Source organism: Brevibacillus sp. SIMBA_040, assembly GCF_046535075.1.
Classification (GTDB): domain Bacteria; phylum Bacillota; class Bacilli; order Brevibacillales; family Brevibacillaceae; genus Brevibacillus.
Window position 1 is genome coordinate 1 of sequence record NZ_JAWRXI010000010.1, and the last position, 230,686, is coordinate 230,686.

The window sequence follows — 230,686 nt, forward strand, 5'->3', positions numbered from 1 at the left end:
GCCATGTTTCCCACAGACGATGCCCTTCTTAAGATGTTATATCTCGTAACCATGGATGTCTTACGAAAATGGACGGGCCGAGTCCACAATTGGGGACAGATTCTCATGCAGTTGTCTGTTTTCTTTGAGGAGCGCGTACGACCACACATCCGCTAAAAAAAGGAAGGCTTCATCCCCGAAGGGATTGTCTTTCTCTACACCAACGCGGCAAGGGTTCGCTTCGCCTTACGCCCTTGACCCTGTTGGCTCCAAAAAAGATGTCCTAATTAGGGGGATGAAACCTTTTCATATATCGGTTGATTGAGTTTACACAAAAATCTTGACAGACCCTATAGCTCCAATTCTTGTGTCATGCCGTTACCTCCTAATATGGTCTTTCCTCATTCCAACTGCCTTAATCTCTGATCATAATACATATTTTCGCACAATCGCGTCCTTGCTCGAACTTACTCCGATTCCGATTCGATTAATTCCCATTAAAATAGACCACGGTCCTAATGATCGTAGGTACCACGAATCCTGTTCAAACAGTAGATTACGATGCAATATAAAATGAAACACCTCGTTACTCGAATACAGCTAAAAAGTCTTGAAAATACAAAAAAGCTCAATAGAGAATATCTCTAATGAGCTTTGCTTATTAATATGGTGCCGGTGAAGGGACTTGAACCCCCACGGTTTCCCTCACGATTTTGAGTCGCGCGCGTCTGCCATTCCGCCACACCGGCATTTTGTAAAGCTAGTCTAGCACAATTTTCATAGAAAATCAATGGTGGGGAGAGACGGATTCGAACCGCCGAACCCGGAGGGAGCAGATTTACAGTCTGCCGTGTTTAGCCACTTCACTATCTCCCCAAGCTAATCATGCGAGGTCGCAACCTGTGAGAAGCGACGTCTTTTAATTTATCATGATTGGCTTATTGCGTCAATAGAATCTACGAAATCCGTCTATTCCTTCGCACGTTTATTCAAAATTTCCTGTGCCCATCCATGAAAGACACCAATTGCTTGCTCAACATCGGGAAAACACCGCTCTTCCTCACAGGAGAATTCTGGAAATTCCAGTATGCGGTTTTTTCTGATTCGCACTGCTTCCGACTCGCATTTTATCTCCAAAAAGTAAGGTACAGACTCATCGATGCCATAGCTGTTTTCCAAAAACTCATACGTACGTACCCACTCTAAAATGCGAACTTCCGATGCTTTTAATCGCAGTACTTGCTCCAAGGACATGATCGTTTCGTTTCCATAGTAATGCATGCTTCTCAACCTTTCCTTCACAACTTGTGGTCCGTACAACAAAACGGACGGAGACTCTGCTCCGCCCACTTTTTTAATAAATTTAGATCGAGGAAAGCAATTCGCGTAGCTCACTTACAATGACAGCTTGATAGCCTGTGCCTTCGCCGTATTGTTCCAGCATTTCAGCGCGTGCTACTTTGATTTTTTCTTCATAATCAGGTGCATTGCGATCAGGGTTTTGCTGTTTGAAAGCAATCATCACCTCTTGTACATGCTTTGGACGTGGTCCCCATTTGGCAAGTACGTGCCCACCTGTATCAGCAAAAATGACAACAGGGATCGCCCGACCGCCCATCGTCAAAAATTCATCCATCAGGTCCAAATGATCTTCCATGACAAAAATCTCGACAGGCATCTCAGTATCTTTTAATGCATGCAGCACAACTGGCAGATTACGTATAACATCACCGCACCAATCAGCAGCCAGAATCAAGCAGCGCAGGTCATCCCGATGAGCGAGAGAAGCGAAAAACTCCCGGTCCGCTTCGTTTGTCCACGTAAACGCATCCGACCATTTTTGGTATGCTTCCTGATTTTTCGTCATGCCGTCCACAAAAGCTTGTGGTTTTAATCCGGTTCGAAATTTGTGAGCCACATTCGTTGACATAAGCCAACCTCCTATTTATGTATGGTATCTACGGTTTCTCCCCACGTTTTATTCTTGATTGTCTGATGAATCCCCTTCGGCTGTTTCTTGCTCCTGTTTGGCAAGCTCCATCATTTTTTGCAGGAGAATATGCTGTGGCATATGCATGAGACGCTCCAAAGGAACGTTGAGAGCTTCTGCCAGCTTAACAGCCGTATCAGGTGAAATTTGTAATGGGCGCATGAGTTGGCTCCTTTCTCATTCAAATTTCCGTCTCTCCAGTATAATACATGGCCCATAAACCTGCCATAGAGCGGTCTTTTTATTTACTTGTGTATTGGACGTTAGTAGCTTAGGTCATCCACTTGGACAAAAAGCGCATCCAGCACCTTTTCTTCGAGTTCTCTCCAACGAACAAATCGCTGTGGGACTATGCAGGTCCATTCTTTAGCGATCTTCTCCCAATGCTCCATCCGGCGATTATGCTTCACCAGCCAGCTGTCCAAAAAATTCGTAGAGGCTACATGCCCGTAGCATAGCATGGCGAAAACCGCTTTCCATTCATTCAAAGGCAATCGGTTCTCATCTTGATATCCTGAACAAAACGCGATGATCGCAGTCTCATTGAGAGCCGATAAATGGATGCCAGTCACAATATCCTGTGCCCACAAGCCCGGTTTCCCTGCTCCATCTGTCCAATCTACAAGTGCAGCGATTTGACCGTTTGGCTGAAAAATAACTTGCTCTACCCAAAACGAATGAAAGCATGGGCCAGATAGAGTTGCAGCAGGCAAGTTCACGGTAAAGTCTGAAGGCAATGATTTCAATAAAAGGATTTGTTGTGCTAGCAGGGAGCGCACATAGGAAGGAAAGGCACCCCTTACACTTTCGTAGCGAAGGAGCAACTCCTCACAAGTATGTATAGCTGCCGCAGGAGTAACATATGGAAACGTTTTAGCAGACGGTTCAGCTCTTTCAAATTGACAGTGAAACCTTGCCAAAAGACCTCCCATGGCTCGCGCCTCATCTTCCTGTAGCTCCCCGGGATGGTAACAACATCCGTCCACCCATTCATTGACCTGATACGTTTCTCTATCTACGTTTGCTAGCCAATCTTTATCTAAAGTAAATATCAATGCCGGTGCAGGAAAACCTTTTTGACGTAGCTCTTGGCTTAATGCCAGCCCTTTCAGCATGTCCGGATAGCGTGTTTGCAACCGCCATTTTGCATAAAAACGTTTTACGTAGTACCGTTTCTCCCTCGTCCAAACGGAAAAGCTTTCTTCCCATAATCCGTAAGCAATCCGTTCCACTTGTTGGGCATGAAGACCGTATGCCTCGCGCAGGGCCGCTTTTAGCTTGTCCAAAATGCTTTGCCTCCTCTCTCCTTCCACTTCCCTATTCACTATTCCACCTGTCCCGCCTCAATCCTTTCTACGGTTCTCCCAAGAAGAACAAAAATGAATAATCTCTCTATCCCATGGCCAGAGAGATTATCCTCAATATCGGGCTGTCAGCTGCTTCCCGATAACAAAGCTATGTTTGTTTCTTCGTGAGGATACAAGGAACACCGAATCCGATTTTACCGGGCTGGGACATTTGGTCCAGATACGCCAACCCCCGCCCACATTGTTGCTTGCATACTTGACAAGTAGATGATGTTACGATTTTTAAATTTTGTTGATTCGGATGCTGTTTCGTACTTTTCTTCTTCGCCTTTTTCGACTTGGCCATCCGTTTCCCTCCCTTTGCCCTGGTTCACTCCAGTCTATGAAGGAGAATAACCCCACTCTTTAGGCAAACATACAAAACCCGGGATTTAGCGGAAAATGGGCCTTGGGCAAACGAGTAGACAAGAAAAAAAGCCACCCAGAAACGATTTCCGGTGACTTCTTCACATTTAAGAAGCAGGCTTTTCCGTCAGCAGCTTGCGAATTTCCAATTCTAGCGTGGATGCATCAATCATTCCGATAATTTTTTTGCGAACGACACCATTTGTGTCAATCAGATAAGTGGTAGGAAATGCCTGGATCAAGTATCGGTTTGACACGGTTCCTGCCACATCCATCGGGATAGGAAATGTGAGCTTATACGACTGTACAAAAGCCGTGGCAGCTTCAGGACTATCGTTACTCGTCACATTAACCCCATACAGATCGACCTGTCCACCGTACTTTTCATAGATCTTCTGCAAATCAGGTGCCTCCATACGGCACGGACCACACCACGAAGCCCAGAAGTTCAGGATCACAGGCTTATTGCGTTTTCCCTCCACTTTGTAGGTTTGGTTATCTAAACCAGTCAGCGTAAAATGAGGAGCCGAAAATCCTACCTCAGGCTTTTGTACATCTGCTACGACTGCTGCCGATTCCTGTGGATGGTCCCAGATAGCATATCCGACACCCACAGCCACCAGCGCTGCCAGCAACAGCTTTTTCATGTCGTCACCTCTGCTTTACTTGCTTAAAATCCTGTAAAGCCACCGAATAATTGAATTAACACGCGGGTGATATCAGTCAGTTTGTCTGTATACAAGAGTACTCCAAACAAAATCATGATCCCTCCGCCAACCTTCATGAACTGGTCAGAATACTTGACGATCGCACTGATCTTGCTGATGAAAAATGTCATCACGAAAAACGGGATGGCAAAACCTAGTGTGTACGCAAGTGTATAGGTTAATGCACGCGATGGATCCGTCACACCCATGACAATGATGCCGGAAAGAATGGGACCAACACAAGGCGTCCAGCCAGCTGCATAGGTCATTCCAACCAGTATGGACCCAGTATACCCTAATGGGCGAGATTTTAAATCGACTTTGAACGAACGCATCATCCAATCCATTTTAAATACTTGCAGCATAACCAGACCGATAATCACCAGCAAAATTCCCCCTAACTGGCGAATCAGGTCCTTTTGATTGACAAACAAGCTGCCAATCCACGAGGTGGATAATCCTAATGCAATGAAGATAATGGAAAATCCTACAATAAAAAACAACGTATGTAAGAGAGCTTGTTTCTGAAAGACAGCTCTTCCCTTCTTCACTTCATCCACGGTCACTCCCGTGATATATGACAAGAAAGAGGGATACAACGGCAAGCAGCATGGGGAGATAAACGAGAGAAAGCCTGCTGCAAAAGCCAGAAAAACGGAAAGGTTTCCAGTCATAATTACCTCCGACGTATTGTTTCATCCACTATATTCCTTATTGTATCGAAACTTGCCCTACTTCAAAAGTAGCACCGACACTTTGTCTTAAATCCGTGACAATTTAGTTTACGTAATATTTATTATGTAACCTTCGTAAAAGTACTTTCTGCATTTACGAGATATCTGAGGCTTGGCAAGCATAAGAGAGCATAAAAAAGAGGCGGAAAGAATCCCCGCCCCTTTTCCTATATTCGAACTGGCCAATTTGCTTACTTTTGGATACTGGTTTTGCTTCCATCCTGCAAGAGCGTTTGACCTTTTACTACGATCTGATCCCCTGCGGAGAGTCCATTCGTAATTTCAATCGAATCACTAGAAGATTTACCGGTTGTTACTTCTGTCAGCTTGGCAATCTCTCCCTCCAGCTTAAAGACGTAACGTTTTCCATCGCGATCAAAGACAGCTTTGCGTGAAATAACAATTGCATTGCTTGATTCTGATGTCGTCGATGGGAATGTTACATTGACTACCATATCTGACTTCAGCTCGTTAGACGGGTTCGGAATCGTAATTTCGATCGGATACGCTTTTAACTGGGAATCCATAACGGGACTGACAGCCGTTACTTTTGCTTCGATCGTTTTATCTGTAGATTGTACATTCACCTTAACGACTGTACCAACCTTCACCTTTGTGATATCAGCTTCCGACAAGTTGGCTTTTACTAAAAGTGGATTGGTATTCACAATCACAACAACAGGCTGTTGTCCGGACATTTGTCCCACTGCACCAGATACGCTGGAAACAAACCCACTGATCGGAGCTGTTACCGTTGCATTTGCCAACTGCTCGCGTGCGTTTGCCAAGCTTACAGCCGATTGGTTTACAGATGCCTCAGATACTTGCAGACCTGTTTTTTGCCCTGCAGCTTGCAAAGACTGCTGGGCATTTTCATAAGAGGTTTGAGCGGTTGTGAGCTGGGAGTTTGCTTGCTCCATTTGTTGAGCAGAAATAGCTCCCTGGTTAAACAGCTGTTGCATACGCTGCTGATTAACCTTGGCATCTGCCAACGCTGTCTCCGCCTGTTTCAAACCATTTTTCGCCTGAACCAGCCCTTGATCAGAGGTGCTGCCTGTTTGGTTAAGGCTTGCTTGAGCTACACGCAGTGCAGCTTCAGCCTGCCTTACTGTATTTTGCAGCTCGGTTTCATCCAGCTTAAACAGCAGCTGCCCTTTCTCCACATGTTGTCCAAGCTTTACAGGTAGTGACGTGATCTTTCCACCCATTTTTGGTGAAACCTGAACCTCTTCACTCGGAGCAAGCTTGGCGCTGATTCCAGCTTCTGAGCTCACTGTCCCTGTCTTTACTGTCTCTACCTGTACGGGTGTTACAGTCTCCACATTTTCCGTAGGCGGGGTTGCCGCTTGCGGGTTGGAGCACCCTGCCACCAATGTAATGGCGAGTAACGCCAAAATGACGGGTTTTTTACTTATGTTCATAAAACTGTCCCTCCTTATCCCACAAACGTCTTACGATTCCAAAGCGGGAGCGATTTTCTTTGCTTTTTTCTCTGCTTTTTTCTCTTTCCTTTTTTGCTTTCTCAAACGAGACTTCTTGCCCATGTCATCAAACCACGAAGCCACTACTGGCACCAGCACCAACGTAATCAAAGTAGCAAAGCTCAGACCGAAAATAACGGTAACAGCCATTGGCGCCTGTGTTTCTGTACCGGAACCGCCTGCAAATGCGAGTGGTCCAATCGCCAGAATCGTAGTGAGTGTCGTCATCAAAATCGGACGCAGACGAATCGGTCCAGCATGAAGAATCGCGTCGTGCAGCTCCCAACCTTTTGCACGTAATTGGTTTACATAGTCGATCAGTACGATCGCGTTATTCACAACCAGACCAATCAATAGAATATACCCGATAAACACCGATACGCTGATTGTCGTTCCAGTCACAAGCAGTCCCAGGAGTACGCCTGTGATGGTAGGTGGAACCGAGAACATAATGATAAATGGACTGTAGAGAGATTCAAACTGTGCAGCCATTACCATGTAAAGCAAAACGACCGAGAGGATAATAGCTAGACCAAGACTACCAAATGACTCGGCCATATCCTCACTTTGTCCTCCAAATTGAACCTTATATCCGTCTGGAAGGTTTAGTTTATCGATTTTGGCTTGAATATCCTTGGATACGGAATTAAGATCGCGTCCTGCCAGATCGCTCGTCACTTTCACTTCGCGCGTCAGGTTCGAACGATTGATCGTCAGCGGAACATCCACTCTGCTAATGGTCGCAACTGAGCTTAAAGCGATCTGCGCTCCACCAGGTGCGGAAATACGCAAGTTGTTCAAGTAATTGATATCTTCCTGATAATTTTCAGGCAGTTTGAGTTTAATGTCAATCTCATCATCACCTGTGCGGTACTTCGTTACCGTTTGACCTTGGAAAGAAGTACGTACACTGGAGAGAATTTGTCCTGTAGACAAGCCGTACAGACCTGCTTTCTCCGCATTTACCTTCACTTCGAATTCCTGTCTGGATTCCTCCATGCTGGTCGAAACATTGCTGGTTCCCGGTACGCTTTCTACTTCACCTTTAATAATGCTACTAATGTCTTTGAGTACATCCAGGTCATCTCCGCGAACAGTCATTTCAATTGGAGATCCTGTCGACATCCCTTGAGCGGCGCTAACTTTAATTTCTGGTCCTGCGATTGGCTCCAATTGCTTTTGCAAGTCCATTACGATCTCATCGGAAGAACGCGTCCGTTGTGTCACATCCACCAATATCAGCGTAATGTTTGCTTGATTGGAAGACAAGGTACTCGCGATTGGAGAACCATTGCTACCAATCGAGGTAGAAACAATATCTTTTTCAGGAACGGTGTTTACGATGTCCTCTACCTGCTTCGCGACCTTCTCGGTTTCAGCGAGGACAGTACCATTCGGCATTTTAATAGAGACGCTAACTTGTCCTTGGTCCATGCTCGGAATAAACTCCGCACCAATCATTGGGATAAGCATCAACGAACCAATCATCATGATGATCGCCGAACTCATAACGGTTTTACGATGACCCAACGCCCATTTCAGCAGTCTGTGATAACCCTTCTCCACTTTGCCGAATCCGATGTTGAACCAAGTAACCGGATTAATTCCTCTGTAATTTTCATGGTTGGAATGATTCGGTACCTTTTTCAAAATCCGTGAGCTGAGCATCGGTACCAGCAAGATCGAGAATACGAGCGCTGCGATATGGGAGTAAACTACCGTCAACGCCAAAGGTCCAAACAGCTCGGAAGCGATACCTTCTGTCAAAGCAATCGGCAAGAATACGCAAATTTGCGCAAGCGCTGACGCCATAACCGCCGTCCCAACTTCTTTTGAGCCGACCAATGCTGCTTCCATCATGCCTTTGCCTTGCTCGCGCTGGCGGAAAATGTTCTCCAGCATTACAACGGCGAAGTCAATCAGTGAACCTAACCCCAACGTCAAACCTGAAAGGGAAATCAGGTTGATCGTTTGTCCCGTCATGTACATCAAAAGGAATGTAGCAATAATCGAAACCGGCAAAACGATGATCGCAATCAGCATGGATTGCAAGCTGCCGAGGAAGAAGAACAGCAAGATTACACCAACTAAACCACCCAACAGGGCATGTTCAGCAGTTGTATAGATCGAATCTTTGATATAGGTCGAAGTATCGAGCGTAGTTGTAATCTGCATATTATCTGGCAGATCCTTCTTGATCTTCTCCAGCTCTTTTTTCACGCCGTCGGCAACTTCGATTGTATTTCCGCCAGAGGCTTTCGTAATGGAAATTCCCAAGCTAGGCTTGCCGTTAATATAGCTGAGCTGAGTAATCTCTTCGCGTGTATCCTGTACTTCTGCTACATCGCTGAGACGAATGGAATTGCCGCCTACGTTAATCGGGGTCAAGGCGATTTGGTCTACATTCGCAAATTCCCCTTGTACACGAATATTAAGCTTTTCATCCCCTTCCCTGACAGCCCCTGCTGACCCGGAAAGGTTACTCGTGGACAATGCCTGCTGCAGCTGATCAAGCGATAGCCCGTAAGCTGCCAGCTTGGCTGGATCCACCACGATATTTACTACCCGATCCTGACCGCCACTGATCGAAGCCGCTGCAACGCCATCAATGCGCTCCAGACGGGATTGAATCAGATCCTCAGTCAACTCTTTTAATCGGTTGATATCCTGATCCCCTGTTACAGCAAACTGAATGATTGGTTGGCTGTTCGGGTCAATACGCAGAACGCGCGGCGCCCTAGCTGAATCAGGCAAAGCCCCTCGAACCTGGTCTACTTTTTCGCGAATATCAAGTGTAGCTTGGTCCAAATCCGTTCCCCAGTTAAACATGAGGATAACTTGAGAAGCACCTTCAATGGACACCGAGGAGATGCTGTCCAGATCAGATACTGTACCTAAGGCATTCTCAATCGGTTTCGTAACCAGTTTTTCTACTTCACTCGGAGATCCGCCGTCAACGGATGTAACCACAACGGCTACCGGGAAATTCAGTTCCGGCATCAAATCGATCGCCAAGCGAGGGAGAGAAACAAAGCCAAAAATAATCATTGCCAGAGTAAGCATGATCATTGTAACTGGCCGTTTAATCGATAGTTCTGAAAAGTTCAATCCACTCACCTCTTTTTTTTGAACGTATAAGAATTTATAAGCACGAAGCTTATAAATTCTGGAGCGCATGACAACTCTCCGCTAAACGCGGTCGCTCCTCCTTGAGGAAGCCTCGATAGAGGTTTTCTTAAAACTTGGCTTTATCTGTTAATCAAATGCAAGACAAAGCCATTGCTGTTTGAATGAATCAGCTTGTTAATTCTCTCTTTGGCGCAAACGACTCATGTAAAGCGTGAAGAGATGAGATTGTCTTAGGATCATCTAACTCCATCCCCTCCTGGTCAAATATCCGCTCGGTCAACGAAACCCACACAATCCTGCGATCCGTTTGATCCCGAAACCTGCGTACCAGTCCTTCCTGCTCCAGCCTGTTGATCAACCCAGAAGTTGTACTGTATGAAAGATCGACAGCCTTGCTTATGTCACCCATCGTTTTTGGACCGTCTTCAATATGCTCCAAGATCAGAACCTGCTGCCAGGTAACATCTCTTGTGTCCAAAATCTTCTTTGAAAGCAGTGAAAACAAGGCACTCGCTTCCCTCTGAAGCTTTGCCAGCTGAATCAGTTCTCTCATGAAAGCCTCCCCTTGCATTCACTCATGACCACAGACTCATCCTTACAGTTCGCCCATTTACCTACTTTATTTTACCTATAGAAGCAGGAGGAAAAGTCTATCATCTGGATGATTTCAACAAGGGCATCATCTATCTAGAGATAGACGACACCCCATGCTAAAATGAAACTAAGCGAACGACTGCTGGAGAAAGAAGGCTATATCTTTGCTGAAAATGAGCGTAAAAGCCATTCAAAAACGTTTACTGATCATCTGGTTTTCTGTGCTGATTGTGTTAGCATTACTACCAGATGCGTTTATGCGCGAAACTCCTTTGCAATTTTCTACTACAATTTTACTATGCTTTTTATATATTGTCGTCTTTTGGATGTCGAAAAGGAAATGGAAGCCTTACCAATTTGAGCTAGTAACAGTCCTTCTCGGCTCTTTATCTATTGCAAAAGGTCTTTGGTCGGGTGGAGATGGCTACGGTATGATACTTCCGCTCGCTGTTTTTATCGGATTTCATATTGATGGTCGACGTTCCTTAGCGTATGCTACCTTTTTTTGTGCTACGACTACCCTACTTTTGTATTTCGACGAACTGTTAAAAATCACGCACGTTATCCCCTTCATCCTTACCTTTGTCGGTTGCTACATCGGTGCCAGGGGATATCGCATACAGAATGAGGCTTACAAAACGAATCAAACGCATCTTGAAGAGCTGCAAAAAACGCATATAGAGCTGCAAGAAGCACATGGTCAGCTGCAGGAGGCTACCCTGCATACTCTTCAAGTGGCGGTTTTGGAAGAGCGTACGAGAATCGCGCGGGATATCCATGATGCCTTGGGGCATAGTCTCACCTCGCTCATTGTTCAGCTCCACGCCTTGAAATACATGCTTCAGGATGGTCCTGTGGATGCACAAGAGGCAGTGCGCAATATGCTGGGTGTTGCCAAGCAAAGTCTGGAGGAGATTCGCTCTTCCGTGCATACGCTTGCCATGGATAAAACCTCGATCGGCTTGACTCCACTTCGTGCCCTTTTGTCCCAAGCCGAGAAGCATACTGGTATCAGAATGGAGCTCATTTCGTCAGACCAAGAAATTCATTTATCCCAAGAGCTGACGATTACCTTTTACCGGATTTTACAGGAAGCGGTTACAAATTCCCTACGTCATTCTACTGCCAAAGAGATTCAGGTGGTCATCGAGAAGCGGAATCAATCCTTGTTTCTATCTATCCGCGATGACGGAAATATTACTACGGATACCACCATCAAGCCGGGCTTTGGATTAAACGGTATCTCGGAGCGTATTCGTCAATTGAACGGAAGCCTCGCCTACTTTGTCCGTGAGCCGCACGGATTTCAACTAGATGTCATTATTCCATTAGAACAATCTTAACGTGAAGAAAGGAGCATGCGATCATGACAGAAACAACAAAACCCAAGAGCATTCGTGTGGTCCTCGTCGATGACCAGACCATGATTCGCCAAGGGCTCGGTTATGTAATACAAATGCAGTCGGATATGGAGGTAATCGGGGAAGCATCCGACGGAGATGAGGCAATCAAGCTGGTCGGGGTCCTCTCTCCGGACGTTGTGTTAATGGACGTGCAAATGCCAAATAAATCGGGAATTGATGCTACCCGTGAAATCATGCGGCTTCACCCGAGTATAAAGGTCCTGATCCTTACGACGTTTGACAACCACAATTACGTGGTAGACGGAATCCGTGCCGGTGCAGTTGGTTATATGCTAAAGGATGCAGATTCCCAAGAAATGCTCGATCTGATTCGTCGTGCCTATCAGGGCGAGGCGCTTTTTCACACTGTAACAGCCGCCAAAGCCTTAGCAGAAGCACTGCAAGCTCAGCGAACGTTCGTACCCGATACAAGCAGTACTCACCCTGTATTATTGGACGACTTGACAGAGCGTGAACTCGATGTCTTGCAACAAATCGCTTACGGATATCGAAACGACCAGATTGCACAAAACCTGTTCATTTCTGAAGGGACCGTAAAAACTCATGTCCATCGCATTTTACAAAAAATGGGAGTAGAAGATCGCACGCAGGCCGTAGCCAAAGCTTTGAGGCACCAATTGGTAAAATAGTCTGATTATTACACACCTGATCAATATGTACTATGTCAGTATCATACAAGAATTGTCTGCGTGAAAAGTAAACAAACTCACTCCTTCAAAGAAGGATATCTCTCGGAGGGCTTGTCTGACGTCGACCACAGCTTGTTCGATTTGAAGTACACGACAAATGAAAACGAGTCCTCCCCGGCTGTCATCTCCCCCATCACAATGCCCATTGCCAGTCGTCCCCAAACATGTGTCCAGTATTTGCTCGATCCGATATCGGGTTTCTACGTCCTCTGCATCCAAATGGAAAAATTGGACGTGTAAAGGCTGTAGGTCTTCCTTTGTAACCTCGACGTACCCCTCTTCCTTCATCTCATTGATCCATTCTTGCAAGGCTTGATGATAGTTCCCTGCTGCCTGATCTGTCAGAACAGAATATTGGCCGCCTTTTACCCCGACTGTTCCAACATGAACCGCGTACTGCGCTTCCTTTTCTTCATACCAGGCTTCCCAAAACCCCCACTCCTTTTCTCCTTTTTTTAGCAAGCGGATCAATGATGTCAACTCCCGTTCAGCCTTTTTGTAAATTATTCCACTGCGCGACACTCTTTGACAAGAAGTTACAAAAAGATTGATCCGAAAGACTTGCAACTTTTTTTCGTTCAGGACCATTTTCCTAGCAAACATACAAAAAAAGACGGCATCAAGTTCCGTCTTTAGACTTATCCACTCTATGCTTCTGATCCCCATCAAGGCCTGGCGAGCGGTAACCGAATTTCAAAACGTGCTCCCTGCAATTTTGGAGAGTTGTCTGCAAAAATTTCTCCGCCATGATCAACGATGATCCTTTGTGTCGTTGACAATCCGAGCCCTGTTCCTTCTTGCTTGGTCGTATAAAAAGGGACAAACAGGTTTTGCTTACTAATTTCGGAGAGTCCGGGACCGTTATCCTCAACAGTAATCACGACTTCATTAATGGAGGAAAACACAGAGACAACTACCAGATTTCCTTGGGTAAGCAATGCTTCAAACGAGTTTTTCAAGATATTTAAAATGGCTTGCTTTATTCGAGAGCGATGTCCGAATACGAACCACTCTCCTTGGGCGATCTTCAGCTCCAAGTTGATTCCGCGTCGATTTGCCTCGGGCTCCAATAAACGCAGAACCCCGTACAACTCGTCCATCACTAAAAAACGCTCGGAGACAATGTTGTCGTCTCTGTATCTGGCTAAAACGAGAACATCGTTTAGAAGACCATCTATTCTTTCAATTTCAGTTAAAATGACAGAAAAATAAGAATCATTTCGACTTGTCGTGCCTTGCTCTCTGATTAACTGAATAAATCCTTTAATAGAAGTCAACGGATTCCGAATCTCATGAGCCATACCGGCTGCCAATTGTCCAACCGCAGCCAGCGCTTCTCGTTTACTGAGCTCCTCTTCGTAACGCTTGCTCTCTGTCACATTGCGCAGGACAGCGATCGCACCCCATAGCTCGCCCTTATAGACAATGGGACTTGTACTTACCGTTGTCCACTTTCCGTTGTACTCAGCTACATAATGTCCAGACTGCCCCTTTTCCACCACCCACTGAATAAATCGCTCACTGTCATGCGGGCGGAAAGCCGTATCAATATTTTTACCGATCACCTGCTCGCGTTCTACACCGAGCAGCTTGGCAAGAGCGGCATTTGCTTCAATAACAGTCATGTCCCGATTGATCATCAGTACCGCGATGTCGCTTGATTGCAGCACGACGTGACCGAGCTCTTGCTCTGCTACTACATGACTATACTCGTCATCCCACAATACCCTCGAGGTGTTCTCATAAGCTTTCTTTTGTGCCAGCTGATGAAAGTCTTCTTCGACACGCTTCATCAAATGATCAGCAGCTCTATAAACAATCAACTGAGTTAACAAAAACTCTTTTTGCTCCAGATCTGACTGCACTAATTTGGAATTATCCCTGTTTAAGTTTTTAACAATAATATCCCTTAAGGTCCGAATACTTTTCAATACACATGTCAGCCTGACATCACCAGAGAAGCAGCTATGAGAAAAATTCCTATATTCTTGATCCAAAGAGGAGATATCCTCTGTTTCCACAATGTCAGCCAATCTGTGAATGAGTTGAACGAGTAGCGCCTCGGTATTTTCACGTTTTTCAAGAATGGATTCTGAGATATCCGAATCATCAGAAAGACAAGAAAACGTTTCTATTGCTAGCGGAGACGCCAAATGAGTAAGATACATTCGTATTCGATTTTTCAAATCACTCTGGCTCCTTTTTCATCTTGCTTCAATAAGGCTTTTTCTTCCAAGTATGTAATCGTATTGCTTCTATTATGGACGTAAATACATCAAGAAGTAAAGCGGATCGGACGAGTCCAACAGAAGATCATGCCTTTTATGTAAGAAAAATGAGTTGGAGTTGCATTGTTTCGTTGGAATACATAAAGTATGTGATTGAAACGGAGATGAAATTTTTTACACATCCGTAAGCGCTTACGTCACTTCTCTAATCATATCATGACTGGTCAACTAAATGTTAAAAAATGTTTATTCTTCAATGATTGTTAAAACTTGAGAAGTGTTTAGACCAGTGTATAAAAAAGCACCTGCCCCGCATAGGGACAAGTGCTTACTTCTTAGGAATGAGCTTTTACAGCGTAGTTGCGCAGGTCAGATTTTACAGGGCTGTTTTGGTTCGTTCCTGCGTGTGCACGCTTGAACGCTTCACTCTCGGTCCAAGCTTTGAACGCCTCTTCGTCTGTCCACTTGGTAAAAACGATGTACTCATCGCCTTCTGTTGGTGCAAGGAAAAGAAATTCCAAGAAGCCAGGCACTTCCTTCATTCTCTCGCCTCCGCCACCAAACGCGCGCTCCAAGTGTGATTGATAATCTGCAGGTACTGTTAGTCTGTTCATTGATACATACATTCTGTCACGTCCCCTCCAATGTTTTACCTATTCATTATACAACTTTTGGAGAGAAAACCAAAAAACGCAGACGCATTAATCACGTCTGCGATTCCTTTGCTGTTCGAGCATAATATCCATGAGAAGCATGTCTTGCAGAGGCTCCTTGGGATCGGTCGTGAGCAGTGCTGCTACAGCTGCCATCGCACATTTCACCGATTGAAAGGAATAGAACGCATCTCGCTCTGCATCGCTAAACAGTGATAAGTCAGATCGCTCCTGAACCGGATATGGGAAGTCCGTTTCTACGCCCGCTCGATCCAGCACGATTAGTGCTTGCTTAATTGCAAGTAGCGCGGCACTTACACTGATACCGTACTCTTTTCGCAGATCGTCCCAGACTTGAAAAGCTGATTTTTCCACGCGCTCCTGATTGGGGCGTGTAATGATTCCCGTTTTACGCCCTTCTTTTAACAACCAGTCAACAAAAATATCGTGTCTGGGAGGAAAAGCGTAAACTTGAAGCGTCATTTCCAATTCTGTCGGATAGTCCTTGGCAAAACGGGCATGGGCCAAAGACATTTCATATCGGCGCGAAGGATGGCCGGGGACAGTGACGAAGACCGTATCCTGTCTGACGGATGCAATTTGCAGCTTGGTCCGTGCAGGAATTCGCCCCTGCGGTGCCTTTTCCCTCCGAATATTTCCCGGAATGAGCTCAGTGCCAAATTGGTGGTATTCCAGAGGAGAGTCAATCCACGGAATGGGCTCGCGTGAACGAATCTCGTATAGCCCGTTAAAGGTGACCCATTCACCAGGACGCCTTTGACTGCGAATGAGTACAGCATGTTCTTCTTCTTCTGGCGGGACTTCCGTATCTTGATCATCAGGTGCTGGATGCAACCGTTTGTGCTCGATCAATATACATTCCTTCATTAAAAGGCGTTCTAGCAATTCACGTTTACTAACCCATTCATATCCGATTCGGTAAATCCGATTTTTCATCGGCTCCACCTCCTTTTGTCGCCAAATCATCCGAGGGTAGTGTTTTATTAAACTACCATATGTATTTTTTATCTTGTCCGTGCTAAACAGATCGTACAATCTGCTGCAGGGTTTCAGCCGCATCTTTTGGGGATTCCGCTCTGCTAATGGCGCTGATAACAGCTACTCCATCTGCTCCTGCTTGCATCACGAGGACAGCGTTTTCTCGCGTGATTCCGCCGATTCCTACGATTGGCAGTTCATTACCGACGGCCTTACGAATCGTGGTGATCGCCGCTGGGCCAATGGGCTCCCCGGCATCTGCTTTTGATGAAGTGTCAAACATAGCCCCTACACCGATGCAGTCAGCGCCATCCTTTTGAGCATTTACTGCCTCCTCTACGGTTGCAGTCGACACACCAATGTACATATCTGGCCCAACGATTTCTCTTACAGCACGCAGCTGCATATCGTCCTGGCCGACATGGACACCATCTGCCCCAAGACGCACAGCCATTTCCACATCATCATTTACGAAGAATAACGCACCGTACTCGCGGCACAACGCTTGCATTTGACGTCCGAGCTCAGATCGTTCTTCTGCCGTAAGCTTGCTTCCTTTGTCTCGTAACTGGAGTGTACCCACCCCGCCTTTCAATGCTTCGCGTACTATTTCTATGGTACGCTCAAAGGAAAAATCGCAATCCTGAGACCCGATCACGAAGTATACTCCCATTTTTTCTCGTAACAAATCCCTGTTTCTCATCCTTCTCTCATCTCCCAACGATTGAGTGCGCCGCGATACGCCAATGTCGCATGCCTAACATCCGGAGCATCCGTAATACCGGACAAGACAGCAATACCAGCACTGCCAGCCTCCAAAACCTCATGGGTTCGCTCTGGTGTAATACCTCCAAGCCCAATAACTGGTATGGACATACGTGCCGTTAATTGTGCAAGCTCTGCTGTTCCTCTCGGTGGGATACCGGGCTTGGAGCCGCTTGGAAAAATATGTCCGTAAAGCAAATAGTCAGCACCATCGCTTACAGCTTGCTCGGCTTCGGAGATGGAATGCACAGATCTACCAATCCATTGCTGTTCTCTCAAGACGTTTCGTGCCTCATATGGTGCAAGACTGTGATATGCGAGGTGTGCGCCCCGACACTGACTAGCTGCAGCCACGTCCACACGATCATTGACGATGATACATTCAAGTGGAATGACAGAGGAAAGCGCTTTTACCCAATCCATGCACTCTCTTGCTGTCCGCTGCTTTTCGCGAATATGTAAATAACTCATCCCTCCGGAAAAGGCCGCTTCAGCCATAGCCAATACTTGTTCGAGAGTTTGGCGCCCATTGGTGATCACATGCAATTCAGGAGAGCGGAGCATTCGATGAAACACCGCCTCCGGATAGGGCAGTCAAGCATTCCTGCAACCACTCCGCTGTTCTATCCTCTCCACCCTGAGGTGCATGTGCTAATAGCTCCACCACTAATCTGCGCAAGAAAAAGGTTTGCTGCATGGTCAGTGGAAATGTAATATTTTTGGGCTTCGTCTCTTGCTTTTCCAATGTTTCTACACCAGCCAGAAGCATATCAGCGATCGACTCGACGATTTCACTCAGCTGTTCGTTCTGCTTTAGTTCGTCGTAGCATCCATCATACAGACGGCACAATATTAAAAATGCCTGTGACGACAAAGTCACTGGCTGTACATCTTGCATCGGTTCCGTCACACTATTCCCCTCCACTCGCTTAAAAAACAAAACCTATTATATCACAACCATCTCATCGTCGCCGTTTTTCCTCATGGAATCGCGACCAAACGAAAAAAGAAAACCGCTGAAAAATCAGCGGCTTTTGCTTGTGCCTTCATTGCGATCATTGTGGTTGGATTGTCGCAGATTCGTATTCTGGTCACCCTGATCCAGCGTTTTCCCACGATTTTTCCCGAGATCCTTACTGTTGTTATTTTTGCCCAATTGGTCCACCTCCCTCTCAGGATAGCGTAACCAACTGCTGGCACTTTACTCTTTATTTTGCGGGTTTACAATACAGTGCGACTGCTACGCTTTTTCAGTGCGAAGACGATTGCAAACGGTACACGCCACCCCAATAAAAAAGCGAGAGTGATGAAGTAAGTAACCGCGGTAAATAGCAGTGTGATCGGAACGCCTGTCCACCAAGAACGCAGCACGAGTCCTATCGGTGCCGCTACTGTCCATGTCAATAGCGTGGAAAGTAACAAGCGACCTGCGCTTTTGTACGCACGTGGGCTGTAGCTTCTAAATAAAAGCATCGCGACAAGCCATCCAATCAAAAAGGGAGCCAATGTTTCCAGCATCCCGCTAAATGTAACAGGCAATTGATGGGCCAACTTTCCGTAGTATACGAATAACAGGAAGGCGACCAGATCCCCGGCGAAAAGCAGGTAGCCAGCCGGCAAGATACGCAGTCTCATACATAATCCTCTTTTCCTTGCATTCAGAAATAGGTCTTACGTAGTTCTTCCCTATTGTACACATCCTGTCTTCCAACCTACAATCATTTGAGCCGTTTATTCACCAAACAGCAACAATTGCAGTTTTTCCTTTGCAGCCTGCCACTCTTTGTCTATAAAGCTAAAGTAAACGGAATCACGAATGTATCCATCTCGCATGACCATATGATTTCGCAAAATACCTTCATAGGTTCCGCCAATACGCTTGATTGCCCGCTGAGAGTTGAGATTGCGCGAATCCGTCTTTAGCTGTACGCGAATACATCCCAGTTCTTCGAAGCAATAACAAAGCAATAGCCATTTGCACTCCGTATTTACAGCTGTTTTCCACACGGATGGCGTCAGCCAGGTAAAACCGATTTCCAATCCACGATCTTTGCGAGAAATGCCTAAAAATCTCGTGCTTCCAATGATTCTTCCCGTCTCTTGGCTGATGATGACAAAGGGAAGCTCGGTCCCTTCCTGTTGATTTTGCAAAGCCTGTTCAACAAATGAACGCGTATCCTCTGGCGTATTCATCACGATGGACATATAACTCCAGATTTGTTCAAACTTTCCGGCTTCCCATAAACCATCGATATGCTCAGGACTCATGGGCTCCAGACGAACGAGCTTGCCTTCCAATGTAACAGGTGCGATTTGCAACATCATCATCTCTCCTCTACTGTTCTGGCATCAGATATGGCCAGTACAGCTCCCAGAAATTTTTTCTATGATAAGGGGCGAAGAGATGTCTGTCAAGCTGCTTCTTCCTCTATTAAAAGCTTGTCGTAATTTTGTCAAAATTGAGGAATTAGGTCTTATCTCCTCCAATATAATGTTACAACTTGTATTCGAGACAAACTGGGGCAGTTGTCCGGATGCGAGACACATACGGAACGAAAAGGAGGGATCGTAATGAAAACGCAAACGGAATCAAACGGGATCGTTACCCTTACAAATGAAGGCGAAAGCCTCATCAAAGACAGTCCGCTCTATAATGAAGGATTGCGTCCCACAACTACCGCTGAACATACTTGGACTTCGTACAATTTCGCCAGTCTTTGGATCGGTATGTCGATCTGTTTGCCGACCTATGCGATGGCAGCAGGTTTGATTTCACTCGGAATGAACTGGTGGCAAGCCATTTTGACGATCATTCTTGGGAATTGTATTGTCCTTATCCCCATTCTCCTCAACTCACACGCTGGAACGAAGTTTGGAATCCCCTATCCTGTATTTGCACGGCTTTGGTTTGGTTCAAAAGGAGCACACATTCCTGCAGTTGCTCGCGGATTGATTGGTGCCGGCTGGTTCGGCATCAACTGTTGGTTTGGGGGAGCTGCGATTGACACTCTACTTATGTCGATGACAGGCTGGGCAAACGTTCCTGGACATCTGTGGATCGCCTTCTTTGGCTTTTGGTTGCTGAATGTGTTCGTCGCTTATCGTGGGCCGGAAGCGATCAGAAAAATGGAAGCCTGGGCAGCACCTATCTTGATCATCATGAGCCTTGCACTCCTCGTTTGGGCGCTGACGAAAGCCGGTGGATGGGGTCCGATGCTTTCCGCTCCTTCCAAATTCACTACCACGGGAGATTTTCTCAAAGTATTTTTTCCGGCATTGACAGGGGCAATCGCATTCTGGGCGACCATGGCTCTGAATATTCCCGACTTTTGCCGCTATGCCAAGAGTCAGAAAGCTCAGATCGTTGGACAATCGGCTTCTTTGCCAACCACTATGGGAGGCTTTTCCTTCATCGGGGTAGCCGTCGCCTCCGCTACCGTCGTGATTTTCGGAGAAGCCCTGTGGGATCCTGCAGCTGTTTTGGCGAAGTTCTCTCCCCTTGCCATCTTCCTTGGAACGATCGGTATCATCCTCGCTACCTTGACTACAAACGTGGCAGCAAATATCGTCGCTCCTGCAAGAGCCGTAGAAAACCTTGCACCACGCCGTCTCTCCTATGAAGCAGGTGCCATAATTGCAGGGGTAGTTTCCTTGCTGATGCAGCCTTGGTATATCCTCGAAAACTTTGGAAATTATATTTTCCTGTGGCTAGGGACGTATGGCGCATTGCTAGGTCCGATAGACGGTATTGCGATCGCTGACTACTGGCTCGTTCGGAAAAGACGCATTCATTTAACCGAGCTTTATAAAACGAACGGTATTTATTCATACAAAACCGGATTTAATACAAGGGCAATCTGGGCCATGCTCATCGGGATCGCCATTCCATTCATCAGCAAGTTAATCCCAGGTTTACATATCATTTGGGATAACGCCTGGACGATCGGCTTGTTGATTTCTCTTGCCGTTTATACCTGGATGATGAAAGGCGATGCAACCATCATGAGTGCAAAAGACTACGAGCAAGTAACTGAGCGTACAAGTACGTCCCGCGCCTCTTAATGGTATTCACTCAAACAAAAAAGACTGGCAATCCTTTTTGGGATTGTCAGTCTTTTTCCATCCTGCCTACCATTTAAATTGGCTAATGGATTCTTGCAGCTCATGGGAGAGCTGATTCAAATTATTGCTTGAATGAGCAATTTCCTGCATAGAAGCCAGCTGTTCCTTTGCCCCTGCAGATACCCCTTGTGTATGCACAGAAGCTTCTTCTGCAAGTCGGTTCATTTCGTCCATTGCAGAAGCTACTTGCTGCACGCTCGCAGACATTTCTTCTGTCGCTGCAGATACTTCCTGAATTTGATCTGCTACGTCCTGTGAGCTTGCCACTATTCGCTGGAAGGTTTGTCCCGCTTCTTGAACGACGACGGCACCTTTTTTCGCTTCTTCGGTTCCAGCCATCATGACGTCAACTACTTGCGTCGTTTCTGTCTGGATTTCCCCAATCAGACGCGCGATTTCGCGAGCCGATTCCTCGGACTGCTCAGCAAGCTTGCGCACTTCATCTGCCACCACAGCAAACCCTCTACCGTGCTCGCCTGCACGGGCAGCCTCAATCGCTGCATTAAGTGCCAGCAGATTCGTTTGCGAGGCGATTCCGGTAATAACGTCTACGATTTGTCCGATTGCTTCCGAACGAACACCTAATTTATGCACCAGGTCTGCCGCATGGTTCACCGAGGTAGAGAGAGTATCCATTTGGGTAACGGCTTGTTGAATCTGCACATTTCCTTGTTCTGCATCTTGTGCTGCCTTGACAGAAACTTCAGTGACCGCGCTCGATGTGTCCGCAATGCGACCAATCGCGATAGACATCTCTTCCATTACACGCACACTCTCTTGAGTACGCTGAGTCTGTACCTCAGATGCTGCGGCGATTTGCTGTACACTTCCGATTGATTGCTCGGTTGCATGAGCAGACTGCTCAGCGCTTGCAGACAATTCCTCAGAAGACGCTGCCACTTGTTCACCAGCAACTTTTACTTGTTCAATCAAGGATCGGAAATTGCTGACCAGCTCATTGAACGCAATGCCGAGTCTACCAACCTCATCGCGAGTCACATAGGTAACTGGCTCTACAGCCAAATTTCCTTGAGCGAGCTCTTCCATTCTCTTTTGTACAACACGTAGCGGCTCTGAAATCAACCGAGCAATCAAAAAGCCGAGGAAGGCCGCCACCACCACAGAAGCAGCACCTACAATGATGAGGAGCGTAATACCTGCTTCCGAATCATTTTCGTTTTCCAGGCGAATCTGCTCTGCCTGCTCTGCCTTGTATGTAGCCCATTGCAGCTGTTCCTGATTGATCCAGTTCAACGTCTTGTCCGTTGACTTGTAATAAGCATAGGCCTGATCTGCTTGCTGAGCTTTAATAAGCTTGACTACTTCTGTTTGGTCGGTTCGATACTGATCCAGCAGCTCTTGCAAAATTTGGACACTTTCTTTTTCCTTTTCATCAAGATGTGCCTGTTTCAGTTGTTCGAATGTTTTGTCAGCAGATGCAATCCGCTCTTCCAATTCCGCCTCATACTCCGCGACAATCGCCGGAGTCGGATCCAAAATCATTTTGTAAATCAATCCATCAATCGCACGAATTTCCTGACGCCAGTCGTTAATCCACTTAACTGGCAAGAGCTGCTCCTGATACATGGATTGAATGCGATCACCAGAGACTTTCACGTGATAAAAGCCCGTCAAGGCCACACCAATCAAGAAAACAGCCATCAAGCTAATTAAGCAAAACATTTTTGCTCGGGTACTTAAATTGCGAAAAAGACTCATGTTAGTTTGGCAATCCTCCTGTTCGATGGTAAATGGTTGAATATGGTTGAAAAAGCTCGAATATTGTCTAATCTTACCAAACATTATGAACCAAGTCGATAGTCTTAGGTTATTTCACTTACATCTAACACCGACAAAATAGAAATTTGGCTAATTTGCACATCAGGTTCATAGCAAATATAGTACGTAAGGTCCGGGCTGATTCGGTAGAGAATCCCCCGGGATCCACAGGCAATGAGGTATAATCGCACCTCATCTCCAGTCCACTCCAACCACTCCTGATTATCCATAGACTGGGATCGATCCTTCAAATGTTGCTCCGTATGCCGTGTGCGCAGAGCCTCAGTGCGCAGCTCGTTTTCTCCATAACGCTCGTCCAAGCAAAAAAGTCCCGGCAAAAGGATTTCCTGACGGAGTATCGCTGCTTTATCCCACATCGTCTCTGCATGACAAATAGCATACTGCGCAGCGATCTCTGGATTGCTCACTAGATACACCCCTGATCCGAAAACGGCTTTTGCTCTGGCACCATTCTGAAAAAGGCGGCGCTCCTCTCTTTCGTACCGCTGCGCCTGCACGACACGTATTGCTTCCCCATATTCAACGCCTCGATAAACAATTTGCCTCATCTCTGTACTCCCCTTATGTGCAAGTGATAGGAGACTGCCTGCTCATGCCAAAAGGAGGAAGATGCCTGGCTAGCACCTCCCTCGCCCTTTTCTTACGGTAGTAGCTTTACCATGTCATCGTAAGTCTCTGGTCGACGATCGCGATAAAACTGCCACGTGTCTCTCACTTCGTGGATGCGGTCTCGGTCCATTTCTGCAATAATGACCTCATCCTGATCTCTGCTGCCTACCGCCACAAATTGCCCTCGGGGATCTACGAGATACGACTGTCCGTAAAATTCCCCCATGTTCCAAGGTGCCTCGAATCCTACACGATTGATAGCTGCAACATAATAGCCATTGGCCACTGCATGTGCCGGCTGCTCGAGCTTCCACAAATATTCCGATAACCCGGCTACCGTCGCCGAAGGGTTAAACACGATTTCCGCGCCACCTAGGCCGAGCAAGCGTGCTCCTTCCGGGAAATGTCGATCGTAGCAGATATAGACGCCTACCTTTGCAAAGGCCGTATCAAATACTGGGTATCCCAGGTTTCCAGGCTTGAAGTAATACTTCTCCCAAAAACCGCATCCATTATTGCCAACCCCGACATGCGGAATATGCTGCTTGCGGTACTTCCCTAAATACGTCCCATCCGCATCGATGACAGCCGCAGTATTGTAGTAAGTTCCGATTCCCACACGTTCGTAAACAGGCAGAATCAGAACCGTCCCTAATTCGCGAGCAAGTGCGGAAAATAGCTGTACAGTTGGACCGTTGGGCACTTCTTCAGCCGATTCATACCATTTTGTATTTTGTTCAGAGCAAAAGTACGGCCCGTAAAAAATTTCTTGCAGGCATATGATCTGCGCTCCCTTGGCTGCTGCTTCCCGAACCATTCTGACATGCTTCTCAATCGCTTTCTCCTTGTGGAGATGAACCGGTTCGTTCCCGTTCATATCGTTTTTCGCTTGGATTAATCCGATACTGACCTTGCTTCCCATTACGCTCCCCCTCTTTTTCTCGTCACTCTCACTTCTATGGTTTGGCAAATGTAGATCGATTGACATACCGTCCAGCACCCGCCTGCCCTACAAATTGCTTATTGCGGATAACAAAAGCGCCACGTGACAGCACCGATACCACCTCGCCATACACTTCCTTGCCTTCGAACGGGTTGTAATCTACGTTCATATGGTGAGTCCGGGCTGATATCGTGCGCTGGACTGTCGGATCAAATAATACGATATCTGCATCAGAGCCTACCGCAATCGTTCCTTTTTGCGGGAACATCCCAAACAGTTTGGCTACTTTCGTTGACGTAATTTCCACGAATTGATTGAGACTGATTTTGCCCTTTCTCACCCCTTCTGAGAAAAGGAGTGTCATCCGATCTTCAATGATCGGCCCGCCATTTGGTATTTTTGTAAAATCCCCTCGTCCCAATTCCTTTTGTCCAGAGAAATTGAATGGGCAGTGATCTGACCCAACTGTTTGCAGAATGCCATTTTTCAATGCGCTCCATAACACATCCTGATTCCACTTTTCCCGTAATGGTGGAGACCACACGTATTTGGCGCCTTCAAAATCCGGCTTTTCTAAATCGGTAATATCCAGAACAAGATACTGCGGGCATGTTTCTCCGTAAATGTTCCAGCCTTTTTCACGTGCTTCGGCAATTCGTCTCACCGCATCCGCACACGACACATGAACCACATACAGCTGAGCATCTGCCAGGGCAGTCAAGGCAATCGCCCGACCAGTCGCTTCGCCCTCCGCTTCTGGAGGACGTGTAAGTGCGTGATAAACGGGGTCAGTGTTTCCTTCTGCCAGCGCTTTTTTCGTTAAGTAATCAATGACGTCACCATTTTCAGCGTGAACCTGAACCAGTGCCCCTAGCTCTTTGGCGCGAATAAGTGTTTTAAATAAGGTTTCGTCATCTGCCATCAAAACGTTTTTATATGCCATGAACACCTTCAACGAAGTGATTCCTTCGGAGACAATGACGGATTGCAGCTCTTCGAGAACCTGATCGTTTGCATCTGAAATCATCAGATGAAACCCGTAGTCCACGACAGCTTTTCCACGAGCCTTTTCATGCCAGGTCGAGATCGCTGAATGTAGAGACTCCCCTTTATTCGTCAGGCAGAAGTCAACGACACTCGTCGTACCTCCAAATGCTGCTGCCTTCGTCCCTGTAAAAAAGTTGTCTGAGGTAACGGTCCCGCCGAACGGCATATCAAGATGGGTATGCGGGTCAATTCCACCTGGGAGGAGGTAGCAGCCTGTTGCGTCAATCACCTCTGCACCTACCGTATCCAGGTTAGAGCCAATCGCGACTACCTTCTCCCCTTCAATCAGAATGTCCGCCTGATACGTATCGGACGCAGTCACAATGGTGCCATTACGAATCCATTTTTTCATGCCTGCTACCTCCCCTTCCATCGATAGAACGGGCACGTAAAAGACGTGCCCTTCCCTAGTACACGCTATGCACGTTGCGCCTAAAAGATTCTCTTCTTTATGTCTCGCAGGTTCCCCCAGCAGCCAGTGCAGCCTGTCTTTGGTTCCAGCTCAGCGGCGGCAAATCGTTCGGGATTTCTACCATATCGATCGTCCCTTCTACAGGACAAACAATTGAACAGAGATTGCAGCCTACACAGTCTTCTTCTCTTACAACGAGACGTTCTTTACCTGTGGCAGCATCACTGACGATATCAATACATTGATGGGAGGTGTCTTCACATGCGATATGGCATTTGTTACAGTTAATACAGGTTTCCTCGTTAATTCTCGCCACTACCTTGTAATTCAGGTTGAGATGTCCCCAGTCAGAGTAGGTCAGTACTGCCTTTCCGACGATATCCATGACGGAAGCGATTCCTCGTGCATCCAGATAGTTGGAAAGTCCGTCAATCATGTCCTCCACGATCCGAAACCCGTGATGCATCGCTGCTGTACAGACTTGTACCCCTGATGCCCCCATGAGTAAAAACTCCACTGTATCCCGCCAATTGGATATGCCACCTATACCGGAAATAGGGATGCCGATCTGTGGATCTCGCGCGCACTCGGCTACCATGTTCAAGGCAATCGGTTTAACTGCGGGACCACAGTAACCACCGTGCGCACCTTTTCCATCCACGTGCGGGATCGGCAGCCACTTGTCTAAATCCACTCCCATCAAGCTATTGATCGTATTAATCATACTGATCGCATCAGCACCACCCTGCCTAGCTGCGCGTGCCGTAAAACGAATATCGGTAATGTTAGGCGTGAGTTTGACGATTACAGGGGTCTGCGCTACTTCTTTTACCCATTCCACCTGCTGACGGATGAGATCCGGATGCTGTCCTACTGCAGAGCCCATTCCACGCTCTGCCATCCCGTGCGGACAGCCAAAATTAAGCTCCAGACCATCTACACCGATTGCCTCCACTTTTTTTACGATTTCGTGCCAGGCTTCTTGCTTGTGCTCGACCATCAGAGAAGCAATCAGTGTATGCTTAGGGAAGCGCTTTTTCGTTTCGTCCATTTCTTTGAGATTGACTTCTAGTGGTTTATCCGTAATCAGCTCGATGTTGTTAAATCCGAAAACGCGCTGACCGCCATAGGTGAAGCCCGCAAAACGTGATGTAACGTTGATAATCGGCTCGCCCAACGTTTTCCATACAGCTCCACCCCAGCCTGCCTCAAATGCACGCTGTACCTGGTAACCGGAATTGGTTGGAGGCGCAGAAGCTAGCCAAAAAGGGTTGGGGGATTTTATACCCGCCAGATTTATACTAAGATCAGCCATGATAGGACTCCTCCATCTTTGTAGCGATTGCTTTATCGCCGTACTCTCTGGTGCAGACGTCTACGCCAGAGGCTTCCCGCTTTGCTTTTAAACCGGCTGCTTCTGATCACTGAGTGCACGATGAATAGCGTGCGCCGCTCGTTTTCCATGGTTTGCTGCATCGACCACCATCGCATCTGTCTTACCGCCCCCAAAAATGACATCGCCAGCAGCAAATACTTTGGCATGGCTGGTGCGATACGTACCATCCTCTACCATCACGACTCCATTTTTATGGGAAATCCCAAAGGAATCGATCATTGCCAGGTGGCGGGTTTGACCGATCGCTTTGACCACAAAATCGACTTCAATGACAAACTCGCTGCCTGGTATCACTACCGGACGCTTTCGTCCTTTTTCATCCGGCTCACCTAATTCCATACGCACCAATTCGAGTCCCGTAACCCGACCGTTCTCACCGATAATACGAGTCGGAGCGACTAACCAGCGAAATTCCACCCCATCCTGCTTGGCAAACTCATATTCAAACTGATAACAGGACATTTCATGCTCGGTACGCCGATATAAAATCTGGACATTGTCTGCCCCCATCCGCTTCGAACAGGTCGCCGCATCGATTGCCGTATTTCCTGCCCCAATGACAACTACTTTTTTACCGATCATCTCATCTGTCAGAGGCTTCGTCTTTGTATCCTCGACTAATGTAATGGCATCGAGAACGCCGCTCAGATCTTCCCCCGCAATATGCAAATTCGGCACATTCCCCATTCCGGCTGCGAGTAAAACGGAATCGTATCCGTCTAGCAGCTCATCTGGCTGTACATCTACGCCAATACGTGTATTGGTTCGAATCCGGGCACCCAATGCTTCAATTTGCTCCACTTCCCAAAGCGAAATCTCCTGCGGAAGTCTGAAGGATACGATACCGTACGTATTGAGCCCCCCCGCTTTTTCCTTCGCTTCAAAAATAGTGACTTGATAACCCAGTCGCGCCAGCTCCCGAGCGGCTGACAAGCCCGCTGGCCCCGCTCCGATAATTGCTACACGCTTTCCGTTGTCGTCCCCTTTTTGGAAAAGAGCAGCCTTGTTCTTAATCGCCCAATCGGTTGCATGACGCTGGAGAAGTCCGATCATAATCGGTTTGGAAGCATGATTCAGTACACAAGCGCCCTCACACAGCTCTTCCGTCGGACAGACGCGTGCGCAGCTTGCCCCCACAGGGTTGGAATCCATAATGGTACGGGCTGAACCAAACAGATTACCTGTCGCAATCTTCTGAATAAAGGAAGGAATGTCAATGGAAGTCGGGCACGCCTTGATACAGGGCGCATCATAGCAATACAGGCACCGATTTGCTTCGTCGATGGCTTCCTTTGGCTTTAAGGCGGGTACAACTTCCGTAAAATTTTTCTGTAATTCGTTGGAGACGCCCATCTCTTAACACCCTCCTTACCTGATCTAAAAACTAGCTTGCTATTAATCAATGTGGCGTTTTGCCATTTTATGATTGTTTCATTTCCATTTTTGCTACTGACTGGACGAAATCATTACTTCTGTCATGGAATGATTGATTTCACTGACGAATAAGCTGGAGGAAAGCATGTATAGGGAAAGGAGAGCGTATGAGGGATTACGAGCAAGAAATGGAGCGGGTTAAAAATCAGGTGATGGAAGCAAAAGCGCAGCTTGCCCAGCTCGAAGTTGAGCAGCATGCGTATCGTAGTCAATGCGAGCGGCGAACAGCATATCTTTCATCGCGAGAAATACTGGAGCTTTTAGAAGCACGCAATGGAAGAGCCGGCAGTATGGCCACGATAAAACGCTGGGCGGATCAAGGCCATCTAGGTGAGGTCGTCGACGAGCGAGATGCTTTTCCGCTTCTCGTAAATAAACAGGGCAACAAGCGATTCCTGTACCCACGTGAAACCGTCTTTCGCTTTTTATACGAGAAAGGACTTCTGTTGCCGCTATATGATGTACTCGATCGGGTGATGATTCGGCTCGAAGAAAGGAATACCTGGGGCTTGGTAACTGCAATCGAACGCCATGACCAGCACTTCACCTACCAGATTCAGCTGGAAGAGGCGGGAGAAATCCTCTCGTCGATTGCAGAAGAAGACTTGACACGCCCCTAAGGAGGCCATATGGAACTCGCAACAATTACCTTGGAGAATACGGTGCATAATCAAGAGATATCGCGTCAGATTCGCGACTTTCACAAAAAAAAGGGTCAGCCCCTCACTATTCGTTTTAGCGAAGAACTGACCCATATTATTTTGGAGGCACCTTGCTTGTATCTTCCTCGTGCTGACCACCTCGATCAAAAAGCTGTCATCGAGGGCCATCTGCGCAAATGTCCGCACCATTGTGAAGTGCATCCTCATAGTAAGGGGAAGACCGTCAATCTGCACCTGGATTCAGAGCTCGTGGCAGAGCTTGCGCAAATCCGTTCCCTCGTCAGCAGCAAAACACAGCAGGAGGTCATTCGCGAAATGTTGATCAGAGGGATGCGATCCTATCTGGCTGAAAAAGATGAGGAAAAGGAAAATGTCTCTCCGTTATCCAAGCAGACGGACCGATAAAAGCACTATCCTTGTCTTGCCTCTGGTCCTGCAGGGATTTTAGGTTTGCGTAACCGATTGTTTTCCTTGCGCGTCCAAAGGTATTCAAAGAAGGTGACTATTAACTCTCCGGAGCTCGCAAGCACTCGCATGGTAAGTAAAGCACCTTTTTTGATTGCACTTCCGAGTCCCTCCAACGCTTCCAAGAACTCCATTCAAAACGCCTCCCAGGAAAGCAAGTTATTTAGAAAACTTGATTTGATTCCCGCTAATTTGATAGGTAAGCTTGTATGGCTTCTGCTTCTCAGAGGACATGTCAAACCAGATCGTTTTGTTTTTTACATCTACTCTCACCGCGTTGACGTCATAGAAATCAGTCAAGCCCTCAGGTATCTTTTTCGGGGAAAGGATTACGATATGCTCGCTCGTTGCCTTATTAAAAACACCGCTGCCTTCCATCGTGTTGTACAAAACCCAGTTATTATCCAGCCAAGTGACCTCATCAACAAAGTACCCGGGATACAGCTGGGAGAGCGGTGTGTAGTCAGCTCGGTAAAAACGAATATTCGCCGAACTGTACAACCCATCCGAATCAATCAAGGCAATCGTTTGTTTGTCAGGAGAAGAAATTCCCTGATCTTTGGCTGTCTGGACCATGACTTTTTCCCAAAACAATCGGTTCTGTTCTTCCAAAAATATGGAGTCCTCTTTGGAAAAGACGACGTTTTTCACATTTTTGATGGCAGATAGCTCTTGTTTGGCTGAGAAATTATTGTAAATAGTCAAGGTCGCATCGGCCTCTAAACCATCATATGCGATACCAAGCGATGGATACTCCCATGCGAACGTACCGATTCCGTGCAAATGCTGGGTAAAATCAGGTGCCCCCCATACCCCGAAAATCGAGAAGGTATTGGCAATGGAAGGAGACGAGAGCTTCTCCCCGTACGCTTGCAAATTTTTTGCCATATCAATCAGCGCATTCGTATCACTCGTTTGATCCCGGCGATAAATAGAGATCCCATTGATTTTTTCCTGTGTGAACGTCACAAACAAGTAATACCCTTCATATTGGTAGCCCACCAGTTCATTTGACTGATCTACGAATTGAGGACTCCCGAGCAGCGTCGTGATGTCTTTCTTGGATGTCTTGGTCGTCAGTCCTTTGACAATTTCCCCAGGGTAGGTGGCGTTTACTAGAATGCCGTAGGCTTTGTTGTTTTCGTCCCACCTGATTTTGATTCCTGCTGCATATGCCTCGTAATCATCAAAGCTGGAGAGCGAATTCCCAAGCAGCTTTGAGAGGTCGTCTTTTTTCCAGTTGCTTGTCAAAAAGGTTTCAACTAAAAGTCCCTGAGAAAGAACCTGTGCAGTCTGCGCTGCGGCTCCAGGTATGGAAAGCTGTGTAGCTGGTGTGGTCGTTGTCAAACTTTCTGCAGAAGCCTCTGTAGTGAAACAGAAGCATGAAAGCAGAAGGATCAGGTGCTTCTTAGACACTGTTTTCCCTCCCATGCTCAATGCCAATAACGATTGGCTGTCGTAGATTAATGACTTATACCTAAATTATACCAGAATCTTCTATTAAAACCGACACGCATTTTCATCGTTTTTGCAAAATCCCCTGCCTTTCGTATCCTCCTCTTATTCGTGAATAAAAAAGCACCCCGTCCCCCATCCATGTATCCCTCAAAGGAATTCCATAGATAAGGTAGTAGAGGTGCAGAGTGTAAATAGATATCGGCGATTCCTTACTTGTACTCACCAATCAGGTAGTTATAGAATGGTTGATCCACCCAAAACTTGTATGATTCGACTTCCACTTTGCTATCGAGCTTTTTAAAGCCCTCGATCACTTTTGCAGATTGATCATTTAAGGAGAAGGACTGTGCAACGAAGCGTCCTTGCTTCAGTACGTTGTTTGTAATTACAGGATAATCGGCAAGCTCTGTACGAGAATGATAGAGCGGTTGCCACCAGGAGCCTTTCAGGAGACCAGTCATATCCTCATCATCTTTTTTCGCATATTGCAAAACAAGAGGCTGGAAACGTTTTTTCTCTTCAACAGTCGCAAACTCAAAGCTGAGATCGTATTCTTTTGCGTAAGCGATGAAGTTGCCGTTGTCGATTTGAACAACCTCGTAATCATCTGTTTGGACAGGCTCGCCCCACTCTTTCAAGTAAATGAATGCAGATGTCTTTGGCTCAAACTGCACTTTGGCGTCAATACCCTCGCTCTTTAATAGACCAATCAGCTGGATCGCATGAACAATGTCACTATGACCATAGGTTATAGTTCGCTCTGGATCAAAATGCGGATCAAACGCAGCGTCTTTCAAATTGTAGCCGGTGATCAAATTTTGCTTTAAGCCTTTATCTACCAGGTCCTGTAAAGCTCCGGCCTTAATAAGCTGTGATTCATTCCATGCTTGTGCTAGTTTACCGTAAATGCTGTCTTCCGAGATCGTACCCAGATAGTTCTTATACTTTCCGTGGAATTCAGCCACCTTGCCGAGCAGCTGGATTGCCAAATCTGCTGTTACCTCTCCATCAACTTTCACGCTTGCTAACGTCGCAGGGTTCACGAGTCCTGTATCAATAGCAGCAGCTAGCTCCCGTGACGCTTGCAGCGACAACACTCCGTCTTTTTTATACGTCAGGCCAGCCTTTTTCAGTGAAGCTGCTACTTTCTCTTCTTTATACGTATAAGCCAGCTCTTTTAACTCAGCGGCGTTGACTGCTGCGCTGATCGCTTCCCAAGCTACGAGCTTGGTTGTGCCTGCTTTGGCTTCTGGCAAGAAAGATTTGGCTGCGGCTTCTTTCTCCGCTATACTAGCAGTAGATGCACTAACCTTTGCCAATGCCTTCGCGAATTCATCACGCGTCACCGTTTTGGCAAACGTAATGCCGTACTGTTGTTTTACATAGCTATTCCATTCAGCTTGTGCCGTTGCCGGAGCCAGTACAGCTACCGGTTGGCCAGCTGCTCCTGCCACTGCCGGGAATACAAGCGCTGTTAGCAATGTCGCCGATGCGGCAAGCTGAACCCATTTTGTTGACTTATTCATCCTTGGTTCCCCCTCTTATGTATGAAGCTACGCAATATTAACATTATTCCTATTTGTTTACTAGGGAATATTGCTATACAATATCACTTCCCTATAGATGGTGTCAAGAATTCACGCAAAATCATACAAAGAAAAAGCAGTTCACTGGAATCCAGAATGAACTGCTTTCTTTTTGCTTACTTGTCCAGCTCGGACCATTTATTGACTTTAACAGGTGGCGTGTACTCACGCATACGATCCAACAGTACTACAGGATCGCTTTCGCAAATGATCAACTCTCCTTGCATGTTTGGGATAAACCCTGCCAAAGTCGCGTGATTCACCATTTCCATGAGCGGTGTATAGTAGCCTGCGATATTTAACAAACCAATCGGCTTGCTATGGATGCCAATCTGTCCCCAGCTTATCACTTCAAATATTTCTTCAAATGTGCCATATCCACCTGGTAGTGCAATGAAACCGTCCGATAAATCGTTCATCATGGCTTTTCGCTCATGCATGGTGTCTACTTCATGTAAATCAGTCAGCCCTGTATGGACAATCTCCCCACGGAACAAGCCTGTTGGCATTACCCCGATCGCTTTTCCTCCACCTGCTAAAACCGCATTGGCTACGCGTCCCATCAATCCCATGTTGGACCCACCATACACCAAATCAAGGTCACGTGAGACGAGCTCACGTCCAAGCTCTTGTGCCACCTGCTCAAAGGCTGGATTCACACCTGGATTTGATCCTGCAAACACACAGATACGTTTCATGTTATCCTCCCAAGATTTGATGAAGTCGAATGGCTTTTTCACAAATGCCATGCTTTGCGTATGGTCCTATTATACAAAAATCCTAAAGCGGCAGAAACTCTTGATTCTTCCTAGTTCTGTTTGCAGAAAGTCAATTCCAAACGTGAAAAGCCGCTACCTCGCTGGATTTTACTCCTGAAACGAGTCGGTAGCGGCTGCAAATATTATTTTTGTGTAACTTTACTATAGGTACCCATTGTTTCTACTCCAATGTATCAAATGCTTCTTTCATGACATGGGCAATAAAGTCAATGTCATCACTTGTTGTTGTAAATGGCGGCGAAAGAGTGAGAACGTTGTTGAAGCTAGGAATGGTATCACCATTGCGTCCAATGATCAAGCCGCGCTTTTTGCATTCGGCAATCACTTGAGTCAATTTTGCAGGAGCAGCAGCCTCTTTTGTCTTACGGTCTTCTACCATTTCAATTCCCATCAAAAATCCGAAGCTACGGATATCACCCACATAAGGATGATCTGCTAAAAATGCGAGCTTGGCACGCAGCTCTTCTCCCAGCTGCTCGGAGCGCTCAACCAGCTGCTCCTCTTCCATGAGCTCCAGATTTTTCAGAGCCAGCGCACAGGCTGCCGGATTGCCTCCGAATGTGTTCACATGGCGGAAGTGGAGATTGCTACCCTGTTCGTTAAATTTGTCTGCAATATCGGCACGTACAGCCGTAGCAGACAGTGGCAAATACGCGCTTGTAATTCCTTTAGCCATTGTTACGATATCCGGTTTTACGCCAAAGTTTTGATGCCCAAATTTTTTACCAGAGCGTCCGAAGCCGCAAATGACTTCGTCTACGATCATCAATACGCCATATTTGTCGCAAATCTCTCTTACCTTTGGCATGTATTCCGGAGCCGGAACAATCACGCCGCCTCCTGTAATTGTAGGCTCCATGATGACCGCAGCCACCGTCTTTTCGCCTTCCCAGTTGATTACTTGATCAAAGAATTGTGCGCACTCCATACTGCATTTTCCATAGGACTTCCCTACTGGACAGCGATAGCAATATGGCGGTGGTACATGCAGGAAGCCTGGCGCTAGCGGCTCGTATTTTTCTTTCCGGATGGATTGACCCGTCGCAGCGAGCGCGCCCATCGTATTCCCGTGGTACGCACGATGCCTGGAGATGAATTTGTAGCGTCCTGGCTCCCCGTTCTGATGGTGGTATTGGCGTGCGATTTTAAAAGCAACCTCATTGGCTTCAGAGCCACTATTTGAAAAGAAGACGCGATACTCTTCCCCCAACCATTCACTGACCTTTTCCGACAGCTTAATTGCAGGCACGTGGCTTTGTGTCAGCGGAAAATACGCCAATTGCTTGAGCTGCTCGTACGCAGCATCTGCCAGCTCCTGCCTACCGTAGCCGATGTTTACACACCACAGACCTGACATGCCGTCAAGATAACGATTTCCGTCAATATCGGTAATCCAGGAGCCTTTGGCTTCTGTAACAATCATCGGGTTTGGATTGTAAGGCGACATGTGATGCCACATATGAGACCTGTCAGAGTCTAGCAAGCTTTCCTTGTCATAAGATTGTGTCAGTTGATCCTGTTCCATCCTGAGCTCCCCCTTATTTTACAAAGATTCGTTGCGAGCCAATGCTTGTATCTCCGTCATCAAACCATCTGGATGTAACTGTCTTTTTCTTGGTGAAGAAGAGCACGCCGTCTTTTCCGTTGGCATGCAAGTCACCGTAGAACGATTCCTTCCAGCCAGAGAAGGCGAAGAAGCCCATTGGTGCTGGCACTCCCACATTCACTCCAACCATGCCGGCTTCCACCCGCTGTACAAACTCTCTGCCCCATTTTCCGTTGTTGGTATAGATAACCGCACCATTGCCAAAGCGAGATTGGCTGATTGTATCCAGGCCGTCCTCAAAATCCTTGACACGCATCACACTTAAAACAGGAGCGAAGATCTCGTCACGTACGATCACCATCTCTGCATCAGCCTTGTCAAAAATAGTTGGACCGAGGAAGTAGCCATTTGGCTTGTCTTTAGCATCTTCACGACCATCTCGAACAAGTGATGCTCCTGCGGCTACTCCTTTTTCAATGTAATCATGCACCTTGGCCAGGTGGGATTCGCGAATGACAGGTCCCAAATCGATCCCTTCTTCCAGTCCGTTCCCCATCGCGAGTGCACTAGACTCCTCGATCAAATACTGCACGAGCTCATCTGCAATTTCATCAACAGCGACTACCGCACTTGCTGCCATACAACGCTCGCCTGCGCAGCCAAAAGCAGAGCTGGTGATCGTCTTTGCCGCACGTCTCAAATCGGCGTCTGGCATGACCAGGTGATGGTTTTTCGCTCCAGCCAAAGCTTGCACGCGTTTTCCGTTCGCCGCGGCAGTCTTGTACACATACTCGGCAACCGGCTGCGAGCCTACAAACGATATCGCTTTCACATCCCGGTGCTCTAACAGACCGTTTACGACATCGTGCGCACCGTTCACCACATTAAATACTCCGTCAGGCAAGCCCGCTTCTTTTAACAGCTCCGCAATACGGATAGAGGAAAGTGGCGTGCGCTCCGATGGCTTCAGGACAAAGGTATTTCCTGCAGCAATCGCAATCGGGAACATCCACATGGGCACCATTGCCGGGAAGTTAAACGGTGTAATCCCTGCAACGACTCCAAGCGGGAAACGAATCGTCTGACTGTCGATGCTGCCTGCGATATTGGGCAGGTTTTCGCCCATCAAAAGCGTAGGCATCCCACATGCAAACTCGACCATTTCGATACTGCGCAGCATCTCCGCTTGAGCCTCAGGAAGGTTTTTCCCGTTTTCCAATGTAATCATGTGTGCCAGCTCATCCTGGTGCTTCAGGAGCAAGCTTTGGAAACGGAACATGATGCGGGCTCGATCTACAACCGGTGTAGCACTCCACCCGACAAACGCTACTTTTGCCGCCTGAACAGCTAGCTCCACATCTTCTTTGGTGGACAGAGGTACTCGCGACAACAGCTCACCTGTAGCAGGATTCGGAACATCCTCATACCGGTTCGTTTGCGATTCTACCCATTGTCCGCCAATATAGTTTTTCAATGGATTTCCAACAGTTGCTGTGTTCATCCCTTCAACTCCTCACGATCAATTGATTGACAATTCTATTTTATCCAAAAACAAAGCCTGTCATCACTAGACAAAGCGCTAAACATTCGGTAGGATTCATCATACAGAGTGTCAATTGTTAGACGAGTTCGCGATATTCATTTGCAAGATAGGAGGAACCTGATGAACAGCGACTGGCGTTTAACAATCGCCGAAGCAATCAAGCGCCCTTTGTTCCAGCATTCCGAGGTCGTCGCTGGACATCGTGGATTATCACGCCCCGTCCGCTGGGTACATGTACTCGAATCTGCGGATACAGGACAATTCTTAAATGGAGGGGAGCTGATTCTTTCTACCGGACTCGGATTTGGAGAGGCACGCGAGAAGCGACTCACTTATTTGTCGGAGCTCATACGCAGGAAGGCAGCAGGGCTTTGCTTGGAGCTGGGCACTTATTTTTCCGGGATTCCGGACGATATGCTGGATATAGCCAATCACCACGAATTCCCCTTGATCGTTTTTCATCAGACTGTTCGGTTTGTCGATATTACACAAGACCTGCACGAGCATCTGATCAATCGCCAGATGCAGGCACTGCGTGACCTGGAGGCGTATTCCCGCAGCCTTCAGCAGCTCAGCTTGCAAGCACAGGGCATCCCAAAGCTTTTGCAGCATTTTCAGGCGGCCGTCCAAACACAAGTATTTATTTATGCCCCTGGTACGGCTCCCCAGTTTGTCCCTACTCCACCTCATTCCATTCAGACAGAGCTGGCAGAGCTGATGCGCACGCATTTTCCCGCAGACGCTGCAACAAGCGCCAATGCTCTTTTTTTGGACCTGACCGATACAAAACGGATTTTTTATCAGCCCGTTATTGCGATGGGGCACTTGCTCGCTTATGTGGGAATGGTTTTGTATGAGCGAAATGTGGACGAGTATTTGCAGCTCACACTCGATAATACAGTCAGTGCCATGGCGCAGATTTTGATGCGCAAAATGTTCGTAGAAGAGCAAGCACGCGCAACCGAGCAGCGCTTGTTCGACGATTTGATTGCCAATCGGCCCATGCCGGAGGAGCAAATCCGCTCCCTGCTCGGCCTGTCTGGGACTTCCAAGGTGCCTACATACCACACCATGCTGATGTCTTTTGAGCAAAAACAGTCCAACCATTCCGATTCCTTGCCACCTCATGATTTGACAGCCGTTTTTCGTTCGCTTTTGACCAGACTGGGCTTTCGGACCTTCATTCGGTGCATCGGCAATCGTTTTTATTTTTTGCTGCTTGAAAAAAGCTCTGTACCCGAGACCCGCAGACTGCTGGAAAAAGCAATGAAGGAAATTACCCGAATCACTACCTCCATCATGGGAGTTGAAACGCAGGTTTCTTTTGGAGTCGGAAGGGTCGGCAAACGACTATCTGAAGCAGGCAAGCATCTAGCGGAGGCGGAGCAGGCACTGGCTTTCCATCATGAATCGCCGAGCCCGTTTTTTTCTGATCTCGGTCTGTTTCGCCTTCTTTTTCATGTGCCATATGAGCCTGTACTAAAAAGCTTTATTCACGATTATCTGGGCCCGCTCATCTCCCATGACGAGGAGCATGGCTCGCAGCTTGTGCACACCCTACGTGTTTATTTGAATACCAACCTCTCCAAGCAAGAGGCAGCAGAAAAGCTATTTATCCATCGCCAGACACTGTATCACCGCCTGGAGAAAATCTCTGAGTGTCTCGGGGAGGATTATGCGACGCCAAACCGTCGACTATGCATCGAGATAGCTTTGCGCGCACTGGATTGGTTGAATAAAGAGAACACACTTACGGGGAACAATGTTTAGCAAAAAAATGAAACTTTCGGAAGGTACAATACAAGGGCAAAGCCTTGGCACTATGCTGCACATAGGCTATGTCCTCTTCTTTATTTTCCCGGATAGGAAAGACGAAGCCGAAATTGTGCTTCCTCTCCGTCATCCAAAAGTACGCGGATTTGATAAGAGCCTGCTTTGGTGAGCATGGGCGATACGGTTTCTGGGTTATCCGTTCTTTTGGCAGAAGCGATTACTTTTTTTCGATTGTCATAGACGTACAGATCGATATCCGCATCCCCCTTCCATTCCACAGACGCTTTGAGCTTTCCAGGCTTGGACACGCGCATAGAATAGTCCACAAACTTCTTTTTCTTGCTGAGCTGACCTTTGATGACATCTTTCTCAGATTCATCTTCATCGTGATCGTTACTCTCGACTGGCATCCATTTTCCGGTCGTCGCCAAAGCATACGCTTGTGGACCTTTTGGAATATTGTACCCCTCTACCGTGACGTGATAGATCCCCGCCTCGGGCTTTCCGATCCACACCTGCTCGACGTTGTTCAGATTGTCCACCTCATCGTCATAGGGCGCTTCAAAAAAGTCATTCCCATTGCGCTTCTCACCGTCCGGGGTTATGACCTGCAGATTCAGATCATTTACCAAAGCTCGATTTGCCATGAATGACGCCGGGTAATCGGTCCAGGTCAGAGTAATTACGAACGGCTTCGCTGTATCAGTGACTTTTACGGCATAGGTCCGCTTTTCTTTTGTTCGTAGCCCCTTCTTTTCGTCCACATAGTCCGTTTCGATCGCCTGAAGCAAATTAACTCGTCCGAAGCCCTGGAGCCTCATGTCTTCCCCCAAATCATCTGCGCCAGTAAGCAGCATGGACTTGAGCAGGGCGCTGCTCGGGTTCTTTTGTCCCTGCTCGTATAAAAATTGTCTGATTTGTGCGATCCCTGCCGCAGCGACAGGTGTTGCCATGCTTGTCCCACTCATGTACGCATAATACTCATCATAGCGACGATCATAGTTTTTGTTTGGTGCTAGAGATGAGCGTGCGGAAAGAATGGCGGTGCCAGGTGCAACGATATCCGGTTTCATTCTACCATCCGCCGTCAAACCACTGCTGCTGTAGTGCCAGATGTGATCGGGCTCATCTGACCAATCTCCCAAATCAGGTCTGTCACTCTCTGTTGCCCCTACAGCAATTGCATTTTTGGCAGTCGCGGGGCTTCCCACTGTTTGAAAGCCACTGTGCCCCGCATTACCAGCCGCTATGAGGGCAGTCATATCAGGATGCTCCCATAAAAAACGGTCAAATAAAAAAGAGGTCAGACTATACTCCCCTTCGTCATCAGCACCCCATGAGTCCGAATGTATACGTGCCCCATCCTTGTAAGACTGGGACAAAAAGGTTTCTACATCAATAAGTAGGGCCCCATATCGATCCTGCATGGAATGAAACACTAACTGGGCATCTGGTGCCAGCCCTTTATATGCGCCACCTGAAGCGGCTCCAGTCCCCACTAGTGTCCCTGCTATATGCGTTCCATGTCCGTGGCGATCACTCGCATCCCTTTTTCTTCCCCTTGCGTACAAGCTTTTGATTTGGCCTTGAAAATCAGGATGGATATTTGCTTCCTCTCCGGTATCTAGCCCTGTATCTGCGACTCCGATAATTTGTCCTTTGCCACTATACCCTGTTGATAAAAGCGCATCAGAACTCGTCAGCACTGCAGCTCTATCATTATGCAGCTTGTTTTCCGGAATAGGGATTACCGCGATCACATCCTCAGACAGAATTACCTCTTCCAAGCTCTGCGCATTCATCGTAGCAATCGTGATGTGGCTAGCGTCCTCCATGGTTTGGATCGCTTCAATCTCCTCTTCGGGAACCAAATCCGTAACTGTACGCTGCATATTCACTTGCTGATCAAAGCCGATGACAGCTATATCCACGCTTCGATTTTTCCCCAGGGCTGAGCGCAAAGCAGGAGAAACCTTTGTCACTGGCTGAAACGGGACTACGCCCTCCACGTACGTCAGCTTTTCGATTTGCTTCCTTATTTTTTGGTCAGCGAGCTTGGCGATGTATGCATAGTCCGGAATGTAGTCCCCAAGCAATGCACCCCATTCCTCCACTTCTTCGATCCAATTATCCTGAATTGGCCCTGTAAACTGGATAATCACCAGCTCTGACCTACTGTTGATTGAGGAATCCAAGTCAATCGCAAGCTCTTTTTTTGCCTCTATCCGAATCGATCCCACGCGCTCGTCAGTATGCTTAGCAGAAGCAGAAAGGGAGACATCCAAGAGAATAGTTAACATAATAAATATTATGGTTACATTTTTGATTCCATTTCTAAGCAATTCAAAAACACCCTTTCTCCCAAGGCATGATGCTACCATTTTAGGAGAAAGGGTGGGACATAATTAAATTTCGCCAACGTCTAGTAGTGTTGAAAAGTCTTCCCAGATAAGCCCGCTCAATCTTTCTTGCGTCCATTCGTCTTTAGGGAGCGTCATGAGCCGCAGCGCCTGATTTTGAATTGCTTCTTGCAACAGATTGTTACTGAAACGGCCGTTCCCATCTACTCTGTGCTTGCTCGTTATCTCCAAAAGCTTTTCCCTGATTTGATCTACAGTCGAATCGACGAGAGAATAGCCGGAGGAATGCGCCGCCTGCTGCAGCATCCATACCAATTCATCCACGGAGTAGTCTGGAAAGTGGACGTATTTTTTAAAACGAGACAGTAGTCCTGGATTGCTTGCCAACAGCTGATTCATTTCGGTTGGATAACCGGCCAAGACGATGACGAGATTCTCTTCGTGCCGCGTCATTTCCTCTACAAGCGTATGGATCGCTTCTTGGCCGAAATCATTCTCACCACTGCCTAATAAGGCATACGCTTCATCAATAAAAAGTACTCCGCCCAACGCTTCTCTCACTTTTCGGCGCGTATGAGTCGCTGTCTGACCGACGTAGCCAGCCACCAAATCTGCTCGGCTTGCTGTTACGAGATGTCCTCTCTTCAAGTATCCGATTTCTTTCAATATCTGCGCATACAGCTGAGCTACCGTCGTCTTTCCCGTACCCGGGTTGCCTGTGAAGACAGCGTGCAGCTCAATCGGGCTCGTTGTCATTCCACGAACGTTGCGCTCCTTGGCGACTGCAACGAATGCGGCAATTTTTCGCAGCTCTGCCTTAACCTCTGCAAGCCCGATCAAGCACTGTAGCTTGTCCAAGGCAGATTGGTTATCCGTACTTACCTGTTCTTCCGTCACGTCCTCTGGAAGTAGAAGCGTAAAATCCTCCCATTGCAGCTCTTTACCAGCGGATGCTCGTCCTTTGGCAAAAATTGAATCGAGAACAAGATTGGTAACTGTTCTGGCATTGCCGAACGTATCATCGACCTGTGCCTTTTCAATGCGCTGTCTCAGTGCTTTTTTCGCGGCATCTGTCAATGCGAAGTCATTCCGGGTTGCCACCTCGTCAGCGATTTGGATGAGCTCATCTGTCGTGTAATTAGGTAAAAGAAAATGTCCTGTTTGCGGAAAACGGCTGTAAAGGCCCGGATTGGCAAACAAAAAATGACGCATTTCCTCTGGATAGCCCGCTAGCATCACAACAAAGCGGCCCGCGTATTCCCCGCTTGTCATAGCTGCAACGAGCGTATCGATAGCGGCTTGCCCGTAATCGCTCCCCGAGCTGTCGGGTCGCTTCAGGCTATACGCTTCATCGATAAACAACACTCCTCCGTCAGCCTGCTTGACAGCATCCATGACTCGCTGTTCAGTCTGACCGACATAGGCTCCGACTAGATGAGATCGGTCAACCTCAACCAATTGTCCCGTGGAAAGCAAGCCTAATTCGTGGTACAAGCTGGCAATGTAACGAGCTAATGTGGTTTTTCCTGTACCGGGGTTCCCCATCAAAACCAAATGCAATGGCAGCTGGTCTTGCATGTGCCAGCCTCTTTCTTCCCGTAATTGCCGGTATTGCAAAAATTGAGCGAGCTGCCGTACACGGTTCTTAATTTCTTCCAACCCTATTAGTTGCTCCAGCTTTTCTAATGCGCCAAGCTCTCCGGCAATCGCCTCATCCGTCCGGTTGGTCACTTGTTCAGACAATAGCTGTTCTTGACGTGATTGCTGTTCTGTGAGCGCTCGTATCGTCTCCTGCAGCTGTGACAGCATTTCTATCGAGAAAAACACACCTGACAGCGAGGCAGAGTATGCTTCTACACGCTCCAGCAACTCCTGCAACAGCTGTTCACGCTTCATGTAGAGCTGTTCCAAATCGTTTGCTTTCGTCTTCCATTCCACCTGAGACAGCGTCTGTGCAATATCTCTCGCTTCTTTCGCAAGCAGTCGCCAGTTTGCCACCGCCTTGAGCTCGTCCGTAGCCATCTGCTGCAATACTTCTGCTTTCCGTCTGCGCGTAACTACGTTGTCCGTCTCTCGAATTGCTGGGTACGCATCTTTCTGTATTGACTCGCGCAGCTTCGTAAAATAGAGCTGTAACTGTACGTTCAAAGCCTGATTGTCATTGGGCGCTAGCTGCAAGGCACGTTTGATCCATTCAGCTGCCAGATTCTCCCCGCCCTTTTTCATCAGGCGAATTGCAGCCAGCTTGGTTAGAACGACTGCTTCCGCTTGATCTAATGCTGGCTCTGGATTGATTTTTCGCCGCTCCTCGATTTGCTGGAGCATGGTGAGACATGCCCCTTCTGTTATCTTTTGCCTGCCTGTCGGATTGCTTTTCCAGTCTGCGATCACTTCAAGTACATCCCGTTCATGCTGTTGATGCATCTATGCATGCTCCTCCCGCTCCGTTCATTCAATCCAGTTGTAGCATATTTAGCGGAACATGAAAAGCAAAAGAGCACGCTTTTACGCGGAATCATTGGCTAACAGCCTGCAAACTCTTTACCTTTTTGACTGCAAACAATACCGCTCCGGCAATCGTAACACCTGCCACACCAAACTCAAGCCACGTTCCTCCCCATCCAAACAAAGCCACTCCTATGACGGGACCAGCCGCCATTCCTCCATAGCGAATGAAGTTGTAGACACCGATCGCTGTCCCTCTTTCTTTTTCAAAAGCCTCAGATAACAACGTCGTGTGCACAGGCATACCGATTCCAAGTGTATAACTGAAGCACGCACTGGATAACACGAGCAGTACTAGAGAAGCATCTGCCAAGGCCATAAACAAGAAAGTCGCAAGGGCATGGGAGCCGGCAGTCAAAAGTAAGGCTCTGCGTGTACCCACTCGCTTTTGCACCTTTCCCGAAGCCTTGCTGCTAATAATGAATGTGAAGGAAACAAGCAAAAAGACCAGGCCGATTTGTTCTGCACTCAGTTCATAGCGATCCGTTAATTGAACGGGCAAATACAATAAAAAAGAGTAATACGTAAACATCTGTGTGAAGCCTAGCAGGATGACAGAAGCCCCAATTGGTTGCCTCAAAACATGACCAAACAAGCGGAAACTAAAACCGTTAGAAGTAGACTGCTCTTTTTTTGTTTCGGGCAACCATATCGTGTTGGTTACTAGTAAAAACAAGGCGCTTATTGCCAGAAACAGAAAAACAGCAGAATGACCACCTGCTCCCCCGATCCATCCTCCGAGGAGTGGACCGATCGCAGGACCAATACCGAGCATCATTTGGTACGTGCCCATTGCTTCAGCACGTTTCGGTCCAGAAAAGAGATCACCGATGACGGTAGCTGCCACAATCGGGATGGCTGCAAATCCAATCCCCTGCACGGCCCGGAAAAACAAAAGTGAATAGATTGAATCAACCATGTAGCATCCGAAAGAGGCCAGCGTATACAGCACAAGAGCAGGTATCAACACTTTTTTTCGTCCCCACAGGTCAATAAAAGGACCATACACAATTTGCATGACAGCAAGCATAACCGTGAAAATGGAGACGGTCCAGTTAATGAGGTAGCTACTAGTGTGGAATTCTTCCTGCATAACTGGCAAAATCGGCATGAACAAATTTTGGGCAAAAGTGCCCAGGAGAATGGTGACTCCTAATAGGAATAGTACTTTTTTTGTATTCATGAACGGTTTCTCTCCCCTGGCGTTACATTTAGTGTCCTAGGAAACAATCGGTGTAAAAAAAGGGCAATGCTCCTCTTAGTCATCCGCCCAATTTTTATTCATTTCAATCGTTGCCGCAATCATCACTTCTTCCAAAAAAGCCAGCTCTTTTTCACTGTAGCGCTCCAAAAATTTGAACATGTGTTGTTCCAGTCGGTAATGGTAGTGTTCATGAAAGTGATAGACGGTTTCTCCCCCTTTGGTCAGCCGAAAAAAGACCTCTTTTTGATTGTCCTCGAGCTGATAACGCTCGATCAATTCCTTTTTGATCAGCCTTGCTGTTATTTTGGAAATGGCACTCTTCGTTACACCGATCTGATGCGCAATTGATGTAACATTCATGGCGTCGTGATTCCCAATGGCTTGGATGACATGCAGCTCCGTGATCGAAATATCCCCTGCATGATCATAGTCAGGCAGGCTCTTTTTGATTTGGGCAAGCAAGATTGCTTCACGGTGCTTGCTTCGCTCCTCCTGTTTATGTAGCATGGTCACCCATTGGTTCCAAACTTTATTTTTGAGGTCCAAATCTCATCTCACCCCTTTTGTGTCCGCGGAAACAATAATACTTTAGCACATGATAGCAAATGTGTAAACAAAAGAAAGCGCAGCCCCATTATGATCAGGCTGCGTTTCTCATCTCAAACATTTAGATTACCCATCTCAATATCGGCAGAAAAATGGGCGATCGCAGCATCAAAGACTTCGCTCTCGGACTCGGCAGAAATCTTGAACATCGTCACCACTTTATTGCCGCTCCGCACTTGTACATTATATTGCGAGTCACCATCGTACGTAGTGGCAAAATTGTATTCCCTGCCGTTCACATTCATGTTTCGTTCCACAGTGATCACACCTCCCACTGTAGTGTGACCCAAGCCTTTTCCATTCATCCATAAAGCGGTTATTCAACCGAATAAACTTTTTGACTAGGCAGCTCCAGGCAGTTCAGACGACCGCCAAAGACCGCTCCGCCATCGATCCCGATAATTTTGTTTTCACCAAAATAGACATCATGCTTCCCGTGCAAATTATCGGTCGGGGTATGCCCGAAAACGACCGTTTTTTCTCCGCAATAGCCTTTATGAAATTCTTCCCGAATCCACATGAGCAAGTACGGGTCTGTTTCAGCAAGCACGGTCGTCGGATGAACACCGCCGTGAACAAATATGTAGTCCTCTGTTTCATAAAAGCATGGCAGGTCTGCCAAAAAAGCCACATGCTCTTCGATTTTTTCCGTTTTCTCCAAAAACTCGGTGGCACCAGACTCTGTCTTCGCTGCTATGTGATCATAGCTTGCAAGCGTCTGCCCTGCGCCATTCCGAAACCAGCGTTCGATAAACACTGGGTCTTGCTCGAATGATTTCACCATCATATGATCGTGATTGCCCATCAGCACAATCGCTCCGTTATCCTTTAGCTGCTTCACTTTTTCCACTACCCCTTTGGAATCGGGGCCGCGATCTACATAATCCCCAAGCAGAATCAGTTGATCCTCGTCGGGTTTATACTCTGCCTTCAGCAGCAGCGACTCCAGCTTTTCGAGCTCACCGTGAATATCGCTGATTGCCAGTATTCGTTTCATCATCTATCCTTCTTTCCGTTCGATATATGCGCAGCTTCATCGATCGCCGTCTGCTGTGTTACTTTCCAGATACAGGGGCGGGCATTTCATTCCAAAAAGTAATGTCCTCTACATCCAATCGCACAGTAGGATGCCCAGGCTGAGCTGCTTTTCCTAGCGCAATCAGCATAATGGTTTCATAGCGATCTGAGATATTGAATGCTTCTTTGAATTTGGCAGGATTATATCCACCCATCGGCACCGTGTCATACCCTCTAGCCTTGGCAACAAGCATAAATTGCATCGCAACCAACCCACCATCAACCAAGGCGATTTGCTTAATCACTTCACGCTCTCTATTGCTGTAGCGTGAGTTTATGTTTTGGATAAGAGAGCTCTTCACTTCCTCGTTCATATATCCTGCATCCACCGCTTTGCTGTAAATGGTTTCAGCCGCTTTGAATCCTTCATAATCTCCAAGGATCGCGATCACAGCAGAGGCAGTCACAACTTGCTGCTGGTTGAATGCGATAGGAAGCAGCTTCTCCTTCCATTCCTGATCATCAATCACCAAAAATCTCCATGGCTGCAGATTGGAGCTGGAAGGCGCCAAGGTCGCTTCTTTCAGCATCTCGGCAATCTCATCCCTCGAAATTTTGACACTTGGATCATAATGACGAACCGAGCGACGCTCAGTGATTACGTCGAGAAAAGCTGCTTTTTGTGTCGTAAGCTGTTCCATTTTCCTCATCCTCCACATGCCTGTCTAAATTCTGTTCATAAAAAATGGTTTGTCCAAACTGTAACACGATTTCGTTTTGTCGATCAACTTTCTTTGTCCTTATGCAAAAAAATCGCCCCAGAAAAGCAGGTTCTCTAAATGAGAGCACCTTACATCCTGGAGCGATTCCATTCTCATTATTTATACGGCTGAAAACAATGACCAGTCTGCTGGCTGTCTTATCGTATCGCCTGTAGGCATTTTGACTACTAGCGTACCGTGCCCGGACTGTTCGCCTTCATCCCAGCTAAGATCAAACGATTTACGGGTAAAGGCATCTTGCTCATCGAGACAGCTGAGCATGGCGGTCAGCGTCTCTGCCGTGATCGGTACGGCAACGCTTGCTCCCCCCTGCTGCGGAAGTGAGAGCAGCTTGGGCGCTTCTTCAAAATACTGTACAGTCTCAAGCAACAAAGATACCTGTTGCCAGCTCAACGGCGAAATAAAAGACTCGAACGTAGTTGCCATCTACACATCATTCCTTCTCAGCCAGTTTACTCATCAAAAAGAGTACCTTGTGAGTCTGGCGTTTTCTGTGATGAGCCTCCTTGGGATGCTCCCTCTCCCGATGCTTTTGCAGGACCGTGATCTTTTAATTCTTCCGTAGGCAAAACGGTTTCAAATGCGATAGCTTTCAAGCCGCCTTCGACTACTGTTCGACCAATGCCGCCCTGTTCATTCACAATGACTTGGCTCGTATCGATCAGACTCCATTCACTTTGCTCAGTCCATGCATACATCGTCTCATCTATGCTGATCGCAAGCAGCTGGTGCGGATTGCTCTTTCTTTTCCGGATCAACGTCACACCTTTGCCTGCACGGCCCTGTAGCGGAATATCAGTAATGGCTGTCCGTTTCAAGACACCATCTGTTGTTACCAAGCTGAATGCCCGGCTATCGTCTTCTTCGATTGGCAGCATCGTAATGACTTCATCCCCTGCAGCCAGTGTAATGGCCTTCACCCCGCTAGAGGCACGGCCTGTTGTGCTAATCTCACTACGCATAAAGCGGATGCCCATGCCATCTTTTGTTGCCCCGAGAATACCGCCTGTCTCATTAGCGACAAATACATGGACAAACTCGTCTCCATCCGATTTCAGCTTGGCAGCGACCACGGCACTCGAACGCTTCGTTTCGTATTCAGCAAGTGCTGTCTTTTTGACCAGACCGCTTTTGCTGACGTGATACACATACAGCTCCTGCTTGAAGCTCTCGACGATGGTAAATCCAACGATTCGCTGCTGCTTCTCCAGAGGAATCACGTTGACGAGAGCAGAACCAATGTCCTTCCACTTGTCATCTGGGAAAGCATTAACGAGTGTAGCGAAATACTTTCCATCCTGTGTAAAGAAGAGGGCTGTATGGGACGTATTCGTTTCTACGAAGTGACGTACACGATCCCCCTCCTTTACCCCACAGGTCTCAAGCGTGCCGCCCACTGATTTGAACGAACGAGGACTTGTCCGCTTGACGTACCCTTCATTGGTAAGAGTCACGATGCAATCTTCCGCATTAATTTGCATCGCGATATCAATCTTGATTTCCTCGATCTCTCCCTGAATTTCCGTCAGGCGCTCCTCGGCATACTTTTTCTTGATCTCGTTCAGCTCACCGGTAATGACCTGGATCAGCTTTTTCTCGCTACCCAGAATCGCCTTGAGCTCCTCGATTTCTTTTGCCAGCGTCGCCAATTCCTTCTCCAGCTTGACAATATCCAGACGCGTCAACGACGCCAGCTGAATGTTCAGGATTGCATCAGCCTGCGCCTCCGTAAAGCCGTACTTCTCCATGATGTTTCGCTTGGCGTCTGCACGATCCTCGGAATCCATAATCGTATCTACAATTTCCCTCAGGATCGATTTCGCTCGGATCAAGCCTTGGACGATATGCTCGCGATTCTGTTTTTTGTTCAGATCGTACTGGGATCGATTCGTAACAACTTCCTTTTGGTGATCGATGTACGCCGCAAGCAGAGCCTTGAGTCCCATCTGGCGGATGGTTCCCTCGTGAATCACGTTCATATTGTAGTTGTAATAGATTTGCAGATCGGTATTTTTGTACAAGTAATTGAGAATCGCTTTTTCATCGGCTTCCTTGCGAATATCGACCACGATGCGTACCTTTTTGAGCTCGGCTTCTTTACGTCCAGTTTCATCCCGGACAGCGAGAGCCCCCTCAATTTTCCGCTCCATCACCAACTCATCAATTTGTGCCACGAGCTTGGATTTGACTACCTCGTAAGGAATTTCGGAGATCACGATTTTCTTTACTTTCGCACCTTTTGGTTCTTCGACATGAGTTTTCCCGCGAATGATGAATTGTCCGCGTCCAGTTTCAAAAGCCTTGCGGATGCCAGATACCCCTTGGACAATCGCACCTGTTGGAAAATCAGGTCCTTTTACATGCTGCATCAGCTCGTCCAGGGTAATACTTGGATTCTTCATCTGTGCCACAGCAGCGTCGATGACTTCTCCTAAATTGTGCGTCGGAATATCCGTGGCAAAACCAACCGCAATCCCTGCAGCACCGTTAACGAGCAGATTCGGAAAGCGTGCAGGCAGAACCGCAGGCTGCATTGCTGAATTATCATAGTTCGGAATAAAGGTGACTGTTTCTTTTTCGATATCGCGCAAAAGCTCATTGGACAGCGCAGACAAGCGTGACTCTGTATAACGCATGGCAGCTGGCGGGTCTGCATCCAAGCTACCAAAGTTTCCGTGACCTTGAATGAGCACCTGACGCATCTTCCACCATTGTGCCATCCGAACCATCGTTTCATAAATGGCTGAGTCTCCGTGCGGATGGTATGTACCCATTACGTATCCAACTGTCTTGGCTGATTTGCGGTATGGCTTGTCATTCGTATTGCCTTCCTGGTACATCGCATACAGAATACGGCGTTGTACAGGCTTGAGACCATCACGCGCATCCGGAATCGCACGGGAGAGGATGACCAGATTGGCATAATCCCCGAAACGCTTGCCCATGATCTCAGCGAAGCTCTGTTTAATAATCTGATTGGACAACATGCTTATTCATCCTCCCCCATTTCAAAGGTGACGTGGCTTTCAATCCACTCGCGTCTTGGAGGAACCTTGTCGCCCATCAATACAGTAACGAGTTTTTCGCAGTGAGCCAGATCTTCCAGCTCTACCTTGATCAGCTTGCGAGTCTCAGGGTCCATCGTCGTCTCCCAGAGCTGATCGGCGTTCATCTCACCCAAGCCTTTATAACGCTGTACCTCTGCACCGCGTCCAACCTTTTTCAAGGCTTGCTCCAGCTCATAGTCTGACCAGCAATAGATGGCTTCTGTCTGCTTGCCCTTGCTCTGCTTTTTCACCTGATAAAGCGGTGGCTGGGCGATATATAAATGACCCGCTGCGATCATAGGTCTCATGTAGCGGAAGAAAAATGTCAACAGCAAGGTTTGGATGTGCGAGCCATCCACGTCCGCATCAGACATGATAATGACTTTGTCAAACGCACAGTTTTCGATGGAAAATTCCTCGCCGATATCGGTTTCAAGCACTTCGAGAATCGTTCTGAACTCCTCGTTGGCCAGCACCTCGGACAGCTTTGCTTTTTCCGTATTCAGGGGTTTGCCGCGCAAGCTGAACAGAGCCTGAAACTCGGAATTTCGCGCTTGCTTAGCCGAACCGCCAGCAGAGTCACCCTCGACTAGGAACAGCTCATTGCGCTTGGAGTCCTTATATTGCGGTGGGGTGAACTTTTCGGAAATGGACTTGCGCTTTTTTGCCGTCTTCCCTTTTTTATCACCACGCAAAGCTTCACGCTGTTTACGGAGCTCCTCGCGAATTTCAGCAGAGCGAAGCGCCTTATCGATCAGCAGCTTGCCTGTCTCCGGGTTTTCCTCCAGGAAAAATCCGAGTTTTTCTGAAACGATCTGCTCCACAATGGCCCGAGCTTCTTCATTCCCCAGCTTATCCTTTGTTTGCGACTCAAACTGGACATCAGCCATTTGCAAGGACAAGACGCCCAGGAAGCCTTCGCGCAAATCATTTCCCGTCAGGTTAGGATCTTTATCCTTCAAGTACCCTTTTTTCCGGGCAAATTCGTTAAATATGCGGGTTGTACCATTGCGGAAGCCCGTTACATGCGTTCCTCCGTCTAGAGTGACAATCGAGTTGACGTAAGAGACGAGCGTTTCTGTATAGCCGTCGTTGTACTGGAAGGCCAGTTCGACATAGACGTTGTCTTTTTCGCCCTCAAAGTAAACAATCGGGTGGAGCGTGTTTTTTCCTTCGTTCAGATAGGACACATACGATTTCAGTCCATCTTCAAAGTAAAACTCTTCCCTTTTTTTCTCAGGGCCACGCTCATCAATCAATACCATTTTCAGCTTTTTCAACAAAAAGGCTGTTTCACGGAAGCGATCACGAATCGTCTCGTAGTCAAAGCGAGCGTTTCCAAAAACCGCTTCGTCAGGTAAAAAACGAACAGTCGTCCCCGTCCGTTTGGTATTTCCGGTAATTTCGAGATCGGTTACGGGCTTGCCTACATGCTCAACGCCCTTCTCGTCTACGATATATTCGAATTTTTGCTTGTGAATTTTGCCCTCGCGGTGGATTTCTACCTCGAGCCATTTGGACAATGCCACAACCACACTGGAGCCTACTCCGTGCAACCCACCACTTTTTTTATAACCTCCGCCACCAAACTTACCGCCGGCATGCAGAGTCGTAAAAATCACTTCGGGAACAGGTCGTCCTGTTTTGTGCATACCAGTCGGAATCCCGCGCCCGTGGTCTTCCACGCTTACGCTGCCATCCTTGTAGAGCGTAACAATGATACTATCGTTTACACCTGCCAGCGCTTCATCCTTTGCGTTGTCCACAATCTCCCACAAAAGATGATGGAGACCTCTGCTGCCGGTGGAGCCTATGTACATTCCTGGACGTTTTCGAACGGCAATCAAGCCTTCCAGGACCTGAATATCCTCTTCCGTATACGTTAATGTATGTAGTGTATCTGTTTCCTTCAATCGCGCTCTCCCCTCTACTGTAAAAGCAACTTCCTTAGAAAAACTTTGGCTGATCGCCGCATGCAGCGAACACTTAATCGCTATTGTACCGTATGGTTCCTATAGTATTCAACGACCATAGCAAAATGGGGTAAAAAAGCCACCTCGCCCCTAGCGAGATGGCCGATTTTTGATAAATTCTCGGTAAACAGACGTCAGTGTTCGTCTATACGGTACAGCATGCTTCACTGGGTCAAGAAGCCAAAAACGAAACGGTCGTCTAGACACAAGTGTTTTTTGGGAATCGTTTCATACAACTACCAGTTCATAGTGTAGCATTTCTGACAAAGAAAGGTCAAAGAGAAAGGACAAGTTTTTCCAATCATCTGTCCAGATTCATAGGGCATCCTAGTAAGGCATCGTCTTCAGAGGCGAAAAAGGGGGAAATCAACTTGATTAGTGCTACCAAGCCGTTTGTAAAGTTCCACCGCTACGATCAGGAGTTGGTCTCCGATATTCAAGCATTAAATTCTTCTGGATACCACAAGGATGATATCTGGGTTTTAAAATGGAACCCCGATAAAAACCACTCCAATCAACGGAACAATTTTTATAAATTCAGTACTCACTTTGAAAGCGCGGTCGGAGACATTGACAGCAAAGCCCATTTTTTTGACAATGGCGGTGAAGAGCTGCGCACCCGTCTTGAAAAGCTGGGTCTGACCAAGGACGAATGTTCTTCTTTGGTCAGAGAATTGCTGGAGACTGATTATACGTGTCTGCTTTGTGTCCGCGACCTCAAAGACAACATCATCAAAATGAACGACTAAATGGATGCAAAAAGCCACTGCACGGTCACAATTTACATTGAGCCTGCAGTGGCTTTTGTTTTTATAAAAGAATTTAGTTATCTTCTTTAATCAGTTCGATGCCTTCCAAAACCTCGTTCAGCTTTGCATAAACAGTACTTTCCTCGTCCTCTTCGAGTGGAACCATTTCTCCACCGTCAACTTGGAATACGAAGATATCTACTTCTTCGTCCAATTCCTCTTCGCTTTCTTCCTCTTCGATTGCTTCGGTCAAGGCAATATATTCTTTACCGTTCAGGTCAAACAGTGCAATCACTTCAAAGTCACCCAACGGTTCACCATTTTCATCATCCAGCGTAATGATATCGCCCAATTCAAGGTCTTTATTTTCTTCTGTCAATGTGTTCACGTCCTTATGCGGTTATTGGCTCTCAATTCCATCATACCGTTTTTTTCCGGTAGAAGCAAACAGGCGAATGAATACTATCCCACAGGTATTCTTACCTCGAATGTCGTGCCTACCCCCTCTTCACTTCTGACACGGATCGTGCCTTCATGTGCAGCAATGATTTTGTAGCTGACCATAAGTCCAAGCCCGGTGCCCTTTTCTTTTGTTGTAAAAAAGGGTTCACCTAGTTTCCCCAAACGATCCTCAGATATTCCACAGCCTTCATCTGCAAAGGCAACAAGCAGCATGCTGCCGTCCATTTTGGCAGTGACCGTGACCTTACCGCCTGTTGGCATCGCCTCAATCGCGTTTTTCAGTAAATTCAGAAAAACTTGCTTTAACTGATTCTCCTCACACGAGACAGGCGGTATATTTTTCTCATACTGCGTTTTGATCTCGACGTTGTACATAATGGCATGGGTTTCTCCCAGCATGACAATATTCTCGAGTAGCTGCTGTATTTCGTGTTTGCGATGAATCATGACCTGTGGTTTAGCCAGAACCAAAAATTCACTAATGATGAACTCGATACGGTTGAGCTCGGAAAGCATGATCCCGTAATACTCTTTATTGTCATGGGTTTGCCTCTGGAGTAGCTGTAGGAAGCCTTTGAGCGAGGTCAGCGGATTGCGTATCTCGTGAGCGACTCCAGCTGCCATCTGGCCCACTATGGAGAGCATCTCCGACTTGCGAACAATCTCTTCAGCTTGCTTGCGTTCTGTCACATCCTGCAGAATTCCGATTACAGCTGCTCTCCCTTTATACATGCTTGTCTTTTGCAATACTTCGACCTCAACCCTGCTTTGGTTTTTGCGCAGCCCACGGAATTGATAGCGGATACTGGAACGATCGCCATTTAGCCGCCCATCCTGATTAGCACGAACTATCGTTCGCTCCTCGGGTATGACCAGATCTGCCGCCGTCATTTGCACCAGCTCTTCCTGACTGTAACCAAAGATTTCAGCAAGTCGTGGATTGACATAAACAAAACCCGGATGCTCTACATAGGCAATATACACACCAACAAGCGTATCTTCTACCAGACTCCGATACAGTTCTTCGGTTTCTTGCAATTGCTGCTCCATTTTTATGCGCCCGGTAATTTCGGTAGACGAGCCGATCACCTCAATAACTATTCCTTCCTTGCTGATCGGGGAAAGAGTCGTTAAAAAAGTCCGCTCCCGAATTCTTGTTTCAAATTCCACGACGTTGCCCATAAAAGCTCTTTCATAATATGGCAGCACCTGAATATCTGCACGGCTAAACAGATTGTCAGTGAGCTTTTTTCCGCTTATCTGCTCGGTTGTCAATCCGAACTCTATCGCCAATGTTCCTTCTGATAACGTAATCACAAAATCACCGGTATGATCTCGAGCCAGTCTAAAGATATGGTTATAGCCATTTTCCACCGCTCTGTGGAGGTCTTTTGTTCCCGGGACTTTCCTATCACTTTCTTGCGTTTGCAAAATTATGCACCTCGTTTTGATCCACAGGATATGGCTCAAAGAATTCACCATAAATCATGCTTTTCCTCTTTTTTGCTGGTACTTTTTGGTGAAAACCGAGTGATACCAGCACAGCTACTGGATAAAAAGACTGGTGGGTCTTTTGCCGCACAAAAAAACAACCTACCAATCTGGCAGGTTGTTCGCTGTTTACTCGCTGTACTCTTGCAGAACGCCTTTTTCCATCAAAAACGCTTCTTCTGCTTGAAGAATCGTGATAATTGCTTCTCGTTTCACGAGCATCCCGGCAGATGCTAAGCGACTTTCAATAAATCGCAGCATTTCTTCAAAATCAATAATTTGTACTTCTTGTTCACTCACGCAAAAACCCCCCTTCTCCTCAACGTCTCTCATTTTACACGAACAGGTCGTTTCTTCCAACTCCACCATGTCCGACGAATCGGTTTTAACAAATAAGCACTCCAAAAAACGAAAATCACAGACAGCGACAAGTAAAAACACGAAAAGAACAGCCATGGTGAAAACGTAATCTGATCAGAGTGAGCAATTGATTCACCCAGAATCCCAAACAAAACAATCACCGGATTAATTCCCGCCAGCATTTGGAGCTGGGATAATTTCCATACGCCGTCATCGGGGAACAGCTCAGGATATGCTTGCTGCAAAGATTCGCCGATGAAGAAAAAGAGCAGTCCCGTTCCAACGACAAAGAAAAAGGCAATTCCATAGGACGTGATTGTGCTGACAGAGGTGCGTTTGATCCAAGTTGAACAAAACAGACCAAGTGAACCTAAAAATAAAACATTGATGGCCAAAAAGAGAATGAGCTTAGCCATTTGCTCAGGTGACACGCTGCCGTAGAGCATTACGATACTATACAAAGGCATAGTGGCGACCAGAAGCAAACAGGAGAACGCCAGTGATGTAATCAGCTTGCTTAAAATGATCGTGCGCGTGGAAAGCTGAGTCGTCAATAAAATTTGGAGCGTTTGCCGCTCCCTTTCCCCGCTGATTGCACCAGCCGTCAGTGCAGGAGCGACGAAGCAAACCATCGCATAGTGAATGCCTGCGGACAAGAGAAACAGGTTGCGGTTCTCCCCTAGTGCAGCAGCCTTCATCGGGTCCATGAGCAAGAACCCGATTGGAATTCCTCCCATAATCAGCAAATAAATAGCCAGAATGCAAACCGTTTTCTTGGAGCGAAATCGCTCTCTCATCTCTTTTACCAGAATGGGGTTAAAAAAGAAGCTATTCATCAGCCACCTACCCCTTCCGTAATAGACAGGAAAACATCCTCTAAATTCGCCTTGGCATCGCCAAAATAAACGACGGCTACCTGGGCTTCGATCAATTCCTGCAGTAAATCTGCTTTTTGCTGCTCCGACCCGGTGAAGTAAAACCGTAATCCGCCCATGTACTCCTCCAGATTGGATACAGACGAATGGTTGCTAAGAATCAAGGCTGCCGTATTTTGATTGTGCAGTGCGCGTAATTGCATAATGCTCATTTCCCTGTCACGATTGCTTACATCGTGAACTGATCCACAAGCGATCAGTCTCCCTTGCTCAATCACGCCAATATCGTCACACAGCTCTGCCAGCTCTGGAAGGATGTGTGAGCTGATTAAAATCGTCTTGCCCATTTCGCGAAGCTGTTTGATAATCTCCCGCAGCTCAATCCGTGCACGCGGATCTAATCCAGAGGCAGGCTCATCCAGAATCAGTACAGCCGGATCATGCACAAGGCAACGTGCAAGCCCTAAGCGTTGCTGCATCCCGCGAGAGAGTGAATCAACAAACGCATCCGCTTTATGAGAGAGATTGACCAGCTCCAGCAAATCCGCTACAAGTGCTCTTCGCTTTGGCGCAGGAATCTTGAACGCCCCCGCATAAAACTCCAAATATTCCACAGCTGTCAAGTTGTCATACACACCGAAGAAATCCGGCATATAGCCAAGTGACTGACGGACACTCACCGGGTCTTTACGTACATTGTATCCACACACATACGCGTCACCATCCGTTTGCTCCAGCAAGGTTGACAAAATGAGCATCGTCGTGGATTTTCCCGCTCCATTGGGGCCAATGAAGCCAAACACCTTACCCTCATCAATCGAGAGATTTAAATCGGTCAAAGCTTGTAAATTTCCATATTGCTTGCTTAAATGAACGGTTTCAATCACCATTTCCGCTCACTCCCCTCTACTTGGAAAAACGGCGTAGGCAATGACAAGCGCGTTGTTCCATCGTTGGAAAAGCGTAGCAGCAGGGATTGCTGTGGTGTCAGCACGTCTTCCAAATCCTTCTCCAGCACCAGTCTGGATGCCCTTTCCACTGGCAGCCATCTTCCACTCTTTTGGTGGAAGTACTCGATTTTGAACGGTCGGAATGGACTGTGATCCAGAGGAACAATCAGCCTTTCCATTTCCATTTGCGCATTGCCTGCTTTTAGCTCAAAGGTAATACTTCCTTTGCCCAATTGCCACAGGTTTGGCCCACTGGAGTCATACTCTCCTACGGTTTCATTGATGTATACACCCAGTAAACCGTACGGGTACGTAACGAGTCCCTGATCATTCGGTTTTAAATAAACGGCTTGATTGACGACGTTCCAGTAATGGGCGCGATGTGGTTCACGCATCGTTAAGAGAGGCAGCTCTTCATCGCTTGTCGCGACGATTCGCACTTGATTCCCTTGTCCATAGGCCATCACGATGTCCTTCAGCCTGTTATGCTGTTCTTCGATTGTTAATGGCACAACTTGCTGCTCTTGTCTGGGCATGAGAAGTGGCTCGAGAAGACTATCGATCTGTTTCTCTTCTCCCTTTTTCATTGCGCCGATTGGTATACGCTGTAATCCAATCTCAATAAAAGTATTGTCATAGGAGAATTTCGTATTATTTTTGATACGTCCCTGCAAACGATCCCGATTCACCTTCAAATCGCTCTCAAATTCTCCGATATCGCGCACAATGCCATATCCGATCGCTTGTTTGGGTGTGAGGTAAGGAAGATTTCGATAGGCTAGAAATTGATCTCTTTCTGCCTGACCCTCTGGTTCGTAATCATTGCGCCCAAGTGTTAACGGAAGCGCGATGATGGGTGCTTTTACCTCTACATCAAACTGATCCTGATCTACTGTCAAAAAGGTAGCCGCCGTTCTGGTCTGTGCTGTGTGTTCGTCCAAAATGCTAATCTCGGAAATGGCGTTACTCGCACTTGTTTTCACAACCAATGGCTTTCCGATCGCAAAAATACCAACTGAAATGAGGACGGCAAGGCCAGGAATCACACCCCACGCCCATGCACTGCGTCCCACTCGTTTCAGCACAAAATAAGTGAGCGGTGCGATCAAAAACACATAACCGCCCCACAAAACTACCATCCACGTCGGAGAAGGGGTCTGCACATCTGGAATCATACGGCTTAATTCAAGGAAAGGACGAGTCATTTGGTCCATGTACGTATTTTGTTCCAATAATTCTTGCGCCCCATGCTTTTGCAGCACGCTTTGCCACAGCTGCAAATTATGCTGCCAGGAAGCCATCGGCTCTGCTGTCACATCGTAATTGACAAACAGCAACATGCCCTTTCCTGCCTTTTGCGATGAAAACAAGGGGACATCCTTGTTATAGACCGGAATGGAGCCAACAGGAGCAAGCTTGTCACCAGTGTAGGGACGTAAGCCTTCGGATAGCGCAATCGTGCCTCCAACTCCAGGGGCTACCGAAAAGACATCTGCAAATTTTTGAATAATACCATCTTGTCCGGGTCCAGCTGACAAAATGACAATCCCGCCCATTTGCACCCATTCCTTGATAGCCACGACCTGTTGATCATTTAAGAGAGCAGCTTGCTTCCCCCCGAGTGCCAGCACATCCAGATTACGATAAATCCAGGCTTGATCTGGCAGCATCTCAGGCGCCAAATTTTGCACCGTCATCGGTCTGGACATATTGAATTGGGATTGGTTAATGGCTAGAAAATGAAACGCATTGCCGCCTTCGTGCACGACCCCAACGGTTCGTCCGTCTTTTGGGTAAGGCAGTCGCAGCTTCTCACTTTGGACGACCTGCCCATTTTTTGTCAGCAAAATATTCCACTCATCGAGCATGACTTGAACAGGCATGTCAAAAACGATTTTCTTACTCTGTCCTTTTTCAATCACGACAGGCTGACGCAGGGCTGGCTGGTAAGAATTTTTCTTGGCCCTCCCTTTTGACAGCTCAACAAATCCATGAAACGCCTCTTCCTTGCTCGTCACGTTAACTTCCAGTCGCATCCATGAGTCATACTTAATGATTCCGCTCAATGGTACGTTTACTTCTACCTCTATGTTGCCCTCCGCTTTTACCTGCTGAACAGAAACGCTCAGCCAAACCATCAGGAGGACCAACATCCATTTCCATCTCATGTTTGTTCCTCCGCTCGTTATCGTGACGCCAGTGAGATAACCAGCGCTTTTGGTTGCTCTTCATGCGATATGAGCAGCAATTGCTTGCCTTTTGCTGACCAGTTAGCTCGAATCAGCCTATCGGAAGATCTATTAAACAAGGTGACTTCACTTGTCGCGACAGGTTGTACATCCACAATGCTTTCGACTAGCTTTCCTTCGATGTTTGTGTAGGTCAACCGTGCATCCCCGCTCCAGGAAGGCCATTCACCTTTACCCAGAATCGTTATTTTACCTGTCCTCATTTCCATAATTCGGATTTCCCCTTCATCCACAAACGCCAGAAAACGACCGTCTGGTGACCATTCAGGCTGCGAGCCTTCCGCAATTTTCCACTCCTGGAACGAAACCGTGCTGCTCACCCAAATCTCCTGAACGCCATTTTTCGTACGGGAATAGGCGATCGAATCGTCATTTTGTGACCAGCTAGGAGCCTGGTACAAAACGCCATCTTCTTCTTTTAACAGACGGCTGCTTCCCATACTGTAGGTAGTTGGCAGATCAACGATCCAAAGTCTGGACAACTGATCTTGTTGTTCGACAACCGCGATCTGTGTTCCATGATTTCCCCAAGAGACAGATAGGTATTTACCTTCTGTTGGTGGCAATTTGACTGAAAGTGGCTTTTGATCACTATTTATAGGAAGGGTACGCAGTAAAGCCGATTGGGAAATGTATGCAATTTGGGTACCGGCAGGGTCCATATCTACTTGTTCCGCGCTTGATTGAGCTGGTAGGGAGAGGAGCTTTGGTTCACTTACAGAAATCGCATCTTTTGTCCACCATGCATAGCTGCCAAAAGCAAGCGCCACTACCAAAGAAACAACGCCAGCTTGCATGAGCTTCCTTCTTCGTTTTGACACGATTACATCCGGTAATTTTTTCTTTTGAACCTCTAGCTCTCTCATCCGTTGCAACAATTGCTTCTTCAATTCCGATTTCAATTGATAATTAACGGGAACGGAACGCCGCAACTGTTTTAAATGGGTTAGGAGCATGGGAACTGTCTGATCCTCGTCATAACCCCGGGGGTTTTGATTCTCCTCTCTCATTCGGAGTCCCCCCTTTCGTACATTTTCTGCAGTTTTTGCAAGCCGCGGTATGAGATCATTTTTATACTTGACTCTGTCTTGTCCAGGACTTCCGCCACCTGACTGATTTTGAGATCGGCAAAATAGCGGAGCATTAACACGTCTTTTTGATCCTGCGACAGCAAGTCGAGCCGGTCACGAAGCAAACGAATTTCTTCATTCGTCAATGCCTGCCGCTCCGGCTGCCAGGTATCATCCGGTTCTGCCCCCAGAAATTCCTCCTGATCTACTGGGATCTCCCTGTTTTTCCGCATAAAATCCACATAGGCATTATGTGCAATACGGAAAATCCAGGAAGCAAACGGACTGGTTCTGCTATATTGTTCAAATTTTTCCAGCGCTTTTAAAAAAACCACCGTCGTCAAATCGTCTGCGTCCCATGAATTTTGAACGCGGCAACGCAAATAACGGTTAACCCGATCAAAATATTCGTCATACAGTTCAGTAAACGGACGAGATTCGTAATAACCCTCATTCGATTGGACCGATGGTTGCGCGGAGCGGTTCATTGCCATCCCCATGTACGGTTTCCTCGGTTTCTTCCAGTCTTAAAGAAGCACAACTCATCATGAAAAGTCGTGCAAATCGTTCAGACATAGTATTTCTACTCTAACTTCGTATTACGTTTGGACTCGGAAGAAAGTAACAGAATTTAGGGTAAATTTTTTTGAATTATTTTTGTAAGGCCCGGTTTAGCTCCCGAATGATGTCTTCGGCAGCTTCAATCCCAACAGATAAACGAACAAGCCCCATCGTAATTCCCGTTGCCTGTCGCTGCTCTTCTGTAAAAGCGCGATGCGAGGTCGTCACAGGATGGGATACACTGGTCTCTACTCCAGCTAGCGACGGAGCAAATTTGATCCAGTCCAAGGCGCGATAAAAATCATATATTTTATTTTCGTCAGCTAACGTGAAAGAGACCATCGCTCCTTGTTTTTGGCGATGAAAAAACGCAGTCGATTCTTTGCTTGGGTAATAGACGTGCTTGATGGCAGGGTGCTCTTGCAAAAAAGACGCGACTTCGCTCGCATTGTCACATTGACGTTCCATTCTCAGCGCAAGTGTCTTGAGTCCTCGGGCTGTCAACCAGGCTTCGAAGGGACTAAGTGAGGTGCCATAGTTTACGACAATTTCCCGCGCTCTTGCAATCCGTTCACGTTCCCCGACCAATACCCCTGATGTGACATCGCTATGACCGCCTATGTACTTTGTAGCACTGTGAACGACCAGATGAGCTCCTAACGCATATGGCTGTACCAAATAAGGAGTTGCAAACGTATTGTCTACCATCACTGTTAATCCATGCTGTTTTGCCTGCTCGATCCAGAACGGCATGTCAACGACTGTAAGCAAAGGATTCGTAATTGTTTCCAGAAAAAAGAGCTTGGTTTGAGGACGTACGTGACCAGCAAGGGATGACTCTTCATTTAAGTTGATGCACGTAAGCTCGATTCCAAACCGGGAAAGCTCCTTGGATAAAAGCGCATAGGTACCTCCGTAAATTTCATGGGACGCCAAGACGTGATCACCTGGTCCCAGAACGGACAGAAGTCCTGCCAGGATTGCCCCCATGCCCGATGCTGCACTAACACCTGCCTCTGCCTGCTCAAGAGACGCGATTGCATCGGAAAGCTCTGCCTGATTGGGATTTCCGTTTCGCGTATACAGATACTCGCCTTCACCCGTGTAAAATTGCTCGACTTCCTCCAGGCCTTCAAAGGCAAATACAGAGGTTTGGTAGATGGGGGTTGACTTGGCTTTAACTTGACGCAAAGGTTCATGTCCAATATGTACCGTTTTGGTTTCAAAACGCTCTTTCATTTATAGTCCCCCTCATGATCAAGTATATAGCAGAGTCACACAATTTTTTCCAGTTTCAAAAAACAAAAGTGAACATCATCATGTATTCGAGCAAGCCCTGCTCGCCTGCTTCCATCATATCATGAGTATGGGAAAAGCAGCCATGTGATTGAATTAGCGAAAACGCTTTCACACTAGTAATTTATACCTATTTTGATACACAAGCAGCTTTTTTCTTTTCAGGATTTGTTCGGTTCTACAACTTTTACACATGCTTGCCAAAGTTTGACCACACGCATCTTTTTATTATAATGTGATGTGGGGCGTAAAACGAGCATATGAAGGGATGATTAAAATGAAACGTACGCTACTAGCTGTAAGTTCGATTCTACTTTCGATAAGCCTACTTGTGGGGTGTAGCAACTCCACCACACCTACATCACCTGAGTCTCCTGAAGCACAACCGACTCAGCCACAAAAGCCAGCAGATAATACACCAGCGCAGCCGCCTGGTCCAACTGGCGCGAAGAAGTATGACAAAGCTCCAACTATGCAGATCGACAAAGCAAAGACGTATCAGGCAAAAATCTCTACGACAATGGGAGATATTACGGTTGATCTGTTTGCCAAAGACGCTCCTATCGCCGTAAACAATTTTGTTTTCCTCGCGAAGGACAAGTTCTATGATGGTGTTACGTTCCACCGCGTGATCAAGGATTTCATGATTCAAACAGGCGATCCACTTGGCTCTGGTATCGGCGGTCCTGGGTATACCTTTGAAGATGAACTGAAAAACGGTCACAAGTATGAAGCTGGTGTTGTGGCAATGGCTAACGCAGGAAAAAACACAAACGGCAGCCAATTTTTCATCGGATCAGGTAAGGATGTCGAAGGGCTGGAAAACTCTCCAAATTACACGATCTTCGGAAAAGTAGTAGGCGGTATGGATGTCGTACAAAAAATCGCCGGAACAAAAGTAAAAGCCAACCCACAAACAGGTGAAACAAGCATTCCAGAGCAAACCATTAAAATCAATACAGTAACGATCACGGAGAAATAAACCGGCAGGGGCGTAAACTTGCTGATCTCTCGCAGGTTCATATGAAAAGCCAGTCAAAACGACTGGCTTCTTCTATTTTTAGGCTCCCTCGATAGATTCATATCATTTAATCATGTTGTTATCTGGGCCGAATAGACTCACATTCGCTGTAAATAGTTCCTTGGAACCAATTCCCTCTTGAACCATTCCGATTATCTCGATAGACTTGTCGATGACCCGATTCGCTTCCGCAATCAAAAAGCAAAAAGCGAAAAGGAGTGGTTCCCAACGTGATAACACGTGAAGCGCGATTGCGCTTTTTCTTCTTTATTAACAGTTTTGGTTTGCTGCTATTATGCCTCTTAGTAACTCCAACAAGCGCTTCAGCCCCTCACTTTAATCAAGCTTTACCTGCTCCAGTAGGCCCCTCAACGCCCAAGGAACAACTAGCAAAGAAGCAAGCAAAACCAACTACTCCCGTCACTACAGGAAAACGCGATTCCATTTCGACAAGTCGAGACGATCGACCGAAAGTCACTCGCAATGGAAAAGTGAAAGTATCGGACAGGGATATGGAACTGCTCGCCCGGCTCGTTTATGCGGAAGGCCGGGGAGAACCGTATGAAGGACAAGTAGCCATTGCTGCTGTTGTATTGAATCGGGTAGCTTCTTCTGAATTTCCAAATACGGTAAGAGAGGTTATTTACGCCCCCAACGCATTTTCGCCTCTCAATGACGGCCATCTCTCGCGCACATCTAACGCAAGTACACGCAAAGCAGTTCAGGAAGCCGTAAACGGAAAGGACCCAACGAATGGTTCTTTGTACTTCTTCAATCCGAATACTGCCACTTCCCGTTGGATCTGGTCGAGGGAAAAAACTGTCGTCATTGGTAATCACACATTTGCACGATAAAACAAAAATTTAATAATACTTTATTTTTACTTTATCCGTAATTTACTTTTGACTGTTATTTTTATAGCGTAAGCACTTTTTCAACGCATTGAGAAAACGATCGATATTCAACGTGAATGACTTCTTAAACGTATTCATCCATGGATGTATGCGTTGCTAGATTTTTGGCTTACGTCATTGTTTTGGGTGAGAGCAAAACAATGATGCGAACAGCCGATCGGTATTTTTCTCAATCGCCCCCAAATATTTAGGCATCCCCAACTGGGGATGCCCTTTTTTTATTTCTCACTTGTTAAAATCCGTAGACAGACATGCCACCGTCGACTGCTATCGTTTGGCCCGTTATGTACGCTGCTGCATCGGATGCCAGGAAAACAGCTGGTCCAACCAGGTCATCCACATCACCAATTCGCCCGCTAGGCGTGCGGCTAAGCACCTCTTGCAAAAACGTCTCGTTTGCCAATAGCTCTTCTGTCAATGGCGTACGGAAATACCATGGTGCAATCGCATTCACATTGACCCCGAATTTGCTCCATTCCAGGGAGAGTACACGCGTCATTTGAATCACACCCGCCTTGCTGGATGCGTAAGCCACACCTGTGCGTAGAGCAACCAGACCGGCTACTGATGCCATGTTGACAATCCGTCCATAGCGCTGCTCACACATGATTTTACCTGCAGCTTGGCTCAAAAAGAACGTTGCCTTCATGTTCAGGTCTACAACACGATCCCACTCTTCTTCACTCACTTCATGCGCTTTTTTGCGTATGTTCATTCCTGCATTGTTTATAAGAATATGTAGCCCGCCCAAAGCTTCAAGCGTTTGGGAAACGACTTGGTCAGCAGCTCCTGAAGCAGTCAAATCAGCCTGGATTGGGTGCGCAATGCCGCCTTTTGCTCTAATTTCTTGTACAACTTCCTGCAAGTCACCCTCTGTACGGGCTACGACTGCTATTTCGGCACCTGCTTCGGCGAGGCCAAGTGCAACAGCTTTTCCTATCCCTCTTCCTGCTCCTGTAACAATGGCTTTTTTTCCGGTCAAGTCAAAACGACTCATCTGTTCTTCTCCCCTTTCCTTTCTTTCTAGTGATTCTATATCCATCGCGTTTTCCCTTGTCTTTTGCTACAATGAAGCTGTATGGAAAGGAGGCAATCCCGTGCGCTTGTACAGTCAAATGACGTTAGCTGAGCTCCAAGAAGAAATGGAGCGTTTGCGACTGGAAGCAGAAGCAAAGAAGAAGCTTGGCGACAGTTCTCAGTTTGGCATTATTCAGCAAAAATACTTTATGGCTAAATCGTATTATTTAGGAACAGATGATTACCGAATCGGTGGAAAGTACAGTGTCCCTGAATATGATCAGCCATTTACAATTGATTACTTCAATGGCGTTTTTGCCTGGGGCCGTTTTCCCGATTCGGACGAACAGACTGGTTTTCCGATAGGGATGCTAGAACCATGGTTTTAGTTGAGACGGTTGAGCAGAAAGAATGACCGAGCCATATTTTAAGCCCGGTCTTTTTTCTTTTATTATTTTTACCCCCAACGCTCTTTTAAAGCCAGTCCATAAGCCACAATCTGATGTGGAGAGACGAGGCGGAATCCCTGCTGTGGCCGGTAATCGACGGTCAGCTTCTCAGAACCGATATACTCGATCGTCGCTTTATCGATCAAAAACGTGAGTTTCTCTACGACGACCTCCAGATCATTAACTCCCCTCTCATCCCACCACAAAGCATAATCCACCGTCATACCACATCCACCGACCAATTCACCATTAATTCGTATAAATGTATCCTTATCTTTTGCGTGATTCATAGCGTTTAATTGCCGCAGCGCTTCCTGTGTTACGATAATTTCCACGTAATTCCACCCTTTCTGCTTATCATTTCAGCAAATGGTATGCATCATCTTGATCATGATAGCATACAATGCTTGAAAGGCATCAGAAAGGACGATTTTCTATGAACATATACGAACAGGATGGTATTTTCATCGCAGAAACAGAGTTTCAATCCGAGCATGTGGTCATTTTTGCAAACACTTGGGAAGAGGCCAAAGAAAAACTGATGGTCCGACTTCTCGTTTTAGAAATGATTGGATGAAGCAAGAGCGGGTCATCCTACGGGCCTGCTTTTTTTACGTGTAAGAAAGTTTAAGTGCTTCACCGTATGAAAGCAATCTAGCTTAAACTTTCTGGAACGCATAAAAATCTTCCGCTAAAATGCGGTCGCTCCTCCTTGAGGAGGCCGCGATAGAGATTTTTTTACGCAAATTGGGAACCTGTTGTATTGAAAAAGCAAGGAGCGACAGCATGACTATTGAGCCAATGACCCTACACAAACAAGACTTAATCGCCCATATTCGTCATCAGACAGCCCTCGCCAACCTAAATAACGTGACGCGCACGCAGGCATATCTGGAATTTTATCAGGAGCACAGAGAAATTCATTGGGCTTTGCTGGCACATCTCGTCTCACGCAATGGTGGCTGGAACATGACAGATTTAAAAGGGGAATGGCTTCCGCTGCTGATGGACGAGCATGCGATCCAGCCATTTTTTTGGTTTTTCGAAAGAAGTAATTGGCTTATCTTTCAAGATGCTTACCCACAGCTGCTGCTTTACAAGGAAATGAAACGAACAGGTGCAGACCTGACATCCTTGCTTGGTCCATTGTGTGTATCGATTTTTATGCACAGCTACTGGAAGGAATTTTTAACAAGTCAAGACAGCTCCAGATTGACTCAGGCTCTCATCGTCAATGAGCAGCAATACATTGAGCAGCGGGTTGTCCAAAAGCCTTTTACACTGAATCGCATCTTCTCTACCTTTGCATTTTTCGCGCAATCTGTTCTCTCTCTTAGCCAAGTGCTTTTTCCTTATAAAGCACACCCGACTGACAAACGAATCAGCTTGACTGGGCTAAATGTAGAGCATTTTCCAGAAGTCACTGAACGGATCATGCTAGGAAAAACACTTTACAAGCTTTTATTTGAAGATCCTTTACGCTTAGAGAAAATAGTTGCTTTTGCCACGCGGATTCCTCATACTGGCTCACGAGCAGACTATTGGCCACATCTCTTTACTCCGCGCAAGAACATGCTGTCATTCAATCCTGACTATCAATTGAGAGTAGATGGACAAAATTTGCGAGAGGGCACGTCAAAGCTATACAGTCCCGCCTTGCTCAGTGTATGGGAGAATTTCGATCATGCACCTGCTGATGGAGTCGATTGGTATCGTCATGAAAAGTGGAATAGTATGGTTGGTGAAGAGATCGTTGATATGTCTCCAATGGACAATGATTCGTATGCCCGTTCTCTCCAGTGGATGGAATACGGAGTTAAGTGGGTAACAACCTTAACGTGAGGAAGGTTGTGATGATAGAATGACGTGCGAGAAAAGCGCACTGATTGAGCATGAAAAAGCGTTTCTCTTGTCTTGCTGGCTTACAAGTGGTACGTTTCGACTGGCACCTATACGTGAACAGATTAATCCGTACTTTACCAATCTGGCTTTGCTTGCTCTGATTCCGTTGAACGAATGGGAGCCGATACAAAGCCACATCGAATGGTACTTTCACCATATGGGTCACGATGGCTTCGTCAACGACTACCGCTTGGAAGGACAAACCGAAATTGATACAGGGACAGCAGATAGTGAGGACAGCTACCACGCAACGTTATTCAGCCTTGTCGCGGAATGGATAAGAGCTACTGGAAAGACGGACTGGCTGGCAACCAAGCATGCAGAATTAATCATACTTCTGCATGGAATCGCCAGCCTCCAACAAAAGGACGGATTGACTTGGGCAAAGCACTCCTACCGAGTCAAGTATTTAATGGACAATTGTGAAGTCATGCGCGGTTTGGAGGATGCTGCTTTTTTATTCTCCTGTCTCGGAGATAATCGAAATGCTAACGAGGCCCAGATTCGTGCCAATGCCTGTAAAATGGGGATTCTGAAGATGTATAGCAGGCTTCGCAAATCGTACGCGATGTATGACTTTACACATCCAGGATGGCGAAAATGGTATCCTGATGTAACGTCACAAGCGTTTCCGATTATATACGAAGTCGCAGATCCAGCGATTGCACACATGCTCTATCAACGAATAACAACCGCGTTTCCTCATTTTGACACCTTCCAAACCGGTGACTTATATCCATGGATCGCAATGGGGGAATGTGCTCGCTTAATGGGTGATCATGCGCGGGTAAATGATATGCTCTGGGCGGCCACCAATTTATACATATACGGTAATAGACAGCCTTACTGGCTGATTCATGAGTCGGGAAGGTTTTTGCAATTACTGCTTCATCCCGCAAGTCATACCACGGGTGCTATTCAGATCGAATAGTCCAAGAAGTCTATGTTTCCGTCATCGTCCCACCGTTTACATGAAGCACCTGGCCCGTCACGTAACCGGAATCATCGGACGCTAGATAGACATAGGTGGGGGCCAATTCGAACGGTTGACCGGCACGGCGCATAGGCGTATCCGAACCCAGGGTAGTAATATATTCCGCCGAATAGCTGGAAACCTGCAAGGGAGTCCAAATTGGACCAGGTGCCACCGCATTGACTCTGATGCCACTACTTACAAGCTGCAGAGACAAAGAGCGTGTGAATGAAACAATCGCTCCTTTCGTTGCGGAATAATCGATTAGCTGGGAATGCCCAGCATAGGCAGTTACCGAGGTCGTACTAATTATCGAGCTACCGGGCTGCAGGTGAGGCAGTGCCTCCTGCGTTAAAAAGAAATTTGGGAAGATGTTGGTACGAAAAGTGTCCTCCAGCTGCTGTCGGCTTATCTGGCGGATGCTGGCTTGCGGAAATTGAACACCCTGATTGATCACCAGCACATCCAGCTTCCCATAACTGGCAACCGTTCTCTGTATGACCTCTCGACACCACAGCTCATCCCGCAAATCGCCAGGAAGCAGCAAACAGCTACGGCCATAGCTCTCGATGACCTGCTTCGTTTCTTCTGCGTCAATGTGCTCATCGAGATAAGGGATGGCTACGTCTGCTCCCTCCTTGGCAAACGCAACGGCCACCGCGCGCCCGATCCCGCTATCTCCGCCCGTAATAATCGCTACCTTATCCCTCAGCTTCCCGCTGCCGATATACTGTGGGTTGTCATATATCGGGCGCGGGACCATCAGATACTCCATTCCCGGCTGTCGATCCTGATGCTGTGCCGGAAAGGAAATAGGCACTTCTTCACATTTCATTTTATAACCGTAATACGGGTATCTTGGATACAAAATGGATCCCTCCACAATCAGTCGATATCGACATGGTATTCGCACAGCCCAGTAGTGGTTCCCTCCAAACGTACAAACCCCATCGATTGTCCGATGGGGTTCGCTGGCTTGGTACCAGTTGATCAGCCTTCTTTTAATACAGCTTTCTTTTGGACTGCGAACTTATTTTCGGGGATGGGAATACCAAGATTGCCTCGCAACGTATCTGCCTCGTACTCCTCACGGAAAAGTCTACGTTTTTGCAGGATAGGGACGATATGGTCGACGAACTCCTCCAAGCCACGAGGAACGGATGCCCCAACGATGAATCCATCTGCTGCTCCTGCTTCAAACCATTCCTGCAGTGTATCTGCTATCTTTTCTGGCGTTCCGAGCAGTGTTGGTTTCGGTGTCGCTACTCGCAGAGCTACTTGCCGCAGCGTGAGGCCTTCTTCCTTTGCCCACGCTTTCATCCTGTCCGTCGAGCTTTGGAAGCTGTTACGCCCCAGCTCTCCCAAATCTGGAAACGGCTCGTCAAGCGGGTACTGCGTAAAATCATGATGCTCATAGAAGCGGCCCAAAAAGTCCAAAGCACGATCAATGGACACCAAGCTTGCTACCTGTGCGTATTTACGCTCAGCCTCTTCCTGCGTGCTGCCGATAATCGGACCGATGCCTGGCAAAATACTGATTTCATCCGGGTTACGACCGAATAGCCTGGCGCGCCCTTTGACGTCATCATAATAAGCTTTGGCTTCTTCGAGCGTTTCTTGCCCCGTAAAGATCGCATTCGCTACCTTTGCTGCAAAATCTTTCCCATCCTCGGAGGCACCGGCTTGAAATACGACTGGCTGACCTTGCTTGGATCTGGCTACATTGAGCGGTCCTTTCACAGAAAAATACTTCCCTTTATGATTGAGCGTATGCATTTTTTTAGGATCGAAAAACACACCCGTTTCCTTGTCGCGAACGAATGCATCATCCTCCCATGAATCCCATAGCCCGGTTGTCACCTCCAGGTACTCGTTCGCGATTTTATAGCGCTCGGGATGAGAGGGATGCTCCTGCTCGGTCTTGCCGTAGTTAAGTGCTGAGCCTTCGAGTGGCGATGTCACTACATTCCAGCCGGCTCTCCCACCGCTGATCAAATCAAGTGAAGCAAATTGGCGTGCAATCGTAAAAGGCTCGCTGTAGGAGGTAGACACGGTACCGACTAAGCCAATTTTAGAGCTAATCGCAGCGAGTGCGCTCAAGATGGTTATTGGCTCAAACCGATTCAAAAAGTGCGGGATCGACTTTTCGGTAATATATAATCCATCGGCAATGAAAACAAAATCAAATTTACCTGCTTCTGCCTTTTGCGTCCATTTCTTGTATAAGTCGAAATTCACACTCGCATCTGTAATAGCGTCCGGGTGTCTCCATCCCGAAATGTTACCTCCAATCCCATGCAACATAGCACCTAGCTTGAGTTGTTTTTTGCTTCCCATGGTTTCCCCTCCTCCAGTTCTGCTACTGTTTTTGCTATCGCTAAGCTCGTTTAGGTTACGTGGTAATGGCATCAAAACGCGAAATCGAAAATGGCTTCAGCTCCACAGCGGGCTTACGATTTTCTATCAAATCAGCTAAAATTACACCTACTGCACTAGAAAATTTAAAGCCATGCCCCGAAAAGCCTCCTGCCACGAGTACATTCGCGTAATTCGGATGTCTGTCGATAATAAAATTCTCATCAGGTGTCAGCTCGTATTTGCAGACCCCTCCATTCAAAAGGCCACCGGCCGCATGGGGCATGTATGCTTCGAGTGTATTTCGCAGGTCTGTTTCATCCTCCGCAAATGCACCAAATGACTCAAGCTTTTCTCCTGGTCGCCACGTTTTGCCCCCATCATGTCTGCCGATTTTGAGTCCTGTGCCTTGAATACTCGGAAATCCGTAATAGCCTCCATGCTCGGTAGCAAGAGTAAAGCCCGGGAAGACAGCCTGGTCAAACAATCGCGGCTCTGCACGAAACCAGCCTACCGTCTTTCGAACAGCCCTCACCGGCAAAGCTACGAACGGCTCCAGTGTGTGAAGCCATGCTCCTGCACTAATTATCAATTGAGAGGCAAAATAGTTTCCACTATGCGTTTTCACGCAAACTCCAGCGTCCTGAACAACAATCTGCTCGACTGGCGTATGCACCAAAATTTCCGCCCCTTCAGCGAGGGCTAGCGACCGGTAAGCGGCGATGCATCTTTCACTAAACAGAAAACCAGCATCAGGCTCATACATGCCTTCAAACGATTCCGGCAAGCGAAAGCCCGGCCATCGTTTCGTAATTTCAGCTGCTTCTAACCGCTCGACTTTTACTCCCAGTCGGGTAGCATCCTTTATCCGGTCAAGAAAGGACAGGCGCACGTTGTCTGTCAAATTAATGACGCCTGCGCGTACAAGGAGCTGTGTTTGTGACAACTCCTCCAGCTCCCGCCACAACCGATCTGCCTGTCGAGCAAGTGAAATGTAGGTAGAACCACCACTGTACGCATGGCGAATCAGGCGTGTTTCCCCGTGATGGCTCCCCTGCTGATGAGGCGGATCAAACGAGTCAATCAAGAGCGTGCGTATGCCCCTTTTTGCGAGCTGATACCCTGCGCTTATGCCCATCGAACCCGCGCCAACTACAATAACGTCATATATTCGGCTCATTTGTTCTCGATCAGCCTCCTCTTTATTCCTGTGATGCTGCAAACCGCTCCAGCTCAGTAGCTGCCAGCTCGGCAAAAAACGAAGCACTGAGTGGCAATGCCTGTTCATCGACATCAAATGCCGGATGATGCCACTCTCTTTCTCCAGATGTCCCTATAAAAGCAAAGAACCCAGGTACTTCCTTTTGGTAAAAGGCAAAATCCTCTCCTGCTGGTGACGGCTTCGGCTCTACCACGGTAAGGCCAAGTCGCTTGGCTGTCTTCTCTGCTGCTACCGCCAGATAGGCATCGTTCGTAACAGATGGCGGACCCTGTATCCATCGCAAGGTCGCTTTTGTCCTGAAGGCAGCGGCAACACCATTTACGATCTGTTCGAAGCGTTCTATGACCCTGCTCCGAACTTCTTCGTCAAAGGTCCGAAGTGTTCCATCTAGAACGGCTTTTTCGGGTATGACATTCCATGAAGTCCCACTGTTTATTTTCGTTACACTAATGACAGCACTGTCCAAAGGATTAATGTTACGACTAACGATCGATTGGAGTGCCGTAACGAGGTGAGCTGCGGTTACAATCGGATCTATACTCGCGTCAGGTACCGCAGCATGAGAAGCAACACCTTCCAGCTCAATGACAAAGCCATCTGCTGCTGCCATGAGAGCTCCCGCTTTGATGCCGATCGTACCTGTTGGCAGCTCAGGCTTGTTATGAAAACCGTAAATCGCTCGCACTCCCTCTAAAGCACCGGCTTGCAGCACCTTCACAGCTCCGACGGCTTTTTCCTCGGCGGGCTGGAAAACAAAGCGGACGGTTCCTTTTAGCTCATGCTCCCGTTCTTTTAACAAAAAGGCTGCACCGAGTATTGCAGCAGTGTGAAAATCATGCCCGCAAGCATGCATTTTCCCAGGAATTTTGGATGCGTAGGGAAGCCCTGTCTGCTCGTGAATCGGCAACGCGTCGATGTCAGCTCGCAGGGCGATAATAGGACCTGATGCATGCTCTGGGTCACCCACCTCGGCAATCAAGCCTGTTGGCAAGGCATAGTCCGAGGAAACCCGAATACCTGCCTGCTCTAGCTGTTCTCGGATGAAAGCAGTTGTCTCGTACTCCTCATTGGAGAGCTCTGGATTTTGGTGCAGGTGCCTGCGAATGTCCACTAATCGCTGTTCGATATTTGCGAAATTTACAATCACCCCGTGATGGTTTGCTCCCATTCCACTTCTCTCCCTTCCAGCTCGGTGAAAGCTTCCTTCAGTAAAACGTAGGAACGCTTTCTCTGTTCAAAGTTTTGCACATTGGTCGAAACGACGATCAGCTCGTCGACTGCAAATTTTTCCTGCAACTCTCGCAGCTTGGCTCTTACCGACTCTTTTGTGCCTCGCGTTATTTGGGCTTGCTGCGTTTCGATTGTATATTCCTCATTCGATTGCCGAGCAAATTCCTCGGCTTGCTCTTTTGTTCCCACTGTCAGCGTCTTCCCGCTCGCTAACTTGATTTTTACAAGCTCATAGCCCCCTGCCAGCTCCTCCGCCTCTTCCTCCGAGTCGGCAACAATAACGGATAGCGCCAAAATTGGCAGTGGCTCACGTCCATCTTTCGCTTTGAAATTGCGCGCATATGCCGTAAATGCATCGCGGGCAACCTGTTCATCACTATTGATGAACAGCGCGAACACATACGGCAAACCAGACTCGGCTGCGATTTCTGCACTGGAGACACTCGTGCCTAGCACATAAATATCAGCGGGTATATCCACAACAGGTGCTGCTACAATCCCCGCATGCGGATGTTTTTCATCCACTTGATTGTGTACGTATTGCTGCAGCTCCAATAGCTTTTCAGACAACGTTGGCGGTTCCGTAATTCCTTGCTGTAAGGCACGTGTAGAGCGAGGCAAACCACCAGGCGCACGACCGATACCAAGATTGACACGGCCCGGAGCAAGTGCAGCCAGCACATTAAAGTTTTCCGCCACTTTATAAGGACTGTAATGCTGGAGCATCACTCCACCGGAGCCGATTCGGATCTGATTCGTTTGGGCAAGCAAATAGGATATTAATACCTCAGGTGAGCTGCCTGCTACCCGATCCGAATCGTGGTGTTCTGAAACCCAAAAACGATGATAGCCAAGGCGTTCTGCCAATTGTGCCAGCTCGATCGTATGCCGAAATGCCTGGGTTGGCGTTTCTCCTGCAAAAATAGGGGTTTGGTCCAAAATGCTCAGCTTGATTCCCATCTCGTTCACGCTCCTGACAAATAGTAGGCAACTTAAATCGTATAGCTCCACTCTGGTGTAATCCGCTTCAAGAACTGTTTGGTACGCTCTTCCTTTGGCGAACTGAATATTTCCTGTGGCGTCCCTTCTTCGACGATGACCCCACCGTCCATAAACACAACGTGATTGGATACTTCCCGCGCAAAGCCCATTTCATGGGTCACGACAATCATCGTGATTCCTTCCTTGGCGATCTTGCGGATGACTTCCAAAACCTCGCCGACCAGTTCAGGGTCTAGCGCAGACGTCGGTTCGTCGAATAGAATTACCTCTGGCTCCAAAGCAAGTGCTCTTGCAATCCCGACTCGCTGCTGCTGACCGCCAGATAATTCACTGGGATACGCGTCGAGCTTGCTGCTAAGTCCCACCTTCTCCAGCACGCTCACACTCCGCTCTCGTGCTTCTTCCTTTGGTCGCTTTTGCACGATCACCAAGCCTTCCATCACGTTTTCCAATGCGGTTTTATGCTTAAACAAGTTATATTGTTGAAATACCATCGCGCTCTTTCGCCGTAGCTGTAGAATGTCTTGCTTTCCTGCACGCTTGCAATCAACAATGCTCCCGCCAATGACAATCTGACCGTCGCTTGGTCTCTCCAAGTAGTTGATGCATCGCAGCAAAGTCGTCTTGCCAGAGCCACTCGGACCAAGGATGACTACCACCTCACCCTTGTTGACATGCAAATCAATCCCTTTTAAAACGTGATTGCGTCCAAAGCTTTTCGTAATATTTGTTAATTTGATCATGCGACACCTCCTCTGTTATACAGATTGATTCGCTTCTCGATAAGTCCTGTCATTCGTTCAATGGCAATGGTTAATCCCCAGAAAATAATCGCAGCGGCAATATAGGCTTCAAAAAACTTCCAATTGATTGTGGCCACAATTTGTGCTTTCGCGTTGATATCAACGACGGAAACGGTAAAAGCAAGGGTTGAGCCGTGCAGCATGCCTATCACAGAATTTGATAAATTCGGTAAGCTGGTGGCAAATGCTTGCGGAAACACAATCCGTCTCAACGCCTGCCAGGTAGTCATCCCAATCGCATAGGCTGCTTCCGTCTGTCCTCGGTTGACTGCCAAAAGCCCCGAGCGCACAACCTCTGACATGTAGGCCCCCGCCGTAATGGAGAACGAAATGAAAGCGAACCAGATTAAAGGGATCGAAGCAGCACGAAAGCTCAAACCGGCAAACGAAGCAAAACCATCAACGAGTAGAGGAAGACCAAAATAGATAAGAAACAAATGGGTTAGCATGGGCGTACCCCGGATAAACGTCACATAGGAAACTGCGATGGGATAAAGGAAGGGCACTCGATAGATGCGTATCGAGGCAATCACGATTCCAATTACAAATCCTACACTTACAGAAACAGCCGTTATCAGCAGTGTCGTTGGGAGCGCTGATAGTAAAAGTGGAAATACGTCTAGCAAAAAGGATACATCCAGCTTCATAACCCACTCCCCCCTTTTCCGAGCTTCAGCCTGGTCACGAATCCTTTATAGGATGAAAGCAAGCTGTTGCTGCCTTTCTCCTCCACCTTTTGAACAACACTCCGTTCATGGGAGAGCAGACGACGTTCCATTTTGTTAAACACTTTTTCAAGACCGATACTGATCAACAGATATATACCAGCTAAGGCGATATACGTCTCAATAAAATGCTGTGTGGCTGTTACAAGCGTTTGCGCTTTCCCTGTCAATTCGATGACTCCCAGCGAAAAGGCGAGAGACGTATCCTTGAGATTCGCGATGACAATATTGGCCAGGACAGGAATAGATACAGCAAGTGCTTGTGGTAAAACAATCCGAGAAAAAGCCTGGTAACCGTTCATGCCGACAGCGTAAGCCGCTTCCACCTGCCCCCGGTCAACCGCAGTAACCGCTGCCCGAATCGCTTCGGAGATGAATGCCCCGCTGTGCAGTGCGTACGTGAAGATGACGAACATCAATACCGGCGCCCTCGATACATCCAGAGAGAGCAGCTTCAATACTTCAGGCAACCCGTAATAAATGAGGAAGAGCTGGATTAAGACCGGAGTTCCTCGAAAAAATGACACAAATACCTGCGAAAAGTGACGCAGCACAGGTATGTTGTACAGCCTCGGTAGGGCTATGAGAAACCCGACGATAACTCCAAGCAGAATCGAAGCTACGACGATGAACATGGTTGTGCCAAGCGCGGATAGAAGCTTGGTAAAGAGTGTAAATACATAGGTGATCTCGAATTCCTTGCCCATTGCGTGATCTCACCTTTCGTTTAGCTCCAATTATTTCGTATAGTCACCGCCAAGCCATTCGCTACTCAGCTTGGTTAGGGTTCCATCAGTCTTGAGCTGTTTAATGACCTCATCGATCTTATCTGATAATACTTGCGCCTCTTGCTCATCTTTGCGAAACATGAACAGGACATTAGAGGATACCAGCGGCTCACCAACTGTCTTTAGCTTTCCTTGTGGATCGATAAGCGGGAGTGAAAAGTCGGAGCCGAGTGTCGCGTCCGCACGCCCTTGGGTCAATTGGTTAACAGCATCGTTGGCACTGCCGTTGGAGTAAACAATGTTGATGGCATTGTTATTTGCTTTGTTGTAGTTTTCTAAAATTTGCGCTGCAGCAGACGTTGCGGTGGTATAAGCCCTCTTTCCTTTTAAATCGTCGAGTGATTGGATCGTTTCGTTTTCCTTTGGTACGACTACCCTTGTCTTCCAAATGACATACGGTTCTTTGTTAAACAAATACTTTTGCTCACGCTCCGGATTTTTCTCCATTTCATGTGCGATAAAATCAATTTTCTTCGTCTCCAGACTGAGCAGTAAATTGGCAAATTCCATCGTCTGGAATTCAAACTCATAGTCCGGGAGGCGCTGATCTATTTCTCTGACCAGCTCAACGTCATAACCCGTCAGTTTTCCATTCTCGTCGATAAAGCAAACATTCGGAAATTTCGTACCGGTACCAACAATGATTTTCTTCACTCCCGCAGCTCCAGCTTCTGGCGGCTTAGATGTACTCGTCTGATTGGCACTCTCTGTCGATCCGCAGCCAACAGAAAAAATGGCTAGGCTGATAAGAAGAGATGATAACTTTCCAGATTTTTTCATAGTCGATGCCCCCTAATTTTACTTTTTATCCAATTATTCATATGGGTTTAGTTAGTTTTAATTTTATAATGGTCCGCTACGATCTGCCCAATCGTTTGGGTAATAAAAAAAGACCTTCAATTTCCCTCAATCATTTCTTTCCTTCGATTAAGAAACTTGAACGTCTCCGGTGATCCGGTCGGCTGCTATAGACTTATTCCATATATATTTTGCGTAAAACAGAGCTACTACCTACTCGTATTTACTGATTCCAGCAGGTTGGTCGTTTGCAGGTTTATTCGAAAGCTCTTCACTAAGGTGGTACCATTCATCATATCTTTGTCCTCTGCCCTTTCGAAGCCGAGATGCTCATAAAGCTTTACGGCTGCTGCCATTATATCGGAAGTATGCAAATGGAGGTAATCAGCACCCATTTGCTGCGCACGGCGTACGCACTCTTTGATCAGCGCAGTTGCTATTCCCTTTCCCCGAGCATGCGGGGAAACCGATAGCAACCGGATGATTGGACCCTTGATCCCTAATTGCGGTCGCCCATATGCTTTTTCGGAGGTAATGAACAAAAGCACACTCCCTACAATTTCTTGATTCCATTCGGCCACGATACGAGCTGCTGGATCTTCTCCATATACAGAAGCAAGTATTGAATCCCGGTAGGCTTCCCACCTGTCCTTGGGCAGCACCTCAGCATATTGCAAGTAGGCTCCTAAAGCAACCGCTTGTATCGCTTCGCGGTCCGAATCAACTGCGTCCCGAATTCGAAAAGCCTCTGTTTGAGCCACGGTACTTTCACCTCCATCAAGATCTCAAAGCTTACAATTCATAGTTATTAACTTGGAATTGTACCTTACTGTATCATCGACTACCTTCATCGTCAATAAAGAAAAGCACAAAGATTTTCTATCCACGAATAGAGAATTTCTATTGACCCTTGAACACAAATGAAAAAAGCCCAAAACCCCAGAAATTATAGGGTCATTGGGCTTTGCTTACGATTTGATCCACCCACTCATAGCATCGCTGCAGCTGCTCTTCACTCACCAACTCTGAACGGTGCTCAAACATAATCTTGATGTGAGGATTTGCCTGAAGCATCCATGTCAAGTACGCTTCGATAGGTGCCCAGCCATCCTCAACTCGACACTCGGGCAATACCGGATAATGGTTGTACTCGACCTTGTCGGTATATTTCATATTCCATAAATGAACGCTACTTGCATAAACAGCAAATTTCTTGATGACTTTCTCTGCCTGAAAAAAGGGATCAATCTTTTCTTGGAAAAATAGGCGTCCTGTATCCAAGCAAAGCTTAATTTGTGGATATTTCAAGAGTAGACCTTCCAAATAATTCGAATCGTATATGTACGAATTCAATGCATCAAATTCTAGGACTGGACTAAAGCCGTATTCGTTGCTTTTTTCCGAAAGCCATGCAAACAAGAGCTCACTTTTTTCTGCAAATTCGCCAAAGGAATAGCAGCTCTCAAACACATATTCTATCGCATCGCTAAAACGCCATTTATCCCAGTTGACACGATCATCAATAATAACTGGCTTCGGGTAATGAAATAAAATATAGGCTGGCTTGATCGCTGCCAAATAGTCCAATTCCCTCTGTATGTATTCAAACGCGTCTTGTCTCACATCCTCGTCCCGAGCCAAAAAGAGTGCATCTCTCAGCTTTGAACCCCCTGCACGCAAAGGAAAGTGAACTCCGATTTGAAAACCGTTGAGCTGAGATTCGTTCCTTAATTTTAAAATATCTGACTCTTTTTCAAATAGGCAAGCCTCGATCCCGTAAAAGGTCTGTCTATAGTCTCGCTCATACTTTTGGACATCAAACGAACCGTATTGTCCAATCATAAAGTTGCGCATGTTTTCTCTCCTCACGCTTCCCGTGATAAAAAAGACTTATACCATAAACCGGATCTTATCAAAAAAGACTGCCGCTAGCAATTGGCAGTCTTCGCATTTCCGAAATAGATCAAATCAAGCAGTTGGCGGTTTTTTCTGTACCGCCGTCTCTGAACCGTGAGACACAACGATAAACGGGGTCAACTCCCCATCCTCCCAATAAAAAGGCAGGACACAAATCGGTACTTGCCCTTTGGTAGCAAAGTCATAGGTCAATCGCGCCAATAGATTCGCCCCAGCATCACCAACCATATCGGCAATTACCAATACGTCTTGATGCGGAATGGCCACACCGAGAGCATCTCCCTGCTTGCTCTCATCAAATTTGCGAATGACGGAATCAAGCAAGATCCGGCTTGCGGCATATCCATCTGATGGACTGATAAAATGAATGTGATTACCTGCTACCTCTTGCGTTTTCACCGAAAAAGGGAGCTTTTCCAGATTGTCCATCGCACACTGATGTAGCTTTTCTTCTGTCCAGGCAGCAGACATAAGGTGACTTTGTTCAATCAGGATATATCCTTCACCCACATCCAAGGCGTATAGAAGAACCGTATCAGCCGTATGTGGCCTTGTCACCCAACGATCCGGATTTTTTTTCACCAATGATGCATGGCGTAACACTGGAAATACCTGCTGCTCTCCTCCGACTAGGGAAACTGCTTGTCCATCTGGTTTGGTTGCTTGCTTCTTTTCTTTTTCACTCAACCTCAATTACACCTCCTGCTTTACTCCCACGGCGGCCGGTCCTCATCATCTGCCTGGGCGGTAGCCATCACTGGTTGTATCGTATGACTGCGTGCTTCGATCTCTTTTACGATATCTGCCAGCGCTTTTGGTTTCACAAATTCAACGGGAGATACCCCGCGCTCGAACTGGAGCTGCTCGCCTTCCAGCAAAACTAAATAGCGCCCGTTTACCTTGGCAATGTGAAGGCTTGTCCCATAGTCCGCCAGCATGGTCCGTACTTGCATATGATCCAGCTTGAATTTAAGCTCTACCTCTGGCTGACGGTCTGTAATGATGTGCATCGCTTCCATGACCGTTTCATGCTCCCATTTTTCCGCCAATTCACGTTTTGGGCTCGCTGCGATCAGTTCGATTGCTTCTTCTTCTCGTTGTCTTTCCTCTGTTTCTTCTGGATAGGAGTATTCAATATGCTGTCTAGCCATTGAAATGACCTCTTCCGAGACGATCTGCGTCACGGTTTGCGGGTATTCGATAAAACGTAAAAACTCTTCAAAATACTTCGCATGGGAAAACTGATGAATTTTTACATGATATGGGTCATTCATTCCAGATTCAATCATATACGGGTACATAAGTGACTTCATGTTTTTTGCATTAATAGCCATTTGCACATTGGAGATCAGGCTTTTTTCGTCCGTAATGACAGCAGTCTTTTGTTCGAAATCACACTTTAAAATAAATACATACCGTTCATCTAAAAGCTCCAGTCTTGTACGAACGACAATCATGACGCCCCCCCGTACCTGTGACGTTCGCAGATACGATTGAATCAGCTCCTGACAAGGCTCCTTGCTTTCTCCTGCCGTCTCTGCTGTCAGAAGTCGGTTCAGAAGAGCATAGTTTGGATTTGAGTCTAACGGGTGACCGGGCTCCAGAACAAATTGTCCCAATTTCGTAGGTGTTCCTTCGGTTTTGGGGTTCATTTCGACTTTGCGCTTGGCGATCCGAGCAAACTCCCCATCCAGGAAATCCCGAAGCTCACTTCTTTGATATTCATCATGGCTTAAATTTCGAGTCATGCGTACTTTTTTGATACCATCCTCTTCCTCAGGCTGCTCAATCAAGTAAAAGGATAGCCAGTCAATGATAAAGTTCATCTTCACTTCCGCTCCTGTCTACATGTAACGAACTGATTATAGCAAATTCAAATAAAAACGGTCAGTCATTTTTATGTTTCATGGTAAGATGAATACAGGAGGGAAGCGGATATGTGGACTCAATTGATAACGTGGTGGGACGATACCATCCGCGATAGGCCCTATCGTCCGGGATCACAGATTGGCGATTATGAGATTGTGAATGTTCTTGGAATTGGTAGTTACGGGATCGCCTACCTCGCCACGCACACTCCGATGGGAAATCATGTTGTGCTAAAGCAAGTAAAACCGAGCCTACGTGGGACTGCAAAAGGAGAAGCCATGCAGGTGTATGAGCAGCAGGTCTTATCCACACTCTCCCACCCTCAGGTTCCTAAGTGGATTGATTCGTTCCGCTACAGAAAAGACTCCTTTTTGGTGATGACTTATTTTGAGGGACCCACCCTGGAAGAATTGCTTTTTGATCATCATATCGTTGTAGATGAGCGAATCTGTATGCGATTGATGCGGCAGATTGGTGAATTGGTCGCTTATCTCCACACACACGGACTCATTCACCGGGATGTTCGGATTCCAAATGTCATATGGCAAAACAATACACCGTACCTGATTGATTTTGGGCTCGCTCGATTCGTTGGAGATAAACCGACCTATGGCGCTGATGACCTGGAAGCCTACCCGCTTGAAAAGCAGCTAAAACGGGAAGTCGCTCCTTCCAGCGATTTGTACGCATTGGGACACTTCTTTTTATTCATGCTCTATTCCGGATATACGGCGAATGAAAACGAACCTGAGCGCAGCTGGGAGGAAGAGCTTTCGCTGTCACCCGCTCTCTACCAGATGATACGCCGCTTGCTTCAGCTGGATCAGCCATATGAACACGTACATGAATGGCTTATCCAGCTGGATGCGTTACTAAACACGTTCGATAACCCGAAGCAAGAAGAAAGAGCAGAGCATGCGCAATGACGCCTCATTACGTTAGCCCTGCTCTTTTTCTTTTTCGATGTCGGAAATCCCATTATTCGGCGATTGTTTCTTGCTTTGCCTCTTCGATCTTTTCCTTCAGCTCGCCAGATTCCCTGCGAAGCACCTGCCGCTCTTGCTTGGACAATACCTCACCACCGACCGTGCCATTCACCAGTAAATCCTCTTCATACAAGCGATCTTTGCGCATGGAACCCTCCTGCTAGACAAGAGTAATGTACCGCTTGTCCTACTTTGTTCCAAAGCCGCCTTTCTTATGTACACGTTTTGCCCCCGAAGCGGACTTCGCCTTCGGAGCAGAAGAAGGTTTCGTTGCAGCAGCCTTGGGGGACGCAGCTTTTGCAGATTGTGGTTGTCCGGCTTTCCCCGGATTCCGTACAGGCTTCGGATCCTCCAAGCCCCCATGTGACATAAACTTTTCAGCGATCGCCAAGCCCGTTTGCTTAGCAAATTTTTGAATGATAAATCGTTCCTGTGGGTTAATGATGGAGAAAACAAGTCCCGCACGTCCCATTCTGCCTGTGCGTCCGCTGCGATGTACATATGTATCCCCATCCGAGGCCGGATCATAATGCACAATGCACTCCACACCCGGAATATCAATACCACGTGCTGAAACATCCGTTGTAATCAACACAGGAAAAACACCTTCACGGAACTGTTGTAGGGTACGAGCCCGCTCTTCCTTGGTTGCGTCACGATGCAGCAGTCTGCACGGTAAATGGTGATAATTGAGCTTGGAAACGATCTCATCCACCTTTTCGATCTGATTGACAAAAACGATGGAGGAGCGCACATTCACCAGTCGCAACAGACGGCGCAGCGTATCCACTTTTTTGCGAGGATCTGTTACCAAGTACATATGGGCGACTCCAGCAGCTCCTTCTGGTGCAGCTGAGCGGATGACGGCTGCTTCTTTTGTAAAAACATTAGCTGCTTTAATGACATCCTCGGGAATCGTAGCAGAGAATAGCAAACGCTGTGTATCTCGCAATGTTTTTTTCATGACCTCTTGAACAGGCTTGCCAAAACCTGCATCCAGCATCCGGTCGGCTTCATCCACGACGACTGTTTTGACCTCGTGCACTTTTAATTTGCGTTGTTCAATCAACTCCAGCAGTCTTCCTGGAGTCGCTACGACAAGCACCGGCTTCTTTTTCAGTCTCTCCACCTGACGCTTCACGTCAGCTCCCCCAATGAGTGGGACCACAGCCGTATCATAAGCCGGAAGCAAGCTTTCTGCTTCTCTGGCAATCTGAACAACCAATTCGTGCGTAGGAGCCAGTACAATTACTTGTACATCTTTCTTTTCCATATCGATTTTAGTTAGTAACGGCAGCAAATAGGCAAACGTCTTGCCTGTTCCTGTCGGAGATTCAACCAATGCGTCCCTGCCTTCGAGAATCAAGGGAATGGCATCCGCTTGAACAGGCGTTGGGTTGTCCATTTTTCGTTCACGCAAAACATCGAGAAGAGATGCGCTAATGTGTAATTCAGCAAACGTGGTGCTCACAAGAACCCTCCTGGCTTTAAAATCGTGCATCTGGTAAGCTTACCATATTTTCTTCATAGAAAACAGGTGGAGCACGTCTGGCAGTCAATATCCAATTTTAATAAAATTAAATTAAAGTTAATTTTAAATGAAAAAGCGAAATCCCTCTTCGGGACTTCGCCTGATGTTTTTACCCGTTATTTGAATCCATTCGTGTTTCTTGTTTTTCGCCCTGGTCTTGGCGGTCCCGGCTCGTTGTTTGATTTCGTGTTCCTTTTGGGCTTTCCATGTACTCCTCAACCTCTTTTTGAAACGCAGCATCATACTCACGCATTCTGCTCACCTCCTGCCACTATTTTTACCTTGGTACTCATTTATTATTTTCCTGAAACTTTTTACCCAGTTCTTCGTCCTTTCATATAGGATCATTACAATTGTTACATTTCTTAGATGGGTGTGAATATTTTCATGCAAACCTTGTCACGTACACAATCTCACAAACGAGTAAAAAGAAAGCGCCCTATGCGCTGGCTGAAACGGCTCATGCTTGCTTCTGCCCTCTCATTTACAACCATCGCGCTTGTAGGAATCATCTTCTTTTTCGGTACAAAAACAGGTGAAGAATTACGTGAGTGGGCAGCCGGGACCTTGCTCACAACTCAACACGACTATTGGGCTCCTTACACTTTTTTACCAGAAGAAAAATTGAATGCCCTCAAGGAGCAAATCCGTAATCCGGAAGTGATCAACTCGGAGACGCAGGCAGAGATCAAAGAGCCTGAAAGCCAGCCGGACACTGTCACTGTACCTGAAAAGCCGAAGGAGCTTGTAGAAGTCGAAGAAATCAATGTCTCCAAGGGCAGCTACTATTTTAAAGGGAAGATCATGAACATCAGCGATCCCAAACGCGTACAGCTACTGCTCACTAACCGCAAGGACCGTGGCGATCTGCTAGATGAATTCGTCAAGAAATCGAATGCAATCGGTATTGTAAATGCCAGCGGCTTTGCTGATCCAGATGGCTATGGTAAAGGAGCAAAGGCGTATGGAGTTGTCATTCATGACGGAAAAATTTTGCAAGGCTACAATCCAAAGAGTGGAGAGACTGCTTTGGGAATCACATACGAAGGAAAATTGATTACAGGCAGCTACACTGCTGAACAATTGGTTGAAATGGGGGTTCGGGATGCGATGAGCTTTCGCCCTCAGCTGATTGTAAATGGCAAAAATCTGTTTATTGATAAACCAGCCAAGAGCTGGGGAATTCAACCACGCACAGCCATTGGTCAAAAAGCAGATGGTACGATCGTCTTCGTTGTGATAGACGGACGACAGCCAGGTCATTCCATCGGGGCAAGCATGAACGATTTAGCAGAGCTTTTGGAAGAGCACGGTGTCGTTACCGCTATGGCTATGGACGGTGGGTCCAGCTCCATGATGCTTCACAATGGCGAAGCGATTACGAAAACCTCTTGTCCTTACTATCGCGGCCGTTATTTACCAAACGCCTGGGCGGTCATTTAATCCATTCGATTATCAACGGGATGTGTATATCATGGAAGTATTATTCCACTATAGTGAAGATCCAACCATTACACAGTTTGTACCACGAGCACATCCTTCTCATCCGGGACTTTCCCCCGCTGTATGGGCGATTGATGAAAAACAAGCACCTATGTATTTTTTGCCAAGAGATTGCCCGCGAATTGCCTTTTATCAAACGGAAGAATCAAAGGAAGAAGATGTCAACCGATTTTTGGGCGTAAGCACTGCCAGAATGATCATCGTCATTGAGAACCGCTGGTATACACAAGTAAAAGAAGCGATCTTGTATCAATATTCCTTTTCGCCGGACTCGTTTTACTGTTGGGATCATAGGGCCGGCTATTATCTCTCGCATGATCCTGTCGAGCCTATCCACGTACAGGCAGTGGGAGATTTGCTTGCCAGACTCAGCCAAGAGGATATTGAACTGCGCATGACACCGTCGCTATCTCCTCTGCGCGAGGCTCTTCTTCCGAGCAGCTTACATTTTTCCATGATCCGAATGCGCAATGCCATCCTATAGCACAAAACGTAAAAACAGGCAGTTCCACAAAAACGTGGGCTGCCTGTTATTTTGTTGCTTACAATTTAATTGGGGTCTTCGCTTGCTCCAGACTCCATTTTTCTACATCCCATGTCTGTGTTACCCAGTCCTCGTAAAACTCCGGTTCGTGGCATACTAACAGCACAGTCCCTTTAAATTCCTTCAGTGCTCGCTTCAGCTCTTCCTTCGCGACCACATCCAAGTGGTTCGTCGGCTCGTCAAAAACAAGCCAGTTGCTTTCTCGTTGCAGCAGCTTGCAAAGGCGTACTTTTGCCTGCTCTCCCCCGGAGAGTGCGTTCATGTTGCGGTTTATATGCTCATTCTTCAAGCCACAGCGTGCTAATGCTCCGCGAACCTCATGGTTATTCATCGCAGGAAACTCGTTCCACACTTCGTCCAAGGCCGTGATTGGCTTTGCCTTTACTTCCTGTTCGAAGTAAGCAGGATTCAGGAAATCTCCACGATCCAGCTTACCACCAAGCGGAGGAATCACACCGAGCAAGGTTTTGAGCAAGGTAGATTTTCCTACCCCGTTCATTCCGACAATCGCTACTTTTTCGCCGCGCTCCAGCTTAACACTCAGCTTTGGCAGCAATGCATGAGAATAGCCGATCTCCAAATCGTCCGCTTCGACGACAAAACGGCTGCTTGCCCGTGATTCCTTAAAAATAAAGGTCGGTTTGGCTGCTGTTTCCGGCTTGTCGATACGCTCGATTTTCTCCAATTGCTTTTGACGGCTCTTGGCACGTCCAGTGGTGGACGCACGCGCTTTGTTACGGGCAATAAAATCTTCCATACGTGCAATCTCTTCCTGCTGCTTTTCAAATGCGTCAAAATGCTGACTACGCTTGGTTTCCGACTGCGCGAGGAATGATTCATAGTTCCCTGTATAGCGGTTTAGTTTTGTAAATTCAAGATGATAAATAACGTTTACAACCTCGTTCATAAAGGACGTGTCATGAGAAATCAGCATGAAGGAGTACGGATAATCCTTCAAGTAGTTTTTCAGCCAAACGATATGCTCTTCGTCCAGATAGTTTGTCGGCTCATCCAGCAAAAGAACAGTCGGTTGCTCTAAGAGGAGCTTGGCAAGTAAAACTTTGGTGCGCTGACCCCCGGACAGAGATGCAACGTCGCGCTCCAAGCCAATCGCACTCAGACCTAGTGCGTTTGCAATCTCATCCACTTTGGCATCGATCAGGTAAAAGCCGCTTGTCTCCAGCTTATCCTGAATCTCCCCCATACGCTCCAACAGCTCTTCTAGCTCCTCAGGGGATGCCTCAGCCATTTTTTCACCAATGACCATCAACTCCTGCTCCTGCTCCAAAAGCGGCAGAAAAGCGTCCTTGAGTACGTCACGAATGGTCTTGCCTGCTTGCAGCTTTGTATGCTGATCGAGATAGCCATACTGAATCTTTGGCATCCACTCGACGCGTCCATTATCTGCCATGTTTTGTCCGGTCAGAATCCCCATCATTGTGGATTTTCCTGTACCATTTGCTCCGACAAGACCTACGCGATCACCTGGTTGCAAGCGGAATGATACATCTTTAAACAAAATACGGTCCCCAAATCCATGGGACAAATTTTCCACAATCAAAACACTCATGTTCTTCCTCCTGATCTGTTTCCTCTACGAGGGTTACAAAATAATTCTTTCAAAAAATGCTGGAGAAAAATGATCACTGTAATTCTCCCCAGTCATAATTAACTGGTCCAGTCGTACGCGCAAATCCTGAAGGCTGATTCCCTCCATGGCAGCGTTCAAAATAGTAGCACGAGCCATGAGTCGAAGGACATTCACTTCATCCGCAAGTGAATCACCAAACACTTTACCACTATGCACAATCTCCGAGCGATGATTGTACGATTTTTTAATAAACTGTGCAATTTTTTCTCGCTGCTCAAAGGTCTCCCCGAAATAATACGCCATCCGAACCCGCAATTTGTATGTGATTTCCCCTTTTTTTCCATCCGGAACAAACAGTGACTCTAGGCCGATCCATAGATCGAGCAATTGATCCTCATAGCTTTTCTTCTCCAAAGAGAGGGAGTAACGGCGAAAAGCCAGTCCCGGAAGCTTGCGCTCAATCAGGGAGAGAAACACATTTTGGGCAGAATCATCAAACATATATTTGGTGCCATCCAGGGAACGCTTTAGATACGTAATTCCAAACTGATTGCCATTGGCAGTGATGACATAAGGAATGGAACAAATACCTTTAAAGGTCGATATATTAAGCTTGTTCTCAATTTCCTCAATCCAAACTCGATCATCGGTCACCCTCATATCAGGATGATCTGCTATAAGAAACAAGCTCGTCTGATCTACACGCTTATCAAACAACCGCTTGTTTTCATCCATCTCGTGGCGCAAAAATTTAGATGCAATTTCATAAGGCTTTTGAACACCAGAAACCAAATGATAGGAGTTTGGAAGTTCAATCTGAATTGGATGAGGAGTAGTAGAATTGAACACAGGTGCAATCAACAGTGGCATAGTATCGCTCCTTTCAGATGGATCTTCCACTAGAGCTCATGTTTGTTTACATAATAAAAGTTATGTTATATAAACAGTATCGTGCCATTTGCGTCTTTTGACAACATATCAATTCCTTCTAATCGCGGACATGCTTCCCTATAGAATACCAGCAATTCCTATGATTCGTCATCATCCGTTTGCGACAAACTATAATAGAAGGAGCTGATCACGATGGAACGAGATCAAATTCGGGATGTAAACCCTCATCAAATCTACAATAATGAAGCACAATCTCTTGAACAAACAGGCGAGCCTCAGCCTGGCTCTAAAAAAGTGAAACAAAAAAATCACTCTCGCGCTATTAAAACAAGAGAAGGTTAACGAATAAAAAATTGGATTGCCCGACTTTTAAATGGAGTCGGGTTTTCTCATTTCCTTTTTTTTACAACAAAAGATTGAATTGTCCCATGAGGATGAACTATGATAAATTTAGTATCCTTGATGGAGGTTAAGTGAAGATGATCAGCATTCCACTCCCAAGCAACAGCTCTCTTTCCCAAACGATTAGCTATAGTGTTTCTCCTTTATTTGAGTTAGCAGCCAGCCTACATACTCTCGCACAGCCAGCTCCCCCTGCGCGCTTCGTCAATTGGACACGGGAAATCCATGCTCGGTTTAAAGAAGCGAGGCTCCATAGCGATTGGGAATACTTTCTTCCCCTCTTCCGCTATGGAATTCCTGATTCCTTTGATCCCGTCTTTACAAAAGGGGTTATGTCTGTCGAAGATCAATATGAATATTTCGTTACTCTTCCAACGGATGAATTCATACGCAGCTTGCAGCCTTTATTACATGAGTGGAATCAGCATCATGATACTCCCAGCGTGGTTTTTGATATAGAGGAAGACTCTGATTATGTGAAGGGGCGTTTCAGTCTGTTTGTTTCTTCGTATTGGCAACTATTTTTTGAGGCAAACTGGGAGGCCATTGCCCCCTCTTTTGTTCGGGAAGCAGAACAAATTCACCTGATGCTAGCTGATCTTTCTGCATGCTTACCATTTTTAAATAATATCTCACCCGAAATCACCTATGACGCAGAAGCTCATCGTCTCCTCTGTCCGACCAAGGGGGCAAGCGTTGAGGTTCAGCAGCTTGTTCTCTATCCAAGCCATTACTTTGCTCATGAGCCCCTCCTAACCAAAAGAGGAATAAGCGCACATCTGCTGTACTGCTTTTCTACATAAGGGACCGTCGAATATCACGTCGTCTTAGCAATTCTTATATATAGAAAGCTCAATATAAAACGCCCTATGAAGGGCGTTTTTCATGCATCATATGTGCAACGATTAACTTATCCAATTGTTGACTGATACGAACAATTTCTGGGTCAAGAAAATTGTAACCAGCATCTTTAGCTGCTCGCTCTAGCTTTTGGCGCAAGTCATCAATCATCTTACTCGTATTTTCCATGCTGCCAGGCCCCCACCCAACTTTTGTCTCCCACTATTTTACATTATATAAGAACAGGTGGAAAGGGTAAGATGTGGAAGAAAAAAACCTTGCACCATCAAAGGTACAAGGCTTTTTCCGAGCGATTGCAAGCTTTTTACTTCATTACGTGGATCGGACGACCCAATGCAAGCTCAGCTGCCTCCATCGTTACCTCACCCAATGTAGGATGCGCATGAATGGTCAGCTCGATGTCTTCAAGAGTTGCACCCATTTCGATCGCCAAACCAATTTCTGCAATGATATTGGATGCTTCAGGACCGACGATTTGTGCGCCCAATACGAGATTCGTTTCTTTTTCAGCGATCAGCTTCACATAGCCTTCACCTGCATTGACGGACAGTGCACGGCCATTTGCAGCAAATGGGAAGCGACCTACTACATAGCCAATGCCTTTTTCTTTTGCTTCTTTTTCGTTGATACCTACGCTCGCAATTTCCGGATCGCAGAAGACAACCGCTGGAATTGCTTTGTAGTCAACTTCTGCCGGGTGACCAGCAATTGCTTCCGCTGCTACCTTACCTTCGTAGGAAGCTTTGTGAGCAAGTGCTGGACCAGCTACGATATCACCAATCGCATACACGTTCGGGATATTCGTGCGGCCTTGTTTATCAACGACAATCAGACCACGATCAGTCAGGTTCATGCCAATATCTCGCACGCCGAGCTCATCTGTATTAGGACGGCGACCAACAGTTACGAGTACATATTCTGCCTCGATTTGCTGCTGCTCTCCTTTTACCTCAGCTTTTACGATTACGCCATTTTCGGTTTCTTCCATTCCTTGGGCAAGTGCCTTCGTATTGATGGTAACGCCCAGCTTTTTCAGCTTGCGCTCAACCAGACGTGGCATATCAGGCTCAAAGCCAGGCAGGATTTGATCGGAGCCTTCCAAAATGGTTACCTTGGTTCCAAACTTGGCGAAAACAGTACCCAGCTCGATACCAATATAGCCGCCGCCAATTACAACGAGGCTTTTTGGCAGCTCAGTCAAAGATAGAGCTTCTGTCGAGGACAGTACGCGCTTGCCAAATGGGAAAGCAGGCAATTCAATTGGACGGGAACCTGTAGCGATAATGCAATGCTCAAAACGGTAACGGTTAACGTCGTAGCCGTGGAATACACGAACTTCGTTTTCGCTAACGAACAATGCTTCACCAGGGATGACTTGGATTTTGTGCCCTTTGAACAGAGAGCCAACGCCACCAGTCAATTGCTTCACGATGCCGCTTTTCCACTCTTGTACTTTGGCAAAGTCCACTTTTACATTTTCCATCGTGATACCCATGGACTCTGTATGCTGCGTGTGTTCGTATGTGTGAGCAGCGTGAATCATTGCTTTGGATGGGATGCAGCCTACGTTCAAGCATACGCCGCCGATATCCGCTTTTTCTACAACAGCAACGGTTTTTCCCATCTGGGCGGCACGAATAGCAGCCACATAACCACCAGGACCTGCACCGATTACGAGAACATCTACTTCTGTAGTAAATTCACCTACTACCATAGCTGATTACCCCTCCATGACGAGCAGCGTTGGGTTTTCCAGAAGCTGCTTCACGTAGTTGACGAAACGCTGTGCTGGTTCGCCATCAACCAAACGGTGGTCAAAGCTCAAAGAGAGATGCAGCATTTGGCCAACCACAATTTCTCCATTTTTCACAACTGGTTTCTCGCTGATACGACCCACACCCAGAATAGCTACCTCTGGATAGTTAATGATTGGAGTGAAGAACATACCGCCAGCAGAACCGATGTTTGTAATGCTGAAGGTAGAGCCTTTCAGCTCATCCGCACTCGCTTTGCGGTCGCGTGCTTTCTTCGCCAGCTCGCTGATTTCGCCAGCGATTTGGAAGATCGACTTGCTGTCAGCCGCTTTTACTACTGGTACAAGCAAGCCTTCATCTGTCGAAGCTGCGATACCTATGTTGTAGTACTTTTTATAGATAACTTCTTGTTTTTCATCATCGATGGACGCGTTCAGCTCAGGGAACTTCTTCAGTCCTGCCACTACTGCTTTCACGATCATTGGCAAGTAAGTCAGCTTCACTCCGCGCTCTTCAGCCAGAGGTTTAGCTTCTTTACGCATAGCCACAAGAGCAGTTACATCTACTTCATCAAAGATTGTTACATGTGGAGCTGTGTAAGCGGATTTAACCATTGCTTTTGCGATTGCTTTGCGAATACCTTTGAGTGGAACGCGCTCTTCAAGTTCGCCCGCTTGTGTTGTGTAGTGAACAACTGGTGCTGCTGCCGCTTGTGCTACACCAGTTGCTGCAGATGCGTCAGCTACTACTGGAGCCGCTGCTTCTGCTCCTACAGCCGCTGCAGGTGCCGATACTGCTACTGCGCCACCGGATACAAAACGATCTACGTCTTCACGTGTGATGCGACCCAGCTTGCCTGTACCCGGTACAGATGCCAGCTGAACGCCTTTTTCACGTGCATATTTGCGAACAGAAGGTGTAGCGAGTACATGCTTGCGATCAATCGGCGCCGCAACAGCTGTTGCAGTCGCTTGTGCCATTGGTGTTTCCAATGTTTGGTTTGCGTTTGCACTCACTTGGGAGCCAATATCGCAGCCTGGTTCCATCTTGTCAGCTGCAGGCGCTGGAGCGGCTTCTGCAGCGTGTGAATCACCATGTCCATGATCTGGCAGGTTAGGAATTTCGCCTTCCACATCAAAGTCGATCAAAGGATCGCCTACTACGGAAACCGTTCCTTCGGTAACTTTCAGTTCAAGAACTTTCCCTTTTACTGGCGATGGAACTTCTACTACCGCTTTGTCATTTTGTACTTCCATAATGACTTGGTCTTCTTCTACGGAATCCCCTGGCGCTACGTGCCATTTGACGATTTCGCCTTCATGGATACCCTCACCGAGCTCCGGGAGTCTGAATGTAAAACGACTCACAGTATCTCCTCCTTATACACACTTCGCCGTATTTTCAACCTGTTTTTTCCAAATTGCCCAAAAGAAGGCGGAAAGCTCTCAACTTTTCCGCCATTATGTCCAATTCTGATTAGAAATCCAGTACCCCGTTCAAACCATCGATTACGCGCTTCACGTCTGGCAGCCAAACATCTTCTGCCTGAGCAAACGGATATACAGTGTCTGGCGATGTGATACGCAGCACTGGCGCTTCCAGGTGAAGAATCGCACGTTCGTTGATTTGAGCAATGATTTCTGCGGCTACTCCAGATGTTCTTTGTGCTTCTTGTACCACGATTGCGCGGTTTGTTTTCTTCACAGAAGCAACGATCGTGTCGATATCGAGTGGGCTGATGGTACGCAGGTCGATTACTTCTACCTTTGCTCCACGTGCTTTCTCGATTTCTTCTGCAGCTTTCAGGCTGGTATGCACCATAGCACCATAGGTGATGATGGTAGCATCTGTACCCTCTTTCACTACGTTTGCTTTACCCAGCTCGATTGTGTAGTCGCCCTCTGGAACCTCTTGACGGAATGAGCGGTACAGCTTCATGTGCTCCAGGAAAACAACTGGATCGTTGTCGCGGATCGCAGCAATCAGAAGTCCTTTTGCATCGTAAGGGTTGGAAGGAATAACAACTTTCAAACCTGGTGTTTGCATCATCAAGCCTTCCAGGGAGTCAGCATGCAGCTCAGGCGTTTTCACACCGCCACCGAATGGGGAGCGGAATGTGATCGGGCTCGAAAAACGACCGCCAGAACGGTAGCGCATACGAGAAGATTGGGAAGCTACTGCGTCAAATGTTTCGAAAACGAAACCAAAGAACTGAATTTCTGCTACCGGACGGAATCCATTGATGGAAAGGCCGACAGCCAAACCGCCGATTCCAGACTCAGCGAGTGGTGTGTCAAATACACGCTGCTCACCAAACTCAGCTTGCAGACCTTCTGTTGCACGGAATACACCGCCGTTATTTCCTACGTCTTCACCGAAGACAAGTACGGTTTCATCGCGTTTGAGTTCAACGCGCATTGCATCCGTAATGGCTTGAACCATTGTCATTTGTGCCATGGCTTATTTCGACTCCTTCGCCAGGAATTCTGCCTTTTGCTCTTCGAGTGCAGGCGGCAGTGTCTCAAACATTACATCAATCAGCTCGGATACTTTCATTTTCGGCGTTTCATCCGCTTTTTTGATCGCATCTGCTACAGCTGCTTTTGCTTCTTCAATAACTGCTTCTTCGTCTTTTTCGTTCCAGAGTCCTTTGGATTCGAGGAACTTGCGGAAGCGGATCAAAGGATCGCGCAATTCCCATTCGCTTTGCTCTTCACCAGTACGGTAACGGGTTGGATCGTCACCAGCCATTGTGTGAGGACCATAACGGTAAGTCAGTGCTTCGATCAGGGTTGCGCCTTCACCGTTCACACCGCGTTCTTTCGCTTTTTGAACAGAGTAGTAAACTGCCATGATGTCCATACCATCAATACGCTCGCTAGCAATACCTGCAGCAGTTGCTTTGATCGCAATGTTTTCGGAAGCTGTTTGTTTTTCAAACGGCAAGGAAATCGCATAACCGTTATTTTGAGAGAAGAAGATAACTGGGAGCTTGTATACCCCTGCAAAGTTCATACCCTCATAGAAATCACCTTGGGAAGTTGCACCGTCACCAAAATAGTTGATTGCAACGTGTTTTTCACCACGCAGCTTGTAACCCATTGCAACACCAGTTGCTTGTGTACATTGTGCCGCAATAATGATTTGTGGCATCAGAACATTAACACCCTCAGGGATTTTTCCACCCTCAATGTGGCCACGGGAATACAAGAATGCTTTATGCATTGGGAATCCATGCCATACCATTTGTGGAATATCGCGGTAGCTTGGCAGGATAAAATCTTCTTTGGACAATGCTGCTTCAGAACCGATCATGCTCGCTTCTTGACCAGCAACTGGCGCGTAGAAGCCCAAACGACCTTGGCGGTTCAAGCTGATCGCACGTTGGTCCCAAACACGGGTAAATACCATTTTACGCATCAAATCACGCAATTCATCATCGGAGAGCTTAGGCATCAAGTCAGGACGAACAACCGTTCCATCCGGTGCAAGAATTTGCAGCGGGGCGTTGTTCTCTGTTTGTTCAACAGCAGTGGTTACGCTCATCACATTCACCTCGTCACTGGAATAAGGGGCTTCCATAACCACCTTTGCTAATCGTCCAACTGAGCAGGTGCTCGGGAAAACAGCATTCGCGAAAGGTGTCGGAAGGAACCCGGTTAGAAGAAGAAAATTTATATCGTGCAAGAAAGGGCTTACAGCGCCGTTTGCACCACCCTGTTATACTGCAGACATGCGTCTGTTCAATGTGTTATAGTATTGATATTACAGGGTTTATTTCCTCTCTGTTATCATTTACTATATAAGCTGTATCAGTTTTTTTCAAGGGTTAGTTTTGTTTTTTAATAAATCAGGAGGCGGGAACCGATGTCTGATTATGTAAAAAGAACGATCATGAAAGAAGAAGTACCGAGTATTCATCTGGACGCTCCCCGCTCCGTCAAAGTATACCTGCCACCTGGTTATAACGAGCTCCTTTCCTATCCTGTTGTCTACTGTCAGGACGGAAATGATTTCTTCACCATGGGCCGAATTGCGACCATTGCAAACCAGCTCATTTTGGAAGAAGGAATGGAACCATTTATCATTGTGGGTGTATCTGTTGACAGAAGCAAACGTACGAGTGAATACTCTCCTGTCGGCGCAAGAAATGCGGCATACAAACGCTTTTTCACGCAAGAGCTCGTCCCTTTTATTGAAGAGCGGTATCCTGTCCGGCGCGATCCAGCTTCACGAGTTCTCGCTGGAGATTCTCTTGGCGGTACAGTTGCTCTCCATCTTGCTTTGGACAACCCCGAGTTATTGACAAACGTACTGGCATTATCGGGAGCCTTTTTTCAAACCACCCTGGATGAAATCGATCGACACCCCACTTTAGACTGGCTGCATCTTTGGATGGTTGTCGGGCTCGATGAAACAGCTGTGGAAACGCATATGGGCACCTTTGATTTCGTTCACTGGAATCGAACAGCAAAAGAAGCCTTGCACACAAAGCAGGCAGTTTTGTCGTACTCAGAAAAACCGGGCAATCACGTCTGGGGACTGTGGCAAAGGGAATTACCCGATGCGCTGCGACACTTTTTCCCTACTCACCTATAAGGACATTTACAATTACTGAGCTAATACAAGCCGTTGATTTCTTTAATGTCTTCGTACCCATAGTAACGGCCATCCACCATGTAAATACCTTGGTGGGTGGCTTTGTCAATTTCACCTGCTACTTGCTGTGTATCATTCAATACGATATTGACGATTCTGCTCTCATCTCGCTTCATCTGGCTCTGAATTCGCTCGCGATCTTTTGCCGATATCATCTGATCCCTCTTTTCCCCTCGGTTGGATAGCTATAGTATCTCTTTGGAGGTTCGTATTTACACACGCTACTGCACACAAAAGCCCCTCCCTCATGAAAATACGAGGCAGGGGCAGCATTTTTTAACGCTCAATCGATGTATATATAAAGTCTTTTCCGCCAGCTGTTTTATCCTTGAACATTTCCAGGAAATTGACCGGGTCATTGAAATCAGTTGACCAGTTTCGAAACACAAACTGGTCATTTTTAGAACGCTTATTTAAATTCCCTCATTGAGGGGATGCCACTGCTTCAAGAAGGTCCTCCACGATTTCAAGCACGCGCGTGACATTCTCTTCCGTAATATGCCGATGTGTTGTAAAGCGAATCACGTATTCATCAAAATCAACAGCTAGTACCCCTTTGCCCTCCAGGCGCTTCAGGAAGTCAACAGCAGACTCGCAAATCGACTCGGTATAAACCAAAACAATGTTCGTTTCAACTGGCTCCACTTGTAGAGACAGCTTACGAAGGCCTTCTGCAAGTTGCCTCGCTCTCTCATGGTCCTCATCAAGTCGCTTCGTCATCTGTGTCAATGCGAGAATACCTGGAGCTGCAATGTAGCCTACTTGGCGCAACCCGCCTCCGAGTTTTTTCCTCCACCATCTGGCTTCCTCAATAAAATCACGGTCTCCGGCGATGATAGAGCCAACAGGAGCACTCAAGCCTTTTGACAAGCAAATTTGAACTGTATCGGTATAGCTACATAGCTTTGTCACATCTACACCGAGAGCGACTGCGGCATTAAAGAGCCTGGCCCCGTCCAAATGCACCGGTACGTTATATTTTTGAGCAACCTCATAAATACTTTTCATCTGGTCAACTGTACTTACAGCACCGCCTGCACGATTATGCGTATTCTCCAGACAAATCAGCTTCGTTCGTGGGAAATGAATATTATTGCCGCGAATCGCTTTCTCCACGTCTTCCGCTCGCATCGTCCCACGCACACCAGGAATGGTTCGTGGCTGCACCCCAGCGAGTGCTGACATAGCTCCCCCTTCATAATAAAAAAGATGAGAGTCTGCCTCCAGAATGACTTCATCCCCATTCACACAATGCGTGAGAACAGCTACCTGGTTTCCTTGCGTACCGCTTGTAACGAAAAGGGCGGCCTCTTTGCCGAGACGCTCTGCAGCTATATTCTCTAAGCGATTGACGGTTGGATCCTCTCGATAAACATCGTCGCCTACTTCTGCTTCTGCCATCGCCCGTATCATCTCTTCGGTAGGCTTGGTCACCGTATCGCTGCGTAAATCTATCTTCATGATCGTCTTTCTCCCCTTTTCTATACAGATATCAAACACTTTCAACATTGCATCTGTATTTCCCTCTTTGCTAATATGAAAGAGAGACACTTACATACGTTAGGAGACTTGCCCCATGAAAGTTAAAATTACGCGCAATGCAGCGAAACAATTAACAACCATTATGGAACAAGAAGAAGACAAGGATTTGAAACTGCGCGTTTACATTACACACGCGCATGGCGATCACGCTCATTATGGACTGGCTTTGGACAAGCCAACTGAAGAGGACGAAGTAATCTCCACTGACAAAGAAATTGATGTAATCGTGAAAAAGGACGAGCCTCTCCTCGATGGCATTATCCTCGATTACCTGTTTCTGCCACAAGAAGGCTTCGTAATCACCAACCCTTCCAAAGGAAACACTGGTGATCACTAAGAAGTGTAATGCGACACCCCCTGCGACTTGTGTCAGCAGGGGGTGTTTTCTGTCATGCTTCTTCTCTTTTATATAGTTCGCCAGGCAATTCTCGCAACAGAGGCAGCTCGTTTCCCTGCATATGGCTCATGACCAAGCGATGGACTGGACGAGTCATCGCAACATAGAGCAGCTTTGCATCCCATTCGTTATCCAGATACGAATTCACGTCCACAATAAAAACGACATCAAACTGCAAGCCTTTGGTCAAATACGCCGGCATCACAGTGACTCCGCCCGGAAACTGATTGTCTTTGCTACTGAGCAAGGTCAGTTCCGGAATCGTTTCCTGTAAGCTTTTAAACAGTTTCTTACTGGCACCAATCGTTTTTGTCACGATTGCAATCGTTTTGAAGCCCTCAGATGTAAATCCCTCTACTCTACTTGCCATATCTTTATGCAGCTCGCTCCGGGATGCAGGAGTTATCATAATCGGCAATTCTCCATGCCGCAGCACTGGTTTTGCGAGAACAGTTTCTGGCAATTCAATCTGTCGCAATACCTCATTGGCACACTTCATGATTTCAATCGTAGAGCGGTAGCTTTGTGAAAGCGTGTAATAGGAAGGCTTAAGCTCTGTGAAAATTCCTTGGGTCAATTCTTCCCATGCGTGAATTCCGCGATAGCTATGAATTCCCTGAGCAATATCACCCACAATAGTCAACGAATGTCGTTTGGTTGCGAGTGCAATAACGGCAACTTCCAGCGCACTCAAATCTTGGGCTTCGTCCACCACCGTATGATCAAAATGCTCTGCTTTGTTCATTCCTTCAATCAAATGATGTAAGAAGAGAAGTGGCGCGATATCCTCCGCTTCAATACGCTCCTCGGAGAATAAAGCCTCTGAAGATTCCACAATATCATGTATGATGTTGTCACTAATCTCGGTCGGCACCAGCTTGCGAAGCAATTCTTCATTACTGATCATTTCGCGATACGCGTCGAATGTCTCCAAACGGGGGAAGGAAGTCAAATATGTATCTAATATTTGCTCCAGCATTTTTTCGAATTTCGCCAAGCCTGTCTTATCAAGATCGATTTTCTTCTCACGCAAATGCGAGAACAACAGCTTGTTCATTTCTTGCTTGAGATGTTTTCGCAGGGCATCCAAGCGCCGATGATATGGCATATTGGAGAAGTGCTCCAAGAAGCTTTGACGAATAAAATCACCGGGAATAGAAAATACTTGCTTCGTTTTGTTGTAAAGGAAGCTTAATTTCTTAAATGGAATTCTCGTTTCAATTATATGATCGATATATCCTTCCAAAGCGATTCGACAAGCAAGTGAGCCTTTGAAGCGCAAACGATGCCGCGCTATCTCCTGCTGCCTCTCATCCTGGCCCTCTTCAAAAAACAGTTGCAAGGGTTTATCCGGGCTAATAATTCTCCACCCTTTTGGCAAAAGCGGCTTGACTAAGCGTGCTGCCCAATCGACAAAAGTGGCTTGCTGTACATCATCTACGCCAAGCTCAGGTAAAACCTCCGATATGTAAGCCAAGAACATCCTGTTGGGTGCGAATACCATAAACTTTTTGGACATCATCGAATCCTGGTAGTTATAAATCAGATACGATAATCGATGAAGGGCGATTGTTGTTTTCCCGCTTCCTGCTACCCCTTGAACGACGAGAGGTCTGTCCTTTTCCGCACGAATGATATCGTTTTGTTCTGACTGAATAGTTGCTACGATGTCTTTTAGCCTGCTGTCGTTTGCTTGATTTAAGTTGGCTGCCAGAAACTCATCAATGAAACCTTCTTGCAAAAAATCATCAGGATCTCCCATCTCACGGTTTATCGTCTCTTTCACGGCACCGTCATAGATTCCTGTTATTTTTCCATCGTCGATAGCAAAATTCCGTTTTAAGGTCACTTCGCCGCGGACAATTTCTCTACCCATTCGATAAAAGGCATCCTTGCTTTCACCAGAGTAGTATAAGCTGGCAATCGGTGCTCGCCAATCGACAACAACCGAATCAAACGTATCGGTCCGAACAATTCCCCGTTTTCCGATATAAACCTGATCTACCTCATATACTTCGTCCTTCATGAAGTCGACGCGGCCAAAATACGGCTTCTCACGACCATGATCTTCAAGATAACGCAGGTCCTTGGCTTTGTTATAGTTCACAACCTGTTTCACGTAGTCATCAGTCGCTTCACGAATTTCTTCTCGCAGCTGCGTTATTTCCGTCTCAATCACAGCGATTGTTTCGTCCAATTTGTTCTGTTCCCGCTCATATTCACGATGTTGGGTACTCATACCCATCCCCCCTCTCACATCATCGGTTGGTTACCAAAGTCATTATTGAAACTGCCTTGCAAGCCATATTCCAACTGCACAAGAAAATAAGCCGACCACCAAGCTTACGAGGACGTAAACAATTCCTCTGAAGAATTGACCATCCCCCCAAAAAGAGACGACCTCCAGCGAAAATGTAGAAAAGGTTGTGAATCCACCCATCACGCCAGTTGCAAATAATAAATACAGCTCTGGTGAGAGGATTCCTTTTTCTTTCCCCCAGACAGAAAGTAGTCCAATCAAAAAGGAGCCAAGAACATTGGCAAGCCATGTTCCGAGTGGTAGACCTGGCTGATTAGCCAGTAATGAGAGTCCATAACGAAAAAGTGACCCCAACGCTCCACCAACAGCTACCGCTACCCATCCCATCCTCCTTTTCACTCCCTCCGGCGAAACAGTCGTTTGGAACAAAAAGACACCCTGGCGTCATGCAAGGATGTCTGTTGTATTCATACCTGTTATCTTACTGTTTTGGATTGTTTTCTTCAAGGTCTTCCACATAACGAATCGAATCTAGATTGGATTTTAGCGAGAGCTTCACCGCATCAATATACTTTTGGCGAAGAGCTTTTTGTTCCAGCTTTTCTTCGTCGGATAAACCACCCTCGCGTGATTTTTTAGCCAATTCGTTAATACGTTTAATTTCTGCGTCAGATACCAATGCTGGTTCCTCCCAATCTGTAATAATGCTGCTCTATTATAGCATATCACGGGTATCTCGCAAGCAGTGGAGTGCTACTCTGACACTGGAATGATGAGTGTTTGACCAGGATAAATGAGAACACCCTGTAAATCATTTGCCTTTTTAATCGCGAGGATGAGTTCGTTTACATCCATTTTCGCTTCTTCTTGGTGACGAACAGCGATACTCCACAGACTATCACCTGATTGAACCGTCACTTCCTTGATATGAAGCTCTGCTGCCGGGCTAGAAGCAAACACCAGTTCGGTTAGTAAGTAAAAAAAGAGAGCAAAAGTCGCCAAGAATAAAATAGCCTGTCCTCTGGTTATGCCGAATCGCACGCGGCGAGCTGCTTTTTCCTCAAAATGGTTATGTACGGTCATTACGTTCATCATAATCTCCCCCTGCAAACATACGTTCCTTGTTCTTGTTTTCATCATAAATGAGAACATACGTTCATGTCAACAAAATAATCGAACTTATGTTTGTCGAACGCAAGCTCCCATGGTATAATATAGGAAAACATGTTCGAGAAAATAGAGGTGTCTTATATGTCGAAATTATCCAGCAGGCAGCAAGCCATAATTGATTTCATTCGAAAAGAAGTTCGCGACAAGGGATATCCACCTTCTGTACGAGAAATTGGTGAAGCTGTCGGACTCGCTTCCAGCTCTACCGTTCACGGGCATCTGGCACGCCTTGAAAAGAAAGGACTTATTCGCAGAGACCCTACCAAGCCTCGCGCAATTGAGCTCCTTTCCGAAGAAGATCGTTTTCAAGACAATTTTGAAGACTCCGTAGTTCGTGTACCAGTAATCGGTAAAGTAACAGCAGGTCTGCCTATTACGGCGATCGAGGATGTAGAAGAGTACTTCCCTCTGCCAGAAAACATCGTGACATCGGACAAGGTGTACATGCTTCGCATCTCCGGGAATAGTATGATTGATGCAGGTATTCTGGATGGCGATTACGTCATTGTTCGTCAGCAGCATGTTGCTAATAACGGTGATATCGTCGTTGCCATGACGGAAGAGGACGAAGCGACGGTCAAGAGATTTTTCAAAGAAAAGAATCACTTCCGTCTCCAGCCAGAAAATGCGACTATGGAGCCGATCATTTTGGAGAACGTTTCCATTCTGGGTAAAGTCATTGGTGTGTACAGACTCATTCACTAAAAAAAGGGCAGCCGAGGCTGTCCTTTTTGTTTTTGCAACGAATTAGTATGCCGTTACTACCAGCTACAGCCCTCTGCTCATCTCTACTTTGCAATGAAAAACCAAATAATCATGGCAACCTGCAGCACGACCTTGACAACGGCGCTGCCTAAAAAACCAATTAAAGAGCCAAACCCCGCTCTGATCGCTTTTTCTACGGACTGTTTCTGTATCAGTAGTTCAACCAATACGACCAGTACAAATGGCATGATCAACATCCCGAACGGCGGAAATAAGAAGATGCCTAAAATAATTCCTACCACAGCAGCCATAGACGACCATTTGGAGCCACCGTATTTTTTTACGAAGAACATATTGGTCAGCAAATCTGCTCCATACAAAAGTACACTCAGTACGGCCATCCCCCACCAAAACGAAGCGGGTAAGCCTGCTCCAGGGTCAGCGATGAAAAAGTGATAGAGCAAAAAGCCCCCCCAAAGCAAAATCGTATCCGGCAGTACAGGCAAGAAAATTCCTGCGATGCTCAAGACAAACAACGCGATGACAATAATCCATAGAACAATATCCATTCTCTGCACTCCTCTCAGTTACATATACGAGTGACTCGTAAATTCGTTGCACTCTATCACTAACACAGTTACAATTAACTGTCCTGCCCCACTGCCCTGATTCATTCCATTCCTTTAATCGTTGAAATGGAGGTACTCTCATGAGAAATTGGCATGATCTTACTTATTTACGTACTGGTACTGTTCGCCAGCAGCAAGCATGGCATGCGATAACCGAAACGAGAATTATGGAGCTTCTTCAACCCTACACTCCGGTGCTCGCCGGTACGATTCCTTTAGACATTGATGTTTCAGGCAGTGATCTTGATATTATTTGTGAATGTCATGATCTCGATCACTTGGAATCAAAAGTACGCGCGAATTTTGGAGGCCATAAAGATTACACGGAGATGAGCCTGATCGTCTCGGACATCCAGACAAGCGTCATTTCTTTTTATGCCACTGGTTTTTTCTTTGAAATATTCGCCCAGCCCGTTCCCGTCATCAAGCAAAATGCGTATCGCCACATGGATATGGAAGCACGTTTATTGACAGTAGGTGGTCAGGACGCTTATCGTGATATTCGACTCTTAAAAGAGCAAGGAACGAAAACGGAACCAGCGTTTACCCGTTATTTTCAAATACCAGGTGACGATCCTTATCAAGCTCTCTTAGACCTGGAAACCCATTCCGATTCAGAGCTGTTTGCGCGTTTTGGAAAAACAAAAACCTCGTAGACTTTTACTCGGGTCACGAGGTTTTTTGTATTGGTTCTTGAATGCTTATTACCTACATTTCCACTCTGTAATCGGCATGGTTTTTCAAAAGCTCACGAACCTTGCCCAAATAGGGCATCAGTTCCTCTACCTCAGTGAGGGTCAGCCATTTTATCTCTCGAATCTCTGAGTCTGTTGTTCCTATTACTCCCCCCTGTTATCTCTCCTCGAAACGTAAGAAAGGTCGCGTGATGGTCGTTGATGACTTTTTCACTGACATGGACAATATCATAAACACGAGCGTCCAGTCCTGTTTCTTCTCTTACTTCACGTATTGCCGCATCCTTCAGCATTTCGCCTTGCTCTCTCTTGCCACCTGGAAGACTCCAAAACTGTTCATTGTGCACAGCAAGGACTTTGTCTGTTTCCTGATCATAGAGTAGGACATAAACCACATCGACATGAATAAGCATTTAATCACTTCCCCTCGTTTCCCAATCGTCAATGCTGCGCATCAAGTCTTCTTAATCAACCATAATTTCGCCCTGCGCGTTGATAAATTCCGGCTTGCTATTCTGGCTAAATTCATCGGAGATGGCATACCACAATTTGATTTTTTTCTCAGGAGAGCTGCTGCTGACATAAAAATCAAGTGGTAAAATAGTAGCTTGCTCCTCATCCACACGGATATCTGTAATGTCGTTCGAAGCTATTAAACCAAATTTTACACGATTTGAAACAGATAAATGACTTGTAGCGAATCGGTTTGTTTCCACATTCGAGATTTTGCTCGATGAACCAGTGACCTGAAGTCCGCTCTTCCAGCCGAACAAGCCTTTGGAAACGAAAGCAGCTGTAATTGATTCATCCTTATTTAGATAAAAGAAAATGACCTCATCATTTCTTTTCGATGATACAATCACTTGCTTCACCTGATAGAGCTCATCTGTTTGTTTCAGGCTTACATTCATGAGTGCATCTATTGGATGAGAAAACGAAGCTTGGTATTCAGATATGAAAAACGGGAGTGCACCGACCAGCAATAAGAGAGCAAGCTTGACTCGTTTGTTCTTCAATCTTGTTCCTCCTGTCTCTGTCAGCTGCTTTCTATTGCCTTCGCATTTTTGTTATTTTTGAAAAGGTAAACCCACCAGAGCAGAATACATGCATAGCCGATCCATACATAAATCGACCACATTTCCATGTTCGCCAATTGTTGTATCAGGTGCTCAAACTCATTTTTCCCTTCTTGTCTCCCGATACTATTCAACAGACTGACAACTGGAACTGTAATAGCAAACATAGCAGTGAGGAGAGAAAAGCGAATCATTCTTTTACGGAAAAGGCAACCAATGGAGGCAACAAAGGTAAGAAGCAGAATCAAGTAATACGAAATCCAAAACCATGCAGGCAGCGTTACTGTACTCAGATTGCTTCACCTTCCCAAATAGAATAACCATATTTTAACAGAAGGTCGTGTGAATTACACAATCATTTCCAATTATGCTTTACGAGCAACAAAAAAGAAGCTGCATTGGCAGCTCCATGGTACTCGTTGCTTTCTATTACGATGTGACAGCCTGCTCTTGCTCTCGTCTTGCATCCTCACTTTGTTGCTTGTGGTAGATGACCTTCGAGAGCCATACGCTCAGCTCATACAATAGCAACAGAGGAATCGTCACAAGTATTTCCGTTAAAAGCTCTGGTGGTGTCAAAATGAAGGTAACAACCACAATTCCAAAATAAGCAAAACGGCGCATCTTCGAGAGAATTTTCGGATTCAATATTCGCAATCGAGTCAGGAAGATAACCACAATCGGAAGCTCGAACAACGCTCCAATCGGAACTACCAATTGAAACATAAAATCAAAGTATGACCCGATTCCGTATTTTGTCGTAATTCCCATACTTTTTGAGAGATCTGCCAAAAACTGCATCATCATCGAAAAAATAATAAAATACCCGAACAAAATTCCTATCACAAACAGAAAAAATGCCGCCGGAATGAAGTAAAGGGTCACCCTTCGTTCACGTGCACTTAAACGTACAGAAACAAATCGCCATATATGATACAGAGCGACCGGCAAGGCACCAACACCACCAACCAAAGCTGCAAACTGCATGTACACGCGCAATGCATCTGAAGGATGTAAGGAAATGATTGGTACGCCCTCAGCGATCGGATTGAGTTTCAAGTACTCGATAATTGGGCCAGCAATAAATAGACCGACCCCAAACATAAGAACAAATGCGATGATTACCCAGATGATTCGGTTTCGTAGCTCTACAAGATGATTGACAACTGCTATCTGATTATTCCCCTTCATATAGAACTCCCTTGTCATTTTCTCTGCGCGGTTGTGTATTCCTTCATCGACCTTCCTATTTTCGTTTTGCTCCTGTTCATACTACACCGTTCGATCCGAACTGTAGAGAGTCATGGGAAAAAAAACCTATTTTCGTCACAAAATTGTGATGAGGAGGGTGATTCCTCTTTGTTTTTGTTTGTAAAATCCTCCAATTGTTCAGTAGAATTAGAGAAAGGAGGGGAAAAACGGATCACGGAGAGCCATCAGAATTTCATTTTGATATGGTACGTATTGTGTCGGCCGTCTTGTTCTTCATTGCTATCATCGGCATTTTCCAGTATTTTTCCCACTTCAACAACGGGACTTAACAGGAATGAGTTCAAGAGTCCAAATAAAGCTGTAAAAAAGTCCCCTAGGATTACCTAAGGGAACAGTCTTTGAATGGGGCAGAGTCATTCGTTAACAAACAAATTGCACACGCGCCCAATCAACCTGGCACCTGGTTTCAGTTCGCCATTGCTCTAGCTCATTCAAATGAATTAATTGGGGATTGCGCTATTCATGCTCTGTTAGATGAACCTAGAATCGTGCAAATTAGATTTACCCTCGCTCCGGAACATCAAGGGAGAGGATATTAAATTAAGATTTCTACTCTCCCGGTTGCCGAAACAAAAGCCTCGGTATTCACTGCTGAGGCTTTCTTTTACTCATAGTTAACTTTCATAATATCCAAAAAGGGAATTTTCCTTGTTACTCCATCTTCCTCTACATGGACTAATCTCGTCCGTGAATCGAGTGTTGTGATCCGTCCAAATACTTTCTCTGTCATGCCCCAGACCGTTAACGCCCTCTCGTCTCCGTCCTCTTTTGCTTCCACTAGCTGATTCCCTAAGTCCTCTAATTCAAATTCATCCCTTGTAGGGCGTTTTGGTGTATTTGCCTTTGCCATGATACTACCTCCTAGCCTTTAACATTAATTATACTATCCATAAGAATCCATTGGACATCCTCATCACTAACCAGTTTTACCTGCCTTCCATTTTGATCGATCCACTTCACCATGCCCCACATGCTACATGCGCAGCCCAGCTCCTCTTTTACTGGCTTCCACCATGTCACAGATAGGGCGAAACTGACGGGCTGAGTCACAGAGAGGCTGACTGTGTAGTCCTAAGAAATATGCATACAACAAGGTTTACCAGCAGACGACATTCGATGTATTCTCAATGATTAAAAAGCTGTTCAAAGAAAAAGCTGTGTGTCAGTGAACATAATATTAGTTTAAATTTGTGTGTCTGATAAAGCTAGTTTGTTCTAAAATATTATACAGCTTTGAAAGAAGATGAATGGCTAATGATGTATTCGCCACTTTTTAATTGTCTATAAAACGGAGGGCAACAATGAAAAATACCTTCGTTATGTAATTGCTCTTTTAGCATTACTTATTATCGGAGTCACAACAAGACGATCATGGCGTATTGAAAAACGTGACTGGCTTTTAATCATTTTAATTGGGTTGATTGGAAATACGATTTCCATCGTAACACAAGAGGTGGAACGATGCTTTCCTCTGCACAAATGGGAGCCATTATTACATCAACGACTGTCGGAACTGCTCAAATCGATACCGCAAATCAGTTAGGTGGCATATCTCTGATTATCGCAGCACTAACGTGGTCACTTATGTCTGTTCTTGTAAAACGTGTACCAGGGCAGTATTCGCAAATTGTCGTAACAAGCTACAGTATCCTTGTTGCTGTTATCATTCTAACGCCTTTTACACTTGGGAGATTAACTACGCTTGATTTTCAAGCGATAATGCAACCTTCTATATGGGGTGGCGGGTTATTTTTCTTTTTCCAGCCGATAGTTGGTACTTTTTTAGGTTGGTTATTACTAGGCGAACAGATTGGTTTGTCTTTTTGGATGGGTACAACATTCATTTTTATTGGGGTGCTATTAGTCATTCGTGACGATAAACCCCAGGAAGAAACCATAGCAGTGTAACCATAGGAGTTCTGACAAAAACAGCGACAGTCTAGGAATTTTTTCTTCTTAGATTGCCGCTGTTGTTCTTTGATCAGGTTAACTAAATACACTGTAGCTACCAAATAAATCAGCTTTATAATGCAAGGGAATAACAACCCCATTCTTTTTCCTCTCTAAAAAAATGCCCTCCCCTGATTTAAGCGAAGGAGGGCATTTTTACTGTTACAGCATGTTATCTGTTGTACAATCAAGCAGCGGAAACATCAGCCACAGCAATTCTTCCAGAACACCTTTCGGGTCGTCTATTAGTCGCTGTTTCCATTTGTCAGGATCGTTTTGCAATCCCTTTGGCTAAACTGTCAATCGCTTTTAAACCTGATTCACCCTTACCACTAAATGGACACTGTAACAACGTTCGATTCCCCAGCTCGACTACCACCTGTAACAATTAACTGGAAATGATATGTCGTACCTGGTGATAAACCAAACACCATTGCAAGTAAAGAATTTTTGTTTACATTCACATTTGCTGGCGACCAGTTATTTCCCCCATCAATTGACTGCATCAAAACTACTCTTGTCGCACCCTCAGCTTTACTGAAACTAAGGACAACACCTGATACTGATGCTCCATCTACCTTCAAATCTGAAATTGGGACAACGCTATTCTCGACTTATTCCCCTCTCTAAACGAGGGTTTTCATTCGAGCCTACACCGTGCGGGCGACTTTCATCGCACACGGCGTTCCATCAACGGTAATAAAGATAATTACAACGGGCACCTTTATGTTAACTAAGCTTCTCTCACTGGTAACCTATCGAAAGTTAATTCATTTCAACACTTTAGAAATCTTGTGTGGTAATTTGCTTGAATTCTTCGGGTGTGATTTCTCTGAAAGGATTCGTAGAAGTTTTTTACAAGCTAGGCGCAGTTGGTCCACCGTTACCCACTTTTGACGGCCTGATTTGCCAGGAAACCCACCATCCCCACCCTCCCTATTAACATATCACGGCGTGTTAAATTTTGTATTTACTTCAAGGAATAATCATTTTATTGTATGTAGTATTTGAAACATAAATCTGGGATTGAACTCACACCTTTGCAGGTAGAAAACCAGCAGAAAACCAGTAACATTCGACGCTTGCCTTGGACTTGTCTCTCTGTACAGTGTGATAAGGAGCCATATTTTTCCTAAATATAGGTAACCATTCCAACACTTGCATCGTCATATTGATGAGGTGATAACTATGAATGTATTGAAAAATAAGAGTTTTTTTGTCATGCTCCTTATTCTCCTACCCTTCTTTTTATTTCCTGTGCCATCGTTTGCTTGCTCTTGTGGTTCCGATCTATCTCCCACTGAAGCTCTCAATAAATCAACAGCAGTATTTATCGGAACCGTAAACAAGATCGAAAAAGCAGATTCAGGATATGAAGTTACTTTCCAAATCAATAAGAATTTTAAAGAGGCTACTGGAACAGAAATCACTGTATTCACTGGTTTTAGTTCATGCATGTATAATTTTAAAGAGATGACCCCCTATCTTGTGTATGCAACAACTGATACATTCACTGGGGTATTATCCGTAAATTTTTGCAGTCGAACAGTCCCACTAATAGAGGCAAAGGCTGATCTAATCGAAATAGATAGAGATAGCACGAAAGCCAACACCGACGTCAATGTTACGACAATCACTCATTATTTTGGTGAATTACTCCTCCACCTTCTTCGTTACGGCATGAATCTCATGATCAAATAACTCCACAAATTGCACACTTTGTTGATTCGATGCTTGCTTCTTACTTGCCGGAGTTTTCGCAGTCTTCTCTCAACCCACCTTCCTGTCCATCCACTGTGTCGTGTCATCCGAATAAACTCGAAGCACACATGCAAAGGATAGATGTTGATCGGAATTTGGGAGTTGAATAAGACCTGAGAAATACCAGACAAGGGGCGAGGGCCAGAACCGTAGGACTCGCATGTAATCCCCTGTCCGGTATATCCCAACAGAGTAATCGCGATTTTCTAAAGCTCCCCGGAAGGGTTCAAACCGCAACAATGTATACAACGAAAAGCAATTGTATGTTCCCTGCTACGATCATCGCAAGCCTAACGCGTTCAGACTCAAAACGTCCTCCTCTCGTAAGGTAACGTTCGTCATCATCCATAGATTCGCTCAGGTACGCCATTGATACGGGATAGTCGGCTTGCCCTTGAATCAAGATTACCGATCAAACGTTCGAAATTCGTCCCTGTTTTTGTCCTACATTTTGTCCTCGTTTTTATCCCTATATTTATCGAGTGTTTTATAGCTCTAATCGCATATACAATTGGCGTATGGAGCGAAAAACGTTCTGGAGAACTAAAGTCTAAGCACCTTATCTTTTTTGGTTTCGGTTTAGTATTTGATACCATCGGAACGACGTTTATGAAATTGCTCGCAGACAGCCCTAATTTAAATTTGCTTTGGAATTACTGGACTGATAGCTCTGATCTTTATGTTCTTCCATACCGTATGGGCATATGTCGTTGTATGGAAAAAGAAGGAGAATCAGATCAAACAGTTCCATAAATTCAGCCTGATTGTTTGGATTTTATGGCTTGTACCTTATTCCATTGGCGTGGCGTTAAGCTTTATTAAATAGGTGATACCCACACCATTACGTGTCTTGCGTGGGCAACAATTGTCTGCGCTTTTTAACTTTCAAAAATTACTCATTTCAGCTCTCAATTACCCGAGAGTATACTGTCCACTTATGAAGGGGATACAAAAATGGACCGGACTATTCTTTGGGTGGTGAGAGTATGAAGAGTATTCTTCTGACACTATTCGCATTTTTTATGTTTAGCGGATTAGTTCATGCAGAAACTAGATCGTCTGTGCTGAATGATACTAGAGAAGAAATATACAGCGATATGCTGTTGTTGATGTTAAGTCCTCAAATTGAAGCTGCAATTAACCAATATTATTCAAAAACGTTAACAGAGAACCCGCAAGTTTATCCGTATATGATTGATGTTGTATTAGCGAAAAGGATTGATTCCTCTTTTAGTTTTATAGTTACCGTTGATGTTCACCAGTTGTTGGACCCCATATTTCTGTAGGGAAGGACAGGTTAACCTTTAAGGTTTCACCGGGCATAACTCCCAGTCAGGCAAAATTAATAAAGTATCAACATTTAGAGACACATGAACTCCCCTCTCATTGGAAGAGAATAATAAGACATACATAAGTAATGTCGTGTTAAGTATCGCTACGTTTCTATGATTAATCTTCCTTATAAATGTGGCAATCGACTAACATTCCATTCCACAAAACGTCTACCTTTGACTGATAAAATTCATCACATTCTGTTTCCTGTACATCAAAGATTTCACCGACTTTATCCGCATACCACATTGAATGAATGGGTCACCCCCGATCCATTTATCACATCGATTGTTTTGTAAATCCCTCGCCCCTTGGATCCAAATGTTGCATTCAAATACTGTAAATATCGACATTTTTGTAGTACGCTTAATTTGCCCGTTGTAAATCCCCTTTCTTATTCCGTTGATGGAACGCCGTGTGCGACGAAAGTCGCCCGCGCGGTGTAGGCTCAAACGAAAACCCTCAATAGAAGGGAATAAGTTGAGAATAGCTATACTGATCCAATATTCACTTTAGAAGACAATCTAAATGGTCAATATCCCTACCATTTCGTTGAAGGCTCCTCCCAATACTTTATGCCAAAATTTCTCGCCACTCAGCCATTAAGAAACGCGACTCTAACTTTTGATTTGAATGATGTTATTACTCCAGATGCAACCGATTTGTATTACATTGCTTCTAATCGTTATGAAATTGGTACTGATAAAATTAATGGTTCCGTAATTACGATCCCCAATGTTAATCTTAATAAAGGACAGTTAATCATTTTTGACTTGGGATTTTACACGATGCCTTCTGCAGGAACGTATAAATTTTTCATTTCTATTGATTCAACACACAAACAAGAAATGGTACTTGATATTACTAAAAACTAATTATCCATCAACGGCCCTTGGGATGACCCGGGGTATTTTTTTGTCAAGACTGAATCCTCGCCCCCTGCCACAACTGTCGCCCCACTATTTATCAAATCGTGTGTTTTGTTCAAATAGGTCCACAGCCCATAGAAAGAGTTAACTTTCGTTAGCAGACAAAAATGAAATTGTGGCGTAGGATTTACGTGCCCGTTGTAAAAATTCTTATCCGTTGATGGAACGCCGTGTGCGATGAAAGTCGCCTGCACGGTGTAGGCTCGAGCGAATTCCTCACAAAGAGAAGGGACTAAGCCGAGAATAGCGAAACACCAGTACCCATAGCAGATTTGCGTACCTATGGAGTAACGAAGTTTGATGATGGCTCCGTATATGTCTCTTTAACCTTTTCTGCACCATCAGGAGCAAATTCGGTAACATTTCAATACTCGACTAACCAAACGACATGGGTAGATGCTTGGGTAGATAGGACAGTTACTTCAACAACAAATTTTTTAAACATGCGGCTACCAGATCATGCATCAGGAAAGTACTACTTCCAAATGATTGTCGAAGGTGGCAAGTATCATGGAACCTCTAATATTGCCAGTAGTAATATATTTAACCAGTAAGTCCATCAACTGCCCTCGGGTTTTACCGAGGGTTTTTCTTTACCCAATTACCGTTTTGTTAAGTGCTGGATCACGTCTACACCAGGAGCCACTAAATCCAGCAAGCCTTGTGTGAGTCTTGTCTTACTACACTTTTTGATAATCCCATCAACCCATGTAGTATAATTTGGATGAGGTGAATTTCTATGGAAACTTTCATTGCAGTTTCTGCGTTTTACTTAAATCCGATTTTGGCTATTTGGTTTTTTGTAAACCTCACAACGATTATTAAAAAAATCGTCAAAGGTGAAGATTACGAATCAAAGTTATGGATTGGTTCTCTCTTGATTGCATGGATAGTTTTTTGATTCACATTCCTTTCCATGTCAAGCTAGTTTCCTAACATACTGAGCAACCTGTTAAAGATCTCTTGAAGTTAATGTGGTACTACTTGGTTATCGAGCAAGCGAGTTGTTATTTATGAACTGGATACAAATTGTTTCATTATCCGCCTGTCTCTTCGCACTTTTTAGGACCATATGGTCGATAGTTAAAAAAGAAAATGTAGTATTAAACATAGTTGGAGCTTGTATTTTATTTAGTGTGACAGCTTTTATTCTCATAGGTTTTTATTTAACATAATTGAGCTTGTGATAATTTGAAAAAACCCTAGTGTTAGATAACACCATAGATGGAGAGGATAACTATCGTTACTCTTGAAAAACTCTTCAAGGAGGGAACGAATTGGGGAAATATCGCTGTTATTACTGTGAAAGTGAAACCGACAGCGTCCGCCAAATCACGTTTTTCCAAGGGAAGCAGGATCGCGATGAGCTATTATGCGAAACGTGTCATGCTGATTGGATTGAATCCCTGAAGAGTGAGCCATAGCTAGGGTAACGCTTGCAATTCCCACCCTTAGTGAATGTGCTATAGGGTGGGTCCTTTTCTTGTCCCATCTTCCCACGCTATACTCCTTGAAAAAGGAGGTATTCAAAATGGAAAAGTCGTTTTATTACGCAATACCCTGGAGGTTAGCTACCTCAAGGACGCGCTACAAGCAATGGAAATTCCTCCTCACCTTCCTCTACTAAGCACACCGATTTCAACTGACCAAACCAGTTTTCTCTTCTTCCTCCATCGCCAGCTCATCCACATGCCCTGCTAAGCATCCCAGACAGCAGAAGTGTTCAACGGATGGCTTCTTACTTACTAGGATCCATTCAGGCTTGTCCGCCAGGATCTTCTCATCGCAAAATGTACAATTCACGATAATCTCTCCTTTCATGAAAACGACATTTGCTGGTTGGCATATTCAATTTCTCTCAAAAGCTTACCTTGTGGCCTCCAACTGCTGATGTACTTTTTTGCTTTGTCCATCTTGTTCATCCTCATCACCTCAGAAATAATTTTTGGCGCTAAAACCGAGAATTTTACAACCATTACCACACGTAATGATTTGTTAAATAAATCTAAATATTGTAAAATAATAAAAGAAATCCTATGAAAAAAATTGAGAAAGCAATTGTTTATTTTTAGCTTTATTTTCTTTCCCATCGGACTGATCATTTGGCTCGTTTCCTTGTTTAATCAAGATCAGCAAGTCAAAAAGGTCGGACGAACAGCTTTGTATTTTGCAGTCGCCTCTTTTTGCACTCTGTTCTTAATCCGGATCTTAAATTTTGTGTTGTACACATCAACTACAGTCCAATGAGATTGGTTTAATATTACACGTTTTGGATTCCAGGAGTAGCCGGAAACGGGCACTCCCATTTTCGGTGCATGCTGTTTCAATTCCTGTTTTACAAATCGTATGTTTTGTTACCCGCTTTCCAAATCCTCACTCAACCTCTATAATTGTCAAAAAAGCGAAAAATTTTGTGGGTGCGACCAAAGTGATTGTTATTTGTTTGACCTCACCCACAAAAAGAGAAAACCCCTCGCACCAAGTGGCACAAGGGGTAAACGCTTATTAGTAAGTGCTCATGTACTGCTCGCGCTCCCAATCATGGACGCGTGTGCGGAACATATCCCACTCAATTTCTTTTGCTTCGATGAAGTGGATCAGAGCGTGTTCACCCAGAGCTTCGCAAATGACAGAGTCTGCCTTGAGGCATTCAATTGCTTCCTTCAAGGTAGCTGGCAAGCTGGAAATTCCGTTTTCTTCACGTTCTTCTTCGTTCATCACGTAGATGTTACGATCGATCGCAGGTGGTGCTGACAATTTGTTTTTGATTCCGTCCAAACCTGCTTTCAGCATAACTGCCAAAGCGAGGTATGGGTTTGTAGCCGGGTCTGGGCTACGTACTTCAATACGCGTGCTTACACCGCGAGAAGACGGAATACGAATCAATGGAGAACGGTTTTTAGCAGACCAAGCTACGTAGCAAGGTGCTTCGTATCCAGGAACGAGACGCTTGTACGAGTTTACCAATGGATTCGTGATGGCAGTAAATCCACGAGCGTGCAGCAAAATACCAGCCAGGTAGTGCTTCGCAGTTTCACTCAAGCCGAGTTCATCAGACTCGTCGAAGAATACGTTTTGGTTACCACGGAAGAGAGATTGGTTCGCGTGCATTCCGGAGCCTGCTACACCGTACAGTGGTTTTGGCATGAATGTCGCGTGCAAACCATGTTTATGAGCAATTGTTTTTACAACCAGCTTGAAAGTCAAGATCTGGTCAGCAGCATGCAAAGCGTTCGCGTATTTGAAATCGATCTCGTGTTGACCTGGAGCTACTTCATGGTGGGAAGCTTCGATTTCAAAGCCCATTTTCTCCAGTGTCAAAACGATATCGCGACGGCAGTTTTCACCGAGGTCGAGTGGTGCGAAGTCAAAGTATCCACCTTGGTCATTCAGATCCAGAGTCGGTTCGCCTTTTTCGTCCAGCTTGAACAGGAAGAATTCAGGCTCTGGACCTACGTTAAACGCGGAGTAGCCCATTGCTTCTGCTTCTTTCAAAGCACGCTTCAAAATATAGCGCGGGTCTCCCTCGAATGGTGTGCCGTCTGGATTGTATATATCACAGATCAAGCGCGCAACTTTGCCATGCTCATTACCCCAAGGGAAGACAACCCACGTATCCAGATCCGGCACCAAATACATATCGGATTCCTCGATGCGTACGAAACCTTCAATAGAAGAACCGTCGAACATCATCTTGTTGTCGAGTGCTTTAGGAAGTTGGGAAGAAGGAATTTCAACGTTCTTAATCACCCCGAGCAAATCGGTAAACTGAAGTCGGATGTACCTTACGTCCTCTTCTTGTGCCAAACGCATAATGTCTTCTCTTGTAAACTTGCTCAAATTTCTCTCCTCCTGTCTCTATAACGGCTTTATATCAGTGGAAGAAGCGCGAAAGCTCTCCACGTATCAATGCACCCTCGCCATGACGAGAAGCATTGCGATACATGATCTGTTGCCTTAGGAGCTGATGTAGGTCCTTATCAGACATCTCTTTTCGTTTGGTCTCAGACGTGGTTGTAATCTCTGTCTGTACCGGTGTAGGTTCGTTCAATTGCAGTACTTGCTTGATGCCTGCAATATTCAGCCCTTTTTCAATCAGTGCCTTAATCTCCAGCAAACGATCTACATCATTGAAGGAAAAAAGCCTCTGCTTCCCTTCGGTGCGGGCTGGTTGAATGAGGTCGTTTTGTTCGTAGTAGCGTATCTGCCTCGCAGTTAGATCCGTCAATTTCATGACGATCCCAATGGGAAAGAGGGCCATATTACGGCGAGTATCATCACCCATGACTCGTCCCTCCTCTATCGTGTTCCTCATGCCTTATTCTATTCAAAACATAAATCCCTGTCAACGGATGTTATAAAATATTACATGAAAATGTACCTTCGAACTAGAAACTACGGATTCGCCATGCCTTTTGGCGGAAACCGAGGCTGTACTTATATTTGGAACAGAACTTTATCCAGTACGATTGCACAAAAAAACAGTGACTATCCGTTCAGACCGTGGGATAATCACTGTTTGATTTGCTGTTTTACTGCTCACCTGGCAAGTGTAGTAATCCTTTTTCCAGCATGCCATTAAGAGCTGTAATGATTCCCACTTTTACGTGCGAGTACGTTAAACCACCCTGGACAAATCCCAAGTAAGGCGGGCGAATGGGACCATCTGCCGAAAACTCGATGCTTGCCCCTTGGATGAAGGTTCCGGCAGCCATGATGACAGGGTCCGCATATCCTGGCATTTCACTAGGATACGGAGTTACGTGGGAGTCCACTGGTGCTGATTTTTGAATCCCCTGGCAAAAAGCAATCAGTCGTTCAGCCGAACCGAATTCAACGGATTGGATCAAATCGGTACGTGGTTCATGCCAAAGCGGGTTGGTTCGGAAGCCAAGACGCTCCAGCAGCGCTGAAGAAAATACAGCTCCCTTCAAGGCTTCGCCCACTACGTGAGGAGCGAGGAAAAAGCCTTGATACATTTCTAAAAGCGAGTATAGGGAAGCTCCGCCCTCTGCCCCGATCCCAGGTGCTGCCATCCGATAAGATGCCAGTTGAACTAAATCTTGACGACCTACAATGTACCCACCCGTTTTGACAAGTCCGCCACCCGGGTTTTTGATTAATGAGCCTGCCATAATATCCGCGCCAACATGCAGAGGTTCGTACTCCTCGGTAAACTCCCCATAGCAGTTGTCGACGAACACAATCAGTTCAGGCTTCATTTCTTTGACCATCCGAATCATTTCTTGGATCTTCTGGATCGTAAAGGACGGACGATCAGCATAGCCGCGTGAGCGCTGAATTCCGATTACTTTTGTCTTTTCCGTGATGGCTTCCGCTACGGCGATGAAATCAATATCACCCTCTGGCGTAAGCGGCACATAGCTGTAACCGATCCCATAATCCTTGAGCGACCCTTGACCTTCGCCGCGAACACCAACGACTTCTTCCAATGTATCGTACGGTTTGCCCGTAATGTAGAGCAGATCGTCTCCTGGACGCAGAATTCCAAACAACGATATCGCGATCGCATGTGTTCCAGAAATAATGTGCGGACGCACCAGAGCAGCTTCTCCACCAAAAACATCGGCATAGATGGACTCCAGTGTGGAACGTCCAGAGTCATCATAACCGTACCCGGTAGATGGAGAAAAATGGAATTCATTTACTTCATGCTTTTGAAATGAACGCAGCACTTTTAGTTGGTTTGTGTCCACCATCGCTGCAATCTGTCTGTGTCGTTCTGATATGGTTGCTTCCACTTCCATAACAAGTGGACGAAGCTTTTCTCCATGAGAAAAAAAGGAAAACATCAGTTATCTTACCAACTCTCTTCAACAGTCTCTGGTTTATCCAGGAGGAAAGGAGCAATCCGCCCATAAATTGGATGATCCCGATTCACACGTACCGTAACCCGGTAGGATTCTTCCTCTTCATTAAATTGTTGATCGATTTCTACGCCCTCGCGATGCAAAAGCGATAGAATGTCTCCCCGCTCCACAGGAACCTTTAGCGTCATTTCGTTGAAAGAAGCCAGTGCAAAAGATTCGATCCGCTCCATCAGCTTCCTCAAGTCATCTTGTCGCATGGCTGAAATCAAGATGGATTCTTCTGTCCGCGGAAGGTATGTTCCTTCAGGCAATATATCCGCTTTGTTAAATACAACGAGCTGTGGAATTTCCTCCGCTTTCAACTCGCGTAAAATCCTGTACACGACTTCCATATGAACCTGCAAGTCTGGATGATGGCTATCCACGACATGAAGAATTAGATCCGCTTCCTTTACACCTTCCAACGTCGAACGAAATGCCGCAACCAAGCTTGTAGGCAGATCTTGAATAAAGCCTACCGTGTCAGTCAGAAGCACTTCCAAACCACTTGGCAAGGAAAGCTGACGTGTTGTCGGGTCCAAAGTCGCAAACAATTTGTCTTCTTGTAGCGTGTTTGCTCCAGTCAGTTGATTCAAGATCGTAGACTTCCCGGCATTCGTGTAGCCTACCAGTGCAACCTGGAAGACATTGTTTTTCTTCCGACGCTCTCGATGAAGCTGTCTGGTTCTTACCGTATCATTTAATTGCTGCTTCAGCTCGCTGATTCGTTTGCGGATATGACGGCGATCGCTCTCCAGCTTGGATTCCCCTGGACCACGCGTCCCGATTCCACCACCCAGTCGTGAGAGCTGCTTTCCTTGTCCGGCAAGACGTGGCAGCAAATAGTTATACTGTGCCAGCTCAACCTGGATTTTCCCTTCACGCGATTGTGCACGGCCCGCAAAAATATCCAGGATGAGTTGTGTTCTGTCAATTACTTTGCAATCGAATACCTTATCCAGATTGCGTGTCTGACTAGGCGATAGCTCGTCGTTGAAGATAATGACGTCTACATCCAGCTCTTCTGCACGCTCCGCAATTTCATCGATTTTTCCTGTTCCTAAGTACCACGCAGAGTCGACTCTGTCCCTGTTCTGTGTAATCACATCGAGAACCTCTACGCCGGCTGTTGCTGCCAATTCGTGCAGTTCTTCCATAGACAGACGTGTTCGCTCTTCATCCCGGTTATCCAAAAAACAACCGACCAATATCGCTGTTTCTGTTGTTTTGATCAGATCGTTCACCGATTCACGCCCTTTCTTCCCTTATCATACCACATTTTCCCCATTTCGATATCGCTTCACACTCTGTCAGACAATTTCAGATGGTAGCTAAAATACTGATCAGGATGCCGTAACATGATAGCCGTGGTATTCGCGAAAATGAGTCACCATACTCTTATCCTATGTACAGATTTGCATTGTTCGTTTTTTGCAAAAGAATTAAGAATCCACTCTTGTATCAGCTCCGAAAAATTTTTAACAGTTGGCTCAACTACCAATTATTCACAAACATTAAATACAAAATACAAAGAAACATTCGGTTTTACACAAAAACGCCCTAATCATTAGGGCTTTTGCTTACTTGCTTATTTCATTGCGATTACCGGAAGTCTTTATCAATCACGATATGGACTTGTCCCACATTCTGCTCAACAAATTTCATCAGTACAGGTATGGCACTTCCACTTCGCTCTCCCGGTTCTGTTGGTACACCCAAATAAAATAAGTGTTGTGTATCATTATTTTGGTCATTCCTATTTATATTTTCCATTGTCATTATCTCTTGCCCATCTTTCTGGATTAAAGAGATTTTAATAACATGAGCCTCATGATCAATCGACGCTCCAAGAAGCTCCTGTATTTTGGAACGCAAGTAATTTGCTACTGCAGGATTCAGTGCCCCGCTCGAATTACTTCTAGAGGCACCTTCTAACTGCGTAGCTTTTCCCTTGCAACCTTGTTCTATATCAATGAGTTCATTGCCCTGGCCCTCTTGATGAATCAGCATGACATATTTGGAAACCAAAAGTACGATGACGAGAAAAAACAGCAGCATCAAAAAGTTTACGTTTTGCACAACATGAAGAAACTCAATCTGAAATTTGATTTGAATAACACCGATAATCATTAAAAAAAGTTCTAGGATTCCTACTAAACAAATGAGTATGAAATAGAATCGTTCTAGTGAATTAGGCATGTATTTCAAACTGTTCACTCATCTTCCTTCACGCCATCCCCGAATCATCCTCTCCTAAATTCACAAGGATGATTTACGAATGGCTATTTTGCGATTTATAGTATATTCATCATAGCATCCCAAAGATTTCCTTTCTTTACAAATTGAACATTTTCGATTTTTCTTGACAAATCGATATTTCTATGAAAACAAAAAGCAACATGCCGACTATACGTAGCATGTTACTTTTTTAATCGTTTAACGTGATTTAGTTTTGAAATATGAACGCGAGCAACGTCAGCAAACTTTGACTGCTTGTTAGGCGTTTCTTCAAAGTACACTTTCTGTGCTTTTTCATCAAATGATACGACTTTGTTCATATTCACGATGTTTCCCACATCTAATTTCTCAAAGCCATAAGGCTTCAAAACCTTTTTCCAATCCTCTAGCGTGGTCAACATGTAATAAACATCGTCTTGCGTATGAATTTCTATTTTGTTTTTTGAATGAGAAAGGTGTGTGATTTCTTGAGGTAAATCTACCCAGTAAATTCCCTCTTCCTCAAATCCCTTACGGAATAGTGGAATTTTCATGGTTCCTCCACAATACAACCCAAAGTTTATTTTTAATAGAGCTCTTTTGGAGCATCTGGTTGATGTGAAAGACCTGCTGAAAATGGCGTGACAATGACCGTAGCCAGTGCAGCGAGTACTGTGGACGAATAGTATGCCAACGTGGCTTTATTAACGAGTTTCTCCACTTCTTTCACCTCCTTTCCAAATAAAAGGGAGCAGGCTGAGTGCTTGTACCAAAAACGACAGCGTGACTTCTGACAAGCCAAACCAATAATTCGCCGTGACAATGATAAGAGAAATCAACTTTAATAGTGGATAATGCTTCCTGAAAAAGATTCTAGACTGATTTTTCCCCTTTGGTGCAAGTAGAAGGATCAGGACTAACGCTGCTGCCAGCAAAATGTCATTTGCCGTGTCATTCAACGGAATCAGTGGGATAACTACGGCACCAAAGATACTTACCAGCGCACACTTTTCAGCTGATTCAAAGTGATAGCCTCCAGAAAATGCTCTCAATATCATAAAGGAAACCAGTACACTAATCGTTTGGGCGGTTGTCCCGAGTATAGCAGCAAAGACGATGGACAAAAAAATTGCTGATCCTGTTCCTATGATCGCAATCAAGGAATACTGCATGACCTCAACGCTTGCCGTTTTCTCAGGGTTGGCTCTCTTAATCGATTTAGCGATATACAGGGCCGTGCTCTCAATCACGCTCTGCCTCATCCTTTTTCGTTGCTAGATAAAAAAGGGTTGCCAAAATACACGCTAGTACAAAAAATGAAATGGTAAAAGTCGTGTTGCCCCACATGTTACCAATGAACAAAATACTTCCGAATGAAACGAATGCAATAAAGGAAGCGATCAGTAAGTGTTGATTTTCCTTTTTTCCGTATTCGACTTCCTTTTCCCCGTCAGGAATAAATGCCCACCCTCGATTTAAGTATCGGATAATTCCAATAACGATTGCACACATACAAACCGTAACAACTTGTAACACGTAGCCCATATATGCTAATCCGGTGCCATCTGCTTCCTGTAACTGATCCAATTGGATTAGACCAAAAGTGTTCATGAGAATAAAGGTGAGTACATTAATTGCTAAAAACGCACAATAAGAAATCACTGCCATGACGATGGAATAAAACCATTGGATGTTCCATAAAAATCGTAAACTGGCAACCATCGTAATAATTTGTACAATAATCGCAAATTCATTTAATTGAAGGGTATAACGAATAAAATGCGAGACTAGGCTTAGAAAAACGCATAAAAACGCAATTTTCCCAAAGTGAATGCGAATTTTCTGTCTAAAGAGAATAAGCATCAATAAAAAGATGGATATGTACTCTAACGATGAAAAAAGGAAAAATAGAAACAGTTTCATATGCCTCTCCCGATAGAATATATTTATAGGACAATTGTAACATTTACACTGCCGATTCTCTATATCCTTCATGCCATATTTCACCAAGAATCGACTTCATCTGATTTTGAAAAATAGGCAGGTTTTGATTCTTGGTTGAGTATACTTTTGTATGATGGTCAAGGCAGGTGACGCATGTGAAGCAAACAGGGATGAGCTCTGCAGCCGATGTAAACGAATCCTCTAGCAGCCCAAATCGAATTCAAGTCGTCTTCAATCGCCCTCCAAGCGTGAAGCAACCACATACTTTGGCTGAAATAGTGCGCGCTACAGCAAATGCCAACTTGGCGACTGTCTTTGATGAGTTAGAGGGCTTGATCGGTTTACACGAAGCGAAAAAAACGATTTACGAAATCTACGCGTTAATGAAAATGAATCAAGAGCGTGAGAAGCATGGTTTGAAGATGGAAAAACAAGTTTTTCATATGGTCTTTAAAGGGAATCCGGGCACAGGAAAGACTACTGTAGCCCGTTTATTTGGGAAAATACTCCGTGAAATGGGCATCTTGTCGAAAGGTCACATGATCGAGGTTGAGCGAGCGGATTTAGTTGGAGAGTTTATCGGACACACAGCACAAAAAACACGTGATCTGGTCAAAAAAGCGCTAGGCGGTATTTTGTTCATTGATGAAGCGTACTCGCTCGCACGTGGCGGGGAAAAAGATTTCGGGAAGGAAGCGATTGACTGTTTGACGAAATCCCTTGAAGATTTAGGCAACGATTTCGTTTGCATTATTGCAGGGTACAATGATGAAATGGATTCCTTTCTTGAGCTGAATCCCGGGATGCCGTCCCGGTTTCCCGTACACATCACATTCACTGACTATGATGTGGAAGAACTGATCGAAATCGCAAACATCATGGCAAAAAACAAAGAATACGAACTCTCCAAAGAAGCAATCGAAAAATTACGAAGAAGACTTGTCGCTGCCCTGCATGATCCTTTTCGTGAAAATTTCAGTAATGCCAGGTTTGTGAGGAATAGCATTGAAAAAGCAATCCGTGTACAGGCGGTAAGAATGCTAAGAATCACGGAACCAACCCGTGACGATCTGGTTACGTTAAAATACGAAGACTTCGCTCTTTAATGAGAAAGCTGATCCCACACATGATAAAATCCCTCACTTTGGAGGGATTTTTGTTGTATGTAGCCACCAGCTCATGATGACGAGTCCAACCAAGCTTCCTGATAAAAAGGGGACGACGTGTACGAGAGGCAGTGTAAGTAACGTGCCTTTGACAATTGCAGAGTATAGCGCTGCTCCCAGCATACCGATAAGAGCTGCCCCGATCCAAAATAGCCATTTCGTCTTTATATTTACTAGTGGCTTCAAGGCGGATAACGGCAAAGCTCGTCCTTCTTTCCATATGACATACCCAATCGCCAAAAACCCAAGACTCGTGCTCCCATGCTGTAACAGCTTGAACACCGGGATTACCACTCCGCCGAGTGTAATGGGCAGCTGTAAAAACCAAATTCTTTCAACAAAGTAAGCACCCTGATGTGTGAAAGCATCCCAGAGAACGTGGCTGAAGCTCCCGATAAGTCCAGAGTATCCATTTATGAAAATAGATTTCCACGTACGCCAGTTCCAATGTGTCGTTAATGTTGCGGACAATCCCCTGCCGATCCATTCTGGCAAGCAAGCAATCAACGGTCTTTTCACGATTCCATGATAGAGCAGAGCTAGAAGCAAAACGAGCGGTACATCAAACCATAGCAGTCCCCACATCGTGTGGCTATACGCACTGTAGGGCTGCATTCGAAAAAAGTACTCAAAATCAGGAGCCATGCTGCCAAAGACGAGTGCCGTAAAAGAAAACCACTTACTCCTTCGCAAAGGAAGCACAATGGCAGGATGGGCAAATGTAAACGGCATGAATTCACTCTCTTTTCTCCAGTCGGCTTATCATCGGTAGCTCCTCTAGTTCGGCAGTAGTACAGCCATGACCTGCTTGCCGCTTACCTGGATACCTTTATCCTGTTTTGAGCAATGGGCCAAATCACGTACAAGCTGTTCTACCAGCGCCTTCGCTTCTTTGCTTTCCTTTTTTTCCAACCGAACAATTAAATGAACACAATCTCCTGAGGAAAGTATACGCTCCGCTTGTCGTTTTTTGGTATCATAATCATGATCCTCGATAAACGCACTTAGACGGATCTCTTTTACCTTTGCACCCTTTTCCGCTTTTCTATTTTTCGAGCTCTCTTTTTCAACTTGTTGTATATAATCGGAGCTACCTACTAATTGGCACAAAGGAGGACTGCTAAGAAGCGAGGTACATACCAGATCCACTCGAAGCTCCTTAGCCATCTGCAATGCTTTTTTCGTTGCAACAATGCCTAGGTCTTCTCCATTTATACTTGTGAGCTGAACCTCTTCAGCCTTTATTTTTTCATTCATGATCATCATCATTCTCACCTAAAGCCTTTCACCAGTATTGACTGGAAGATCAGAAGTTCTTCTACATAATGCTGCGAATCTCCTCCCTTTTTTACACAATGGAGTACATTCGAAAGTATTGACACTCGATTGAGATTCATTTACATTAACGCTTAGTTAGCCAGCTAACAAACCGGAGGTACAACTGTGGAATTTGATTACTCTCACGCTTTGACTCATACGATGGGTCACGTCATGAAGCTTCATCGCGCAAATGTTGAATTTCTGATTCAAGAATACGACGTCTATCCTGGTCAGCCTATCCTGCTTATGCGTTTGGAAAAAACTGATGGGTTAATTCAAAAAGAGCTTGCCCGGCGCATCTCGGTAAAGCCTGCGACTTTGACCGTGATGATTAATCGCATGGAAAAGTCCGGTCTCGTTGTTCGCAAGCCTGATGAGCGAGATCAACGAATTTCCCGTGTGTTTTTGACAGACAAGGGGCGTATTGCCAGTCAAGCAGTGAAGGAAGCATTGCGCGTATTGGAAATTCAATGTTACGAAGGTTTCACCTCCGAGGAAAAACAAGTACTTGCCGGGATGCTTGATCGGATGCATACAAATATGCAGACGTTTTATTTGAAAAACAACCCGCAACCACCCGAACCAAAGAAATAGTCGATTCTTTGGTTCTTGAAAGAAAGGATGGAAGAACCATTTGAGTAATCTTGCCAGAGAATTAGATTCAACGTCACTTGCGGGGAACAAATCGCGCAGGCTCTGGATGGCCATTATCTTGGGCTCTCTTTCGGCTTTTGGACCACTCTCACTCGATATGTACTTGCCTGCCCTGCCGATGCTGGAAGGAGATTTGCAAACGACGACCTCCATGGCCCAGCTCAGTCTAACCGCTTGTCTGATCGGCCTGTCAGTCGGACAATTGTTCGCTGGACCACTCAGCGATGTTCGGGGAAGGCGTATGCCTCTGCTCATCGGGCTCATTTTGTACGCCGTATCATCCTTTTTATGCGCGATCGCCCCCTCCATTTGGACCTTCGTACTCTTACGGTTTGTTCAAGGGATGGCAGGATCAGCAGGAATCGTAATTGCCCGAGCAACTGTCCGGGACTTGTATTCAGGAACGGAGTTAACCAAGTTCTTTGCTCTATTGATGTTGATTAACGGTATTGCCCCGATTGCAGCACCCATTGCAGGAGGGCAGCTGTTGCAGGTAACGACTTGGCATGGTGTCTTTGTCGTGCTGGGGTTAATCGGAGTCATTATGTTTTTTACGGTTTTATTGGGTCTGCCTGAAACACTGCCGTCAGATAGACGCTCCAAGGCGGGACTTGGCAATACGCTCGCTACCTTTTCCAATTTGTTCAAGGATCGTGTGTTTATGGGATACGCGCTTTCTCAAGGTCTCGTAACCGCTGCCATGTTCGCCTATATTTCCGGTTCTCCCTTTGTCTTTCAGCAAATCTTTGGCGTGTCCCCACAGGGCTTTAGTTTGATTTTTGCTACAAATGGGGTCGGTATTATCCTTGCCAGTCAAATAACAGGCAAGCTGGCAGGGAAAGTAAAGGAAACGACTCTGTTTGTGTTCGGAATTTCCATGGCCGCAATTGGAGGCATCGCACTTCTTTTCATGATTCTTTTGGACGCTGGACTCGTTGCAGTCCTGATTCCTCTCTTTTTTGTTGTATCGAGTGTCGGAATCGTGGGTGCAACTGGCTTTTCATTGGCTATGCAAAATCAAAGCAAAGCAGCAGGAAGCGCCTCTGCTCTTCAAGGCTTGCTCTCCTTCATTAGTGGAGGAATTGTGGCACCGCTCGTCGGTATCGCCGGAAACCAGACTGCAGTTCCCATGGGCATTGTTATTACTTGTGCTACCATCGGTTCAATTCTCTGCTATACGTTCATGATCCGTGCGAAAAAACCCGTTTCGTAAACCGGCCTCACCATAGCACGATAACCGGGATAAGGAACTGCTCCTTATCCTTTTTTGGAATTTGCACAAAAAGAAAAGAGCCAGGATCACGAGTATCCTGGCTGGGTGCAGTGCACGTACTACTGTTGGTTGTTTTCCTGTGACATCAAAGACACTGGACGTTGCGGAGTGAAAGTGGAGATCGCGTGCTTGTATACCAACTGTTGCTTACCTTCGCTATCAATCACGATAGTGAAATTATCGAACGCTTTAATATACCCGCGCAATTGAAAACCGTTCACCAGGTAAATGGTGACCGCGATATTTTCTTTCCGCAAATGGTTCAAGAACGTATCTTGAATGTTGATCGTCTGTTTCATGTACACTACCCCCTAAAAGGACTTGTATGTTATATATTCGGCAATTGTTGAAACTTTCCTGCCAATATCTGCTTGATAGTTTGCACGTTATTCGGCTGTTCTGCCGGATCTGTCATGTCAAACCACTGGATTTCGGGCATACGGCGGAACCACGAAAGCTGCCGTTTTGCAAAATTTCTTGTACGCTTTTGGATATCGTTGATCGCCTTCTCAAGCGTGATCTCCCCGTACAGGTAGGGAATCAGTTCCTTGTACCCGAGTCCTTGCATAGAGACTAGCGAAGGTTCATACCCCCGGTCAAGCAAGCCCCTCACTTCCTCGATCAAGCCAGCTTCGATCATCAGCTCTACACGATGATTGATCCGCTCATACAATTTAGCCCGGTCCATGGTTAGGCCGATAATGACCACATCGTATGGAGAATGCTGAGCCCGGAGCTGAAAATCGGACATTTTATATCCGCTGCTCTCGTAAATTTCGATCGCGCGAATCACCCGTTTTACATCATTCGGATGCAATCGCTCCGCAGTGATGGGATCGATGGCAGCCAGCCTGGCATGAAGAGCTTCTGCTCCTTCCGTATCTGCCATCCTCTGCAATTGTTCCCGTAGTTCTGGATCTTGTGAGGTCGTCGAAAATTGGAAACGATGCGTTACCGATTCTATGTAGAGACCCGTTCCACCTACTATGAACGGAAGACGTCCACGTTGGTTAATATCCGTAATGAGGCGGGTTGTACTCTCTTGAAAAATGGCAACCGAGTACTCCTCATCGGGATCTTTAATATCAATGAGATGATGCGGCACCGTAGCCAGCTCGCTGGGACTCGCTTTTGCTGTCCCAATGTCCATTCCACGGTAGACCTGCATAGAATCTCCGGAAATGATCTCACCATCGAACTGATCAGCCAGTTCTAGGCTAAGATTGGTTTTACCAACGGCTGTTGGTCCAACGATGACAACAAGCTTTTCTCTCTGCTGCAAGGTCACTCCCCTCCACCTATCTCTTTGTAGCTGTACACGACCTGTTGGCCGCCAGAGCGATATGGGGTAAAACCAAAACGCTCATACATCCTGCCCATCTTGCCTTCTTTACATACTACGCGTTTTCGGGCCACTCGCAAAGCTTCCGTCACAGCCTCCTCATGAAGTGACTGTTGATTGGCAAGCTCACGAACCCCAGCAATTCCTGAAGAGCTCTGCACCGTCATTTCAAACATGGGATCAAAATAAACGACATCAAAGGATCGATCAGGAAGTCTTTTCAGCTCCTCCAGATGGTTTCCATGGCGCACCTCAATGCGACGCATCGCCTCCACCAGAGCATCTGAGTCAGAAGACCAATGCCGCAGTCCATCTTCTACCAGGATGGCAAGCACTCGCTCAGATTCGATGCCAACTACTTTTCCATGCACTCCAGTCGCATGAGAAAAGACGATGGCGTCAGCCCCTAATCCTAAAGTCGTATCAAGCACAGTGTCCCCTGGTTGAATTTGGCAAACAGCAAGCATAGTATCAGTATCGCCGCGCATAAGCCGCTTTATACGAAAAGCAGATGTGTTCGGATGAAAAAAGAACGGCTTTTTCCCCGGCACTTCTAGTCGCGCACCTTGCGCGGAAACAACCAATACTTCTTGGTCATTCTGTCGTTTTCGTAACTCGCCGAGGGATAGATCGCCGCGCTTCACGACCTGCAAGCCAAAGGTTTCAGCTAATTTTGCTGCATGGCACAAGGTTTCTTGAGCAGGCTCAAGTCCTGTCGTAACAATCACGTACTCGGTCCCTTTCTTACGTTTCGTCCACGTCAGACGGAAACTCTTTTATTGTAAGCAGGATTATTTTGGCGGTCAAATAGAATCTGAGCCAAACTGTTTCCTTCCACTTCCTTATCATATCATGTTTTCATTCCCACGCGTCGGGCTCAAGAAGGATTTTCCATTGACGCCATTTGGCCTACGTGAAAAAGACCCCCTGGAACGAGAGTCTTTTTCTCCATTATCAAAACGTAAATCCAATCGATCGCCGTTTTTTACCGGGCGTACGAATAGCTATCCGTAATCAATTCTTCATTCAGATTCCCTGCCGCATCGGCAACGGCTCCTGCCTGCAGCTTGAATTGTATGCTCGCACCTTTTGGCAGAACATCAAGAACAACGGTGAGCTTGTTACCCGCAAAAGATACACGATCGTTCTTTCGCAATGGTTGATCTTCGCCGTCATCAATAGAGTAAGCAAGCATATCGCTCAAATCGTCCAAATCACGCTGCAGCGCTACATCTTTTTGGAACGACAGCTCAATGCTTAGGTGCGGGTGATAGATGAGTGTCGAAGCGAGGGGCTGGCTATCGACACCGCCTGCAAGCATTACACTTCCATCTGGTAACCGTGCTGCCATAGACTCAACGTTCTTCGCAGGCAAGGATTGGGTCTCTTCCCACGAATCCTTTTTCGGATCGTACAGTACAGCAGATTGTAGGCGATGCCCCCCTGCAACCAAAACCTTTCCGTTTTCAAGAGTAGCCGCTACAGGTTTGTAACGCTGCTCAGGCATGCTACTGACAAGTGTCCACTCATCTGCGTCTGGATCATATACTTCTGCTGAATCTAAATAGTCAGCACTAATTCCTCCCGCTACAAGCACTCGCCCGTCATTGAGGAGCGTGGCAGCCATTCCCTCTCTAGCGATCTTCATATCAGCTGCTCTTGTCCATTCGTCAGTCTCTGGATCATAGATCTCAGTGGATTTCAGGTAGCCCTTCTTTGAAAAGCCTCCTGATACCAATACCCTGCCATCTTCTAGAGCGACTGCTATTGACTTAAAGCGTTCCACAGACATATCACTAGCCGGCTCCCATGAGTCCTGTTCTGGATCATAGATCTCCGTGGATTTAAGCAGATTGTTGGGATTACTGGTAGGGTCACCACCGACTACGAGTACTCTCCCATCGGGCAGAAGCGCTGCTCCCGGTCCATAGCGCACCTCGCTCATGTCGGCAATGGATGACCACTTCTCGCGCTTCACATCATATCTTTCACCCGTTTTTACCATGCCCCCGCCAACAACAAGCACATCTCCATCGGACAAAACGACGGACGCTCCTCCATGGCGCGGATCATTCATTTCTGCTCCATCCTGCCAGCCTGAATCCTCTATGCTCGCTTGGTCAATTGTCGGCGTTTCCAAGTCAACCGTAAACACGTTGGCAGATGGTAGGGAAACACTGCCTTTGTCATCTACCGCATATAAGATGTATGCTTCTCCATCCGTAATCCTCTTGTCCTCAGAATCAAATGAAATCGTGACGGCTTCTCCTGCAATTGGTACTACAGCACTTCCTATCGCGGTCAACTCAATCTGAGCTTTGTCACGTGGGGTCCCACTTGGAACTACGTAAACGGTACCAGGCTTCGTGCTTGTGACCTTCACAGAAAAACCTGCTGCATACTCCCCCTTATTAATCCAAGTATCTCCACCAGCTGTTTCTTCTGGAATCCAGGAAACGACAGGCGGTTCTAACGGTTCGCTATTCTCGACTTCGGCCAATTATGGTTTTCGTTCGAGCCTACACCGTGCAGGCGACTTTCATCGCACACGGCGTTCCATCAGCGAAAGAATCGGATATTACAATGGGCACTAGTAGTGTACTGAGTCAGTTCCTGGTGGTCTGCTATCCAAAGTTAATACAGGTTAATCGTTTTTGGCATGAACGGAGTAAATCAGTGTGTCTCGGTTGCTTATCCGTGTTTCCTTTTCAAAGGACATTCCGATTCGCTTAGCTACCCCTATGGATGGCAGATTCGGCTTGTAAATCATGGAGATGAGCCTGCTTCGCCCCATGGTGGTGAAGCCATACTCTTTAACTGCCGTCGCAGCCTCTGTTGCCAATCCTTTTCCCCAGTGCGCTCGCACAAACAAATAACCAATTTCCATTTCACTTCTCTCATCAACTGTCTGTGGAACAATCCCACACTGTCCAACAAATGTACCCTCTTTCTTTAACTCACAAATCCATAAACCAGTACCCTGCTTCTCATAATTATTTAGGTTCCATTGAATCCACCTTCGCGCTTGCTCACGCGTTTTAGTCGAAGGATAATACTGCATCGCCACCGGATCAGAAAAAATCTGCATGAGATGATCTTCATCATTCACATTCATTTGCCTGAGCGCTAAACGATTCGTTTCCATGATGTGCATCTCCTTTTGTCCCTCCCCAGCTTTTCCCGATCAGATCTTCTTTCAGAATCGCCAATGTTTGATGATCTTCCCATTGCCCAATTTTCGTCTCCCTTTATAAGAAATGAAAACACCACAGAACAACACTGTGGTGGTGGGGCACTCTCCTTACGTCAGTAAGTTGAAGAATGATGAAAGCTTATTTATTTCCGTTCGGTTCTTCGATCGTAAAGTAGCTTGCTAAAATACGCTCATTTCCATCTGCATAAAAAGATTTGATTACTCTGTATTCTCCGGGTGAAATTACATAGTCAAAATCACCCCAGTTGATTTTCTGTTCATGTGTTTGATTCGGCGCAAGCACCAGCCCAATCTCTGCAAATGCAATGTCCGATCTGAACGGGATTTCATACCAGGTACCTTGTTCCCGTTTTTCAACCGTATAAGGAAGTCCAAAGTTAAATGTAGCTGTCCCGTTATTCTTGATTTCTATCGTTACTTCCTCTTTTGCAGATGAATACGCTGCTTTATCCGCATGCATTTCTATATGCCGATCCTGCTCAACAATGGTGCTCGGTACATCTTTATGGATCGAATGCTTGGATAGCTTGGTTTGAAGCTGTTGCTCGCTAGAAGAACAGCCTGATACCATGACGAGTGACAATATAGTCAGTATCATCCACTTGCGAATGTTCATTCGTTTCCCCCCTTTTTATTAGGACGAAAATAAATGATTTCTGTTGCAAGCTCCACTCAAATTTTTTCCTGAAATCCCTTATTCTTCTTATTTCATCTCAGAACGTGCCTGCATCCCATACAATAGCAACCGGACAATTTCAGCGGCGAGTTCCTCAGGATGTCTTCGTCTCTCGAATAAATGAATAATCGTTACACGCACGATAATCCCTACCAAGCTTTCTGCTACAATGCTCATGTCCATTTCGTTTATGAAATATCCGTCCTGTTGCTCTGCTGACAGGTTCTCTTCTAACAAGGCAGCAAGCTCTTTCTTTATTTCCTCGGACTTCGGGGCAACAACCAGACCAATTCGTGTTAAGTCCGGATTCTCACTAAAAAAATGCAAAATGGCCGACAATCCCAGCTTAATCCGATCTGATACGTATTCTTTTTCTATACCTGAGTCTAGTCTGCTGCTTTTTACCAGCCTAAACAGATTGGATTGAAACGAATCTACCAGCTCTCGAAAAATAGCCTCTTTGTTTCGAAAGTATAAGTAAAAAGTAGGTTGGGTTAATCCAGCTCGATTCACAATCGTACTTATTTTTGTGTCATGGAAGCCGTTTAAGGCAAATTCTTCAGTAGCGATCGTAAGCAACAAAGCCCGACTTTGGGTGCCTATGGCTCCTTTTTTCCGACCTCTTTGCGCCATAAAAAACATCTCCAACATCTGTAATAAATATTTCTTTATAGTAATCTGCTTCGTTGGAAGAATCAACCTTATCAGCAAAACGATCTCCAAAAATAGTATGATGATATCATGCTAGTAATCGTATCGGAAAACGTCGGGTCCCCAGTGAGATATCGTGAAAAATCCGAAAAAGGTTATTTTCGATAAAATGAACAAAAAGATTAGAAGGATGATACATAAGAAAGACTGAAAAAAATTACAGTTGTGTAAAAAGTCAACGCCTAACATAAGTGTCCATCATTAGTGGAATATCTAAGTTGATGTTAACTATCGAGGAGGTAAATGATGGAAACGTTTTATGAGAAGTATGGTGGCGAAGATACAATATCTAAGGTCGTTGACTACTTTTATGATTTGGTTTTAGCTGATGATACTGTAAACCACTTTTTCAAAGATACTGATATGGAGAAACAGAGAAAACATCAAACCAAATTCATCAGCTATGCACTTGGTGGTCCAAATCAATACTCGGGTCAGTCTATGGCAAAGGTCCACGCTGGAATGAATCTGCAACCCGTTCACTTCGATACCATTGTGAAACACCTTCATTCTGCCCTTACCCACTTTGGTGTAAGGGATGGAGATATTGACGATGCATTAACCAAAGTCGGGTCGCTAAGGGATGATATTCTGTACAAATAGGTTTTCTGTCTCGTTTTGAACAAATCGTGATGCCCTATTCGGAAAGCGTGGTAATAGAGGAAAACTCACCTGTCCTATTCGACGGAATGTACCGAAAAATTGTGCTTCGTAAGAAATAAGAGCACCCCAAATCGTTACGGATCGTTTGGGGTGCTCACTTATTCAAATGAGAGTGTAAGACTTACATAACCCGCTTAAACATTTTCTCCAGATCATACCCGGTAAAATGAATTACGATCGGTCTGCCATGCGGGCAAGTAAACGGACTGCTCGTCGCGCGCAGCTGATTCAACAGGCTCTCCATCTCGGCATGTGTCAAAAAGCGGTTTGCTTTGATCGAGGCTTTGCAGGACATCATGATGGCTGCTTTTTCGCGCATTTGTACCACGTTTGCTTGACTGTTCTCTCCCGCCTCTAAAACAAACTGGATTAATTCCTCGATGACCTCCAGCTCTGCACCTTCCGGGAACCAGTGTGGGTGTGCCCTCACGATGAAAGTCCGGCCACCGAAGGACTCTACCTCCAGTCCAAATGCATGAAGCTGGGGCAGTCTCTTTTCCAGCCTTGCTGCTTCAGCGGTTGTGTACTCTACTGTATGCGGAAACAGCATCATCTGGCTCGTCACATCCTCACTTGCCAGCTTCTTCATGAAAAATTCGTAAAAAATTCGTTCCTGCGCGGCGTGCTGATCGATCAAATACATCCCGTCATCGTTTTGCGCAACGATATACGTGCCGTGTACCTGACCTACCGGATACATCACCGGAACAGCAGATACCTCTTCTCGTGCTTGATCTGCATCTATTTGGCTGTGTATCGTAGATGCCGTGGTCGGTGCTGCTTCTGTCTGTCTCTCTGCAATGCCAGTCTGCGTCCGTACCTTATCTGCCTGTAGGCTTTCTCCGACGGTGAAGAATTCAATATCATCTACCTTTACCGGGTCACTTATATCTTGCATGGAACTCCAAGTGCTGCGTTCACTTGCGTTTTCCGCTCCACGTGCATGCTGCATCTCTTCGTTTAGTACCTGCACCGTATGCGGGATTTCACTTTCACTTTCATAGCATACTGGTGCCTCCATGATGGTAGGGCGCTCGGACACCTGCTCCATTTCCAACTGGGTCGTAATGACGTCAGGCTCTTTTCTCAAATACTCCTGCTTAGCCATCCACTCCTGCAACCGTGGACTCGCTTCGGTTCTGGATGATATCTGCGGAGTAGACTTTGGCAATTGCAAATCAAACTGTGGCTGGACAACCTGATTGACGACCTTTGCCCGAGGAGCGCTGACCATGGGGCGAACGATGCCCAATCCTTGACGCAACGTTTCATTGACGGACTGTTCAATCGCACTGCACAGTTCATCTTCTTTACTAAATTTTGCTTCCAGCTTGGCAGGATGGACGTTCACATCCACGAGGGTCGGGTCCATTTCTATCTGCAGGGCAACAATCGGGTATCGCCCTATCGGTAAAAGGGTATGGTAGCCCCTCATAATGGCGTTATTTAGCGAATAGCTGCGAACATATCTTCCATTAACGAGCGTCGAAAGATAGGATCTGTTCGCACGAGTGACTTCTGTCTTGGATAAAAAGCCGCTCCAACGAAAATCAAGCGTTTCGCCAGAGATCGGCAATAACAGCTTGGCTACCTGAACGCCGTAAATTGCAGCCATGACATGAAGCAGCTTACCGTCACCAGAGGTTTGCAGCAGCGACTTTCCATTATGCGTTAAAGTAAACGTAATGGACGGATGGGTGAGAGCGAGACGGTTGACGTAATCAGAGATGTGCCCTACCTCGGTAGCGATGGACTTCATATATTTAAGTCGCGCAGGGGTATTAAAGAACAGGCTGCGGACACAAATCTCGGTACCCTTTACTGCCGCAACATCCTTTGCCTCCCCTAGCTGCCCGCCTTCAATTGTGATGCGTGTCCCGATTTGACTGCTGGACTGACTGCTAGTAAGCTCCATTCGCGATACGGCGGCAATACTCGGGAGTGCCTCTCCACGAAAGCCAAGTGTACGAATGCGAAATAGATCGCGGCTATTACTGATTTTACTCGTAGCATGGCGTTCAAAGGCGAGCGAACAATCTTCTCTGTCCATGCCGTGTCCATTATCTACGATTCGAATCAGCTCTAGCCCACCTTCCTCGACATGAATCTCAATCGTCGTAGCAGAGGCATCAATCGCATTTTCTACCAACTCTTTTACTACCGATGCAGGTCGCTCTACCACTTCACCGGCAGCGATCATGTTGGAAAGATGCTCATCCAGCAATTGAATGTTACCCATAGGCTCCTCCTCTTTTGACGAATACTAGTTCTTTTTAAGCTGCTGCTTCCATGCGAACAGCTTCATCATGGCATCCATGGGTGTAGTTGAGTTCAGATCCAGCTCGCGAAGATCAGCCAGGATTGATTCTTCCTCTGCCGACAATAGCGAGACGGGCTCTTCGCGTACAGCAGCAACGGGTGCTGCCCATAGTGCCTCAAGTGACATCTGTGTGTCGGTTGCGATCGTTGCCGTTGCAGCTCCTCCAGCTTCTAAGCCGGACAAAATACTGCGTGCGCGTTCAATGACCCACACAGGCATTTCCGCCAGTTCAGCTACATGGATCCCATAGCTTTTATCCGCTCTGCCTTCTTCGATTTTGTGTAAAAATAACAGCTTGCCATCCCGTTCCTCACAACGAGCATTGACATTCACCACGCCACTTAGCGTTTCGGTAAGTCCTGTCAGCTCGTGGTAATGAGTGGAGAACAGCGTTTTGGCACCAATTTTTTGGCAAATGTATTCAATCACGGCTTGTGCGAGAGCCATACCATCATAAGTGGACGTGCCTCTCCCGATTTCATCGAGCAAAATCAGGCTCCGTTCAGTCGCTTTTTGCAAAGCATGTCTGGTTTCCAGCATCTCGACCATGAACGTACTGTGGCCGCCAACGAGATCATCAGCTGCCCCGATCCGTGTAAAAATTTGATCTACCAACGAGAGCCTTGCTTCTTTGGCAGGAACAAAGCAACCAATTTGCGCCATCACCGTGATCAGCGCAATTTGTCTCATATACGTGCTCTTACCAGCCATATTCGGTCCTGTAATGAGCAATACGAGACGATTTGACTGATCCATCTGCACGTCATTGGCTACGTACTTCTCCCGATCGAGTACAGCCTCGACAACAGGATGTCGGCCATCGGTGATGACATACTCCCCTGTAGTTGTGAACTGTGGTCGGATAAAACCACGCTCATCACTGACAGTCGCAAACGCTTGGAGGACGTCTACTGAAGAAATTCTCTCTGCCAGGTTTTGCAGACGAGGAATATGCAAGGCGATTTCACTGCGTACAGCCACAAAAAGCTGATATTCCAGCTCAGTCATTTTTTCTTCGGCTTCTAAAATCAGCGCTTCACGCTCTTTCAGCTCGGGAGTAATATAACGCTCCGCATTGGTTAAGGTTTGCTTGCGCTCGTATCTACCCGGCGGCACATTGGCAATGTTGGCTTTGGATACTTCGATGTAATAGCCAAACACTTTATTGAAGCCGACTTTGAGCGATCGAATACCCGTAGCTTCACGCTCCGCTTGTTCCAGCTGGGCAATCCACGTCTTTCCGTCTCGGCTCGCAGAGTGTAGCTTGTCCAAATACTCATCGTAGCCGGTACGAATCATGCCGCCCTCTCGTACAGAAATCGGTGGATCGTCTACGAGTGCTCCCCTGAGTAGACCTACGATGTCTGTGCACTCATCCATACCTTGGGCAATTTCCGCAAGTACGCGGGATTCGGTCCTCATTAATAGCTGCTTTAATTCCGGTACAGCTTCTAATGAAAGGCAAAGCTGGATCAAATCGCGCGCATTTGCGTTCCCATACGAAATCCGTCCTGCCAGCCGTTCGAGGTCATATACGCGATCCAGGCTTTCTCGCACGTCTGCGCGTAGTAGCAGGTCACCTTTTAGTGCCCCCACTGCTTCCAATCTAGCATTCAGATCTTCTTGTCTGAGCAGCGGCCGCTCAATCCATCTTCGCAACAGTCGACCACCCATTGCCGTCTGAGTACGATCCAGAAGCCATAGGAGCGATCCCTTTTTTGTCTTGTCTCGGATCGTCTCCGTCAGCTCAAGATTACGTCGGGAAAAGCCGTCCATTTGCAGATATTGCTTGGCGTCATATTTTTTCAGCAGGCGCATGTGCGATAAACTACGCTTTTGCGTCGTCCCTATGTAGTACAACAGCCCGTTGATCGCTGCTCGCATCGCAAGATCCAGTTCCTTTGCCTGCTCACCATATTGACCATCCACAGCGAAAGCATCCAGTTGATTGCTCTCCACAACCGTGAAGGGGAGTGCAGTCTTCGGTACGATAGAAAGACCGACAAACACCAGTTCTTTTGGACGATATTGAAGCGCTTCATCCAGGACACCCTCAGCCTCCCCAAGTAGTGATGTTACATACAACTCCCCTGTACTCATATCGCAGGCAGCAATCCCGGTCCGTCCATCCAAGCTGGCAATTGCAGTCATGTAGTTGTTTTCCTTGTCTGTGAGCCACTTGCCTTCCATCATGGTTCCTGGTGTAATGACACGGGTTACTTCACGCCGTACTACGCCCTTGGCTTCCTTCGGATCTTCTACCTGCTCGCAGACGGCTACCTTGTAACCTTTTTTCAATAGCTCTGCAATGTATCCATCTGCAGCGTGATGAGGAACTCCGCACATCGGAATTTTCTCATCACCTCCGCCACCGCGACCAGTCAGTGTAATTTCCAGCTCCCTGGACGCCAGAATCGCATCGTCAAAAAACAATTCATAAAAATCGCCTAACCGAAAAAATAAGAAAGTATCCGGATAATCTTTTTTGATTGCCAGATACTGTTGAATCATCGGGGTATATTGCTCCATTGGTTTCTTCTCCTAGCCTAGAAATCTCGACGCTATTATACCATGATTGAGATTATTGTTGAACGTGCAGCTGACATTACGAGTGGATCAGTTCAAGTTCCACGTCGTGCGCAAATCCACTCCTGCTGGCCATGTATGACCATTTTGCAGATAAGAAAAATAGCGATCAAGATGGACACGCGAGAGCACATATCCAGGCAAGCCCTTTAGCTCCTCCCATATTTGCTCGACGTACGGGATCAACGCTGTTTTGTCACCCGTATAGTACGCTTTGATCAAGGGCAGCTGCAAATGGGGTGTTGCTTGCAACTGCGTATGACTCGTTGCGATCAGTTTCGCCAAGTGCAGTACTCCCCGGGTAATGTCAGGATGCACGAGCCAGCTCGGTAGTGTACGGTATTCAAATCCATATGACTTTTCCCGGCAATCACCTAAATACCCATACCTCTGTCTACGGTCACGACATCCGATATCCTCAATGAGCACCAGAGGTAGCGCAAGGTAGGCATCCAGTTTGCGACGTAGGGCAAAGGTCGCTGTCATCCCGCTAAAATGAATATGTCCTCCAATCGGATAACCCGCAAAGGGCATACCTCCAGCAAGCCATTCCAGCTTGGCATTTCCCAACTTTTTATGGGCTAGCTGCAGCCCTTCTAAAATGTGAAAGAACAACTCGTCTGGGTCTTCTGAAGGCTCGGGTCTGAGTTCTGCAATGGGGTGTTGATGCATCGCTAATTCTTCACGATATCTCGTCGTATCGCAGCCGACTTTTCCCCCAACTTTTAAATAATCGGAGGCGAGTGCCATCTCCCCTGTTGGCTTGCGCATGGCAAATTCAGGATCAGCACCCAATTTCGCGATTTCTTGTGGATGCTGCCTTAGCCGAGATTCCCACCAATCTTTTGCCTGTTGCATGCATCTGTCTTTTACTGGTTGTGGCCATTCCGGCTCTACCTGGAGCACCTTTTGGCGATGAGGTGATGCCGCCATGATGGTCACCTCGCCAGCATCGATCCCAGCAGCATACAGACTTCGCGCCGCCAAGCTTTTCACTACCTGAATCTCTGGATCAGTTACTGACAGAGCTACCTGTTGATAAGACGGCTCTTCCATGCGATATAGAAGCCATTGTGGACTCTCCATGCTCCTTTCCAAATGTAGCACATGCTCCTGATACAGAGAGACTTTGTACGTCCGCCAGCCTGGCTGTGCTTGTTTTCCTGTCGTCACGGGTATGCCACTTTGTCTAAGCAGCCAACGCCCAATTTCTGGCCGCTGCAAAAAGCTCTGCGCTTCTTTTGCATTTGCCGTCATGGACTCTGCGATTTTCGCTCCTGGCTGCAAGACAAGCCGCTTCCCTTTCACACGCGCAAACATGGCTTTCACTCTCCCTCTCTCATCCTTTCGTTATCCTATGTTTGCGCCCAAAAAAGAGTGAGGCTGGATAATCCACCATGCTCAATTGGAGGAATTACCTTAAAAAAGACAAAAGAAAAAGAGGAGATGTAACTCTCCTCTTTAGTCAAGCTCGTCGAGCATTGTGGCTGAATCAAAGTCATCAAATTCGTCACTGTTATCTTCGTAGTCGCCTAACATATGAAAATCCTTTTCATCGCAACTATTGCAGACAACAACGCATACTTTTGTTTCGCCAATGATTTCTACCGCAAATTCGCTTTCAACCTTGACTGTGATTGTGCCGCCTCCACTCAACTCAGCTTTTACGCACTTCGGCTGTTCCACGGCGCGAGCGACAATTTCAAGATCGCCTCTGCAGTTTTTGTCGAAGAACGTTAGCGGAACGAGTACGGAGAACTTTACAGTTTCCCGCTTGACTTCGGTTTGCGTGTTATTTGCAAACGAGAACCACAGGTTGACGTCACACGTACCAGATACTTCAACCGCGTCTCCGACTTTCTCTGCCTGGAAGTTCGTGTTTATAATCCAGCATCCGAGGATCGTCGAAGGAGTTTGCGACGGTATGATGGTGTGGGTGGTAGTAGAGAATTTATGGCCTTTACCGCAGACAGCTTTCGCGATGAGTTCCCGGCATTGCAGATCTTTGTCTGTACCCGACATTTCGTTACCTCCTCCATACAACGTTTCTGTACATTTGTATGCAGGGCATTCGGCTAGGGTGCAAACACCCACCTTATTTTGGGAAACTTGTTTGGTAACTCATCACGACCGCTTTAGTCACACTCTTCTATTGTATAGACGATTTTTAGGAGCAGCAGCCCCCATTATTTTTCTTCTCCGGTCCGCCGCCCGTTTCACCTGTCAACGGATTTCCGCCAGTATCTAAGATGATGCGCTCTGACACGGTATTGGTGATCACATTGGTCACCATCTGCAAGAGATCGTTCACATCTACCTGTGACTGCTTGAACTCGTTAACAACCGGAATGGAATCCAATTCTTCGTGGAGCTGGTTGTATTCGCCTTCCACCTTTTTCACCAGTTCAGTCTTGTTGATGGATTCAAACATGACCATCTGCTTCTGCTTTTGTTTCAGTTTATCAATTAAATCTTGAACGCGTTCGTTGTGCTTGATTTGCAGCTCAGCGCGTTTGAAGAAATCTACTTCATTCGTGCGCGAGATCATGGCAGCCAATTCGCGTGCCTTGTCGAGAATTTCTTTTTGTGTGTACAGGTTTGTTTGTTCCATCTCAATTACACCTCAACTTTAGTAACAATTTCACCGTGGAGTGTCCACGTTTTTGCATCGTTAATTTTTACGTGCACGTACTGTCCGATCAACGACTTATCGCCAGTAAAATGGACCAGCTTGTTCGTGCGTGTGCGACCAGCAAGCACATCCGGATTGTTCTTCGATTCGCCTTCCACGAGTACCTCTAGCACTTGATCCTGAAGCTTTTTATTTTGCTCCAGGCTAATGCGTCCCAGCACCTCATTCAAACGATACAGACGCTGTTTTTTCACTTCCATCGGTACGTTGTCCTCCATGACTGCTGCAGGCGTGCCTTCCCGCGGCGAATAAATGAAGGTGTAGGCAAAATCGTAACGCACTTCCTCTACCAACGATATCGTCTCTTCAAATTGCTCGTCGGTTTCACCAGGGAAGCCAACAATGATGTCGGAAGATAAGGAGACGTTCGGTATCGCCGCCTTAATTTTACGAACCAGCTCCAAGTAATGTTCACGCGAGTATTTGCGGGCCATGCGCTTGAGAACCTCAGTAGAGCCCGATTGCACTGGCAAGTGAATTTGCTCTACCAAGTTACCGCCATGAGCAAGTACTTCGATCAGGTGGTCATCAAAATCTCTTGGATGGCTAGTTGTAAAGCGGATACGCGGAATATCAATTTTCCGGATTTCATCCAAGAGGTCGCCAAAGCCATACTGAATATCTTCAAAATCTTTACCGTAGGCATTGACATTCTGTCCGAGCAGCATAATTTCCTTAAACCCTTGGCGAGCAAGATCGCGCACTTCGGCAATGACATCTTCCGGGCGACGACTGCGCTCTTTTCCTCGGGTATATGGCACGATGCAGTACGTACAGAACTTGTCACAGCCATACATAATATTAACCCAGCCCTTTGTATTTCCTTCACGCAATTTGGGCATATTTTCGACGATGTCGCCTTCCTTGGACCATACCTCAATCACCATTTCTTTACTGAACATCGCATCTTTCAGCAGTTCAGGCAGACGGTGAATGTTATGCGTACCAAAAATCAGGTCGACCTGTGTGTAGCTTTTCAGGATTTTATTAACTACCTTTTCTTCCTGTGACATACAGCCGCAAACGCCGAGAATCAGGTTTGGATTATTGTTTTTGAGCCGCTTCATGTGTCCCAGCTCACCAAACACTTTATCCTCTGCGTTCTCGCGGATCGCACAGGTATTAAACAGAATGACGTCAGCATCCTCTACATCATCCGTAGACGTGTAGCCCATTTGCTGCAAAATACCGGAGATCGTCTCCGAGTCATGCTCATTCATCTGACAGCCGTATGTGCGGACGTGATAACGCTTCCCTTTCCCAATCCCTTGCATATCCTCTGGGATCATGAAATCGTAGTGGACCTGTATTTCTTCTTTTCCGCGCTTTTTCGCATCCTTCAAGGAAGGGGGTTGGAAGTATTTTGCAAAATCCGCCGTTGTTTTCGGAGACTTAGCGGATTTTAAGTCCGGAGTCGCCTCTTTTGTTTCCTTCATCATGTATCACCTCAGTAGAATTATCATCATTCATTACCAATAAATAATTATATCATTTTGGGCCATACAAAAGCTAATGCATAATGAGGCAAAATATGTACGGATATACAAGCAAAAGAGCTGGCCTCCCCGGAAGCGGAATGTGATGATTTAGGGAAATACTGGCGACTTATACATCCATACCTGCTACGGAGTTCTTCTATATAAAGGATATTTGCCATCGGGACTTTAAAGGGGTGCCAGATATAAGTAATCATTGCCCACGGACGTAGGTAGCTCGTCGGTACGTTTGTAGTTGGCTATCCCACTATTTTTCGTTCGAAAGTCTGATTCTTTTTTCTATCTCGTCTATGTGTGCGAGCAGCTCTGGAATCTGAACGATGATGCCGTCTGTCTCTGCGGGCTCAGGCCAATAATCGTCTCGTTTCCAGATACCCTTCATACCGACCGCACGTGCTGCTTGTACGTCGTTTGCTGGGTGATCCCCTACGAAAATAGTCTCATCCGCCTTCACGTTAAGCAATCGGAGCGCTTTCTCGAATATTTCTGCTGCAGGTTTAGCGATTCCCTCCTGCTCTGAAATAAGAATCACTTGAAAGTACTTTTCAATTCCGATTGCTTGAAAGTTTTTTCGCTGAAACTGTGTCCGTCCGTTGGTAATCATTCCGAGCAAAATGCCGTTGTCCTGCAATTGCTGCAGCGTCTCATGCACCCCTGGAAATGCTCGACAGTCCAAATGAAAATGTTCGACATAGTCGTGAAGCAATGTATCGGCGTCAATTTTATCTACCTGAAACTGTTCAAGCAGTTGCTGGTAAACGACATCCTTCCACACATATCCACGCTGATCCAATTCGATAAATCGTTGCTGATAGACATCAAGCGGGATAGATCCAAGCGCATTAAAATACCGTTCGTGTTGTCGCTCCAAAAAAGCGGGTAATGACCCGTCCCGATCCAGCAGGGTTCCATCCAAGTCAAAAATACAAGCCTTTAGCATCATTTTCCTCACCCTTCCTTAGTCTCACCAGTGAGTACTTCTTCCTTAGAACTGGATTCAACTCCTTCTTACCGGGCAACTTCCTCCGTCTTTTCTCCTATTTTTTACAAAATGAACTTGTCCCCTGCAACATTCCAATCCCACCCAGCGTCTGAATAACTGCGAGACAGAAATCAACCAGCAAATATGAGGAGGTTAACATGAAAAGAGCACTAACCCTATTCCTATCGGTGTTAATGTTCCTGACTGTCATCCCATTCGCAGGTGCCGCTTCTCCTTCGTTCTCTGACGTCCCACGTAATCACTGGGCGTATAAAGAGATCACAGAAATGGCCGAAAAAGGGATCATAAAAGGATACGACAACAGAACTTTCCGCCCAAACAATGAAGTGACACGCGCAGAATTTGCGAAGATCATGATTGCCGCAGCGGATGTTGATATTGACAAAAGATCTGTTAGCCAAACGTTTAAAGATGTAGCAAAATCCCATTGGGCATTCTACTATGTGGAATACGCCAAGCCTTACTTGACTGGCTATAAATCAGGCTCTACCTATACTTACAAGCCTGATAACTCTGCCGTACGCGAAGACATCGCTGTCGCTCTGGTCCGACTGCTCGGCTATGACAAAAAATACAAAGCCGATATGAATCAATTGAAAAAGTTCCGTGATTCGGATGACATTTCGCCAGCATTGCGTTCTTATATCGCAATCGCTATCCAAACGGATCTGATGAAAGGAAATAACAACTACTTCCGTCCACAAGACCCGATCACTCGTGCTGAAGCGGCATCGCTTCTCTATCGAGCTCTGATCAACCGGGATGGCGATGAAACGAAAGTGGTTTTCCCGAATCCAGAACAACCGAAGCCACAACCAATCAGCATCTCCGACTCGTTTTCTGACAGCAATCTAAAAAATTGGGATACCAAAAATGCAGATGGCAACTGGGGAGTAATCAACAAACAAGTCACGGCTGTTTCCACTGACGATGATTTGGATCATTTCTTGCTGCCACTCATCTGGGAAGAATCTGCAAACCCTGAGAACTACGAATTGTCTGTTGATGTAAACGTAGTAGGTACTAATGGTCTTGGCGGGCTCTTCTTCAATGGCAAGGACGGTAAAGCAAATGTCGTATACCTCACCAAAGATCGCGTCTACCTCGGCAAGGTGAAAGACGTAGAAAAAGATGACATCGATGTAATCGCTTCTGGCTCTTACAAGCTGAAGTCTTCAAACCGCTTGAAGGTTGTTGTTAAAGGAAGCACAGTCTCCATTTATATCAACGATCAATATTTGTTCGGTCAGCAGCAAGTAAAACAAGAAGGTACGAAGCTAGGTCTGTACTTGCAAGAGGACGCAACTGAGGATGCTCCTCGCAAAATGACGTACCTTGATAATTTCTCCTTTAAAGAAGTGAAGTAACTCGCAGGAAGCAACGCCCGACACACTCAAAAATGATGTGTCGGGCGTTCTTTTTTCCCCATTCACCTTAAGCAACTTATTCCATCCAGAAAAAAGGAACGCAAAAACCTAGAAATGAACACACTTCAGTTGTATAATGGTACCTATTCTTGTCCTGTGAAGGAGCTTATTTATGTCATTTTCTGTCAATCAGCCTTTTCGTTGGATGGACTCGGGTACTTATCAGGAAAGTCCACTCGAGCCATTGATCCGAGATGAAGCACTGACAGCAAGCATGCAAAACGCTTCCTCCTCACCTGTCATCCATCTATGGGTCTACGATCAAGCCCTCTATCTGGGGCGCAGAGACGCCAAGCTGCCTCATCTGGAGAAAGCTTTGCATCAGTTTGGTTTGGATGGCTTTGGATGCGTCTTGAGATCGTCTGGAGGCGCCTGTGTACCGCTCGACGCAGGAGTTCTCAATCTGGCCTGTTTGTTGCCGGATACGGCGATTTCAATTGATTCGTTTTTTGCTTTTGTTGCAGATCTGCTGCACGTCGGATTACGTGACTATGGAACTCTGCAGTTCGGAGAGGTTGCTGGATCTTACTGTGCTGGGGAATATGACTTTTCGATTCTCGGAAAAAAAATCGGAGGAATGGCACAGCGTCGCACACGCTTCGGCTCCATTCTACAGCTCTGTATCAACGTAGACGACAGACCACGCGGGGAATGGATGGAACGGTTCTACAAGCTGGCTGGGCTTCACGAAATGGACAACCACAAGCCGATTCCTCATATTGATGCATCTACGATCGGCAGCATCGCCAGCTTGACTCATCAAGCCGTCACTGTAGATGATGTAAAAAAGCGCTTACTTGCTGCCATTCGCACACAATGGCCCGTAACACCAACTCCTTTTACGGTGCAAGAGGAGCTCGTAGGTGAGTCTCGTCATCATTTGGCAAATCGCCTGCGCCTGTTCGCTTACACCGCAAAAGAACTGGCCGCATCAGATTGGCGTTTGCCGGAATAAAGGGCTCATTGGATCAGAAGCCATTCCAGGATGCAATTTGTCCGCGATTGGCAAAAATCTTGGAGGATATATGAATAGCGATCGAAAGGGGACGTTTCAGGATCTGAATGCCCTTTTTGTTTTTGGGGCATGTACTGTGTTGGCAATTCATATTCTCGGCTTTTTTATTGCCAACCAAAAAGACTATCCATGGAACGAAGACATCGAAGCCGTATTGTTGATTTTGCTCAGGTTTGGACGCTCCTTGTTCATTTTTGCAACCGGAATGCTGTTGTTTTATTGGCATGAAGACCGGCAAATGGACTGGAGAGCCTTCTGGACAAAGCGCTGGCGCGTTATCGTGCTTCCTTATGTGATCTGGACAGCCATATTTACCGGATTTAAACTGCAAAGCATTGACCCGGTTGAACTGGCTTATCCTTTTTTTCATAGCCTGTTTACTGGAAGCGCTTTTTATCACTTGTACTACATCCCGCTATATTTGCAGCTCAATTTGCTGTTTTGCCTCGTCAAGCCGTGGTTTGAGAAATATTTGAGCTTTCGTATTGTAACTTTGATTTTCTTCGGTCAGATGGGGCTGTATGTGCTGTACTACTGCCTGTTTATCAATCCGCTCTGGAGCATTGACTGGTCAGCCAATTCGTTTCTCACACTCGTCCAGCACACGTATATTGCGGGACAAAATTATGTGCACATGTACCTGTTTACATTCTCGCTAGGTGCATATGCCGGGTTGAACCTGGAAAAATGGCGTACGTGGACACATAAGCTGCGTTATCTCGCCCATTTCCTTACACTCGCTTCTGGCGGGTGGATTATGCTTAACTATTTGACTGGATCCAAGACCTATCTGGAGAGCCTAAATATTTTTGATCCGCTGTATTTGGTGTATACCCTGAGCTTTCTCATCAGCTTTTATTCGCTGTCCCGCTACCTCGGGAAGCTGCCGGCAATGGCTCACTGGCTATCGAGTCTGGCCAAACAAAACATGGCAATCTATCTCGTCCATCCGCTTATTTTGTTTTTATTGGAAAGCTATGTGATTTTCCGTTTGGATTGGTCAACGCCTGTTCTGATGATCGCGATGTTTGTAATTACACCGCCACTCTGTATCTTTTTGTATAAGCATACGCTCGTCTCGTACTGGACAAGCCGCGTAAGCCAAAAGCCAAAGCGGGTCATGCAGACAGAAACACACAAGGCGTAAAGATTCACGGCTTTGTTTCCTTCAAAATCCTAATGTAAAGTATATGCTGATCTTGCATACTAAAGGTAGGGACAACAATTGTTCCACACCTCGATTACTTGCCTGGCCTTTGAGCCGGGTTTTTTTCGGTCTCCTGGGCCTGCTATTTGGCTCTTTACCTGGATGGATTTTTTATGTAGACCTATCGTTTACTCCCGGCATACGGTATCATAGAAGAGAACCACAGGCAGCCTGCGCGGCTTCCATAGATGACAGAAAAGGTGGTTGATCTAATGAATCAAGATAATCCGTTGTTACATACGCCTATCAAAGATTTGATTATTAGCTCGACGAAAGTAGCTCATGTGCAATTAGGCAATTCACTGGAACATGCTCTGCTCGTACTCATCAAATCCGGCTACTCCGCTATACCTGTTTTGGACCATCAGTACCATTTGCATGGATTGATCAGCACCAATATGATTATGAACAAGACGCTTGGCCTGGAACGATTTGAATTGGAACAGATGTCTGAACATACCGTCGATGAAGTTATGGATACCAAAATGCCCCGTCTGAAGGACAGTGACGAATTCATGAAGGCACTCGAGGTGTCGATCAATCACCCCTTCGTGTGTATCGTTGATGATAATCAATACTTCCAAGGGATTCTTACGCGAAAATCGATTTTGGCATTGGCGTATCGGCATTTTCGGAATTTGCCGTTCCCATCATCAGATACTCATCAACCGCAATAAAATAGAAACTTAGCACACCCAAGACGGGGGCAATCACAAGTGCCCACCGTCCTTTTCTAATTGACTACCCATTTTGTTGTTCCTCCAAGGTTTTCCGATGCTTTAAATCCCGTTCCTCCAATCCCTGCTTTTTCCCTTCTTCTGTCAAGCGATATCCGAACTGAATCACTTCATTGTGCGCAAAGTATACATACTCCACTTCTGGCTCATCTGCGAATACGACAATTGCGCAAAACGGAGGAAGCTTTTTGCTCCATTCACCTTTCACTGACTGTATTTGCTCTGGCTGCATTTTTTCTTTTTCCAGCAAGTGCTCCGTCACTCTGCTTGCATAGATTAGTTTGTTTGCCTGTACATAAACAAAAGGCGTCAGTACGACGACAAGCACGATGACTATCCAGATAATCCTCTTTACTTTCAGCATGGTACTCTCTTCTCTCCCATCTCGCTCTTGTTGGAGCATTCATTCTGGCACAAAAAAGCAGACATCCATGTTGTTTGTCTGCTTTTCGTGTGTGCCTATTATTCGTCTGTTAAGCTAGCTGCCGATTCTTACGTGCCTTTTGTTCATACATCAACGTGTGTGCGTATTCCATTGGATGGCGATAGGTTTGTTTAAACATGGCCTTTTCTCCCGCTTTGAAAAAAGAGTATCGCTGATCTCTCACGTTCACTTCAATTAAATATGGATTACCCTGGTCATCAATCCCCATGTCCATACCTAAATCCGCTAATGATTGAAAATGGTCGCTATACTGCTTCGCGATCTTCACGGCCGCCTCACTGATTTTCTCCACGATCTGCGGATGTGCCTCAGGCGGGAAGGTTTCTGCGATCGCCTCTGTCAAGGGAACGGCTCTGCCCCCTCGAGACAGATTGCTCAGCTTATTTTGCTGATTGGCCACTTTGGCGACCAAGCCGCTTACCGTCCACTCCCGGTCCCCATTCTTCTGTACAGACACGCGAATATCAAACGTCTTGCCGCGATAACGAGCCAGCGGGATTCCTTGTTGAATTAAAAAGCGTTTATTTCCCACCCATTTGCGAACAACCGCAAGCAGCTGATTACGAGTCAAGCTTCGTTGCTTTTTGGATGAAATAAAACGGTATTCATTTCCGTGCCGCTCAATGCGAGCGACACCAATCCCTACTGAACCGATTGATGGTTTGACATACACAATCCGGTATTTATCAAGGAACTGTCGAAGCTGTTCACTCGAATAAGGTACCGTGTGTGGCAAATGCTCACGAATCTGCTGGTTCTTCCAAAGCATCTGATGCACTTTTCGTTTATCCCGCACCACCAATCCATTGAAAACCGTCTTTTTTCTACTTAGACGCTGGATGGTACTTCGTGATCTTCCATCGCCAGTCAGCACTCGATTGTGAATCACGCGCGGGATATGGACCAAACGTGGAATTAACCTGTTGCCGTTCCAAAAAAAACCCTTCACCTTTTCATCGCCAGGAAGTACATGGCGGGGGTGAAAGAATACCGGCTCGAGTCCAAGCTCTTTTCCGATTTCCACATAATAAGGTAGGTGCTCGTAAGACTTGTCTCCATTAATCCCTCTCTGCATAATGCCCCAATCTAACATAATGCCGATTCTGTCCACAAAGATCCCCCTTGCTCCATTCCTCAACATAGGGTATGTGCCGTAATCGACAAGGGCGTGCCTATTTTTCGCAAGTGATGTCGTAACCTGCGCTTGCCCGGGAAAGATTATTTCCTTTTCTACTTATTCAGAGCGACGCTCAATCGCCAATAAAAAAGGAGCCTGGTTCTGCTGATTGATATACTGATACTTCAGGACGAGAAACTCCAATTGGCTCAGCTCATGACAAAAGGATTCTACAGCATCCTTCTCGACTTCTCCCGCAGTGTGCCCCCAGTAAATCATGACCGTCATAATGCCACCTGGCCGAAGCACATTCAAGCCCGATTGAATCGCATGAATGGTACTCTCAGCTTGTGTGGTAATCTCTTTATCGCCACCTGGCAGATAACCTAGATTAAACATGATGGCTCCGGCGCTTCCCTCCAGCTTTTCAATCTCTTCATGACTCGCCAATTTCATTTCGACCCAGTCAGCGACTCCTTCTCGCTCCAAACGCTCTTTCGTCTTCTCAATGGCGAGCGGCTGGATATCAAAGGCGATGACCTTTCCTTCCTCCTTAACCAACTGAGCGAGGAACAAGGTGTCATTTCCATTTCCCATCGTTGCATCAATGACCGTTTCCCCTTCACGGACACGTTCGCGAATCAATTTTCGTGCAACTTCCAATACGTTTGGAAACATTACTTATCTCCTCTCTACCATCCTTTTTTACGTAGTTAATTCAATTTGAAGCCCAATTCTTGCGACGTAGCAGGTGCCGCTCTGATAGGCCACTGCTTGCGCCACGACGTCAGCCTCCTCATAGCCGTGGAAAAGATGCGTAATCAACAGAGAGCCGCAGGAGAGCGATTCTGCCAGCTCAGCAGCATCTCGTACAGACAAGTGGCCATTTGGTATTTGAGGCTTGTTGTGATCAAGGTACGTGCCTTCACAAATAAATAAATCGGCCCCCTCTGCAAATGCTGCCCACTTCGTTCCTGGACCACTATCCGCTCCGTATACGATAACGCGCCCCTTTGACTCCAGCCTCATCGCGTAGCAAGGATCACCGTCTCCATGATCCGTTCGTAAAAACATGATCGTTACGTCACCAATCGTCAGACTTGTCTGCTCGTTGACCGGGTGAAAACGAGTTGCATCTCGGTATGTAAGGGCCTGCACATTCTCAGCTGGTGCTTCTGGAGCGTAAATGGGAAGCGGACGGTCTGCCGGGCGTTGTCCAAACAATTGATGAACCATGAGACCGTATTGCAGGACTCCGATATCTGCTATGTGGTCGTGATGATAGTGAGACAAAAGCAAGGCGTCCAAATCATAGATGGGCAGATGCTTCCCTGCTTGCGCGAGCACACCACTGCCACAATCAATCAGAAGTCGTACTTCATCGGTCTCAACCAAATATCCTGGAGTTGCTCCACCAGGACCTGGATAAGGAGATTGATAGCCTAACACGGTAAAGCGCATATTCGCTTCACTCCTTCTCATAGGATGGAATAAGGTGGGACAGGAGGTAGGAGATGCAAGGATCATGGAGAGCCGCTTGGCAAATCGCTTTTACGTATATTGGAACAGTCGTCGGAGCCGGTTTTGCCTCTGGAAAAGAGATTGTTGAGTTTTTTGTTCAATATGGAACCCAGGGCTTGGTTGGAATTCTATTGGCTACAGCTCTTTTCGCATGGGCAGGCATACAAATCATGCTTATTTCCTATCGAACTCAGGCCAATTCCTATCAAGAAGTAAGCACGTATCTTTTTGGACATCCCTTTGGAACGGTATTCAATACGCTTTTGCTTACCGTATTGCTGGGCACAACCTCAGTGATGCTAGCTGCGACAGGGGCCATTTTCATGGAGTCGTTTCAACTGTCTCCTCAGCTCGGCATTTGGATAAGTATGATCATGATTTTTTTCGTCACGAGAAAAGGCTTGTTTGCAATCCATCATGTAAACAGTATCTTTGTTCCGGCTCTCATTGCCTTTACTTTCCTCGTCTTTTTGTACACAAAGCCCTGGGAAAATACCTCTGTCACTTTAGAGTCTCTACGACCCTTGGCATGGCTGAGTTCTCCTCTCTACTATGTTGCCTTAAACGTGTCACTTACACAAGCAGTTCTTATTCCAATCGGCAGACATAGTAAAAACGAGAAGCCTTTGATTGCAGGAGGGATAATCGGAGGTTTAGGCATTGGTTTATTGCTGCTGCTCGCATACTCTTCCCTGTCGGCAAATATGCCCGGTATTCAGCGAGCGGAAATGCCCATGATTGCTCTGTTGCAAGGAGCGGGAAAAGGAATTCCTCTGTTATTTTCTTTGCTTGTGTACGCGGAAATCTTTTCAACACTCGTCGCGAATGTATTTGGTCTCTCAGAACAGATTCGTCAGGTCACTCGGTTACGTGGACCCACCATTCTTTTAGGCATACTGGGTATCAGTTATTTCATCAGCTTTGTTGGCTTTAGTTCGTTGCTTCGGTTTTTGTACCCTCTGTTTGGACAGCTCGTCGTTTTTTTCCTCGTCATGCTGGTGTATCGACAATGGCGTGGCAGGGAGTCATAAAAAAGATTCTATCTCAACAAAAAAACCTCTCCACAAAGGGAGAGGTTTTTCTTCGAAACCTTACGCAAATTCTGCAACCAGTTTTGCGAAGTCTTCTTCGGACAAGCGGACGTCTTGGTTAGCCAAGCCTTCTGCTTTAAATCCGTTAACGAGTGCTTCGTAAGGTTTTTGTTCTGTATTTTGATAGATCAGACCAGTGACCAGACCTTTGTATTGCATAGAAGTAGACATAGCCTTGATACGGTCATGTGGATCGTAGCCTTCGATTGTGTCAATAGGAACGATGTTCTCTTTAAACCAGTCGTAAGTGTTTACCTTGTTGTACGTTACACAAGGGCTGAATACGTTGATCAGAGAGAAGCCTTCGTGCTGGATACCTTTTTCAATCAGTTCAGTCAAGCCCTTCAGATCGCTGGAGAAAGATTGAGCAACGAATGTTGCACCAACAGACAGCGCCAATTCAACAGGTGAAATGGAGGACTCGATGGAACCTGCCGGTGTAGACTTGGTCACGAAACCAGTCGCGGAACGCGGGGAGGTTTGACCTTTTGTCAGACCGTAGATTTGGTTATCCATTACGATGTAAGTTACGTTCATGTTACGACGGATTGCGTGTACAGTATGACCCATACCGATTGCAAATCCATCACCGTCTCCACCAGCAGCGATAACTGTCAGTTCACGGTTAGCCATTTTCACACCTTGTGCGATTGGCAAGGAACGACCATGGATACCGTGGAAACCATAGCAGTTGATGTAGCCGGAGATACGACCGGAACAACCGATACCGGAAATAACCGCCAGATTTTCAGGTTCCAGACCTACGTTAGCTGCAGCGCGTTGAATCGCTGCTTGGATGGAGAAGTCTCCACAGCCTGGGCACCAGTTTGGCTTAACGTTATTTCGAAACTCTTTCATAGTCGCCATGTTTAACCAGCTCCTTCACTTCAGCATAGATTTCCTTCGGCAGGAATGGGTTCCCGTCATATTTCAACACGGATTCGATTTTCTCTGCGTTTCCAATGTGTTGTTTGATCAAGTTAGTTACTTGTGCTTGAGCGTTGTGTTCTACCACAACTACTTTTTTCGCTTTATCCACGAGTGCTTTCATTTCTTCAGCAGGGAATGGATGCAGCAAACGGATTTGAGCATGGTTAACTTTCATGCCCTCTTTCTCCAAACGACCTTTTGCTTCTTGAATAGTACCGATCGTGGAGTTGATACCCACAACAAGAACATCCGCATCATCATGTGGAGCGTCAGCTGTTACAGGGTTTTTGAACATTTTCAGGACGCCTTCCATTTTGCGCATACGTTTATCCATTTGTTGGATACGGTTTGCAGCATTCTCAGATGGACGACCAGTTTGATCATGCTCAACACCCGTTACATGGTGCAGACCATATTTTTGACCAGGAATTACACGAGGAGAAACGCCGTCTTCCGTTACTTCATAACGCTTGAACAGATCGTTTTGCTCTTTTTCTGGCAATTCTTGTCCAGCAAGTAGTTTACCACGACGGATTTCTACTTGGCTGTAGTCAAAAGGAACAACCGTTTGTTTACCCAGCGACAGAGTAAGGTCTGTCATCAGGATTACTGGCAGTTGGTATTCTTCCGCAATGTTAAACGCTTCCACTGCATCGTAGAAGCACTCTTCTACTGTGCTAGGAGTGATAACTACTTTAGGAATATCACCGTGTGTACCATAAATCATAGCATTCACGTCGGATTGCTCAATTTTGGTTGGCATACCTGTAGAAGGACCACCACGCTGAGTGTTTACGATTACAACTGGTGTTTCAGTGATACCAGCCAGACCGATTGCTTCCATCATCAAGGACAGACCAGGACCTGCAGATGCAGTCAAGGAACGAGCACCAGCAAAGTTTGCACCGATTGCCATTGTGATCGCAGCGATCTCGTCTTCTGTTTGGATAACCGTACCGCCCAATTTAGGCAGTTTTTTGATCAGATATTCCATTACTTCAGATGCTGGGGTAATTGGGTAAGCTGGCATGAAGCGGCAGCCTGCTGCTACAGCCCCAAGAGCGATTGCATCGTTACCGATCAGGAACAATTGCTTTTGTGGATCTGCTTTGTCCAATTGGAACTCTGGCAGTTGACCACCTGTCAATTCATTAACAAATTCAAATCCGCGGCGAATGGCATCCATGTTCTTTTCAACCACTTTTTCGCCTTTACGGAGGAACATATCTTCAACAATGACTCGGTAGCTTTCCACTGGGATGCCGAGGATCGCACTGGACGCACCGATCGACACCATGTTCTTCATCAGGGAAGTACCCAGCTCATCTGCAATTTCAGAAAGTGGTACAGTGAAGAAGCGAACTGGCTTCAAGCCGTCCGGCAGCTTTGGGTTAAATTTGGCGTCGGCGATGATAATACCGCCTTCGCGCAATTCATGCCCGTTAAAATCGATCGTCTCCTGATCGAACGCAACGAGAATGTCCAGATCGTCGGAGATCGCGCGCATAGGTTGTGTACTCACGCGAATTTTGTTGTTTGTGTGTCCACCCTTAATACGGGAAGAGAAGTGACGATAGCTATACAGATGATATCCCATCCGGTTCATCGCCATCGAGAAAATCTCACCAGTACTCTCGATGCCCTCCCCTTGCTGTCCTCCAACTTTCCAAGAAAGTTGACTAATCATTCAGATTCCACCCTTTCAGTGACTGTGAGAAAAAGCGCTCATCCTATCTGAAAAAGATTGATAAGATGTGACAATTCTGTGCATAGACAGTAACAATTGTAGTCCTGTCCATGTGAAATTGCAAGTGCTTTTACTCAACTTACTTTTGACCTGAATTTTAATGTTGAACTTGGTACATTAATATCCTCATGTATTATTGTAGCACGTTTCCGAAAACACGCAACCAATTTCCGTGTACAAATTTCATTACTTCCGCCTCTTTGTAGCGCTTGAGCATTGCCTCCAGTAATTGGGTGTAGCCAGCCGCCGAAGCGAGGTCACCATACGTTCTCGGGATTCCATCAAAATCAGATCCAAATGCCACATGATCAACACCACCAAGCGCGCAAACATGATCCAAATGGCGCAGACAATCATCGATCCACACCGTTCTCTCTTCAGTCACTGTAAAGAAGTCTACAAACGTAAGACCCATAACTCCATTATTGGCAATCAGTGCCCGGATTTGTTCATCTGTAAGATTGCGAGGATGGTTGCATATTTCTCTCGCATTGGAGTGAGAGGCAATGATCGGTGCCGTAGACAGCTCCAGTACGTCCCAGAAGCCGGGATCTGCTAAATGCGATACATCAATGATCATCCCTAGCCGATTCATTTCTTCTATTACTGTTCGTCCGAATGACGTCAGTCCACCTGGATTCGGTTCACCGCTTCCATCTGCCAGCGCATTCCCGTGATTCCAGGTCAAAGTCATTCCGCGTACACCCAAGCGGTACCAGGTACGCAGCTGAACCAAGCTTTCTTCTAGGGCATGTGCTCCTTCTACAAACAGAATGGCCCCTTTCTGCCCCTTTAATACGCGCTCGTCCAAATCAGACTTCGTGTAGATCGGAAGAAATTGCTCGCTAGCTACCCGCTCATGAAAAATATCAAGCATTTCTAGTACCGTATGAAACCTGCGCCCGTAAGGTACATGTGTGGGTACAAAGCACGCGAGCACCTGTATATCTACATTCCCTTTTACGAGCTCCGGAAAACCTGCCTGTAGCTTTCCGTCTTCTTTATAGAAGTCAAGCTCCGGCTTGTCCCAGAGCTTACACAATACATCGCAATGCGCATCAAATATTCTCATGGTCATCACTCCTGCATGTTTTGATTATGTACAATCATATCTAAACAAACGAAAAAACCTGTTCATTCTTCGAACAAACAGGCAGACGAAACAACAATCATTTTATTATCTGGGCTCTACGATTAGCTTGATAGCGGTTCGCTCTTCTCCATCAATTACGATGTCGGTAAAGGCTGGAATACAAATGAGGTCAACTCCACTCGGCGCTACGAACCCTCGTGCGATAGCTACGGCCTTCACAGCTTGATTAAGCGCCCCGGCGCCTATGGCTTGAATCTCGGCAGCTCCGCGTTCACGTAGAACGCCAGCAAGGGCACCAGCAACGGAATTGGGGTTAGACTTTGCTGAAACTTTTAATACTTCCATCCTTTTGAACCTCCCGTCTGATAGGAATCCTGTCATCATTAGAATGATATTCGCATAACCCCTAAAAATTCCTGCTAACTCGCATGAAAGATTCAAAAAATTCTAATCTTATTATTCCATAAATGGATGGTCGACGTCAATTCTGATTCGTTCCAATTTTTTCGCATTCCCGGTATTCTTGTCCATTGTGATCAAAACAGCATTTAGCTGAGCAGGATCGGGAGCTACTTCAAATCGAACGGGCAACTGTGTCAAAAACTTTTTAATGACAGCTTCGCGTTCCATCCCTAAAATCCCGTTACTCGGTCCACACATGCCGACATCACACAAAAAACCGGTTCCCCCTGGCAGCACTCGCTCGTCAGCGGTTTGCACATGCGTATGAGTTCCTACTACTGCGCTTACCTTGCCATCCAAATACCAAGCCATCGCCTGCTTCTCGGACGTCGCTTCTGCATGAAAATCAACGAAAATCAGTTTGGTCCGCTTTCGCGCTTGCTCTACGAGTTTGTCTGCCATTTGAAACGGACAATCCAATGGAGGTAAAAACGTTCTGCCCATGAGATTAATTACAGCGAGCTCCCCTTCGGATTGTTTAATGTATGTAATCCCTTTTCCAGGTGCCCCTTGCGGATAATTCGCTGGACGAATCATACGTGGTTCATCATCAATGAAATCAAAAATTTCTTTTTGGTCCCATGTGTGATTGCCGAGTGTGATCGCATGTACGCCACCTTCGAAAAGCTCCTTGGTGATTTTTTCGGTAATCCCTCTGCCATGTGCTGCATTCTCACCATTGGCCACAATAAAGGTCGGCTGGTATTTTCTTTTTAAAAGGGGCAGATATGTTTTTACAATTTCCCTGCCCGGTGACCCCATAATATCTCCGATAAACAAAAGCTTCATCTTACTATCACCTCATTGCTAGTATACACAACTAAATGGGATTGCCCAAACAATGTCCAGTCTGGCTCCCCATTCTTCATCCCTGTAGAAAAAAAGTAAAGTGGCTGTTAGCCACTTTACTTTGCATACTCAACTGCCCTCGTTTCACGGATAACCGTTACCTTAATATGACCTGGGTAGTCGAGTTCATTTTCAATTCGTTTGGTGATCTCCCGTGCCAGACGGGTAGCTTCCGCATCGTCAATCTTTTCAGGTTGTACCATCACGCGAATTTCGCGTCCTGCTTGAATCGCATAAGACTTTTCTACGCCATCGAACGACTCAGAGATTTCTTCCAGTTTCTCCAAACGTCTGATATAAGTTTCCAATGTCTCACGGCGTGCACCTGGGCGTGCAGCAGACAGAGCGTCCGCAGCTCCCACGAGCATGGCAATGACGGATGTTGGTTCGGTATCACCGTGATGAGAAGCAATGCTGTTTACAACCACATGATGTTCATTGTACTTCTTAGCCAGTTCCACGCCAATTTCTACGTGAGAACCTTCCACTTCATGGTCGATTGCTTTTCCGATATCGTGCAGGAGACCTGCTCGCTTAGCCAGCTTGACGTCTTCTTTTAATTCTGCTGCCATCAAGCCTGCGAGATGGGCAACCTCCATGGAGTGCTTCAACACGTTTTGACCGTAGCTTGTACGATAGCGCAGGCGTCCCAAAATCTTGATCAGATCCGGGTGCAGTCCATGTACACCAGTTTCAAACGTTGCTTGTTCACCGTATTCACGGATTCGTTCATCTACCTCGCGACGTGCTTTCTCTACCATTTCCTCAATACGGGCTGGGTGAATGCGTCCGTCGGCGACCAGTTTATCCAAAGCCGTTTTGGCGATTTCTCGACGAATTGGATCGAAGCCAGACAGGATAACTGCTTCAGGAGTATCGTCAATAATCAGATCGATACCAGTCAGCGTCTCCAGTGCTCGAATGTTTCGTCCCTCACGTCCGATAATCCGTCCCTTCATCTCGTCGTTCGGCAAGGTTACAACAGAAACCGTGGTTTCTGCTACATGATCCGCTGCACAACGCTGGATGGAGGTCGTGATGATCTCGCGAGCACGCTTGTCCGCTTCTTCCTTGGCTTGTGTCTCGATCTCTTTGATCATCACAGCCATTTCATGGCGAACCGTGTTTTCCACGTCAGTCAGAATGATATTTTTCGCTTCATCCTGCGTCAAGCCGGAAATGCGTTCCAACTCGGATACTTGTTCTTTATATAAGTGCTCTACCTTGCTTTGCAATTCTGCGATGGAACGATCGCGCTCTGATAATTCTTCTTCTTTACGCTCCAACTGCTCCATCTTGCGGTCCAACGATTCTTCTTTTTGGAGGATTCGTCGTTCCTGACGCTGGATCTCGTTACGTCTGTCACGCAACTCGTTTTCTGCTTCAGAACGAAGCTTGAACACTTCATCCTTAGCTTCCAGCACCTTTTCCTTTTTAACGGCTTCGGCGTCCCGTTTCGCTTCTTCAACGATCTGGCGTGCAGCTTCTTCTGCACTAGAGATCTTCGCTTCTGCAATGGATCTGCGAATGAAGTAGCCAGCACCCAAACCGATAAGCAGGGCGACGAGCACAATAACTACTGTTAGTATAGGTTCCATAGGCTTTTTCGTTTCACCTCCTTATTGTAAGACATCTCCCCGCTTTCCAAGCATTTGTTTTTCATGGAGTGCCGCTGTCGTTTTGCTCTCACTTTTGAACATTCGACTAAAAAACAAGACCGACTATACTCGGTCCGCTGAATCCGCACATGTCATGCACGGTTTTTCAGTTGTTCTGTAGGCAACGAGTGAGCAAATCGAAAAAAGTTATGATACACCAAGTAAATACAAACCTATTTTATTATTTGTGAACAAGAATTGTCAAGATCATGCAAATAGAGTCACCCTTGTTCATCCTCTCTCTGACGCAATTCTCCTCTAATTTGTTGCACAATGGTATGAGAAAACCCTTTACGCATGAGCATAGATAATAGTTTGCGCTCTTCGTCAGGATTAGGTGGGCCATGCAGGCGACGTGCTTTTTTCTCTATCAATGATCTGGCGGCTTCTAATTCAGCCTCTTTGGAAACGCCACTGACCGCATCCTCCACGATCGATCTGTCCACGCCTCTCTGCTGCAACTCCATACGCAGCATATAGGGGCTTCGCGGCTTCAAGCGTAGCCGTTCATCCACCCATTGCTTCGCGAATGCCTTGTCATCTATGTATCCTTGTTCCACACATCGCTGACAAACCTCTTCTGCTACCTTTGGTTCAAACCCTTTCTCTAGCAAATAGGACTGCAGTTGGCTTCTCGTTCTTGGCCGAATACCGAGATAGCGAAGCGCTCCCAAATATGCCTTGTGCCTCTCCTCAGCCACTAGTACTTCATGATAAAAGGCTTCATCCACTTCGGTTCCCTTAAAGAGGTTGTACTTTACCAGTATGTCTTCATGAACTGTAAACGCATACTCATCATTTATCTCAATATGATATCTTTGTTTTTGCTTCATGTCGCGGTGCACGGACGTAATCTGACCATTCTTCATCTCTTTTCCCTCCCTTCCCTATCTATTTACGTGAACAAAACAGCCTGTCTCATCGACAGGCTGTTGATTTGAATCTACCATTCGTCTGGATTACTCCAGATCAAATGCTGGCTCTTCGTCTTGCTCCGGATCATTCACTGGCTCTGCTTCTGGAACGGAGCCAGGATTGAGGCTGAAGTATTCGCGAACCTTCGTTTCAATTTGCGTAGCAATGTGAGGGTTCTCTTTCAGGAACACTTTCGAATTCTCACGGCCCTGACCGAGGCGCTCTTCGTTAAAGGAGTACCAAGCGCCACTCTTTTGTACGACATCGATTTCGGAACCGATATCGAGGATGCTACCTTCTCTGGAAATTCCCTCGCCGTACATGATGTCCACTTCTGCGACCTTGAACGGTGGAGCCACTTTGTTTTTGACAACCTTGATCTTCGTCTTGCTACCAAGAATGTCGTTTCCGACCTTGATGGACTCAGCCTTACGTACGTCGAGTCGAACACTCGCGTAGAACTTCAATGCGCGTCCACCAGGAGTCGTCTCAGGGTTACCGAACATAACTCCAACTTTTTCACGAAGCTGGTTAATGAAGATGGCGATTGTTTTGGACTTGTTAATCGCTCCAGAAAGTTTGCGCAGCGCTTGAGACATCAAGCGAGCCTGCAAACCTACGTGGGAATCACCCATCTCGCCCTCGATCTCGGCTTTTGGAACCAATGCCGCTACCGAGTCAACTACGATAATATCTACTGCACCAGAGCGCACCAATGCCTCTGCAATTTCCAATGCTTGCTCACCTGTGTCAGGCTGAGACAGAAGCAATTCATCAATATTCACACCGAGCTTGGCAGCATATACTGGGTCAAGTGCATGCTCCGCATCGATAAAGGCAGCCTGTCCACCTTGTCTTTGCACTTCTGCGATCGCGTGGAGCGCAACGGTTGTTTTACCCGAAGATTCTGGTCCGTAAATTTCAACGACACGTCCACGTGGGAATCCACCAACACCAAGTGCGATATCAAGAGCTAACGCACCACTGGAGCAGGTTGAAATCGAAACGTTGGATACTTCCCCCAACTTCATAATGGAACCTTTACCGAACTGCTTTTCTATCTGACGCAATGCACTTTCCAAAGCTGCGCGACGATCTGACAAATGGTACACACCCTTTCAACATTCGCTTCTGTTTTGCTTGTCTTCATCATACATCGAGACAGAAGGGTTTGCCAAGTATTTTTTGCGAACAAATATTCGCATGGATGAAAAACAGCCATTTACTGGGTTTTTCCAGCGAAATGGCTGTAGCTGTGTTTGAATGACGACCCGATTAAGAGCGCTTCGCCCCACGAGGCTTGGCTGGCTCCAAATTGATCCGTTTTCCATTGATACGAGTCTGGCGCAGGGATTCGTAAACAAACGCCGCAACCTCTTCTGGAACCTCGACAAAAGTAAAGTTCTCGAAAATGTCAATACGGCCTACAGACTTCCCTGGAATTCCTACCGATTCAGAAATTTCCCGAACCAGATCTTGTGGCTTCATGTTTGCATTGCGGCCAACATTGAGGAAGAAACGAACCATGCCTTTTGCAGCACCAGTCTCTCCAAAGTTGTACGCTTCCGATTCTTGAGCTTGACCGGCTTCACTATGGAATGCCAGGTGCAGGGCTGCTGCCGCTACTTTTTCAGCAGGATACTGGCCTACTAGAGCATCCGCCACTTTTTGATACATATCCGCAATGGAATCACTCTCGAGCAAGCTCGTCAATTGCTCACGCAGCTGCTCCTGCTTGCGCTCTGCTACCTCTTCCAGAGAAGGTACGTTTCTGGACAGTACTTGCGCTTTTGTTTGCTTTTGGATGAACATCATTTGTCTTACTTCGCGTGGAGTAACAAGTGTCATCGCGATACCTTTGCGACCTGCACGACCTGTACGTCCAATGCGGTGAACATAGCTCTCAGAGTCCTGTGGAATGTCGTAGTTGATTACGTGAGAAACGTTACCTACGTCAATACCACGTGCTGCTACGTCTGTCGCGATTAAAAACTCGATGGAGCCTTCACGGAATGCATTCATTACCTTGTCACGCTGTGCCTGAGAGAGGTCACCATGCAAGCCGTCTGCGAGATATCCGCGAGATTGCAATACCTCGGACAGCTCATCTACACCGCGCTTGGTGCGGCAGAAGATGATTCCCAGCTCCACATCTTCACTGTCTAGAATGCGGCAGAGGCTCTCCACTTTATTGCGGTCAAATACTTTGTAATAGACTTGTTCAATCAACGGCGCAGTAACTTCTTCACGGCTCACAGCGACTGTTTGTGGCTGCTTCATGTAACGAACAGCAAGGCGCTTGATTTCAGGCGGCATCGTCGCGGAGAAAAGCAAGGTTTGACGCTCGTCTGGCATATGCTGAATAATTGTTTCAATATCCTCAATGAAGCCCATATCGAGCATTTCATCTGCTTCATCCAACACCAGCGTGTGTACATTCTCCAGCTTCAGTGTTTTACGGCGCAGGTGGTCCATAACGCGCCCTGGTGTACCTACTACTACTTGCACCCCTTGGCGAAGAGCACGGATCTGGTGACCAATGGATTGTCCGCCATAAATCGGCAGTGTACGTACTTTGTTGTATTTGGAAATACGCAAAAGCTCTCCAGCCACTTGAATAGCCAGCTCGCGAGTAGGCGTCAATACGATGGCTTGCACGCGGTTTGCCGGGGTTACTTTTTCAATAAGTGGAATCCCGAAGGCAGCCGTTTTGCCTGTACCGGTTTGCGCTTGTCCAATCAGGTCTCCGCCATCCAGTACTTTTGGAATGCACGCTGCCTGAATCGGCGATGGTTCTTCGAAGCCCATGTCGTGGATCGCTTGAAGAATGGATTTATGTAAAGGAAAATCAGAAAAAATCGTCATAAAATGTCACCTTTCTTTTTGCATTTGCAGCGCATAAAATAGCGCAAATTTAGCAGCACGCCCAACAATCGCATGCCGTCTTCCAGCGAGGCGTAGTTCCTTCACGACTGTCGGTTTTCCTTGTGCCGCAATTCCTACATAGACCAGCCCAACCGGCTTTCCTTCGGATGGATCAGGTCCTGCCACACCTGTTACAGATACACCATACGTCGTTCCTAGCTTTTCTCTTACATTTTCTGCCAATAACTTTGCAGTCTCTTCGCTAATCGCACCAACCGTATGTAACACCTGTTCTGGCACGTCCAACACCTGATGCTTGATTGCATTTGTATAGCAAACGATCCCGCCGCCAAAAACGGCAGAGCTTCCCGAGACAGAGGTAATAAGAGAAGCTACTGTTCCACCTGTACAGCTTTCAGCACAAGCAATCGTTTCTCCGCGCTGTTTGAGCTCGTTTACCAATACTTCATGCAGCGATGAGCTTTCACCCATGCCGTACACATACTGCCCAACCCGATCTCTTATTTCCTTTTCAACAGGCAAAATCAAGGCTTCCCCTTCTTCTGCCGACGACGCCCGTGCAGTGATTCGCAGTGTTACTTCAAATTCCTTTGCGTAAGGAGCAATCGTTGGATTGTCTTGCTTCTCGATCAAGTCAAGCAATCGTTCTTCCAAGGCTGATTCTCCAATACCGTAAAAGCGAAGCACATGAGAATGAAACACCTGCTTCTTTGGCAATAAGCTGATCAGATACGGCATGACGTGAGTCTCAACCATCGGATAGAGTTCACTTGGCGGTCCAGGCAAAAGCACGAACGTACTACTGTCATGACGGATCGCCATGCCAGGCGCCATCCCGAAATCATTGGAGAAGACATGACTGCCAGCAAGCACTAATGCCTGCTTCCGGTTGTTCTCCGTCATGACAATCCCACGTTGCAAAAAGAAATCTTCAATCCGCTTCATTGCCTCAGGATTCGTTTGCAAGCCAACTCCTACGTGCTCTGCTACCGATTCCTTTGTCAAATCATCTTGTGTTGGTCCAAGTCCACCAGTAAAAATGACGAGATCGGATCGACTTGCCGCGAGACGAATGACTTGGAGTAACCGCTCTGTGTTATCCCCCACTACGGTATGAAAATAAACTCCCACGCCAATATCCGCCAGCTTCTGTGAAAGAAACTGGGCGTTTGTATTGGCGATTTGACCTAACAAAAGCTCGGTCCCCACCGCAATAATCTCCGCTCTCATATTCCTCATCCATTCTCTTAGAGAGTAGAAAAGCCTCTAAACTAACAGTTTACCACCGATAACCGTTCTAGAGAAGCCTCTTGTGAAAAAAGAGACCAATACCCGCATTTACGAGTATTGGATAACGTTGCGGTTCTTCGAAAAATAGTCGTATCCGGAGTAAATCGTGATGAGGACCATTGCCCAAATGGCAACCTCGTCAAATGGGATACCGAAGAAGGCAAATGGAAAGTTGCGAATCATTACTGCTGTAACGGCAACAATCTGTACCCATGTCTTCAGTTTACCCAGTGCGCTAGCGGCAATAACCTGTCCTTCTGCCGCTGCAACCAACCGTAGACCTGTCACCGCAAACTCCCTGCTGATGATGACGATGGCAATCCATGCTTCCAAACGCTGCATTTCCACCAACGAAATCAGAGCCGCAGAAATCAATAGCTTATCCGCGAGCGGATCGAGAAACTTGCCCAAGTTCGTTACGATTTTCCTTTTGCGCGCGATATAACCGTCGAGTCCGTCCGTACTGGCTGCCAGGATAAACACCAAAGCCGCAATCAGCTCGTTATAGGTCATCGTCAGGCTGCCAATGGAAAACGTCCCGATGTTGTATTTCACCAGCAGAAAAAACATAACTACTGGCACCAGGAAAATCCTAGCGAGGGTGATACGGTTGGCGAGATTCACCTAGACTACCTCCCCAGCTAAATCGTACTCATAGGAGTGCGTAATCTTTACTTTCACCATGGAACCTAATTCTCCTTTGAAACCGGAGACAAACACTTCGCCATCGATTTCAGGTGCATCGTACTGTGTACGCCCTACGTAAATATCATTACGACCTTCGTATCGCTCAATCAGCACATCCAAAACCTGACCGACAAATCGGCCATTGCGCTCATCAGCAACCTTGCGCTGAATTTCCATCAAGATATTCGCACGCTTCTCCTTCAGTTCCTCATCTACGTGATCTGGCAGACGGGATGCCGGAGTGTCATCTTCATTGGAATACGTAAATACACCCAAGCGGTCGAAGCGAATATCTTTGACAAACTCGGAAAGACGCTCAAAGTCTTCGTCGGTTTCACCTGGGAACCCTACGATCAAAGAGGTACGCAATGCAACATCAGGCACTTGCGCACGAATTTTCGCCACTAGCTCACGGATATCTGTTTGGCGACCTGGACGTCGCATTCTTTTCAAAATCTGATCCTCCGAGTGCTGCAGCGGCATATCGATGTACTTGCAGACTTTTGGATTCGTCGCAAATGTATGGATCAGTTCTTCTGTAAAGAAGCCTGGATAAGCATAATGCAAACGTATCCATTGAATTCTCTCAACCTCAGCCAAGCGATTCAACAGCTCAGGAAGCATCAGCTTTCCATCATAAATGTCCGTACCATAATTTGTCGAATCCTGTGCGATCAAGCTGATTTCCACAATCCCTTGCTCGGCCAGGTGATGTGCTTCTTCCACAATCGATTCGATCGTACGGCTGCGAAAGCCTCCACGCATAAGCGGAATACTGCAAAACGTACATGCATTGTCACAGCCCTCAGCAATTTTAATGTACGCCGAGTACGTGCCAGATTTTACTTTCCGTTTCACTACATCTTCGTACGTAAAAATAGGATTCCCTACAAAAATCGGACGCTTTCCTTCTAGCGATTCCTCAATGATCCCTGTAATGGACATAAAATCGCCCGTTCCGACAATACCATCCACCTCAGGAATCTCACTCAAGATATCCTCTTTGTAACGTTGGGTTAGACAGCCTGCCACCACTAGCGATTTTAGCTTTCCGGATTCCTTCAGTTCGGCCATATCGAGAATCTTGTTTACCGATTCTTCTTTAGCAGCGTCGATGAATCCACAGGTATTGACGATGACCACGGTTGCTTCGTCTGGATTATCAACCAGTTCATAGCCTTTTTCATCTATCAGATGGGCCATCATGTCAGAATCGACCAGATTCTTTTCACAGCCCAGCGTAACAATCGCTACTTTTTCTCGCGTGCCTACCTTCTCTGCCATCTTTTTTCCTCCAATTGGTCACACCAGCCCATATTACACCTACTCAGTATAATATAAGCCTAAAGGAAGTGTCAAAAGTGACAAAAGTACGAAAGGCAAGCTTAGCGCTTGCCTATTGTGTAACCGTTTCTTTTATTTTGAAGTTGATATTGGACGGTTTGAACTTTAATTTCGTCATATCAACTGCTACACCATTTACCGTCATTTCCAAAGCGGTCGGATTACCAAGACGAACATAAGCTGTTTTTCCGAGCTCAATCGTTTTTTCTTCCGTAGCTCCGACCTTTAGCTCACCTTCTGCTACGTACTTCTTCCCTTGTCCTGCCGATACACCGTACCAGCTTCTGTCCGATTTCACCTTGAGATGAACAGTCACTTTGTCGCCGCCTTGCACGGAGTAGTTGTAGATAGAGCCTTGCTGGGACTCAAAAGTGATAGTCGCCTGAGGAGTTTCAGGAGTGGTTTCCGGTGGTGCTATCCCCGGATCTGGAGTTGTTGGTGTGCCGGTTGGCGGTGGAGTTTGGACAGGCGGAGCCGGAGTTGCACCACTGCCAGCTTGACCAGGAGTAGTGATTTCGGCTCCGGGGTTCACGGTTCCACCTGGCAAAGATGGTGCGGTCATTTCTCCGTTGCTATTTACAAAAGCGATGTAAATTACTCCAATGATCAATGCAATAAAAAGTACCAGCAGGGTTTTGGTTACCCACCGGCCTCCTTGCAGCGGATTATTAGCCGAAGCTACTCGACGTCTGCGCAGTCTCTCCACTTGCTCAGTAGGTGGCTGTGAAGGCAGATCCGACTGAAAATGACTCATGATGTGATTCGGATCGAGACCTACAGCCTCTGCATAGCTTTTTATAAATGCACGCGCGTAAAAGTGGCCAGGAAGTACATGAAAATGCCCCCTTTCAATGGCTTCCAAATATCGCCGCTGTATCTTGGTGATTCGTTGGATGTCGTCGAGCGAGATTCCTTTTTCCTCGCGGGCTCTTTGTAGCACTTGACCTAGCTCAGACACAGCTGCCCCTCCTTAATTCATGTCAAAATTATCAAAGCCGCGATTGTTGATTAACTCGTATGTAATTTCTTCGTCTGGATGATGGCGCAGCTCGATAATGTAATGAAAATCAGATAACTCATACTCTGATTCCCTTACAAAAATATCGGGATGCTCAATAATTTTCGCGGCAGGAAAGTTCATGATCTCCCGGAGCAAGGTGTAGTGCTTCTCGGTTGACCGCATAGTAGAAACAATTCCATCAATCAAATATACATGATCATCGGACAATTCATCAATGGCTAATGAACTGCGGACCGTTTGCCGCAATAGCGTTGACGAAATAAACGTCCACCTTTTATTGGCCGAAACACTGGCAGCAATCATAGATTCCGTTTTTCCTACACGAGGCATTCCCCGGATTCCGATCAGCTGGTGCCCTTCTCTTTTGAGAATTTCCGCCATAAAGTCAACGAGCAAGCCCAGCTCATCACGAACGAAGCGAAACGTCTTCTTGTCTTCGCTGTCGCGTTCGATGTAACGACCATGGCGAACTGCCAGTCGATCGAGCATCGTGGGCGGACGCAGCCTCGTTATGGTTATGTTGTCCATCTTTTGCACAACGTTGCGCAAAACCTCAACTTTTTCATCATCATCCGTCAAAAGCAGCATGCCCCGGCGCATCGTATCTACACCGTTAATCGTGACGATGTTTATGTTCAACATACCCAGAATAGAAGCTACGTCCCCTAAAAGACCAGGACGGTTACGGGCAATTTCGTACTCCATATACCATTCTTTTTTTGCTTCCATATGCAATCCTCTCCGCCACCCAAAATTCTCTTCTTATGTAGTATAACATGTTCCGAACAATCGACAATCGCGAAAAGAAAAATCCCCAAAAGAAGGGGATTTCAAAGCCTAATTGCCACGGCTTACTTCACCGGGATTCTGAACAAGCTTCACCATGAGCGATGCCAAAGCTTGCTGCTGCTGCTGATCGCCCGCGTCCCAGAGCTGCTTCAACAGACGCTCCTGATCGTTTTTCGGGTCTACTTGCTCAGCCAGATAGCCGCCAATTTGGTAGGCAACGTTTTGTAATGTTTCACTTTCCATCCCAGCCTGTTTCGCTTGTTCTACGCGATCTCCGAGAAATTCTTTCCAGTCGCGAAAATTGTCAAGAATCGACATAGCGAAAATCCCTCCTTTTGTACGTTGCGAACAGGTTTGCTGCCCACACAAAAGGTAGATTTCCATCTTTTCACCTAAATTATTCATGCTTTTGCTGTTACGTATACCAACCACCATTTGGACTAATAATTTGGCCGGTTACATAGCTCGCTTCTCGTGTCAAAAGAAATCGCACGACGGCAGCTACTTCTTCTGGTCGTCCCAAACGATTGGCAGGGATTTCTTCGGCGATCATGGCCAGCTCTTCAGACGAAAATTTTTGCATCATTCCGCCCTCTATGGCGCCCGGAGCTACTGCATTTACCGTGATGCCGTTCGGTGCAAGCTCTTTGGCCAAGGCTTTGGTAAATGTGTTGATCGCTCCCTTTGACAAGGAATAAAGCACTTCACAAGAACCGCCTGTCATACCCCAAATCGAAGAAATATTGACAATACGCCCGTACCTCTCACGCAGCATTGCAGGTAATGCTGCCTGACTCACCAAAAATGAAGAGCGCACATTGAGATTGATCATTTCGTCAAACATGTCTACCGAGACATCGGAAAAAAGTCCGACGTGATCGACCGAAGCGTTGTTCACGATCAACAGAGGTGCTATTGGCATAGCATTAAACATGCCAGCAATCTGCTGTGGATCTCGTAAATCTGCTTGCAGCTTGCAGGCAGGCACCCCTAATGAGTGACACTTATGTAGGAGTGAATCCAGTTTTAATTCGGCTTGATGATAATGAAGATAGAGGGGAACTCCCACGTCAGCCAGGCAGGAGGCAATCGCCTGCCCGATCTCGCCGGAAGCTCCCGTAATCAACGCCCATGGCGCATTTTGCTGCATAATTGCTCACTACTCCTGTGGCGAAGCAGAACGCACGATCGAAACAGCTATTTGTTCGGGAACAAAATGTTCTTTCAACCGCTCGTAGGCATCTTCGCGGGTGATCGACTCGAGAGTCGGCACCACGGAAAACAGATCGTTACCATTAAACTTGAAGCTGGTAAACTGGTTGGCAATAAATTCAACAGAATTTAGCGAACGCAAGAAGTTACCGATTTTCTTTCTCTTCGCCCGCTCGAAATCATCCTGCTCGATACCTGCTTGCTTCAATTGTTCAATCTCCACTTTGATGGTCTCAACCAGCCGTTCCGGATCAGGTGTATCGCCACCAATGATGGTATACGCATAATCCTGCTCGCTGCTGTAGTCAAAATCAAAGCTTTCCGTTATCAACCCACTGTCATACAGACGCTCATAAACAGCGGAGCTGGTGCCAAACGCAAGGTCCAATATCAGTTTAGTAGTCAGCTCACGTTTTAACAAGGCTTCCTTGGTAAGTCCATTTTCCCGTTCTTTAATTCCGATCATGCATTTCGGGAGCCCGACTGTCAGAAACGCTTCTACTTTTGCCTGAGCAGGCGCAGCTGGTTCTTCTGGAAATACTCTTGTAATTTGCGGTGCAGGCGGAAATTCCTTTGCCGACTGGTTCTCGCGGATCAATTTCATCATCGCTTCCGGCTCAAAGGAACCGACCACGAGCAGAAGCATATTGGCAGGGTGATAAAACGTCTCGTAGCATTGATATAGATATTCCTTGGTAATATGCGAGATGGTTTCAATCGTACCCGCGATCTCGATATTGATCGGATACTTTTGATACATGGCCTTGAGCAGATTCATGTATACTTTCCAGTCCGGATTATCATCGTACATCGTGATTTCCTGACCAATGATCCCCTTTTCCTTTTCTACACTGGCATCCGTAAAATAAGGTTCCTGTACATAGTCAAGGAGAAGATTCAGGTTGTCATCGAGTTTATCCGTGCACGAAAAAAGATATGCGGTCCGATTAAAGCTCGTAAATGCGTTACAGGACGCGCCATTTTTACTAAACTCGTGCATGACATCTCGATCTTTTTTCTCAAACATCTTGTGCTCAAGAAAATGGGCGATGCCATCAGGAACATTGATTTCTTCCCCGCTTCTCGTGCGGAAATGGCTGTCGATGGAACCATAACGAGTAGTAAAGACGGCATAGGTCTTACTGAACCCTTGTTTCGGAACTAAATAGACTTGCAGTCCATTCTCCAGCTTTTCATGATATACAGTTTCGTTTACTTGCTCAAAAACGGTCGTCTGCATTATTGTGCCTCTCCCTTCTTGTCCCGCAGGAGATAGATGGTGTCGATCTTGACTTTATCTGCGACTTGCTTGATCTCATCAATCGTCACGTCGTTGATTGCTTGCAGCAGCTCAGTTAATTGGCGCTTCCGACCACTAATAACCCCATTGTAGGTAAAGTCAATCATGCCGCGAGCACTATCTGTCAGCTCTCTGAACTGGTTGCTCAAGGTAGCGCGCGTAAGCCCCAATTCTTCTTCAGAAATACTTCCTTTTCCCATCAAATCGAGTTGCTCTTTGATAATCTCGACAGCTCTTAGATATTTATTGACATCAATGCCGGACATCATCATCAGGATGCCCTTGTGGCTTTCTAGCCGGGAAACAGCATAATAAGCGAGGCTTTCTTTTTCACGCACGTTCACGAACAGCTTTGAATGGGGAAATCCACCCAATACTCCGTTGTACATAAGCAAGGCAGGATAATCATCGTCTTTGTAAGTAATTTGCGTACGGCACCCGATGTTGAGCTTCGCTTGATTGACATCCAATCGATCGATCACTTCATGCTCTGCTGAAACTTGTTTCGGTGTACTGGTTAACTGGAGCGCTTTTACATTCGTGCGCTCAAGAGGAACCTGGGCGCGTATGATTTCAGACACATTTTGCGGCTCCACATCGCCCACTACGAACATATTAATCGGATTGGATGCTGTTAGTTCTTGGAAATACGTATAGAGATCCTCGCCAGTTATGTTCGGCAGGTCTTCTACCCTACCTTGCACAAGCAATGAAAATGGCTCTCCCTTGCACATTTCTTCTGTCACTCTTTGATTGGCATACTTCATTTTGTCGTCGATCAGGCTCTCCATTCGCTTGCGGAGAGTCTCTTTTTCCTGCGTCACGAATTTCTCCAGGAAGGCACCGTTTTCAACAAGTGGCCTGGTCAGCATGTCGCCGACAAACTGAATGGCGGCTTCCAACAGAGTCGCATCCTTTGAGAGATATTTCTCGTTTGGCACCTCCATATAGATTTGTAGGACTTGACGCTCCCCTTTTTTCATCACGTCTACGTCAAAGATGGCACCGTACAGAAAATCAAGATGCGCACGCAATCGTTTCGTTTCGGGGAACCTGGCAGTAGCCCGTTTCATTACCATGGCGAGTAACGCCGTTTTTGTCACGTGTTCCTCCGACAGTGCCTGTTCAATCATTGTCACAATGGTGGTTGTTTTGAACTTGGCGGTCGGCAGGATATGTACGTTCATCCCGTTTACCTGGGAGCTTTGAAACGCAATTTCGGTTGTTTGCCCACTCATATCCCATTCTCCCTTCTCCTTCAGCTTACCCCTCTATTGTAACCAATTGGCAGGCCATCAAGCATCAGAATCTTCCAATGTCTTCTTCTTTTTATCAGCGTATGCGTGCAAGGCTAACGCTACCCCTTATCACACACTCGAATGTGCTGGTAAAAAAACCTCTATCGATGCCTCAACAAGGAGGAACGAATACGTTTTAGCTATAAAAAAGAACAAGCCGCGCTGCTTCAATCCAGCACGACTCGTCCCTCACCAATTACAAATCTGTATAGTCCCATTCTCTTGTGTCATCCTGCATAACATTTTCCTCGACAAAGCGCCCACAGTCGGATGTCAGACAAAGCATGCCGTCCAACTGCTCGTCATGAAACGGCAACCCATGAGTTCCCCCACAATAAGGACATGTCCACATATGAAGTCACACCTCTCTTAAAAAAGGATGTTCTTCATCTAGTTTGTCCCATCAGGAAAAAGGGCTTGCAACTTTATTTTGTTCCCAATATCGCAAGTAATCATAAGCATCGATGGCACGACCGTCGTCGTTCCGGTAAAGCCCGAAATGTAGATGAGGAGCAAACATACCAACTGTTCCTGCCCCACCGTAGCCGGTATCACCTACAAACCCGATCAATTGTCCTGCCTGTATAGTATCGCCAATGCGCAAACCAGGAGCATAGGCACTCAAATGCGCATAGTACATGCGATATTGTCCCGCTGAGTCTGTAATATTGATACGCCAGCCTCCATAAGTGTTCCACCCGATCCGATTAATCGTCCCTGTCGATACGGAATAAACGGGCGTACCTTTTGGCGCCATGATATCAATGCCTTCATGACTGCGTACACTACCACTGTTACTTTCGGTCCATTCACGATCAGAGCCAAAGCTGTCACCATAAGGCTCGTACCAGCTGCGATTATTAAATGGAAAGTGATAGCTGCTCCCGAGTAATTTACTATCTCCTACTTTTTTGGAAAGTGGGTTTAATGCTTTTCTCGATCCATCCGGTAGAAACAAAATTTGATCAATTGTCAGGTTTTCCGAGGACAAGTAGTTATTTTTTTTAATCGCACTCATCGTAGTGCCATGTTGGCTGGCGATTTCACTCATGGTATCTCCAGCTTTCACAACGTATGGATTCGTTCCTGTCTCCACAACTGCTACTGAATCGTCTGGCTCCTGTGACTCAATCTGCGCGACCCGTGCGATTTGATCCCAATAGACCCGATAACCAAGCGCCTCACTGACAAAACGGATGGGAATCAGCGTACGATTGCTGACAATTTTCGGCGGCACATCAAGTGTATAGTGCTTTCCGTTCACACAGGCGATATTTTTCCCTACGATTAACGATACACGCCTTCCCTTTTGTTCGAGCGTGACCTGATTACTCTCTGCGTCGTACCCCACCTGAGCACCTGTTGCTTCGGCAATAAACCGAATGGGTACAAGCATGCGTCCGTTTTCATTTTGCGGCTGTACATCAGAAAAAATACCTTTTCCGTTTACCATCAAAGATACGATAGGGCCTGGCTCTTCTGCCACAGCTTCCTCGCCTGCACCAAGCATCCCAAAATATAGGCTCAGACAAATAAAAAAAGCGCCTAGAAGTCTGGGCCAATGAAGACTGCTGCTCTTATGTAGACAGCGGTTCATTTAATTCCCTCCCCGCACGATTTCACCATAAAAATTATCGCACAAGGAGAGAGCCAGGTTCTAGACGCTAAATTATGTCAACTAGCGGGAGCCAGTATCGTATGGTTTACCCAAGGCTGCCGGAGCACTTGAACGACCGACCAAACCAGCCATGACGAGAATCGTCAACACGTACGGAAGCATGAAGATAAACTCCGTTGGTACATATTGGGTCAATCCGAAGATTTGAACCAACGATTTAATCGCTTGAGCAACACCAAAGAACAGTGCGGCTCCCATCGCACCCGCAGGATGCCATTTTCCGAAGATCAAAGCTGCAATCGCAATAAAGCCTTGTCCCGAAACCGTATTATGCGAAAAGTTACTTGTTGTCGTCAAAGAAATGGTTGCTCCACCCAAAGCAGCAAGAGCACCACTGATCATGACAGCAGTATAACGCATTTTCTTTACATTGATTCCTACAGTGTCAGCTGCACGCGGGTGTTCCCCAACTGCACGCAGTCGCAAGCCAAACGGAGTCTTGAACACCAAAAACCATGTCAAAAACACCATGATGAATGCGATGTAGCTGGTAGGATACGCTTCAAAAATAGCATGACCCAAGTATGGAATGTCGTGCAAACCTGGGATGCTCCATTTGCCGAATACTTGGCTCAATGTCGTTGTTTGCCCAGCACCATTGAAAATGATTTTGGTCAAGTAAACGGACAAACCTGCTGCCAAGAAGTTCAAAGCAACGCCACTCACTGTCTGGTCAGCTTTAAAAGAAACGGAAGCTACCGCATGTGGTAAGGCAAAAATGGCTCCGCCAATTCCTGCAGCTATAAAACCTACCCATGGTGCCAAGCTCCCAAGTGAATCCTGGAAGGCATAGGTCATGACTGCACCAGTAAACGCCCCAATAATCATCATGCCCTCTAGTGCGATGTTCACTACACCAGAGCGCTCAGAAAACAGTCCACCCAATGATGCAAAAATCAAGGCAGTGGAAAACACGATGGTATCATGAACGAGGTTGCTTAGAATTAATCCCCAATCCATCAGTTTCCACCTTCCTTTTTCTTCTTCAAGATTGGTTTTACAAAAATCTTCACAATCCCGTGAGCTGCTACGAAGAAAATAACGGAAGCGATTACTACGCGAATCAACTCAACAGGAACACCAGCGCCGAATTTCATACCTGCGGAACCGAACGTCAAAATACCAAACAAAATGGCTGCGAGAACAACGCCCAATGGAGTATTGCCACCGATCAGTGCAACGGCAATCCCATCAAAGCCATAGCCAGGCTGTGAAGTCATGATCGCTTGATAATGGAAAACGCCCAAGATTTCGCATGCTCCACCGATACCAGCAAACATACCGCCGATAAACATTGCTTTCACTACATTGCGATTTACGTTCATCCCTGCGTATTCGGACGCATGTGGATTCAATCCTACCGCACGCAATTCATAACCGGATTTCGTCTTCCAAAGAATGACGTAGAAAAAAATAGCAGCAAGAATAGCAATGAGAGTTCCCCAATGCAAACGCGCACTGTCAAACATAGTGGAAAGCCAGCTGATCGTGATCACAGCGGAATCCTGGATCATTTCGGAGCGCTGCTGACCGGCCGGGATAAAGAATGCATTCATTACCCAGTTCGCAAAGTAGAGCGCTACCCAGTTCAGCATGATACTAGTAATGACCTCGTTTACTCCCCTTGCTGCTTTTAAATAACCAGCAATGGAGCCCCACAAACCACCAGCTACTGCCCCTGCAATGACTGCGAGTGGCGCATGAATGTACGCTGGCAAATCAAACGATACACCTACCGCAGTAGAAGCAACCATCCCAACGATAAATTGCCCTTCTGCACCGATGTTAAACAAGCCTGTCCGAAATGCAAATGCTACTGCCAGACCCGTAAAAATGAGCGGTGTAATTTGCCGTATCGTTTCCCCAAAGTTATACGCGCTGCCAAATACTTTCTCCAAAAGAGCCACATAGGCTTTGACAGGATTGAAACCTCCTGCAAGCATGGCCACAGCCCCAGTTAAGAGACCGAGAATGATTGCAACGAGAGGAACGAGGAACGATTCTTTTGTAAAGACGGCAATCACTTTATTCATCGTTTCTCCCCTCCATCTAGCCCTTTTCCGCCAGACATCATCAAGCCAAGTTCTTGCTCGGTTGTAGATTTGGCATCGACAATCCCTACAATTTGACCCTCATAAATGACAGCAATCCGGTCAGATACATTAATAACCTCATCCAGTTCAAGAGACAACAACAGTACAGCTTTACCATTGTCACGTTGCTCGATCAAGCGACGATGGATAAACTCGATCGCACCAACGTCCAGACCGCGCGTAGGCTGAGCTGCGATCAAGAGATCTGGATTTTTGTCCACTTCACGCGCAATAATCGCCTTCTGCTGGTTACCGCCGGAGAGCGCACGAGCCGGAGTATAAATGCTCGGGGTACGGACATCAAACTCTTCGATGAGCTTAGCCGCATGCTTGTCAATGGCGCCATAATCGAGAAAACCGTTTTTATTAAACGTTGGATGGAAATACGTTTCCAATACCATATTTTCACTCATGGTGAAATCAAGAATCAAACCGCGCTTATGTCTGTCTTCCGGGATATGGGACAATCCGGACTCCGAGATGTTGCGCGGAGGTTGGTTGGTGATTTCTTTGCCATTAAGAAGGACACGCCCACTCGTTGCTTTACGCAACCCAGTCAATACTTCGATCAGCTCACTCTGACCATTTCCATCTACACCAGCAATCCCTAAGATTTCGCCAGCACGTACTTCTAAGCTCAGGCTGTTGAGCGCATTAACTCCACGATTGCCCATCGCCGTTACATTTTCTACAGACAAAATCGTTTGCTTCGGCGAGGCTTCAATCTTGTCGACACGGAAGTTGACTTCACGGCCCACCATTTTCGCTGCCAAATCATCCGGATTCGTGTCTTTGACCAATACGGAATCAATCACTCTTCCTCTGCGAATAATCGTAACTGCATCACATACGGCCATGATTTCCTTGAGCTTGTGTGTGATCAGGATAATGGTTTTTCCTTCTTTAACCAAATTATGCATGATTTCAATAAGTTCATGGATCTCCTGAGGGGTCAATACGGCGGTAGGCTCGTCAAAAATCAGGATATCCGCTCCGCGGTAAAGCGTTTTCAAAATCTCCACACGCTGCTGCATGCCAACAGAGATATCTTGAATCTTTGCTCGTGGATCTACTTTCAATCCGTAGCGGTCAGAAAGCTTCTCTACTTCTTTCTCAGCGTGTCGAATATCTATCTGCAACCCGTTTTTCGGTTCGTTTCCAAGAACAATATTTTCAGTTACCGTAAAGGTTTCAACTAACATAAAGTGCTGATGCACCATTCCAATGCCAAGCTCATTCGCTACATTGGGACTTGTAATCTTAACAGACTTTTCATTAATGAGAATCTCGCCTTCTTCAGGCTGATACAAACCAAATAGAACGTTCATCAAGGTAGACTTGCCAGCGCCATTTTCGCCAAGAAGCGCATGAATTTCCCCATGCTTCACGGCCAAGGTAATATTGTCATTTGCAACGATTCCTGGGAAACGCTTGGTAATACCACGCATTTCAACAACATTCTTTACCGGATTCAACCATGTTCCCCCCGTTTTTGTGGGTCTAGTTTGAAGGTAAAGAACAAGGCTAGTTGCTCGAACTAGCCTTGTCCGTTTGCAGCTTCAACGTATTTTACTTATCAGGTACTGTGATTTCACCTTTAACGATTTTTTGCTTGTATTCTTCAGCCAGTTTCAAAACGTCTTCTGGAACGTTTTTCGTGGAAGTGGAAGCCAAGCCTACACCGTCTTCAGCCAGACCAAGCCATTTGATTTTACCGCCCTCGAATTTACCTTCAGTCAGGTCTTTGGAAACGATGTATACTGCTTCATCTACACGTTTTACCATGGAAGTCAAAGTGATCTCATCGCCGAATGTCAGGGATTGGTCTTTGTCAACACCGATTACCCATACATCTTGACCTTTTGCTTTGCGGTCTTTCGCTTCGTTAAATACGCCATCACCAGTTCCGCCGGAAGCGTGGAAGATGATGTCAGCGCCTTGACCGTAAATGGAGGAAGCAGTGGATTTACCAACATCTGGTTTATCAAAAGCACCAGTGTATACTTTGATTACTTGAACGCTAGGATCTACTGCTTTAACACCAGCTTCAAAGCCCAATTCGAAACGTTTGATTACAGGGATTTCAACGCCACCCACAAAACCGACTTTTTTCGATTTGGACATTTTCGCAGCTACTACACCAGCGAGGAAAGAACCTTCGTGCTCTTTGAAGAGAACGGATTCAACGTTTGGTGCGTCAACTTCTGCGTCAATGATCGCAAGCTTGGAATCTGGATTCTCAGTAGCTACTTTTTTCAGGTGGTCACCCATCAAGAAACCGATACCCCAAGTCAGATCCCATTTGTCTTTCACAAATTGAGTCAGGTTTGGTACGTACTCAGCATCACTTGTGGATTGCAGGTAGTTTACGTTGTCTTGTGGGAGATTCAGATCTTTTTGCAGTTTTTGCAGACCTTCCCAAGCACTCTGGTTGAAGGAGTTGTCGTTTACCCCACCAACGTCAGTAACCATACCGACTCTAGTAGTTGGAGCGGAACCAGTTGCTCCTCCGTTTGCACCAGTTTGACCTTGAGGTTGTGCTTCTTTGCTACCGCAACCAGCCAAAACGAGAGACAGGCTAAGAGTTGCCACAGAAAGCACGGATAGAACTTTCTTCATCTGAGAATACCCCCTGTTTATTGTAGAATGAAATTGTTGAGTGAGGTTGCCCCCACGGTTACAACCGTCTTCGCATGACGTGGAAGTGAAATTTGTCAGCCCTGAAGTAATTGTGGGAGTATAGCACCGGCCGTTCACTTTCGTCATAATGAATCTGCTTTAGCAAGAGCAGCGGTGTAGATTTATCGCAGTGTAGCAGATTGGAAACCTTTTCATTGTATCCCATGGGTTCAATCTCTGCGATAGCATAAGCGATTCTTACACCTGTCACACTCTCCAGCCACTTGAAGATAGACTCTCCACCTGCGGCATAGCCTTTAGGTACCAGATGAGCAGGGATTCGGTCAACACAATAAACCACTGGCTCTCCATCTGCCGTCCGAATGCGTTCTACCATCAATACGCCTTCGCCCGGATTTAAAGAAAGTCGTTTTCTCTCTTCTTCCGCAGACTCGCCAAAGGATGTCTTCAGGATCATCGTTCCTGCCGTGTATCCTTGACGCTCAATTGCATCCGTCACACTAAAGAGTTCCCCAATTCCCCCGGAAAAAACAGGCTTGGAATTGATAAAGGTACCTACTCCGTGTCTCCGAATGACAATTTTCTCCTCTTCCAGAAGACGAAGTGCCTCGCGAAGTGTTGCCCTGCTTACACCTAACTGCTTGGACAGCTCGGCTTCGGAAGGGAGGCGTTCTCCTGAACGTAGCTGCCCCGATTCGATATCACTTTTGATCTTATCCATGACCAAAAGGCAAAGTGATCGAACATTCCCTTTGATGCTCATTGTCATTCACTCCTGCTGTCCTTTAGCCATCCCAACAGGTAGGACGTCAGACCTCTGATTCGTATGAGACGTGATAACAACAATTTCCTTCAATCTCTAAGAATTTTAACCTAGGGGCGAGTATCATGCAAGCCAAATATTTATGAATAAAAGTGCACATTCATAAAAAGATGCATGACTACTCGCCTACTAGAAAAAAAATTTTACTAACCGGCTTTTTTCACTACGAGATATTGCTTTCGATAGACGGTCGTGGCAAGCGAACCTCCCGTGGCTTGCTGCCCTCATAAGGGCCCACAACCCCTCTTGCTTCCATCATGTCAATCAATCTTGCCGCTCGGGTATACCCTACACGCAAGCGCCGCTGCAAAAGTGATGCCGACGCCGTCTGCGCTTCGGAAACAACTTGTACGGCTTGATCGTACAGTTCATCATCAACTGCTTGAGGCTGTTCTTCCTGCACTTCACCCGGAATCATTTCTTCGTTGTAGCGGGCTTCCTGCTGTTCCTTTACAAAGCGCACCACTTCCTCAACTTCCTTGTCGGATACAAATGCCCCTTGGACACGAACCGGCTTGGAAGCGCCCATCGGCAGAGAGAGCATATCCCCTCGACCTAATAATTTTTCCGCTCCGCCCATATCCAGAATGGTCCGGGAATCCGCCATTGAGGATACGCCGAATGCGATACGGGATGGAATGTTGGCTTTAATGACACCCGTGATGACATCAACAGACGGACGCTGAGTGGCGATAATGAGATGAATTCCGGATGCCCGGGCCATTTGTGCGAGACGGCAAATGGCGTCTTCCACTTCACCTGGTGCTACCATCATCAAATCGGCAAGCTCATCGACAATCACTACGATATACGGCAAAGGCGTGCCTTCCACCTGTGAATTGTACATTTCAATATTTCTGCTTCCGGTTTTGGCAAATAAGTTGTATCTGCGCTCCATCTCTGCCACAACTTTTTTCAGTGCGACAGAGGCACGGCGAGGATCAGTTACAACTGGTGCCAGCAAATGGGGAATCCCGTTATACACATTCAACTCTACCATTTTCGGGTCTACCATCATCAGCTTGACTTCATCGGGCTTCGCTTTGAACAGAATACTCATGATGAGTCCATTAATACAAACAGATTTCCCGCTTCCCGTTGCGCCCGCTACTAAAAGGTGGGGCATTTTGGTCAAATCAGCTACAATCGGCTCGCCAGAAATATCCCGACCAAGGGCAACTGTCAGCTTTCCTGATGCATCCTGATACTCCGGTGCTTCCAATACTTCACGCAAGGAAACTACCGCAACCTCGGAATTCGGAACCTCGATCCCAATCGCTGATTTTCCTGGAATCGGCGCTTCTATCCGAATGTCTTTTGCTGCGAGCGCGAGTGCCAGGTCATCCGTTAAGCTTACAATCCGGCTTACTTTAACACCAGTGGCAGGCTGCACCTCGTAACGGGTAACCGCAGGTCCTCGATGAACCTCGGACACCGTGGCATTCACTCCAAAGCTTTTTAGTGTTTGCACCAGCTTCGCAGCATTGGACGTATGGTCCACATCTTTTCCCGTGTTTCCTCCCCGTGGACGCGTAAGCATTTGCAGGCTAGGAAGCTCGTAAGGAATAGCTGGCTGTCCTGGATCCGTCTCGAGTGTGCCTAATATCTCCTCATCCCCCTCCAAAGCAAACACGATTTCCTGACTTGCTTTTGGAGCTGTTGGGGTTGATACTGGCTTTTGCTCATTCTCAACGGACGGTTCCTCCACATCCATCGCAATCCTGTCAGCAAAATCGCGGATAACTGGTATGACAGGGGTTTGCGAAGAATCGTCCTCATCTGAGTAAACATGCTGTGAGGGAGTTTCTTTTAATGCCGTGACAGGCATCGCTCGCTTTTCTTCCTCCTTTTTTTGCTTGCGGGCTTCCTGCGCGTCTTTTTGCTCTTGCTTCCGTTTCTCACTTTCCTCTTGCAGCAGCTGAACAGAATCTTTTACCGTATCCTTTGCCTTGCCATACATTTGCGCTATTTTGTCTCTTAGGAACATTAGGATGTTCACATAGGACAGATTGAACAAAAACATCAGACCGACCAAGAACAGGAATACGATGATCAGCCCAGTACCGATTATCCCTACCAATCCATTGCACACAGCAAACACGAGGGCACCAACCATGCCGCCGCCAACACCGGTGGTCGATACTTTCTGACTGTGGTCAAGCCAAAGTCGATCCCATGTCACTCGGACAATACTTTGCTCGGCAAATTTCCCGTCAGCAGTAATTTGCTTGAAGAGCATCATATGATCCCACGTAAAAATACCAACAGCAATTAATACGATTCCGAGTACTCGATACGTAAGGCTCGGTGCTTTACGGGTAAACATCATATGTACGGCCATTCCGATCAAAAGTACAGGAATGATAAAGTCCCAGGACCCTGCGATAAAGCGGAATACAAAAGCAAGGACATTTTTGCCCAGCCAACCACTCTCCAACAAGCCAATTAGGGATAAGACAATAATCAGAAGTCCCAGCAGCTCTATTTTGACAACTGAGGCCAATGCCGCTTGCGACTTCTCTCGTTTTCTCCTACTCAATGGCACGCCTCCTCCTTGTGTTAACAAACTTATGTACCAAAAATGGTAAAAAGGCAGCCGTCCGCTGTTCGGCTGCTGTTCGTACCTATCTAGTATAACACAGGAAATTCATAGAAATACAGGACTTCTTAGACTAGCCATTCCGGCTGAAAACGAACCATTTGTCCTGGTGCATAATGCGGCTTTAAGTAGTCTTGGGGGTCAGGGCTGATGAGCCTTACGATCCGACCTTCAAACGGTCCCGTCTGCTCTACCAGCATGGTTGCATGGCCATTCACGATCTCTTTTAGCTCCTGCTTCTCTACTTGCTCCATATTGGCAAGAACCGTTTCCAAAGGGATGATCGAATGCAAAATCATTGCAATACCTCCTCCCCACCATTTCTTGCTTTCTCTATCAATTCATTCAGTTTTTTCAATGACTTGCCCAATCCGCCAACCTCGTCTATCAGGCCATATTTTACTGCGTCTACTCCAATGACATTCGTTCCGATATCCCGCGTTAATTCCCCTGTTCGTGTCATCAGCTCGCGGAATTTTTGTTCTGTTATATCAGAATGACGTGCGATAAAGCTGACTACCCGATCTTGCATCTTGTCCAGATACTCAAACGTTTGCGGAACACCGATGACAAGTCCTGTAAGTCGGATCGGATGGATCGTCATCGTTGCCGTTTCTGCGATAAACGAGTAGTTACCTGCTACTGCGATGGGAACTCCGATGCTATGACCGCCGCCGAGCACCAAAGTAACTACCGGTTTGGACATAGAAGATACCATTTCAGCAATCGCTAGACCTGCTTCTACATCTCCCCCCACTGTATTCAGGATCACGAGAACGCCTTCAATTTTGCTATTCTGTTCAGCTGCGACCAGTTGAGGAATGAGATGCTCATATTTAGTTGTTTTGTTTTGTGGAGGTAGTTGAATATGACCTTCTACTTGTCCAATAATGCTCATGCAATAAATATTGCTTTCCAGCTGTGGTACGTTCGTTTGACCCAATTGGGTAATCGAGTCTAGCAGCTTCTTCTTTGGATCCTCCGAGGCAGGGGCTTCAGCAGGCGGTTCAGCTGCCGGCTCCTGCTCTTCAGCTGCGGAAAGCAGCGGTGTAGGGCTTTTCCTATTATTCAATTGCTCACTCGCAAAAGGCGGCCGATTTAAGAAATCGGTAAATTGTTGCTTCGACATGGATGATCCTCCCTCGCTTTCCTCTGTAGTATGGTTAAGGAAAAGGGAAAAAATGCACTGATTTACCACACGAGTTACGTAGGTGAAAGAGCAGCTTGTGCAAATCTCAGCAGCTTGAGCTCTGCGACTATTCTATGGATGTATACATATAAAGCTTACGCCTCTTTTCTTTTCGACAATAGGAAATGAATTCCTTTCGCGTCACACGGTCTTTCCTTTTCACATGAGAGCTTGTTTGCCTTGCTCATCTCCATGACTGCCTGGCTTGAAAAATCAAATGTAGCCGAGACTCCTTCTCGCGTTGCTTTTGCCAAGATTTTGCACGCCTCTAACTATTTCAAAATAGCCTGCGCATGAGTACTCGTTTTAGCCAAAACCCTACAGGTGCATAACAACTAAAAAAGGAGTCGCAAACCTTTATGCAAGGTTTAACGACTCCTTTTCAATTCGGTTACGATTATACTTCCATGATGATCGGCAGGATCATTGGACGGCGACGCGTCTGTTCGTACAGATAACGACCCAGCGCCTCTTTTACATTATTTTTCAGAGAGGACCATTCATTCACATTTTCTTCCATGCATTTGACAAGTGTTTGGGTCACTATGCGATTCGCCTCGTCCAAGAGTTCCTCCGATTCGCGCACATAAACGAAACCACGGGAAATGATGTCTGGACCAGACAAAATCGTGCCATTTTGTTTGCTGAGTGTAACAACAACTACCAGAATTCCATCTTGAGATAGTAATTTACGATCTCGAAGCACAATATTTCCTACATCGCCAACACCCAGGCCATCTATCAAGACATTGCCTGCATGAACTTTGGGACCATAACGGGCTTTGCCTCCTGCGATTTCCACCGTATCGCCGTTGTCCAGCAAGAAGATGTTCTCCGCAGGAATACCCACTTGTTCACCGAGCAACGAATGTGTTTTCAGCATGCGATATTCGCCATGAATGGGGATAAAGTACTTAGGCTTCATGAGATTCAGCATGAGACGTAGTTCTTCTTGGCTGCCATGACCGGAGACGTGGACGGTTCCGTTTGGTCCATGGCCGCCATAAATGACGTCAGCGCCAATTCGTGATAATTGGTCAATCGTGCGAGCTACGTATTTTTCATTCCCTGGAATAGGGGTAGCTGCAATAATAACAGTGTCACCTGGAAGGATGTCAATTTTCCGATGGGCGGATCGGGCCATACGAGTGAGCGCAGACATTGGCTCTCCTTGGCTTCCAGTAGACAGAATGACTACCTGCTCTGCAGGCAGCTTATTGATTTCATCGATTTCCACAATCAACCCTTCTGGAACTAAGAGATAGCCAAGATCGCGGCTGATGTTGATGACGTTTTGCATACTTCTTCCGACAACAGTCAGTTTTCGGTTAAACTGAGCGGCTGCATCTACTACCTGTTGAATCCGATGAACGTTTGATGCAAAGGTAGAAACGACAATACGTCCAGTCGCCTTCGAGAAGACATCCTTTATGGCAATGCCTACAGAACGCTCAGATCCCGTAAATCCGGGACGCTCAGCATTGGTACTGTCCGAAAGTAGGCATAATACACCCCGGTCGCCAATCATCGCCATTTTAGCCAAATCAGCTACTTGATTGTTTACCGGCGTCTGATCAAACTTGAAGTCACCCGTATGAACTACGTAGCCTTCCGCTGTATCAACACAAACCCCTACACAATCAGGGATGCTATGATTCACGCGGAAAAACGTCGCTTTCATTTTGCCGAGAACGATCTCCGAATCACTGTTGATCAACACGCGCTTGGTATCGTTTAGAATGCCCGCTTCCTTTAATTTTGCATCAATCAAACCAAGGGTGAGTTTTGTTGCATAAACAGGAACGTTCAAGTGCTTCAGCACATAACTGAGTCCACCGATGTGGTCTTCGTGTCCATGCGTAATAATAATACCCCGAACCTTGTCCCGATGCTCCTCCAGATAGGTAATATCTGGAATCACCATGTCAATTCCCAGCATTTCCTCCTCCGGGAATTTCAATCCGGCATCAATAACGACGATGTCATCGTCGCATTGCACCACGTACATATTCTTCCCAATTTCGCCAACTCCGCCCAGGGCAAAAATGAGAACAGAGTGATTCGATTTTGCCAAAACGTGTAACCTCCTATATTTAGTTGTCATGTCCACTCAAATAAACCGCCCCAAATCACTTATTATCATTATACCCGAAGTGAAAACCTTAACACAAGGAAAAAGAGCCACCCCCGCAGGAATGGCTCTTTTTCTTTCTACCCAGTTAAACAAGCAAGAAATGAACAAACGCTTTTTCTTCGTCGTTTAGTTCAACTAGCGGCAGGCGAACACCGCCTGTTTCGATGCCCAGCTTTTGCAAAGCCACTTTTGTAGGACCAGGGCTCGGATAAGCGAAAAGTCCTTCAAATACAGGCATCAGCTTGCGGTGCAGGCTCGCAGCTGCAGCGTGATTTCCAGCTAAGAATGAATGTATCATTTTGGTCATATCACGGCCTACTACATGGCTCGCTACGCTGACGATCCCCACTCCACCAATAGCTAGAGCTGGCAAAGTTAAACTGTCATCTCCGCTGTATAGCTCAAAGCCCTCTGGCGCGTGCTCGATGATCTGAGCCATTTGAGACAGGTTACCAGACGCTTCCTTGACGCATATCACATTTGGCAGCTCAGCGAGTCTCAGGGTCGTTTGCGCAGTGATATTTACCGCAGAACGTCCTGGAACGTTGTACAGCATGACTGGCAACTCAGTCGATGCAGCAATTGCTTTAAAATGCGCGTAAAGACCTTCTTGCGATGGACGGCTGTAGTATGGTGCAACGACCATCACGGCATCTACACCTGTTTCCTGTGCTGCCTTCGTAAATTCCATACTCGAAGCTGTGTCGTTGCTGCCTGTTCCAGCGATAATATGGCATTTTCCTTTTGCATAGGATACCACATGCTTGAACAGAGCTAGCTTCTCGGCGCTTGAGAGGGTGGGTGATTCACCTGTTGTTCCAGAGATGACAATCCCTTCGCTGCCCGTCGCCACCAAATGATCAATGAGGCGCTCTGTTTTATCATAATCAATCTGTAATTGGTCATCAAATGGCGTTACCATAGCGGTAACCAGTCGGCCAAATCGTGCCACTGCCTCTACAACTCCTCTTATCGTGATCAGTAGGCATTATCTCTCGACTATGCTTGTCGATCACATATGGTGTACATGCAGCTTAAACTGATGGTGAAGCGCTCGAACCGCCTTGACCATGTCCATCTCATGCACAAGTACCCAAATGGTCGTATGGGAGTCAGCCGATTGAAGAATTTGGATATCTTCTTGTGTCAATGCCTCTACGATTTGTGCCATTACACCTGGCACACCCGTCATCCCTGCTCCAATCACCGATACTTTTGCACAATGAGGCAATAACTGAGGCTCATAATCCAGCTCAGTCAAAAGCCCTGCTGCTTTGGAGGCCATCTCATCATGTACAGTATAAGCGACACCTAGTGGATTCACATTAATGAAATCAACACTGATATTATTCGTCGCCATGGTTTTAAAAACTTGCAGCTGTGTATCGTAGTACCCTTCCTTGTTAGCGACTTTAATCTGGGTGATATTAGGTACATGGGCAATCCCCATAACAACGCGATCATGAACCGAATACTCTAGTTTTCCAATTTCGTGCATCGTGGTAACGAGAGTCCCGGGGTCGTCCGAAAACGTGGAACGGACGCGAATTGGTACATTAGCCTGCATCGCAATTTCCACGGCCCTGGGGTGAATTACCTTCGCCCCCAGATGTGCCATATTGCAAATCTCCGTGTACGTAACCATGGAAAGAGGCTGCGCTTCCTCCACAATTCTCGGGTCAGCAGTCATAATGCCCTCTACGTCGGTGAAAATATCAACCATTTCAGCTTGCAGGGCAACCCCAAGAGCGGTTGCAGTTGTATCACTGCCACCGCGGCCCAGAGTCGTAATCTCCCATTCGGCCGTTCTGCCTTGAAAGCCTGGAACGATTACGACATGACCCGCTTCTAAGTCCTGCAGGATGCGGCTTGGATCAATCGAGGTGATTTGCGCATTGGAAAAATCATCACTCGTGATAATGTTTGCCTGACCACCTGTTAATATCGTCGCTTTGATCCCGCGTGCATGCAGCATGCTGCACATGACTGTCGCTGAAATGATTTCACCGGTATGCATGAGCATATCCGTTTCTCGACTTGGCAGTTGATGTCCGTTACTGCGTACTAACTGTAAGAGTGTATCGGTGGCATAGGGATCACCTTTCCGTCCCATTGCCGATACGACAACGACTAAGGCGTAGCCTTCATCGATCGCTTTTTCCATATGGTAGATTGCCCTCATCCGGCAATCTTCCGTCGTCAAGGAAGAGCCACCGAACTTCTGGACGAGAATCTTCACAAACCTCTCCCCTATGCTCTTGCTTTGATGAGTTCTTCTGCGATTTGCACCGTATTCCATGCCGCACCTTTGAGAAGGTTGTCAGAAACGATCCACATATGCAGCCCGCGAGGATGATGGAGATCGCGTCGCACCCGGCCTACAAATATGTCGAGCTTGCCGGTTGCATCAGTAGCAAGCGGATAGCGTTGCTCTTCTGGCACGTCTACCAATACGACACCCGGAGCATTTTCCAGCAGAGCTTTTACTTCTGCCAAATCATAGTCCTGTTTCAATTCAACATACACGGATTCGCTGTGTCCATAGACGACCGGAATGCGCACGCATGTAGCAGAAACCAACACGTTATCATCATTGAAGATTTTTTTCGTTTCGTTAATCATTTTCATTTCTTCATAAGTAAATCCGTTTTCAGTAAATACATCAATTTGCGGAATAGCGTTAAAGGCAATTTGATGATGAACAGGCTGTGATCCGACAGGAAGGATCTTACATTCTGCTTCTTTGCCATCCAGGACGTCACGGCTCTGAGTCAACAGCTCATTAATCGCAGATTGACCTGCGCCTGATACTGCCTGATAGGTGGAAACGATAATTCGGTCTATACCAAAACGATCATACAAGGGTTTCAGAGCGGCTACCATCTGAATTGTCGAGCAATTCGGATTCGCAATGATTCCTTTATTTGCAAGCGCGGCATCCATGTTTACTTCCGGAACCACCAACGGAACCTCAGGGTCCATACGGAATGCACTGGTGTTGTCGATGACGACTGCACCATGACGTACAGCGTGGTGAGCAAGTTCCTTACTGATGGATCCACCAGCACTAAACAAGGCATAATCAACTCCGGCAAAGCTCTCAGGCGTTGCTTCCTCCAGTACAATTTCTTGTCCCTTGAACGTCACTGTCTTACCAGCAGAACGTCCGGAAGCAAGCAGCTTGAGTTGTTTGATCGGAAAATTGCGCTCTTCAAGAATTCGAATCATTTGCTGTCCGACAGCGCCGGTAGCGCCTACTACAGCGACATTATAAGTCAGTTGGTTAGCCATCTCTTACTCTCCTCCTAATCGCGAAAAGCAGATTAATTGTTTTTTCTGTAGTGTTTTTAGTAGTTGAATCTCTCGATGAGCAAGGGTTGCAGTTGTCGACCTTCCATGGCAGCTGTGCATGTCTCCAGCAATAGATCCATGCGTGCTACTAGCGAATTCGGCTTTTTGTCAGGAGCATCTTGCCCGAATGGAACGAAATAAATGTTTTTCGCTGCCAATAGCTTGGCAATATTCGCTGCATTTAGTCCCAGACCGTCATTGGTAGAGATTGCGATTACAAGTGGTTGCAGGTTTCGCATAGTCGCTTTGGCTGCCATGAGAACGGCACTATCCGTTATCGCATTCGCCAGACGACTTGTCGTACTACCTGTGCAGGGCGCAATCAGCATGACATCCAACAGCTTTGAAGGTCCCAGCGGCTCCGCTTGGGGAATCGTTGAGATCAGCTCTTCACCTGTCAGGTCCTTGATCTGTTGCTGCCAGCTCTGAGAAGTACCAAATCGGGTATCCGTAGTCATTATCGTATTGGATACGATTGGAATCACTCGTGCTCCCGCATCCACAAAGCGCTTAATTTGTGGCATGGTTTCCTCGAACGTGCAGTGCGATCCTGATAATCCAAAACCAATGGTCTTTCCCTGAAGCATACTCATGCCCTATCCCCCCTGGTTTTCCTTTGCTCCGCAATAAGACGAGACAAGGTTTGAGCCAAGATTTGTCCTGCGGTTTTTGGCGCAACGATTCCAGGTAATCCGGGAGCGAGAAGCGCTTTGATGCCTCGTCTTTCGGCATAACGAAAATCAGTGCCCCCTGGCTTGGATGCGAGGTCAAGGATAAACGCCGATTGTGGCATCTGAGCGATTACTTCTGCTGTGAGTATAAGCTGTGGGACAGTATTAAAAATGAAATCAGCATTTGTCACCTGCTGCCTTACTTCGCTTATATGGAAGGGAGTCAATCCCATCTCATAAATGCGTGCCAAGTGTTCCTGACGCCTAGCCCCTACCCTGACTTTTGCTCCCAAAGCGTGCAGCGCCCGGGCCATGGACAAACCTGTACGACCTAACCCCAGAACAATGGACGAAGATCCATGAATCGTTATATCCGTATTTTGAATCGCCATCATAAGGGCTCCCTCCACAGTGGGGATGGAGTTGTAGATAGCTACGTCATCACGATCCAGCAGTTCCACTAGAGGAATCTGGTGTGGAGCTATTAGGTTCTTCAGGTACGGTTTAGCCATTCCGGTATATACGACGCAATGCTTAGGCAAGCTGGCTACGTGTGCATCCTGCAATTGCAGCTGTTTGGAGCAAAAGATGCTTTCCACAAAGCCTTGATCATCTGTCCCTACGATAGGAAGGATGAGGGCGTCAACGTCTTTCAACACATCGCATGTTAATGGTCTCTTCGTTGCCCCTGTAAAATTGCTTTCCAGGTTGTCGAAGCCAACTAACGTGACGCTAGCATCCAGTTGTATGCAACGCTTGATTACTTCCAACTGGCGAGCGTCTCCGCCGATGAAGGCAACATGTATGCCCGTTAGCATGCTGCGTTCCCCTTTCCACACATTTTACTGCATTAAATGATCGAAACGCAAAGGTTTTCCATTTGAAAAAGTTGACTGGTATTCATACGGTCTACCCCCATCCTATTCGCTTCCTAATCGTTAGGTGACAGAAGCGCCTACTTTTGAGAAGCTTGTGTCTCCTGTTGATTTAATTGGATGATTACCATATCTGGCCCAATTTTCACAATGGAATTCCAAGGAATAATTAAATCCTCTCGTTTCTTGCCGAATCCGAAGAAACTGCTTCCTGGCAATATGATGGATTGAATGCTTCCATTTTCCGCGTGAATGACCAAATCGGAGTCGCTGATAACCCCCATACGCTCTCCTGTATCAAGCCCAATGATTTCTTTCCCTCCCAGCTCACTAAGACGCATAAAGCTACCCCCTTTGTCCATCGTTTTACTGTTGATATACGCAAAAAAATCCGGGCTATGCCGGATTTTTAAGGGGTTCTCATCGCTCCTACAGGAGGATGTCATTTTTCACATTTTCAGGGAAGCCATCCAGTGGACTAACCATTGCCATAGCCAGCTTGGAACGGAACAGCTGCTTAGCAACCTCATGAACGGACTCATGGGTTACTTTGTCAATTTTCGCGATCATCTCATCCAACGTGAGGTGGCGTTCTACCAACAGCTCATTTTTACCAAGACGGCTCATACGGCTGTTTGTGCTCTCCAAGCTTAGCATTAAGCTTCCTTTTAATTGCTCCTTGCCTTTGTTCAGCTCTTTGTCTGTAATCCCGTGATCAGCCACATCACGAAGAACATGAGAAACGATATCGAACACTTGGCCTACATGCTCCGATGCTGTGCCCGTGTAAATCGTAAAGGTTCCCGCTTCTTTGTAAGAAGAGTGGTAAGAGTAAACCGAGTATGCTAATCCTCTTTCTTCACGAATTTCCTGGAAGAGGCGCGAGCTCATGCTTCCACCTAGCACGTTGTTCAACAAAATGAGGGAGTACACATCTGGATGTCCTACCTGAAATCCAGGGAGAGAAATGCACAAATGCGCCTGTTCAGTAGCTTTGTGCTGTGAAATAACGTTTGCGGTAAAATCAGGTGTGGTCAAGGTAGCGTCATTGGATTTGCGGTTGAATCCAGAAAAACGCTTTTTAATGTCTTCGATCAGACTCTCCTCGAAGTTCCCTGCAACCGTAATCACTGTATTGGTCGGCAAATAACGCTGATCAATATAGCTTAACAAATCATCACGTTTCAGGCTCTTCAAGACTTCCTCTGTACCCAAAATAGAGTAGCCTAGTGGATGCTTGCCATAGGATGCTTGGGCGATCAGATCGTGCACAAGATCATCTGGTGTATCTTCGTACATGCTAATTTCTTCGATGACTACATTTTTTTCTTTTTCCAATTCCTCGGGGTCAAAAACGGAGTTGAAGTACATATCCGATAATACTTCTAATGCAATTGGAGCATGTTGATCAAGTACCCGTGCGTAGTAGCATGTATACTCTTTGGAGGTAAACGCATTGACGTTTCCACCGATCTCATCAAAGCTTTCTGCAATTTCCTTCGCAGAACGAGTCTTTGTACCCTTGAAAAACATATGCTCCAAAAAGTGGGAAATCCCGTTATTGATTTCGTTTTCATATTTGGAACCGGTCCCGACCCAGATACCGAGTGCTACAGATCGAACAGATGGAATTCTCTCTGTTACGATTCTAAGACCGTTATCACATGTATGACGTAATATCACGCAAATCCTCCTCAGTTGATCATCTGTCTCTATCCTAACTTCAGGGAAATTGTAGTAAACACGTTTAACTATAGCAAACTTCCCTTGTCTCCACAACAAATGAAGCATATTGAGGCTACGGGAGACGGCTGCTCGAGATCACATCCGAAACTGTCGTTGGCACTAGCCCTTTTTGCTTCGCATTTGTAAGCAGCTGATCGAGGCTTTTTTCTGATGTTGCTGTTGGATGCATAAGGACCAAAACCCCATTGCCCATTAGACCGGTAATTTTCTTGATCACGAAAGCAGGAGATGGTTTTTTCCAATCTACTGTGTCAGCAGTCCACATGATGGTTTGCATTTGAAAAGGGTCATGGGCAATTTGCACGACTCTTTGATTAAAAGAACCTGAAGGAGGGGCAAACAAGGTAGGCTTTATTCCTAATGTTTTGCCTATAACCTCTTGTGTTCGATTCATTTCTTGATGAATGAGCTGGGTGCCCAATGTTTTCATATCGGGGTGTGAATAAGCATGATTCCCAATTTCATGTCCGCGTGCTGCAATCTTTTTCGCATCTTCTGGATATCTTTTTACCCATGAGCCGTCCAAGAAAAAGGTGGTTTTGACCTTATGTTTGTCTAATGTATCCAGCATGGAATCGAGATACTCGTTCCCCCAAGCTACATTAATCATAAAAGAGATGGCTGGCTTTTTCGGATTTCCCCGATAGACTGGTTGTGCTCCGAGATCCTTTAGCGTTACCGCTGGAGGAATTTCTTTATATACCATCATTTCGGGACTCGCCGCTCCCACTGCCAACATTTTGTTTACGGAGGCCTCTACATCTACAATACGCCCGTTGTATCCAGGTATTGCTTTCCAAGTAGGATCTACTACAGCGTTAACAGGCAAATCCTCTTTGCCTTCCTTCCACTGTTCAATCAGAGTCAGAAGTCGCCCCCTCTCATCAAGGGCACCATCCGCAGTCACTGCCTGTTTATTTTTTACCACACTTATATAATGCTGGATCGGCTGATAATTTAACAAAAGAATAAACAATGCCGCGCAGATGATCGTAAACCATACTCTTCTTTTTTGGGCTGCCATTGGAGCGCTCGCCACCTCCCGAACGTACAAGTCCTCTCTTTGTCCAATGTATGAGCGGGGTGGCTATCTTAGACGAAAAAAGAAAAAGCTTCCGTACGCGAATTTCTTCGAGTGACGAAGCCTTTTGCTCGTATCTTATTCAGCTTGTGTTGGAGCGGCGTCTGCTTGAGCTGCAGCTGCTTGTTCCTTCAATACTGCTTTGCGAGAAAGATTAATGCGGCCTTGGTCGTCGATTTCGGTAACCTTCACTTGTACTTTATCGCCGACTGCGACAACATCTTCTGTTTTCGCTACGCGTTCTTCAGCCAGTTGCGAAATATGGCACAGACCTTCTTTACCCGCGAACAATTCGATGAAAGCCCCATACTTCTCTACACGTTTTACTGTTCCCAAATAAGTTTGGCCGACAGCAACTTCGCGTACCAGGTCTTCGATGATTTGCTTCGCACGCAGGTTAGCCTCTTGGTTAATCGATGCAATGAAGACACGGCCGTCTTGTTCAATATCAATTTTTACGCCGGTTTCTTCGATAATTTTGTTGATGACACGACCTTGAGGACCAATAACATCACGGATTTTCTCCGGATTGATGGTCATCGTCATGATTTTCGGCGCATATGGAGAGAGGTCCTTACGCGGCTGTGAAATGGTGCTCATCATGTGCTTCAAGATGTGCAAACGCCCTTCACGTGCCTGCTCCAATGCGATCTCCAAAATTTCGCGATTGATACCGGAAATTTTAATATCCATCTGGATCGCGGTTACACCAGCTTCAGTACCAGCAACCTTGAAGTCCATGTCACCCAAGTGGTCTTCCATGCCTTGGATGTCAGTGAGAATAGAGAAGGATTTCTCGTCTTTGCTCATGATCAATCCCATGGCAATACCAGCAACAGGTGCTTTAATCGGTACACCCGCATCCATCAAAGCGAGTACGCTCGCGCAAATCGATGCTTGGGATGTAGAACCGTTGGACTCGATTACCTCAGAAACCAATCGAATGGTGTATGGGAACTCGACTTCAGATGGAATGATCGGCTCAATTGCACGCTCACCCAATGCTCCGTGTCCAATCTCACGACGTCCTGGTGGTCGAAGTGGTCTTGCTTCCCCAACGCTGTAAGGTGGGAAGTTGTAATGGTGCATAAAGCGCTTGGATTCTTCCAAGCCCAAGCCATCCAGAATTTGAACATCACCCAATGCACCTAGCGTACAAATGCTCAATGCTTGTGTTTGTCCACGTGTAAACATTCCTGATCCGTGTGTGCGGGAAAGAATGTTTACTTCACTGGAGAGCGGTCGAATTTCACCTAAAGCTCGTCCATCCGGGCGGATTTTTTCGTCCGTAATGAGTCGACGAACTTCATCTTTTACGATATTTCCAAGAACTTCCGCAATCATTTTTTCCTGATTTGGGTAGGTTTCTGGATTGAGCGTAGCGAAATGCTCTTTGGTTTCCGCCTTGATATCATCAATCGCATCGTAGCGTGCTTGCTTTTCTTCAATACGGACAGCTTCCTTCAAGCGTGCTTCCGCATATCCGCGCACTGCCTGATCAATTTCAGGATCGACCTCATGCAGAATCACCTGCATTTTTTCCTTACCAATTTCTGCTACGATCTGGTTTTGGAATTCTACCAATTGCTTGATCACATCATGACCAGTCATAATCGCTTCTAGCATGACGGATTCAGGTACTTGGTTTGCAGCTGCTTCTACCATGTTGATCGCTTTGTGAGTACCTGCTACGACCAAGTGGATGTCGCTTTTCTCAGCTTGCTCCACAGTAGGGTTGATAATGAACTGACCGTCAATACGTCCTACAATTACTCCTGCAATCGGCCCTTCGAATGGAATTTCTGACACGCAAAGCGCAGCAGAAGTACCAATCATCGCAGCCATTTCTGGCGAGCAGTCTTGATCAACGGAAAGAACAGTATTTACAATTTGTACGTCGTTACGAAATCCTTCTGCGAAAAGTGGTCGAACTGGCCGGTCAATCAAACGGCTAGCCAGGATCGCCTTTTCACTTGGGCGTCCCTCTCTTTTAATAAAGCCGCCGGGAATTTTCCCAACCGCGTAGAGACGTTCCTCATAGTTGACAGTCAACGGGAAGAAATCAAGAGCTTTTGGCTCTTTGGAGACTGTCACTGCAGACAGGATTGCTGTATCGCCGTACCGAACCAAGACCGAACCATGCGCCTGCTTGGCCATTTTGCCAAACTCAAGGGTCAGTTTACGGCCTGCCAGTTCGAAATCATATGTACGGTATTGTTGCTCCATGATGCTAGCAGTCCTCCTTCACTACAATGTGCATTATCTACACTTTGTTTTCTACCAGTATGTATTATTTCCTGCCACGATAAAAATTAAATGGGTACCATTGGCAGTCGTTCTAGATAATAAAAAAAGCTTCCTTTGAAGCTATCACCATCGTGTTGATTCACCTGTTTGTGTAAACGTTTCGGAAAGCTTAGCACGATGCTGTGCTAAGCCCTCCTACACGCTAGAAAAAGCGGGACAGACCCGCTTTTTACAAGACGCTGATTAGCGACGCAGACCCAGACGGTCTACAACAGAACGGTAGCGTTGAACATCAGATTCACGCAGGTATGTCAACAGGTTACGACGTTGACCTACCATTTTCAAAAGACCACGACGGCTGTGGTGATCTTTTTTGTGCGTACGCAGGTGTCCGTTCAGATTGTTAATGTTTTCGGTCAAGATAGCGATTTGCACTTCCGGCGAACCGGTGTCGTTCTCATGAGTACGGAACTCTTGGATCAATTGAGTTTTACGTTCTTGAGTCAATGCCATCATGACTCACCTCCTTATTTTGTATACCGTTCGCCGAGTCTGCCGTCGGTGAGCATCGGACAGCCAAGCTACGGTTATCTGTACAACGTTATGAATTATAGCACAGGGAATTTTGAAAAGCAAAGAGAATCCTTTAAGAGATTCAATCTGCAAATTTTTGCTTGGCAGTCTGTACGTCGCGTCCGATTTGCGCAATTAACGCATCGACTCCAGCAAATTTCTGTTCCTCTCGAATGTAGAAGAGGAATTCTACTTCTACTTCTTTGTCGTAAATTTCACCAGAGAACTCAAAAATGTGCACTTCTAGTGATTTTTCTTTCTTCTCCAGCTCAAATGTAGGCTTTATCCCTACATTCATCACACCATAATAGCTCTGTTTATCTACGGTAAAACGTACACCGTAAACCCCATTCTTGCCGATCAGGTAAGGCTCGTTTACTCGTACATTGGCAGTTGGGAAACCGATTGTCCGTCCCCGCTTATCTCCGTGTACCACTGTGCCGCGCACCTTATAAGGGCGTCCGAGCAAATGACGCACCTGCTCTACATCCCCATGGTGCAAATACTCACGAATGATGGTACTGCTCACTTTTTCACCCAGACGATTTACCGGACCAATAATGTCCAATCCGTAGCGTCCTTGACTCATCTCCTGCAATGTATGAGCCGTACCCATACCTCGATGGCCAAACGTATAGTCAAATCCGACGACAACATGACGACACTCTAGAGGGAGCATACACTCCGCAATGAAGTCTTCTGGATAGACCGCTGCGAAGCCAATATCGAATTTCATTACGTAGGTAGTATCTACGCCCATTTTTTCGAATTGCTCCAGTTTGTCAGCAAGGGGAGTAAGATAACGCGTATATCCGCTTTGTCCCAGAACTTCACGTGGATGAGGATCAAAGGTCAACACCGTGCTTTGCCAACCATTTGCCTTTGCTGTATCGATCGCCTTTTGAATGACCCGGCGATGACCAATATGTACGCCATCAAAGTACCCCAATGCAATCGCACAAGGACTTGCTTGCAAATCATTTGGTAATGGATAGGTAAGCCAGATCGTTTTCACGGTTACACCTCTGCTGGAAAGACTTTTTCTGCTTTGGCGAACAAGCCTTTATCCCCACGGCATACACGATGGATACCGAGCAATTCGTCTCCGGAGAAGAGGCAGATCAGACTGCCTTCTTCGGCAGTGACCCCCGGAAGTGCAGTAGCCAATCCATTTCGCACTGCTTTTGTGCGCTCCGGTTTTACTTGAAAGGACGGTAAAAACGAAATTGCTTGTGGGATTGAGACTAATTTTTGGGTAATGTCTTTTCCCTCTGCAGCCTGTTGTTCCAATTGTTCGAGCGGGATGGATTCTCCTTCTACGAACGGGCCGCTTTTAATTCGCCGTAACAGCTTCATATGGGCAGGATAACCCAGTGCACGCCCAAGGTCAACACATAAGGTGCGCATATAGGTTCCTTTTGAGCAGGTGCAGGTAAATGATACATCTACCGCATCGCCTTCCACCCGGATGTCATGCAGGGTCAACTCGTACAGTGTTACCTTCCGTGCCTGTCGCTCAATTACGGTGCCTTCTCTGGCCAGATCATACAGTCTTTTTCCGTTGACCTTAACCGCGGAATACATCGGTGGCACTTGCTCGATTTCTCCCAAGAACGAACCGAACAATTCTTCGATACGCTCTTTTGTTATCGTAGTTGGATCAACTGCCGCATGTTCGATAACTTCACCAGAAGCATCCTCTGTTGTCGTAGTTGAGCCGAGTCTCATGACAACATCGTAACGCTTTGGCAGCTCCTGCAGGTACTCTACGAGCCTCGTTGCGTTCCCTACACAAATCGGCAGTACTCCAGTCACATCAGGATCAAGCGTGCCTGTATGCCCTACCTTTTTGGTTCCATATAATCGACGAATACGTGCAACACAATCGTGTGAAGTCATACCTGCCGGCTTGTCGATGACCAGCACGCCGTTTATGTTACTCATCACTTTTCACTCCTACTGCTTCTTCCAGGACGCGGCTTACTTTTTGCTTTACCTCAGCCAGAGAGCCGCGGATTGTGCAGCCAGCCGCTTTGGCATGGCCTCCTCCGCCGAGCTGTTTTGCCACGAGGGAAACATCCACACGATCACGAGCACGCATGCTGACCTTTACTACACCCGGCTCGGATTCCACAAAGGAGACGCCTACCTCTACTCCCTCGATATTACGGCAATAGTTTACCAAGCCGCCTGCATCCTCCCGCTCCGCATTCGTTTCTTCAAAATCAGTCAGAGAAACCGTAATGGAAGCAATCTGGTTTTGATGGGAGAGCTCCAGTGTTTGCAGAGCGCGTCGGAGGATTTTTACATGGGCAAAGGTGATCTCTTCCAGGCAACGCTCCGCAACCTCACCGGGCTTAACACCGTAGCCAAGCAGTCTTGAGGCGATCTCCATCACGCGTGGAGAGGTGTTGGAATAACGGAATCCACCTGTATCCGTGAGCAAGCCCGTATAGATGCAAAGAGCAAGCTCCTCGTTAAATGTAACTCCCAATTCCTCCGCTACCTCAAACAAGATTTGTGCGGTTGCCGCCGCATCCGTTTGAATCAAATTGACATCACCAAAGCCATCATTCGTTGGATGGTGGTCAATATTTAGCAAGCGAGCGCCAGAATCAAATAAAGACCGTACATCGCCCATCCGCGACTCATCTGCGCAGTCTACGGCGATTACGGCCCCGAACTTTTCCTCCAGCGGTTGTTTTCGGAGATTACGAAGGCGATTGAAACGCGGCAAGAACGCAAACTTGACTGGTGTTTCTCCTTCATTGACTACTACATACTCTTTGCCTAATTGCTCCAGTATTAGCACAACACCCAGAGCAGAGCCTGTTGCATCTCCATCCGGGTTGATATGAGAAAGAACCAGGAAGCGGTCATGCTCCCGCATGAAAAGGGCCGCTTCCCGAACAAATTGTCGATTAGGATTCATTCTGCTTTTCCTCATCTGTAGAGATTTCCCGTAGGATTGACTCAATCTTGCTGCCGTAGTCGATCGACTCGTCCAGCTTAAATACAAAATCAGGAATATGGCGCAGTTTTACTCGCTTACCGATTTCTGTGCGAAGATATCCCTTCGCTTTTGTCAGACCAGACAAAGATGCTTTGCGCTGCTCTTCACTACCAAAAATGCTGACATATACTTTTGCCAGTTGCAGGTCGCTGCTCACTTCTACGTCTGTTACTGTAACAAAGCCTACGCGAGGGTCCTTCAAACCGCGTTGCAAAACGAGGCTGAGTTCTTTTTTGATCTCTTCTCCTACGCGGCTAATCCGTGTTTTATTCATTTCTTTCCACCTCCACTGGCTGCATTAGTCGTAGTATTCCGTATCCACGTGAATCAACTCCACGCCGGGATGAATTTCCACTAATCGGATTACAGCCTGTAACTCTTCTTGTAAAAAGGATATTTCATTAGCAACGGCAGCGATACCCAAAACGGTACGCTGCCATTGCTCATTGTAAGCCACCTCTGCCGCGGAGACATTAAAGCGGCTCCGCAGCTTACCGATCAGACTTTTGACGATGGCCCGTTTCTCTTTCAAGTTTTGGCAAGCGGGCAGAAGAAGTTCGATCTGCACCCCTGCTACCATTATTGCTTCACTTCAACCATGACGAATGCTTCGACTACGTCGCCTACCTTGAGATCCTGGAAGCGTTCCAGGGTCAAGCCGCACTCGTAACCCGCAGCTACGTCTTTGGCATCATCTTTGAAGCGTTTCAATGTGTCAAGCTTACCTTCGTAAATCACGATGCCTTCACGGATCAAACGAGCACCAGCATCGCGGCTCAATTTACCTTCCGTTACATAGCAGCCTGCAATGTTACCGATTTTGGAAACCTTGAACACTTCACGAATTTCCGCTTGACCAATGATGTTCTCTTTGTAGACTGGATCCAGCATGCCTTTCAGTGCTTGCTCGATCTCTTCAATTACAGTGTAAATAACACGGTGCTGGCGAATATCGATCTTCTCTTGTTCTGCCATGCTGCGTGCATTCGGCTCAGGACGTACGTTGAAACCAATGATAATCGCATTGGATGCGTTTGCGAGGGTCACATCGGATTCGGTAATCGCACCTGCACCTGTGTGAATAATTTTCACGCGAGTACCATTGACATCGATTTTTTCCAAGGAACCACGCAGGGCTTCTACCGAACCTTGTACGTCTGCTTTCACAATCAGATTCAGCTCTTTAATATCGCCTTCCTGAATGTGTTGGAACAGATCATCCAGCGATACGCGTGTGTTTTCACGACGCTCGGATTCCCGCTGCTTGGATGCGCGCGCTTCCCCGATTGCACGAGCCTTTTTCTCATCTTCAAAGACACGGAATTGATCGCCTGCTTGTGGTACATCGTTCAAGCCTGTAATTTCTACAGGAGTAGATGGACCTGCTTCTTTCAGACGACGGCCCTTGTCATTAACCATCGCACGGACACGACCGAAAGCGGAACCTACTACGATTGGATCTCCGACACGAAGTGTACCTTGTTGAACCAAGATCGTAGCGACAGGACCGCGGCCTTTATCAAGCTCTGCCTCAACTACAGTACCACGGGCACGCTTGTCAGGATTTGCTTTGAGCTCCTGAACCTCGGAAACGAGAAGGATGTATTCCAGCAGTTCCTCGATACCCGTACGCTGTTTTGCAGACAATGGAGAGAAGATTGTTTCGCCGCCCCATTCCTCCGCTACCAATTCGTACTCAGTCAATTCTTGTTTGATACGATCAATGTTTGCTTCCGGCTTATCTACCTTGTTCACAGCTACGATAATCGGAACGTTCGCTGCCTTCGCATGGCTGATCGCTTCTACGGTTTGTGGCATTACGCCGTCATCCGCTGCGACAACTAGGATCGTCACGTCAGTAATTTGCGCACCGCGAGCACGCATAGTGGTGAACGCTGCGTGACCTGGTGTATCCAGGAACGTGATTTTCTTTCCTTTGATTTCAACTTGGTATGCACCGATATGCTGTGTAATACCGCCTGCTTCACCTGCAACTACGTTTGTAGAGCGAATGGCGTCAAGCAAGGTTGTTTTACCGTGGTCAACGTGACCCATGATTGTAACAACTGGTGGGCGCTCAACCAAAGTCTCAGGTGCATCGACTTCTTCCAGCGTCTCAAAATTGGTTTCGTCAATAATGATTTTTTCTTCTACTTCGATGTTGTATTCTGTACACACCAGCTCGATGGCATCGCGATCCAAATATTGATTGATCGTAACCATAATCCCCAAATTAAACAACTTTTTGATGACTTCAGCCGGTTCTTTGCGCAGTTTAAGTGCGAGTTCATTGACCGTCAAAGAATCAGTGAACGTAATCTTTGTTGGTGGCTCCAATACAGGACGTGGTGCTTTTTGTTGTCCACGCGAATTGTTTCCACGGCGATTGTTTTGATAACGGTTGTTTCCACCACGGAAAGGCTGGCTCTTTTTATTGTCTTCAAACGTTTTTTGAGTCTGCGGACCTTTTTTGATTTTCTCGCGCTTTTCAATTCCAACGTTTGACGGGAGTTTTACTTTATCTTCAAAATCTTCACCTGTGCGTCCTTCAGTTTGATTCGCAGCAGTGGACGGTTGTTGTTGATTTTGAGGACGCTGCTGATTTTGAGGACGTTGTTGGTTATTATTCGGTCTTTGTTGATTCTGTGGTTTTTGTTGATTCTGTGGTCTCTGTTGGCTATTCGTCTGCGGCTTACGGTCAGTCGGTTTTGCGGGTTGACTTCTCATATTGTTTGGTTTTCTCTCCTGATTCTTCCCCTGATTTTTTCCATGTTGAGGACTTTGTTGATCGGGTCGGTTGCCACTGGTGCTGTTTCCAGCAGGACGATTGTTGCTCGGGCTATTACCTCCACGATCACGATCTGCCGGTCGTTCAGTTCTAGGCTGCGCTGATGCAAGGCCTTGACCCGATTGCTGCTGGGGCCGTATCTGTTGTCCTCTGGAGTCGTTGGGGCGTCGTTGATCGTCCGTTTGCTTTGGTCTTGTATCTACAGGCGTACTGCGATTTTCCGGCTTCGCACTGGATCGCAATTTGGCCATGTGATCCTCGATCCGCTTGATCGTCCCTTCTTCCATGATACTCATATGATTCGCTACTTCTATGTTCAAACGCTTTAGCAAATTGAGGATTTCCTTACTGCTCATGTTGTGCTGTTTGGCATATTCATACACACGTGTCTTCAATAGATCTTCACCCTTTCGAAAGTTAGGTGAGCAGACGCTGAATGCTTTCGGCCAATTTCCCATCGGTTACCGCCACAGTAACGCGCCCATCTTTTCCGATTGCGTGTCCCAGTGAATGTCGGTCGCCAGTGGTTACACACGAAACACCGTAATAGGAACATTTATCCTTTACCTTTTTAGCGGTATTCTCAGATGCATCGCCAGCGAGTAATACGATATGAGCCTGACCGTTCCGAACAGCTGTGATGACTTGTTCTTCTCCAGTAACGACCTTTCTCGCTCGCATAGCCAATCCGAGTAATTGAGCTGCTTTAGGAATCATTGTCCCATCATCTCCAGCCATTTTTCACGGAAAGCATCATATTTCTCTTGGGAGATGGACATATTGAGGGCACGTTCCAGTACTTTTTTCCATTTTCCCGATGCGAACGTATCCGGCTTCAGACAGCTATCCTGCCGACACACATAGGTACCGCGTCCTGCCGCCTTTCCCGTCAGATCAATGACGATCTCTTCTTCTGGCGTCCGGACCACGCGGATTAATTCCTTTTTTGGGAACATTCCTTGGCAAACAATGCATTTACGCAAAGGGATTTTTTTTTGCTTCATGATTATTCGTTGTCCGCCCCTTCATCGCCCTCTACAGCCTTTGGATAGACGATGCCTTCTTGATCTGCCTGAGACTCGCTCTTGATGTCGATCTTCCAGCCAGTCAGCTTGGCAGCCAGTCGAGCGTTTTGACCGCGTTTGCCAATTGCCAAGGACAGTTGATAATCCGGCACGATGACACGCGTCACTTTTTCACTCGCGTTTACTTCTACATGAAGGACCTTTGCAGGGCTAAGTGCATTCGCTACATATTCCGCCGGATCTTCAGACCAGCGTACGATGTCGATCTTCTCACCTTTTAGCTCGGTGACGATTGTTTGTACACGCATGCCTTTTGGACCTACACATGCACCTACAGGATCTACATCCTCATTGATCGAATGAACCGCAATTTTTGAACGGTCTCCAGCTTCGCGAGCAACCGATTTGATTTCTACCACGCCATCGTAGATTTCTGGCACTTCTAATTCAAAGAGGCGCTTCAAAAGTCCTGGATGGGTACGGGATACGACGATTTGCGGTCCCTTTGTGGTTTTTTCTACCTTGATGATATATGCCTTCACACGGTCTTGTGATTTGAATTCTTCTGAAGGCATTTTTTCAGTGAGCGGCATGACTGCTTCTGCCTTGCCCAAATCAATGTAGTAGTTGCGAGCGTCCATACGCTGAACGACCCCGGTTACGATATCGTCTTCACGCTCGATGAACTCGCTATAGATCAAACCGCGCTCCGCTTCACGAATGCGTTGGGTAACGACTTGCTTCGCTGTTTGAGCGGCAATACGTCCGAAGTCACGAGGTGTTACTTCGATTTCCACGATATCATCTAAACGGAAGTTAGGATCAATCTCCTGCGCTGCATCCTGTGAAATCTCGAGCCTTGGATCAAGTACTTCCTCTACTACGTTTTTCCGTGCGTACACGCGTACCATACCAGAATGACGATTTACATCCACCCGCACATTTTGGGCCGAGTTGAAGTTACGTTTGTATCCTGAGATAAGAGCCGCTTCGATGGCCTCGATCAGTACGTCTTTGGTGATGCCTTTCTCTCTCTCAATGGCTTCTAGAGCCTCGATAAAATCGCCGTTCATGACTTTCGTTGCCTCCTCCTTTACTTACCACCGGCCTAGACTATAAGAAAACCTCTATCGAAGCCTCTTCATGGAAGTACGACCGCGTTTCAGCGGAAAGTTTCCATGCGCTCCAGAATTCATAAGCATCTTGCTTATAAATTCTTATACGTTAAGAAAACCTCTATCGAGACCTCTTCATGGATGAACGTCCGCTACTTAGCGGAAAGTGATTCTTGTGTATCGGTTCTAACAAGATGCTTATCAGTTCCGATACGGTTAAAAAACGATTGCCATGCGGGCTGTGTCAATTTGCTCTAGGGAAATGACATACGTTTTCTTTGGTTCTTTTACAGTCAATTTTCCGTCCTCGAAGGATATCAGTTCGCCCTCGAACACGCTAGCTCCTTCTATCGGCTCTTTGGTTGTAATGTGTACGTGCCTGCCGACAGCCTTTGTAAAATCCTTATCCTTCCGCAACGGGCGCTCTGCACCCGGTGACGATACTTCCAAGAAGTATGCAGTAGGAATCGGATCTACTTCGTCTAGTTTTTGGCTCAGCTTCTCGCTGACAAGGCCGCAGTCATCAATGTCGATGTTGCCAGTTTCATTGTCGATAAACACGCGCAGAAACCAGTTGCTGCCTTCCTTTTTGTACTCGATGTCAACCAGTTCCAGACCCAATTCGTCAACAATGGGCGTGACCAGTTCGGTGACGATGTCCGTTACCTTGCTCAAGCAAGTACCTCCTTATCGTTTGAACCATGAGGTGTATCCAGAAAGAAAGAGTGGGTTTCCCCACTCTCGATCTGCCATGCGTATAAAACCAGTATTTCCAAAAAAATTATAGCATAACAGCCCTCCGCTGACAACCTTTGGATAGTTGCAGGCGTCCCGACCCTGCATCAGAACAAGGATAGCTGATTGGACTCTGGCAATCCTTTCAAAGCGCCCTGCTCCTCTAAATACTCCAAAATCGTCTTGGAAATCCGGGAACGTGACAAAAGGTCCTCCTTGGAGAGGAACTCACCTTCTTTTCTCGCATTGACTATGCTGATCGCGGCGTTTGTCCCGAGTCCAGGCAGTGCATTGAAAGGAGCGATCAGGGAATCCCCGTCAATTAGGAAACGGGAAGCATCAGATGCATACAAGTCCACATTGGCAAAGCGGAAGCCCCGCTCGACCATCTCCAGCGCCATCTCCAAAACAGTGAGCAACGCTTTCTCCTTCGGTTGTGCGTCGTGACCTTTACCCTCGATCTCCTCGATTTTCTGTTTGATGGCTGCTGACCCTTTTACCATGAGTGGAATGTCAAAGTCATCGGCGCGAACAGAAAAATACGTAGCGTAAAATTCAAGCGGACGGTGCACCTTGAAATACGCGATCCGCACAGCCATCATCACGTATGCCGTGGCGTGGGCCTTCGGGAACATGTATTTAATCCGCTGGCAGGACTGGATGTACCAATCCGGCACGTTGTTATTACGCATTTCCTCCTGATCCTCTTCCGGAACGCCTTTCCCTTTACGAACCGACTCCATTATTTTGAAAGCACGAGACGGCTCCAGCCCTTTATAAATCAAGTACACCATGATATCGTCACGACAACCAATAACTTCAGGCAGCTTGCACGTTCCGTTACGAATCAAGTCCTGTGCATTGTTTAGCCATACGTCAGTACCGTGGGACAGACCAGAAATCTGAACAAGCTCCGCAAACGTTGTAGGCTTCGTATCCTCGAGCATTTGACGAACGAACTTGGTACCGAACTCTGGAATCCCCAGTGTCCCCATATTGGTTCCGATTTGCTCAGGTGTCACGCCGAGTGCCTCTGTTGTACTGAAAATGGACATCGTCTTTTTGTCATCGAGCGGTATGGTTTTCGGGTCCATGCCGGTCAAGTCCTGCAGCATCCGGATAACGGTCGGATCGTCGTGACCGAGAATATCGAGCTTCAACAAGTTATCGTGAATGGAGTGAAAGTCAAAATGTGTCGTGCGCCATTCTGATTCATTGTCGTCTGCTGGGAACTGGATTGGACAAAAATCTTCAATTTCCATGTAGGAAGGAACAACAATGATTCCCCCTGGATGCTGCCCAGTCGTTCTTTTCACGCCGGTGCAGCCGTTCACAATTCGCGATATCTCCGCATTGCGCAGCGTCATTCCGCGCTCATCCGCATACTTGCGAACATAACCGTAAGCTGTTTTCTCAGCTACCGTACCAATCGTTCCGGCGCGATAGACGTAGTCCACCCCGAACAGCTCTTGGGTATATTTATGTGCTCTTGGCTGATAGTCACCAGAGAAGTTCAAGTCGATATCGGGAACTTTATCCCCTTTAAATCCAAGGAATGTTTCAAATGGGATATCCTGCCCATCCTTCGCATAGCTAGTACCGCAAGAAGGACATTCTTTATCCGGCAAGTCAAATCCCGAAGCGATCGAACCGTCCGTGATGAATTCGTTATGCTTGCAATTTGGACACCGATAATGTGGTGGCAGCGGGTTTACTTCGGTAATTTCGGACATCGTTGCAACGAAGGAAGAGCCTACGGAACCCCGTGATCCTACGAGATAACCATCATTCAGGGATTTTGTAACAAGGCGCTGTGAAATCAGGTAAATAACGCCGAAACCGTGCTTAATAATACTTGTCAGCTCTTTTTCCAAACGGCTCTCTACAATCTCAGGCAAAGGATCCCCGTAGAGATGTCGAGCCTTGTCGTAGCACATTTGTCTTAGCTCGTCATCGGCACCTTCGATGATTGGCGTGTACAGCTTGTCTGGAATCGGACTGACATCTTCGATCATGTCAGCGATGGCATTCGTATTTTTTACGACGATTTCATGTGCCAGCTCTTCTCCCAAGAATGAAAACGACTCCAGCATTTCATCTGTCGTGTGCAGGTAAAGGGGCGGTTGGTTCCCTGCTACTGGGTCCCCTTTTGACAGCAGGAAGACGTCACGGAAAATTTCATCCTGCGGATTGAGGAAGTGAACATCACCGGTCGCAACGACCAGCTTGTCCAGTTCTTTTCCCATGTCCACAATCATTTTATGGTAGCCTTTCATCGTTTCCAGTGAAGGAATCTCTTCATTACGTAAAAGCGGCGAGTACTGCGCGACTGGCTGTATTTCCAGGTAGTCATAAAATGCAGCCACTTCTTTCAGTTCGTCGATAGATTTTCCGCGCAAAATCGCTTGCATCAACTCGCCGTCTTTGCAAGCAGTTCCGATTAACAGCCCTTCCCGGTACTTGATCAACTGACTGCGCTGAATGCGGGGCCAACGATAAAAGGTTTCCACATGAGAACGACTTACCAGCTTGTACATATTTTTCAAGCCTTCTTTGTTCTGCACCAAAATCGTAGCATGGAATGGTCGTCCACTCTTGTAATCCGCCTCTGCATTGCTTCTTTCGTTTAGCTCTGCCATCGTTTTGATCTGCGCTTCCTTGATGTCCTTCAGCATTTGCTGAAAGATGTGCGCTAGCGCGACAGTATCGTCCAAGGCTCGGTGAGCATTAATCAGCTCCACGTTAAACTTCTTCGCGAGTGTCCCTAATCGGTAGTTGCGCATGCCCTTGTACATCATGCGTGCTAAAGGTAATGTGTCCAAAAAGGCATTATTCCAAGGTTCCATTCCGATTCTTTTGGCACATGCATTGATAAAGGCTTTATCGAATTCGGCATTATGTGCGACAAGAACGGCATCACCCGTAAACTCTTTAAACTTGCGCAGAACGACATCCAGCGTATCTTTGCCCCGCAGCATTTCATTCGTAATACCCGTAATCTCTGTTGTTTTCGGACCAATCTCCAGTTGGGGATCGATCAGCTCTGTCCATTGGTCGACAATTTCTGCGCCCTTCATCTTAACGGCTGCTACCTCGATAATCGTATGTTCAGCGGCGTTCAGACCAGTCGTCTCTGTATCGAATACAACATATTCGGTATTTTCATCAATCGCATAATTGTTTTCGGCATTCAAATTGTAGACAACATCAATGCCGTCTTCGATGACGTACGCTTCCATACCAAGAATGCACTTGATGTTATTCTTCTTCGCCACAGAATACGCTTCCGGGAATGCCTGGACAACTCCATGGTCAGTAACGGCAATTGCCTTATGACCCCATTTTGCTGCAGTAGAGACGAGCGATTTTACCGAGGCAACCGCGTCCAGCGCACTCATCGGAGTATGGCAATGGAGCTCTACCCGTTTTTCTTCGGCTGTATCCTTGCGTACGATTTGCTGCTCGATTTGATTGAGATCGTTTGCGTTCATGACCAATTCGCGAATAAACGTATCGTGTTGGACACTACCGCGCGCTTTTACCCACATACCATCCTTGAGGGCTTCTAGCATTTTGACGTCTTCCTTGTCACGAGAGAACATCTTTACAGTCAGAGAGTCTGTGTAATCGGTTATGTTGAATGTGAGCAGATGACGTCCGCTACGCAGCTCCTTCACTTCTACATTGAACACGGTACCTTGGATAACAACACGGCGTTCCTCTTCCTGAATTTCAGTAATAGGAATAGGAGCGTCTTTGATTTCGTAGCCCATCATGAGCGTTGTGATGGCCTCTGCTTTATCTGAGCCCTTGCTGTCCTGCTGCGCTGTAGTCATTACAACTTCCACCAGAGCTCGTTCTTCCTCAGCACGTTGTTCTACGAATGCCTTGTACGCTTCGTCGCTTTCTTCCCCATGGAACGAGAAACGCATCGTACAATCCGTCGCTTTTTGAAAAGCAGCGATCAATTCATTGTCCGCTCTTTTACGCTTCGCTACTTCTACCGTCATCTCCGTTGGCAGGTAGACTTTCACTTCATTCTGGTCGACCTGTTTTCGAGCGGAACGAAGGGTAACTGCCAAAGAGTTCAAGCTTGGCTCCAGCCCCGCAACCAAAAGATCCCAATATTCATTCACAACCAGATCCAGCTGCGGCTTTTGCAGGTACCGATAATGAGCATCGACCTTAGCTAGATGTGAAAAGGTTTGTGTCAGTCGCATGTTAAATGCTGCAAATACATCAGCTGGAACTAATCTTTGCAGTGTGAAGTGAAAAACCCACTCTTTGTTTTGCTTGTAAAGCTCCAGCTTGTCGATTTGCCCATCAAGAAAAAAACGCTCCACCCACTCATCTGGTAAGTCCATTTGCTTCACCAGCAGGGAGAAACGATGTTTTTGCTCTTGTAAACGGTCCACGGTTTTCCCACCCTCCCAAAGATAAAAAAACCCTTCATCGGTGCCTCCGCATGGAGGTACGACCGCGTTTTCGCGGAAAATCCCTATCTAGAAAAGAAAAAGAGGCACTCCCTTAGATCAGGGGAGTACCCCGGTAAATTTCGACAAAATCCTTCTACATTCCTGCTAGATATTAATTGCCGAAGAGTTCTGCCCCCGTGCGATCAACACATGCCAGCATCGCTTTTACTTCGGTGACCAGATCTTCCAGTTTAACATCTTGTGATTCCCCATTTTTGCGAACACGCACTTCTACAGTACCTTCTTGTGCAGCCTTGTCCGAAACAGTAATGCGGAGCGGCAGACCGATCAGGTCAGCATCTTTGAACTTGACGCCAGCGCGTTCTGGTCGATCATCAAACAGTACTTCCACGCCTGAACGACGAAGTGCTTCCGTAATTTGTTCGCATGCTTGACGCTGTTCTTCTACTTTAACATTGACCGGGATCACATGCACATGGAAAGGTGCTACAGCAACTGGCCAAATGATTCCATTTTCATCGTTGTTCTGCTCGATCACAGCTGCGATGGTTCTGGATACCCCAATACCGTAGCATCCCATGATCATTGGTTGACTGCGGCCATTTTCATCCAAGAAGGTAGCACCGATCGCTTTGGAGTATTTTGTTCCCAGCTTGAATACGTGACCAACTTCGACCCCACGCGCAAACTTGATTTCACTGCCAGTACGAGGGCATTCGTCACCCTCTGTAATGTTGCGCAAATCAGCATAACGAGATACCGCAAAGTCACGACCAGGAACTACATGCGTCAGGTGGTAATCTGCCTCATTCGCACCCGCTACTCCATCGTAAACGTCTTGTACAAAGTTATCGGCGATGATTTCCACTTTTTCTGGATCAATGCCTACTGGTCCAACAAACCCAGCCGGTGCTCCAGTTACTGCGAGAATATCAGCTTCCGACGCCAGACCAACTTGGGTAGCATGATACATATTTTTCAGCTTCACGTCATTGAGCTCATGATCTCCGCGAATCAAAACCATAACGAGCTTGTCATCTACACGATATAACAGACTCTTGATGATATGTTTCGCTTCCATTTGCAGGGCTTGTACTAATTGCTCGATGGTTCTCACACCAGGCGTATGTAGCTTTTCGCGTGCTGGTGCTTCGATAGCAGGTTTTTCAGAAGGCTTGAAAACAACCTCTGCCTTTTCCAAATTCGCAGCATAATCGCCATCTTCGGAGTAGGCAATCGTATCTTCCCCGATCTCACACAATGCCATAAACTCGTACGTACCTTTACCACCAATCGCTCCTGCATCTGCTTCTACTGCACGGAAATTCAGCCCTACGCGAGTGAAAATATTGGTGTAGGCATCGTACATTGCTTGGAAATTACGATCCAGACCTTCTTGTGTCGTATCAAACGAATAGGAATCTTTCATAATGAATTCGCGGCAACGAATCAAACCGAAACGAGGGCGAACTTCATCACGGAATTTGGTTTGAATTTGGTACAGATTGATCGGCAGCTTTTTATAAGAATTGATTTCATCACGCACCAAGCTCGTAATTACTTCCTCGTGAGTTGGTCCTAAAGCAAAAGGACGATCATGACGGTCGCGCAGACGAACCAGCTCCGGGCCGTATACATCCCATCGACCCGTTTGGTGCCACAGCTCTGCTGGCTGCATCGCAGGCATCAAAAGCTCCTGGGCTCCCGCGTTGTTCATTTCTTCACGCACAATGGCTTGGATTTTATGCAGCGAGCGGATTGCCAATGGCAAATACGTATAAATCCCGGAAGCCAATTGGCGAGCCATACCAGCGCGGAGCAGCAACTTATGGCTGGCAATCTCCGCGTCAGCAGGTACTTCTCGCAAGGTAGGAATCAACATTTGACTTTGCTTCAACACGTGCGTGTCCTCCTTATGCCTCATCAGCAAGTGGCGCTCTTTACCCTACCGTTGTAGGTTTTTGCTCGCCGACCATTTCGTTAATTTCTTTCATTAATTCTTCGAACAGTTCTGTTTCCTTTACCTTCCGAACAATCTCACCATTACGGAAAATAAGGCCCTCCCCGTTTCCACCTGCCACACCTACGTCCGCTTCTCTTGCTTCACCAGGGCCATTGACAGCGCACCCCATGACTGCTACTTTGAGTGGCACTTTCAGAGTAGAGATCGCATCCTCTACTTTGGTAGCAAGACCGATCAAATCGATCGCGCAACGTCCGCAAGAAGGGCACGCAATAACTACAGGATCGTTGTTGACAATATCCAGGCTACGAAGAATTTGCTTCGCTACCTTGATTTCCTCCACTGGATCAGCAGTAAGCGATACACGGATGGTATCGCCAATACCCATCGATAGAACCGTACCGATCCCCACCGCTGATTTAATACTTCCGGAGAATTGAGTACCTGCTTCCGTTACCCCTACATGCAACGGATAATTACGCTTTTCTGCCATCAAGGAATACGTCTGGATCATGGTTGGTACGTCAGACGATTTCAAGGAGATAACGATGTTGTCGTAATTGAGGTCCTCCAAAATTTGCACGTGATCAATTGCACTCTCTACAATCGCTTCTGGCGATGGATAACCGTATTTTTCAAGCAGTCGTTTTTCAACAGAACCGGAGTTTACTCCAATACGAATAGGGACATTGCGCTCACGGCACGCTTCAACGACTCTTTGCGTTTTTTCTTTGGAGCCAATATTCCCTGGGTTGATGCGGATTTTATCGATTCCACTCTCCAAGGCAATCAGGGCCAACTTGTGGTCGAAATGGATGTCGGCAACAAGCGGCAGCGGTGAACGCTCCTTGATCTTCTTGATGGCGCGTGCTGCATCTTCATTGATGACGGCCAGGCGGACAATTTGGCAACCGACATCGTGCAGTCTTTGAATCTCGGCCAGTGTCTTTTCTACATCACGCGTATCCGCTGTCGTCATAGACTGAATCACTACGCTTTTTTGGCCCCCGATTTGCACGCCTCCTACAAAAACCGGTTTCGTCTCCTCGCGCTTGTACATTTTGCACCATCCTTTAAGCTTTTTCTGTTTTCTTTCTACCGAGTTAGTACGTTATTGAAAGAACAATCGTTGCACATCGTTCCAGGTTACTACCAAAATGAGCAGCATCAAAAATGCAAAGCCCAAAAAGTGAACCATCCCTTCCTTGTGTGGGTCAATGGGACGTCCTCGCAATGCTTCTACAGCCAAAAAGGCTAACCGTCCACCATCAAGTGCAGGGAGCGGCAAAAGATTGAACAATCCTAGGTTAATGCTTAAAACGGCAGCCCATTTCATCAAAATCGCCATACCTTGCTGTGCAAATTCACCCGTCATCTTGAAAATACCCACAGGACCGCTCAAATCATTCAGTCCAACAGCACCGGTAAACAGCATGCCTAAGCTTTTCAAAATCATCACGGTAAATTCGTAGGTTGACGATACCCCGTATTTTAGCACTTCTCCGGGAGCATATGTGAGTGAATTCGTTACCATGATTTTGCCGATGTTGTTTTCGTCTTTTCCTACTTTTACAGGAACCGTGTTTACCTGTCCATTTCGCTCATACTGAAAAGTCAATTCCTTGTCAGGAGCTTGGCTAATAATTTGAACGACATCTTTCCATGTGGAAACCGCTTTTCCTTGAATCGCGATCACTTTGTCGCCTTCCATGAGTCCCGCTTGGGCAGCAGGGCCACCTGCCCTCACTTCTCCAAGGTATGTCCCATTCGGAACACCGTACAAAAGACCGATCATCACAAACAACAGGAAGGCCAGCAGGAAATTGGCAAAAGGTCCTGCAAAAATAGCCCAGAAACGCTGCGATACGGTTTTGCCTTTGAACTGTCTATTTAATGGAGCAATCTGAACCTCTTGTCCATCACTCACTAATTGTGCCTGAGGATGTACCGAGTAAGTACGCTGTTCTCCATCAATTTCGAGGGTCAAGCTCAATGCTTGTTCCAGGTCAAAACGTACGACAGTACCCGAAATAGCTCGCTGAGAGCCTGCGTTCGGCCCATCTAACAGGATATGCGTTACCTTTCCAAGCGCATCACGTTCGATACTTACTTCCATGTGCGGCTTGAGCATATCCATTTCCGGATCTTCACCCGCCATACGGACTAACCCACCAATGGGCAGCAGGCGAAGGGTATATTCCGTTTCACCACGCTTCACGCGAAAAATCTTGGGACCCATTCCAAGCGCAAATTCCCGACAAAGTATCCCAGCCCTTTTGGCCAGAAGGAAGTGACCCAGTTCATGCACGAATACGAGTGCCCCAAAAACAACTACTATCGCGAGAATTGATTCAACGGAATCCAGATTGGGAAATGGCAAGTGAACAGCCACCTTTCTTTCGAGTATCTAAAGCTCATATCATGCTTTAAGCGAATATGAGCGCCTGAGAGCGTGCCCACGTATCTGCAGCAAAAATCTCCTCCAGCGTAGGGTCTTGTATGCCTTGATGGGCTTCGCATGTTTTGCTCACGATCGTTTCGATATCAAGAAACCCAATCGAGCCCTTCAGAAACAAATCAACAGCTACTTCATTGGCTGCATTCAGTACAGCCGTGTAAGTCCCACCAGCTTTTCCACACTCATAGGCCAATTTTAACAGAGGGTAACGGTCAAAATCCATGGCAGCAAAGTGAAGAGTGCCCACTTTGACTAAATCAAGTGGCTCTGTTGGCAAGGCCATTCTACCCGGGTAACTCATAGCGTACTGGATTGGAACCTTCATGTCCGGTGTCCCCAGCTGAGCCATTACCGCTCTGTCTTTATATTCTACCATAGAGTGTATGATGCTTTCATAATGGAGTACGCATTCAATTTGCTCGTAAGGCAGATCAAATAACCAATGCGCCTCAATTACTTCAAAGCCCTTGTTCATCATCGTTGCAGAATCAATCGTAATTTTGGCACCCATACTCCAGTTCGGATGTGCCAATGCTTCGGTTACCGTTACCTGCTTTAAGTCTTCTCGAGTCAAATGTCGAAAGGAGCCTCCAGATGCCGTCAGCATGACTCGCTCTACATCCTGACGCCTCTCTCCCTGCATGCATTGGAACACGGCAGCGTGCTCGCTATCTACCGGGATGATTTGGACGCCTTTTTCTCTTGCCTTTTTCGTGACGACCGATCCAGCACAAACCAATGTTTCCTTATTGGCAAGTCCGATTGTTTTCCCTGCTTCAATGGCAGCCAGAGTCGGGGCAACACCTACACTCCCGACAACAGCCGTCATCACAAAATTGGCAGCCTCATATCGAGCTACTTGCTCAAGGCCTGCGGCGCCGTATACAATTTCTGGTTTTACCTGACTACCAAGGCGTTCTCTCAGTTCAAATGCTGCTTGTTCATTCCCTACCGAAACAAGCTCTGGTCCAAACTGCACAACCTGCTTGGCCAGCAAGTCCACATTTGTTCCTGCAGCCATCGCTACCACAGAAAACTCCTGCGGGTGCCCTTCGACTACATCCAGTGTACTTGTTCCGATCGAACCCGTAGAACCTAAGAGTGCTATTTTTTTCACTGCCTTCACCTTCTATATCTCTTTCTATATATGCAACAGGTTTCAGACGATACCTAGTAGATGCAAAACCGGAAAAACAAGTAGAAAACTATCAAAACGATCCAGCACGCCGCCATGACCAGGAATGAGCTGTCCAGAATCCTTTACGTGAAAATGGCGCTTAAACGCTGATTCCACCAAATCTCCCAATTGACCGACAATCCCTGCCACAAAAGCGATCGTCAGTGCCTGTGCCAATGTCAAGTTGCCCAGCAAAGCATTGACACCAAGGACAACGATGACTGCCGCCAGCAAACCACCAATGGAGCCCTCTATCGTTTTATTTGGGCTGATCTCTGGCCAAAGCTTTCGCTTACCGATGGCTTTACCGACAAAATAGGCGCCAGAGTCAGTCGACCAGATTGCCAGAATGACGAGCACAGTTAGCATAAACCCTTCCGGAAGATTGCGGGCAGCGGCCATATACGTAAAACCATAGCCTATGTATAACGCCCCCACTAATGTAAGGGCGATGTGTTCAATGTGAAACTGATTTTTCCGCAGTACGGAGTAAATCAACAAAAGAAGGAGCACTGGTAACATCAGATCCGGCATACTGATGTTCAGCCAACTCGAAAATGCAAGGGATGGCCACAAAATACTTACCATCAACACATATCCAAGTATCCCTGCCGCATGTAATGGCTGTAAGCCAGCCATCCTCATGAATTCAAACAGGCCAATGACGGCCAGTAAAAAAACCAATAGTGAGTACCAGGCTCCTCCTGCATAAATCAAGAGAAGAAAACCCGCCCCACCAATCAGGCCAGTAATTATTCGTTGCTTCAACTGATTCCACCTCTCGGCTATACCGCCCCGTAGCGACGAGCTCGGCCTTGGTACTCCACAATCGCTTGATAAAAGTGTTCACGGGTAAAATCAGGCCAAAGAACGTCCGTAAACCACAATTCCGTGTAGGCCAATTGCCATAGCATGAAGTTGCTTAAGCGAATCTCTCCACTCGTGCGAATCAAGAGGTCAGGGTCGGGAATATCGCTTGTGTACAGGTAACGGGAAATGACTTCTTCATCCAATTTCTCAGGGTCGAGTTCGCCCGCTTTTACTTGGGACGCCATCATTGAAAATGCTTTAACTATTTCGTCGCGGCCTCCGTAGTTCAAGGCAAAATTTAGTTGCAGACCAGTATTGTTCAAGGTGCGCTCTTCTGCTTCTGTTAACGCTTTTAACGTATGCGTCGGTAATTCATCCTTGCTCCCTAACATACGAATTCGGACGTTTCGTTCAATTAATTCTTTTAATTCTGTCGACAGAAATTCCTGCGGAAGCTTCATGAGAAAATCAACTTCGTCTCTTGGACGCTTCCAGTTTTCGGTAGAAAAAGCATACATGGTCACATAGCCAACTCCTAGATCGTCTGCAACCTTGACCACTTCTTTTACTGTTTTCATTCCTGCCCGATGCCCGGCGACCCGGGGTAAATTGCGCATGTTGGCCCAACGACCGTTCCCGTCCATAATAATCGCAACGTGTTGCGGAATTTTTCCGGTACGATCCAATTCCTCTGGTATTGGTTGATTCTCTTTGCGGGCCCATTTGCGCGCCAGATGTTCTAACATAAAGTGTTCCCCCGTAATGAGAGATATAGACGTACATCCCCCTCACCAGAGGGGGATAACCTTGTGTTACACTTCCAAGATGTCTTTCTCTTTATCCTTAACGATCTTATCAACTTCTGCGATGAATTTATCTGTGGTCTTTTGGATGCTTTCTTGATGACGGCGAGATTCGTCCTCGGAAATGGTTGCAGCTTTTTCTAGTTTCTTAATGTCGTCGTTAGCATCACGGCGGATGTTGCGAATCGCAACCTTACTGTCTTCTCCGCTTTTCCCAGCTAATTTAACCAAATCCTTACGGCGTTCTTCTGTCAACGGCGGGATTACCATGCGGATGACTACGCCATCGTTTGAAGGAGATATACCGAGATCAGATTGTTGAAGAGCACGATCAATTTCTTTCAGCGCTGCTTTATCCCATGGCTGAATAATCAACATCCGTGGCTCCGGAACACTAATATTTGCTAATTGGCTAATAGGCGTTGGTGAACCATAGTAGTCAACCAGTACACGATCCAGCATGGCTGGATTTGCACGACCAGCACGGAGGCTGGAAAGATCTTTTTTCAACGTAGCGATCGCTTTGTTCATGCGATCTTCCATGTCTTTTAGCACGGATTGTGGCATGATTATTCCCCCTTAACCAGAGTACCGATTTTGTCGCCCATTACTGCACGGCGAATATTGCCTTCTTCGGAAATGTTAAAGACGATGAGTGGAATACTGTTGTCCATGCACAAGCTAGATGCGGTGGAATCCATCACACCCAAACCTTTGTTCAGTACTTCCAGGAAAGTCAGCTGGTCGTACTTTTCCGCGGTCGGATCGAGACTCGGGTCTGCTGAATAAACCCCATCTACCTTATTTTTTGCCATCAGGATCACTTCTGCTTCGATCTCAGCTGCGCGCAGGGCTGCAGTAGTATCCGTGGAGAAGTAAGGATTGCCTGTACCCGCTGCAAAGATAACGACACGCATTTTTTCCAAATGACGAATCGCTCTACGGCGTATGTATGGTTCCGCTACCTGTCTCATTTCAATCGAAGTTTGAACACGTGTAGGGACGTTCACCTTTTCCAGCCCATCCTGCATGGCGAGTGAGTTCATAATCGTTGCCAGCATTCCCATGTAATCGGCTGTTGCCCGATCCATCCCTTTGGAGCTGCCGGAAAGTCCGCGCCAGATATTACCTCCTCCGACGACTACTGCGACTTGTACTCCCAACTCTACGATTTCCTTGATCTGGTTCGCAACGGAAGAAATTACTTTTGGGTCAATACCGTACCCGAGGTCTCCCGCCAGTGCTTCCCCACTCAGCTTTAACACAACCCGTTTATAGGCAGGAAGTGGCATGTGAAACGGCCTCCATTCATGAATCATTCTCTATTACCTGTGTGCAATCCTTCTTACGCGTATGCTCACACTTGCTTTTTACATGCAGAGAGTTTCACATGGTGTGAAACTCTCGTTTTGAAAATAGGGAACACGGAGGTGTTCCCTATAAGTCAATATTATTGCTTATTTACTTGCGCCATAACTTCAGCTGCGAAGTCTTCTTGCTTCTTCTCGATACCTTCGCCTACTTGGAAGCGAGCGAATTCTTTTATGCTTGCACCCGCTTCTTTCAACAGAGCGGATACTTTTTTGTCTGGATCTTTTACGAATGGTTGCTCAACCAGTACGTATTCTTCGAAGAATTTGGAGAGGCGGCCTTCCACCATTTTTTCAACGATGTTTGCAGGCTTGCCTTCAGCCAGTGCTTGGTTTTTCAGAACTTCGCGCTCGCGCTCAATCTCATCAGCAGAAACTTCTTCGCGGTTAGCGAAGCGTGGGTTGGACGCTGCTGCGTGCATTCCCAGATCTCTTGCCAAAGATTCGTCCTGCGTACCTTCCAATGTTACGAGAACACCGATTCTTCCGCCCATGTGCAGGTAAGCACCGAATACGCCTGCATCCGATTTTTCGGAAAGAGCGAAACGACGGAAGGAGATGTTTTCTCCGATTGTGGAGATTTTTTCGTTGATGACATGAGCGAGAGTCTCGCCAGCACCTTTGAACGGTTGCTCCAGAGCTTCCTCTACAGTTGCAGGACGCTGGGAAACTACGTGCTCAGCGATGTCTTTAACAAGTGTTTGGAACTCAGGGTTTTTCGCAACGAAGTCAGTCTCGCAGTTAACTTCTACTACAGCTGCTACGTTACCAGCAACTGCTGTTGCTGTCAGACCTTCAGCCGCAATACGACCGGATTTTTTCGCTGCTTTTGCAATTCCTCGTTCACGGAGCAAGTCAATTGCTTTTTCCATATCTCCGCCAGTTTCTTCCAGCGCGCGTTTGCAATCCATCATTCCTGCGCCTGTACGCTCACGCAGTTCTTTAACCGATTGTGCACTAATTGCCATTTGGTTAAACCTCCTAAGGAAAGTTACGATCTCATTATAATGTACATAGAAGCCATCTGTTAAGAAAACGTTTCGGCAACCTTATTCTTTGCTGAATATGAGGAAGGATTCTCCTCGAGCTCAGTTAGAATTCTAGCTTCATCATGACTATGGTACGGCCTAGACTACGCTTATACTAGATAAGATATTGTAAATTCCTATCTGTACAAAAAAGGGTGGACAGGGGTTCTGACACCCTCAGTCCACCCTTTTACACTTGCTTACGCAGTTGTTGTTGTAGTTGCTTGTTGCTCTGTACCTTGGTTGCCTTCTTGCAGAGCATCTGCCATTTTCGCAGTCAAAAGCTTAACTGCGCGGATAGCGTCATCGTTACCTGGGATCACGTAGTCGATTTCATCTGGATCGCAGTTCGTGTCAACAATTGCAACGATTGGGATACCCAATTTACGAGCTTCTGCAACAGCGATGCGCTCTTTACGAGGATCGATGATGAACAGAGCATCTGGAAGTTTATCCATATGAGCGATACCGCCCAAGAATTTCTCCAAGCGATCCATTTCTTTGCGAAGAACGATTACTTCTTTCTTCGGCAATACTTCGAAAGTACCGTCTTGTTCCATACGTTTCAGATCAGCCAAGCGACCTGTACGTTTTTTGATGGTGCTGAAGTTAGTCAAAGTACCACCCAACCAACGTTGGTTGATAAAGTAGTGACCAGTGCGTTCTGCTTCATCTTTAACGGATTCTTGTGCTTGTTTCTTCGTACCTACGAAGAGCACTTTACCGCCGTCTTGAGCGAGTTCACGTACGAAGTTGTACGCTTCCTCTACTTTTTTAACGGTTTTTTGCAGGTCGATAATGTAGATTCCGTTACGTTCGGTGAAGATATAGCGAGCCATTTTCGGGTTCCAGCGACGAGTTTGGTGACCAAAGTGTACACCAGCTTCGAGCAACTGTTTCATCGAAATTACTGCCATATTTCACACCTCCTTCAAAAATGGTTTTTGTGATGCGTCCCTCCGTCACACCGCATGTTCCAAGCAATTCTGCCAGTTGGCAGCACCGTTGCCGGAATTGGTGGACGTGCGATTTCAACACCGTTAATGAATATATCATACGGGACTTTCAATTGCAACAAACAAATACCATTTTTTTCGCAAAAAAACTCCGCCTTATTTCTTTGGCGGAGTAGTTATCAGCTTCGCTATATCCGCTTCCGTGACCGAATCGCTCACTTCGTATGTACCTACACGAATTCGATTCAGTTTGTTTTGGGACCGTAGTTGATCAACGAATTTATTGTCTGCAGGGAGAATTCCTTCATCCACGAGAATACGAGCTACCTGCTCGGCAGTTGCCTTATACGGAACAGTAAACGAAAGCTTTTTTTCCGATTTGGGCGCTTCTACAACTGGAGCTGCAGGAGATTGTGTTGGCGTAGGAGCCGATGCCCCTGTCACAGAATTCGACTGCGCAGGCGGCTGTGTCGTTGCCTTTTCAACAGCACCAGGAGCCTCAGGCGCCGCTGTTTGGCCTACAATCGTCTTTTGCGGAGCATTCGGATAATTTGTCTCCGGTTTTGTTGTTTGCCCGGGCGCAGGCGACTGCGGCGCTTTTGTAGCTGTAGGTGCTGGCTTTACACTCACTTTCTTTTCCTGCTGCCACTGCTCGTACTCCTCAGGCGTAAGGATGACCATCTGCATTTCTTCTGCAGATTTCTTGACTTGTTCCTTTGTGATAACAGGGTGTGGCTCTACTTCTCGCGATGCAAGCATACCAAGAACGGAGGTTGCGACTAGCAGACCAGCACCAAAACCGAACAGTAGTTCTTTTTTATGCATCTGCTTGACCTCTTTCATTCTTGGCTGCCAATGAGAATATCAGTTCGATTTCACCGCGTCCCGCTCCAAGCCGTTTGGCGATTTCATCATAGGTAAGCCCCTCTTTGGCGAGCTCAAAGGCACGTCGGTAGCGTTCCCGAAGGGCGAGCATGTCTACCTCCATGACTGGCTCCTTGGGCAAGGACGTAACTTTTACTTCTGTCGTTTCTACGATTGGTGGTCGCTCTTTCGCTTGGTTTTCTAGCTGCTCGACCCGTCTTCGGAGTTGCTGTACTTCTTGCAGCAAATCTGCCCGGGTATCTTGAACATCAGCAGACAACCGCTCATTTTCCTGTTTCAGTTGCCTGCTGATCTTTTGCATGCTCTTTTCCAGCTCTGCTTTGTCAGTTGTGCGAACCGTTTGTGTGGCAGAATCGGAATCAATAGGTGACTTCCTCTTGATAAACAAGGCAAGTATCATGCTAATGACTCCAGCTCCAATTAGGATGGGGTACACTACGTCCATGTTGGTCACCTTTATTTCTGGCTTATCTTTTCCTATCCTTCATTATAAAGATATATCAATAAAACGTCCGCGCAACGGGTCTCTCATCGAGACAACTGAAGCAGAAGATGTGCTTTCAGCTGAACCAGCTTCCCTCTCCTCCTCTGAAGAAGAGGCTGATTGTTCGAAGCCATCCTTGCCTTGTCTTTGCTCCCGCTCGCGAATCTGATTTTTCTGTGTATGTTCCACATCATGTGGCCGCTGACGCAAATGCTCATCCAATTCTCTTCGCTGGTTAATCATGGATTGCTGCTCATGCATGGTGCGCTGCTGTTGTTGCTCTTGTATACGCGTGACTTCTAGGGTACGGGGCAAAGCAACCTGTAATTCAACCGTTTTCAAGCTCATCAGGCTACACCTCTCTTCCCCACAATTCTATCACTAGATTGTATATTAAAGGAGGGTAGTGCTGCCAATTTCTCCGTCAATCACCATGAAACGTGTACGCGCATACTCATGCTTGATAAAGTGGACAAGCCTGCCAAACGTCATTTTGATCCCGGGATACATGACGTGATAAGCGTCAATCGCTGCGGGACCTTCTCCTAATAATTCGGCTTCCACATCTTTTTTACGGGATTCCAGTGCCTTGCTCTCTTTTTCAAGTACCAAACGTGTGTTCGTTAACTTGATTTGCATGACTCGTTTATCAGGCGGCAGCTCTCCCGCTACTTGCATCATTTGATTGAGCACGCCTAAGCCCTGATCAGTTTTACGCAAATTTTCATATACGTCTTGCAATTCTTTTTGCAGGGAGGCTAGTTCTTGACGCAGCTCCGGCTTGACCCCAACCTCTAGTACTGTTGGAGTAGCACTATTGTTGCCAAAAATACGCGCTCCGATTTTCTCCCCGGCTTGCAATACACCACCGATAATAATACCCTTTGCGCCCTTGCATATAATTTGTTTACCTGCACGCACGGTGGAGAACATAATGCTTTGTGAAACTAACACTTGATTTCCTGCGGTTACATTAGCGTTTTGGATAAAGGAAGTACGAATGTCCTGCCCAGCAATAATAGAGCCCTTATCTTGCGCTACGATTCCACTCTTAATCTCAATGGACCCTGCAGCATCTAGTTCTGCGCCTTCCACACTGCCCAGGACACGGATATCCCCAGATGCTTTTACACGAAAACCATTTAATACGTTCCCGCGAATGACCACCGTTCCCACAAAATCGATATTGCCGACGCCAAAATCCACATCCCCGTTTACTTCAAACACGGGAAATACATTCATCTTTTCCTGGTCAGTAAATGAAACTTGCCCATCTATTGCAGCATAGATCATGGTTCGTTCTTGATTTTGCACCACATTTTTTCCAGGCTTAAAGATAGCTTCCTTGCCGGCTTTGGGAGCGATGGGCTCTCCGGTAACTGCTTTCCCTGGTTTACCTTGGCCAGCCGGAATTTTTTTCGCCAACAACTGTCCTTTGATCACGTTCGGAATGCTTGTCACATTGTAAAAATCTACACGTCCATCTTCCAGCTCTTTAGGGCCTTGATCTTCCTGTATGGTTTTTAAATACGGATACTCAATGTATCCATCTTCTCCAACCACTGGAGGCGTACCAGTAGCAATCGTTACATAGGTATTGGCAAACTTCGCAGGTGTCGTACATAGTGCTTGAACGATTTCGTTTTTAATGCCAAAGTTCACTTTCTGTGTTTGAAGTGCTTGAAGCACGTCACTTTCCATAACCACGATCTGATCAAGCTCAGTTTCATCCACTTTTAGAATGACTCCTGCTTCCAGCTTATCAGCAGACATTTTGACCTCAAAACGATAATTACCGATGCCTTCCATCATTCTACCCCTCTCAAGATTGGGTATTGTCGTACCTACATCAATTGCGTCTTCCATCTAGATAACGCAGAACGCAGACGGAATAGAGCCTTGGAATGAAGTTGTGAAATACGCGATGGCGACAGGCTCATGATTTCAGCGATTTCCGATAATGTCATTTCTTCAAAATAAAATAACGAAACGACAAGACGTTCTTTTTCAGGAAGCTTATCAATAACCGTAACCAACACTTCCTTTAGACTGGTTACCTCCGCAACCGTTTCAGGACGTGGTGTTACATCATCGACAATATAGGAGTGTCGTGCCGTCTTTTGTTCATCTTCGTCACCAACTGCTTCATCTATAGACACCATGGAAGCTAGGGACGTTTCCAAAAACACTTGCTGCAGATCTTTCTCGCTTATCCCGAGATAATCGGAAACTTCTCGATCGGTTGGCATACGTAGCATTTGCTGTTCCAAAGTGGTATACGCTTCTTCGATTTTTTTAGCCTTGTCCCGCACTGTCCGAGGAATCCAGTCATTCTCACGCAGCCCGTCAATCATTGCCCCCCGTATGCGCCACATCGCATATGTTTCGAATTGTAGACCCCTTGTATGGTCAAACTTGGCTAAAGCATCTAAGAGACCAAAACGGCCGTAGCTAATCAAGTCATCCTTATCTACATTTGCAGGTAAGTTAATCGCCAATCGATTCGCTACCTTGTCAACCAGTGGTAAAAAGCGCGTGATCAAATCGACTTCCGCTTCGCGACTGCCTTCTTGCTTCCACATAACCCATTTATCAAATTCTTTTGTTTTCTCTTGACTTGTTAGCCGTGCCACGATTAGTCACCAACCTTTACTCATCTGATAAGCGTCTAACGACCTCTGCAACGGTGGTGGGATCCTCAATTGGTTGAATCCTCTCCATCTTGGACAAGGAAAGTGGGGAAAACGGTTCCTCCGGATCCTCCTGCTCCTGATCCTTTTGAGGATTTTCCAGAGGAGCCACTGGCTCCCCTGACACGGCTTCCCCTGCTTCACCAACTGGACTCGCGGATGTATGCGTGATGAATGCAACCACCCAACGGATTGGAAATGCGACGAGGAAAAATACGACGAATGCGATGCCAGCTCGTACTAAGGAGACTAGCCATACATTACCCGCCCCTGCTGCAACCAACGTCACGACAAATGCAAGCAATCCCAAGCCTATATTAATCCAAATGGTTCCCAGCATACTTATACTTCCTTCACACCTTGATTTACTGTACGGATTTGAAGCATCCCGTTTGTGGCATCGAGTTCTATTGTCCGACCGCAGTTTCCCCCTGTATCCTCCGCCACTATCTTTATATGGGCATCCTTCAAAGCCAGCTTGCAAGCTTCCACATTTCTTGGTCCGATCCGCATCGTGTCATTGTTCCCTAAGAATGCAAACATTTGAGCGCCGCCGGCCAGCTTTGCCACGATATAGCGCGTCGATGCACCGGCACGCTCCATCAGATGAATAAGGTGAGGAATAGCGGTGTCCGCATACTTCCCTATGGATAGTTCCCCACTTTTTGCCAGAGATGATTCGGGCAGCATCACATGTGCCATGCCAGCAATTTTATGAGTGCTATCGTAGAGGACAACCCCCACGCATGAGCCTAAACCGGTGGTACGCAGCCGACTCGGAGGCTTTGCCACACCGAGATCGGCCATACCAATCTTAATAATCTCCATCAAACGGAACTCCTAGTGAATGAAATAGAATGGGTAGCGATTCTGGATCAGGAATCAGAAAAAAATTTCCCTTCACTTGCTCATTACCTTCAAAAAAGGCTGTGTCAATCGTGAGGGCAAAGTCACCCGCTTGACCCAACTCAATCAATCCATAGCTAAGAATGGCACCCGCCATATCTACAGCCAGTGCAGGAACTGATGGCTGTAGATTCAGCTTTGTTAAATCTGCCAATGAAGAGAGATAAGACCCTGTTAAAATGTTTCCAATTTCGTGCAGAGCGGAGACCTCAAGCTCTCCCCACTCATACACGTCCTTGTCGATACCTGTGATTTGCAGCAACAGATACTTAGCAGAATCCACATCAAGGATAAAAAACATGTTGCCCGGGCAGTCTCCTTCTACACGGAGAAATACTGTAACCACTACCGTTTCCGCCCCACCGACACAATCAGCTACTTCATCGAAGGGAATAATGCTCACCTGCGGCACTTTCATATCGATTTCTTTTTGCATGAGCTTGGAGAGGGCTGTAGCGGCATGGCCCGCACCAATATTCCCGATTTCGCGCAGCACGTCAAATTGGAAATCGCCAAACTTGGTAAAATAGACCATTTTATTATCCCTCGATTGCGTCCAACTGCTTTATTTCCTCAGTGCTCAAAACTTTATCTAGATTCAAAAGGATCAGTAATCTTCTATCTAGCTTTGCTACACCACGTAGATAAGCCGCTTCGACACCACCGACAACTTCTGGAGGCGGTTCGATTGCATTTACAGGAATGTCGATGACATCATTGGCTGCATCTACAATTAATCCAACTTCAAGCTCACCTACCGCAACGATGATGATGCGGGTTGCCTCAGAGTATTCGCTGTCTTCCAGACTGAAGCGATTCCGCAGATCAATAATTGGAGTGACCACACCACGCAGATTGATAACCCCTTTGACAAACTTCGGTGTGCGCGGAACTCTTGTGATATGCTCCAGCTTTTCGATTGATTTTACTTGGTGCACCTCTACTCCGTACTCTTCATCCTTCAATCGAAACACGATCACTTTGACTTCGCTTACGATTTCTTTTTGATCGAGCATCTGGCTGCCCCTCCTCTACTTAATCAATGCATTGCAGTCAATAATGAGTGCGACTTGTCCATCACCCAAGATGGTAGCACCGGAAATCGCAAATACATTGACCAGATATTTACCGAAAGATTTCAAGACAATTTCCTGCTGACCAATGAATGAATCTACGACGAGACCAGCCATTTTTTCTCCCTTGCGAACAATGACCACAGCCACCTCGTCATCGCTTGCGTTTCCACTACTCGGAACCTGGAAAATATCCTGGAGAGATACAAGCGGCACTACACGGCCCCTGAAGTCGATCACTTTTTGGCGGTGAGCCATCATAATCTGATCTTTCTTGAAGACTGCCGTTTCAATAATGGAGCTGAGAGGAACGGCATATTTCTCATTTTGCACCTGTACCAGCATCGCAGAAATGATTGACAGAGTCAGAGGAAGCTGGATCAAGAAGGTCGTCCCTTGGCCGCGTACAGAATCAACTCCTACACTACCGCCCAGCGATTCGATCTTGGATTTCACTACATCGAGTCCGACTCCACGACCAGAAATGTCAGAGATCACATCTGCTGTACTAAAGCCCGCTGCAAACAGTAATTCATGAATTTGCTTGTCGCTCATGCTGTCTGCGATGGCTTGTGTAACGACGCCACGCTCCAGTGCCTTTTTCAGTACCTTTTCCTTATTAATTCCGGCACCGTCATCTTTTACTTCAATAAATACGTGATTTCCGCTGTGGAACGCACGAAGCTCAATCGTTCCTTCTTCGGGCTTGCCAGCCTTTTTCCGATCCGCAGGAGACTCGATCCCGTGGTCGAGAGAATTGCGCAGCAAGTGGTTGAGCGGGTCGCCAATTTCGTCAATTACCGTACGATCCAGCTCTGTTTCCGCACCAAAAATTTCTAAATTGACTTTTTTGCTCAAGTCTTTTTGTAAATCTCGAATCATACGTGGGAAACGATTAAATACTTGTTCTACGGGAACCATGCGCATGGTCAGAATGATGTTTTGCAAATCGCCACTGATTCGGCTCATGTGCTCAACTGTTTCCTGGAGCTCGCTCTTGCCAATCTCACGTGCCAATTGCTCCAGACGACCACGGTCAATGACCAGCTCACTGAACAGGTTCATGAGAATATCGAGACGATCGATATCTACACGAATCGTTTTTCCGCCTGCTCCTGTCTTTCTAGCAGCTGCTGGCTGCGCCTCTTGTGCTTTTTGAGGGGTCGAAGCTGCCTGTTCTTTCACGACAGGTGCTTCCTCAACCTTTGCTTTGATCACAATAGGCTCGGCCGTGACATCCTGAATCTCGGAAATGTTAAGAATTGCACTGCGAATTTTTTCAATCGGATGCATGGTGACATACGCGATTTCAAAAGATTGTTCAAAGCGTTCGTTTTCGATATCTTCAACGGTTGGTTTCGTTTTAATCACTTCGCCAAGGGATTCCAGCTGGTCAAAAACCATGTATGCACGAGCAGCTTTTAACAAGCAATTCTCGTTCAACGTCACTTTAATCCACAAAGCCTGATTGCCCAATTCTTTGGACTGCTCCATGACCATGAGTGCAAAATCATCGAGGTCATACTCTTGAGGCTGTTGAGCTGTCTCTTCCGCCGAAGGAGCCTCATCCAGCGCTACGGCTGTAGCAGCAATTTCTTGTTCTACAGAAAAATCTCCAGCCACAATTGCGCGAAGCTTTTTCACTGGAATAGAAACATCTGCTGATCCGTCTCCGCCTTCGGTAATATCAATGACCATACCCTCAATCAAATCGATGCTGTGAAAAATGACGTCCATGATATCGCTGTTGATCGTCAATTTATCATTTCGGATGAGATCAAGCACATTCTCAGCTTCATGGGTCAGACTAGCCATGTCCTCGAATCCCATTGTTGCCGACATTCCTTTTAGCGTATGTGCAGAACGGAAAATTTCTTTCACATGAGCAATATTACCTGGATCGTTTTCGAGCAGCAACAAGTTGGCGTTAATTGCTTGCAAGTGTTCTTTTGATTCTTCAATAAACATGTCCAAATACTGATTCATATCCATAGGTGATCCACCTCCCAAAATCAGTGCAAGAGCTTGCACAATACCTCTGGAATCTTTTCCAATGGGGCTATATGATCTGCGAGTCCAGCTTGGATAGCTGCACGCGGCATTCCGTACACGATACAACTCGACTCATCTTCGATAATACTCGCAACAGGTCCGATTTCTTTCATCAATTTCAGACCTTTTGTCCCATCATTTCCCATGCCTGTCATGATAATTGCCCATTTGTCTACATTTGTCAATCGACTGACCGACTCAAAAAGAACATCTACAGAAGGTCTATGTCCGCCTCGGGGCTCTTGTTGATGCAAGTGGGCTTGCAATCGACCATTTACGGAATGCACTTCAAAATGATAACCCCCTGGCGCAATATACGCGGTTCCCGGTTGCAGAATTTCACCGTCTGTGACTTCGGTGACTTTTATTTGACACAGTGAATCTAAACGCTGTGCCAGTGACTTTGTAAACCCAGCGGGCATATGTTGAACGATTGCAATCGGAGCTGGAAATTTGGCAGGGAGCTGTGTCAATACCGTTTGCAACGCTTTTGGTCCACCCGTCGAAGTACCTAATACAACGAGCCTTGCTTTGGTTGTATTGGGCAGCCTAGTTAAGATCGGCGGCGTACTTGTTACAACAGGGCGAACAACAGGCTGAGCAGCAACTGGGCTTATACTTGCTGGCTTGCTCGCTTTGCCATCCGTTCTGCGGATTCTACCTCTTGCAGAAGCAGCAGCCTTCACCCTTTCAATCAACCGATTTCCCACTTTATGAATATCGAGTGAGATTGGACCAGAGGGTTTCGTCACAAAGTCAAAAGCGCCCAGCTCCAGAGCCTGAATGGTTGCCTCCGCTCCCTCACGCGTCAGACTGCTCAGCATAACCACTGGGATTGGATACTCGTTCATCAGCTTTTCCAAAGCGTCGAGGCCATTCATAATAGGCATTTCAATATCAAGCGTAAGGACATCCGGGGTGAGCTGTTTGCATTTCTCAATGCATTCGAGACCGTTCTTGGCTCGCTCAATCACTTCGATCTCCGAATCAGTAGATAAAATATCAGTAATAACTTTACGCATGAATGCAGAATCGTCCGTAACCAGTACTCGAATTTTACTCATGGAATGTCGCTCCCTTCCTACAACATGTTGCCTTATCGAATGAAGTTTTTCAGCTTCGCAAGAAATCCTTTTAGTCCATTCGTTGAAACATCAGTCATGGTTGAACTCTCCAGATAACGGCCAACCAGATTACGAATGCTCTTTGAGGCTTGCGCTTGCGGATATGTAAGTAGAAAAGGACGTTGCTGCTTCACTGCCTTGGATACCTGTGGATCATCTGATACATATCCGAGCGAATGAAGGTCCATATTCAAAAATCGTTTGGCTACCATCGCCAGTTTATCCGCAGTCATTTTTCCCTCGCGATCTGAGGTTACCCGATTGATGACCAATCTGATAGTGATGGCCGGATTACGTGAATGCAGCAGCTTGATCACTGCATACGCATCCGTTATGGCTGGCGGCTCTGGAGTAGTCACCAGAATCACTTCATCAGAAGAGAGCATAAATCGTATCGACTCGTTGGAAAAGCCAGCTCCCGTATCAAAAATGATCGTCTCCGCGTAGCCTTGCAACGGATTCAATTGCGTGAACAACCGATCCAGCTTGTCTTCATCCAGCTGCATAATCTGTGTGAATCCCGAGCCACCAGCTATAAACTCCAGTCCCCCTGGTCCTTGCTCAATGATGTCCCATACCGTCGTATTCGGCTCTAGCAGATGGAACAAATGCTTTTTGGGGGTAATTCCCATCAACACATCCAGATTGGCAAGTCCCAAATCCACATCAAACAGGACTGTTTTGTGTCCCTGCTGATTTAGCCCGAGACCAAAGTTGAGACTGAAGTTTGACTTTCCTACGCCGCCTTTTCCGCTCGTAACGGTGATTAGCTTCGTTTTTCGGTCTTGCTTGCTTTGTTCCATACGTTCTCGAAGTCGTTCAGCCTGATCCCGCATTCTCATTCTCCCAAGACCATCGCTGCTACCATTTCTGGAGTAGCGAGAGCGATATCATCTGGAACATTTTGTCCTGTCGTCACGTAGGAGAGATCGAGGCTTGAATTTTGGCAAACATTCACTATCGAACCAAAGCTTTGTGTTTCGTCCGCCTTAGTAAAAATCACATGCTTCACTGGTACATCCCCAAAGTTGTCAATGATCGTCTTCATGTCGTTGTACTTGGTCGACAAGCTGAGCACTAAATAATTCATGCTGTTTGTCCCTTGCTTGACAAGCTCGCGAATTCCTTGTACATATTCATCATTACGAAAATTACGTCCGGCTGTATCGACAAAAATTAGGTCGCAATCACTTAATCGTTCCATCGCTTGCTTCATTTCCTTTGGTGAAAAGACTACTTCCATGGGAACGTTTAAAATGTTAGCGTATGTCTTCAATTGCTCGACAGCGGCCATCCTATACGTATCCGCCGTAATGAAGCCAATTTTTCGTTTTTCCTTTAGCATGCTGTTCGCTGCAAGCTTTGCAATCGTGGTCGTTTTGCCGACCCCAGTCGGTCCAAAAAAGAAGGCGTATTCTACACTCTGATCTAATTTGGCTGATCCTTGCAATCTGGGCTTAACCAGCTCGGAGATGATCTGTCGACATGCCGCATGTGCTTCTTCTTTGGTCCACTCCTTGCCTGCCACCTGGCTCTCCATCAATTGACGAATAATCTGGGCCGTTAGCTCTTCTGTTACTTCTTGATCCACCAATCGTTTTCGTACATCTTGAATTGCCTGCGGGAGTTGATGACTCAAATCGTTGACCAACAGCTTTTGAAACATTTGCCGCATACCTCGTACTTCATTGGCAAGCACCTCATTTTGCCCGATCGGTTGTGCCTCCTCTTTCAACGGGACTACAGCAGCTGCTCGTTGCTTCGCTAACGGCTGCTCCGTTGCTACAGCCGTCTCTTCTCGTACAAGTTGATTTGCTTGTGCAATGGCAACTGGCTGTTCAAGGAGTGGCTCCTGCTCCCTCGTCTCGGAATTCGGCTTATCCGCTGGCGGTCTGGGTACGGTTGGTCTTCGATAGGCTTGCTGTGCTGTATACGTACCCGTCTGTTGTCTGGAGGAAACGTCCTTTTGTCGATCGGATGCCGTGAAGCTCATGTCCTCACGCTGGGACCCTTTTTCATCTACTGCCGCGATGACTTCGATTTGCTGTTTGCTGAACATCCCGAAAAAGCCACCGGATTTAAAAGGTTTTGAGTTTAATATGACTGCATCCATCCCTAAATCCGCTCTGATTTTTTCCATCGCTTCTGGCATCGTATCGACTATGTAACGTTTTACTCTCACGAAATGTTCACCATCCCTACGCTTTGCACTTCAACATGTGGTTCCAACTCGCTGTACGACAAAACAGGTACATCTGGCATCATCCGGTCAAGGAGCTGTCGTAAATACATCCGAATAGCCGGAGAGGAAAGAATGATAGGTTGTTGCCCTGAATTAATCATTTTTCCAACTTCTGTCGACATGATTTGGAAAATTCTCTGAGATGTTTCCGGGTCCATTGCCAGATAGCTGCCTTGCTCGGACTGCTCGACGCGATCTGAAATGACCTTTTCCAAGCCTGCGCCTGCTGTCAATACGCGTAGCGGCTGCCCTGGCTCTGTAAATTGCAACGTGATCTGTCTGGCCATTGCTTGTCTGACGTACTCAGTCAGTACATCCGTATCTTTTGTAAACATGGCGTGGTCTGCCAAAGCTTCGAGAATGACCTGGAGATTACGAACAGATACTTTTTCACGCAGCAATTTTTGCAATACCTTTTGGACATCGCCGATCGAAAGCAATCCAGGAATCAGCTCGTCCACCAAAACAGGTGCCGTTTCCCTTACGTTGTCTACAAGTGCTCTCGTCTCCTGACGTCCCAACAGCTCGTGTGCATGGCGCTTGATGACTTCTGTCAGGTGAGTAGCGACGACGGACGGCGGGTCGACAACTGTATAACCGGAGAGTTCAGCAATCTCCTTATTCTCTTCTGTTACCCATAAAGCAGGCAATCCAAACGCAGGTTCAACGGTTTCAATCCCAACAATCGAATCGTCTTCGATGCCAGGGCTCATCGCCAAATAGTGATCAAGCATAATCTCGCCTTTTGCTACCTGATTGCCCTTGATTTTAATCATGTATTCATTCGGTCTGAGCTGAATATTGTCGCGGATCCGAATGACCGGAACTACGATCCCCATCTCCAGCGCAATCTGTCTGCGGATCATAATTACCCGGTCAAGCAAATCGCCGCCTTGCTTCACATCAGCCAATGGAATCAGGCCGTATCCAAATTCAAATTCGATGGGGTCAACTTGTAAAAGATTGACCACACTTTCTGGACTCCGTACTTCTTCGATTTGCTGTTCTTCCACATCGTCCGCTG

225 protein-coding genes, 2 tRNA genes and 4 pseudogenes (1 of these 231 cut by a window edge) are annotated in these 230,686 nt (G+C 46.5%); 39 read left to right on the forward strand and 192 right to left on the reverse strand.

The window, feature by feature from the left end:
• Nucleotides 1–156 (forward strand): annotated as a pseudogene (locus tag SB752_RS33530) (IS256 family transposase); the annotation flags it as partial.
• 490 nt (nt 157–646) lie between these two features.
• Here the strand turns inward: SB752_RS33530 and SB752_RS17610 are convergent.
• The 12 genes from SB752_RS17610 to SB752_RS17665 form a co-directional block, all read right to left on the reverse strand.
• Nucleotides 647–728 (reverse strand) — tRNA-Leu (locus SB752_RS17610).
• 42 nt (nt 729–770) lie between these two features.
• Nucleotides 771–855, reverse strand: a tRNA-Tyr gene (locus tag SB752_RS17615).
• A 93-nt stretch (nt 856–948) separates the two neighbouring features.
• The gene (locus tag SB752_RS17620; RefSeq protein WP_410716917.1) at nt 949–1,260 is read right to left on the reverse strand and encodes a hypothetical protein; all 312 of its coding nucleotides are present in this window, start codon (nt 1,258–1,260) and stop codon (nt 949–951) included.
• 82 nt (nt 1,261–1,342) lie between these two features.
• Nucleotides 1,343–1,909, reverse strand: coding sequence for a thioredoxin family protein (locus SB752_RS17625; RefSeq protein WP_410716918.1), 567 nt, complete (start codon nt 1,907–1,909; stop codon nt 1,343–1,345).
• A gap of 48 nt (nt 1,910–1,957) precedes the next feature.
• Entirely contained in the window at nt 1,958–2,131 is a 174-nt protein-coding gene (locus tag SB752_RS17630; RefSeq protein ID WP_410716919.1) for a YycC family protein, read from the reverse strand.
• 101 nt (nt 2,132–2,232) lie between these two features.
• Nucleotides 2,233–3,255: a phosphotransferase enzyme family protein gene (locus SB752_RS17635; protein WP_410716920.1), complete on the reverse strand. Its 1,023-nt coding sequence runs from the start codon at nt 3,253–3,255 to the stop codon at nt 2,233–2,235.
• A 169-nt stretch (nt 3,256–3,424) separates the two neighbouring features.
• Nucleotides 3,425–3,622, reverse strand: coding sequence for a hypothetical protein (locus tag SB752_RS17640; RefSeq protein WP_410716921.1), 198 nt, complete (start codon nt 3,620–3,622; stop codon nt 3,425–3,427).
• A 166-nt stretch (nt 3,623–3,788) separates the two neighbouring features.
• Nucleotides 3,789–4,328 (reverse strand): TlpA family protein disulfide reductase, encoded by a 540-nt coding sequence (locus tag SB752_RS17645; RefSeq protein ID WP_410716922.1) that lies wholly within the window; start codon nt 4,326–4,328, stop codon nt 3,789–3,791.
• Nucleotides 4,329–4,351: 23 nt separating this feature from the next.
• Entirely contained in the window at nt 4,352–5,062 is a 711-nt protein-coding gene (locus SB752_RS17650) for a cytochrome c biogenesis CcdA family protein (RefSeq protein ID WP_049739254.1), read from the reverse strand.
• Between the two features lie 251 nt (nt 5,063–5,313).
• Nucleotides 5,314–6,543 (reverse strand): efflux RND transporter periplasmic adaptor subunit, encoded by a 1,230-nt coding sequence (locus SB752_RS17655; RefSeq protein ID WP_410716923.1) that lies wholly within the window; start codon nt 6,541–6,543, stop codon nt 5,314–5,316.
• Nucleotides 6,544–6,573: 30 nt separating this feature from the next.
• Complete coding sequence (locus tag SB752_RS17660; protein ID WP_410716924.1) at nt 6,574–9,711, reverse strand: efflux RND transporter permease subunit; 3,138 nt, start codon at nt 9,709–9,711, stop codon at nt 6,574–6,576.
• A gap of 187 nt (nt 9,712–9,898) precedes the next feature.
• A complete protein-coding gene (locus tag SB752_RS17665) occupies nt 9,899–10,285 on the reverse strand; it encodes a MarR family winged helix-turn-helix transcriptional regulator (protein WP_410716925.1) in 387 nt (128 codons plus the stop codon).
• 214 nt (nt 10,286–10,499) lie between these two features.
• Here SB752_RS17665 and SB752_RS17670 point away from each other — a divergent pair, with 214 nt between their 5' ends.
• Nucleotides 10,500–11,669: a sensor histidine kinase gene (locus SB752_RS17670; RefSeq protein WP_410717177.1), complete on the forward strand. Its 1,170-nt coding sequence runs from the start codon at nt 10,500–10,502 to the stop codon at nt 11,667–11,669.
• 23 nt (nt 11,670–11,692) lie between these two features.
• Nucleotides 11,693–12,379, forward strand: a complete 687-nt coding sequence (locus SB752_RS17675; RefSeq protein WP_410716926.1) for a response regulator — start codon at nt 11,693–11,695, stop codon at nt 12,377–12,379.
• A gap of 30 nt (nt 12,380–12,409) precedes the next feature.
• Here the strand turns inward: SB752_RS17675 and SB752_RS17680 are convergent, their stop codons facing one another.
• The 10 genes from SB752_RS17680 to SB752_RS17725 all read right to left on the reverse strand — a co-directional run bounded on the left by SB752_RS17680 (nt 12,410) and on the right by SB752_RS17725 (nt 19,406).
• Nucleotides 12,410–12,910 carry a hypothetical protein gene (locus tag SB752_RS17680; protein WP_410716927.1) on the reverse strand — a complete coding sequence of 167 codons (501 nt, stop codon included), beginning with the start codon at nt 12,908–12,910 and terminating at the stop codon, nt 12,410–12,412.
• A 194-nt stretch (nt 12,911–13,104) separates the two neighbouring features.
• Entirely contained in the window at nt 13,105–14,304 is a 1,200-nt protein-coding gene (locus SB752_RS17685; protein ID WP_410716928.1) for a two-component system sensor histidine kinase NtrB, read from the reverse strand.
• Nucleotides 14,305–15,002: 698 nt separating this feature from the next.
• Nucleotides 15,003–15,293 carry an antibiotic biosynthesis monooxygenase family protein gene (locus SB752_RS17690; protein WP_103106150.1) on the reverse strand — a complete coding sequence of 97 codons (291 nt, stop codon included), beginning with the start codon at nt 15,291–15,293 and terminating at the stop codon, nt 15,003–15,005.
• Nucleotides 15,294–15,368: 75 nt separating this feature from the next.
• Nucleotides 15,369–16,277, reverse strand: a complete 909-nt coding sequence (locus SB752_RS17695) for a hypothetical protein (RefSeq protein ID WP_410716929.1) — start codon at nt 16,275–16,277, stop codon at nt 15,369–15,371.
• A gap of 82 nt (nt 16,278–16,359) precedes the next feature.
• Complete coding sequence (gene thiE, locus SB752_RS17700) at nt 16,360–17,022, reverse strand: thiamine phosphate synthase (RefSeq protein ID WP_410716930.1); 663 nt, start codon at nt 17,020–17,022, stop codon at nt 16,360–16,362.
• Complete coding sequence (locus tag SB752_RS17705) at nt 17,019–17,648, reverse strand: thiamine phosphate synthase (RefSeq protein WP_410716931.1); 630 nt, start codon at nt 17,646–17,648, stop codon at nt 17,019–17,021. The genes thiE and SB752_RS17705 overlap by 4 nt, the downstream gene beginning before the upstream one ends.
• Entirely contained in the window at nt 17,632–17,994 is a 363-nt protein-coding gene (locus SB752_RS17710) for a hypothetical protein (protein ID WP_410716932.1), read from the reverse strand. The genes SB752_RS17705 and SB752_RS17710 overlap by 17 nt, the downstream gene beginning before the upstream one ends.
• Before the next feature lie 114 nt (nt 17,995–18,108).
• Nucleotides 18,109–18,240, reverse strand: coding sequence for a hypothetical protein (locus SB752_RS17715; protein ID WP_268811882.1), 132 nt, complete (start codon nt 18,238–18,240; stop codon nt 18,109–18,111).
• 65 nt (nt 18,241–18,305) lie between these two features.
• On the reverse strand, nt 18,306–18,719 hold the full coding sequence (locus SB752_RS17720; protein WP_410716933.1) for a DUF3054 domain-containing protein: 414 nt from the start codon (nt 18,717–18,719) through the stop codon (nt 18,306–18,308).
• 96 nt (nt 18,720–18,815) lie between these two features.
• A complete protein-coding gene (locus SB752_RS17725; RefSeq protein WP_410717178.1) occupies nt 18,816–19,406 on the reverse strand; it encodes a GNAT family N-acetyltransferase in 591 nt (196 codons plus the stop codon).
• A 249-nt stretch (nt 19,407–19,655) separates the two neighbouring features.
• On the opposite strand from SB752_RS17725, the gene SB752_RS17730 reads away from it, so the two are divergent.
• Complete coding sequence (locus tag SB752_RS17730) at nt 19,656–21,146, forward strand: NCS1 family nucleobase:cation symporter-1 (protein ID WP_410716934.1); 1,491 nt, start codon at nt 19,656–19,658, stop codon at nt 21,144–21,146.
• A 66-nt stretch (nt 21,147–21,212) separates the two neighbouring features.
• On the opposite strand, the gene SB752_RS17735 is transcribed toward SB752_RS17730, so the two are convergent.
• From SB752_RS17735 to SB752_RS17760, 6 genes are all read right to left on the reverse strand, one after another.
• On the reverse strand, nt 21,213–22,925 hold the full coding sequence (locus tag SB752_RS17735; RefSeq protein ID WP_410716935.1) for a methyl-accepting chemotaxis protein: 1,713 nt from the start codon (nt 22,923–22,925) through the stop codon (nt 21,213–21,215).
• 104 nt (nt 22,926–23,029) lie between these two features.
• Nucleotides 23,030–23,554 carry a hypothetical protein gene (locus tag SB752_RS17740; protein WP_410716936.1) on the reverse strand — a complete coding sequence of 175 codons (525 nt, stop codon included), beginning with the start codon at nt 23,552–23,554 and terminating at the stop codon, nt 23,030–23,032.
• Nucleotides 23,555–23,646: 92 nt separating this feature from the next.
• Nucleotides 23,647–24,537: a nitrilase-related carbon-nitrogen hydrolase gene (locus tag SB752_RS17745; protein WP_410716937.1), complete on the reverse strand. Its 891-nt coding sequence runs from the start codon at nt 24,535–24,537 to the stop codon at nt 23,647–23,649.
• A gap of 34 nt (nt 24,538–24,571) precedes the next feature.
• A complete protein-coding gene (hydA, locus tag SB752_RS17750; RefSeq protein WP_410716938.1) occupies nt 24,572–25,957 on the reverse strand; it encodes a dihydropyrimidinase in 1,386 nt (461 codons plus the stop codon).
• Between the two features lie 97 nt (nt 25,958–26,054).
• Entirely contained in the window at nt 26,055–27,332 is a 1,278-nt protein-coding gene (gene preA / locus SB752_RS17755) for an NAD-dependent dihydropyrimidine dehydrogenase subunit PreA (RefSeq protein ID WP_410716939.1), read from the reverse strand.
• Between the two features lie 87 nt (nt 27,333–27,419).
• Nucleotides 27,420–28,766 carry an NAD(P)-dependent oxidoreductase gene (locus SB752_RS17760; protein WP_410716940.1) on the reverse strand — a complete coding sequence of 449 codons (1,347 nt, stop codon included), beginning with the start codon at nt 28,764–28,766 and terminating at the stop codon, nt 27,420–27,422.
• Between the two features lie 188 nt (nt 28,767–28,954).
• Between SB752_RS17760 and SB752_RS17765 the strand changes: the two genes are divergently transcribed.
• Both SB752_RS17765 and SB752_RS17770 read left to right on the forward strand, forming a co-directional pair.
• Entirely contained in the window at nt 28,955–29,467 is a 513-nt protein-coding gene (locus tag SB752_RS17765; protein ID WP_410716941.1) for a hypothetical protein, read from the forward strand.
• 9 nt (nt 29,468–29,476) lie between these two features.
• On the forward strand, nt 29,477–29,914 hold the full coding sequence (locus SB752_RS17770; RefSeq protein WP_410716942.1) for a hypothetical protein: 438 nt from the start codon (nt 29,477–29,479) through the stop codon (nt 29,912–29,914).
• A 5-nt stretch (nt 29,915–29,919) separates the two neighbouring features.
• Here the strand turns inward: SB752_RS17770 and SB752_RS17775 are convergent, their stop codons facing one another.
• The 6 genes from SB752_RS17775 to SB752_RS17800 all read right to left on the reverse strand — a co-directional run bounded on the left by SB752_RS17775 (nt 29,920) and on the right by SB752_RS17800 (nt 36,844).
• Complete coding sequence (locus tag SB752_RS17775; protein WP_410716943.1) at nt 29,920–30,108, reverse strand: hypothetical protein; 189 nt, start codon at nt 30,106–30,108, stop codon at nt 29,920–29,922.
• A gap of 25 nt (nt 30,109–30,133) precedes the next feature.
• Nucleotides 30,134–31,390, reverse strand: coding sequence for a hypothetical protein (locus SB752_RS17780; RefSeq protein ID WP_410716944.1), 1,257 nt, complete (start codon nt 31,388–31,390; stop codon nt 30,134–30,136).
• Between the two features lie 251 nt (nt 31,391–31,641).
• Nucleotides 31,642–32,958 (reverse strand): hypothetical protein, encoded by a 1,317-nt coding sequence (locus SB752_RS17785; protein ID WP_410716945.1) that lies wholly within the window; start codon nt 32,956–32,958, stop codon nt 31,642–31,644.
• Between the two features lie 176 nt (nt 32,959–33,134).
• Nucleotides 33,135–33,716 carry an LOG family protein gene (locus SB752_RS17790; RefSeq protein ID WP_410716946.1) on the reverse strand — a complete coding sequence of 194 codons (582 nt, stop codon included), beginning with the start codon at nt 33,714–33,716 and terminating at the stop codon, nt 33,135–33,137.
• Between the two features lie 241 nt (nt 33,717–33,957).
• Entirely contained in the window at nt 33,958–35,322 is a 1,365-nt protein-coding gene (locus SB752_RS17795) for an aspartate aminotransferase family protein (protein WP_410716947.1), read from the reverse strand.
• A 13-nt stretch (nt 35,323–35,335) separates the two neighbouring features.
• The gene (locus tag SB752_RS17800) at nt 35,336–36,844 is read right to left on the reverse strand and encodes a CoA-acylating methylmalonate-semialdehyde dehydrogenase (RefSeq protein ID WP_410716948.1); all 1,509 of its coding nucleotides are present in this window, start codon (nt 36,842–36,844) and stop codon (nt 35,336–35,338) included.
• Nucleotides 36,845–37,006: 162 nt separating this feature from the next.
• On the opposite strand from SB752_RS17800, the gene SB752_RS17805 reads away from it, so the two are divergent.
• A complete protein-coding gene (locus tag SB752_RS17805) occupies nt 37,007–38,656 on the forward strand; it encodes a PucR family transcriptional regulator (protein WP_410716949.1) in 1,650 nt (549 codons plus the stop codon).
• An 80-nt stretch (nt 38,657–38,736) separates the two neighbouring features.
• Here the strand turns inward: SB752_RS17805 and SB752_RS17810 are convergent, their stop codons facing one another.
• The 10 genes from SB752_RS17810 to SB752_RS17855 all read right to left on the reverse strand — a co-directional run bounded on the left by SB752_RS17810 (nt 38,737) and on the right by SB752_RS17855 (nt 52,093).
• Nucleotides 38,737–41,001, reverse strand: coding sequence for a S8 family serine peptidase (locus tag SB752_RS17810; protein WP_410716950.1), 2,265 nt, complete (start codon nt 40,999–41,001; stop codon nt 38,737–38,739).
• Between the two features lie 63 nt (nt 41,002–41,064).
• On the reverse strand, nt 41,065–43,443 hold the full coding sequence (locus SB752_RS17815) for an AAA family ATPase (protein ID WP_410716951.1): 2,379 nt from the start codon (nt 43,441–43,443) through the stop codon (nt 41,065–41,067).
• Between the two features lie 91 nt (nt 43,444–43,534).
• Nucleotides 43,535–44,707 carry an MFS transporter gene (locus SB752_RS17820; protein WP_410716952.1) on the reverse strand — a complete coding sequence of 391 codons (1,173 nt, stop codon included), beginning with the start codon at nt 44,705–44,707 and terminating at the stop codon, nt 43,535–43,537.
• A 75-nt stretch (nt 44,708–44,782) separates the two neighbouring features.
• Entirely contained in the window at nt 44,783–45,274 is a 492-nt protein-coding gene (locus SB752_RS17825) for a MarR family transcriptional regulator (protein ID WP_410716953.1), read from the reverse strand.
• A 113-nt stretch (nt 45,275–45,387) separates the two neighbouring features.
• On the reverse strand, nt 45,388–45,591 hold the full coding sequence (locus SB752_RS17830) for a hypothetical protein (protein ID WP_235615666.1): 204 nt from the start codon (nt 45,589–45,591) through the stop codon (nt 45,388–45,390).
• A gap of 59 nt (nt 45,592–45,650) precedes the next feature.
• Nucleotides 45,651–46,331 (reverse strand): metallophosphoesterase family protein, encoded by a 681-nt coding sequence (locus tag SB752_RS17835; RefSeq protein ID WP_410716954.1) that lies wholly within the window; start codon nt 46,329–46,331, stop codon nt 45,651–45,653.
• A gap of 58 nt (nt 46,332–46,389) precedes the next feature.
• Nucleotides 46,390–47,052 carry a nitroreductase family protein gene (locus SB752_RS17840; protein WP_410716955.1) on the reverse strand — a complete coding sequence of 221 codons (663 nt, stop codon included), beginning with the start codon at nt 47,050–47,052 and terminating at the stop codon, nt 46,390–46,392.
• A gap of 180 nt (nt 47,053–47,232) precedes the next feature.
• Nucleotides 47,233–47,559, reverse strand: a complete 327-nt coding sequence (locus tag SB752_RS17845) for a hypothetical protein (RefSeq protein WP_410716956.1) — start codon at nt 47,557–47,559, stop codon at nt 47,233–47,235.
• Nucleotides 47,560–47,585: 26 nt separating this feature from the next.
• Entirely contained in the window at nt 47,586–50,120 is a 2,535-nt protein-coding gene (parC, locus tag SB752_RS17850; protein WP_410716957.1) for a DNA topoisomerase IV subunit A, read from the reverse strand.
• 2 nt (nt 50,121–50,122) lie between these two features.
• Entirely contained in the window at nt 50,123–52,093 is a 1,971-nt protein-coding gene (locus SB752_RS17855) for a DNA gyrase/topoisomerase IV subunit B (RefSeq protein WP_410716958.1), read from the reverse strand.
• A 431-nt stretch (nt 52,094–52,524) separates the two neighbouring features.
• Here SB752_RS17855 and SB752_RS17860 point away from each other — a divergent pair, with 431 nt between their 5' ends.
• A complete protein-coding gene (locus tag SB752_RS17860; RefSeq protein ID WP_410716959.1) occupies nt 52,525–52,902 on the forward strand; it encodes a YflT domain-containing protein in 378 nt (125 codons plus the stop codon).
• Nucleotides 52,903–52,975: 73 nt separating this feature from the next.
• Here SB752_RS17860 and SB752_RS17865 read toward each other — a convergent pair whose 3' ends face one another.
• The 9 genes from SB752_RS17865 to SB752_RS17905 form a co-directional block, all read right to left on the reverse strand.
• Nucleotides 52,976–53,281: a DUF1292 domain-containing protein gene (locus SB752_RS17865; protein WP_410716960.1), complete on the reverse strand. Its 306-nt coding sequence runs from the start codon at nt 53,279–53,281 to the stop codon at nt 52,976–52,978.
• A gap of 83 nt (nt 53,282–53,364) precedes the next feature.
• Complete coding sequence (locus tag SB752_RS17870; RefSeq protein ID WP_410716961.1) at nt 53,365–54,795, reverse strand: PAS domain S-box protein; 1,431 nt, start codon at nt 54,793–54,795, stop codon at nt 53,365–53,367.
• A 189-nt stretch (nt 54,796–54,984) separates the two neighbouring features.
• Nucleotides 54,985–55,188, reverse strand: coding sequence for a hypothetical protein (locus SB752_RS17875; protein ID WP_410716962.1), 204 nt, complete (start codon nt 55,186–55,188; stop codon nt 54,985–54,987).
• Nucleotides 55,185–56,051 (reverse strand): ABC transporter permease, encoded by an 867-nt coding sequence (locus tag SB752_RS17880; RefSeq protein WP_410716963.1) that lies wholly within the window; start codon nt 56,049–56,051, stop codon nt 55,185–55,187. The genes SB752_RS17875 and SB752_RS17880 overlap by 4 nt, the downstream gene beginning before the upstream one ends.
• Nucleotides 56,051–56,980, reverse strand: a complete 930-nt coding sequence (locus SB752_RS17885) for an ABC transporter ATP-binding protein (protein WP_410716964.1) — start codon at nt 56,978–56,980, stop codon at nt 56,051–56,053. Before SB752_RS17885 ends, SB752_RS17880 begins: the two co-directional genes overlap by 1 nt.
• On the reverse strand, nt 56,974–59,208 hold the full coding sequence (locus tag SB752_RS17890; RefSeq protein WP_410716965.1) for a hypothetical protein: 2,235 nt from the start codon (nt 59,206–59,208) through the stop codon (nt 56,974–56,976). Before SB752_RS17890 ends, SB752_RS17885 begins: the two co-directional genes overlap by 7 nt.
• A gap of 17 nt (nt 59,209–59,225) precedes the next feature.
• Nucleotides 59,226–60,299 carry a hypothetical protein gene (locus SB752_RS17895; protein ID WP_410716966.1) on the reverse strand — a complete coding sequence of 358 codons (1,074 nt, stop codon included), beginning with the start codon at nt 60,297–60,299 and terminating at the stop codon, nt 59,226–59,228.
• Nucleotides 60,296–60,859 carry an RNA polymerase sigma factor gene (locus SB752_RS17900; protein ID WP_103106115.1) on the reverse strand — a complete coding sequence of 188 codons (564 nt, stop codon included), beginning with the start codon at nt 60,857–60,859 and terminating at the stop codon, nt 60,296–60,298. The genes SB752_RS17895 and SB752_RS17900 overlap by 4 nt, the downstream gene beginning before the upstream one ends.
• Nucleotides 60,860–61,010: 151 nt before the next feature.
• Nucleotides 61,011–62,159 carry a trans-sulfuration enzyme family protein gene (locus tag SB752_RS17905; protein ID WP_410716967.1) on the reverse strand — a complete coding sequence of 383 codons (1,149 nt, stop codon included), beginning with the start codon at nt 62,157–62,159 and terminating at the stop codon, nt 61,011–61,013.
• 334 nt (nt 62,160–62,493) lie between these two features.
• Between SB752_RS17905 and SB752_RS17910 the strand changes: the two genes are divergently transcribed.
• Together SB752_RS17910 and SB752_RS17915 are read left to right on the forward strand one after the other, a co-directional pair.
• On the forward strand, nt 62,494–63,198 hold the full coding sequence (locus SB752_RS17910; RefSeq protein ID WP_410716968.1) for a peptidylprolyl isomerase: 705 nt from the start codon (nt 62,494–62,496) through the stop codon (nt 63,196–63,198).
• Between the two features lie 269 nt (nt 63,199–63,467).
• Nucleotides 63,468–64,091: a cell wall hydrolase gene (locus SB752_RS17915; protein ID WP_410716969.1), complete on the forward strand. Its 624-nt coding sequence runs from the start codon at nt 63,468–63,470 to the stop codon at nt 64,089–64,091.
• Between the two features lie 292 nt (nt 64,092–64,383).
• On the opposite strand, the gene SB752_RS17920 is transcribed toward SB752_RS17915, so the two are convergent.
• Nucleotides 64,384–65,148 carry an SDR family NAD(P)-dependent oxidoreductase gene (locus SB752_RS17920; protein ID WP_410716970.1) on the reverse strand — a complete coding sequence of 255 codons (765 nt, stop codon included), beginning with the start codon at nt 65,146–65,148 and terminating at the stop codon, nt 64,384–64,386.
• A gap of 100 nt (nt 65,149–65,248) precedes the next feature.
• On the opposite strand from SB752_RS17920, the gene SB752_RS17925 reads away from it, so the two are divergent.
• On the forward strand, nt 65,249–65,557 hold the full coding sequence (locus tag SB752_RS17925) for a YfhH family protein (RefSeq protein ID WP_410716971.1): 309 nt from the start codon (nt 65,249–65,251) through the stop codon (nt 65,555–65,557).
• Between the two features lie 68 nt (nt 65,558–65,625).
• Here SB752_RS17925 and SB752_RS17930 read toward each other — a convergent pair whose 3' ends face one another.
• The gene (locus SB752_RS17930; protein ID WP_410716972.1) at nt 65,626–65,952 is read right to left on the reverse strand and encodes an iron-sulfur cluster biosynthesis family protein; all 327 of its coding nucleotides are present in this window, start codon (nt 65,950–65,952) and stop codon (nt 65,626–65,628) included.
• Between the two features lie 101 nt (nt 65,953–66,053).
• Here SB752_RS17930 and SB752_RS17935 point away from each other — a divergent pair, with 101 nt between their 5' ends.
• The 3 genes from SB752_RS17935 to SB752_RS17945 all read left to right on the forward strand — a co-directional run bounded on the left by SB752_RS17935 (nt 66,054) and on the right by SB752_RS17945 (nt 68,450).
• Nucleotides 66,054–66,194, forward strand: coding sequence for a hypothetical protein (locus SB752_RS17935; protein ID WP_162839535.1), 141 nt, complete (start codon nt 66,054–66,056; stop codon nt 66,192–66,194).
• Between the two features lie 209 nt (nt 66,195–66,403).
• Nucleotides 66,404–67,459, forward strand: a complete 1,056-nt coding sequence (locus SB752_RS17940; RefSeq protein ID WP_410716973.1) for a DUF2515 family protein — start codon at nt 66,404–66,406, stop codon at nt 67,457–67,459.
• A gap of 19 nt (nt 67,460–67,478) precedes the next feature.
• On the forward strand, nt 67,479–68,450 hold the full coding sequence (locus SB752_RS17945; RefSeq protein ID WP_410716974.1) for a hypothetical protein: 972 nt from the start codon (nt 67,479–67,481) through the stop codon (nt 68,448–68,450).
• A 10-nt stretch (nt 68,451–68,460) separates the two neighbouring features.
• Here SB752_RS17945 and SB752_RS17950 read toward each other — a convergent pair whose 3' ends face one another.
• The 13 genes from SB752_RS17950 to SB752_RS18010 all read right to left on the reverse strand — a co-directional run bounded on the left by SB752_RS17950 (nt 68,461) and on the right by SB752_RS18010 (nt 81,158).
• Entirely contained in the window at nt 68,461–69,360 is a 900-nt protein-coding gene (locus SB752_RS17950; protein WP_410716975.1) for an SDR family oxidoreductase, read from the reverse strand.
• Between the two features lie 122 nt (nt 69,361–69,482).
• On the reverse strand, nt 69,483–70,829 hold the full coding sequence (locus SB752_RS17955; protein ID WP_410716976.1) for an LLM class flavin-dependent oxidoreductase: 1,347 nt from the start codon (nt 70,827–70,829) through the stop codon (nt 69,483–69,485).
• Between the two features lie 55 nt (nt 70,830–70,884).
• Nucleotides 70,885–72,027, reverse strand: coding sequence for an N-methyl-L-tryptophan oxidase (gene solA / locus SB752_RS17960; protein WP_410716977.1), 1,143 nt, complete (start codon nt 72,025–72,027; stop codon nt 70,885–70,887).
• 22 nt (nt 72,028–72,049) lie between these two features.
• Complete coding sequence (locus tag SB752_RS17965) at nt 72,050–73,237, reverse strand: amidohydrolase (RefSeq protein ID WP_410716978.1); 1,188 nt, start codon at nt 73,235–73,237, stop codon at nt 72,050–72,052.
• On the reverse strand, nt 73,213–74,259 hold the full coding sequence (locus SB752_RS17970; protein WP_410716979.1) for an LLM class flavin-dependent oxidoreductase: 1,047 nt from the start codon (nt 74,257–74,259) through the stop codon (nt 73,213–73,215). Before SB752_RS17970 ends, SB752_RS17965 begins: the two co-directional genes overlap by 25 nt.
• 32 nt (nt 74,260–74,291) lie before the next feature.
• Nucleotides 74,292–75,044, reverse strand: coding sequence for an amino acid ABC transporter ATP-binding protein (locus tag SB752_RS17975; RefSeq protein ID WP_410716980.1), 753 nt, complete (start codon nt 75,042–75,044; stop codon nt 74,292–74,294).
• A complete protein-coding gene (locus SB752_RS17980) occupies nt 75,041–75,751 on the reverse strand; it encodes an amino acid ABC transporter permease (RefSeq protein ID WP_410716981.1) in 711 nt (236 codons plus the stop codon). Before SB752_RS17980 ends, SB752_RS17975 begins: the two co-directional genes overlap by 4 nt.
• A complete protein-coding gene (locus SB752_RS17985; protein ID WP_410716982.1) occupies nt 75,748–76,536 on the reverse strand; it encodes an amino acid ABC transporter permease in 789 nt (262 codons plus the stop codon). Before SB752_RS17985 ends, SB752_RS17980 begins: the two co-directional genes overlap by 4 nt.
• A gap of 30 nt (nt 76,537–76,566) precedes the next feature.
• The gene (locus SB752_RS17990; RefSeq protein ID WP_410716983.1) at nt 76,567–77,397 is read right to left on the reverse strand and encodes a transporter substrate-binding domain-containing protein; all 831 of its coding nucleotides are present in this window, start codon (nt 77,395–77,397) and stop codon (nt 76,567–76,569) included.
• 227 nt (nt 77,398–77,624) lie between these two features.
• The gene (locus SB752_RS17995) at nt 77,625–78,176 is read right to left on the reverse strand and encodes a GNAT family N-acetyltransferase (RefSeq protein WP_410716984.1); all 552 of its coding nucleotides are present in this window, start codon (nt 78,174–78,176) and stop codon (nt 77,625–77,627) included.
• A 193-nt stretch (nt 78,177–78,369) separates the two neighbouring features.
• The gene (locus SB752_RS18000; protein WP_410716985.1) at nt 78,370–79,269 is read right to left on the reverse strand and encodes a sugar phosphate isomerase/epimerase; all 900 of its coding nucleotides are present in this window, start codon (nt 79,267–79,269) and stop codon (nt 78,370–78,372) included.
• Between the two features lie 114 nt (nt 79,270–79,383).
• A complete protein-coding gene (locus tag SB752_RS18005; protein ID WP_410716986.1) occupies nt 79,384–80,019 on the reverse strand; it encodes a DUF1444 family protein in 636 nt (211 codons plus the stop codon).
• A gap of 20 nt (nt 80,020–80,039) precedes the next feature.
• Nucleotides 80,040–81,158, reverse strand: a complete 1,119-nt coding sequence (locus SB752_RS18010) for a DUF3900 domain-containing protein (RefSeq protein ID WP_410716987.1) — start codon at nt 81,156–81,158, stop codon at nt 80,040–80,042.
• 111 nt (nt 81,159–81,269) lie between these two features.
• Between SB752_RS18010 and SB752_RS18015 the strand changes: the two genes are divergently transcribed.
• Nucleotides 81,270–82,127, forward strand: coding sequence for a serine/threonine protein kinase (locus SB752_RS18015; RefSeq protein WP_410716988.1), 858 nt, complete (start codon nt 81,270–81,272; stop codon nt 82,125–82,127).
• Between the two features lie 52 nt (nt 82,128–82,179).
• On the opposite strand, the gene SB752_RS18020 is transcribed toward SB752_RS18015, so the two are convergent.
• From SB752_RS18020 to SB752_RS18030, 3 genes are all read right to left on the reverse strand, one after another.
• Nucleotides 82,180–82,335, reverse strand: coding sequence for a hypothetical protein (locus SB752_RS18020; protein WP_410716989.1), 156 nt, complete (start codon nt 82,333–82,335; stop codon nt 82,180–82,182).
• Nucleotides 82,336–82,374: 39 nt separating this feature from the next.
• Nucleotides 82,375–83,658 carry a DEAD/DEAH box helicase gene (locus SB752_RS18025; RefSeq protein WP_410716990.1) on the reverse strand — a complete coding sequence of 428 codons (1,284 nt, stop codon included), beginning with the start codon at nt 83,656–83,658 and terminating at the stop codon, nt 82,375–82,377.
• A gap of 169 nt (nt 83,659–83,827) precedes the next feature.
• Nucleotides 83,828–83,971 (reverse strand): hypothetical protein, encoded by a 144-nt coding sequence (locus tag SB752_RS18030; RefSeq protein WP_162839533.1) that lies wholly within the window; start codon nt 83,969–83,971, stop codon nt 83,828–83,830.
• Nucleotides 83,972–84,105: 134 nt separating this feature from the next.
• Here SB752_RS18030 and SB752_RS18035 point away from each other — a divergent pair, with 134 nt between their 5' ends.
• Entirely contained in the window at nt 84,106–85,161 is a 1,056-nt protein-coding gene (locus SB752_RS18035) for a phosphodiester glycosidase family protein (protein WP_410716991.1), read from the forward strand.
• A gap of 31 nt (nt 85,162–85,192) precedes the next feature.
• Entirely contained in the window at nt 85,193–85,705 is a 513-nt protein-coding gene (locus tag SB752_RS18040) for a DUF6886 family protein (RefSeq protein ID WP_410716992.1), read from the forward strand.
• A gap of 58 nt (nt 85,706–85,763) precedes the next feature.
• Here SB752_RS18040 and SB752_RS18045 read toward each other — a convergent pair whose 3' ends face one another.
• Both SB752_RS18045 and SB752_RS18050 read right to left on the reverse strand, forming a co-directional pair.
• Nucleotides 85,764–87,335 carry an ABC-F family ATP-binding cassette domain-containing protein gene (locus SB752_RS18045; RefSeq protein WP_410716993.1) on the reverse strand — a complete coding sequence of 524 codons (1,572 nt, stop codon included), beginning with the start codon at nt 87,333–87,335 and terminating at the stop codon, nt 85,764–85,766.
• Between the two features lie 33 nt (nt 87,336–87,368).
• Nucleotides 87,369–88,226 carry a hypothetical protein gene (locus tag SB752_RS18050; RefSeq protein ID WP_410716994.1) on the reverse strand — a complete coding sequence of 286 codons (858 nt, stop codon included), beginning with the start codon at nt 88,224–88,226 and terminating at the stop codon, nt 87,369–87,371.
• Nucleotides 88,227–88,439: 213 nt separating this feature from the next.
• Between SB752_RS18050 and SB752_RS18055 the strand changes: the two genes are divergently transcribed.
• Both SB752_RS18055 and SB752_RS18060 read left to right on the forward strand, forming a co-directional pair.
• Nucleotides 88,440–88,589, forward strand: coding sequence for a small acid-soluble spore protein P (locus SB752_RS18055; protein ID WP_103106089.1), 150 nt, complete (start codon nt 88,440–88,442; stop codon nt 88,587–88,589).
• A 137-nt stretch (nt 88,590–88,726) separates the two neighbouring features.
• Nucleotides 88,727–89,452 (forward strand): DUF5937 family protein, encoded by a 726-nt coding sequence (locus SB752_RS18060; protein ID WP_410716995.1) that lies wholly within the window; start codon nt 88,727–88,729, stop codon nt 89,450–89,452.
• A 64-nt stretch (nt 89,453–89,516) separates the two neighbouring features.
• Here the strand turns inward: SB752_RS18060 and SB752_RS18065 are convergent, their stop codons facing one another.
• From SB752_RS18065 to pdhA, 5 genes are all read right to left on the reverse strand, one after another.
• A complete protein-coding gene (locus SB752_RS18065; protein ID WP_103106087.1) occupies nt 89,517–89,678 on the reverse strand; it encodes an aspartyl-phosphate phosphatase Spo0E family protein in 162 nt (53 codons plus the stop codon).
• A gap of 136 nt (nt 89,679–89,814) precedes the next feature.
• Nucleotides 89,815–91,224: a dihydrolipoyl dehydrogenase gene (gene lpdA / locus SB752_RS18070; RefSeq protein ID WP_410716996.1), complete on the reverse strand. Its 1,410-nt coding sequence runs from the start codon at nt 91,222–91,224 to the stop codon at nt 89,815–89,817.
• A gap of 6 nt (nt 91,225–91,230) precedes the next feature.
• A complete protein-coding gene (locus SB752_RS18075) occupies nt 91,231–92,631 on the reverse strand; it encodes a dihydrolipoamide acetyltransferase family protein (RefSeq protein ID WP_410716997.1) in 1,401 nt (466 codons plus the stop codon).
• A gap of 109 nt (nt 92,632–92,740) precedes the next feature.
• Nucleotides 92,741–93,721, reverse strand: a complete 981-nt coding sequence (locus tag SB752_RS18080; protein WP_410716998.1) for an alpha-ketoacid dehydrogenase subunit beta — start codon at nt 93,719–93,721, stop codon at nt 92,741–92,743.
• 3 nt (nt 93,722–93,724) lie between these two features.
• Nucleotides 93,725–94,810, reverse strand: coding sequence for a pyruvate dehydrogenase (acetyl-transferring) E1 component subunit alpha (gene pdhA / locus SB752_RS18085; RefSeq protein WP_410716999.1), 1,086 nt, complete (start codon nt 94,808–94,810; stop codon nt 93,725–93,727).
• Between the two features lie 321 nt (nt 94,811–95,131).
• Here pdhA and SB752_RS18090 point away from each other — a divergent pair, with 321 nt between their 5' ends.
• Entirely contained in the window at nt 95,132–95,863 is a 732-nt protein-coding gene (locus tag SB752_RS18090; protein WP_410717000.1) for an alpha/beta hydrolase, read from the forward strand.
• Between the two features lie 20 nt (nt 95,864–95,883).
• On the opposite strand, the gene SB752_RS18095 is transcribed toward SB752_RS18090, so the two are convergent.
• Nucleotides 95,884–96,078: a hypothetical protein gene (locus tag SB752_RS18095; RefSeq protein WP_103106081.1), complete on the reverse strand. Its 195-nt coding sequence runs from the start codon at nt 96,076–96,078 to the stop codon at nt 95,884–95,886.
• A gap of 268 nt (nt 96,079–96,346) precedes the next feature.
• Complete coding sequence (ltaE, locus tag SB752_RS18100; RefSeq protein ID WP_410717001.1) at nt 96,347–97,384, reverse strand: low-specificity L-threonine aldolase; 1,038 nt, start codon at nt 97,382–97,384, stop codon at nt 96,347–96,349.
• Nucleotides 97,385–97,499: 115 nt separating this feature from the next.
• Between ltaE and SB752_RS18105 the strand changes: the two genes are divergently transcribed.
• The gene (locus SB752_RS18105) at nt 97,500–97,802 is read left to right on the forward strand and encodes a HesB/IscA family protein (protein ID WP_410717002.1); all 303 of its coding nucleotides are present in this window, start codon (nt 97,500–97,502) and stop codon (nt 97,800–97,802) included.
• Between the two features lie 52 nt (nt 97,803–97,854).
• Here the strand turns inward: SB752_RS18105 and SB752_RS18110 are convergent, their stop codons facing one another.
• The 4 genes from SB752_RS18110 to yneA form a co-directional block, all read right to left on the reverse strand.
• Nucleotides 97,855–100,101, reverse strand: coding sequence for a HelD family protein (locus SB752_RS18110; RefSeq protein WP_410717003.1), 2,247 nt, complete (start codon nt 100,099–100,101; stop codon nt 97,855–97,857).
• 42 nt (nt 100,102–100,143) lie between these two features.
• On the reverse strand, nt 100,144–100,509 hold the full coding sequence (gene crcB / locus SB752_RS18115) for a fluoride efflux transporter CrcB (RefSeq protein WP_410717004.1): 366 nt from the start codon (nt 100,507–100,509) through the stop codon (nt 100,144–100,146).
• 94 nt (nt 100,510–100,603) lie between these two features.
• Entirely contained in the window at nt 100,604–100,801 is a 198-nt protein-coding gene (locus tag SB752_RS18120) for a DUF896 domain-containing protein (RefSeq protein ID WP_410717005.1), read from the reverse strand.
• 74 nt (nt 100,802–100,875) lie between these two features.
• Nucleotides 100,876–101,217 (reverse strand): cell division suppressor protein YneA, encoded by a 342-nt coding sequence (gene yneA / locus SB752_RS18125; RefSeq protein ID WP_410717006.1) that lies wholly within the window; start codon nt 101,215–101,217, stop codon nt 100,876–100,878.
• Between the two features lie 156 nt (nt 101,218–101,373).
• Between yneA and lexA the strand changes: the two genes are divergently transcribed.
• Nucleotides 101,374–101,997, forward strand: coding sequence for a transcriptional repressor LexA (lexA, locus tag SB752_RS18130; RefSeq protein ID WP_103106075.1), 624 nt, complete (start codon nt 101,374–101,376; stop codon nt 101,995–101,997).
• 83 nt (nt 101,998–102,080) lie between these two features.
• Here the strand turns inward: lexA and SB752_RS18135 are convergent, their stop codons facing one another.
• Nucleotides 102,081–102,566 carry a DUF456 domain-containing protein gene (locus SB752_RS18135; protein WP_410717007.1) on the reverse strand — a complete coding sequence of 162 codons (486 nt, stop codon included), beginning with the start codon at nt 102,564–102,566 and terminating at the stop codon, nt 102,081–102,083.
• Between the two features lie 140 nt (nt 102,567–102,706).
• Between SB752_RS18135 and SB752_RS18140 the strand changes: the two genes are divergently transcribed.
• Entirely contained in the window at nt 102,707–103,282 is a 576-nt protein-coding gene (locus tag SB752_RS18140; protein WP_410717008.1) for a DUF4269 domain-containing protein, read from the forward strand.
• Nucleotides 103,283–103,413: 131 nt separating this feature from the next.
• On the opposite strand, the gene SB752_RS18145 is transcribed toward SB752_RS18140, so the two are convergent.
• From SB752_RS18145 to tatC, 3 genes are all read right to left on the reverse strand, one after another.
• Complete coding sequence (locus tag SB752_RS18145) at nt 103,414–103,734, reverse strand: NUDIX hydrolase (RefSeq protein ID WP_410717009.1); 321 nt, start codon at nt 103,732–103,734, stop codon at nt 103,414–103,416.
• Nucleotides 103,735–103,785: 51 nt separating this feature from the next.
• The gene (locus SB752_RS18150) at nt 103,786–104,337 is read right to left on the reverse strand and encodes a hypothetical protein (RefSeq protein ID WP_410717010.1); all 552 of its coding nucleotides are present in this window, start codon (nt 104,335–104,337) and stop codon (nt 103,786–103,788) included.
• 489 nt (nt 104,338–104,826) lie between these two features.
• Nucleotides 104,827–105,588 carry a twin-arginine translocase subunit TatC gene (gene tatC / locus SB752_RS18155; protein ID WP_410717011.1) on the reverse strand — a complete coding sequence of 254 codons (762 nt, stop codon included), beginning with the start codon at nt 105,586–105,588 and terminating at the stop codon, nt 104,827–104,829.
• Nucleotides 105,589–106,007: 419 nt separating this feature from the next.
• Between tatC and SB752_RS18160 the strand changes: the two are divergent.
• Nucleotides 106,008–106,205 (forward strand): annotated as a pseudogene (locus tag SB752_RS18160) (GNAT family N-acetyltransferase); the annotation flags it as partial.
• 68 nt (nt 106,206–106,273) lie between these two features.
• On the opposite strand, the gene SB752_RS18165 reads toward SB752_RS18160, so the two are convergent.
• Nucleotides 106,274–106,519 carry a YolD-like family protein gene (locus SB752_RS18165; protein ID WP_410717012.1) on the reverse strand — a complete coding sequence of 82 codons (246 nt, stop codon included), beginning with the start codon at nt 106,517–106,519 and terminating at the stop codon, nt 106,274–106,276.
• A gap of 411 nt (nt 106,520–106,930) precedes the next feature.
• Here SB752_RS18165 and SB752_RS18170 point away from each other — a divergent pair.
• The 6 genes and pseudogenes from SB752_RS18170 to SB752_RS18195 all read left to right on the forward strand — a co-directional run bounded on the left by SB752_RS18170 (nt 106,931) and on the right by SB752_RS18195 (nt 113,065).
• Nucleotides 106,931–107,577 (forward strand): annotated as a pseudogene (locus SB752_RS18170) (hypothetical protein).
• A gap of 1,230 nt (nt 107,578–108,807) precedes the next feature.
• Nucleotides 108,808–109,320 (forward strand): hypothetical protein, encoded by a 513-nt coding sequence (locus SB752_RS18175; RefSeq protein ID WP_410717013.1) that lies wholly within the window; start codon nt 108,808–108,810, stop codon nt 109,318–109,320.
• Between the two features lie 525 nt (nt 109,321–109,845).
• Nucleotides 109,846–110,206, forward strand: a pseudogene (locus SB752_RS18180) (HsmA family protein).
• A 160-nt stretch (nt 110,207–110,366) separates the two neighbouring features.
• The gene (locus tag SB752_RS18185) at nt 110,367–110,666 is read left to right on the forward strand and encodes a DUF3888 domain-containing protein (protein ID WP_410717014.1); all 300 of its coding nucleotides are present in this window, start codon (nt 110,367–110,369) and stop codon (nt 110,664–110,666) included.
• 1,714 nt (nt 110,667–112,380) lie between these two features.
• On the forward strand, nt 112,381–112,542 hold the full coding sequence (locus SB752_RS18190; protein ID WP_410717015.1) for a hypothetical protein: 162 nt from the start codon (nt 112,381–112,383) through the stop codon (nt 112,540–112,542).
• Between the two features lie 376 nt (nt 112,543–112,918).
• A complete protein-coding gene (locus SB752_RS18195) occupies nt 112,919–113,065 on the forward strand; it encodes a hypothetical protein (protein ID WP_410717016.1) in 147 nt (48 codons plus the stop codon).
• A gap of 214 nt (nt 113,066–113,279) precedes the next feature.
• On the opposite strand, the gene SB752_RS18200 is transcribed toward SB752_RS18195, so the two are convergent.
• From SB752_RS18200 to SB752_RS18245, 10 genes are all read right to left on the reverse strand, one after another.
• On the reverse strand, nt 113,280–113,444 hold the full coding sequence (locus SB752_RS18200; RefSeq protein ID WP_410717017.1) for a hypothetical protein: 165 nt from the start codon (nt 113,442–113,444) through the stop codon (nt 113,280–113,282).
• Nucleotides 113,445–114,146: 702 nt separating this feature from the next.
• Nucleotides 114,147–115,481 (reverse strand): type I glutamate--ammonia ligase, encoded by a 1,335-nt coding sequence (gene glnA, locus SB752_RS18205; RefSeq protein WP_410717018.1) that lies wholly within the window; start codon nt 115,479–115,481, stop codon nt 114,147–114,149.
• Nucleotides 115,482–115,515: 34 nt separating this feature from the next.
• Nucleotides 115,516–115,926 carry a MerR family transcriptional regulator gene (locus SB752_RS18210; protein ID WP_410717019.1) on the reverse strand — a complete coding sequence of 137 codons (411 nt, stop codon included), beginning with the start codon at nt 115,924–115,926 and terminating at the stop codon, nt 115,516–115,518.
• A gap of 247 nt (nt 115,927–116,173) precedes the next feature.
• Nucleotides 116,174–117,454 (reverse strand): methionine gamma-lyase family protein, encoded by a 1,281-nt coding sequence (locus tag SB752_RS18215; RefSeq protein WP_410717020.1) that lies wholly within the window; start codon nt 117,452–117,454, stop codon nt 116,174–116,176.
• 8 nt (nt 117,455–117,462) lie between these two features.
• Entirely contained in the window at nt 117,463–118,755 is a 1,293-nt protein-coding gene (hflX, locus tag SB752_RS18220; protein WP_410717021.1) for a GTPase HflX, read from the reverse strand.
• A 358-nt stretch (nt 118,756–119,113) separates the two neighbouring features.
• The gene (locus tag SB752_RS18225; protein ID WP_410717022.1) at nt 119,114–119,728 is read right to left on the reverse strand and encodes a hypothetical protein; all 615 of its coding nucleotides are present in this window, start codon (nt 119,726–119,728) and stop codon (nt 119,114–119,116) included.
• A 203-nt stretch (nt 119,729–119,931) separates the two neighbouring features.
• Entirely contained in the window at nt 119,932–120,282 is a 351-nt protein-coding gene (locus SB752_RS18230) for a LytTR family transcriptional regulator DNA-binding domain-containing protein (protein WP_410717023.1), read from the reverse strand.
• Between the two features lie 32 nt (nt 120,283–120,314).
• Nucleotides 120,315–120,449, reverse strand: a complete 135-nt coding sequence (locus tag SB752_RS18235; protein ID WP_410717024.1) for an AgrD family cyclic lactone autoinducer peptide — start codon at nt 120,447–120,449, stop codon at nt 120,315–120,317.
• The gene (locus SB752_RS18240; RefSeq protein ID WP_410717025.1) at nt 120,433–120,978 is read right to left on the reverse strand and encodes an accessory gene regulator ArgB-like protein; all 546 of its coding nucleotides are present in this window, start codon (nt 120,976–120,978) and stop codon (nt 120,433–120,435) included. Before SB752_RS18240 ends, SB752_RS18235 begins: the two co-directional genes overlap by 17 nt.
• Nucleotides 120,971–121,651, reverse strand: coding sequence for a hypothetical protein (locus SB752_RS18245; RefSeq protein ID WP_410717026.1), 681 nt, complete (start codon nt 121,649–121,651; stop codon nt 120,971–120,973). The genes SB752_RS18240 and SB752_RS18245 overlap by 8 nt, the downstream gene beginning before the upstream one ends.
• Nucleotides 121,652–121,842: 191 nt before the next feature.
• Between SB752_RS18245 and SB752_RS18250 the strand changes: the two genes are divergently transcribed.
• Entirely contained in the window at nt 121,843–122,778 is a 936-nt protein-coding gene (locus tag SB752_RS18250; RefSeq protein ID WP_410717179.1) for an AAA family ATPase, read from the forward strand.
• Between the two features lie 33 nt (nt 122,779–122,811).
• Here the strand turns inward: SB752_RS18250 and SB752_RS18255 are convergent, their stop codons facing one another.
• The gene (locus SB752_RS18255; protein ID WP_410717027.1) at nt 122,812–123,570 is read right to left on the reverse strand and encodes a DUF4184 family protein; all 759 of its coding nucleotides are present in this window, start codon (nt 123,568–123,570) and stop codon (nt 122,812–122,814) included.
• Nucleotides 123,571–123,615: 45 nt separating this feature from the next.
• Complete coding sequence (gene infC, locus SB752_RS18260) at nt 123,616–124,101, reverse strand: translation initiation factor IF-3 (RefSeq protein ID WP_410717180.1); 486 nt, start codon at nt 124,099–124,101, stop codon at nt 123,616–123,618.
• A 180-nt stretch (nt 124,102–124,281) separates the two neighbouring features.
• Here infC and SB752_RS18265 point away from each other — a divergent pair, with 180 nt between their 5' ends.
• Both SB752_RS18265 and SB752_RS18270 read left to right on the forward strand, forming a co-directional pair.
• The gene (locus SB752_RS18265; protein WP_410717028.1) at nt 124,282–124,752 is read left to right on the forward strand and encodes a MarR family winged helix-turn-helix transcriptional regulator; all 471 of its coding nucleotides are present in this window, start codon (nt 124,282–124,284) and stop codon (nt 124,750–124,752) included.
• A gap of 40 nt (nt 124,753–124,792) precedes the next feature.
• The gene (locus tag SB752_RS18270) at nt 124,793–126,025 is read left to right on the forward strand and encodes a multidrug effflux MFS transporter (RefSeq protein ID WP_410717029.1); all 1,233 of its coding nucleotides are present in this window, start codon (nt 124,793–124,795) and stop codon (nt 126,023–126,025) included.
• 119 nt (nt 126,026–126,144) lie between these two features.
• Here SB752_RS18270 and hfq read toward each other — a convergent pair whose 3' ends face one another.
• From hfq to SB752_RS18305, 7 genes are all read right to left on the reverse strand, one after another.
• Nucleotides 126,145–126,384 (reverse strand): RNA chaperone Hfq, encoded by a 240-nt coding sequence (gene hfq / locus SB752_RS18275; protein WP_007719110.1) that lies wholly within the window; start codon nt 126,382–126,384, stop codon nt 126,145–126,147.
• Nucleotides 126,385–126,413: 29 nt separating this feature from the next.
• Nucleotides 126,414–127,373, reverse strand: coding sequence for a tRNA (adenosine(37)-N6)-dimethylallyltransferase MiaA (gene miaA, locus SB752_RS18280; protein WP_410717030.1), 960 nt, complete (start codon nt 127,371–127,373; stop codon nt 126,414–126,416).
• Nucleotides 127,370–128,155, reverse strand: coding sequence for a class I SAM-dependent methyltransferase (locus tag SB752_RS18285; RefSeq protein ID WP_410717031.1), 786 nt, complete (start codon nt 128,153–128,155; stop codon nt 127,370–127,372). The genes miaA and SB752_RS18285 overlap by 4 nt, the downstream gene beginning before the upstream one ends.
• A 257-nt stretch (nt 128,156–128,412) precedes the next feature.
• Nucleotides 128,413–129,927, reverse strand: coding sequence for a Kelch repeat-containing protein (locus SB752_RS18290; protein ID WP_410717032.1), 1,515 nt, complete (start codon nt 129,925–129,927; stop codon nt 128,413–128,415).
• A 144-nt stretch (nt 129,928–130,071) separates the two neighbouring features.
• Nucleotides 130,072–130,572, reverse strand: a complete 501-nt coding sequence (locus SB752_RS18295) for a GNAT family N-acetyltransferase (protein ID WP_410717033.1) — start codon at nt 130,570–130,572, stop codon at nt 130,072–130,074.
• A gap of 187 nt (nt 130,573–130,759) precedes the next feature.
• Nucleotides 130,760–131,257 carry an immunoglobulin-like domain-containing protein gene (locus SB752_RS18300; RefSeq protein ID WP_410717034.1) on the reverse strand — a complete coding sequence of 166 codons (498 nt, stop codon included), beginning with the start codon at nt 131,255–131,257 and terminating at the stop codon, nt 130,760–130,762.
• 87 nt (nt 131,258–131,344) lie between these two features.
• A complete protein-coding gene (locus SB752_RS18305; protein ID WP_410717035.1) occupies nt 131,345–131,950 on the reverse strand; it encodes a TetR/AcrR family transcriptional regulator in 606 nt (201 codons plus the stop codon).
• A gap of 324 nt (nt 131,951–132,274) precedes the next feature.
• Here SB752_RS18305 and SB752_RS18310 point away from each other — a divergent pair, with 324 nt between their 5' ends.
• Nucleotides 132,275–132,631, forward strand: coding sequence for a group I truncated hemoglobin (locus SB752_RS18310; RefSeq protein ID WP_410717036.1), 357 nt, complete (start codon nt 132,275–132,277; stop codon nt 132,629–132,631).
• 181 nt (nt 132,632–132,812) lie between these two features.
• Here SB752_RS18310 and mutL read toward each other — a convergent pair whose 3' ends face one another.
• From mutL to SB752_RS18345, 7 genes are all read right to left on the reverse strand, one after another.
• Nucleotides 132,813–134,930: a DNA mismatch repair endonuclease MutL gene (mutL, locus tag SB752_RS18315; RefSeq protein ID WP_410717037.1), complete on the reverse strand. Its 2,118-nt coding sequence runs from the start codon at nt 134,928–134,930 to the stop codon at nt 132,813–132,815.
• Between the two features lie 24 nt (nt 134,931–134,954).
• Nucleotides 134,955–137,540, reverse strand: a complete 2,586-nt coding sequence (gene mutS, locus SB752_RS18320) for a DNA mismatch repair protein MutS (protein ID WP_410717038.1) — start codon at nt 137,538–137,540, stop codon at nt 134,955–134,957.
• Nucleotides 137,541–137,627: 87 nt separating this feature from the next.
• Nucleotides 137,628–138,917: a putative amidoligase domain-containing protein gene (locus SB752_RS18325; RefSeq protein WP_410717039.1), complete on the reverse strand. Its 1,290-nt coding sequence runs from the start codon at nt 138,915–138,917 to the stop codon at nt 137,628–137,630.
• Between the two features lie 141 nt (nt 138,918–139,058).
• Nucleotides 139,059–139,619, reverse strand: coding sequence for an outer spore coat protein CotE (gene cotE / locus SB752_RS18330; RefSeq protein ID WP_410717040.1), 561 nt, complete (start codon nt 139,617–139,619; stop codon nt 139,059–139,061).
• 145 nt (nt 139,620–139,764) lie between these two features.
• Complete coding sequence (locus SB752_RS18335; RefSeq protein WP_410717041.1) at nt 139,765–140,208, reverse strand: YlbF/YmcA family competence regulator; 444 nt, start codon at nt 140,206–140,208, stop codon at nt 139,765–139,767.
• Nucleotides 140,209–140,213: 5 nt separating this feature from the next.
• Nucleotides 140,214–141,725, reverse strand: coding sequence for a tRNA (N6-isopentenyl adenosine(37)-C2)-methylthiotransferase MiaB (gene miaB / locus SB752_RS18340; RefSeq protein WP_410717181.1), 1,512 nt, complete (start codon nt 141,723–141,725; stop codon nt 140,214–140,216).
• Between the two features lie 307 nt (nt 141,726–142,032).
• Nucleotides 142,033–142,728 carry an HAD family hydrolase gene (locus SB752_RS18345; RefSeq protein ID WP_410717042.1) on the reverse strand — a complete coding sequence of 232 codons (696 nt, stop codon included), beginning with the start codon at nt 142,726–142,728 and terminating at the stop codon, nt 142,033–142,035.
• A 197-nt stretch (nt 142,729–142,925) separates the two neighbouring features.
• On the opposite strand from SB752_RS18345, the gene SB752_RS18350 reads away from it, so the two are divergent.
• The 4 genes from SB752_RS18350 to cbpB all read left to right on the forward strand — a co-directional run bounded on the left by SB752_RS18350 (nt 142,926) and on the right by cbpB (nt 147,114).
• Nucleotides 142,926–144,155: an S-layer homology domain-containing protein gene (locus SB752_RS18350; RefSeq protein ID WP_410717043.1), complete on the forward strand. Its 1,230-nt coding sequence runs from the start codon at nt 142,926–142,928 to the stop codon at nt 144,153–144,155.
• Between the two features lie 172 nt (nt 144,156–144,327).
• Complete coding sequence (locus SB752_RS18355; protein WP_410717044.1) at nt 144,328–145,170, forward strand: lipoate--protein ligase family protein; 843 nt, start codon at nt 144,328–144,330, stop codon at nt 145,168–145,170.
• The gene (locus SB752_RS18360) at nt 145,079–146,377 is read left to right on the forward strand and encodes an acyltransferase (protein ID WP_410717045.1); all 1,299 of its coding nucleotides are present in this window, start codon (nt 145,079–145,081) and stop codon (nt 146,375–146,377) included. The genes SB752_RS18355 and SB752_RS18360 overlap by 92 nt, the downstream gene beginning before the upstream one ends.
• A 272-nt stretch (nt 146,378–146,649) precedes the next feature.
• Complete coding sequence (cbpB, locus tag SB752_RS18365; protein WP_103106034.1) at nt 146,650–147,114, forward strand: cyclic-di-AMP-binding protein CbpB; 465 nt, start codon at nt 146,650–146,652, stop codon at nt 147,112–147,114.
• Nucleotides 147,115–147,178: 64 nt separating this feature from the next.
• Here the strand turns inward: cbpB and SB752_RS18370 are convergent, their stop codons facing one another.
• The 4 genes from SB752_RS18370 to SB752_RS18385 all read right to left on the reverse strand — a co-directional run bounded on the left by SB752_RS18370 (nt 147,179) and on the right by SB752_RS18385 (nt 150,197).
• A complete protein-coding gene (locus tag SB752_RS18370) occupies nt 147,179–147,538 on the reverse strand; it encodes a DUF3139 domain-containing protein (RefSeq protein WP_410717046.1) in 360 nt (119 codons plus the stop codon).
• Nucleotides 147,539–147,647: 109 nt separating this feature from the next.
• A complete protein-coding gene (locus SB752_RS18375) occupies nt 147,648–148,730 on the reverse strand; it encodes a YheC/YheD family endospore coat-associated protein (protein ID WP_410717047.1) in 1,083 nt (360 codons plus the stop codon).
• A gap of 123 nt (nt 148,731–148,853) precedes the next feature.
• Nucleotides 148,854–149,414: a tRNA 5-(aminomethyl)-2-thiouridylate-methyltransferase MnmM gene (mnmM, locus tag SB752_RS18380; RefSeq protein ID WP_410717048.1), complete on the reverse strand. Its 561-nt coding sequence runs from the start codon at nt 149,412–149,414 to the stop codon at nt 148,854–148,856.
• Between the two features lie 27 nt (nt 149,415–149,441).
• Entirely contained in the window at nt 149,442–150,197 is a 756-nt protein-coding gene (locus SB752_RS18385; protein ID WP_410717049.1) for an MBL fold metallo-hydrolase, read from the reverse strand.
• Nucleotides 150,198–150,250: 53 nt separating this feature from the next.
• On the opposite strand from SB752_RS18385, the gene SB752_RS18390 reads away from it, so the two are divergent.
• The gene (locus SB752_RS18390; RefSeq protein ID WP_410717050.1) at nt 150,251–151,288 is read left to right on the forward strand and encodes a YkvI family membrane protein; all 1,038 of its coding nucleotides are present in this window, start codon (nt 150,251–150,253) and stop codon (nt 151,286–151,288) included.
• Between the two features lie 60 nt (nt 151,289–151,348).
• Here SB752_RS18390 and SB752_RS18395 read toward each other — a convergent pair whose 3' ends face one another.
• From SB752_RS18395 to flhA, 73 genes are all read right to left on the reverse strand, one after another.
• On the reverse strand, nt 151,349–152,215 hold the full coding sequence (locus tag SB752_RS18395; RefSeq protein WP_410717051.1) for a 2-oxoacid:ferredoxin oxidoreductase subunit beta: 867 nt from the start codon (nt 152,213–152,215) through the stop codon (nt 151,349–151,351).
• On the reverse strand, nt 152,187–153,965 hold the full coding sequence (locus tag SB752_RS18400; protein WP_410717052.1) for a 2-oxoacid:acceptor oxidoreductase subunit alpha: 1,779 nt from the start codon (nt 153,963–153,965) through the stop codon (nt 152,187–152,189). Before SB752_RS18400 ends, SB752_RS18395 begins: the two co-directional genes overlap by 29 nt.
• A 193-nt stretch (nt 153,966–154,158) precedes the next feature.
• Complete coding sequence (locus SB752_RS18405; RefSeq protein WP_410717053.1) at nt 154,159–155,097, reverse strand: dipeptidase; 939 nt, start codon at nt 155,095–155,097, stop codon at nt 154,159–154,161.
• A gap of 105 nt (nt 155,098–155,202) precedes the next feature.
• Nucleotides 155,203–155,463: a stage V sporulation protein SpoVS gene (gene spoVS, locus SB752_RS18410; RefSeq protein WP_003385776.1), complete on the reverse strand. Its 261-nt coding sequence runs from the start codon at nt 155,461–155,463 to the stop codon at nt 155,203–155,205.
• A gap of 111 nt (nt 155,464–155,574) precedes the next feature.
• Nucleotides 155,575–156,369: a TIGR00282 family metallophosphoesterase gene (locus SB752_RS18415; protein ID WP_410717054.1), complete on the reverse strand. Its 795-nt coding sequence runs from the start codon at nt 156,367–156,369 to the stop codon at nt 155,575–155,577.
• Between the two features lie 116 nt (nt 156,370–156,485).
• Complete coding sequence (rny, locus tag SB752_RS18420; RefSeq protein ID WP_410717055.1) at nt 156,486–158,027, reverse strand: ribonuclease Y; 1,542 nt, start codon at nt 158,025–158,027, stop codon at nt 156,486–156,488.
• Between the two features lie 281 nt (nt 158,028–158,308).
• Entirely contained in the window at nt 158,309–158,956 is a 648-nt protein-coding gene (locus SB752_RS18425) for a RecX family transcriptional regulator (protein ID WP_410717056.1), read from the reverse strand.
• Nucleotides 158,957–159,046: 90 nt separating this feature from the next.
• Complete coding sequence (gene recA, locus SB752_RS18430) at nt 159,047–160,105, reverse strand: recombinase RecA (protein WP_410717057.1); 1,059 nt, start codon at nt 160,103–160,105, stop codon at nt 159,047–159,049.
• 172 nt (nt 160,106–160,277) lie between these two features.
• Nucleotides 160,278–161,867: a DEAD/DEAH box helicase gene (locus SB752_RS18435; protein WP_410717058.1), complete on the reverse strand. Its 1,590-nt coding sequence runs from the start codon at nt 161,865–161,867 to the stop codon at nt 160,278–160,280.
• Between the two features lie 6 nt (nt 161,868–161,873).
• Nucleotides 161,874–163,118, reverse strand: a complete 1,245-nt coding sequence (locus SB752_RS18440) for a competence/damage-inducible protein A (protein WP_410717059.1) — start codon at nt 163,116–163,118, stop codon at nt 161,874–161,876.
• Between the two features lie 108 nt (nt 163,119–163,226).
• Complete coding sequence (pgsA, locus tag SB752_RS18445; protein ID WP_410717060.1) at nt 163,227–163,802, reverse strand: CDP-diacylglycerol--glycerol-3-phosphate 3-phosphatidyltransferase; 576 nt, start codon at nt 163,800–163,802, stop codon at nt 163,227–163,229.
• Nucleotides 163,803–165,149, reverse strand: coding sequence for a 30S ribosomal protein S12 methylthiotransferase RimO (gene rimO, locus SB752_RS18450; protein ID WP_410717061.1), 1,347 nt, complete (start codon nt 165,147–165,149; stop codon nt 163,803–163,805).
• Between the two features lie 112 nt (nt 165,150–165,261).
• Nucleotides 165,262–166,167, reverse strand: a complete 906-nt coding sequence (locus SB752_RS18455) for a helix-turn-helix domain-containing protein (protein WP_410717062.1) — start codon at nt 166,165–166,167, stop codon at nt 165,262–165,264.
• A 12-nt stretch (nt 166,168–166,179) separates the two neighbouring features.
• Nucleotides 166,180–166,959, reverse strand: a complete 780-nt coding sequence (locus SB752_RS18460; RefSeq protein ID WP_410717063.1) for a DUF3388 domain-containing protein — start codon at nt 166,957–166,959, stop codon at nt 166,180–166,182.
• Between the two features lie 108 nt (nt 166,960–167,067).
• A complete protein-coding gene (locus SB752_RS18465) occupies nt 167,068–167,337 on the reverse strand; it encodes a DUF3243 domain-containing protein (RefSeq protein ID WP_103106016.1) in 270 nt (89 codons plus the stop codon).
• Nucleotides 167,338–167,434: 97 nt separating this feature from the next.
• Entirely contained in the window at nt 167,435–168,169 is a 735-nt protein-coding gene (gene ymfI / locus SB752_RS18470; protein WP_410717064.1) for an elongation factor P 5-aminopentanone reductase, read from the reverse strand.
• A gap of 9 nt (nt 168,170–168,178) precedes the next feature.
• Nucleotides 168,179–169,471: an EF-P 5-aminopentanol modification-associated protein YfmH gene (gene yfmH / locus SB752_RS18475; RefSeq protein WP_410717065.1), complete on the reverse strand. Its 1,293-nt coding sequence runs from the start codon at nt 169,469–169,471 to the stop codon at nt 168,179–168,181.
• Complete coding sequence (yfmF, locus tag SB752_RS18480; RefSeq protein ID WP_410717066.1) at nt 169,471–170,769, reverse strand: EF-P 5-aminopentanol modification-associated protein YfmF; 1,299 nt, start codon at nt 170,767–170,769, stop codon at nt 169,471–169,473. Before yfmF ends, yfmH begins: the two co-directional genes overlap by 1 nt.
• A gap of 463 nt (nt 170,770–171,232) precedes the next feature.
• A complete protein-coding gene (locus SB752_RS18485; RefSeq protein ID WP_410717067.1) occupies nt 171,233–172,426 on the reverse strand; it encodes a stalk domain-containing protein in 1,194 nt (397 codons plus the stop codon).
• An 81-nt stretch (nt 172,427–172,507) separates the two neighbouring features.
• The gene (locus SB752_RS18490) at nt 172,508–173,467 is read right to left on the reverse strand and encodes an ABC transporter permease (RefSeq protein WP_410717068.1); all 960 of its coding nucleotides are present in this window, start codon (nt 173,465–173,467) and stop codon (nt 172,508–172,510) included.
• A complete protein-coding gene (locus SB752_RS18495; RefSeq protein WP_410717069.1) occupies nt 173,467–174,540 on the reverse strand; it encodes an ABC transporter permease in 1,074 nt (357 codons plus the stop codon). The genes SB752_RS18490 and SB752_RS18495 overlap by 1 nt, the downstream gene beginning before the upstream one ends.
• Nucleotides 174,537–176,048, reverse strand: a complete 1,512-nt coding sequence (locus SB752_RS18500) for an ABC transporter ATP-binding protein (RefSeq protein WP_410717182.1) — start codon at nt 176,046–176,048, stop codon at nt 174,537–174,539. Before SB752_RS18500 ends, SB752_RS18495 begins: the two co-directional genes overlap by 4 nt.
• Before the next feature lie 121 nt (nt 176,049–176,169).
• A complete protein-coding gene (locus SB752_RS18505; RefSeq protein WP_410717070.1) occupies nt 176,170–177,219 on the reverse strand; it encodes a BMP family lipoprotein in 1,050 nt (349 codons plus the stop codon).
• Nucleotides 177,220–177,277: 58 nt separating this feature from the next.
• The gene (locus SB752_RS18510; RefSeq protein WP_103106008.1) at nt 177,278–178,003 is read right to left on the reverse strand and encodes a GntR family transcriptional regulator; all 726 of its coding nucleotides are present in this window, start codon (nt 178,001–178,003) and stop codon (nt 177,278–177,280) included.
• A 223-nt stretch (nt 178,004–178,226) separates the two neighbouring features.
• Entirely contained in the window at nt 178,227–180,608 is a 2,382-nt protein-coding gene (locus SB752_RS18515; RefSeq protein ID WP_410717071.1) for an FtsK/SpoIIIE family DNA translocase, read from the reverse strand.
• A 122-nt stretch (nt 180,609–180,730) separates the two neighbouring features.
• Nucleotides 180,731–180,961 (reverse strand): YlzJ-like family protein, encoded by a 231-nt coding sequence (locus tag SB752_RS18520; RefSeq protein ID WP_410717072.1) that lies wholly within the window; start codon nt 180,959–180,961, stop codon nt 180,731–180,733.
• Nucleotides 180,958–181,791: a ClpP family protease gene (locus SB752_RS18525; protein WP_410717073.1), complete on the reverse strand. Its 834-nt coding sequence runs from the start codon at nt 181,789–181,791 to the stop codon at nt 180,958–180,960. The genes SB752_RS18520 and SB752_RS18525 overlap by 4 nt, the downstream gene beginning before the upstream one ends.
• Nucleotides 181,792–182,248: 457 nt before the next feature.
• Nucleotides 182,249–183,925 (reverse strand): ribonuclease J, encoded by a 1,677-nt coding sequence (locus tag SB752_RS18530; RefSeq protein ID WP_410717074.1) that lies wholly within the window; start codon nt 183,923–183,925, stop codon nt 182,249–182,251.
• Between the two features lie 145 nt (nt 183,926–184,070).
• Nucleotides 184,071–184,937, reverse strand: coding sequence for a 4-hydroxy-tetrahydrodipicolinate synthase (gene dapA / locus SB752_RS18535; protein WP_410717075.1), 867 nt, complete (start codon nt 184,935–184,937; stop codon nt 184,071–184,073).
• A gap of 60 nt (nt 184,938–184,997) precedes the next feature.
• Nucleotides 184,998–186,224, reverse strand: coding sequence for an aspartate kinase (gene dapG, locus SB752_RS18540; protein ID WP_103106001.1), 1,227 nt, complete (start codon nt 186,222–186,224; stop codon nt 184,998–185,000).
• Nucleotides 186,225–186,235: 11 nt separating this feature from the next.
• Entirely contained in the window at nt 186,236–187,276 is a 1,041-nt protein-coding gene (locus tag SB752_RS18545) for an aspartate-semialdehyde dehydrogenase (RefSeq protein WP_103106000.1), read from the reverse strand.
• 56 nt (nt 187,277–187,332) lie between these two features.
• Nucleotides 187,333–187,929 carry a dipicolinate synthase subunit B gene (locus tag SB752_RS18550; RefSeq protein WP_410717076.1) on the reverse strand — a complete coding sequence of 199 codons (597 nt, stop codon included), beginning with the start codon at nt 187,927–187,929 and terminating at the stop codon, nt 187,333–187,335.
• The gene (gene dpsA, locus SB752_RS18555; protein ID WP_410717077.1) at nt 187,926–188,825 is read right to left on the reverse strand and encodes a dipicolinate synthase subunit DpsA; all 900 of its coding nucleotides are present in this window, start codon (nt 188,823–188,825) and stop codon (nt 187,926–187,928) included. The genes SB752_RS18550 and dpsA overlap by 4 nt, the downstream gene beginning before the upstream one ends.
• 137 nt (nt 188,826–188,962) lie before the next feature.
• Nucleotides 188,963–189,223, reverse strand: a complete 261-nt coding sequence (locus SB752_RS18560; protein ID WP_410717078.1) for a YlmC/YmxH family sporulation protein — start codon at nt 189,221–189,223, stop codon at nt 188,963–188,965.
• Nucleotides 189,224–189,311: 88 nt separating this feature from the next.
• Nucleotides 189,312–190,565, reverse strand: a complete 1,254-nt coding sequence (locus SB752_RS18565) for a M16 family metallopeptidase (protein WP_410717079.1) — start codon at nt 190,563–190,565, stop codon at nt 189,312–189,314.
• 115 nt (nt 190,566–190,680) lie between these two features.
• The gene (locus SB752_RS18570; protein WP_410717080.1) at nt 190,681–191,652 is read right to left on the reverse strand and encodes a polysaccharide deacetylase family protein; all 972 of its coding nucleotides are present in this window, start codon (nt 191,650–191,652) and stop codon (nt 190,681–190,683) included.
• A gap of 135 nt (nt 191,653–191,787) precedes the next feature.
• Nucleotides 191,788–193,935 carry a polyribonucleotide nucleotidyltransferase gene (gene pnp / locus SB752_RS18575; RefSeq protein WP_410717081.1) on the reverse strand — a complete coding sequence of 716 codons (2,148 nt, stop codon included), beginning with the start codon at nt 193,933–193,935 and terminating at the stop codon, nt 191,788–191,790.
• 264 nt (nt 193,936–194,199) lie between these two features.
• Nucleotides 194,200–194,469, reverse strand: coding sequence for a 30S ribosomal protein S15 (gene rpsO, locus SB752_RS18580; protein ID WP_049738821.1), 270 nt, complete (start codon nt 194,467–194,469; stop codon nt 194,200–194,202).
• A gap of 142 nt (nt 194,470–194,611) precedes the next feature.
• The gene (locus tag SB752_RS18585; RefSeq protein ID WP_410717082.1) at nt 194,612–195,544 is read right to left on the reverse strand and encodes a bifunctional riboflavin kinase/FAD synthetase; all 933 of its coding nucleotides are present in this window, start codon (nt 195,542–195,544) and stop codon (nt 194,612–194,614) included.
• Between the two features lie 2 nt (nt 195,545–195,546).
• A complete protein-coding gene (truB, locus tag SB752_RS18590; RefSeq protein ID WP_410717083.1) occupies nt 195,547–196,473 on the reverse strand; it encodes a tRNA pseudouridine(55) synthase TruB in 927 nt (308 codons plus the stop codon).
• Nucleotides 196,466–197,461 carry a DHH family phosphoesterase gene (locus tag SB752_RS18595; RefSeq protein ID WP_410717084.1) on the reverse strand — a complete coding sequence of 332 codons (996 nt, stop codon included), beginning with the start codon at nt 197,459–197,461 and terminating at the stop codon, nt 196,466–196,468. The genes truB and SB752_RS18595 overlap by 8 nt, the downstream gene beginning before the upstream one ends.
• The gene (rbfA, locus tag SB752_RS18600) at nt 197,451–197,816 is read right to left on the reverse strand and encodes a 30S ribosome-binding factor RbfA (RefSeq protein WP_049738817.1); all 366 of its coding nucleotides are present in this window, start codon (nt 197,814–197,816) and stop codon (nt 197,451–197,453) included. Before rbfA ends, SB752_RS18595 begins: the two co-directional genes overlap by 11 nt.
• A 24-nt stretch (nt 197,817–197,840) precedes the next feature.
• Nucleotides 197,841–198,122: a DUF503 domain-containing protein gene (locus SB752_RS18605; protein ID WP_410717085.1), complete on the reverse strand. Its 282-nt coding sequence runs from the start codon at nt 198,120–198,122 to the stop codon at nt 197,841–197,843.
• The gene (gene infB, locus SB752_RS18610; protein WP_410717086.1) at nt 198,122–200,725 is read right to left on the reverse strand and encodes a translation initiation factor IF-2; all 2,604 of its coding nucleotides are present in this window, start codon (nt 200,723–200,725) and stop codon (nt 198,122–198,124) included. The genes SB752_RS18605 and infB overlap by 1 nt, the downstream gene beginning before the upstream one ends.
• A 22-nt stretch (nt 200,726–200,747) precedes the next feature.
• Nucleotides 200,748–201,047 carry a YlxQ family RNA-binding protein gene (locus SB752_RS18615; RefSeq protein ID WP_410717087.1) on the reverse strand — a complete coding sequence of 100 codons (300 nt, stop codon included), beginning with the start codon at nt 201,045–201,047 and terminating at the stop codon, nt 200,748–200,750.
• Nucleotides 201,044–201,334 (reverse strand): RNase P modulator RnpM, encoded by a 291-nt coding sequence (gene rnpM / locus SB752_RS18620; protein ID WP_410717088.1) that lies wholly within the window; start codon nt 201,332–201,334, stop codon nt 201,044–201,046. The genes SB752_RS18615 and rnpM overlap by 4 nt, the downstream gene beginning before the upstream one ends.
• Before the next feature lie 2 nt (nt 201,335–201,336).
• Entirely contained in the window at nt 201,337–202,428 is a 1,092-nt protein-coding gene (gene nusA, locus SB752_RS18625; RefSeq protein WP_410717089.1) for a transcription termination factor NusA, read from the reverse strand.
• Nucleotides 202,429–202,686: 258 nt separating this feature from the next.
• A complete protein-coding gene (gene rimP / locus SB752_RS18630) occupies nt 202,687–203,145 on the reverse strand; it encodes a ribosome maturation factor RimP (RefSeq protein WP_103105985.1) in 459 nt (152 codons plus the stop codon).
• A 167-nt stretch (nt 203,146–203,312) separates the two neighbouring features.
• Nucleotides 203,313–207,620, reverse strand: a complete 4,308-nt coding sequence (locus tag SB752_RS18635) for a PolC-type DNA polymerase III (RefSeq protein WP_410717090.1) — start codon at nt 207,618–207,620, stop codon at nt 203,313–203,315.
• Between the two features lie 172 nt (nt 207,621–207,792).
• Entirely contained in the window at nt 207,793–209,538 is a 1,746-nt protein-coding gene (locus SB752_RS18640) for a proline--tRNA ligase (protein ID WP_410717183.1), read from the reverse strand.
• 43 nt (nt 209,539–209,581) lie between these two features.
• Nucleotides 209,582–210,664: a flavodoxin-dependent (E)-4-hydroxy-3-methylbut-2-enyl-diphosphate synthase gene (gene ispG, locus SB752_RS18645; protein ID WP_103105982.1), complete on the reverse strand. Its 1,083-nt coding sequence runs from the start codon at nt 210,662–210,664 to the stop codon at nt 209,582–209,584.
• Between the two features lie 51 nt (nt 210,665–210,715).
• Nucleotides 210,716–211,984: an RIP metalloprotease RseP gene (gene rseP, locus SB752_RS18650; protein ID WP_410717091.1), complete on the reverse strand. Its 1,269-nt coding sequence runs from the start codon at nt 211,982–211,984 to the stop codon at nt 210,716–210,718.
• Between the two features lie 46 nt (nt 211,985–212,030).
• A complete protein-coding gene (locus tag SB752_RS18655) occupies nt 212,031–213,179 on the reverse strand; it encodes a 1-deoxy-D-xylulose-5-phosphate reductoisomerase (protein WP_410717092.1) in 1,149 nt (382 codons plus the stop codon).
• A 42-nt stretch (nt 213,180–213,221) separates the two neighbouring features.
• A complete protein-coding gene (locus tag SB752_RS18660; protein WP_289136428.1) occupies nt 213,222–214,007 on the reverse strand; it encodes a phosphatidate cytidylyltransferase in 786 nt (261 codons plus the stop codon).
• A gap of 17 nt (nt 214,008–214,024) precedes the next feature.
• Nucleotides 214,025–214,795 (reverse strand): undecaprenyl pyrophosphate synthase, encoded by a 771-nt coding sequence (uppS, locus tag SB752_RS18665; RefSeq protein ID WP_410717093.1) that lies wholly within the window; start codon nt 214,793–214,795, stop codon nt 214,025–214,027.
• 66 nt (nt 214,796–214,861) lie between these two features.
• A complete protein-coding gene (gene frr / locus SB752_RS18670; protein WP_213022392.1) occupies nt 214,862–215,419 on the reverse strand; it encodes a ribosome recycling factor in 558 nt (185 codons plus the stop codon).
• Between the two features lie 2 nt (nt 215,420–215,421).
• Nucleotides 215,422–216,144, reverse strand: a complete 723-nt coding sequence (pyrH, locus tag SB752_RS18675; protein WP_213022393.1) for a UMP kinase — start codon at nt 216,142–216,144, stop codon at nt 215,422–215,424.
• A gap of 158 nt (nt 216,145–216,302) precedes the next feature.
• Nucleotides 216,303–217,190: a translation elongation factor Ts gene (tsf, locus tag SB752_RS18680; protein ID WP_410717094.1), complete on the reverse strand. Its 888-nt coding sequence runs from the start codon at nt 217,188–217,190 to the stop codon at nt 216,303–216,305.
• Nucleotides 217,191–217,450: 260 nt separating this feature from the next.
• Nucleotides 217,451–218,167, reverse strand: a complete 717-nt coding sequence (gene rpsB, locus SB752_RS18685; RefSeq protein ID WP_289136432.1) for a 30S ribosomal protein S2 — start codon at nt 218,165–218,167, stop codon at nt 217,451–217,453.
• Nucleotides 218,168–218,362: 195 nt separating this feature from the next.
• Nucleotides 218,363–219,031, reverse strand: coding sequence for a DNA polymerase III subunit gamma/tau (locus SB752_RS18690; RefSeq protein WP_410717095.1), 669 nt, complete (start codon nt 219,029–219,031; stop codon nt 218,363–218,365).
• A complete protein-coding gene (locus SB752_RS18695; RefSeq protein ID WP_410717096.1) occupies nt 219,024–219,536 on the reverse strand; it encodes a DUF6115 domain-containing protein in 513 nt (170 codons plus the stop codon). Before SB752_RS18695 ends, SB752_RS18690 begins: the two co-directional genes overlap by 8 nt.
• Before the next feature lie 42 nt (nt 219,537–219,578).
• Nucleotides 219,579–219,923 carry a hypothetical protein gene (locus SB752_RS18700; protein WP_410717097.1) on the reverse strand — a complete coding sequence of 115 codons (345 nt, stop codon included), beginning with the start codon at nt 219,921–219,923 and terminating at the stop codon, nt 219,579–219,581.
• A gap of 45 nt (nt 219,924–219,968) precedes the next feature.
• Nucleotides 219,969–221,387: a flagellar assembly protein A gene (locus tag SB752_RS18705; protein WP_410717098.1), complete on the reverse strand. Its 1,419-nt coding sequence runs from the start codon at nt 221,385–221,387 to the stop codon at nt 219,969–219,971.
• A 32-nt stretch (nt 221,388–221,419) separates the two neighbouring features.
• Nucleotides 221,420–222,208, reverse strand: a complete 789-nt coding sequence (locus SB752_RS18710) for a FliA/WhiG family RNA polymerase sigma factor (RefSeq protein WP_103105970.1) — start codon at nt 222,206–222,208, stop codon at nt 221,420–221,422.
• A gap of 16 nt (nt 222,209–222,224) precedes the next feature.
• Nucleotides 222,225–222,605, reverse strand: a complete 381-nt coding sequence (locus SB752_RS18715; RefSeq protein WP_410717099.1) for a hypothetical protein — start codon at nt 222,603–222,605, stop codon at nt 222,225–222,227.
• Between the two features lie 2 nt (nt 222,606–222,607).
• On the reverse strand, nt 222,608–223,093 hold the full coding sequence (locus SB752_RS18720; RefSeq protein ID WP_410717100.1) for a chemotaxis protein CheD: 486 nt from the start codon (nt 223,091–223,093) through the stop codon (nt 222,608–222,610).
• Nucleotides 223,080–223,706, reverse strand: a complete 627-nt coding sequence (locus SB752_RS18725) for a chemotaxis protein CheC (RefSeq protein WP_103105967.1) — start codon at nt 223,704–223,706, stop codon at nt 223,080–223,082. The genes SB752_RS18720 and SB752_RS18725 overlap by 14 nt, the downstream gene beginning before the upstream one ends.
• 4 nt (nt 223,707–223,710) lie before the next feature.
• The gene (locus SB752_RS18730; RefSeq protein ID WP_103105966.1) at nt 223,711–224,187 is read right to left on the reverse strand and encodes a chemotaxis protein CheW; all 477 of its coding nucleotides are present in this window, start codon (nt 224,185–224,187) and stop codon (nt 223,711–223,713) included.
• Nucleotides 224,188–224,202: 15 nt separating this feature from the next.
• A complete protein-coding gene (locus SB752_RS18735; protein ID WP_410717101.1) occupies nt 224,203–226,236 on the reverse strand; it encodes a chemotaxis protein CheW in 2,034 nt (677 codons plus the stop codon).
• Between the two features lie 20 nt (nt 226,237–226,256).
• Nucleotides 226,257–227,360 (reverse strand): protein-glutamate methylesterase/protein-glutamine glutaminase, encoded by a 1,104-nt coding sequence (locus tag SB752_RS18740; RefSeq protein ID WP_410717102.1) that lies wholly within the window; start codon nt 227,358–227,360, stop codon nt 226,257–226,259.
• Nucleotides 227,361–227,392: 32 nt separating this feature from the next.
• Nucleotides 227,393–228,256 (reverse strand): MinD/ParA family protein, encoded by an 864-nt coding sequence (locus SB752_RS18745; protein WP_410717103.1) that lies wholly within the window; start codon nt 228,254–228,256, stop codon nt 227,393–227,395.
• A 2-nt stretch (nt 228,257–228,258) separates the two neighbouring features.
• A complete protein-coding gene (flhF, locus tag SB752_RS18750; RefSeq protein WP_410717104.1) occupies nt 228,259–229,602 on the reverse strand; it encodes a flagellar biosynthesis GTPase FlhF in 1,344 nt (447 codons plus the stop codon).
• Nucleotides 229,599–230,686, reverse strand: partial view of a flagellar biosynthesis protein FlhA gene (flhA, locus tag SB752_RS18755; protein ID WP_410717105.1) — the 3' portion only. It continues 955 nt past the right edge of the window; the window shows 1,088 of its 2,043 coding nt (coding positions 956–2,043); its start codon lies beyond the right edge, outside the window — the gene reads right to left on this strand; its stop codon occupies nt 229,599–229,601. The genes flhF and flhA overlap by 4 nt, the downstream gene beginning before the upstream one ends.

Bases quoted from the DNA above. Each gene is read 5' to 3' on its own strand.
- SB752_RS17620 (WP_410716917.1), bottom strand. From the start codon at position 1,260: ATGCATTACTATGGAAACGAAACGATCATGTCCTTGGAGCAAGTACTG.
- SB752_RS17625 (WP_410716918.1), bottom strand. From the start codon at position 1,909: ATGTCAACGAATGTGGCTCACAAATTTCGAACCGGATTAAAACCACAA.
- SB752_RS17630 (WP_410716919.1), bottom strand. From the start codon at position 2,131: ATGCGCCCATTACAAATTTCACCTGATACGGCTGTTAAGCTGGCAGAA.
- SB752_RS17640 (WP_410716921.1), bottom strand. From the start codon at position 3,622: ATGGCCAAGTCGAAAAAGGCGAAGAAGAAAAGTACGAAACAGCATCCG.
- SB752_RS17645 (WP_410716922.1), bottom strand. From the start codon at position 4,328: ATGAAAAAGCTGTTGCTGGCAGCGCTGGTGGCTGTGGGTGTCGGATAT.
- SB752_RS17650 (WP_049739254.1), bottom strand. From the start codon at position 5,062: ATGACTGGAAACCTTTCCGTTTTTCTGGCTTTTGCAGCAGGCTTTCTC.
- SB752_RS17655 (WP_410716923.1), bottom strand. From the start codon at position 6,543: ATGAACATAAGTAAAAAACCCGTCATTTTGGCGTTACTCGCCATTACA.
- SB752_RS17665 (WP_410716925.1), bottom strand. From the start codon at position 10,285: ATGAGAGAACTGATTCAGCTGGCAAAGCTTCAGAGGGAAGCGAGTGCC.
- SB752_RS17670 (WP_410717177.1), top strand. From the start codon at position 10,500: ATGAGCGTAAAAGCCATTCAAAAACGTTTACTGATCATCTGGTTTTCT.
- SB752_RS17675 (WP_410716926.1), top strand. From the start codon at position 11,693: ATGACAGAAACAACAAAACCCAAGAGCATTCGTGTGGTCCTCGTCGAT.
- SB752_RS17690 (WP_103106150.1), bottom strand. From the start codon at position 15,293: ATGTATGTATCAATGAACAGACTAACAGTACCTGCAGATTATCAATCA.
- SB752_RS17695 (WP_410716929.1), bottom strand. From the start codon at position 16,277: ATGAAAAATCGGATTTACCGAATCGGATATGAATGGGTTAGTAAACGT.
- thiE (WP_410716930.1), bottom strand. From the start codon at position 17,022: ATGAGAAACAGGGATTTGTTACGAGAAAAAATGGGAGTATACTTCGTG.
- SB752_RS17705 (WP_410716931.1), bottom strand. From the start codon at position 17,648: ATGCTCCGCTCTCCTGAATTGCATGTGATCACCAATGGGCGCCAAACT.
- SB752_RS17720 (WP_410716933.1), bottom strand. From the start codon at position 18,719: ATGAGACTGCGTATCTTGCCGGCTGGCTACCTGCTTTTCGCCGGGGAT.
- SB752_RS17725 (WP_410717178.1), bottom strand. From the start codon at position 19,406: ATGTTGCAAATCGCACCTGTTACATTGGAAGGCAAGCTCGTTCGTCTG.
- SB752_RS17730 (WP_410716934.1), top strand. From the start codon at position 19,656: ATGAAAACGCAAACGGAATCAAACGGGATCGTTACCCTTACAAATGAA.
- SB752_RS17735 (WP_410716935.1), bottom strand. From the start codon at position 22,925: ATGAGTCTTTTTCGCAATTTAAGTACCCGAGCAAAAATGTTTTGCTTA.
- SB752_RS17740 (WP_410716936.1), bottom strand. From the start codon at position 23,554: ATGAGGCAAATTGTTTATCGAGGCGTTGAATATGGGGAAGCAATACGT.
- SB752_RS17745 (WP_410716937.1), bottom strand. From the start codon at position 24,537: ATGGGAAGCAAGGTCAGTATCGGATTAATCCAAGCGAAAAACGATATG.
- hydA (WP_410716938.1), bottom strand. From the start codon at position 25,957: ATGAAAAAATGGATTCGTAATGGCACCATTGTGACTGCGTCCGATACG.
- preA (WP_410716939.1), bottom strand. From the start codon at position 27,332: ATGGCTGATCTTAGTATAAATCTGGCGGGTATAAAATCCCCCAACCCT.
- SB752_RS17760 (WP_410716940.1), bottom strand. From the start codon at position 28,766: ATGGGCGTCTCCAACGAATTACAGAAAAATTTTACGGAAGTTGTACCC.
- SB752_RS17765 (WP_410716941.1), top strand. From the start codon at position 28,955: ATGAGGGATTACGAGCAAGAAATGGAGCGGGTTAAAAATCAGGTGATG.
- SB752_RS17770 (WP_410716942.1), top strand. From the start codon at position 29,477: ATGGAACTCGCAACAATTACCTTGGAGAATACGGTGCATAATCAAGAG.
- SB752_RS17775 (WP_410716943.1), bottom strand. From the start codon at position 30,108: ATGGAGTTCTTGGAAGCGTTGGAGGGACTCGGAAGTGCAATCAAAAAA.
- SB752_RS17785 (WP_410716945.1), bottom strand. From the start codon at position 32,958: ATGAATAAGTCAACAAAATGGGTTCAGCTTGCCGCATCGGCGACATTG.
- SB752_RS17790 (WP_410716946.1), bottom strand. From the start codon at position 33,716: ATGAAACGTATCTGTGTGTTTGCAGGATCAAATCCAGGTGTGAATCCA.
- SB752_RS17795 (WP_410716947.1), bottom strand. From the start codon at position 35,322: ATGGAACAGGATCAACTGACACAATCTTATGACAAGGAAAGCTTGCTA.
- SB752_RS17800 (WP_410716948.1), bottom strand. From the start codon at position 36,844: ATGAACACAGCAACTGTTGGAAATCCATTGAAAAACTATATTGGCGGA.
- SB752_RS17805 (WP_410716949.1), top strand. From the start codon at position 37,007: ATGAACAGCGACTGGCGTTTAACAATCGCCGAAGCAATCAAGCGCCCT.
- SB752_RS17815 (WP_410716951.1), bottom strand. From the start codon at position 43,443: ATGCATCAACAGCATGAACGGGATGTACTTGAAGTGATCGCAGACTGG.
- SB752_RS17820 (WP_410716952.1), bottom strand. From the start codon at position 44,707: ATGAATACAAAAAAAGTACTATTCCTATTAGGAGTCACCATTCTCCTG.
- SB752_RS17835 (WP_410716954.1), bottom strand. From the start codon at position 46,331: ATGAAACGAATACTGGCAATCAGCGATATTCACGGTGAGCTCGAAAAG.
- SB752_RS17840 (WP_410716955.1), bottom strand. From the start codon at position 47,052: ATGGAACAGCTTACGACACAAAAAGCAGCTTTTCTCGACGTAATCACT.
- SB752_RS17845 (WP_410716956.1), bottom strand. From the start codon at position 47,559: ATGGCAACTACGTTCGAGTCTTTTATTTCGCCGTTGAGCTGGCAACAG.
- parC (WP_410716957.1), bottom strand. From the start codon at position 50,120: ATGTTGTCCAATCAGATTATTAAACAGAGCTTCGCTGAGATCATGGGC.
- SB752_RS17875 (WP_410716962.1), bottom strand. From the start codon at position 55,188: ATGAGAGACGTTGAGGAGAAGGGGGGTTTTTGCGTGAGTGAACAAGAA.
- SB752_RS17880 (WP_410716963.1), bottom strand. From the start codon at position 56,051: ATGAATAGCTTCTTTTTTAACCCCATTCTGGTAAAAGAGATGAGAGAG.
- SB752_RS17885 (WP_410716964.1), bottom strand. From the start codon at position 56,980: ATGGTGATTGAAACCGTTCATTTAAGCAAGCAATATGGAAATTTACAA.
- SB752_RS17890 (WP_410716965.1), bottom strand. From the start codon at position 59,208: ATGAGATGGAAATGGATGTTGGTCCTCCTGATGGTTTGGCTGAGCGTT.
- SB752_RS17895 (WP_410716966.1), bottom strand. From the start codon at position 60,299: ATGAGAGAGGAGAATCAAAACCCCCGGGGTTATGACGAGGATCAGACA.
- SB752_RS17900 (WP_103106115.1), bottom strand. From the start codon at position 60,859: ATGGGGATGGCAATGAACCGCTCCGCGCAACCATCGGTCCAATCGAAT.
- SB752_RS17905 (WP_410716967.1), bottom strand. From the start codon at position 62,159: ATGAAAGAGCGTTTTGAAACCAAAACGGTACATATTGGACATGAACCT.
- SB752_RS17910 (WP_410716968.1), top strand. From the start codon at position 62,494: ATGAAACGTACGCTACTAGCTGTAAGTTCGATTCTACTTTCGATAAGC.
- SB752_RS17920 (WP_410716970.1), bottom strand. From the start codon at position 65,148: ATGAGTCGTTTTGACTTGACCGGAAAAAAAGCCATTGTTACAGGAGCA.
- SB752_RS17935 (WP_162839535.1), top strand. From the start codon at position 66,054: ATGAACATATACGAACAGGATGGTATTTTCATCGCAGAAACAGAGTTT.
- SB752_RS17940 (WP_410716973.1), top strand. From the start codon at position 66,404: ATGACTATTGAGCCAATGACCCTACACAAACAAGACTTAATCGCCCAT.
- SB752_RS17945 (WP_410716974.1), top strand. From the start codon at position 67,479: ATGACGTGCGAGAAAAGCGCACTGATTGAGCATGAAAAAGCGTTTCTC.
- SB752_RS17955 (WP_410716976.1), bottom strand. From the start codon at position 70,829: ATGGGAAGCAAAAAACAACTCAAGCTAGGTGCTATGTTGCATGGGATT.
- solA (WP_410716977.1), bottom strand. From the start codon at position 72,027: ATGAGCCGAATATATGACGTTATTGTAGTTGGCGCGGGTTCGATGGGC.
- SB752_RS17965 (WP_410716978.1), bottom strand. From the start codon at position 73,237: ATGGGAGCAAACCATCACGGGGTGATTGTAAATTTCGCAAATATCGAA.
- SB752_RS17970 (WP_410716979.1), bottom strand. From the start codon at position 74,259: ATGGGAATCAAGCTGAGCATTTTGGACCAAACCCCTATTTTTGCAGGA.
- SB752_RS17975 (WP_410716980.1), bottom strand. From the start codon at position 75,044: ATGATCAAATTAACAAATATTACGAAAAGCTTTGGACGCAATCACGTT.
- SB752_RS17980 (WP_410716981.1), bottom strand. From the start codon at position 75,751: ATGAAGCTGGATGTATCCTTTTTGCTAGACGTATTTCCACTTTTACTA.
- SB752_RS17985 (WP_410716982.1), bottom strand. From the start codon at position 76,536: ATGGGCAAGGAATTCGAGATCACCTATGTATTTACACTCTTTACCAAG.
- SB752_RS17990 (WP_410716983.1), bottom strand. From the start codon at position 77,397: ATGAAAAAATCTGGAAAGTTATCATCTCTTCTTATCAGCCTAGCCATT.
- SB752_RS18000 (WP_410716985.1), bottom strand. From the start codon at position 79,269: ATGCGCAACTTTATGATTGGACAATACGGTTCGTTTGATGTCCAAAAG.
- SB752_RS18010 (WP_410716987.1), bottom strand. From the start codon at position 81,158: ATGAACTTTATCATTGACTGGCTATCCTTTTACTTGATTGAGCAGCCT.
- SB752_RS18015 (WP_410716988.1), top strand. From the start codon at position 81,270: ATGTGGACTCAATTGATAACGTGGTGGGACGATACCATCCGCGATAGG.
- SB752_RS18020 (WP_410716989.1), bottom strand. From the start codon at position 82,335: ATGCGCAAAGATCGCTTGTATGAAGAGGATTTACTGGTGAATGGCACG.
- SB752_RS18030 (WP_162839533.1), bottom strand. From the start codon at position 83,971: ATGCGTGAGTATGATGCTGCGTTTCAAAAAGAGGTTGAGGAGTACATG.
- SB752_RS18035 (WP_410716991.1), top strand. From the start codon at position 84,106: ATGCAAACCTTGTCACGTACACAATCTCACAAACGAGTAAAAAGAAAG.
- SB752_RS18040 (WP_410716992.1), top strand. From the start codon at position 85,193: ATGGAAGTATTATTCCACTATAGTGAAGATCCAACCATTACACAGTTT.
- SB752_RS18045 (WP_410716993.1), bottom strand. From the start codon at position 87,335: ATGAGTGTTTTGATTGTGGAAAATTTGTCCCATGGATTTGGGGACCGT.
- SB752_RS18050 (WP_410716994.1), bottom strand. From the start codon at position 88,226: ATGCCACTGTTGATTGCACCTGTGTTCAATTCTACTACTCCTCATCCA.
- SB752_RS18055 (WP_103106089.1), top strand. From the start codon at position 88,440: ATGGAACGAGATCAAATTCGGGATGTAAACCCTCATCAAATCTACAAT.
- SB752_RS18060 (WP_410716995.1), top strand. From the start codon at position 88,727: ATGATCAGCATTCCACTCCCAAGCAACAGCTCTCTTTCCCAAACGATT.
- SB752_RS18065 (WP_103106087.1), bottom strand. From the start codon at position 89,678: ATGGAAAATACGAGTAAGATGATTGATGACTTGCGCCAAAAGCTAGAG.
- lpdA (WP_410716996.1), bottom strand. From the start codon at position 91,224: ATGGTAGTAGGTGAATTTACTACAGAAGTAGATGTTCTCGTAATCGGT.
- SB752_RS18080 (WP_410716998.1), bottom strand. From the start codon at position 93,721: ATGGCACAAATGACAATGGTTCAAGCCATTACGGATGCAATGCGCGTT.
- pdhA (WP_410716999.1), bottom strand. From the start codon at position 94,810: ATGAGCGTAACCACTGCTGTTGAACAAACAGAGAACAACGCCCCGCTG.
- SB752_RS18090 (WP_410717000.1), top strand. From the start codon at position 95,132: ATGTCTGATTATGTAAAAAGAACGATCATGAAAGAAGAAGTACCGAGT.
- SB752_RS18095 (WP_103106081.1), bottom strand. From the start codon at position 96,078: ATGATATCGGCAAAAGATCGCGAGCGAATTCAGAGCCAGATGAAGCGA.
- ltaE (WP_410717001.1), bottom strand. From the start codon at position 97,384: ATGAAGATAGATTTACGCAGCGATACGGTGACCAAGCCTACCGAAGAG.
- SB752_RS18105 (WP_410717002.1), top strand. From the start codon at position 97,500: ATGAAAGTTAAAATTACGCGCAATGCAGCGAAACAATTAACAACCATT.
- SB752_RS18110 (WP_410717003.1), bottom strand. From the start codon at position 100,101: ATGAGTACCCAACATCGTGAATATGAGCGGGAACAGAACAAATTGGAC.
- crcB (WP_410717004.1), bottom strand. From the start codon at position 100,509: ATGGGATGGGTAGCGGTAGCTGTTGGTGGAGCGTTGGGGTCACTTTTT.
- yneA (WP_410717006.1), bottom strand. From the start codon at position 101,217: ATGATGAACGTAATGACCGTACATAACCATTTTGAGGAAAAAGCAGCT.
- lexA (WP_103106075.1), top strand. From the start codon at position 101,374: ATGTCGAAATTATCCAGCAGGCAGCAAGCCATAATTGATTTCATTCGA.
- SB752_RS18135 (WP_410717007.1), bottom strand. From the start codon at position 102,566: ATGGATATTGTTCTATGGATTATTGTCATCGCGTTGTTTGTCTTGAGC.
- SB752_RS18140 (WP_410717008.1), top strand. From the start codon at position 102,707: ATGAGAAATTGGCATGATCTTACTTATTTACGTACTGGTACTGTTCGC.
- SB752_RS18145 (WP_410717009.1), bottom strand. From the start codon at position 103,734: ATGCTTATTCATGTCGATGTGGTTTATGTCCTACTCTATGATCAGGAA.
- tatC (WP_410717011.1), bottom strand. From the start codon at position 105,588: ATGAAGGGGAATAATCAGATAGCAGTTGTCAATCATCTTGTAGAGCTA.
- SB752_RS18165 (WP_410717012.1), bottom strand. From the start codon at position 106,519: ATGGCAAAGGCAAATACACCAAAACGCCCTACAAGGGATGAATTTGAA.
- SB752_RS18175 (WP_410717013.1), top strand. From the start codon at position 108,808: ATGAATGTATTGAAAAATAAGAGTTTTTTTGTCATGCTCCTTATTCTC.
- SB752_RS18185 (WP_410717014.1), top strand. From the start codon at position 110,367: ATGAAGAGTATTCTTCTGACACTATTCGCATTTTTTATGTTTAGCGGA.
- SB752_RS18190 (WP_410717015.1), top strand. From the start codon at position 112,381: ATGGAAACTTTCATTGCAGTTTCTGCGTTTTACTTAAATCCGATTTTG.
- SB752_RS18210 (WP_410717019.1), bottom strand. From the start codon at position 115,926: ATGGGTGATGATACTCGCCGTAATATGGCCCTCTTTCCCATTGGGATC.
- SB752_RS18215 (WP_410717020.1), bottom strand. From the start codon at position 117,454: ATGTTTTCCTTTTTTTCTCATGGAGAAAAGCTTCGTCCACTTGTTATG.
- SB752_RS18230 (WP_410717023.1), bottom strand. From the start codon at position 120,282: ATGAAAATTCCACTATTCCGTAAGGGATTTGAGGAAGAGGGAATTTAC.
- SB752_RS18245 (WP_410717026.1), bottom strand. From the start codon at position 121,651: ATGAAACTGTTTCTATTTTTCCTTTTTTCATCGTTAGAGTACATATCC.
- SB752_RS18250 (WP_410717179.1), top strand. From the start codon at position 121,843: ATGAGCTCTGCAGCCGATGTAAACGAATCCTCTAGCAGCCCAAATCGA.
- SB752_RS18255 (WP_410717027.1), bottom strand. From the start codon at position 123,570: ATGCCGTTTACATTTGCCCATCCTGCCATTGTGCTTCCTTTGCGAAGG.
- infC (WP_410717180.1), bottom strand. From the start codon at position 124,101: ATGATCATGAATGAAAAAATAAAGGCTGAAGAGGTTCAGCTCACAAGT.
- hfq (WP_007719110.1), bottom strand. From the start codon at position 126,384: ATGAAACAGACGATCAACATTCAAGATACGTTCTTGAACCATTTGCGG.
- SB752_RS18295 (WP_410717033.1), bottom strand. From the start codon at position 130,572: ATGGAAACGAATCGTTTAGCGCTCAGGCAAATGAATGTGAATGATGAA.
- SB752_RS18300 (WP_410717034.1), bottom strand. From the start codon at position 131,257: ATGAACATTCGCAAGTGGATGATACTGACTATATTGTCACTCGTCATG.
- SB752_RS18305 (WP_410717035.1), bottom strand. From the start codon at position 131,950: ATGGCGCAAAGAGGTCGGAAAAAAGGAGCCATAGGCACCCAAAGTCGG.
- SB752_RS18310 (WP_410717036.1), top strand. From the start codon at position 132,275: ATGGAAACGTTTTATGAGAAGTATGGTGGCGAAGATACAATATCTAAG.
- mutL (WP_410717037.1), bottom strand. From the start codon at position 134,930: ATGGGTAACATTCAATTGCTGGATGAGCATCTTTCCAACATGATCGCT.
- mutS (WP_410717038.1), bottom strand. From the start codon at position 137,540: ATGGAGCAATATACCCCGATGATTCAACAGTATCTGGCAATCAAAAAA.
- SB752_RS18325 (WP_410717039.1), bottom strand. From the start codon at position 138,917: ATGTTTGCGCGTGTGAAAGGGAAGCGGCTTGTCTTGCAGCCAGGAGCG.
- cotE (WP_410717040.1), bottom strand. From the start codon at position 139,619: ATGTCGGGTACAGACAAAGATCTGCAATGCCGGGAACTCATCGCGAAA.
- SB752_RS18335 (WP_410717041.1), bottom strand. From the start codon at position 140,208: ATGGAACAAACAAACCTGTACACACAAAAAGAAATTCTCGACAAGGCA.
- miaB (WP_410717181.1), bottom strand. From the start codon at position 141,725: ATGAAGGAAACAAAAGAGGCGACTCCGGACTTAAAATCCGCTAAGTCT.
- SB752_RS18345 (WP_410717042.1), bottom strand. From the start codon at position 142,728: ATGATGCTAAAGGCTTGTATTTTTGACTTGGATGGAACCCTGCTGGAT.
- SB752_RS18350 (WP_410717043.1), top strand. From the start codon at position 142,926: ATGAAAAGAGCACTAACCCTATTCCTATCGGTGTTAATGTTCCTGACT.
- SB752_RS18355 (WP_410717044.1), top strand. From the start codon at position 144,328: ATGTCATTTTCTGTCAATCAGCCTTTTCGTTGGATGGACTCGGGTACT.
- cbpB (WP_103106034.1), top strand. From the start codon at position 146,650: ATGAATCAAGATAATCCGTTGTTACATACGCCTATCAAAGATTTGATT.
- SB752_RS18370 (WP_410717046.1), bottom strand. From the start codon at position 147,538: ATGCTGAAAGTAAAGAGGATTATCTGGATAGTCATCGTGCTTGTCGTC.
- mnmM (WP_410717048.1), bottom strand. From the start codon at position 149,414: ATGTTTCCAAACGTATTGGAAGTTGCACGAAAATTGATTCGCGAACGT.
- SB752_RS18385 (WP_410717049.1), bottom strand. From the start codon at position 150,197: ATGCGCTTTACCGTGTTAGGCTATCAATCTCCTTATCCAGGTCCTGGT.
- SB752_RS18390 (WP_410717050.1), top strand. From the start codon at position 150,251: ATGCAAGGATCATGGAGAGCCGCTTGGCAAATCGCTTTTACGTATATT.
- SB752_RS18395 (WP_410717051.1), bottom strand. From the start codon at position 152,215: ATGGCGACTATGAAAGAGTTTCGAAATAACGTTAAGCCAAACTGGTGC.
- SB752_RS18400 (WP_410717052.1), bottom strand. From the start codon at position 153,965: ATGATTAGTCAACTTTCTTGGAAAGTTGGAGGACAGCAAGGGGAGGGC.
- SB752_RS18405 (WP_410717053.1), bottom strand. From the start codon at position 155,097: ATGAGAATATTTGATGCGCATTGCGATGTATTGTGTAAGCTCTGGGAC.
- spoVS (WP_003385776.1), bottom strand. From the start codon at position 155,463: ATGGAAGTATTAAAAGTTTCAGCAAAGTCTAACCCCAATTCCGTTGCT.
- SB752_RS18415 (WP_410717054.1), bottom strand. From the start codon at position 156,369: ATGAAGCTTTTGTTTATCGGAGATATTATGGGGTCACCGGGCAGGGAA.
- rny (WP_410717055.1), bottom strand. From the start codon at position 158,027: ATGGAACCTATACTAACAGTAGTTATTGTGCTCGTCGCCCTGCTTATC.
- SB752_RS18425 (WP_410717056.1), bottom strand. From the start codon at position 158,956: ATGAAGAATGGTCAGATTACGTCCGTGCACCGCGACATGAAGCAAAAA.
- SB752_RS18435 (WP_410717058.1), bottom strand. From the start codon at position 161,867: ATGACGATTTTTTCTGATTTTCCTTTACATAAATCCATTCTTCAAGCG.
- SB752_RS18440 (WP_410717059.1), bottom strand. From the start codon at position 163,118: ATGAGAGCGGAGATTATTGCGGTGGGGACCGAGCTTTTGTTAGGTCAA.
- rimO (WP_410717061.1), bottom strand. From the start codon at position 165,149: ATGGCAGAGAAGGTAGGCACGCGAGAAAAAGTAGCGATTGTTACGCTG.
- SB752_RS18460 (WP_410717063.1), bottom strand. From the start codon at position 166,959: ATGGAAGCAAAAAAAGAATGGTATATGGAGTACGAAATTGCCCGTAAC.
- SB752_RS18465 (WP_103106016.1), bottom strand. From the start codon at position 167,337: ATGTCGATTCTTGACAATTTTCGCGACTGGAAAGAATTTCTCGGAGAT.
- ymfI (WP_410717064.1), bottom strand. From the start codon at position 168,169: ATGCAGCAAAATGCGCCATGGGCGTTGATTACGGGAGCTTCCGGCGAG.
- yfmH (WP_410717065.1), bottom strand. From the start codon at position 169,471: ATGCAGACGACCGTTTTTGAGCAAGTAAACGAAACTGTATATCATGAA.
- yfmF (WP_410717066.1), bottom strand. From the start codon at position 170,769: ATGAGTGGGCAAACAACCGAAATTGCGTTTCAAAGCTCCCAGGTAAAC.
- SB752_RS18485 (WP_410717067.1), bottom strand. From the start codon at position 172,426: ATGAACCGCTGTCTACATAAGAGCAGCAGTCTTCATTGGCCCAGACTT.
- SB752_RS18490 (WP_410717068.1), bottom strand. From the start codon at position 173,467: ATGGATTGGGGATTAATTCTAAGCAACCTCGTTCATGATACCATCGTG.
- SB752_RS18495 (WP_410717069.1), bottom strand. From the start codon at position 174,540: ATGAATAAAGTGATTGCCGTCTTTACAAAAGAATCGTTCCTCGTTCCT.
- SB752_RS18500 (WP_410717182.1), bottom strand. From the start codon at position 176,048: ATGCGTGGTATTACCAAGCGTTTCCCAGGAATCGTTGCAAATGACAAT.
- SB752_RS18505 (WP_410717070.1), bottom strand. From the start codon at position 177,219: ATGAAGAAAGTTCTATCCGTGCTTTCTGTGGCAACTCTTAGCCTGTCT.
- SB752_RS18510 (WP_103106008.1), bottom strand. From the start codon at position 178,003: ATGAGCATCAAAGGGAATGTTCGATCACTTTGCCTTTTGGTCATGGAT.
- SB752_RS18520 (WP_410717072.1), bottom strand. From the start codon at position 180,961: ATGATTTTGCATTCGATCATCCCTTTGGAAACGGTTCTTGCCAATATG.
- SB752_RS18525 (WP_410717073.1), bottom strand. From the start codon at position 181,791: ATGTCGAAGCAACAATTTACCGATTTCTTAAATCGGCCGCCTTTTGCG.
- SB752_RS18545 (WP_103106000.1), bottom strand. From the start codon at position 187,276: ATGGCTAACCAACTGACTTATAATGTCGCTGTAGTAGGCGCTACCGGC.
- SB752_RS18550 (WP_410717076.1), bottom strand. From the start codon at position 187,929: ATGAGTATGCTTCAGGGAAAGACCATTGGTTTTGGATTATCAGGATCG.
- dpsA (WP_410717077.1), bottom strand. From the start codon at position 188,825: ATGCTAACGGGCATACATGTTGCCTTCATCGGCGGAGACGCTCGCCAG.
- SB752_RS18560 (WP_410717078.1), bottom strand. From the start codon at position 189,223: ATGCGTCTTAGTGAGCTGGGAGGGAAAGAAATCATTGGGCTTGATACA.
- SB752_RS18570 (WP_410717080.1), bottom strand. From the start codon at position 191,652: ATGGCAGCCCAAAAAAGAAGAGTATGGTTTACGATCATCTGCGCGGCA.
- pnp (WP_410717081.1), bottom strand. From the start codon at position 193,935: ATGGAGCAACAATACCGTACATATGATTTCGAACTGGCAGGCCGTAAA.
- rpsO (WP_049738821.1), bottom strand. From the start codon at position 194,469: ATGGCATTGACTCAAGAACGTAAAACTCAATTGATCCAAGAGTTCCGT.
- truB (WP_410717083.1), bottom strand. From the start codon at position 196,473: ATGAGTAACATAAACGGCGTGCTGGTCATCGACAAGCCGGCAGGTATG.
- SB752_RS18595 (WP_410717084.1), bottom strand. From the start codon at position 197,461: ATGAATCCTAATCGACAATTTGTTCGGGAAGCGGCCCTTTTCATGCGG.
- rbfA (WP_049738817.1), bottom strand. From the start codon at position 197,816: ATGAATAAAACACGGATTAGCCGCGTAGGAGAAGAGATCAAAAAAGAA.
- SB752_RS18605 (WP_410717085.1), bottom strand. From the start codon at position 198,122: ATGGTAGCAGGGGTGCAGATCGAACTTCTTCTGCCCGCTTGCCAAAAC.
- SB752_RS18615 (WP_410717087.1), bottom strand. From the start codon at position 201,047: ATGATTCCTAAAGCAGCTCAATTACTCGGATTGGCTATGCGAGCGAGA.
- rnpM (WP_410717088.1), bottom strand. From the start codon at position 201,334: ATGAAGCAAAAAAAAATCCCTTTGCGTAAATGCATTGTTTGCCAAGGA.
- nusA (WP_410717089.1), bottom strand. From the start codon at position 202,428: ATGAACGGCGATTTTATCGAGGCTCTAGAAGCCATTGAGAGAGAGAAA.
- ispG (WP_103105982.1), bottom strand. From the start codon at position 210,664: ATGTACAAGCGCGAGGAGACGAAACCGGTTTTTGTAGGAGGCGTGCAA.
- uppS (WP_410717093.1), bottom strand. From the start codon at position 214,795: ATGTTAGAACATCTGGCGCGCAAATGGGCCCGCAAAGAGAATCAACCA.
- frr (WP_213022392.1), bottom strand. From the start codon at position 215,419: ATGCCACAATCCGTGCTAAAAGACATGGAAGATCGCATGAACAAAGCG.
- pyrH (WP_213022393.1), bottom strand. From the start codon at position 216,144: ATGCCACTTCCTGCCTATAAACGGGTTGTGTTAAAGCTGAGTGGGGAA.
- tsf (WP_410717094.1), bottom strand. From the start codon at position 217,190: ATGGCAATTAGTGCACAATCGGTTAAAGAACTGCGTGAGCGTACAGGC.
- rpsB (WP_289136432.1), bottom strand. From the start codon at position 218,167: ATGGCAGTAATTTCGATGAAACAGTTGCTCGAAGCTGGTGTACACTTT.
- SB752_RS18690 (WP_410717095.1), bottom strand. From the start codon at position 219,031: ATGCATAAAAAAGAACTACTGTTCGGTTTTGGTGCTGGTCTGCTAGTC.
- SB752_RS18695 (WP_410717096.1), bottom strand. From the start codon at position 219,536: ATGGACGTAGTGTACCCCATCCTAATTGGAGCTGGAGTCATTAGCATG.
- SB752_RS18700 (WP_410717097.1), bottom strand. From the start codon at position 219,923: ATGAGCTTGAAAACGGTTGAATTACAGGTTGCTTTGCCCCGTACCCTA.
- SB752_RS18705 (WP_410717098.1), bottom strand. From the start codon at position 221,387: ATGATGGAAGGCATCGGTAATTATCGTTTTGAGGTCAAAATGTCTGCT.
- SB752_RS18715 (WP_410717099.1), bottom strand. From the start codon at position 222,605: ATGCTGGGAACCATTTGGATTAATATAGGCTTGGGATTGCTTGCATTT.
- SB752_RS18720 (WP_410717100.1), bottom strand. From the start codon at position 223,093: ATGGAGATTATTAAGATTGGTATGGCCGATCTCGGTGTGGCAAAGCCT.
- SB752_RS18725 (WP_103105967.1), bottom strand. From the start codon at position 223,706: ATGGTCTATTTTACCAAGTTTGGCGATTTCCAATTTGACGTGCTGCGC.
- SB752_RS18730 (WP_103105966.1), bottom strand. From the start codon at position 224,187: ATGCTCGATCAAAAAGAAATCGTAAGCGAAGTCAAAGTGATCGTGTTT.
- SB752_RS18735 (WP_410717101.1), bottom strand. From the start codon at position 226,236: ATGGATATGAATCAGTATTTGGACATGTTTATTGAAGAATCAAAAGAA.
- SB752_RS18740 (WP_410717102.1), bottom strand. From the start codon at position 227,360: ATGAGTAAAATTCGAGTACTGGTTACGGACGATTCTGCATTCATGCGT.
- SB752_RS18745 (WP_410717103.1), bottom strand. From the start codon at position 228,256: ATGCGGGATCAGGCTGAACGACTTCGAGAACGTATGGAACAAAGCAAG.